General features: G+C 69.6%; 201 protein-coding genes, 1 tRNA gene, 2 pseudogenes and 1 riboswitch (2 of these 205 running past the window's edge). Of the genes and pseudogenes, 87 read left to right on the forward strand and 117 right to left on the reverse strand.

The features are described from left to right. On the reverse strand, positions 1-65 hold the start of the coding sequence (locus OG579_RS09330) for a cytochrome P450 (protein ID WP_408068772.1). The gene continues 1,192 nt to the left of window position 1, outside the view; the window shows 65 of its 1,257 coding nt (coding positions 1-65); the start codon lies at positions 63-65; its stop codon lies beyond the left edge, outside the window. A gap of 154 nt (positions 66-219) precedes the next feature. Here OG579_RS09330 and OG579_RS09335 point away from each other — a divergent pair, with 154 nt between their 5' ends. From OG579_RS09335 to OG579_RS09355, 5 genes are all read left to right on the forward strand, one after another. Further along, a complete protein-coding gene (locus OG579_RS09335) occupies positions 220-1,386 on the forward strand; it encodes a steroid 3-ketoacyl-CoA thiolase (RefSeq protein ID WP_328858900.1) in 1,167 nt (388 codons plus the stop codon). 12 nt (positions 1,387-1,398) lie between these two features. Beyond that, positions 1,399-1,905, forward strand: a complete 507-nt coding sequence (locus OG579_RS09340) for a nitroreductase family deazaflavin-dependent oxidoreductase (RefSeq protein WP_328858901.1) — start codon at positions 1,399-1,401, stop codon at positions 1,903-1,905. Positions 1,906-2,003: 98 nt separating this feature from the next. Next, the gene (locus tag OG579_RS09345) at positions 2,004-3,368 is read left to right on the forward strand and encodes a WS/DGAT/MGAT family O-acyltransferase (RefSeq protein WP_045824504.1); all 1,365 of its coding nucleotides are present in this window, start codon (positions 2,004-2,006) and stop codon (positions 3,366-3,368) included. A gap of 45 nt (positions 3,369-3,413) precedes the next feature. Continuing rightward, positions 3,414-4,076 carry a GNAT family N-acetyltransferase gene (locus OG579_RS09350; protein ID WP_328858902.1) on the forward strand — a complete coding sequence of 221 codons (663 nt, stop codon included), beginning with the start codon at positions 3,414-3,416 and terminating at the stop codon, positions 4,074-4,076. A gap of 1 nt (position 4,077) precedes the next feature. Continuing rightward, on the forward strand, positions 4,078-4,446 hold the full coding sequence (locus OG579_RS09355) for a DUF1304 domain-containing protein (RefSeq protein ID WP_328858903.1): 369 nt from the start codon (positions 4,078-4,080) through the stop codon (positions 4,444-4,446). Between the two features lie 6 nt (positions 4,447-4,452). Here OG579_RS09355 and katG read toward each other — a convergent pair whose 3' ends face one another. From katG to OG579_RS09375, 4 genes are all read right to left on the reverse strand, one after another. Continuing rightward, a complete protein-coding gene (katG, locus tag OG579_RS09360; protein ID WP_328858904.1) occupies positions 4,453-6,723 on the reverse strand; it encodes a catalase/peroxidase HPI in 2,271 nt (756 codons plus the stop codon). A 126-nt stretch (positions 6,724-6,849) separates the two neighbouring features. Further along, positions 6,850-7,209: a hypothetical protein gene (locus OG579_RS09365; protein ID WP_328858905.1), complete on the reverse strand. Its 360-nt coding sequence runs from the start codon at positions 7,207-7,209 to the stop codon at positions 6,850-6,852. Next, a complete protein-coding gene (locus OG579_RS09370; protein ID WP_328858906.1) occupies positions 7,206-8,126 on the reverse strand; it encodes an SDR family oxidoreductase in 921 nt (306 codons plus the stop codon). Before OG579_RS09370 ends, OG579_RS09365 begins: the two co-directional genes overlap by 4 nt. Beyond that, positions 8,123-8,902 carry an SDR family oxidoreductase gene (locus tag OG579_RS09375; RefSeq protein WP_328858907.1) on the reverse strand — a complete coding sequence of 260 codons (780 nt, stop codon included), beginning with the start codon at positions 8,900-8,902 and terminating at the stop codon, positions 8,123-8,125. The genes OG579_RS09370 and OG579_RS09375 overlap by 4 nt, the downstream gene beginning before the upstream one ends. Positions 8,903-9,008: 106 nt before the next feature. Here OG579_RS09375 and echA20 point away from each other — a divergent pair, with 106 nt between their 5' ends. The 5 genes from echA20 to OG579_RS09400 are packed head-to-tail and all read left to right on the forward strand — an operon-like array spanning position 9,009 to position 14,047. Next, positions 9,009-9,764: a (7aS)-7a-methyl-1,5-dioxo-2,3,5,6,7,7a-hexahydro-1H-indene-carboxyl-CoA hydrolase gene (gene echA20, locus OG579_RS09380; RefSeq protein WP_055793363.1), complete on the forward strand. Its 756-nt coding sequence runs from the start codon at positions 9,009-9,011 to the stop codon at positions 9,762-9,764. Further along, positions 9,761-10,684, forward strand: coding sequence for a CoA transferase subunit A (locus OG579_RS09385; protein WP_328858908.1), 924 nt, complete (start codon positions 9,761-9,763; stop codon positions 10,682-10,684). The genes echA20 and OG579_RS09385 overlap by 4 nt, the downstream gene beginning before the upstream one ends. Next, on the forward strand, positions 10,681-11,445 hold the full coding sequence (locus OG579_RS09390) for a CoA-transferase subunit beta (protein WP_328858909.1): 765 nt from the start codon (positions 10,681-10,683) through the stop codon (positions 11,443-11,445). The genes OG579_RS09385 and OG579_RS09390 overlap by 4 nt, the downstream gene beginning before the upstream one ends. After that, positions 11,442-12,521 (forward strand): NAD(P)H-dependent flavin oxidoreductase, encoded by a 1,080-nt coding sequence (locus OG579_RS09395; protein WP_045824390.1) that lies wholly within the window; start codon positions 11,442-11,444, stop codon positions 12,519-12,521. Before OG579_RS09390 ends, OG579_RS09395 begins: the two co-directional genes overlap by 4 nt. Positions 12,522-12,565: 44 nt before the next feature. After that, entirely contained in the window at positions 12,566-14,047 is a 1,482-nt protein-coding gene (locus OG579_RS09400) for a methyltransferase domain-containing protein (protein ID WP_328858910.1), read from the forward strand. A 1-nt stretch (position 14,048) separates the two neighbouring features. Here the strand turns inward: OG579_RS09400 and OG579_RS09405 are convergent, their stop codons facing one another. Next, positions 14,049-14,528 carry a MarR family winged helix-turn-helix transcriptional regulator gene (locus OG579_RS09405; protein ID WP_328858911.1) on the reverse strand — a complete coding sequence of 160 codons (480 nt, stop codon included), beginning with the start codon at positions 14,526-14,528 and terminating at the stop codon, positions 14,049-14,051. Positions 14,529-14,632: 104 nt separating this feature from the next. Between OG579_RS09405 and OG579_RS09410 the strand changes: the two genes are divergently transcribed. Further along, positions 14,633-15,157 (forward strand): phenolic acid decarboxylase, encoded by a 525-nt coding sequence (locus OG579_RS09410; RefSeq protein ID WP_328858912.1) that lies wholly within the window; start codon positions 14,633-14,635, stop codon positions 15,155-15,157. Then, a complete protein-coding gene (locus tag OG579_RS09415; protein WP_328858913.1) occupies positions 15,157-15,624 on the forward strand; it encodes a DUF3237 domain-containing protein in 468 nt (155 codons plus the stop codon). Before OG579_RS09410 ends, OG579_RS09415 begins: the two co-directional genes overlap by 1 nt. A gap of 145 nt (positions 15,625-15,769) precedes the next feature. Here OG579_RS09415 and atzF read toward each other — a convergent pair whose 3' ends face one another. The 5 genes from atzF to OG579_RS09440 are packed head-to-tail and all read right to left on the reverse strand — an operon-like array spanning position 15,770 to position 22,522. Then, a complete protein-coding gene (atzF, locus tag OG579_RS09420; RefSeq protein ID WP_328858914.1) occupies positions 15,770-17,428 on the reverse strand; it encodes an allophanate hydrolase in 1,659 nt (552 codons plus the stop codon). After that, positions 17,425-19,425 (reverse strand): 5-oxoprolinase/urea amidolyase family protein, encoded by a 2,001-nt coding sequence (locus OG579_RS09425; protein WP_328858915.1) that lies wholly within the window; start codon positions 19,423-19,425, stop codon positions 17,425-17,427. Before OG579_RS09425 ends, atzF begins: the two co-directional genes overlap by 4 nt. Further along, on the reverse strand, positions 19,425-20,102 hold the full coding sequence (locus OG579_RS09430) for an urea amidolyase associated protein UAAP2 (protein ID WP_328858916.1): 678 nt from the start codon (positions 20,100-20,102) through the stop codon (positions 19,425-19,427). The genes OG579_RS09425 and OG579_RS09430 overlap by 1 nt, the downstream gene beginning before the upstream one ends. 15 nt (positions 20,103-20,117) lie before the next feature. Next, a complete protein-coding gene (locus OG579_RS09435; RefSeq protein WP_328858917.1) occupies positions 20,118-20,954 on the reverse strand; it encodes an urea amidolyase associated protein UAAP1 in 837 nt (278 codons plus the stop codon). After that, positions 20,951-22,522, reverse strand: a complete 1,572-nt coding sequence (locus tag OG579_RS09440) for an amino acid permease (RefSeq protein ID WP_328858918.1) — start codon at positions 22,520-22,522, stop codon at positions 20,951-20,953. Before OG579_RS09440 ends, OG579_RS09435 begins: the two co-directional genes overlap by 4 nt. A gap of 165 nt (positions 22,523-22,687) precedes the next feature. Here OG579_RS09440 and OG579_RS09445 point away from each other — a divergent pair, with 165 nt between their 5' ends. Then, the gene (locus tag OG579_RS09445; RefSeq protein WP_408068773.1) at positions 22,688-23,305 is read left to right on the forward strand and encodes a TetR/AcrR family transcriptional regulator; all 618 of its coding nucleotides are present in this window, start codon (positions 22,688-22,690) and stop codon (positions 23,303-23,305) included. Between the two features lie 92 nt (positions 23,306-23,397). Further along, the gene (locus OG579_RS09450) at positions 23,398-23,685 is read left to right on the forward strand and encodes a putative quinol monooxygenase (protein WP_328858919.1); all 288 of its coding nucleotides are present in this window, start codon (positions 23,398-23,400) and stop codon (positions 23,683-23,685) included. A gap of 35 nt (positions 23,686-23,720) precedes the next feature. On the opposite strand, the gene OG579_RS09455 is transcribed toward OG579_RS09450, so the two are convergent. Together OG579_RS09455 and OG579_RS09460 are read right to left on the reverse strand one after the other, a co-directional pair. Further along, positions 23,721-24,329, reverse strand: a complete 609-nt coding sequence (locus tag OG579_RS09455; protein ID WP_408068818.1) for a TetR/AcrR family transcriptional regulator — start codon at positions 24,327-24,329, stop codon at positions 23,721-23,723. A 48-nt stretch (positions 24,330-24,377) separates the two neighbouring features. After that, positions 24,378-25,907, reverse strand: a complete 1,530-nt coding sequence (locus tag OG579_RS09460) for an aldehyde dehydrogenase family protein (RefSeq protein WP_328859204.1) — start codon at positions 25,905-25,907, stop codon at positions 24,378-24,380. Between the two features lie 91 nt (positions 25,908-25,998). Between OG579_RS09460 and OG579_RS09465 the strand changes: the two genes are divergently transcribed. The 3 genes from OG579_RS09465 to OG579_RS09475 all read left to right on the forward strand — a co-directional run bounded on the left by OG579_RS09465 (position 25,999) and on the right by OG579_RS09475 (position 28,916). After that, a complete protein-coding gene (locus OG579_RS09465) occupies positions 25,999-26,385 on the forward strand; it encodes a hypothetical protein (RefSeq protein WP_328858921.1) in 387 nt (128 codons plus the stop codon). A gap of 321 nt (positions 26,386-26,706) precedes the next feature. Beyond that, positions 26,707-28,248, forward strand: coding sequence for an HNH endonuclease signature motif containing protein (locus OG579_RS09470; RefSeq protein ID WP_328858922.1), 1,542 nt, complete (start codon positions 26,707-26,709; stop codon positions 28,246-28,248). A gap of 38 nt (positions 28,249-28,286) precedes the next feature. Then, positions 28,287-28,916: a class I SAM-dependent methyltransferase gene (locus OG579_RS09475; RefSeq protein ID WP_328858923.1), complete on the forward strand. Its 630-nt coding sequence runs from the start codon at positions 28,287-28,289 to the stop codon at positions 28,914-28,916. Positions 28,917-29,039: 123 nt separating this feature from the next. Here the strand turns inward: OG579_RS09475 and OG579_RS09480 are convergent, their stop codons facing one another. The 3 genes from OG579_RS09480 to OG579_RS09490 are packed head-to-tail and all read right to left on the reverse strand — an operon-like array spanning position 29,040 to position 32,283. Next, positions 29,040-30,194: an acetyl-CoA C-acetyltransferase gene (locus tag OG579_RS09480; protein WP_328858924.1), complete on the reverse strand. Its 1,155-nt coding sequence runs from the start codon at positions 30,192-30,194 to the stop codon at positions 29,040-29,042. Positions 30,195-30,211: 17 nt separating this feature from the next. Next, positions 30,212-31,033, reverse strand: a complete 822-nt coding sequence (locus OG579_RS09485; RefSeq protein ID WP_328858925.1) for an SDR family oxidoreductase — start codon at positions 31,031-31,033, stop codon at positions 30,212-30,214. Beyond that, entirely contained in the window at positions 31,030-32,283 is a 1,254-nt protein-coding gene (locus tag OG579_RS09490) for an acyl-CoA dehydrogenase family protein (RefSeq protein ID WP_328858926.1), read from the reverse strand. Before OG579_RS09490 ends, OG579_RS09485 begins: the two co-directional genes overlap by 4 nt. Positions 32,284-32,349: 66 nt before the next feature. Here OG579_RS09490 and OG579_RS09495 point away from each other — a divergent pair, with 66 nt between their 5' ends. After that, a complete protein-coding gene (locus OG579_RS09495) occupies positions 32,350-33,948 on the forward strand; it encodes a FadD3 family acyl-CoA ligase (protein WP_328858927.1) in 1,599 nt (532 codons plus the stop codon). A gap of 18 nt (positions 33,949-33,966) precedes the next feature. Here the strand turns inward: OG579_RS09495 and OG579_RS09500 are convergent, their stop codons facing one another. From OG579_RS09500 to ftsH, 14 genes are all read right to left on the reverse strand, one after another. Further along, complete coding sequence (locus tag OG579_RS09500) at positions 33,967-34,299, reverse strand: histone-like nucleoid-structuring protein Lsr2 (RefSeq protein ID WP_328858928.1); 333 nt, start codon at positions 34,297-34,299, stop codon at positions 33,967-33,969. Positions 34,300-34,454: 155 nt separating this feature from the next. Further along, the gene (gene lysS, locus OG579_RS09505) at positions 34,455-35,963 is read right to left on the reverse strand and encodes a lysine--tRNA ligase (RefSeq protein ID WP_328858929.1); all 1,509 of its coding nucleotides are present in this window, start codon (positions 35,961-35,963) and stop codon (positions 34,455-34,457) included. A gap of 24 nt (positions 35,964-35,987) precedes the next feature. Continuing rightward, positions 35,988-36,428, reverse strand: a complete 441-nt coding sequence (locus OG579_RS09510; RefSeq protein WP_328858930.1) for a rhodanese-like domain-containing protein — start codon at positions 36,426-36,428, stop codon at positions 35,988-35,990. A gap of 88 nt (positions 36,429-36,516) precedes the next feature. After that, positions 36,517-37,350 carry a type III pantothenate kinase gene (locus OG579_RS09515; RefSeq protein ID WP_045824407.1) on the reverse strand — a complete coding sequence of 278 codons (834 nt, stop codon included), beginning with the start codon at positions 37,348-37,350 and terminating at the stop codon, positions 36,517-36,519. Between the two features lie 6 nt (positions 37,351-37,356). Continuing rightward, on the reverse strand, positions 37,357-37,773 hold the full coding sequence (gene panD, locus OG579_RS09520) for an aspartate 1-decarboxylase (RefSeq protein ID WP_055793433.1): 417 nt from the start codon (positions 37,771-37,773) through the stop codon (positions 37,357-37,359). Positions 37,774-37,779: 6 nt separating this feature from the next. Next, a complete protein-coding gene (gene panC, locus OG579_RS09525) occupies positions 37,780-38,739 on the reverse strand; it encodes a pantoate--beta-alanine ligase (RefSeq protein ID WP_328858931.1) in 960 nt (319 codons plus the stop codon). Further along, on the reverse strand, positions 38,736-39,686 hold the full coding sequence (locus tag OG579_RS09530) for a Rossmann-like and DUF2520 domain-containing protein (protein ID WP_328858932.1): 951 nt from the start codon (positions 39,684-39,686) through the stop codon (positions 38,736-38,738). The genes panC and OG579_RS09530 overlap by 4 nt, the downstream gene beginning before the upstream one ends. 125 nt (positions 39,687-39,811) lie before the next feature. Further along, entirely contained in the window at positions 39,812-40,897 is a 1,086-nt protein-coding gene (locus tag OG579_RS09535) for a DUF6779 domain-containing protein (protein WP_328858933.1), read from the reverse strand. A 90-nt stretch (positions 40,898-40,987) separates the two neighbouring features. Beyond that, positions 40,988-41,527, reverse strand: a complete 540-nt coding sequence (locus tag OG579_RS09540) for a DUF3180 domain-containing protein (RefSeq protein WP_045824514.1) — start codon at positions 41,525-41,527, stop codon at positions 40,988-40,990. Then, positions 41,524-42,060 carry a 2-amino-4-hydroxy-6-hydroxymethyldihydropteridine diphosphokinase gene (gene folK, locus OG579_RS09545; protein ID WP_328858934.1) on the reverse strand — a complete coding sequence of 179 codons (537 nt, stop codon included), beginning with the start codon at positions 42,058-42,060 and terminating at the stop codon, positions 41,524-41,526. Before folK ends, OG579_RS09540 begins: the two co-directional genes overlap by 4 nt. Further along, entirely contained in the window at positions 42,057-42,434 is a 378-nt protein-coding gene (gene folB / locus OG579_RS09550) for a dihydroneopterin aldolase (protein ID WP_045824515.1), read from the reverse strand. The genes folK and folB overlap by 4 nt, the downstream gene beginning before the upstream one ends. Beyond that, positions 42,427-43,329: a dihydropteroate synthase gene (gene folP, locus OG579_RS09555; RefSeq protein WP_408068774.1), complete on the reverse strand. Its 903-nt coding sequence runs from the start codon at positions 43,327-43,329 to the stop codon at positions 42,427-42,429. The genes folB and folP overlap by 8 nt, the downstream gene beginning before the upstream one ends. Before the next feature lie 52 nt (positions 43,330-43,381). Further along, the gene (folE, locus tag OG579_RS09560; RefSeq protein ID WP_045824517.1) at positions 43,382-43,996 is read right to left on the reverse strand and encodes a GTP cyclohydrolase I FolE; all 615 of its coding nucleotides are present in this window, start codon (positions 43,994-43,996) and stop codon (positions 43,382-43,384) included. A gap of 101 nt (positions 43,997-44,097) precedes the next feature. Further along, the gene (gene ftsH / locus OG579_RS09565) at positions 44,098-46,482 is read right to left on the reverse strand and encodes an ATP-dependent zinc metalloprotease FtsH (RefSeq protein ID WP_328858935.1); all 2,385 of its coding nucleotides are present in this window, start codon (positions 46,480-46,482) and stop codon (positions 44,098-44,100) included. 193 nt (positions 46,483-46,675) lie between these two features. Between ftsH and OG579_RS09570 the strand changes: the two genes are divergently transcribed. Together OG579_RS09570 and OG579_RS09575 are read left to right on the forward strand one after the other, a co-directional pair. Beyond that, entirely contained in the window at positions 46,676-47,794 is a 1,119-nt protein-coding gene (locus OG579_RS09570; RefSeq protein WP_328858936.1) for an isocitrate/isopropylmalate dehydrogenase family protein, read from the forward strand. Beyond that, the gene (locus tag OG579_RS09575) at positions 47,779-48,264 is read left to right on the forward strand and encodes a PPOX class F420-dependent oxidoreductase (RefSeq protein WP_045824414.1); all 486 of its coding nucleotides are present in this window, start codon (positions 47,779-47,781) and stop codon (positions 48,262-48,264) included. Before OG579_RS09570 ends, OG579_RS09575 begins: the two co-directional genes overlap by 16 nt. Before the next feature lie 39 nt (positions 48,265-48,303). Here OG579_RS09575 and bluB read toward each other — a convergent pair whose 3' ends face one another. The 3 genes from bluB to hpt are packed head-to-tail and all read right to left on the reverse strand — an operon-like array spanning position 48,304 to position 50,939. After that, the gene (gene bluB / locus OG579_RS09580; protein ID WP_045824415.1) at positions 48,304-48,975 is read right to left on the reverse strand and encodes a 5,6-dimethylbenzimidazole synthase; all 672 of its coding nucleotides are present in this window, start codon (positions 48,973-48,975) and stop codon (positions 48,304-48,306) included. Continuing rightward, on the reverse strand, positions 48,972-50,345 hold the full coding sequence (locus OG579_RS09585) for an amidase (protein ID WP_328858937.1): 1,374 nt from the start codon (positions 50,343-50,345) through the stop codon (positions 48,972-48,974). The genes bluB and OG579_RS09585 overlap by 4 nt, the downstream gene beginning before the upstream one ends. Positions 50,346-50,357: 12 nt before the next feature. Then, complete coding sequence (gene hpt / locus OG579_RS09590) at positions 50,358-50,939, reverse strand: hypoxanthine phosphoribosyltransferase (protein WP_200932823.1); 582 nt, start codon at positions 50,937-50,939, stop codon at positions 50,358-50,360. A gap of 309 nt (positions 50,940-51,248) precedes the next feature. Between hpt and OG579_RS09595 the strand changes: the two genes are divergently transcribed. Continuing rightward, positions 51,249-51,938 (forward strand): hypothetical protein, encoded by a 690-nt coding sequence (locus OG579_RS09595; RefSeq protein WP_328858938.1) that lies wholly within the window; start codon positions 51,249-51,251, stop codon positions 51,936-51,938. Between the two features lie 33 nt (positions 51,939-51,971). On the opposite strand, the gene tilS is transcribed toward OG579_RS09595, so the two are convergent. From tilS to dacB, 3 genes are read right to left on the reverse strand one after another with little or no spacing between them, the layout of a single operon-like run. Continuing rightward, positions 51,972-52,934: a tRNA lysidine(34) synthetase TilS gene (gene tilS, locus OG579_RS09600; RefSeq protein ID WP_408068775.1), complete on the reverse strand. Its 963-nt coding sequence runs from the start codon at positions 52,932-52,934 to the stop codon at positions 51,972-51,974. Beyond that, positions 52,913-53,989 carry a zinc-dependent metalloprotease gene (locus OG579_RS09605; protein WP_328858940.1) on the reverse strand — a complete coding sequence of 359 codons (1,077 nt, stop codon included), beginning with the start codon at positions 53,987-53,989 and terminating at the stop codon, positions 52,913-52,915. Before OG579_RS09605 ends, tilS begins: the two co-directional genes overlap by 22 nt. Then, positions 53,986-55,362 carry a D-alanyl-D-alanine carboxypeptidase/D-alanyl-D-alanine endopeptidase gene (gene dacB / locus OG579_RS09610; RefSeq protein WP_328858941.1) on the reverse strand — a complete coding sequence of 459 codons (1,377 nt, stop codon included), beginning with the start codon at positions 55,360-55,362 and terminating at the stop codon, positions 53,986-53,988. The genes OG579_RS09605 and dacB overlap by 4 nt, the downstream gene beginning before the upstream one ends. A 182-nt stretch (positions 55,363-55,544) precedes the next feature. Here dacB and OG579_RS09615 point away from each other — a divergent pair, with 182 nt between their 5' ends. Continuing rightward, complete coding sequence (locus tag OG579_RS09615) at positions 55,545-56,057, forward strand: inorganic diphosphatase (RefSeq protein ID WP_328858942.1); 513 nt, start codon at positions 55,545-55,547, stop codon at positions 56,055-56,057. A 77-nt stretch (positions 56,058-56,134) separates the two neighbouring features. Here OG579_RS09615 and OG579_RS09620 read toward each other — a convergent pair whose 3' ends face one another. Together OG579_RS09620 and OG579_RS09625 are read right to left on the reverse strand one after the other, a co-directional pair. After that, positions 56,135-58,030, reverse strand: a complete 1,896-nt coding sequence (locus tag OG579_RS09620; RefSeq protein ID WP_328858943.1) for an MDR family MFS transporter — start codon at positions 58,028-58,030, stop codon at positions 56,135-56,137. Further along, positions 58,027-58,602 (reverse strand): MarR family winged helix-turn-helix transcriptional regulator, encoded by a 576-nt coding sequence (locus OG579_RS09625; protein ID WP_328858944.1) that lies wholly within the window; start codon positions 58,600-58,602, stop codon positions 58,027-58,029. Before OG579_RS09625 ends, OG579_RS09620 begins: the two co-directional genes overlap by 4 nt. 179 nt (positions 58,603-58,781) lie before the next feature. On the opposite strand from OG579_RS09625, the gene alc reads away from it, so the two are divergent. Continuing rightward, the gene (gene alc, locus OG579_RS09630) at positions 58,782-59,786 is read left to right on the forward strand and encodes an allantoicase (protein ID WP_328859206.1); all 1,005 of its coding nucleotides are present in this window, start codon (positions 58,782-58,784) and stop codon (positions 59,784-59,786) included. Positions 59,787-59,843: 57 nt separating this feature from the next. Here the strand turns inward: alc and OG579_RS09635 are convergent, their stop codons facing one another. Beyond that, positions 59,844-61,139, reverse strand: a complete 1,296-nt coding sequence (locus OG579_RS09635) for an aminotransferase class V-fold PLP-dependent enzyme (RefSeq protein ID WP_328858945.1) — start codon at positions 61,137-61,139, stop codon at positions 59,844-59,846. A 37-nt stretch (positions 61,140-61,176) separates the two neighbouring features. Beyond that, positions 61,177-61,292: riboswitch (SAM riboswitch) on the reverse strand. Positions 61,293-61,409: 117 nt separating this feature from the next. On the opposite strand from OG579_RS09635, the gene OG579_RS09640 reads away from it, so the two are divergent. Further along, positions 61,410-62,543: an isochorismate synthase gene (locus OG579_RS09640; protein WP_408068776.1), complete on the forward strand. Its 1,134-nt coding sequence runs from the start codon at positions 61,410-61,412 to the stop codon at positions 62,541-62,543. Positions 62,544-62,548: 5 nt separating this feature from the next. On the opposite strand, the gene OG579_RS09645 is transcribed toward OG579_RS09640, so the two are convergent. The 14 genes from OG579_RS09645 to OG579_RS09710 all read right to left on the reverse strand — a co-directional run bounded on the left by OG579_RS09645 (position 62,549) and on the right by OG579_RS09710 (position 75,246). Then, a complete protein-coding gene (locus tag OG579_RS09645; protein WP_328858947.1) occupies positions 62,549-63,811 on the reverse strand; it encodes an MFS transporter in 1,263 nt (420 codons plus the stop codon). 95 nt (positions 63,812-63,906) lie between these two features. Further along, the gene (locus OG579_RS09650) at positions 63,907-65,385 is read right to left on the reverse strand and encodes an FAD-dependent oxidoreductase (RefSeq protein ID WP_328858948.1); all 1,479 of its coding nucleotides are present in this window, start codon (positions 65,383-65,385) and stop codon (positions 63,907-63,909) included. A gap of 26 nt (positions 65,386-65,411) precedes the next feature. Further along, positions 65,412-66,212, reverse strand: a complete 801-nt coding sequence (locus OG579_RS09655) for a thioesterase II family protein (protein ID WP_328858949.1) — start codon at positions 66,210-66,212, stop codon at positions 65,412-65,414. Further along, the gene (locus OG579_RS09660; protein WP_328858950.1) at positions 66,202-67,080 is read right to left on the reverse strand and encodes an ACP S-malonyltransferase; all 879 of its coding nucleotides are present in this window, start codon (positions 67,078-67,080) and stop codon (positions 66,202-66,204) included. The genes OG579_RS09655 and OG579_RS09660 overlap by 11 nt, the downstream gene beginning before the upstream one ends. After that, on the reverse strand, positions 67,077-67,679 hold the full coding sequence (locus OG579_RS09665) for a histidine phosphatase family protein (protein WP_328858951.1): 603 nt from the start codon (positions 67,677-67,679) through the stop codon (positions 67,077-67,079). Before OG579_RS09665 ends, OG579_RS09660 begins: the two co-directional genes overlap by 4 nt. Beyond that, entirely contained in the window at positions 67,676-68,650 is a 975-nt protein-coding gene (locus tag OG579_RS09670) for an AvrD family protein (RefSeq protein WP_328858952.1), read from the reverse strand. The genes OG579_RS09665 and OG579_RS09670 overlap by 4 nt, the downstream gene beginning before the upstream one ends. Then, a complete protein-coding gene (locus tag OG579_RS09675) occupies positions 68,647-68,946 on the reverse strand; it encodes an acyl carrier protein (RefSeq protein ID WP_328858953.1) in 300 nt (99 codons plus the stop codon). The genes OG579_RS09670 and OG579_RS09675 overlap by 4 nt, the downstream gene beginning before the upstream one ends. 40 nt (positions 68,947-68,986) lie before the next feature. After that, complete coding sequence (locus OG579_RS09680) at positions 68,987-69,991, reverse strand: beta-ketoacyl-ACP synthase 3 (RefSeq protein ID WP_328858954.1); 1,005 nt, start codon at positions 69,989-69,991, stop codon at positions 68,987-68,989. 237 nt (positions 69,992-70,228) lie between these two features. Next, a complete protein-coding gene (locus OG579_RS09685) occupies positions 70,229-71,299 on the reverse strand; it encodes a GAF domain-containing protein (protein WP_328858955.1) in 1,071 nt (356 codons plus the stop codon). Further along, the gene (locus OG579_RS09690) at positions 71,296-72,312 is read right to left on the reverse strand and encodes an acyl-CoA dehydrogenase family protein (protein ID WP_328858956.1); all 1,017 of its coding nucleotides are present in this window, start codon (positions 72,310-72,312) and stop codon (positions 71,296-71,298) included. The genes OG579_RS09685 and OG579_RS09690 overlap by 4 nt, the downstream gene beginning before the upstream one ends. Positions 72,313-72,385: 73 nt before the next feature. Further along, positions 72,386-73,027 (reverse strand): DedA family protein, encoded by a 642-nt coding sequence (locus OG579_RS09695; protein WP_328858957.1) that lies wholly within the window; start codon positions 73,025-73,027, stop codon positions 72,386-72,388. 23 nt (positions 73,028-73,050) lie between these two features. Beyond that, positions 73,051-74,256 carry an O-succinylhomoserine sulfhydrylase gene (locus tag OG579_RS09700; protein ID WP_408068777.1) on the reverse strand — a complete coding sequence of 402 codons (1,206 nt, stop codon included), beginning with the start codon at positions 74,254-74,256 and terminating at the stop codon, positions 73,051-73,053. 13 nt (positions 74,257-74,269) lie between these two features. Beyond that, positions 74,270-74,683, reverse strand: coding sequence for a rhodanese-like domain-containing protein (locus tag OG579_RS09705; protein WP_045824421.1), 414 nt, complete (start codon positions 74,681-74,683; stop codon positions 74,270-74,272). Between the two features lie 68 nt (positions 74,684-74,751). Then, a complete protein-coding gene (locus OG579_RS09710; protein ID WP_328858958.1) occupies positions 74,752-75,246 on the reverse strand; it encodes an Rv0361 family membrane protein in 495 nt (164 codons plus the stop codon). Positions 75,247-75,340: 94 nt separating this feature from the next. On the opposite strand from OG579_RS09710, the gene OG579_RS09715 reads away from it, so the two are divergent. From OG579_RS09715 to OG579_RS09725, 3 genes are all read left to right on the forward strand, one after another. Beyond that, entirely contained in the window at positions 75,341-76,351 is a 1,011-nt protein-coding gene (locus tag OG579_RS09715; protein WP_328858959.1) for an ABC transporter substrate-binding protein, read from the forward strand. Positions 76,352-76,495: 144 nt separating this feature from the next. Beyond that, complete coding sequence (locus tag OG579_RS09720) at positions 76,496-77,911, forward strand: FAD-dependent oxidoreductase (protein WP_328858960.1); 1,416 nt, start codon at positions 76,496-76,498, stop codon at positions 77,909-77,911. Positions 77,912-78,036: 125 nt separating this feature from the next. Beyond that, on the forward strand, positions 78,037-78,375 hold the full coding sequence (locus OG579_RS09725) for a GatB/YqeY domain-containing protein (protein ID WP_328858961.1): 339 nt from the start codon (positions 78,037-78,039) through the stop codon (positions 78,373-78,375). A gap of 150 nt (positions 78,376-78,525) precedes the next feature. Here OG579_RS09725 and OG579_RS09730 read toward each other — a convergent pair whose 3' ends face one another. Further along, positions 78,526-78,918, reverse strand: coding sequence for a hypothetical protein (locus OG579_RS09730; RefSeq protein ID WP_045824426.1), 393 nt, complete (start codon positions 78,916-78,918; stop codon positions 78,526-78,528). Between the two features lie 252 nt (positions 78,919-79,170). Between OG579_RS09730 and OG579_RS09735 the strand changes: the two genes are divergently transcribed. Genes OG579_RS09735 through OG579_RS09745 form a run of 3 tightly spaced genes read left to right on the forward strand, consistent with a single transcriptional unit; the run spans position 79,171 to position 82,123 of the window. After that, on the forward strand, positions 79,171-80,187 hold the full coding sequence (locus OG579_RS09735) for a FecCD family ABC transporter permease (protein WP_408068778.1): 1,017 nt from the start codon (positions 79,171-79,173) through the stop codon (positions 80,185-80,187). Beyond that, positions 80,184-81,296 (forward strand): FecCD family ABC transporter permease, encoded by a 1,113-nt coding sequence (locus OG579_RS09740; RefSeq protein WP_328858962.1) that lies wholly within the window; start codon positions 80,184-80,186, stop codon positions 81,294-81,296. The genes OG579_RS09735 and OG579_RS09740 overlap by 4 nt, the downstream gene beginning before the upstream one ends. Then, positions 81,293-82,123 carry an ABC transporter ATP-binding protein gene (locus tag OG579_RS09745; protein ID WP_328858963.1) on the forward strand — a complete coding sequence of 277 codons (831 nt, stop codon included), beginning with the start codon at positions 81,293-81,295 and terminating at the stop codon, positions 82,121-82,123. The genes OG579_RS09740 and OG579_RS09745 overlap by 4 nt, the downstream gene beginning before the upstream one ends. 65 nt (positions 82,124-82,188) lie before the next feature. Here OG579_RS09745 and OG579_RS09750 read toward each other — a convergent pair whose 3' ends face one another. From OG579_RS09750 to OG579_RS09760, 3 genes are read right to left on the reverse strand one after another with little or no spacing between them, the layout of a single operon-like run. Next, positions 82,189-82,668, reverse strand: coding sequence for a DUF456 domain-containing protein (locus OG579_RS09750; RefSeq protein WP_328858964.1), 480 nt, complete (start codon positions 82,666-82,668; stop codon positions 82,189-82,191). Beyond that, positions 82,669-84,354 carry a formate-dependent phosphoribosylglycinamide formyltransferase gene (purT, locus tag OG579_RS09755; protein ID WP_328858965.1) on the reverse strand — a complete coding sequence of 562 codons (1,686 nt, stop codon included), beginning with the start codon at positions 84,352-84,354 and terminating at the stop codon, positions 82,669-82,671. Between the two features lie 25 nt (positions 84,355-84,379). Continuing rightward, positions 84,380-84,703 (reverse strand): UBP-type zinc finger domain-containing protein, encoded by a 324-nt coding sequence (locus OG579_RS09760; RefSeq protein ID WP_045824529.1) that lies wholly within the window; start codon positions 84,701-84,703, stop codon positions 84,380-84,382. A gap of 136 nt (positions 84,704-84,839) precedes the next feature. Here OG579_RS09760 and OG579_RS09765 point away from each other — a divergent pair, with 136 nt between their 5' ends. Next, positions 84,840-86,444 carry a Na+/H+ antiporter gene (locus tag OG579_RS09765; protein WP_328858966.1) on the forward strand — a complete coding sequence of 535 codons (1,605 nt, stop codon included), beginning with the start codon at positions 84,840-84,842 and terminating at the stop codon, positions 86,442-86,444. 1 nt (position 86,445) lies between these two features. On the opposite strand, the gene OG579_RS09770 is transcribed toward OG579_RS09765, so the two are convergent. The 6 genes and pseudogenes from OG579_RS09770 to OG579_RS09795 form a co-directional block, all read right to left on the reverse strand. Continuing rightward, the gene (locus tag OG579_RS09770) at positions 86,446-87,153 is read right to left on the reverse strand and encodes a YoaK family protein (protein WP_045824431.1); all 708 of its coding nucleotides are present in this window, start codon (positions 87,151-87,153) and stop codon (positions 86,446-86,448) included. 60 nt (positions 87,154-87,213) lie between these two features. Next, complete coding sequence (locus OG579_RS09775) at positions 87,214-88,836, reverse strand: adenylate/guanylate cyclase domain-containing protein (RefSeq protein ID WP_045824432.1); 1,623 nt, start codon at positions 88,834-88,836, stop codon at positions 87,214-87,216. Between the two features lie 71 nt (positions 88,837-88,907). Further along, positions 88,908-90,456, reverse strand: a pseudogene (locus OG579_RS09780) (alkaline phosphatase D family protein). 134 nt (positions 90,457-90,590) lie between these two features. Further along, complete coding sequence (locus tag OG579_RS09785; protein WP_328858967.1) at positions 90,591-92,051, reverse strand: HNH endonuclease signature motif containing protein; 1,461 nt, start codon at positions 92,049-92,051, stop codon at positions 90,591-90,593. 286 nt (positions 92,052-92,337) lie between these two features. Then, the gene (locus tag OG579_RS09790) at positions 92,338-92,979 is read right to left on the reverse strand and encodes a flagellar basal body-associated FliL family protein (protein ID WP_328858968.1); all 642 of its coding nucleotides are present in this window, start codon (positions 92,977-92,979) and stop codon (positions 92,338-92,340) included. Between the two features lie 6 nt (positions 92,980-92,985). Next, complete coding sequence (locus OG579_RS09795; RefSeq protein WP_328858969.1) at positions 92,986-94,272, reverse strand: adenylosuccinate synthase; 1,287 nt, start codon at positions 94,270-94,272, stop codon at positions 92,986-92,988. Between the two features lie 170 nt (positions 94,273-94,442). Here OG579_RS09795 and OG579_RS09800 point away from each other — a divergent pair, with 170 nt between their 5' ends. From OG579_RS09800 to OG579_RS09810, 3 genes are all read left to right on the forward strand, one after another. Next, positions 94,443-95,114: a hypothetical protein gene (locus OG579_RS09800; RefSeq protein ID WP_408068819.1), complete on the forward strand. Its 672-nt coding sequence runs from the start codon at positions 94,443-94,445 to the stop codon at positions 95,112-95,114. Next, positions 95,111-95,893, forward strand: a complete 783-nt coding sequence (locus tag OG579_RS09805; protein WP_328858971.1) for a site-2 protease family protein — start codon at positions 95,111-95,113, stop codon at positions 95,891-95,893. Before OG579_RS09800 ends, OG579_RS09805 begins: the two co-directional genes overlap by 4 nt. Positions 95,894-96,055: 162 nt before the next feature. Then, a complete protein-coding gene (locus OG579_RS09810; protein ID WP_328858972.1) occupies positions 96,056-99,466 on the forward strand; it encodes an ATP-binding protein in 3,411 nt (1,136 codons plus the stop codon). A gap of 145 nt (positions 99,467-99,611) precedes the next feature. On the opposite strand, the gene OG579_RS09815 is transcribed toward OG579_RS09810, so the two are convergent. The 4 genes from OG579_RS09815 to OG579_RS09830 form a co-directional block, all read right to left on the reverse strand. Next, positions 99,612-100,232: a pyridoxamine 5'-phosphate oxidase family protein gene (locus tag OG579_RS09815; RefSeq protein ID WP_150116605.1), complete on the reverse strand. Its 621-nt coding sequence runs from the start codon at positions 100,230-100,232 to the stop codon at positions 99,612-99,614. A 61-nt stretch (positions 100,233-100,293) separates the two neighbouring features. Beyond that, on the reverse strand, positions 100,294-101,214 hold the full coding sequence (locus OG579_RS09820) for a cation diffusion facilitator family transporter (protein ID WP_328858973.1): 921 nt from the start codon (positions 101,212-101,214) through the stop codon (positions 100,294-100,296). 47 nt (positions 101,215-101,261) lie between these two features. Beyond that, on the reverse strand, positions 101,262-102,353 hold the full coding sequence (locus tag OG579_RS09825; protein ID WP_328859209.1) for an FUSC family protein: 1,092 nt from the start codon (positions 102,351-102,353) through the stop codon (positions 101,262-101,264). 61 nt (positions 102,354-102,414) lie between these two features. After that, a complete protein-coding gene (locus OG579_RS09830) occupies positions 102,415-102,831 on the reverse strand; it encodes a DUF3151 domain-containing protein (RefSeq protein WP_328858974.1) in 417 nt (138 codons plus the stop codon). 162 nt (positions 102,832-102,993) lie between these two features. Here OG579_RS09830 and OG579_RS09835 point away from each other — a divergent pair, with 162 nt between their 5' ends. Then, entirely contained in the window at positions 102,994-104,283 is a 1,290-nt protein-coding gene (locus OG579_RS09835; protein WP_328858975.1) for an Rv0361 family membrane protein, read from the forward strand. 82 nt (positions 104,284-104,365) lie between these two features. On the opposite strand, the gene fbaA is transcribed toward OG579_RS09835, so the two are convergent. Continuing rightward, complete coding sequence (gene fbaA, locus OG579_RS09840; protein ID WP_328858976.1) at positions 104,366-105,403, reverse strand: class II fructose-bisphosphate aldolase; 1,038 nt, start codon at positions 105,401-105,403, stop codon at positions 104,366-104,368. A 157-nt stretch (positions 105,404-105,560) separates the two neighbouring features. Here fbaA and OG579_RS09845 point away from each other — a divergent pair, with 157 nt between their 5' ends. Then, positions 105,561-106,268 carry a DedA family protein gene (locus tag OG579_RS09845; protein ID WP_328858977.1) on the forward strand — a complete coding sequence of 236 codons (708 nt, stop codon included), beginning with the start codon at positions 105,561-105,563 and terminating at the stop codon, positions 106,266-106,268. Between the two features lie 120 nt (positions 106,269-106,388). Here the strand turns inward: OG579_RS09845 and OG579_RS09850 are convergent, their stop codons facing one another. The 5 genes from OG579_RS09850 to OG579_RS09870 form a co-directional block, all read right to left on the reverse strand. Beyond that, positions 106,389-107,084 carry a TrmH family RNA methyltransferase gene (locus OG579_RS09850; RefSeq protein ID WP_328858978.1) on the reverse strand — a complete coding sequence of 232 codons (696 nt, stop codon included), beginning with the start codon at positions 107,082-107,084 and terminating at the stop codon, positions 106,389-106,391. After that, the gene (gene pyrE / locus OG579_RS09855) at positions 107,065-107,595 is read right to left on the reverse strand and encodes an orotate phosphoribosyltransferase (protein WP_328858979.1); all 531 of its coding nucleotides are present in this window, start codon (positions 107,593-107,595) and stop codon (positions 107,065-107,067) included. Before pyrE ends, OG579_RS09850 begins: the two co-directional genes overlap by 20 nt. A 5-nt stretch (positions 107,596-107,600) precedes the next feature. Beyond that, on the reverse strand, positions 107,601-108,680 hold the full coding sequence (locus OG579_RS09860) for a type III secretion system chaperone family protein (protein ID WP_328858980.1): 1,080 nt from the start codon (positions 108,678-108,680) through the stop codon (positions 107,601-107,603). 34 nt (positions 108,681-108,714) lie between these two features. Continuing rightward, on the reverse strand, positions 108,715-109,248 hold the full coding sequence (locus tag OG579_RS09865; protein ID WP_045824444.1) for a hypothetical protein: 534 nt from the start codon (positions 109,246-109,248) through the stop codon (positions 108,715-108,717). A 115-nt stretch (positions 109,249-109,363) separates the two neighbouring features. Then, entirely contained in the window at positions 109,364-110,365 is a 1,002-nt protein-coding gene (locus OG579_RS09870) for a D-2-hydroxyacid dehydrogenase (protein ID WP_408068779.1), read from the reverse strand. A gap of 90 nt (positions 110,366-110,455) precedes the next feature. Between OG579_RS09870 and OG579_RS09875 the strand changes: the two genes are divergently transcribed. The 7 genes from OG579_RS09875 to OG579_RS09905 all read left to right on the forward strand — a co-directional run bounded on the left by OG579_RS09875 (position 110,456) and on the right by OG579_RS09905 (position 120,711). Then, positions 110,456-111,796, forward strand: coding sequence for an aspartate aminotransferase family protein (locus tag OG579_RS09875; RefSeq protein WP_328858981.1), 1,341 nt, complete (start codon positions 110,456-110,458; stop codon positions 111,794-111,796). A gap of 8 nt (positions 111,797-111,804) precedes the next feature. Beyond that, positions 111,805-114,816: an FAD-binding and (Fe-S)-binding domain-containing protein gene (locus OG579_RS09880; protein WP_408068780.1), complete on the forward strand. Its 3,012-nt coding sequence runs from the start codon at positions 111,805-111,807 to the stop codon at positions 114,814-114,816. Beyond that, on the forward strand, positions 114,813-116,297 hold the full coding sequence (locus OG579_RS09885; protein WP_328858982.1) for an NAD-dependent succinate-semialdehyde dehydrogenase: 1,485 nt from the start codon (positions 114,813-114,815) through the stop codon (positions 116,295-116,297). The genes OG579_RS09880 and OG579_RS09885 overlap by 4 nt, the downstream gene beginning before the upstream one ends. A 13-nt stretch (positions 116,298-116,310) precedes the next feature. Next, positions 116,311-117,504, forward strand: coding sequence for a M24 family metallopeptidase (locus OG579_RS09890; RefSeq protein WP_045824447.1), 1,194 nt, complete (start codon positions 116,311-116,313; stop codon positions 117,502-117,504). A gap of 32 nt (positions 117,505-117,536) precedes the next feature. Next, positions 117,537-118,763 carry an aminotransferase-like domain-containing protein gene (locus OG579_RS09895; protein WP_045824448.1) on the forward strand — a complete coding sequence of 409 codons (1,227 nt, stop codon included), beginning with the start codon at positions 117,537-117,539 and terminating at the stop codon, positions 118,761-118,763. Then, positions 118,760-119,962 (forward strand): M20 family metallopeptidase, encoded by a 1,203-nt coding sequence (locus OG579_RS09900; protein ID WP_408068781.1) that lies wholly within the window; start codon positions 118,760-118,762, stop codon positions 119,960-119,962. Before OG579_RS09895 ends, OG579_RS09900 begins: the two co-directional genes overlap by 4 nt. Before the next feature lie 143 nt (positions 119,963-120,105). Beyond that, positions 120,106-120,711 carry a flavin reductase family protein gene (locus tag OG579_RS09905; protein WP_328858983.1) on the forward strand — a complete coding sequence of 202 codons (606 nt, stop codon included), beginning with the start codon at positions 120,106-120,108 and terminating at the stop codon, positions 120,709-120,711. A 121-nt stretch (positions 120,712-120,832) separates the two neighbouring features. Here OG579_RS09905 and OG579_RS09910 read toward each other — a convergent pair whose 3' ends face one another. Together OG579_RS09910 and OG579_RS09915 are read right to left on the reverse strand one after the other, a co-directional pair. Further along, a complete protein-coding gene (locus tag OG579_RS09910; RefSeq protein ID WP_328858984.1) occupies positions 120,833-122,215 on the reverse strand; it encodes an MFS transporter in 1,383 nt (460 codons plus the stop codon). A 207-nt stretch (positions 122,216-122,422) separates the two neighbouring features. Further along, positions 122,423-123,151 (reverse strand): GntR family transcriptional regulator, encoded by a 729-nt coding sequence (locus OG579_RS09915; RefSeq protein ID WP_328858985.1) that lies wholly within the window; start codon positions 123,149-123,151, stop codon positions 122,423-122,425. 118 nt (positions 123,152-123,269) lie between these two features. Between OG579_RS09915 and OG579_RS09920 the strand changes: the two genes are divergently transcribed. Both OG579_RS09920 and OG579_RS09925 read left to right on the forward strand, forming a co-directional pair. Continuing rightward, the gene (locus tag OG579_RS09920) at positions 123,270-124,712 is read left to right on the forward strand and encodes an amidase (protein WP_328858986.1); all 1,443 of its coding nucleotides are present in this window, start codon (positions 123,270-123,272) and stop codon (positions 124,710-124,712) included. Positions 124,713-124,749: 37 nt separating this feature from the next. Continuing rightward, positions 124,750-125,565, forward strand: a complete 816-nt coding sequence (locus OG579_RS09925; RefSeq protein WP_328858987.1) for a MerR family transcriptional regulator — start codon at positions 124,750-124,752, stop codon at positions 125,563-125,565. Positions 125,566-125,575: 10 nt separating this feature from the next. On the opposite strand, the gene OG579_RS09930 is transcribed toward OG579_RS09925, so the two are convergent. Then, entirely contained in the window at positions 125,576-126,475 is a 900-nt protein-coding gene (locus OG579_RS09930; protein ID WP_328858988.1) for an SCO6745 family protein, read from the reverse strand. A 154-nt stretch (positions 126,476-126,629) separates the two neighbouring features. Here OG579_RS09930 and OG579_RS09935 point away from each other — a divergent pair, with 154 nt between their 5' ends. Genes OG579_RS09935 through OG579_RS09950 form a run of 4 tightly spaced genes read left to right on the forward strand, consistent with a single transcriptional unit; the run spans position 126,630 to position 130,945 of the window. Continuing rightward, positions 126,630-127,955: an amino acid permease gene (locus OG579_RS09935; protein ID WP_408068820.1), complete on the forward strand. Its 1,326-nt coding sequence runs from the start codon at positions 126,630-126,632 to the stop codon at positions 127,953-127,955. After that, positions 127,948-129,597 carry a dihydroxyacetone kinase family protein gene (locus OG579_RS09940; protein WP_328858990.1) on the forward strand — a complete coding sequence of 550 codons (1,650 nt, stop codon included), beginning with the start codon at positions 127,948-127,950 and terminating at the stop codon, positions 129,595-129,597. Before OG579_RS09935 ends, OG579_RS09940 begins: the two co-directional genes overlap by 8 nt. Then, entirely contained in the window at positions 129,594-130,268 is a 675-nt protein-coding gene (locus OG579_RS09945; protein WP_328858991.1) for a DUF998 domain-containing protein, read from the forward strand. Before OG579_RS09940 ends, OG579_RS09945 begins: the two co-directional genes overlap by 4 nt. Continuing rightward, entirely contained in the window at positions 130,265-130,945 is a 681-nt protein-coding gene (locus OG579_RS09950) for an SDR family NAD(P)-dependent oxidoreductase (protein ID WP_328858992.1), read from the forward strand. The genes OG579_RS09945 and OG579_RS09950 overlap by 4 nt, the downstream gene beginning before the upstream one ends. A gap of 3 nt (positions 130,946-130,948) precedes the next feature. Here OG579_RS09950 and OG579_RS09955 read toward each other — a convergent pair whose 3' ends face one another. Then, positions 130,949-131,749: a M15 family metallopeptidase gene (locus OG579_RS09955; RefSeq protein ID WP_328858993.1), complete on the reverse strand. Its 801-nt coding sequence runs from the start codon at positions 131,747-131,749 to the stop codon at positions 130,949-130,951. A gap of 111 nt (positions 131,750-131,860) precedes the next feature. After that, a complete protein-coding gene (locus OG579_RS09960) occupies positions 131,861-132,292 on the reverse strand; it encodes an SgcJ/EcaC family oxidoreductase (RefSeq protein ID WP_328858994.1) in 432 nt (143 codons plus the stop codon). Between the two features lie 116 nt (positions 132,293-132,408). Between OG579_RS09960 and OG579_RS09965 the strand changes: the two genes are divergently transcribed. Then, positions 132,409-132,762 (forward strand): VOC family protein, encoded by a 354-nt coding sequence (locus tag OG579_RS09965; protein WP_328858995.1) that lies wholly within the window; start codon positions 132,409-132,411, stop codon positions 132,760-132,762. Between the two features lie 3 nt (positions 132,763-132,765). Here the strand turns inward: OG579_RS09965 and OG579_RS09970 are convergent, their stop codons facing one another. Continuing rightward, positions 132,766-133,413 carry a TetR/AcrR family transcriptional regulator gene (locus OG579_RS09970; protein WP_328858996.1) on the reverse strand — a complete coding sequence of 216 codons (648 nt, stop codon included), beginning with the start codon at positions 133,411-133,413 and terminating at the stop codon, positions 132,766-132,768. A gap of 145 nt (positions 133,414-133,558) precedes the next feature. Here OG579_RS09970 and OG579_RS09975 point away from each other — a divergent pair, with 145 nt between their 5' ends. Continuing rightward, a complete protein-coding gene (locus OG579_RS09975; protein WP_328858997.1) occupies positions 133,559-135,079 on the forward strand; it encodes an MFS transporter in 1,521 nt (506 codons plus the stop codon). A 97-nt stretch (positions 135,080-135,176) separates the two neighbouring features. Here the strand turns inward: OG579_RS09975 and OG579_RS09980 are convergent, their stop codons facing one another. Beyond that, positions 135,177-135,956, reverse strand: coding sequence for an SDR family NAD(P)-dependent oxidoreductase (locus tag OG579_RS09980; RefSeq protein WP_328858998.1), 780 nt, complete (start codon positions 135,954-135,956; stop codon positions 135,177-135,179). After that, positions 135,953-136,672 (reverse strand): SDR family oxidoreductase, encoded by a 720-nt coding sequence (locus OG579_RS09985; protein ID WP_328858999.1) that lies wholly within the window; start codon positions 136,670-136,672, stop codon positions 135,953-135,955. Before OG579_RS09985 ends, OG579_RS09980 begins: the two co-directional genes overlap by 4 nt. Positions 136,673-136,771: 99 nt before the next feature. Here OG579_RS09985 and OG579_RS09990 point away from each other — a divergent pair, with 99 nt between their 5' ends. Next, complete coding sequence (locus tag OG579_RS09990) at positions 136,772-137,128, forward strand: winged helix-turn-helix transcriptional regulator (protein WP_328859000.1); 357 nt, start codon at positions 136,772-136,774, stop codon at positions 137,126-137,128. Here the strand turns inward: OG579_RS09990 and clpB are convergent. Both clpB and OG579_RS10000 read right to left on the reverse strand, forming a co-directional pair. Beyond that, positions 137,125-139,689 (reverse strand): ATP-dependent chaperone ClpB, encoded by a 2,565-nt coding sequence (clpB, locus tag OG579_RS09995; protein ID WP_328859001.1) that lies wholly within the window; start codon positions 139,687-139,689, stop codon positions 137,125-137,127. The two genes, OG579_RS09990 and clpB, sit on opposite strands and share 4 nt — an antisense overlap. A gap of 176 nt (positions 139,690-139,865) precedes the next feature. Further along, on the reverse strand, positions 139,866-141,080 hold the full coding sequence (locus tag OG579_RS10000; protein ID WP_328859002.1) for a TerD family protein: 1,215 nt from the start codon (positions 141,078-141,080) through the stop codon (positions 139,866-139,868). A gap of 197 nt (positions 141,081-141,277) precedes the next feature. On the opposite strand from OG579_RS10000, the gene OG579_RS10005 reads away from it, so the two are divergent. Next, complete coding sequence (locus OG579_RS10005) at positions 141,278-141,871, forward strand: hypothetical protein (RefSeq protein WP_328859003.1); 594 nt, start codon at positions 141,278-141,280, stop codon at positions 141,869-141,871. Between the two features lie 17 nt (positions 141,872-141,888). Here OG579_RS10005 and OG579_RS10010 read toward each other — a convergent pair whose 3' ends face one another. From OG579_RS10010 to OG579_RS10025, 4 genes are all read right to left on the reverse strand, one after another. After that, positions 141,889-143,355, reverse strand: a complete 1,467-nt coding sequence (locus OG579_RS10010; RefSeq protein WP_328859004.1) for an MFS transporter — start codon at positions 143,353-143,355, stop codon at positions 141,889-141,891. Positions 143,356-143,421: 66 nt separating this feature from the next. Beyond that, entirely contained in the window at positions 143,422-144,042 is a 621-nt protein-coding gene (locus OG579_RS10015) for a DinB family protein (protein ID WP_328859005.1), read from the reverse strand. Between the two features lie 45 nt (positions 144,043-144,087). Next, on the reverse strand, positions 144,088-144,537 hold the full coding sequence (locus tag OG579_RS10020; RefSeq protein ID WP_328859006.1) for a MarR family winged helix-turn-helix transcriptional regulator: 450 nt from the start codon (positions 144,535-144,537) through the stop codon (positions 144,088-144,090). After that, positions 144,534-144,953 carry an SRPBCC family protein gene (locus OG579_RS10025; protein WP_045824471.1) on the reverse strand — a complete coding sequence of 140 codons (420 nt, stop codon included), beginning with the start codon at positions 144,951-144,953 and terminating at the stop codon, positions 144,534-144,536. Before OG579_RS10025 ends, OG579_RS10020 begins: the two co-directional genes overlap by 4 nt. Here OG579_RS10025 and OG579_RS10030 point away from each other — a divergent pair. Beyond that, positions 144,952-145,767 carry a hypothetical protein gene (locus OG579_RS10030; RefSeq protein WP_328859007.1) on the forward strand — a complete coding sequence of 272 codons (816 nt, stop codon included), beginning with the start codon at positions 144,952-144,954 and terminating at the stop codon, positions 145,765-145,767. The two genes, OG579_RS10025 and OG579_RS10030, sit on opposite strands and share 2 nt — an antisense overlap. Positions 145,768-145,841: 74 nt before the next feature. On the opposite strand, the gene OG579_RS10035 is transcribed toward OG579_RS10030, so the two are convergent. Then, complete coding sequence (locus tag OG579_RS10035; protein WP_328859008.1) at positions 145,842-146,483, reverse strand: MBL fold metallo-hydrolase; 642 nt, start codon at positions 146,481-146,483, stop codon at positions 145,842-145,844. A gap of 166 nt (positions 146,484-146,649) precedes the next feature. On the opposite strand from OG579_RS10035, the gene OG579_RS10040 reads away from it, so the two are divergent. After that, complete coding sequence (locus OG579_RS10040; RefSeq protein ID WP_052689053.1) at positions 146,650-147,066, forward strand: DUF732 domain-containing protein; 417 nt, start codon at positions 146,650-146,652, stop codon at positions 147,064-147,066. Positions 147,067-147,091: 25 nt separating this feature from the next. On the opposite strand, the gene OG579_RS10045 is transcribed toward OG579_RS10040, so the two are convergent. Next, entirely contained in the window at positions 147,092-147,970 is an 879-nt protein-coding gene (locus OG579_RS10045; protein ID WP_328859009.1) for a LysR family transcriptional regulator, read from the reverse strand. An 89-nt stretch (positions 147,971-148,059) separates the two neighbouring features. Here OG579_RS10045 and OG579_RS10050 point away from each other — a divergent pair, with 89 nt between their 5' ends. From OG579_RS10050 to OG579_RS10075, 6 genes are all read left to right on the forward strand, one after another. Continuing rightward, entirely contained in the window at positions 148,060-148,917 is an 858-nt protein-coding gene (locus OG579_RS10050) for an aldolase/citrate lyase family protein (protein WP_328859010.1), read from the forward strand. 38 nt (positions 148,918-148,955) lie between these two features. Next, on the forward strand, positions 148,956-149,483 hold the full coding sequence (locus OG579_RS10055) for a MaoC/PaaZ C-terminal domain-containing protein (RefSeq protein WP_328859011.1): 528 nt from the start codon (positions 148,956-148,958) through the stop codon (positions 149,481-149,483). Further along, positions 149,483-150,817: an acetyl-CoA hydrolase/transferase family protein gene (locus OG579_RS10060; protein ID WP_328859012.1), complete on the forward strand. Its 1,335-nt coding sequence runs from the start codon at positions 149,483-149,485 to the stop codon at positions 150,815-150,817. The genes OG579_RS10055 and OG579_RS10060 overlap by 1 nt, the downstream gene beginning before the upstream one ends. 26 nt (positions 150,818-150,843) lie before the next feature. Then, a complete protein-coding gene (locus OG579_RS10065) occupies positions 150,844-151,224 on the forward strand; it encodes a VOC family protein (protein ID WP_328859013.1) in 381 nt (126 codons plus the stop codon). Positions 151,225-151,262: 38 nt separating this feature from the next. After that, entirely contained in the window at positions 151,263-153,011 is a 1,749-nt protein-coding gene (locus OG579_RS10070; RefSeq protein WP_328859014.1) for a pyruvate dehydrogenase, read from the forward strand. A gap of 134 nt (positions 153,012-153,145) precedes the next feature. Then, complete coding sequence (locus OG579_RS10075) at positions 153,146-153,895, forward strand: MerR family transcriptional regulator (protein WP_328859015.1); 750 nt, start codon at positions 153,146-153,148, stop codon at positions 153,893-153,895. Positions 153,896-153,898: 3 nt separating this feature from the next. Here the strand turns inward: OG579_RS10075 and OG579_RS10080 are convergent, their stop codons facing one another. The 3 genes from OG579_RS10080 to OG579_RS10090 form a co-directional block, all read right to left on the reverse strand. Further along, on the reverse strand, positions 153,899-156,124 hold the full coding sequence (locus OG579_RS10080) for a glycoside hydrolase family 3 C-terminal domain-containing protein (protein ID WP_328859016.1): 2,226 nt from the start codon (positions 156,122-156,124) through the stop codon (positions 153,899-153,901). A 76-nt stretch (positions 156,125-156,200) separates the two neighbouring features. After that, entirely contained in the window at positions 156,201-157,649 is a 1,449-nt protein-coding gene (locus OG579_RS10085) for an LLM class flavin-dependent oxidoreductase (protein WP_328859017.1), read from the reverse strand. 36 nt (positions 157,650-157,685) lie between these two features. After that, positions 157,686-158,897, reverse strand: coding sequence for an amidohydrolase family protein (locus OG579_RS10090; RefSeq protein ID WP_328859018.1), 1,212 nt, complete (start codon positions 158,895-158,897; stop codon positions 157,686-157,688). An 87-nt stretch (positions 158,898-158,984) separates the two neighbouring features. Between OG579_RS10090 and OG579_RS10095 the strand changes: the two genes are divergently transcribed. After that, the gene (locus OG579_RS10095) at positions 158,985-160,154 is read left to right on the forward strand and encodes an FAD-binding oxidoreductase (RefSeq protein WP_328859019.1); all 1,170 of its coding nucleotides are present in this window, start codon (positions 158,985-158,987) and stop codon (positions 160,152-160,154) included. A 9-nt stretch (positions 160,155-160,163) separates the two neighbouring features. Here OG579_RS10095 and OG579_RS10100 read toward each other — a convergent pair whose 3' ends face one another. After that, positions 160,164-161,258, reverse strand: coding sequence for a hypothetical protein (locus tag OG579_RS10100; RefSeq protein ID WP_328859020.1), 1,095 nt, complete (start codon positions 161,256-161,258; stop codon positions 160,164-160,166). Between the two features lie 127 nt (positions 161,259-161,385). On the opposite strand from OG579_RS10100, the gene OG579_RS10105 reads away from it, so the two are divergent. Continuing rightward, positions 161,386-162,030: a hypothetical protein gene (locus OG579_RS10105; protein ID WP_328859021.1), complete on the forward strand. Its 645-nt coding sequence runs from the start codon at positions 161,386-161,388 to the stop codon at positions 162,028-162,030. 21 nt (positions 162,031-162,051) lie between these two features. On the opposite strand, the gene OG579_RS10110 is transcribed toward OG579_RS10105, so the two are convergent. The 3 genes from OG579_RS10110 to OG579_RS10120 all read right to left on the reverse strand — a co-directional run bounded on the left by OG579_RS10110 (position 162,052) and on the right by OG579_RS10120 (position 170,040). Continuing rightward, on the reverse strand, positions 162,052-163,521 hold the full coding sequence (locus OG579_RS10110) for a dynamin family protein (protein ID WP_408068782.1): 1,470 nt from the start codon (positions 163,519-163,521) through the stop codon (positions 162,052-162,054). Then, positions 163,518-165,494: a dynamin family protein gene (locus tag OG579_RS10115; protein ID WP_408068783.1), complete on the reverse strand. Its 1,977-nt coding sequence runs from the start codon at positions 165,492-165,494 to the stop codon at positions 163,518-163,520. The genes OG579_RS10110 and OG579_RS10115 overlap by 4 nt, the downstream gene beginning before the upstream one ends. Before the next feature lie 208 nt (positions 165,495-165,702). Next, entirely contained in the window at positions 165,703-170,040 is a 4,338-nt protein-coding gene (locus OG579_RS10120; protein ID WP_328859022.1) for an IniB N-terminal domain-containing protein, read from the reverse strand. A 244-nt stretch (positions 170,041-170,284) separates the two neighbouring features. On the opposite strand from OG579_RS10120, the gene OG579_RS10125 reads away from it, so the two are divergent. From OG579_RS10125 to OG579_RS10135, 3 genes are all read left to right on the forward strand, one after another. Then, the gene (locus tag OG579_RS10125; RefSeq protein WP_328859023.1) at positions 170,285-172,120 is read left to right on the forward strand and encodes an Hsp70 family protein; all 1,836 of its coding nucleotides are present in this window, start codon (positions 170,285-170,287) and stop codon (positions 172,118-172,120) included. A gap of 189 nt (positions 172,121-172,309) precedes the next feature. Next, positions 172,310-173,854, forward strand: coding sequence for an Hsp70 family protein (locus OG579_RS10130; RefSeq protein WP_328859024.1), 1,545 nt, complete (start codon positions 172,310-172,312; stop codon positions 173,852-173,854). Between the two features lie 13 nt (positions 173,855-173,867). Further along, positions 173,868-176,393 (forward strand): LuxR C-terminal-related transcriptional regulator, encoded by a 2,526-nt coding sequence (locus OG579_RS10135; protein ID WP_328859025.1) that lies wholly within the window; start codon positions 173,868-173,870, stop codon positions 176,391-176,393. A 30-nt stretch (positions 176,394-176,423) separates the two neighbouring features. Here the strand turns inward: OG579_RS10135 and OG579_RS10140 are convergent, their stop codons facing one another. The 4 genes from OG579_RS10140 to dnaK form a co-directional block, all read right to left on the reverse strand. Next, complete coding sequence (locus tag OG579_RS10140) at positions 176,424-176,831, reverse strand: heat shock protein transcriptional repressor HspR (RefSeq protein ID WP_328859026.1); 408 nt, start codon at positions 176,829-176,831, stop codon at positions 176,424-176,426. Further along, positions 176,831-178,030, reverse strand: a complete 1,200-nt coding sequence (gene dnaJ / locus OG579_RS10145) for a molecular chaperone DnaJ (protein WP_328859027.1) — start codon at positions 178,028-178,030, stop codon at positions 176,831-176,833. Before dnaJ ends, OG579_RS10140 begins: the two co-directional genes overlap by 1 nt. 150 nt (positions 178,031-178,180) lie before the next feature. Continuing rightward, the gene (grpE, locus tag OG579_RS10150; protein WP_408068784.1) at positions 178,181-178,771 is read right to left on the reverse strand and encodes a nucleotide exchange factor GrpE; all 591 of its coding nucleotides are present in this window, start codon (positions 178,769-178,771) and stop codon (positions 178,181-178,183) included. Next, complete coding sequence (gene dnaK, locus OG579_RS10155; RefSeq protein WP_328859028.1) at positions 178,768-180,621, reverse strand: molecular chaperone DnaK; 1,854 nt, start codon at positions 180,619-180,621, stop codon at positions 178,768-178,770. Before dnaK ends, grpE begins: the two co-directional genes overlap by 4 nt. A 243-nt stretch (positions 180,622-180,864) precedes the next feature. On the opposite strand from dnaK, the gene OG579_RS10160 reads away from it, so the two are divergent. From OG579_RS10160 to OG579_RS10180, 5 genes are all read left to right on the forward strand, one after another. After that, entirely contained in the window at positions 180,865-181,872 is a 1,008-nt protein-coding gene (locus tag OG579_RS10160) for an alpha/beta hydrolase family protein (protein ID WP_328859029.1), read from the forward strand. A gap of 209 nt (positions 181,873-182,081) precedes the next feature. Further along, on the forward strand, positions 182,082-183,341 hold the full coding sequence (locus OG579_RS10165; protein WP_328859030.1) for an acyltransferase: 1,260 nt from the start codon (positions 182,082-182,084) through the stop codon (positions 183,339-183,341). A 126-nt stretch (positions 183,342-183,467) separates the two neighbouring features. Continuing rightward, positions 183,468-186,749: a heterodisulfide reductase-related iron-sulfur binding cluster gene (locus OG579_RS10170; protein WP_328859031.1), complete on the forward strand. Its 3,282-nt coding sequence runs from the start codon at positions 183,468-183,470 to the stop codon at positions 186,747-186,749. A gap of 467 nt (positions 186,750-187,216) precedes the next feature. Then, the gene (locus OG579_RS10175) at positions 187,217-188,548 is read left to right on the forward strand and encodes an EAL domain-containing protein (RefSeq protein ID WP_328859032.1); all 1,332 of its coding nucleotides are present in this window, start codon (positions 187,217-187,219) and stop codon (positions 188,546-188,548) included. 79 nt (positions 188,549-188,627) lie between these two features. Then, a complete protein-coding gene (locus OG579_RS10180) occupies positions 188,628-189,881 on the forward strand; it encodes a pyridoxal phosphate-dependent aminotransferase (RefSeq protein ID WP_328859033.1) in 1,254 nt (417 codons plus the stop codon). Between the two features lie 153 nt (positions 189,882-190,034). Here OG579_RS10180 and OG579_RS21975 read toward each other — a convergent pair. Beyond that, a pseudogene (locus OG579_RS21975) lies at positions 190,035-190,163 on the reverse strand (cupin domain-containing protein); the annotation flags it as partial. 412 nt (positions 190,164-190,575) lie between these two features. Between OG579_RS21975 and OG579_RS10190 the strand changes: the two are divergent. Beyond that, on the forward strand, positions 190,576-191,967 hold the full coding sequence (locus OG579_RS10190) for a sugar transferase (RefSeq protein ID WP_328859035.1): 1,392 nt from the start codon (positions 190,576-190,578) through the stop codon (positions 191,965-191,967). Between the two features lie 27 nt (positions 191,968-191,994). On the opposite strand, the gene OG579_RS10195 is transcribed toward OG579_RS10190, so the two are convergent. Genes OG579_RS10195 through OG579_RS10215 form a run of 5 tightly spaced genes read right to left on the reverse strand, consistent with a single transcriptional unit; the run spans position 191,995 to position 197,135 of the window. Then, on the reverse strand, positions 191,995-192,360 hold the full coding sequence (locus OG579_RS10195; protein WP_328859036.1) for a holo-ACP synthase: 366 nt from the start codon (positions 192,358-192,360) through the stop codon (positions 191,995-191,997). Continuing rightward, positions 192,357-193,469, reverse strand: coding sequence for a glycosyltransferase (locus tag OG579_RS10200; RefSeq protein WP_328859037.1), 1,113 nt, complete (start codon positions 193,467-193,469; stop codon positions 192,357-192,359). The genes OG579_RS10195 and OG579_RS10200 overlap by 4 nt, the downstream gene beginning before the upstream one ends. Continuing rightward, positions 193,466-195,928, reverse strand: a complete 2,463-nt coding sequence (locus OG579_RS10205) for a glycoside hydrolase family 2 protein (protein WP_328859038.1) — start codon at positions 195,926-195,928, stop codon at positions 193,466-193,468. The genes OG579_RS10200 and OG579_RS10205 overlap by 4 nt, the downstream gene beginning before the upstream one ends. Further along, positions 195,925-196,899: a DUF1839 family protein gene (locus OG579_RS10210; RefSeq protein ID WP_328859039.1), complete on the reverse strand. Its 975-nt coding sequence runs from the start codon at positions 196,897-196,899 to the stop codon at positions 195,925-195,927. Before OG579_RS10210 ends, OG579_RS10205 begins: the two co-directional genes overlap by 4 nt. Continuing rightward, positions 196,896-197,135 carry an acyl carrier protein gene (locus OG579_RS10215; RefSeq protein WP_045824496.1) on the reverse strand — a complete coding sequence of 80 codons (240 nt, stop codon included), beginning with the start codon at positions 197,133-197,135 and terminating at the stop codon, positions 196,896-196,898. The genes OG579_RS10210 and OG579_RS10215 overlap by 4 nt, the downstream gene beginning before the upstream one ends. Before the next feature lie 276 nt (positions 197,136-197,411). Between OG579_RS10215 and OG579_RS10220 the strand changes: the two genes are divergently transcribed. From OG579_RS10220 to OG579_RS10250, 7 genes are all read left to right on the forward strand, one after another. After that, positions 197,412-198,644 (forward strand): acyl-CoA dehydrogenase family protein, encoded by a 1,233-nt coding sequence (locus tag OG579_RS10220; protein ID WP_408068785.1) that lies wholly within the window; start codon positions 197,412-197,414, stop codon positions 198,642-198,644. A 5-nt stretch (positions 198,645-198,649) separates the two neighbouring features. Continuing rightward, positions 198,650-199,642 (forward strand): amino acid--[acyl-carrier-protein] ligase, encoded by a 993-nt coding sequence (locus OG579_RS10225; RefSeq protein WP_328859041.1) that lies wholly within the window; start codon positions 198,650-198,652, stop codon positions 199,640-199,642. A gap of 250 nt (positions 199,643-199,892) precedes the next feature. Beyond that, positions 199,893-200,960, forward strand: a complete 1,068-nt coding sequence (locus OG579_RS10230) for a glycosyltransferase family 4 protein (RefSeq protein WP_328859216.1) — start codon at positions 199,893-199,895, stop codon at positions 200,958-200,960. Further along, complete coding sequence (locus OG579_RS10235; protein ID WP_328859042.1) at positions 200,957-204,304, forward strand: oligosaccharide flippase family protein; 3,348 nt, start codon at positions 200,957-200,959, stop codon at positions 204,302-204,304. Before OG579_RS10230 ends, OG579_RS10235 begins: the two co-directional genes overlap by 4 nt. Continuing rightward, the gene (locus OG579_RS10240; RefSeq protein ID WP_328859043.1) at positions 204,301-205,491 is read left to right on the forward strand and encodes a glycosyltransferase family 4 protein; all 1,191 of its coding nucleotides are present in this window, start codon (positions 204,301-204,303) and stop codon (positions 205,489-205,491) included. The genes OG579_RS10235 and OG579_RS10240 overlap by 4 nt, the downstream gene beginning before the upstream one ends. Beyond that, positions 205,488-206,876, forward strand: coding sequence for an O-antigen ligase family protein (locus OG579_RS10245; RefSeq protein ID WP_328859044.1), 1,389 nt, complete (start codon positions 205,488-205,490; stop codon positions 206,874-206,876). The genes OG579_RS10240 and OG579_RS10245 overlap by 4 nt, the downstream gene beginning before the upstream one ends. Continuing rightward, positions 206,873-208,039, forward strand: coding sequence for an endo-1,4-beta-xylanase (locus OG579_RS10250; protein ID WP_328859045.1), 1,167 nt, complete (start codon positions 206,873-206,875; stop codon positions 208,037-208,039). Before OG579_RS10245 ends, OG579_RS10250 begins: the two co-directional genes overlap by 4 nt. An 88-nt stretch (positions 208,040-208,127) precedes the next feature. Here OG579_RS10250 and OG579_RS10255 read toward each other — a convergent pair whose 3' ends face one another. Continuing rightward, positions 208,128-209,903, reverse strand: coding sequence for a hypothetical protein (locus tag OG579_RS10255; RefSeq protein WP_328859046.1), 1,776 nt, complete (start codon positions 209,901-209,903; stop codon positions 208,128-208,130). A 207-nt stretch (positions 209,904-210,110) separates the two neighbouring features. On the opposite strand from OG579_RS10255, the gene OG579_RS10260 reads away from it, so the two are divergent. From OG579_RS10260 to OG579_RS10275, 4 genes are read left to right on the forward strand one after another with little or no spacing between them, the layout of a single operon-like run. After that, positions 210,111-211,196: a cellulase family glycosylhydrolase gene (locus OG579_RS10260; RefSeq protein ID WP_328859047.1), complete on the forward strand. Its 1,086-nt coding sequence runs from the start codon at positions 210,111-210,113 to the stop codon at positions 211,194-211,196. A gap of 60 nt (positions 211,197-211,256) precedes the next feature. After that, positions 211,257-213,026, forward strand: coding sequence for an SDR family oxidoreductase (locus OG579_RS10265; protein ID WP_328859048.1), 1,770 nt, complete (start codon positions 211,257-211,259; stop codon positions 213,024-213,026). A gap of 11 nt (positions 213,027-213,037) precedes the next feature. Continuing rightward, positions 213,038-213,961 (forward strand): metal-dependent hydrolase, encoded by a 924-nt coding sequence (locus OG579_RS10270; protein ID WP_328859049.1) that lies wholly within the window; start codon positions 213,038-213,040, stop codon positions 213,959-213,961. Positions 213,962-213,999: 38 nt separating this feature from the next. Next, positions 214,000-215,100, forward strand: coding sequence for a PDR/VanB family oxidoreductase (locus OG579_RS10275; RefSeq protein WP_328859050.1), 1,101 nt, complete (start codon positions 214,000-214,002; stop codon positions 215,098-215,100). On the opposite strand, the gene OG579_RS10280 is transcribed toward OG579_RS10275, so the two are convergent. Beyond that, positions 215,084-216,685, reverse strand: a complete 1,602-nt coding sequence (locus OG579_RS10280) for an MFS transporter (protein ID WP_328859051.1) — start codon at positions 216,683-216,685, stop codon at positions 215,084-215,086. The two genes, OG579_RS10275 and OG579_RS10280, sit on opposite strands and share 17 nt — an antisense overlap. Before the next feature lie 80 nt (positions 216,686-216,765). On the opposite strand from OG579_RS10280, the gene OG579_RS10285 reads away from it, so the two are divergent. After that, positions 216,766-217,338 carry a TetR/AcrR family transcriptional regulator gene (locus tag OG579_RS10285; RefSeq protein WP_328859052.1) on the forward strand — a complete coding sequence of 191 codons (573 nt, stop codon included), beginning with the start codon at positions 216,766-216,768 and terminating at the stop codon, positions 217,336-217,338. Positions 217,339-217,365: 27 nt separating this feature from the next. Here the strand turns inward: OG579_RS10285 and OG579_RS10290 are convergent, their stop codons facing one another. The 4 genes from OG579_RS10290 to OG579_RS10305 form a co-directional block, all read right to left on the reverse strand. Beyond that, positions 217,366-218,868 carry a hypothetical protein gene (locus tag OG579_RS10290; protein ID WP_328859053.1) on the reverse strand — a complete coding sequence of 501 codons (1,503 nt, stop codon included), beginning with the start codon at positions 218,866-218,868 and terminating at the stop codon, positions 217,366-217,368. Between the two features lie 61 nt (positions 218,869-218,929). After that, the gene (locus OG579_RS10295; protein ID WP_045821391.1) at positions 218,930-220,468 is read right to left on the reverse strand and encodes a flavin-containing monooxygenase; all 1,539 of its coding nucleotides are present in this window, start codon (positions 220,466-220,468) and stop codon (positions 218,930-218,932) included. A gap of 5 nt (positions 220,469-220,473) precedes the next feature. After that, the gene (locus OG579_RS10300) at positions 220,474-221,373 is read right to left on the reverse strand and encodes an SDR family NAD(P)-dependent oxidoreductase (protein ID WP_328859054.1); all 900 of its coding nucleotides are present in this window, start codon (positions 221,371-221,373) and stop codon (positions 220,474-220,476) included. A gap of 1 nt (position 221,374) precedes the next feature. After that, entirely contained in the window at positions 221,375-222,346 is a 972-nt protein-coding gene (locus tag OG579_RS10305; RefSeq protein ID WP_328859055.1) for an alpha/beta hydrolase, read from the reverse strand. Between the two features lie 102 nt (positions 222,347-222,448). On the opposite strand from OG579_RS10305, the gene OG579_RS10310 reads away from it, so the two are divergent. Beyond that, on the forward strand, positions 222,449-223,168 hold the full coding sequence (locus OG579_RS10310) for a MerR family transcriptional regulator (RefSeq protein ID WP_328859056.1): 720 nt from the start codon (positions 222,449-222,451) through the stop codon (positions 223,166-223,168). Between the two features lie 2 nt (positions 223,169-223,170). On the opposite strand, the gene OG579_RS10315 is transcribed toward OG579_RS10310, so the two are convergent. From OG579_RS10315 to OG579_RS10335, 5 genes are all read right to left on the reverse strand, one after another. Further along, positions 223,171-224,526 (reverse strand): UDP-glucose dehydrogenase family protein, encoded by a 1,356-nt coding sequence (locus OG579_RS10315; RefSeq protein ID WP_045821361.1) that lies wholly within the window; start codon positions 224,524-224,526, stop codon positions 223,171-223,173. 110 nt (positions 224,527-224,636) lie between these two features. Beyond that, a complete protein-coding gene (gene dcd, locus OG579_RS10320; RefSeq protein WP_045821360.1) occupies positions 224,637-225,206 on the reverse strand; it encodes a dCTP deaminase in 570 nt (189 codons plus the stop codon). Between the two features lie 23 nt (positions 225,207-225,229). Then, positions 225,230-226,702 carry an HNH endonuclease signature motif containing protein gene (locus OG579_RS10325; RefSeq protein WP_328859057.1) on the reverse strand — a complete coding sequence of 491 codons (1,473 nt, stop codon included), beginning with the start codon at positions 226,700-226,702 and terminating at the stop codon, positions 225,230-225,232. Positions 226,703-226,819: 117 nt separating this feature from the next. Further along, complete coding sequence (locus tag OG579_RS10330; RefSeq protein ID WP_328859058.1) at positions 226,820-227,866, reverse strand: PHP domain-containing protein; 1,047 nt, start codon at positions 227,864-227,866, stop codon at positions 226,820-226,822. Between the two features lie 53 nt (positions 227,867-227,919). Next, positions 227,920-229,473, reverse strand: coding sequence for a carboxylesterase/lipase family protein (locus tag OG579_RS10335; RefSeq protein ID WP_328859059.1), 1,554 nt, complete (start codon positions 229,471-229,473; stop codon positions 227,920-227,922). Between the two features lie 204 nt (positions 229,474-229,677). Between OG579_RS10335 and OG579_RS10340 the strand changes: the two genes are divergently transcribed. Together OG579_RS10340 and OG579_RS10345 are read left to right on the forward strand one after the other, a co-directional pair. Continuing rightward, positions 229,678-229,751, forward strand: a tRNA-Gly gene (locus OG579_RS10340). Between the two features lie 207 nt (positions 229,752-229,958). After that, positions 229,959-230,686, forward strand: partial view of a hypothetical protein gene (locus OG579_RS10345; RefSeq protein ID WP_328859060.1) — the 5' portion only. The gene runs 523 nt beyond the window's last position; 728 of the gene's 1,251 nt are visible here — the first part of the coding sequence; the start codon lies at positions 229,959-229,961; its stop codon lies beyond the right edge, outside the window.

Raw genomic sequence — 230,686 nt, forward strand, 5'->3', positions numbered from 1 at the left:
TCGGTGAAGTCGAACCCGTCGCCGAACACCGGACAGGAATTCTGTGTGCTGGTCACTGCGACCACCTCTTCAGGTCTGGGTGAACGTGTTGCAGTTTCGATTGAAACACTGTTTGCCCAGCTTGACCATGGGTTGGCGGCGCCGAGATGGACTCGAATGGAAACTTGTTCTAGTTTTGCCAGACAACCGATACAGAGATGATCGAGAAGAGGATTCACGATGGGCGTGCCGGTGATCGTCGAGGCAGTACGGACCCCGATCGGGAAACGGGCCGGGTGGCTGTCGGGGCTGCACGCCGCCGAGATCCTGGGAGCGGCCCAGCGCGGCGTCATCGAGCGCGCGGAGATCGACCCGGCTCTCGTCGAGCAGGTGATCGGCGGGTGCGTCATGCAGGTCGGCGCGCAGGGGAACAACATCACCCGCACGGCCTGGCTGCACGCCGGACTCCCGTGGCAGACCGGCGCCACCACCGTCGACTGCCAGTGCGGATCGGCGCAGCAGGCCAACCATCTCGTGGCCGGCCTCATCGCCACCGACACCATCGACGTCGGGATCGCCTGCGGCATCGAGGCGATGTCGCAGGTCCCGTTGGGCGCCAACGTGATGCTCGAGGGCGCAGGGGAACGCCGTCCCGCGTCGTGGGACATCGACATGCCCGACCAGTTCACCGCCGCCGAGCGGATCGCGGCCCGCCGCGGCATCACCCGCGCCGACACCGACGCCCTCGGCGAGCGCAGCCAACGGCTGGCCAGGCAGGCCTGGGACGAGGGGCGGTTCGACCGCGAGGTCATCGCGATGAAGGCACCCGAACGCACGAAGTCGGGCGAGCTGACCGGCGAGATGCTCGACGTGACGCGCGATCAGGGGCTGCGCGACACCACCCTGGAATCGCTCGCGAACCTCAAGCCCGTCATCGACGGCGGGATCCACACCGCGGGTACGTCGTCGCAGGTGTCCGACGGTGCCGCGGCGGTGCTGCTGATGGACGAGAGCAAGGCCCGGGCCCTGGGTCTCACACCGCGCGCCCGCCTGCGGGCGCAGGTTCTCGTCGGCGCCGAGCCGTACTACCACCTCGACGGCCCGGTGCAGGCGACCGAGAAGGTGCTCGCGAAGGCGGGGATGTCGATCTCCGACATCGACCGCTTCGAGGTGAACGAGGCGTTCGCCTCGGTGCTCCTGAGCTGGGCGTCGGTGCACGAGCCCGACATGGACCGCGTCAACGTGAACGGCGGGGCGATCGCACTCGGACACCCGGTCGGCAGCACGGGATCGCGGCTGCTCACCACCGCGCTGCACGAACTCGAGCGCAGCGACTCGCAGACCGCACTCATCACCATGTGCGCCGGCGGGGCCCTGTCGACCGGGACCATCTTGGAACGAATCTGAGAGACTGTTCCAATGAGTGCCGACAACCGCAGCAGAGACACCCCCCGCGCGAAGCCCGATGCCCTCGACTCGGCGGCGGTCGGGGCGATCCTCAAATGGGGATCGAGGGCCAACACCGCCCTCTACAAGGCGACCGGCGGTCGGCTCGGCGCGAAGTGGCGCATCGGCGGCGGCTTCCGGAAACCGGTACCGGTGTGCCTGCTGACGACGACCGGCCGCAAGAGCGGCGAGAAGCGCACGGTGCCGCTGCTGTGTCTGCGCGACGGCGACGCGGTGGTGCTGATCGCCTCGCAGGGCGGCCGGAAGAACAACCCGCTCTGGTACCTCAACCTCGTCGCCGACCCGGACGTGACGATCCAGATCAAGAACGACACCCGGCGATTTGTCGCACGCACCGCCGACCCAGCCGAACGCGAGCGACTGTGGCCGCGATACGCCGAGATCTACGCCGACGTCGACCAGTACCAGGAGTGGGCCGACCGCACGATCCCCCTGGTGATCTGCGAACCGGCGGGCTGAATCCGACAATGTTCGTCGTGGCCGAACGTTTCGGTCACACGTTGCGGAAACCACGTCGGGGTCGTCGGGGAACGGCCACAATGGCACGGGTGAACTACATGCCACCGACAGACGCCATGTTCCTGCTGGCCGAATCACGCGAGCACCCGATGCATGTCGGTGGACTGCAGTTGTTCACCCCGCCCGAGGGTGCCGGGCCCGACTACGTGATGAACATGATCAGCGAGATCCGATCACAGACCGAGGTCTCCTCCCGCTTCGCGATGCGTCCGGCCGACCCGGTGAGTTCGGTGGGCAACCTGTGGTGGGCGCAGAACGAGACGATCGATTTCGACTACCACATCCGCCACTCGGCGGTCCCCCGTCCGGGCCGCATCCGTGAGCTGTTCCAGCTGACCTCGCGCTGGCACGGAACCCTCCTCGACCGGCATCGCCCCATGTGGGAGATGCACGTGGTCGAGGGCATCGAGGACGGCCGGTTCGCGGTCTACACCAAGGTGCACCACTCGTTGTTCGACGGCGTCTCGGCGCTGCGCAACATGCAGAACACCCTGACCGAGGACCCGAACGACACCGAGCTGCGCGTGCCGTGGACCCCGAAAGAACGTCGCCCCAAGCCCTCCGGCGGCGGTTCGCGGAACCCGCTCGCGCTCGTCGGCGATGCGTTCTCCCTCGGCACCACCGCCGCCGGTCTCGTACCCGCCGGCCTGAAGATGCTGCGACAGGCCCTCGGCGACCACAACTTCACCACCCCGCTCGACGCCCCGCGCACGATCTTCAACACCCCCATCGGCGGCGCCCGGCGCTTCGTCGCGCAGTCGTGGGAGATCGAACGGGTCAAGGCCGTCGGCGACGCCGTGGGCGCGACCCTCAACGACGTCGTGCTCGCGATGTGCAGCGGCGCGCTGCGCCGCTACCTCACCGAACTCGGTGAGCTGCCGGAGAAGTCGCTCACCTCCATGGTCCCGGTGTCGTTGCGCCCGGGTGAGTCCGCCGACGGCGGCGGGAACGCGGTCGGCGCCGTCATCGCCTCGTTGGCGACCGATGTCGACGACCCGGTCGATCGCCTGATGGCGATCCGCGAGTCGGTGCAGGCCTCGAAGAACCTGATGAAGGAACTGAGCCCCACGCAGATCCTGCTGTTGAGCGCGGTGAACATGTCGGCGCTGGCGCTCTCGCCCGTGCCGGGGTTCGTGAGCCTCACCAAGCCGCCGTTCAACGTCATCATCTCCAACGTGCCCGGTCCGCAGAAACGCATGTACTGGAACGGTTCTCGTCTCGACGGCGTCTACCCGGCGTCGATCGTCCTCGACGGACAGGCCCTGAACATCACGTTGACGAGCAACGACGACCAGCTCGACTTCGGGATCATCGGATGCCGCCAGACGCTACCCAGCCTGCAGCGCCTCATCCATCACATCGAGGACTCGTTGACCGAACTGGAGAAGGCCGTCTCCGCCTGACGCGACACCCCTCGGCGGCCGGCGCGGCTGATCTACGATGACGCCATGACCGATCATGATCGTGCCGCGACCCGTCGCGAGATCACCACTGCCCTGTCGTCCGCATTCGAGCGTCGCCACGAGGTGCTCGACGCCATCGTCGACGCGCCCGACCGCGCCGCGTCGGTGACCGCCATCGCCGCCCTGTTGTCGGTGTCGCCCCTGGGCGCCGAGGCCGTGATGGGAATGTCGTTCGAGCAGTTGACCGTCGAGGCCCGGCGCGCCAACCAGGCGGAGCTCGAGGACCTCGACAGCCAGCTCACCTTCACCCTCGCCGAGCGTCCCGCGGCGACCGGCGACTCGGTCACGCTGCGGCAGTTCGACACCTCGGCCGACGCCGATCTGTTCTCTGCGCGCACCGCCGAGATCGGTGCCGCCGGCGACGGGTCGGGCAAGCCCGCGGCCGGCCTCGACGACGAGATCGCCTCCGCCTCGGATCGCATGTTCGCCGAGGAGGCGGCGTGGTTCGTCGCGCACGAGGGCTCGGAGAAGATCGGCCTGGTGTTCGGTGAGCTGGTCGACGGCGAGGTCAACGTCCGCATCTGGATCCGCCCCGAACATCGCAAGAAGGGTTACGGCACAGCCGCTCTGCGTGCGTCGCGGTCGGAGATGGCGTCGCAGTTCCCCGGCGTCCCGATGGTGGTCCGCGCACCGGGCGCCCAGGCCTGACGTGCCCGTCGCCGCCGCGGTCTTCGCGGCGCTGGCCGCGGTCCTGCACGTCGCCATCTTCGTGATGGAGTCCGTGCTGTGGACGCGACCGGCCGTCTACCGTCGCTTCGGCCTCGCCTCCGCCGACGACGCCGCGGCCACCCAGTCGATGGCCTACAACCAGGGCTTCTACAACCTCTTCCTCGCCCTGGGCATCGTCATCGGCATCGCGGTGGGCGGCAGCGTCGGCACCGCACTCGTGGTCTTCTGCTGCGCGTGCATCGTCGCGGCGGCGGCAGTACTGCTCACGACAGGACTGTCGTATCTGCGCGCCGCCGCGACGCAGGCGGTGTTCGCCGTCGTTGCACTGGTGCTGTTCGCGGTCCTGTAGACCCGATCAGCCCTTCACGACGTCGTAGCGGTCGGACATCATCACCTTGTCCCACACCGCGACGAAGTCGTGCACGAAGCGCTCCTGGCCGTCGCTGCCCGCGTAGACCTCGGCGACCGCGCGCAGTTGCGAGTTCGACCCGAACAGCAGGTCGTTGCGTGAGGCCTGGAACCGGGTTTCACCGGTGTCGCGGTCGTCGACGGTGAACGCCGTCGGACCCGACGCACCGTCGGATCCCGCAACCGGGTTCCACACGTAGTCCATGCTCGTCACCGCGTCGAAGAAGTCGGTGCTCAACGTCCCGACGCGGTCGGTGAAGACACCCGTCGACGAGCCGTCGTGGTTGCAGCCGAGCACACGGAGGCCTCCGGTGAGTGCCACCCACTGCGGCGCCGAGAGGTCCAGGAGGGCGGCGCGGTCGAGGAACATGCGCTCGGGCGCCACCGACGACACCGAGTGGTAGTCGGGCAGCACGTAGTTGCGGAACCCGTCGACGACCGGTGCGAGCCACGCGAACTGCTGGGGATCGGTCTGATCCTGGGTGGCGTCGACGCGCCCGGGGGTGAACGGGACGGTGACCGTGACCCCCGCTGCGGCAGCGGCCTTCTCGACCGCGACGCAGCCGCCGAGGACAATGACGTCGGCCAGGCTGACCGGGGTCGGGCTCGACTCGGCGATGCCGCGCAGCGCGGCGACGACGTCGACGGTGCGGGCGTTGACGGCCCAGTCCTTCTGCGGCGCCAACGCCAGGCGGGCGCCGTTCGCGCCGCCGCGCTTGTCGGAGATGCGGAAGGTGACCGCCGACGAGAACGCCGTGTACGCGAGGTCGGACACCGACAACCCCGACGCCTCGATGGCCTGCTTGAGGGCGGCGATGTCGGAGTCGCCGAGCGCCGGGCCGTCGGCGGCGGGCAGCGGGTCCTGCCAGGAGAAGTCGTCGGCAGGCACCTCGGGGCCGAGGTAGCGCGCCTTCGGTCCCATGTCGCGGTGGGTCAGCTTGAACCACGCCTTGGAGAACTGCTCGGTGAAGTAGTCGAAATCGGACAGGAACCGTTGGCAGATCTCGCGATACACCGGGTCGACCTTGAGGGCGATGTCGCTCGTCATCATCATGAGCGGTTCACTGCGGCCCTCGATGTGGGCGTCGGGGGTCTTGGGCGCGTCCGGGTCGACCGGCGTCCACTGCAGGGCGCCGGCGGGGCTCTGCGTCTTCTCCCACTCGAAGCCGAAGAGGTTCTCCAGGTACGTGTTGTCCCACTGCGTCGGGTTCTGGGTCCACGAGCCCTCGATGCCGTTGGTCATCGTGTTCTCGCCGTTGCCCGCACCGCGCGGGTTGTGCCAGCCGAGGCCCATGGCCTCGATGGGGGCGATGTCCGGCGGCGCGCCGATCTCCTCCGACGGCACCTTCCCGTGGCTCTTGCCGAACGCGTGTCCGCCGGCGATCAGCGCGACCGTCTCCTCGTCGTTCATCGCCATGCGGCCGAACGTGATCCGGATGTCGACGGCCGAGGCAGCGGGGTCACCCTCCTGATTCGGACCCTCGGGGTTCACGTAGATCAGGGCCTGGTGCGACGCGGCGAGCGGCTGCTCGAGCTCGTAGTCGGCATCGCCGGGCTGACCGGTCCAGCGCTTGCTGCGGTCGACCATGGCGTCGTACGACTCGGGACTGGTGTTGTCGATCCACTCCGCACCCCAGTAGGTGGCGTCGTCGGCCTCCCACGCGTCGCGGCGACCGCCGCCGAATCCGTATGTGGGGAAACCCATGATCTCCAGCGAACAGTTGCCGGCGAGGATCATGAGGTCGGCCCACGACAGCGCGTTGCCGTACTTCTTCTTGATCGGCCACAGCAGGCGACGAGACTTGTCGGTGTTGCCGTTGTCCCACCAGCTGCTGATCGGCGCGAAGCGTTGCAGCGCCTGCCCGGCACCACCGCGACCGTCGGCGATGCGATAGGTGCCCGCGGAGTGCCAGGCCATGCGGATCATCTGCGGGCCGTAGTTGCCGTAGTCCGACGGCCACCACGACACCGAGGTCGTCAGGAATGCCTTGATCTCGGACTTGAGCGCCTCGAGGTCGATGGCGGTGAAGGCGGCCTCGTAATCGAAGTCACGCAACGGGTTCGCGGCCGGGCCGTCGGCGTGGAGCTGCTCGACGCGCAGACGGTCGGGGTACCAGTCCGACAACGTGGGCTTCGAGGTCTCCGCCCCGCCGATCGTGTTGCCACCGAAGGGACACTTCCCCTCGAGGACCTCGGAGTATTCGGAGTAGGTGGTCATGGCGCGAACCTCTCGTGGAGCGATGGAAGTCGGGGGGGGGGCTTGCTTCCATTCATACTCATCCGCGCGCGACTGGGTGAGGAAAGTTGCGACCCTGTGCCCGAGGTATCGGTTCGGACACAGCGCCTAGCGGCGGCGCGGCATCGAGATGCGTGCGGTGATCCGGGTGATCGCGCCGTCGGCGTCGAGATCGAATCGTTCACGCACCCGCGCGGCGAGTCCGAGTGCCACGACCACCCGGAAGTCGGCGTGCACCGCACGATCGCGCTCCACGATCTCGGCGATCTCGACACGCTTGATCACCCGATATTTCCGGCTGCGGTCGAGATCGCGGATGATCGCGGGTCCGCTCGATCCGGTGGGGAGGCCGTTCTCGACGCGACGACACCCGTCGGCGAGACGGACCGCCGACACATCGTGACTGGCCAGCGCCTCGATGTAGGCGCGCGCCGCATCGACCGCCGGCGTGGTCGAGGGCGGGGTCACCGGGCTCCGTACACCGGGAACGGTGTCGGCGCCTCGGCGAGGATCTCCGCGACCACGGGACCGAGTTCGGCGGGATCCCACCGGGAACCCTTGTCACGCAGCGCACTGCGTTGCCACCCGTCGGTGACCGACACCGTGCCGCCCTCCACCTCGAACACGCGACCGGTGACGTCGCGCGACTCCGGCGAGCCGAGCCACACGACGAGCGGCGAGACGTTGGCCGGGTCCATCGTGTCGAACGAGCCGTCGGTCGGCGGGGCCATCTGGGCGGCCATCGCCTCCCCGGCACTGGTGGTCATACGGGTGCGGGCCGACGGTGCGATCGCGTTCACCGTGATCCCGTAGCCACCGAGTTCGGCGGCGGCCTGGACGGTCATCTGTGCGATCGCGGCCTTGGCCGCGGCGTAGTTGCCCTGTCCGACCGAGCCGTACAGCCCTGCCCCCGACGAGGTGTTCACGATGCGCGCCTCGCGCTGCGCGCCGGCCTTCGACTGTTCGCGCCAGTAGGCCGCGGCGTGCCGCAGCATCGCGAAGTGTCCCTTGAGGTGGACCCGGATGACGTCGTCGAAGTCGTTCTCGCTCATCGACACCAGCATCTTGTCGCGCAGGAATCCGGCGTTGTTGACCAGGACGTCGAGCGCCCCGAACTCCTCGATCGCCTGGGCCACCAGGTGGGCCGCGCCGTCCCAACTCGCGACGTCGTCGCCGTTCACCACGGCCTCACCACCGGCCGCGACGATCTCCGCGACGACCTGTTCGGCGGGCGACTCCCCCGTCCGGCTGCCGTCGAGGCCGGCGCCGATGTCGTTGACCACCACCTTCGCGCCGCTCGCGGCGAAGGCGAGTGCGTGTTCGCGGCCGATCCCGCGGCCGGCGCCGGTGACGATCGCGACGCGTCGGAGATTGATCGGAGTCATGGTCTGGTCTGTTCCCATCGGTTGTCGGTGGTGGCGGCGTCGAGGAACGCGGGGCGCTCCCCTCCGCCGTGCACGGTGAGGGTCGATCCGGTGATGTAGTCGGCCATGGGTGAGAGAAGGAACGCCACCGCGCGACCCACGTCGGCGCCGGTCGCCATCCGCCCCATGGGAATGGTGGCGCCGACCGCGGCGATACCGGCCTCGTCGCCGTAGTGCAGCTCGGACTGCTCGGTGCGGACAGGACCGGCGATCACCGAGTTGATGCGCACGCGCGGCGCCCACTCGACGGCCAGGGATCCGGTGAGGCTGTCGAGACCGGCCTTCGCCGCGCCGTAACCCGCGGTCCCGGGCGACGGGCGGTGGCCGCTCACGCTGGACACGTTGACGATCGACCCGCCGTCGTCCTGGTAGCGCATCACGCTGTAGGCGGCCTGCGCGACGACCAACGGCGCCAACATGTTCAACTCCACGATCTTGCGGTGGAAGTTCGGCGAGGCGTCGGCGGCCGGGGCGAACGGTGAGCCTCCCGCGTTGTTCACGACACCGTCGAGTCGGCCGTGGCGTTCGGTGATGCGGTCGATCATCGCGTCGACGGCGTCGGGGTCACGCACGTCGCACGACACGAACTCGACGAGGCTGTCGGCGTCGTCGGCCGGGCGTCGGGCGCAGGCGATCGGGATCGCCCCCAGCGACGTGAGCACCTCGCAGATCCCGGCGCCCACACCACGGACACCACCGGTCACGACGACCACCTTGCCGGCCAGTCCGATGTCCACGCAGTCTCCGATCGTCGCTCTCACCGCCTGCTACGCTACCAAGCAAGTGTTTGGTTGGTAACCACCGGCCGAGCCACCACATGCGAGAGAGGACGTGGGAGCGCACATGCCGATCACGACATCGACGATCGAGCCGGGCGTCGTGGCCGTCACGGTCGATTTCCCGCCGGTCAACGCCCTGCCCAGCGCCGCGTGGTTCGACCTCGGCGACGCGATCATCGCCGCGGGCGCCGACCCCACGACCCACGTGGTGATCCTGCGGGCCGAGGGCCGGGGCTTCAACGCCGGCGTCGACATCAAGGAGATGCAGGCCACCGAGGGGTTCGACGCCCTCATCGGCGCCAACCGCGGGTGCGCGCACGCCTTCGGTGCGGTGTACGACTGCGCGGTGCCGGTGATCGTGGCGGTCAACGGGTTCTGTGTGGGCGGTGGCGTCGGCCTCGTCGGCAACGCCGACGTGGTGATCGCCTCCGACGACGCCGTCTTCGGACTCCCCGAGGTCGACCGCGGCGCACTCGGCGCGGCCACGCACCTCGCCCGATTGGTACCGCAACACCTCATGCGGACGCTGTACTTCACCGCCCAGAACGTGACCGCGCAGCAACTCGAGCACTTCGGGTCGGTGTACCGGGTGGTGCCGCGCGAGGGGCTGCTCGACGCCGCACTCGAGGTCGCCCGGCTCATCGCCGCGAAGGACACCCGGGTGATCCGCGCGGCCAAGGAGGCCATCAACGGCATCGACCCGGTCGACGTGAAGACGAGCTACCGCCTCGAGCAGGGCTACACCTTCGAACTCAACCTCGCCGGTGTCGCAGACGAACATCGCGACGCCTTCGTCACCACCGGAAAGGCCCGCGCATGACAGCGGCCGTGCGGACGCAGACCGACAAGAGTTGCTCGCTCGAGGAGGCTGTCGCCGAGATCTCGAGCGGCATGACGATCGGGATCGGTGGATGGGGATCGCGGCGCAAGCCGATGGCCCTGGTGCGGGCGCTGGCCCGGTCGGAGGCCACCGACCTCACCGTGGTCACCTACGGCGGGCCCGATCTCGGGTTGCTGTGCGCCGCAGGCAAGGTCAGCAAGGCCTACTACGGGTTCGTGTCGCTGGACTCGCCGCCCTTCTACGATCCGTGGTTCGCCCATGCGCGCACCACGGGCGCCATCGAGGTCCGCGAGATGGACGAGGGCATGGTGAAATGCGGGCTCGAGGCGGCCGCGTCGCGACTGCCGTTCCTGCCGATCCGTGCCGGCCTGGGATCGTCGGTGCTCGACTTCTGGGGTGGCGAGCTGCGCACGGTCGCCTCGCCCTATCCCGACGCCGACGGTCGCGTGCAGACGCTGATCGCCATGCCCGCCCTCGACCTCGACGTCGCGCTGGTGCATCTCGACATCGCCGACGTGCACGGCAACGCGGCCTACACCGGTGTCGATCCGTACTTCGACGACCTGTTCTGCGGGGCCGCGCGGCGACGCCTCCTGGAGGTCGACCGGGTGGTCGAGACCGCCGAGCTCGTCGACGAGGTTCCCCTGCAACGCATGCTGCTCAACCGCATGAACGTCGACCGGGTGATCCACGCGCCGGGCGGTGCGCATTTCACCTTCGCCGGCGACTACGGCCGCGACGAGGCCTTCCAGCGTTTCTACGCCGAATCGGCGGCCGACCCGGCGTCATGGGAGGCCTTCTCCGACCGCTTCCTGCGGGTCGACGAGGCGACATATCAGGAACGGGTGCTCGAATGGGCGGCCCGGCGAGACGCCGAGCAAGCGGGAGGAAAAGCATGAGTGACGTGACCCGCGCGGAGATCTGCGTGATCGCCTGCGCCGAGATCTTCAGCGGCGCAGGGGAGATCATGGCGTCGCCCATGGCGACGACCCCGCTCATCGGTGCACGCCTGGCGCGGCTGACCACCGAACCCGACCTGCTGATCACCGACGGTGAGGCGTTGATCTTCGCCGACACCCCGGCCGTGGGACGTTGGGCGCCCATCGAGGGGTGGATGCCGTTCCGCAAGGTGTTCGACGTCGTCGCGTCGGGTCGGCGTCATGTGGTGATGGGCGCCAACCAGATCGACCGCCACGGCAATCAGAACCTGTCGGCGTTCGGGCCGCTGCAACACCCGACCCGCCAGATGTTCGGCGTGCGTGGCGCTCCCGGCAACACCCTCAATCATCCGACGAGTTACTGGGTGGCCAAGCACTCGTCGCGGGTGTTCGGAGGTCAGGTCGACGTGGTGTCCGGGGTGGGGTACGACCAGATCGACCCGAACAACCCGGCTTTCGGCTACCTCGACATCCATCGCGTGGTCACCAACCTCGGTGTGTTCGATTTCGGCGGGCCCGACCACACGATGCGGGCGCGCTCGCTGCATCCGGGGGTCACCGCCGACGAGGTCGCCGCGAACACCGGCTTCGAGATCGCCGATCTCGACTCGGTGGGCGTGACGCGCGAACCCGACGCCACCGAACTGGAACTGATCCGCACGGTGATCGACCCGAAGGGCCTGCGCGAGCGTGAGGTCAAGCCGGTGGAGGTGAGCCGATGACCGGTCGCGCGGCGCCGATGCGGACCGCCTTCACCGATCTGGTCGGGTGCGACTACCCGATCGTGCAGACCGGCATGGGATGGGTGTCGGGGGCGTCGTTGACCTCGGCGACGTCGAACGCGGGTGGCCTGGGGATCCTCGCCTCGGCGACGATGACCTTCGACGAGCTCGAGATGGCCGTGAAGAAGACGAAGTCGTTGACCGACAAGCCCTTCGGGGTGAACATCCGTGCCGACGCCACCGATGCGGGCGAGCGGATCGACCTGCTGATCCGCGAGGAGGTGCGGGTCGCCTCGTTCGCGCTGGCGCCGAAGAAGGAGCTCATCGCGAAGCTGAAAGACCACGGCATCGTGGTGATCCCGTCGATCGGCGCGGCCAAGCACGCCGTCAAGGTCGCCTCCTGGGGAGCCGACGCGGTGATCGTGCAGGGCGGCGAGGGCGGCGGTCACACCGGTCCGGTCGCCACCACGTTACTGCTGCCGTCCGTGCTCGATGCACTGGGGCCCGACGGGATACCGGTCGTCGCGGCCGGTGGCTTCTTCGACGGCCGCGGACTCGCGGCAGCACTGTCGTACGGCGCGGCCGGCGTGGCGATGGGCACCCGTTTCCTGCTCACCTCCGACAGCACCGTGCCGGATTCGGTGAAGCAGGAGTACCTGGGGCGCAGCCTCAACGACACCGTCGTGTCGACGAAGGTCGACGGCATGCCACACCGGGTGCTGCGCACCTCGCTGGTGGAGAAGCTCGAGGGCGGCAACCCGGTCAGCGCGCTCGTCGCCGCCGCGCGCAACGCCAACGAGTTCAAGCAGATGACCGGCATGAAGTGGACCACGATGCTCACCGACGGCCGCAGCATGCGGAAGTCCGGGGAGCGCAGCTGGCAACAGATCATCATGGCCGGCAACACTCCGATGCTCCTCAAGGCGGGTCTGGTCGACGGAAGCACCGACGCCGGCGTCCTCGCCTCCGGGCAGGTGGTCGGCATGATCGACGACCTCCCCAGCTGCGAGGCACTGATCCAGTCGATCGTCGGCGACGCCCGTGACCGGATCGCCGCACTCGCCCGAATCGACTGATCGAGCGCGGCGGCACCCTCTTTCGGCTGGCTACGCTGGACGCCGTGGCCGACTCCGATCCCCTGTACGCACAACGTGATCGCGCGGATTCGTTCGGTGCGGTGGCGCGCGCCTACGACGCCCATCGTCCCCGGTATCCCGATGAGGTGATCGACGACATCGCAGCCGCAGCCGGAGGTGGGCTCGTACTCGACGTCGGGGCGGGCACCGGCATCGCCTCGGCACAGCTCGCCGATCGCGGACTCGAGGTCCTCGCGCTCGAGCCGGATGCGGCGATGGCGGAGGTGGCCGCGGCCAAGGGGATCCCCGTCGAACAGGGCACCTTCGAACGGTGGGATGCCGCGGGACGGACGTTCGATCTCATCCTGTTCGCACAGTCGTGGCACTGGGTCGACACCGCCGTCGCCATTCCCACGGCGATGTCGCTGCTGAACCCGGGCGGTCGGCTCGTGTTGTTGTGGCACATGACGAATCCCGAGTCGCCGTCGGCCGAGGAGTTCGACGCGGTCTATCGCCGGTACACGCCCGCCACCGCACCGCGCGGCTCGAGCGACGACGTCTCGCTGGCCGATGCGCTGACCGCGGGCGGCTTCACCGTGACCGAGAAGACATACCCGGTGCGCGCGGACTACACGACCGACGACTGGCTCGACATGGTGTTCACGTTCTCCGCACAGATCGTGCTCCCCGAGGGCGACAAGGTCTCGCTGCGCAGCGATCTCGCCGAGCTCGTCGGCCCCGACGGGGTGACCGTCGCCGGCGTCGCCTACGTGGCGACCGCCACCGCACCGACTCGTCCGGTGCACACCGATCGCAGGCTCGCCCTGAGTTTCGGGGCCGAGGCCGACAACTACGAGCGGCATCGACCGGACTTCCCGGCCGAGATGATGGACGCGGTCGCCGAACTGGGGTCACGGGTGCTCGACGTCGGGACCGGCACCGGTAAGGCCGCGGCCGCACTCGTCGCGCGGGGATGCGAGGTGCTCGGCGTCGAACCCGATCCGCAGATGGCCGCGATCGCCCGCGCGAAAGGTGTTGTGATCGAGGAGGGGACGTTCGAACAGTGGGATCCCGACGGTCGGCAGTTCGACCTCGTGGTGTTCGCGCGGTCCTGGCACTGGGTCGATCCCGAGGTGGCGTTGCCGCGGCTCGCCGCGATCATGCCGGTGGACGGTCACGTCGCCCTGCTCGCGCACGAGGCGAGTTGGCGCACGTTCGACGATCCGCGGATCCGTGCGGTGATCGAGCGGGTGGTGCCCCTCGGCGACACCGCCGCACGCCGCGCGACCGACGAGGTGGTGGCGCGGTTCACCGCGGCCGGATTCGACGTGCGCACCGAGGAGTTCCCGATGACGCAGTCGGTGTCGACCGAGGAGTGGCTCGACTCGGTGTTCACCTACTCGCGATTCCTCGTGCTCGACGTGGCCACGAGAACCGATCTGCGCCACGAGCTGATCGATGCGATCGGCACGAGCGAGATCACCGTCTCCGGCACCCCCCGCGCCATGATCGCGCGTCGACGCTGACTCAGTCGACGTCGTCGGCGCGGTGCGCGAGCCCGATGGTGATCTCCTGCAGCACCGGCAGGGCGTCGGCGACCGCGGTCAGTTGCGCGGTGGTGAGGCCGGACAACACCGTGTTGATGAGCGCCGAACTCGCGCGGTCGTAGCGCTCCAACAGATCGCGCGCATGGTCGGTGGGCGCGATCCAGGCCTGGCGCAGGTCGTCGGCGCCCGGCAACCGGGTGACCAGGCGGGCGGTGGTCATCACGCGGAGCACGTTGCTGATCGTGGGGCGGGCCAGGTTGAGGCCGGCCGCGAGCTCCCCCGAGGTCTGCGGTGATCGTTCGGCGAGGGCACGCAGCACCTGGATGTGGGCGTCGGGCAGGTCGGGAAGACCCTCCGCCGACCGTGCGGATCGCAGGATCGCGCGTCGCAGCGGGCCGATGACCCGACCGAGATCGGTCGCGATCTGCGACGTCGAGGGTGCCGATGCGTTGCCGTTCACCGCTGCTCCACTGCCGGACACGTCAGACCTCCCCTGGTGAGGAGACAGTAGCCACCGGAGGGGACTATTGCCACAGGTAATGGTTTTGTGACAAAATTACTCGCATGACCACCACTTCCGTTGCGCATCCCATCCCCACCCAGGACCTGTCCGCCATCGTCGGCCACCGGTTCATCTACACCTACGCGAACTCGTGGCAGTACGAGATGTACGTGAAGAACGCGACGACGATCGACTACCGCATCCACACCGGCATGGTCGGCGGTCGCTGGGTGAAGGACCAGGAGGTCGACCTCGTCGCCCTTGACGACGACGTCTTCAAGATCTCCTGGAACGAGCCGACCGGCACCTCGGTCGTCGTCAACGTGCTGCCCGGCAAGCGGCGACTGCACGGCACGATCTTCTTCCCGAAGTGGGTCGAGGACGCCGGTTCCAAGACCGTCGTGTTCCAGAACGACCACCTCGACGAGATGCGGACGTTCCGTGACGCCGGGCCCACCTACCCGATCTACGTCGTCCCCGAATTCGCCTACATCACGCTGTTCGAGTTCGTCGGCGCGGACGACGAATCGGTGATCTCCGTCGGTCCGTCGGAGCTGCCCGAGGGATTCGCCGACCGCACCAACTGATGGTCACCCGCTCCGCACCGCGCCTGGAGTTCGTCGCCCACCTCGCGATCGATGTGGGGCCGGCGATCGACCTCGGCGACCTCCCCGACGGCCATCGGCGCATCGTGCCGATCCTGGGTGGATCCGTCACCGGCCCGCGACTGTGCGGGCGGGTGCTGCCGGCCGGGGCCGATCACCAGTACCTGCGCTCGGAGCGGGTCACCGAACTCGATGCGCGGTACGCCCTCGAGACCGACGACGGCGCACGTGTCGCGGTCGAGAACGTCGGTCTCCGGGTGGGCAGTGCGGCCGACGTCGCCGCGCTGCTCCGCGACGAGCCGGTGGATCCGGACCGCATCTACTTCCGCACCCAGCCGCGCCTGTCGAGCGCCCATCTGGAGTACTCCTGGCTCGCGGACACCCTGTTCGTCGCCACGGGGGAACGGACACCGAGCACGGTCGAACTGGACGTGTTCGCCGTCGGGTGACCGGTGCTCAGTGCAGGACCTTCAGTCCCACAACACCTCCCACGATGACCGCGAGGAGGACGACCTTCGTCCACGAGGCCGACTCGTCACCGGAGTGTCGTTGTGACTGCCGTCCACGGTGGCAAATCCGAGGTCGGAGCCGGTCTCAGCGATCCAGCCAGTGATCGACGGTCAGATCGGTCCCGGCGGCGAGAGCCTGGGCCTGCGCGCCGAACCCCACGATGTCGGACCCGTCGGCGAGCTCGATCGATCCCAGCAGCATCGGCGCCGGCAGCTCCGCGAGGAAGCCACCCAGCGCGGCCGACGACAGGACCCACTTCTCGCCGCGGATCGCCCGCCCGCCGACATCGTCGCGGACCAATCCGGGTTTCGGCGGCGTCGTGTCGAGTGCGACGAGACGATAGGCCGGTGCGGTGAGCACCTCACCCGCCCACCGGGCACCGCGGTCGACGAGCTGGTGATCGAGCGGTTGTCCCCGCAGGTGTGCGCCGAACACGGCGAGTTCGACCGTGTCGCTGACCTTCTCGGCCCAGCTCGGCCGGGAGTCAACTCCGGCAAGACGGCGCGCGAGATCGACGAGCACCGCGTCGCGATGGGATCCCGAGAGCAGGGTGACACCGAACTGTGCGGGCCCGGCCATACCGGCGGGGACGGCGAGAGCGCACATGTCGAAGAGGTTGCAGAAGTTCGTGAACGTGCCCATGCGCGAGTTCACGCCGACGGGGTCGGCGGCCACCTCGGCAAGCGTCGGATGCGCCGGGGCGGTCGGGACCACGAGCACGTCGACACCGTCGAGGAGGGCGAGAGCGGACGCGGCGAGATCGGCGACCCGTCTGCGGTCGGCGAGCAGGTCGGTTGCCGAGAACCGTGACGCCGCACCGATGATGCGCGCCACGGTGGGATCGAGATCCGGCGCCCCCGTCCCCACGAACCCACCGACGGCATCGTGGCGTTCGGCGACCAGCGCGCCGTCGTAGAGCAGCGCGGCCGCGGCCAGGAAGTCGGTCATGTCGATCTCGCGGACCGAAAAGTCTGTTGCAGCTGCGGTCTCGACGTAGCGGCTGAATGCCGCCCGCCACTCCGAGTCGAGCATCGACAGGTCGGCGGGAACGGCGATCACCGGGTCCCGGGTCGCGGAGAGCGCCGTGTCGGAGGGGAACGGCCGCGGGCCGGCCGCCGTCGCCATCACACCCATCGCCCGGTCGGCGGTGTCGAGGTCGGCGGCGAACACCGTGACGCAGTCGTAACTGGCACACGCCGGCACGACACCCTCGGTGGAGACGACCCCCACCGTCGGCTTGATCCCGACGATGCCCTGCAGGCCCGCCGGCACCCGACCCGAGCCGGCCGTGTCGGTCCCGATCGCGATGTCGGCGAACCCGAGGGCCACGGCCACCGCCGACCCCGAACTCGAGCCCCCGGAGATGTGATCGGGTCGGCGCGAATCCCGGACCGCGCCATAGGGGCTGCGCGTCCCGACCAGGCCGGTCGCGAACTGGTCGAGGTTGGTCTTGCCGATCACGACCGCGCCCGCGGCACGCAGTACGGCCACGGCCGGCGCGTCGGAGTGGGCGATGCGCGCGAACGACGGGCACCCGGCCGTGGTCGGCAGCCCGGCGACGTCGACGTTGTCCTTGACGGCGAGCACCACACCGGCGAGCGGCCCGGCTGCGGCCACCGATGCGGCCAGCTCGGCCTCGACCTCACGTTCGGGGCGCAGGTGGATGAACACCTCACCGCGCCCGGTGCGTGCGATCTCGGCGTGGATCCCGGCGATGCGGCCGGTCGCGACGGTCGCGGTCACGCGACACGCTCCCGGGCGACGGAGACCTCGCCGCCGTCGGACCATCGGCGACGTTCGAGCGCGCGTGCGGCCTCCATCGCCGCCCGCGATGCCGTGATGTCCTCGGCGTTCGCGTCGAGGAACGCCTGGTGCTCGGCGATGGAGAACCGCCCCTCGTCGATCCGGATGTGGCCACGACCGGCGGCGGTGTCGGCGCGCATGTCGAGCAGTTCCTCCGCGCTCACCGGGTACCAGCGGATGCGGTCGAAGAACCGCAGCAGCCAGGGGTTCTCGGGGTCGAAGCCGACGGTGGCCTGCGGGTGACGGTGGTTCCAGACCTGCGTGGTGCGTCCCACGAACTGGTAGCCACCCGGGCCCTCCATCCCGTAGACACACAGGTACGCGCCGCCGATACCGACGGCGTTCTCCGGCGTCCACGTGCGGGCAGGGTTGTACTTGGTGGTGACCAGCCGGTGTCGCGGATCGGTCGGGACCGCCACCGGCGCACCGAGATACACATCTCCCAGTCCGAGGACGAGGTACTCGGCGTCGAACACCACGCGGTGCACGTCGTCGACCGACGGCAGTCCGTTCATGCGTCGGATGAACTCGATGTTCCACGGGCACCACGGCGCATCGGCGCGGACGCCGTGGATGTAGCGTTCGGTGGCCTCGCGCGTCGCCGGGTCGTCCCACGACAGGGGCAGATGTACGGTGCGGCTCTCGACGACGAGATCGGTGACCGACGGGAGTTCGGCCTCGCACTCACGCAACCACGCGAGTACGGTCTGCTGACCGATGCACGACGGATCGAACTTGACCTGCAGCGAACGGATGCCGGGTGTGAGATCGACGAGGCCCGCGGGACGGTCGTGCTCGATCCGTTCGGCCAGCGCGTGTACACGTGCCCGTGATGCGAGATCGAGTGCCATGTCGCCGTATTCGACGAGCACGTTGTCGTCACCGCTGCGGCGGTAGGTGACGGTGGACCCGCCGTCGACGGTGTCGGCGGTCGCGAGCACGCCGTGGTCGTCGTCGCCGCCGGTGGAGACCACCGGGATGTACTGCGAGCGTCGCGATCCGCCGATCGCCCTCGGATCGGCGGCCTCACCGGCCCGCACGGGGACGAACCGCACGCGGTTGCCCGGGGCGATCTGGCCCAGTTTCCATCGGTCGGCGGTGGTGACGGTCACCGGGCACACGAAACCGCCCAGGCTGGGGCCGTCGGGGCCCAGCAGGATCGGGGTGTCGCCGGTGAAGTCGAGGGCGCCCACCGAGTAGGCGGTGTCGTGGATGTTCGACGGGTGCAAGCCCGCCTCTCCCCCGTCGTCGCGCGCCCAGCGCGGCTTGGGCCCTATGAGGCGGATGCCGGTGCGGTCGGAGTTGAAGTGCGCCTCGTAGTCGGTCGCGTACAGGGTCGCGATGTCGTCGTCGGTGAAGAACTCCGGTGCACTGTGCGGACCGACGGTGACTGCGAGCTCCCAGCGCGACCCGATGGCGGGTTCCTCCTCGTACTGGATGCGTCGCGCGACACCCGCGGGGGCGTGATCGGCGACGGTGAGCTGATCGCCGTCGCGCAGGGAACGTCCGTCCTTGCCGCCGAAGCGGCCGAGGGTGAACGTCGCTGCGCTGCCGAGGAACTCCTGTGCGGAGAACCCTCCGGCGACGGCGATGTACGCCCGCATGCCGAGGGTGACCGCGCCGACCGCCAGCACCGATCCCGCCGTGACGGCGATGGGGGCGCACTGCGCGACCGGCTCACCGTCGAGGGTGACCGGCGCCGGGGCCCCGGTCACGGCGACGACGGCGTCGCCGGTGAAACGCAGGGCCGGGCCGATCATGGTGGCCTCCAGGGCCGGCACGCCCTCGGGGTTGCCGACGGCGATGTTGGCGAGCCGGAACGACAGGTCGTCCATCGGCCCCGACGGCGGCACGCCGACGCCCCAGTACCCGATCCGCCCCGGCCAGTCCTGCACGGTGGTCATCGGTCCGGCGCGCTCGACGACGATCGTCGACATCAGCCGGCCTCGGGTCGGGTGACGATCACACGCACGGCGGTCGGGTCGAATCCGTTGCAGGGGTTGTTGATCTGCGGACAGTTCGAGATCAGGACGAGGGTGTCGACCTCGGCACGCAGGGCCAGCCGCTTGCCGGGCGCCGAGAGACCGTCGACGATGCCCAGCGCGCCGTCGGGATCGACCGGGACGTTCATGAAGAAGTTCACGTTGCCGACCATGTCGCGCTTGCCCAGGCCGTGCCGTGCGCCCTCGATCAGGAAGTTCTCGACGCACGCGTGCTGATGCTTCGTGTGGTGGCCGTACCGCAACGTGTTCGACTCCTGCGAGCAGGCGCCGCCGAGGGTGTCGTGATTGCCGACCTCGTCGGCGACGATGGTCATCAGCGGGTTCGACTCCTGGTCGCGGATCACCGAACCGGTCGTCAGGAACACGTTGCCCTGGGCGCTGATCGTCGCCTGCGCCGAGTAGCGGGCCGCGGGATCGACCGTCCCGCCGGCGGTCACGCCGTAGAACAGGGTGTCGACGGCCTGGTTGCCGTACAGATCGACGATCGTGAGGACGTCACCGGCCACGACGACCTGTGACCACGGGCCGCGGGGGTCGACCTCGGAGTCGGTGATGACGGTGCCTGGGACCAGCGCCTGATCGGCGGCGGTCGCTACAGCGGGGGCAGACATGGAGAGCTCCTCTGGTCAGGACGCGGCGAGGACCGCGTCCTCGGAATTGGCCACGGCGCGTCGGTATTCGGGATCGGCGTCGTCGGCGCGGTCGATCAGGTCGGCGAGGTCGGCGTGGGCACGCCAGGCCAGCACCTCGAGCGGACCGGTGTCGAACTCCGGCGCCGGGTCGACCGGGTGTGCGGTGTTGGCGATCGCGACGATGCACGGCAGGTGCAGGACGAGGTCGACGCACTTGTCGAGTCCGGCCGACCCCTTCGAGGTGAGGTTCCCGTCGGATTCGACGACGACCCCGTGGAAGAACGACACCGACGGCGCGACGTCTGCGGGGGTGAGTCCGTGTTTCGCGGCGGCGACGGTGAACAGTTCGCGCCCGGCCGGGCTCTGCGAATGGAGTTGTCCCGAGCCGTACTTCGCCGCGTTGCCGGCGAGGGTGGTGGTGCCGCAGAGGGCGTCGTGGTGGCCGGAGTCGTCGGCGACCACGGTCGCGAGCACTCGACCCTGGTCGCTCAGCAGGGGGTGCCCCTCGCCGAGGTAGGCCTGCCACGGCACCTTCACGGTGTCGGCGACGTTGAGTCGCTCCCACGGGGCGTCGGCGCGCCACAACAGGAGGTGCGCGCACGCGCTGCCGGTGACGTCGCGCAGACGCAGTCGGGTCCCGCGAGCGAGGACCTTGGTCGCGTAGCGACCGCCGGGAACGGTCTCGGCCCAGGTCATGGCGTCGGGCGCGACACCGCTCGGAGGCTGCGGCCAGCGCGACGCCGGCACCACCGGCATCGAGTCGGTGATCGCACCCTCCTGAGCGCGTGCGTGCGCCTTGGCCCCGGCGGTGGAGGCGGTGGGCGCGCTCATCGCGACCGCTTCGCGCCGACGAGAGCGTCGGTCGGGACCGGTGCGCCGGGGAGGTTGCGGACCCGGAGGTAGGCCGCGGCTCCGACGACGAGGGTGAGCGCCACGAAGATGATCGCGAAATAGTGCAGGAACCACGATGTGCCGTCGGGGTCGTACACCTCGGCGCGCGGCCAGGCGATGTTGATCATCAGCAGCGTGCCCATCACGACGGCGATGACGTTGACGAGGATCCCCCATCGACCGAGATCGAAGACCGGGCGACCGAAGCTCAGGCTGGTGCCGCGCAGCCGGTGGATCAGCGCGGGGATCGTGACCATGAGGTAGGCGATGTAGACGATGACCACCGAGACGCTGGTGATGGCGGCGAACACGCCGGCCTGACCGAGGTTGACCAGCAGGACCGCGATCGCCAGGGCGCTCACCACGATGCCGGTGTTGACCGGGGTCCCGGTGCGGGAGTTGACCTTCGCCAGGAACGATCCGAACGGGAGTCGGTTGTCACGGGCCATGGAGAACATGACGCGCGACGCCGAGGCCTGGATGGCGAGGGTGGCCGAGAAGATGGCGATCGCGACGATCGTCAGCAGGGTCTTTCCCATCCAGGTGTCGAGCTGGCTCGTGATCACCCAGGCGATGCCGTCGGCGGACAGCTCGGGAGCACCCAGCGAGGGGGCCGCCATCAGCGCGCCGAGGATCATCAGGCCGCCGCCGATGAACGAGACGAGCAACGCGTTCACGATCGCCTTGGGCGCGGTGCGGCGCGGGTCGCGGGTCTCCTCGGACAGCTCTGCAGCAGAGTCGAATCCGTACATCACGTAGGCGGCCATCAGCATCGAGGCGAGGAACCCCGGCAGGTAGCCCAGACCCGTACCGTGACCTCCGGTGTCGAGGACGGCCTGTGCGGGCGTGCGCTCGGAGTGGACGAACATGAGCACCACGAGCAGGACCACCCCGATGATCTCGATGGTGACGCCGATGATGGTGATGCGGCCCATGAACGACACACCGACGGCGCTGATGACGGTGCACAGCGCAATCGTGATGCTGCCCAGGATGATCGCGTTCGTCGCGCCCGAGACCGACGCGAGCGCGGTGTCGCTGCCGACGAGTTGGAAGCCCGACCAGATCGACGGGAGCACACTCTGCATCGCGATCGCCAGCGCCGAGACGCTCACGATGTAACCGATCAGCATGAACCACCCGGCGAACCAGCCGACCCCGTCGCCGGCCAGGCGCCGCGACCACTGATAGATGGCGCCGGCGACCGGGAACTTGCCCGACAGTTCGGCGAACACCAGGCAGACGCAGAACTGGCACACGAACACGATCGGCCAGGTGAAGAAGAAGCTCGGCCCACCGAGCCCGAATCCCAGTGCGAACAGGGCGAACACGGTGGTGAGGATGGACACGAAGGAGAACCCGGAGGCGAAGGCGGCGTATCCGCCGATGCCTCGGTGCAGTTCCTGGGTGTAGCCGAGTTGCGAGAGGGCCTCGGCGTCGGCGGCCGAGGAGTACTGCCCGCCGTCGTCTCGTGCGGCGGCGGTGGTGGGTGGTTCGAGGGCGGTCATGTCAGCACTCCTGTGTCTCGTGCCCGCTGCATCACCGGAGCGGTTTTCTATCGGATGATCGAAATGTAACGACCTCCGGGTTTCCGGCGGTTTCGCGTCTGTGAACACCGTGTCAACGAGTGCTCACCGTCGAGGCGACCGCTGTTCGGCAGTAACCTCGGGCGGGTGAGCATCCGTCAGCCCGCCACGACGGGACCCGGTCGACCGCGCCTGGTGGCGCAGCGCCGCGTCGGCGGCAACCCGCGCGAGGAGATCCTCGACGCGGCCGGGGAACTGTTCACCACACAGGGTTTCGCGGGTACGTCGACCCGCGCGATCGCCGAGGCGGTGGGGTTACGCCAGGCGTCGCTCTACCACCACTTCGGGACCAAGGAGGACATCCTCGCGGCACTGCTGCAGGAGACCGTCTCGCCCACCATGGACTTCGCGCTCGCTCTGGATCCCGACGCCGACGCGCGGGACCGGATGACCGACCTGGTCCGCTTCGACGTCGACCAGCTCGTCACGTCGCGGTGGAACCTCGGTGCCCTGTACCTGTTGCCCGACGTGCGCGGTGAGCGGTTCGAGGACTTCCGGTCGGCACGCCTCGCCCTGCGCGACGTCTACGCGGCGATCGCCGGCGAGATCGTGGGCCACGACGACCCGCGAACCGCCGTGCCGTTCCGCCTGGTGGAGTCGGTGATCGCCCTGCGGTCCGACGGCGAGCTGGGCGCCAACGAGGCGGCCGGTCGTGCCGCCGTCACCGATCTCGTCGTCGACGCGGTGCTGCGGATCCTGCGCTGAGCCACTCGCGCCCCACGCATACGCGCGACCGGTACGTTCGAGGCGAAGGTGTCGGCGTCCGCCGAGACCTCGAGCGCGAAGGAGCGTTGTCGATGAGCGATCTGCATGTGGTGGCGACCATCCCGGCCAAGCCCGGATTCGAGAAGGAGGTCGGAGACGCACTCGCCGAGCTCGCCGTCGCGACCCGCGACGAGCCTGGCTGCATCTCCTACGACCTCTACGAATCACAGGCCGAGCCGGGCACTTTCGTCACCGTCGAGCTGTGGAAGGCGCAGTCCGATCTCGACGCCCACATGGCCTCGCCGCACCTGACCGCGGCCATGGGCAAGGTCGGCGAGCATCTCGGCGCACTCAAGATCCACCCACTCACCGCGAAGTAGCGGCGCGGCCCGCTGATCGGGCGACCAGTGATCGATCAGCGCGGGACGAGTCCGTGCAGGACGACGCCGAGATACTGATCGGCCACCGTCTGCGCGGGCATCGTCCCGCCCGGCCGGTACCACCGCACGGCCACCCACACGGTGTCGCGGAGAAAGCGGTAGACCAGCTCGACGTCGAGATCGGCGCGAAAAGTGCCGTCGCGCACGCCCTTGGCCAGGATCGTCTCCCACAGTCCGCGGAACTCGCGATTGCGTTCGGCGATGTAGCCGAACCGTTCCAGCGACGACAGGCGCTTGGCCTCGTCCTGATAGATGGCCACCGCGTGGTGGTCGCGATCGATCGACTCGAACGACGCGACCACCAACTGGGTCAGGGCCTCGTCGGCGGGCGGATCGGCGTCCACGATCTCGTGATAGCGCGCGAACAGGTCGTCGAGGAACTGCCGCAGGATCTCGTCGACCATCGACTCCTTGGAGTCGAAGTGGTGATACAGACTGCCCGACAGGATGCCCGCCGCGTCGGCGATGTCGCGGACGGTGGTGGTGCGCAGACCCTGCTCGGCGAACATGCGCCCGGCGAGGGCGAGCAGCTCGTCGCGTCGTGACGAGGCCACGGGCGGCCACCTTCCCGATCGAGGGTCGATCGCATCGACCCTAGCAAGCGCTCGGTTCGGCGACCTGCCCGTCGGCGGTCAGCGGTTCTTGCGCGTCGCCCGCCGCGTGATCCACTTCCACATCGACAGCTGGAGATTCGTCGAACGACTGTCCATGGAGGTGAACGGCGCCGACATCAGCTGCCCGAAGCTGATCGGCATCCGCGAGTGGGTGACCGCGCGGGCGTGCGAGAACGTCGCGAAGCCGAATTTGCCGTGATAGCTGCCCATTCCGCTGCCGCCGACACCGCCGAACGGCAGTTCGGCGCTGAGCAGGTTGAGCGCGAAGTCGTTGCCGTTCACCGATCCCGAGCGCGTGGACCGCTGCAGCGCCTCGTACCGCTCGTTGTCGGGGCCGAACCAGTAGATGGTCAGCGGGTGTCCGTGGCCGTTGATGTGGTCGACGGCCTCGGAGAGGTCGCGATAGGGATAGAGCGTCAGCACGGGGCCGAAGACCTCGTCCTCCTCGATCTTCATCCCCGCCTTCACACCGGTCAGCACGGTCGGCGGGATCTTGCGCGCGTCGGCGTCGGGCAGCTTCTCACCCGGCGGGACCACCTGCCGCTTGGTGGCGCCGAGGCTGACGGCGTCGTCGATGAGATCGACGATGCGCGTGTAGTTCTTCTCGTTGACCGTCGAGGTGAACTGCTCGTTGTGCAGGATCGAGGGGTAGTTCTGTCGCCACCGCGCGACGATGAGATCGGTGAAGCGCTGCAGGTGGGCCTCGGGCACGAAGGCGTAGTCGGGGCAGAGGCAGACCTGGCCGCTGTTGACCATCCGGGCGTCGGCGAGACGCTTGGCCGCGTCCTCGATGTCGGCGTCGATGTCGATCACGACCGGGTTCTTGCCGCCGAGCTCGAGGGTGACCGGCACCAGGTTGCGGCCGGCCTCGGTGGCGACCGAGGCGCCCACCCCGGGTGAACCGGTGAAGAACATGTGGTCGACCTTGAGCTTCGCGAAGTCCGAGCCCGAACCGTGTGCGCCGGTGAGGACCGCGAACTCCTCCAGCGAGAAGTAGTCGGGCGCGTGCTTCGCCAGCACCGCGGTGGTGCGGGCGGTCACCGACGAGGGCCGCATCATCACCCGGTTGCCGGCCGCGAACGCCGAGCCGGCCGGGACCACGGTCAGCTGCAACGGGAAGTTCCAAGGGCCCATGATGCCGACGACGCCGAGCGGGTCGTGCCGGATGCGCTGCGAGAACCCGGCGACGGCCATCGACTTCGCGACCTTCTCGGTGCGCATCCACTGTGCGACGTGCTTGCGCTGATGGGCGAGGTCGATCATGCAGCCGGCCACGTCGGTGGCGATCGAGAGGTCGCGCGGTCGGGTGCCGAAGTCGGCGTCGAGCGCCTCGGCGATCTCCTCGGCGTTGTCGAGCAACAGGGCCGACAGTCGGTTGATCCGGTCGATACGGGTGGCCGCGTCGGGGATGCCGTCGCGCAGGAAGGCCGCGCGCTGCAGTTCGAGGAGCTCGTCGAGCGACCGCTCGTCGGCCGACCGGAAATGCGCGGCCGGGGCCTTCTGCGTGCTGGGTGTGCTCATGCGGGTCGATCTCCTTGATCGTTCAATGAAACAAACTCATCGATGTGTTGCTTTGCAGTATGCGCCACATCACACCTCCCGCGCCACCGGGTGGGCTCGGACCGTAGAGTTCGGCCTCATGAGAGACCTGCTCCCGGTGATCGGTCTGTGGTCGCTCGCGGTCGGCGCGCTGTCCGGTTTCGCGATGGTGCTCGTCGTCGACAAACCGCAGTACCTGCACAAGGTCGGCATCAAGCACCACCGTCGCGTGTTCCAGACGCACCTCGACTGGATCCTCATGGGCCTGCTGCTGATCGCCGTCGGACTCGTCGCGACCGACACCCCCGCATGGGTCCTGGTGCTCGTCACCATCGGCGCGATCGTCAACCCGCTGCTGTTCGTGCCGCTCGCCTTCGACGAGAAGATCCAGGAGACGCTCGCCTACCGCACCGCGTCAGGACTCTCGTTCGTGTCGCTGTCGGCGGGCCTCGTCGCCGTCGCCATCGCGCAGACCATCGCCTACTGATCGACGAATGGCTGACTGTGTGGAAACGGCCGTCGAGTGCGTGACCCGCGGTTGCTGACTGTGTGAAAACGGCCGTCGAGAGCGCGACCCGCGGTTGCTGACTGTGTGGAAACGGCCGTCGAGTGTGCTGACAGCGCATCGTGAGCCGACGACGAGACAACGCACACTCGGCGTCCGGCTTCCGCACCGTCAGCGGCACCAGAACGCAACCACCCACCCGAAATGCACTCACGTTCAACACTATTCACGATAATTAATCACCCACACCTCGAACACGCGTGCTAGAGTAGACGTACAGTCACACCTGGGGAGGGGCAGTCCGTGAACGATCTCGTGGCGAAATACGCTGCCCTGCAATCTCTCGTGGCAGAGATCGCTGCGGAGACCTCGGACGCCCACGACGACGAGACCGTCGCGCAATTGGCGATCGACCACCACACCGTTGTCCGCCAATTCGAGTCCATCGGCAACCAGCGGATCCTCGAGGTCTCCGACCGCAACGCTCACAAGTCTGTCGGATGCGTGACCGTCACCGAATTCCTGCAGACGAAACTCCGCATCACCCACCCCAAGAAGCGGTTACAGGCGGTGCAGGCGTTGGAACCGCTACTTGCGATGACCGGTGAGAAACTGCCGCCGTTGTGCCCGAACACCGCTCGCGAGTTGGCCGCCGGAACGATCGGACCCGATCACGTGCACGCGGTCCTCGACGTGCTGAAGAAGATCCCGTCAGCGGTCGATGCCGAGCGTCGTGCGTTCGCCGAACAGACTCTCGCCGAGTTCGCGACGACGTTGACGCCGAAAGAGATCGGCGCCGCCGGAGTCCGGATCCTGGCGCACCTTGATCCGGACGGCACCCTCACCGATGACCGCGACCGGGCACGCAGCCGGAAACTGAACCTCGGCTGCCAGGACTCGCAGTTGATGTCGAAACTCACCGCCACACTCGATCCGATCACGCGGGCCCTGTTCGATGTCGTGCTCGCCAAGTGGGCGGCGCCCGGGATGAACAATCCTGATGACGATCAGTCACATACAGGCGATAACGTCGACGCCGATCCAGAGCTGCTGAAACAGGCGGCCGATCGGGACTACCGCTCGCAGTCCCAACGGAACCACGACGCCTTCAAGGCTCTGCTCGATGCGGCCGTCAACGGTGAGCTGCTGGGTGGGTCCCATCGGGGTTTGCCGCCGCAGATCATCGTCTCCATCACCGACGCCCAACTGCGTGAGCACGCCGGTGTTGCACGCACCGCCACGGGCAGTGACCTGCCGATCGGCGATGTCGTGAAGCTGGCCGCCGACGCCCAACCGCATCTCGCGGTGTTCGACGACGTCACCAATGAGCCGTTGTTCTTCGGCCGCGGCCGGCGCCTCGCGTCGCAGGCGCAACGGTTGATGGCCTTCGCCCAGTACAAGGGTTGTAGCAAAGACGACTGTCGTGTCCCGTTTGCGCACACCGAAATGCATCACGCCGAGACCGATTGGGCTGACGGCGGAAACACCGACTCTCCGCACTTGGCACCTGCGTGCGCGCGCCACAACCGGGCCGTCGGACCTGAACCCCATCAGTGGACGACCGAGGAGATCACCGCCGGCCCCGACCGGGGACGGTATGGCTGGCGACGCAACACCGACCCACCCGAGAAGCTCCGCTCAAACCGCCTATACCGTATCGACGAACTGCTCCAACAGCATTCGGATACCGACGAGCCCAAGGTCGGCCCACTGGACACCGTTGATTCACCACCGACAGTCAGCGACATCGAACACCAACTCGTCCGCATCGCGGTCGGGCGGCTCCCACGTGCCCCGCGTATCGACATCACGTGGCCGGACGCTCCGCTGTACCCCGCGGCCTAGCGGTCGACCCGATCTGTACGACGGTACGATCGAACGTCGTGAGGAAACGTCCAGCGCCGTCGTCGTCACACGCGGCCGACAGTCCACGGTGGAACCACAACATCCACTACCACCGGCTGATCCTCGACACCGTGCCGGCCGATGCTCAGACCGCGCTCGACATCGGAACCGGGAACGGGCTGCTCGCCGCGGAACTCGCCGAGATCGTTCCCGACGTGATCGGAATCGATGTCCACGCGCCTGTCGTCGAGACGGCGAAGGCCGAGAGTTCGGATGTTCGCTGGATTGTCGGCGACGCGATGACCTATCCGTTCGAGCCCGGGTCGTTCGACGTCGTGGCGTCGGTCGCGACTCTGCATCACATCCCCGACATCGATGCAGCCCTACACCGGTGTGCGGACCTGGCCGCCCCGGGCGGGGTGGTCGCGATCGTCGGTCTCGGCCGCACGTCACGGCCGAGGGAGGTGGCTCTGCACATCGCGGGGCTCGTGCAGCACCAGTACCTGTCGCGCCGACGAGGACTGTGGGAGCACACCGCGCCTATCGTCTGGCCGCCTCCGCACACCTACACCGAGGTCGAGGCCGCCGTCGCTCGAGTCATGCCCGGGGCGGTGTTCCGACTGCTACCCCTGTGGCGATACATCCTCGTGTGGCACAAACCGAGATAGTCAGTTGCCCAACTGCGGGCGTTACCTGCCCAACTGCGGGCGTTACCTGCCCAACTGCGGGCGTTACCTGCCCAACTGCGGGCGTTACGTGCCCAACTGCGGGCGTTACGTGCCCAACTGGCGTCAGAGTCTCTCGATGATGGTGACGTTGGCGGTCCCGCCGCCCTCACACATCGTCTGGAGGCCGTAGCGGCCGCCGGTGCGCTCGAGTTCGTTCAGCAGGGTCGAGAACAGTTTCGCGCCGGTGGCGCCGAGGGGGTGGCCCAGGGCGATGCCGCCGCCGTTCGGGTTGACCCGGGCGGGATCGGCGCCGGTCTCCTTCAGCCAGGCCAGCACGACCGGAGCGAACGCCTCGTTGATCTCGACGACATCGATGTCGTCGATCGACAATCCGGTCTTCTCCAGCGCCCACTTCGTCGCGGGGATCGGAGCCGAGAGCATCATCACCGGGTCGTCACCGCGCACCGACAGGTGGTGGATCCGGGCGCGCGGGGTGAGGCCGTGCTGCTTCAGAGCCGCCTCCGACACGACCAGCGTTGCCGCGGCGCCGTCGCAGATCTGTGACGCGACAGCCGCGGTCAGCGACGATCCCTCGGCCAAGACCTTGAGCCCGGCCATCTTCTCGAGCGACGTCTCGCGGGGACACTCGTCGACGACGCACTCCCCCAGCGCCACGGTCTCCGTCTCGAAACGACCCTCGGCGATGGCGGCCAGCGCACGCTGATGCGACTGCAGGGCCCACCCCTCCATGTCCTCGCGGCTGATCTCCCACCGCTTGGCCATCATGTCCGCACCGGTGAACTGTGAGATGTCGGCGTCGCCGAAACGTTCGGCCCAGCCGTTCGATCCGCTGAACGGGGTGTCGAACCCGTACTCGCGCCCGGCGAGCATCGCCGACGAGATCGGGATGGCGCTCATGTTCTGGATGCCACCGGCGAGCACCACGTCCTGGGTTCCGCTCATCACCGCCTGGGCGGCGAAATGGATTGCCTGCTGGGATGATCCGCACTGGCGGTCGACGGTGGTGCCGGGTACGCCCAACGGCTGACCGGCTGCGAGCCATGCCGAACGGGCGATGTTGCCCGCCTGCGGTCCGATGGTGTCGACGCACCCGAAGATGACGTCGTCGACGGCATTCGGATCGATGCGGGTGCGCTCGAGGACGGCGTTGATGACGTGGGCACCCATGTCGGCGGGGTGCGTCTTCGCCAGCGACCCGTTGCGTTTGCCGACCGGGGTCCGGATGGAGTCGACGATGTAGGCCTGCGGTTGTGACATCGAGAGTTCCTTTTCGCTCAGGCGCGTTGGCTGGAGATCGAGACGATCTCGCCGGTCAGGTAGGTGGTGTAGTCGCTGGCGAGCATCGCGATGGTGGCGGCGATCTCCCACACCTCCGCGGCCCGGCCGTAGGCCTCCCGGGAGGCCAGTTCGTCGAGCAGTTCGTCGCTGGTCACCTTGGCCAGGAACGGGTGCTTCGCGATCGACGGCGCCACGGCGTTGATGCGCACGCCGTACTCGGCCGCCTCGATCGCCGAGCACCGGGTCAATGCCATCACGCCGGCTTTGGCTGCGGCGTAATGGGATTGGCCCTTCTGCGCACGCCAGCCGAGCACCGAGGCGTTGTTGACGATGACACCACCGTGGGGCACCGAGGCGAAGTACCGCAGTGCCGCGCGGGTGGCGCGGAAGGTGCTGTTCAGCGTGATGTCGAGGACGCGGTCCCACGCCTCGTCGGTCATCTCGACGATCGGCGTCTCGCCACCGAGGCCGGCGTTGTTGACCAGGACGTCGATCCGGCCGAGTTCGCGGGCCGCGACAGCGATGAGCTCGTCGACCTGACTGGTCTCGGAGACGTCGCAGACCGCCTGGGCCACGGTCTGATCCGGGAACTCGCCCACGAGTTTCTCGACGGTCTCACCGAGTCGGCGCTCGTGGAAGTCGCTGACGAGGACGTCGGCGCCCTCGAGCAGCGCACGACGTGCGGTGGCGAAACCGATGCCGGTCCCCGCCGCCGCGGTCACCACGACCTTGCGGCCCGCGAGCAGTCCGTGGCCGGGGATCTCCGCGGGCGGCACCGAGAGATCCGCAGGCGACTGGTCAGAAGAGGTGTCGGTCATGGTCGCGCCTCTCGCGGCAGGCCGAGCACCCGTTCGGCGATGATGGTGCGCTGGATCTCGTTCGAGCCACCGTAGATGGTGTCGGCGCGGGTGAAGAGGAACAACCGTTGCCAGGGACCGAGTTCGACACGTTCGGGCGTGGTGATGTCGTTGACGACGCCCTCGCTGGTGTGGTCGGGGGCGATGAGCGCCGGAGCCCCCGAGATGGCCATCGCGAGTTCGCCGAGTTCGCGGTGCCAGTTGGCCCACAGCAACTTCGACACCGACGCCTGGCCGCCGGCGCCGCCGGTGTCGACGGTGGCGAGGGTGCGCAGGGCGTGGGCGCGCATCACCTGCAGGCCCACGTGCGCCGACACCAGTCGCCGGCGGATGTCGGGATCGGACGCGGCGCCGGTGGCCTTCGCCAGGTCGATCAGTCGGTCGAGCTCCCGGGCGAAGCCGACCTGCTGGCCGAGGGTCGAGACGCCGCGCTCGAACTCGAGGAGTCCCATCGCGACCTTCCACCCGTCGCCCGGCGCACCGACGATGAGATCGGCGTCGGTGACGGCGTCGTCGAAAAAGACCTCGTTGAACTCCGATGTGCCGGTGAGCTGTTGAATGGGCCGCACGGTGATGCCGCGCTGGTCGAGCGGCACCAGCAGGAAGCCGAGGCCGTGGTGGCGCGTCGACCCGCGCTCGACACGGCACAGCACGAACACCCATTGCGCGACGTGGGCGAGTGAGGTCCAGATCTTCTGGCCGTTGATGACCCAGCGTCCGTCTTCGAGCCGTGCGGTGGTGGACACGTTCGCGAGATCGGATCCGGCGCCGGGTTCGGAGTATCCCTGGGCCCACAGCTCGGAGACGTCGGCGATCGGTGGGAGGAACCGTTCCTTCTGGGCGTCGGTGCCGAAGGCGATGAGCGTGGGACCCAGTAGTTCCTCACCGAGGTGGTTGACCCGTGCCGGGGCGTCGGCGCGGGCGTACTCGGTGTGGAACGCGATGCGCTGGGCGAGAGTGGCGTTGCGGCCGCCGTGTTCGGTCGGCCAACCGAGGCAGGTCCAGCCCGCGCGGGCCAGGTGCCGGTCCCAGTCGAGGCGTCGGTGAAAGAACTCGTGTTCGCTTCCCGGTCCACCACGTCCGACGAGGGACGCGAACTCCCCGGTCAGGTTCTCGCGTAGCCAGGTGCCGACCGACGACGCGAAGTCGTCCACCGATCCCGGATGTCGACCCAGGTCGACACCTCGGTCGGCAAGATTGGTCGCAGTCATGAGCCCTAGCGTAACCTACCAAGCACTTGCTTGTTTTTGCTGTCTCGTGACCCGAAGGAGAGCCGCGTGACGAATCACCAGACCAGCGTGGCCGCACTGCGCGCGGTCGCCGCCGAGCACCCCGACGGTGTCGCGATCGTCGACGACCAGTGGGGCGAGGACGTCACGCTGACCTGGTCGCAGTTGCTGGCGGCGGTCCGCACGTTCGCCGGAGCGCTCGTCGAGAACGGCGTCGCGGCGGGCGATCGGGTCGCGATCTGGTCGCCCAACAGCGTGCACTGGCCGGTCGCGGCACTCGGGGCGCACTACGCGGGCGCGACACTGGTCCCGTTGAACACCCGCTACACCGCCACCGAGGTCGTCGACGTGCTCGTGCGCACCCATGCGCGCGCCCTGGTGGTGGCCGGGACGTTCCTCGGCACCGATCGGCTCGCCGCGGTGACCGAGCAGGTCGACCTCGGCGCCGACACCGACGTGCGGGTCGCGGTCCGGATCCGACTCGACGACCAGCCACACGCCACGGTCGACCACACCGGCGGCGCGGGGATCGACTGGGACGACTTCCTGGCCGGCGCGACCGACGCGTCGCGTGCGCAGGCCGACACCCGCGCCGACGCGGTCGCGCCGGAGGACCTGTCGGACATCCTGTTCACGTCGGGAACCACCGGGCGCAGCAAGGGCGTGTTGGCCGAGCACCGGCAGTCGATGGCCGGTGCGTACGCGTGGGGCGCGAACGGGCGACTCTCCCCCGACGACCGCTACCTGATGGTCAATCCCTACTTCCACACGTTCGGCTACAAGGCCGGCATCCTCGCGTGCACGCTGTTCGCGACCACGATGGTGCCGCTCGCGGTCTACAGCGCCCCGGCGGCGATGACCGCCGTGGAACGACACCGGGCGACGGTGTTCCCGGGTGCGCCGACCATCTTCCAGACCATCCTCGACGACCCGGGCCGGTCGGCCGCGGATCTGTCGTCGCTGCGTCTGGTCGTCACCGGCGCGGCGATCGTGCCGGTGGTGCTCGTCGAACGCATCCAGCGCGACCTCGGGGTCGACACCGTCATCACCGCGTACGGGCTGAGCGAGGCGAGTGGGTTCGTGTCGACGTGCACTCCCTCCGACGACGACCTGACCGTCGCCACGACGTGCGGGCGGGCGTTCGAGGGCATGGAGATCGCACTGTCGGACGCCGGTGAGGTGCTCACCCGCGGCGCGATGGTGATGCGGGGTTACCTCGACGACCCCGTCGCGACGGCCGAGGCCATCGACGTCGACGGATGGCTGCACACCGGTGACATCGGCACCCTCGACGACCGCGGGAATCTGTCGATCACCGACCGACTCAAGGACATGTACATCTGCGGCGGATTCAACGTCTACCCCGCCGAGGTCGAACAGACCCTGACACGCATCGCCGACGTGACCGAGGCCGCGGTCGTGGGTGTACCCGACGAACGACTCGGAGAAGTCGGGCGGGCATTTCTCACGGTGCGATCAGGTGCGACCATCGACGTCGACTACGTGATCGAACACTGCCGTTCCACTTTGGCGAATTTCAAGATCCCACGCAGCGTGGTGGTGATCGATGAATTCCCGCGTAACGCGGCCGGAAAGATTCTGAAACGCGAACTTCTCGGCGGGACAGCGAATTCCGGGGCGAAATAGTCCGGTCGAAAGAGGCGGTCAGTGCGCCGCGTTGTAGAGCTCGACGATGTCGCCCGACACCCGGCCCCGCGCCGACACACCGTGTCCGTTACGACGTGCCCACTCGCGGATCGCGGCGCTCTGGCCTGCGTCGACACCGGTCGATGCGGCGGACGAACGGCCCCGACGCTTCCCGCCGACCCGGCGCGCGTGCTCGACCCACGTGTCGATCTCGGCGCGCAGGCGTGCCGCGTTCTCGGCGGAGAGATCGATCTCGTAGCTGATCCCGTCGATGCCGAATTCCACGGTCTCGTCGGCCGATGCGCTCTCGTCGACGTCATCCACCAGGGTGACCGTCACCTTTTTCGCCATCTCGCTGCCCCCACCATGAATTGTTCGATTAGTTATTGCCGCGGGCGGGCAGGGAGAACACTGGTGAGTGCCCCCGGTTACAGCCCCCCGGCCGAAACCCACTGTAACCACATATCGGGGGTACGACAATTGTCATCGGGTGATGACTGCGGCATTCATTCGTTCGGCTTCACGAACGGAAACAGGATTGTCTCCCGGATTCCCAATCCCGTCAGCGCCATGAGAAGTCGGTCGATACCCATTCCCGTGCCGGTGGTCGGCGGCATTCCGTGTTCCATCGCGGTGAGGAATTCCTCGTCGAGGACCATCGCCTCGTCGTCCCCGGCCGAGGCGAGTCGCGCCTGATCGACGAATCGCTCCCGCTGGATCACGGGGTCGATCAGCTCCGAGTAGCCCGTGGCCAGTTCGAATCCACGGACATAGAGGTCCCACTTCTCGACCACGCCGGGGATCGAGCGGTGATCGCGGGTGAGCGGCGAGGTCTCGACCGGGAAATCGCGGACGAAGAACGGGCGGTCGATGTGCCTGCCCACCTGGTCCTCCCACAATTCCTCGACGAGCTTGCCGTGCCCGTATCCCTTGTCGCGCGGAACGGCGAGGCCGACCTTCTCGGCCAGTGCCAACAGGGTCGGCACCGATGTATCCGGAGTGATCTCGGTACCGACCGCCTCCGACAGCGACGGGTACATCGAGATGGTCAGCCACTCACCGGACAGGTCGTAGACCGTGCCGTCGGCGAGCGTGGGGGTCAGGGTGCCCAGCGCCCGCTGCGCCACGTCCTGCACCAGTTCACGGGTCATCACCGCCGAGTCGTCGTAGGTGCCGTAGGCCTGATAGGTCTCCAGCATCGCGAACTCGGGCGAATGCGTGGAGTCGATGCCCTCGTTGCGGAAGTTGCGGTTGATCTCGAAGACGCGCTCGAGTCCGCCCACCACGCAGCGCTTGAGGAACAACTCCGGCGCGATCCGCAGGTACATGTCGATGTCGAGGGCGTTGGAGTGGGTGACGAACGGGCGGGCCGCGGCGCCGCCGTGTTGGGCCTGCAGCATCGGCGTCTCGACCTCGATGAAGTCTCGCTCGGCGAGAGCCGCACGGAGCTCGCGGATCACCGCGACACGGGTGCGGGCCGTCTCGCGGGCGGACGGACGGACGATGAGGTCGACGTACCGCTGGCGGACGCGCGCCTCCTCGCTGAGTTCCTTGTGCGCGACGGGCAACGGCCGCAACGCCTTCGAGGCGATCTGCCAGGCATCGGCCATCACGCTGAGCTCGCCGGTGCGCGAGCTGATCACCTCGCCGTGGACGTAGACGAAGTCACCGAGATCGACATCGCTCTTCCATGCGGCGAGCGCCTCCTCGCCGACACCGTTGAAGCTGATCATCACCTGCAGCTGGGTCCCGTCGCCCTCCTGCAGGGTGCCGAAACACAGCTTTCCCTTGTTGCGCACGAACATCACGCGTCCGACGACGCCCACCTGTGTGCCGGTGGCGTGGTCGACGGGCAGGTCGGGGTGCTCGGCGCGCACCTGCGCGAGTGAGTGCGTGCGCGGGATCGACACGGGGTACGCCTGGCCGCCGTCGGCGAGGATCCGGGCGCGCTTCTCGCGTCGGATGCGCAGCTGCTCGGGCAGGTGGTCGATGTTGTCGGGCGAAGTGTCGGTCACCCGCACGACCCTATCGGCACCCGATCAGTGGGCCGAGATCACCGCGAGGTCGCGGCGCTGCGATGCGCTCAGCGGTCGATGACCGAGGTCACGGGTGCTCCGCAGGGCGCGGTGGCCGCCGAGCAGGAACCGGGCACCCGGTACCCCACGGGCGTGCAAGTGCCAGGTGAGCCACTCGGCGTCGTGCCCGTCGGCGCCGACGAGCAACCAGCGGGTGTCGGCGGTGATGCCGCGCAGCGATTCGGCGGTGTCGGGGACGAGGCGGTCGACGACGATCGCGGCGTCGATGGCCAGCGCGCCGGCGATCACGCCGTGGGTGTCACGCTCACGCTGATCGCGGATGTCGACGACGCGGTGACCTGCGGCGACGGCCGGGGAGAATTCGTCGACGCGGAGCGACAGGACGCCGATACGACGCGTGGTGACGGGATGGGAGATGTGCGCACGGGGTGCCAGGACAGGCATGTGGGAGACCTCGAGGTGAGATGTGGGGACAGCAGGAGTCGATGAGGGCTTTCTCAGCCCCGACAACACTCCGCGCCACGACACGTCATCACGGGGCAGAGTCTGCCACAGGTCCCCGCTTGCGCGCACGCGCCAGGTCGTTCTGCCGCTCGAACACCAGCCGCAGTCCCTCGAGGGTGAGGTGGCCGTGGTGGACGTCGAGGGTGCGGCACTCGTCGAAGACGAGCGGTGCGAGGTAGCCCGTCGCGACCACGGTCACCTCGTCGGTGTCGGCGAAGCCGGGGATCTCGCGACGCACCCGGGTCACCAGCCCGTCGACCTGCCCGGCGAAGCCGTAGAGGATGCCCGACTGCAGCGCCTCGACGGTGTTCTTGCCGACCACGCTGCGCGGCGGCAGCAGTTCGACGGTGCGCAGGGTGACGGTGCGGGCCGCGAGCGCGTCGACGGCGAGGTCGATGCCGGGGGCGATGGCCCCACCGAGGAACTCCCCCTTCGCCGACACCACGTCGACGAGGGTGGTGGTGCCGAAATCGACGACGATGCAGGCCGTCCCGTACGTGGCGTGCGCGGCGAGTGCGTTGGCGACGCGATCGGTCCCGACCTCCTTGGGATTGTCGACGAGCAGTGCGACACCGGTGCGGAGCCCCGGTTCGAGCAGGACGTGCGGACCTGACCCGAAGTACTTGCCCACCACCACACGCATCTCGCGCAGCAGCGACGGGACCGTGGACAGGCCCACCACCGACACGACGCGATCGACGTCGTCGCCGAGCAGACCCCGCAGGGTGAGGGCGAGTTCGTCGGCGGTCATCCGTGGTTCGGTGCGGATCCGCCAGTCGCGCACCAGGTGTGCGTGGTCGCCGCGGCCGGCGAACACGCCGAGGTGGATGTTGGTGTTGCCGACGTCGAGGGCGAGGAGCATCTGACGCTATCCGACGAGTTCGCGGGGATCGAGCAGACCCGACCCGGCCGGCGCGTGGGCCGGGTCGGCCCCGGAGGACACGATGCGGTTGTCCTCGTCGACGAACACCACGTGGGGACGGTAGGTGGTCAGTTCCTCCGGGCTCAACACGCCGTAGGCGATGATGATGACGAGGTCGCCGGGGTGGACGAGATGGGCTGCGGCCCCGTTGATCCCGATCACGCCGCTGCCCCGGGGGCCGGCGATGGCGTAGGTCTCGAGGCGGTTGCCGTTGTCGATGTCGACGATGGTGACCTGCTCGCCCTCGAGGATGTCGGCGGCGGTGAGCAGATCGGCGTCGATCGTCACCGAACCGACGTAGTGGAGATCGGCCTGCGTGACCCGCGCGCGGTGGATCTTGGAGGTCATCATGGTGCGGAACATGTTGTCTCAGTGCCCTTCCGGATGATCGGCCGACACGGTGTCGGGGTCGCCGCTGCCGCGGTTGAGGAACCCGGTGCCGACCGCGACACCGACGTTGTCGAGGAGTCGGGTGGTCCCGACGCGGGCGGCCACGAGCAGTCGGCCGTCGCCGTGCTCGGGTGGTGGACCGAGGTCGACGCCGCGGACCTCGAGGTAGTCGACGTCGATGTCGGGACGCTCGGCGAGCACGCCGCGGGCCGTGGACAGGATGGCCTCGACCCCACCGGCGGCGGCATAGGCCCCGGCGACCAGGGCCGCCGACAGCGCCGTCGCCGATTCTCGTTGTGCGGGGGTGAGATAGCGGTTGCGGCTCGACATGGCCAGCCCGTCGGGTTCGCGCACCGTGGGCACCCCGACGATCGCGATGTCGAGGTTGAGGTCGGTGACCATCTGCCGTACCAGGACGAGCTGCTGGTAGTCCTTCTCGCCGAAGTAGGCGGCGTGCGGCGCGGCGATGGCGAGCAGTTTCGCGACGACGGTGAGCATGCCCGCGAAATGCGTGGGCCGGGAGGCGGCCTCGAGTTCGGCACCTGCCGGTCCGGGGTGCACGGTGGTGCGGGGACCGTTGGGGTACATGTCGGCCGCGGTGGGCGCGAACAGCAGTTCCACACCCATCTCCTCGCAGATCGCGCGGTCGGCGTCGAAGGTGCGCGGGTAGGCGTCGAGATCCTCACCGACCCCGAACTGCAGGGGGTTGACGAAGATCGACACGATCACGACGGTCGGCCCCTGCGCCTTCGCCGCGCGGATGAGCTCGCGGTGGCCGGCGTGCAGGGCGCCCATGGTCGGCACGAGCACCACCCGTTTGCCGGTCGACCGCAGCGCCCGGCTGATCTGGCTGAGCGTCGCCGGGTCGCGGTGCACGGTGAGCGATCCCGCGACGTAGGGACGTCCAGGCGTCGTGGGGGCGGGATCGTGCGGGGTCACAGGTCACCTCGAGGTGGGGTCGAACCGGTCAGGACGTCGATCAACGCCGACGGTGCATCGGTGCGGGCGGCGGCGCGCAGCGACATGGCGCGGTAGGTCTCGGCGAGATCGGGATCGGCCGCGCCCAGGGCGGCGAGGTGCGCGGCGACCGCGGCCGCGTCCCCCCGGGCGACCGGCCCGGTGAGCGCCGACGGGCCGAGTTCGAGCACGTTGGCCAGCGCCGCCGACACCAGCGGACCGAGGATGCGCTCCGGCACGCCTGACGCGAGCGGATCGGAATCGATGGCGGAGAACCCCTCGCCGGCCGACTGCTCCAGGGCGATCCGCAGCGCGGCGACGGCGTCGGACACCAGCGCGACAACATGATTCGCGCCGTGGGCCAGCGCTGCGTGGTACAGCGGGCGGGCCTTCTCGGCGACGGCGACGGGTTCGCCGCCCATCTCCAGCACCAGGGAGGTCCCGACGGCGTGGCCGATCTCGTCGGCGGCGGTCACGCCGAAGCAGGCCGAGCGGAGTCGGGTGATGTCGTCGTCGCTGTCGACGAAGGTCATCGCCGGGTGCAGGGCGAGCGGTGTGGCGCCGAGCGCGGTCAGGGGTTCGAGGATCGCGACGCCGCGCGCGCCGGCGGTGTGGGCGACGATCGTGCCCGGGCGGACCGCGCCCGATCGTGCGAGGTCGGCGATCACGGTCGGCAGGGCGGCGTCGGGCACGCTGACGATCAGCAGTTCACTGCGGGCCGCGACGGCGGCGAGGTCGAGGATCTGCGATTCGGGCAGGCGGCGGGCGGCGCGCGATCGCGACTGCGGTGACCGGGCGACCACCGCGCCGACCACGTGGTCGGCGCGTTCGAGGGCTGCACCGAGGGCGGTGCCCACCCGACCGGCCGACACGATCCCGACGGTGAGTCGGGCCGGCGCGGGCCAGTTGGCGATACCCGGTGAGGTCACCGATGTCCTCCGATGCTCGTTCCGGTCCCAGCCATCGGGTACCGGACGTTCCTGGGCGAGGATAGGTCGCCGATCACCTCAGCAGCCAACGCGTGTGATCGGGGTCACCGATGCGGCGGTGTCGTTCAGTCGCGACGACGGCGGCGGCCACCGGGGGTGGGCGCGCGGAACTGCTCGATGAGCTCCGACACCGACCGGCCGTTGGCGTGCGCGCCCGGCTCGGTCTCCGGTGCGCGGTGTCGGTCGCGACCGCGGGTCGACGCGGAGGTGTCCCACGCGGCGGTGGTGTCGGCGACGGCCTCGGGTTCGGGCTCCGCTTCCGTCTCGGGAGCGACGATCGGCTGGGGTTCGGGTTCCGGCGCGGACTCGGGGACCGATGCGGCGCCCGCGCCCGATCGACCGTGGCGGCCGCTGCTCGCGGTGGGGGTCTCGACCGGCGGGGTGGAGACCGGCGGCTCGGGGTCGCGCGGCTCGGGTCGGCGCGGGGTCGCGACCGGCGAAGGCTCCGGAGCGGCGGCCGGCTCGGATGCCACCGGCGCCGACGAGGCGGGGACCGACGGCGCGGGGGTGGCCCACTCGTCGGTCGGGGTCTCGTCGGTGAACACGGGAGCCTCGGTGAACGCCGGGGCCTCGGGTGATCGGGACGCGGGCGCCTCGGTGGGCTCGGTGCCCGCGAAGTCCCGCTCGGCCACGACGCTGTCGTCGAGGAGCGCGGTCGGTGGCCGGGGTCCGCGGGTGCGCTCGAGTTCGGGGTAGCGCTCCGTCGACAGCGCGACCCGCTGTTCGGGCAGTTCGCCGACGAGCAGCTCGAGGCTCGACCGCAACGCCGCGACCTGGGCCTGGAGCTCGTGGAGTTCCTCGTTGGTCTCGGCGCGCACCTCCTTGCGGATCTGGGCCTCGACGCCGAGTTCGTACTGCCGGCGCGCGGTGATCTCGCGTTCGAGCTGCAACTCGTAGACCAGTCGCAGGTCGCGGGTCTTCGCCTCGGCCGAGTCGGCCTGGCGGCGGAACTTGGTCACCAGGATCGCCCCGATCACCGCGGCCCACAGCGCCGCGATGACCGCGAGGCTCGCGACGATGCTGCGGGTCGGGCTGAAGATCATCGCGACGCTCGCGCCGATGGCGAGGGCGAGCAGCAGACCGAGCAGGTACTGGGCCGGACCACGGCGCTGACGGCGTGCGTCGGCCTTGCGGCCACCGGAGGTCGTCATGGGCGTCAACATACCTGCGTTCTCGTGACGGTTGTGCGAGGTCGATCGGTGGTTCCCCGACCGAAGTTCACGAGGGGTCGTACCGGAGGGTCAGACCGCGGGTCCCGAGACGCCGGCGTCGGTGGGATCGTCGGGTGTCCGGCAGCAGTATTCGAGCCACAGGGCCGCCGCGCCGAGCGCCACCGCACCGATCAACCCGACGACCGCCGACGGGGTGTCGTGGTCGGCGGCCGAGGAATCGTTCTGCGCCAGGAGATATGCCAGCAGCCCGACCCACACGCCCAGCGCGAGTGCGGCCAGCAGCGCCGACGATTTGGCCAGCGCGAGCACGCGGGCGGCGGTGATCGGGTGCAGTTGCTCGCGGCTCGAGCCGACCTGTGCCCTCGCCACGCGGGATCGGACGACGAACGCGATCACCACCTCGAGGGCAGCGAGGACGTACAGGATCAGCCCGGCGAGCAGCGGCAGCGGAGGCAACTCCCCGTAGCTGACGCGGACCAGCAGCCACACGACGACCGCGACGACGGCGGCGACACCGAGCAGATCGCGGACGCGGGTCGGCTTGAGTCCGGGTTCGTCGGGGTCGTCACCGCGACGGTTGCCGCGCGGTCCGGGACCGCGGGTGGTCACGAGACACCCCGCACCGTCGTCGACCACGCCCCGACCTCACGGCGACGGACACCGTCGCGGTCGGCGGGATCGAGGGCGGCGACGAGGTCGGTCACCGCGCGTACACCGTCTGCGGTCCACAGTGTGGCGTCGGGATCGGCGTCGAGCCACGGGACGAGCACGAACGCCCGCAGGTGTGCGCGTGGATGCGGGAGGGTCAACACGGGGTCGTCGCTGACGACGACGTCCCCGTCGACGCTCGCGGTGATGACGTCGACGTCGAGTGTGCGCGGCCCCCACCGTCTCTCGCGGGTGCGCTGGGCGGCGCGTTCGAGCGCGAACCCGGTCTCGAGCCAGTCGGCCGGTGACCGGTCCGGATCGTCCACCACGAGGACGGCGTTGTCGAAGTCGTCCTGGGGCACCGGACCCCACGGTGGGGTCGAGAACACCGCCGAGACCGCCAGGAGGTGATCGGCCACGTCGTCGCGGACCGACATCAGCAGCTCGAGGCGGTCGCCCATGTTCGACCCGATCGACAGGACCGCCCGACTCATCGGTCCCCTCGCGGTGAGCGCGAACGCCGCGCGACGACGGCGACGTCGGCGAAGGTGAGCGGGATCGGCGCCGACGGCTTGTGCAGCGTGACCTCGCAGGCCGCGACCCGGTCGTCACGCATGATGTCCTCGGCGATCTCGGCGCTCACCGTCTCGATGAGGTCGCGCGGTTCGCCCGCGACGATGTCGTGGGCGCGCTGGGCGAGACCGCCGTAGTCGACGGTGTCGGCGAGGTCGTCGCTCGCGGCGGCCGGGCGCAGGTCGAGCCACAGCACGATGTCGACGACGAAATCCTGTCCGTCGCGACGCTCGTGGGCGAACACGCCGTGGTGACCGCGAACGGCCAACCCGCGCAATTCGATCCGGTCAGCCATCCACTCGCCCTCGCCGTCCACCGTCGTTCCATGCCGTCGCGACGGCGATGGCGTCGCGACTCGAGACCACATCGTGCACACGCACGCCCCACGCCCCGTTCATGGCGGCCAGTGCACTGATCGCCGCGGTGGCGACCTCACGACCGGCCGGCGGGCGGGGATCGGCGTCGCCGCCGAGCAGCGCACCGAGGAACCGCTTGCGCGATGCCCCGACGAGCACCGGGAACCCCAGACCGACCAGCGTCGGCAGGGCGTGCAGCAGGGCCCAGTTGTGTTCGGTGGCCTTGGCGAATCCGAGCCCGGGGTCGAGGATCACCGATCCGGGGTCGACGCCCGCCGACACCGCGGCGTCGACCTGGGAGAGCAGTTCGCCGCTGACCTCGGCGACCACGTCGCGGTAGCCGCCGACGTCGTCGACCCGGTGGGCGAAGCGTTGCTCACCGGTGCGGTCGCGCGCCGGTCGCCAGTGCATGAGGATCCACGGCACGCCCGCGTCGGCGACGACGCGCGCCATGTCGGGGTCGGCGCGGCCGCCGGACACGTCGTTGACGATCTGGGCGCCCGCCGCGACGGCCGCCTGGGCGACCGGGGCGTGCATCGTGTCGACGGAGACGACGATCCCGTCGGCCGACAGCGCGCGGACCACGGGGACGACTCGGGCGATCTCGGTCTCGGGATCGATGCGGACGGCGCCCGGGCGGGTCGATTCCCCGCCGACGTCGACGAGGTCGGCACCCTCGTGGGTGAGGCGACGTCCGTGGGCGACGGCGGCGTCGATGTCGAGGTAGCGGCCGCCGTCGGAGAAGGAGTCCGCAGTGACGTTCAGGACACCGATCACCCGGGTCCGACCGCCGGTGGTGGCGATGGACGCACGACGTGCGGGCTCCGGTGACACCCGGTCAGCGTAGGCGAGGGACACCGTCGTGCGGCTCGGTGGGACCGGGGAGCTAGCGCACCGCGGAGCGGCGTGCGATCAGGTCGAGTGCCTCGCCGCGGCTCACCGCGCTCGTCTTGAAGATCCCGCGGACCGCGGAGGTGGTCGTCGAGGCGCCGGGCTTGCGGATGCCGCGCATCGCCATGCAGAGGTGCTCGGCCTCGATCACGACGATCACCCCGCGCGGATCGAGTTTGCGGACGAGGGCGTCGGCGATCTGGGTGGTGAGGCGTTCCTGCACCTGCGGGCGCTTGGCGTAGAGGTCGACCACCCGCGCGAGTTTCGACAGGCCGGTGACCTGTCCGTCCTTGCCGGGGATGTACCCGACGTGGGCGACACCGTGGAACGACACGAGGTGGTGTTCGCAGGTCGAGTACATCGGGATGTCCTTGACGAGGACCAGTTCGTCGTGACCGACGTCGAAGGTGGTGGCGAGCACCTCGTCGGGTTCGACGTGCAGACCGCCGAACATCTCCTGGTACGCCCGCGCGACCCGCGCCGGCGTCTCCTTCAGACCGTCCCGGTCGGGATCCTCACCGATGGCGACGAGCAGTTCACGCACCGCCGCCTCGGCGCGGGGCTGGTCGAAAGGTGCGATGGCAGCACGGTTCTCTTCGGTTCTGGTCATCAGGAGCTCGCTCTTCTGTGAGTGCCCGGGGTGAGAGTGTTCGGGTGAGGGGTGGATGTGCGATGCGTCGCCGGCCACGGTGGGCCGACGACGCATGACGGTCATCGCGGCGGCTGGGATCCGTTGCCGTCGCGCGGGGGCCAGCCGGGAGCCGACCAACCGTCCGGGGCGCCGTAATCCGGGCGAGTTCCGCCGTTCGGGCCGGTGTCCGGCGCGGGGTACCCCGGGTTCTGCTGGCGCGGAACGGGTTGCGGCTCGGGCTGGTGACCGGGATTGCCGTATCCGGGTCCCTGGTAGCCGGGGGCGGGATAGCCCTGTGGGTACCCGGGGTAGGCCTGACCCTGCCCGTGGGGCTGGGGCTGACCGTTCGGCTGGGGCTGGCCGTATCCGTTCGGGCCGTAGCCGTTCGGAGCGTTCTGCCCGTAGCCGTTCGGCGCGTGACCGCCACCGTTGTGGCCGTTGCCGTTCTGTCCGTTGCCGTTGTGCCCGTTGCCGTTGTAGCCGTTCGGCGCGTAGCCGGCGGCGACCGGCTCCTTGCGGAGATCGGGTGCGGGCTCGGGCGGCCACGGCTCACCGCGTTCGATGGCGAGCTCGCCCGGTGTCTTCACCGGCGGCTTGTCGCTGGGCGTGCGGTCGCCGAACTCGTTGAACGTGGTGATGCGCGGACGCTTCTCCACGTTCGAGAAGATGACCTCGAGGTCCTTGCGGGTCAGCGTCTCCCGCTCGAGGAGCTGGGTCGCCAGCTCGTCGAGGGTGTCGCGGTACTCGTTGAGGATCGCCCACGCCTCGGTGTGTGCGGCCTCGATGAGACGGCGGACCTCGTCGTCGATCTCGGCGGCGACCTCCGAGGAGTAGTCGCTCTGCGCGCCCATCGAGCGGCCGAGGAACGGGTCGCCCTGTTCCTGGCCGTAGCGGACAGCACCGAGCTTCGCGCTCATGCCGTACTCGGTGACCATCGCACGGGCGATCTTCGTCGCCTGGTCGATGTCGGACGAGGCGCCGGTGGTCGGCTCGTGGAACACGAGCTCCTCGGCGGCACGGCCACCCATCGCCATCACCAGGCGCGCGATCATCTCCGAGCGCGTCATCAGGTCCTTGTCCTGCTCCGGCACGGCCAGCGCGTGACCGCCGGTGCGCCCGCGGGCGAGGATGGTGACCTTGTAGATCGGATCGAGATCGGGCATCGCCCACGCGGCGAGGGTGTGCCCGCCCTCGTGGTAGGCCACGATCTTCTTCTCCTGCTCGCTGATGATGCGGCTCTTGCGGCGCGGTCCACCGACGACGCGATCGACCGACTCCTCGAGCAGCTCGGCGGTGATCGTCGTGCGGTTCTCGCGCGCGGCGAGCAGGGCCGACTCGTTGATGACGTTGGCCAGGTCGGCGCCGGACATGCCCGGGGTCCGCTTGGCGAGGCCGTCGAGGTCGGCGTCGGGGTCGATCGGCTTGCCCGCGGCGTGCACCTTGAGGATCGCCCTGCGGCCGGCGATGTCGGGGTTGCCGACGGGGATCTGCCGGTCGAAGCGGCCGGGACGCAGCAGGGCCGGGTCGAGGATGTCGGGGCGGTTGGTCGCCGCGATGAGGATGACGCCGGAGCGCTCCCCGAAGCCGTCCATCTCGACGAGCAGCTGGTTGAGGGTCTGCTCGCGCTCGTCGTGTCCACCGCCGAGGCCGGCGCCGCGCTGGCGGCCGACGGCGTCGATCTCGTCGACGAAGATGATGCAGGGGCTGTTGTTCTTGGCCTGTTCGAACAGGTCACGGACGCGCGATGCACCGACGCCGACGAACATCTCGACGAAGTCCGAGCCGGAGATCGTGAAGAAGGGGACGCCCGCCTCGCCGGCGACGGCGCGCGCGAGCAGCGTCTTGCCGGTACCGGGAGGGCCGTAGAGCAGCACGCCGCGCGGGATCTTCGCGCCGAGGGCCTGGTAGCGCGCGGGGTTCTGCAGGAAGTCCTTGATCTCGTAGAGCTCCTCGACCGCCTCGTCGGAACCGGCGACGTCGGCGAACGTGGTCTTCGGGTGGTCCTTCGAGAGCTGCTTGGCCTTGGACTTGCCGAAGCCCATGACCCCGCCCTTGCCACCACCCTGCATGCGGCTCATCACGAAGAAGAAGAGGCCGAACAGGATCAGCATCGGGAGGATGAAGATCAGGATCTGCCAGAGGGCCGATTCCTGGGTGACGTTGGTCTGGTACTTCGCACCGGACTCGCGGACGGAGTCGAAGACGAACTCGCTCCCCCGTGCCGGGTACTTGGCGCTGATCTTGGTGGTGCCGTCGACCGGGTCGCGGAGTTCGAGACGGAGCTGCTGCTCACGGTCGTCGATCTCGACGTTCGACACGTTCTTCGTGTTCAGCTGGGTGAGGGCGACAGACGTGTCCACGCTCTTGTACTCGCGATCACCGTCGCGCAGGAAGGTCCACCCCCAGATCGCGAGCACGATGACGGCGACGATGGCCAAATTGCGGAATACAGTCTTACGGTTCATCACGTCCCAGCCGGCGCCGGCGCGTCCCTTCGATGTAGGTACACCTGAACTGTCAGGCTACCTGTCAACGTCGCGGCACGACGCAGCGTTCCCGGACGACGGTACGACCTTCCGGCGAAGCGGACTCGCAGGTCAGCGGTCGGCCGCGGCACCCACAGAGCCCGTCGGGCCGACCGGAGGAGACCCACCACCCATGACCGGACGCCGCATCGACGTGGTGACGATCCCCGGCGACGGCATCGGCCCCGACCTCCTCGCCGGCGCCGTCGCGGTGATGCGCGCGGCAGCCGGGCAGGTGGGCGTCGCCCTCGACATCGAGACCATCGACGCAGGTGCGAAGGTGTTTTCGGCGACCGGCTCGGCGTTCCCCGCCGACCGTCTCGATCGGCTGCGCGCCGCCGACGGCGTGCTGAAGGGGCCGGTCGGGCTGCCCGAGGTGCGCCACCCCGACGGCACCGAGGCGGGCGTGCTCGGCGGGATCCTGCGCACCGGACTCGACACCTACGCCAACGTGCGACCGGTGCGGCTGCTGCCCGGCATCGCGGGCGCGACCCGGCATGCACCCGGTGAGATCGATTACGTCATCGTGCGCGAGAACACCGAGGGTCTCTACCTCTCGCGCGGTAACGGCGTCGCCACCGCCGAGGCCGCCGTCGACCAGTTGATGGTGACCCGGGTCGGGGTCGAACGCGTCGCGCGGTTCGCGTTCGAGCTCGCCCGCACCCGCGCCGGTGCACCCTCCGACGGCGTGCGCCGGGTGACCTGTGTCGACAAGAGCAACGTGCTGCGCAGCTACGCGCTGTTCCGGTCGGTGTTCGACGACGTGGCCGAGCAGTACCCCGACATCGCCGCCGAGCACCTCTACGCCGACGCCGCCGCCCACGACCTCGTGGTGCGCCCCGGGCGGTTCGACGTCCTGGTGATGGAGAACTTCCTCGGCGACATCCTCAGCGATCTCGGCGCGGGGACGGTGGGCGGTCTGGGGATGTGCGCATCGGGCAACATCGGCGAGCACGCCGCCTACTTCGAACCGATCCACGGCAGCGCACCCGACATCGCCGGCACCGACCGCGCCAACCCGATCTCGCAGATCCTCAGCGCCGCACTGCTGTTCGACCACGCCGGTGTCGGTGACGCCGCCGATCTGATCCGGACCGCCGTCGTCGGGGCGCTGGGCGAGGCGACGCTGCGGATCGGTTCCGACGGATGCCCGGTGGGCGGGACCGCCGCCGCGGTCGCCGAGATCGTGCGCCGCATCGACGCGGCGAGGGTCGCCCCGGTCGCTACCGTGGTGTCGTGGCCAGAAACATAGCGACCAACGACCGCGTCGAGCTCGACGAACTGCTCGACTTCGTCCGCACCCGACACAACCTGATCCTCACGACGACCCGCTCGGACGGCACCCCGCAGATGTCGCCGGTGACCGGCGGTGTCGACGCCGAGGGACGCATCGTCATCTCGACCTATCCGGGCCGGGCGAAGACCCGCAACGCCGAGAAGCACCCGGAGGTGTCGGTGCTCGTCCTCTCGGCCGAGTTCAACGACGCCTGGGTGCAGGTCGACGGGACCGCCGAGGTGCTCCACCAGCCCGAGTCGCTCGAAGGACTCGTGGAGTATTTCCGGTCGATCTCCGGGGAACACCCCGACTGGGACGAGTACCGGGCGGCGATGGCGACGCAGAACAAGTCGCTCATCCGGGTCACCCCCACCCGCTGGGGCCCCATCGCGACCGGCGGCTTCCCCCAGGAGGTCGCCGACAAGCTGGACGCCCAGGACTCCTGACCCCGCCCGAGCCGCGTCTGGGTGCCCGATCGACGGGGTTCACCGCCCGGTCGGCGGGGTGGGCCAGCGGTCGGTGAAGAGGAGGTCGTCGAGGGGGCGTTCGGTCGCCCATCCGGTCTCGACGAGCATCGGGCGTTCGTAGAATTCCTCGACCGGTCCCAGGCACAGGATCGCGACGGGCTCGGCACCCTCGGGGAACCCGAGGAGATCGCCGAGTGCGGCCGGGTCGAACAGCGACACCCAGCCCATCCCGTACCCCTCGGCGCGCGCGGCGAGCCACAGGTTCTGGATCGCACACGACACCGACGCGAGATCCATCTGCGGCATCGTGCGGCGACCGAACACGTGCCGTTCGCGGTGGTCACCGAGCGCGACGACGAGCACCTCGGCGGCCTCGGATATGCCCTCCACCTTCAGCGCCATGAAATCGTCGGACCGCTCCCCCAGCGCGTCGGCGGTGCGGATCCGCTCGTCCTCCACCAGGTCGCGGATCGACGCGCGGACCTGCGCGTCGGCGATGCGCACGAATCGCCACGGCTGCATCAGCCCGACGCTGGGCGCGTGGTGCGCGGCCGCCAGCAACCTCCCCAACACGTCGTCGGGCACGACACCACCCGCGAAATGCCGGATGTCGCGGCGCTTCTCGATCACCCGGTAGACCGCGTCGCGGTCGGCGGGCGGGAAGCGATCGCACGGTCCGGGAGCGGTCACAGCCCGTCGAAGCCGGGTGCGATACGGGGCCAGGGGCGGGCCTGTTCGATCTGCGCGGCGAGTCCCAGCAGGGTCGCCTCGCTGCCCGGTCGGCCGAAGACCTGCACGGCCATCGGTGTCTTCGACGCCGGGTGCACACCGAACGGCACCGACATCGCCGGCCATCCGAGCAGGTTGATCAGTCCGGCGAACGGCGCGTAGCCGATGTTGGCGTACATGTTCGCGAGCCAGCCGCGCTCACTCCACCGCGCGGCGTCGATCGGCGGCCGCGCGAGCATGGGGGTCATCGCCACGTCGGCGCCGGCGGTGTCGAGGTAGCGCTCCACGCGGGCCACGGTCGCGGACTTCTGCTGCTCGGTGACCAGTCCGCGTCGGTTCACGACGCGCCCCAACGCCGTGTGCCGGCGGCTGCGCTTCTGCAACTTGCGCAGATCACCACCCTGCCCGGCGATGTCGTCGGCATCGGCGGCCGCACCGCCCACCCACCGCAGCATCAGCGGCGCGGGGTTCGTCGGATAGGGCAGATCGGCGGCGCTGATGTGGTGGCCGATCTCTGCGGCGACCTGCGACGCCGCGGTCAGCGTGGCGGCCCAGTGCGGGTCGGTCGATCCGATCGCGAGGGGGAAGTTGTCGGCCACCACGATGCGCAGCGCGGAGGCGTTCGACCCGGTCGCGGCGGTGGCCAGGGACATGTCGTCGGCCATCACCGCGAGCATCAGTCCGGCATCGGCGACGGTGGTGGCGAGCGGGCCGTTCTCGGCCATGCCGTACCAACCGTTGCCGCCGCCCTGCGGCGGGACGACGCCCGACCCGGGTTTGATGCCGAACAGTCCGCAATCGGCGGCGGGGATGCGGATCGACCCGAGACCGTCGTTGCCGTGCGCCAGCAGCACCTGCCCGCTGGCGACCGCGGCGGCCGAGCCGCCCGACGACCCGCCCGCGGTGAGGTTGCGGTTCCACGGGTTGCGGGTGATCCGATCGGGGCTGTCGGTCGCGCCGAACAGACACAGTTCGGGCACCGCGGTGATCCCGACGACCACAGCACCGGCGGCGGTCAGCCTCGACACGATCGCGTGGTCGGCCGGTTGCGGATCGCGCACGGTGGCGCGGGATCCGATGGTCATCGGCTCACCGGCGACGGCGACGTTGTCCTTGATCGCGATCGGTACACCGGCCAGCGGCAGCGACCCGAGGTCGGTACGTCGGGAGAGTGCGGCGGCCTCGGCGCGGGCGGCGTCGGCGCGCACCCGGACGAAGGCGCCGACGTCGGAGTCGCGGGCCGAGATCCGCGCCAGCGCGTCGTCGACGGCCTGCTCCGGACGGACCCGACCGGCGGCGACGTCGGCGGCGAGATCGATCGCGGTCGTCATGGCCGTGACCACTCAGCCCTGGTAGACGTTCGGGTTCAACCGGCCGATGTAGGGCAGGTCGCGGTAGCGCTCGGCGTAATCGAGTCCATAGCCGACGACGAACTCGTTCGGGATGTCGAAACCGACCTCGGCGATCTCGACGTCGCGGCGCACGGCGTCGGGCTTGCGGAGGAGCGTGCACACGGCGATCGACTTCGGGTGCCGTGCGCTGAGGTTCTTCAGCAACCACGAGAGGGTGAGGCCCGAATCGATGATGTCCTCGACGATGAGGACGTCGCGGCCGGCGATGTCGCGGTCGAGGTCCTTGAGGATTCGCACCACACCCGACGACGACGTCGCCGAGCCGTACGAGCTGACGGCCATGAACTCCATCTGCGACGGGATCGGGAGTGCACGTGCGAAATCGGTCATGAACATGATGGCGCCCTTGAGGACCCCGATGAGGACCAGGTCGTCGTCGATGTCGGGGTACCGGGCGGCGATCGCCTGCGCCAGCTCGTGGGTGCGTTCGGCGATCTGCGCCTCGCTGATCACCACGGCCTCGATGTCGTCGCCGTAGGGATCAATCCCGTAGCGGTCGCGGTTCTCGGTCACCCGTCAGCCCTCTCGCCCTCGGCGCGCTTCTCGCCGTCTGCGCGTTCGACAGACAGCTTGTCACGTCCTGTCGTGAGAGCTGCAGACGAGGCCGGATAGTGGATAAGCTGCCCATCACGAGATGATCACGAGCAAAATTCGGGTTGGTACAACAACGTGAATTTGCTGGCGCTAATATCGAATTTCTCCGACACCCCAGACGAACGCACGAGAACGCCGCTTTCGCGAGAAACCTCAACGGAGAGAACGAGAGATCGACACCGGAACACGTGTCGACCGAACGCTCGACAAGTGAACGGATGCACGGCCATGAAGATCAGAACCGCACTCGTCTCCGCAGCGGTGACCGTCACCTCGGTGGCCGCGCTCACCACCGGTGCACAGGCGTCGGCTGCTCCCGCGCAGCAGATCAAGTACTCGACCACGGTGAACGACTCGTCGGTTCTCTTCACCACGACGGCCGGGTCGCTGCGTACCGACAAGGATTCGCTGCAGGTGGTCGATGCGGCCGGTCGCGTCGTCACGTCGCTTCCGCTCACCGCTCACCTCGACAACGTGTCGGTTCCCATCAAGGCGACCACCGCCGGACGGACCGCGACGCTGACGCCGCAGATCCCCGGACGCGTGAACGCCAACGCCTACTTCAGCGACCCGCCGCGCACGCGCAAGCAGCGCGACGACCAGGCGCTGGCGACCCTCGCCGACAATCTCGGTGTCGCCACGGGCGTCGGCGGACTCGTCGGTTCGATCATCGGCGCCGGCCTCGGCTGCGTCCTCCTCGCCGGACTGCCCCCGATCCCGATCCTCACCGGGTGCGCGACGGGCGCCGGCGTGGGCGGCACCATCGGCTCGATCGTCACCGGCGGCCCGGTCCTGATCGGCAACATCAACGAGTACGTCAAGACCATCCGGTCGCCCTTCACCCCGCCGCGGGCCACTCCCGCGCCGGCACGGCCGAACCCGGTGCCGCCGCCCACGGTGCCCCGCCCGATCCGCTGACCCACCCAGGTCGCCCGACGCCCCGCTGATCCGTCAGCGGGGCGTTGTCGTCACGGTCAGCTCGACACCGTCGGCGACGACGCTGAGTCGATGCCCGCTGTCGCCACCGATGGCGACCGCGGCGTGCGGGCGCGGGTCGAAGACGAGGTCGTCCACGGCCAGGATCAGTCGTTCCGTCGGTTCGGTCGCACCGACCGAGATCATCCATCGGCGCACCACTCTGCGCCGTATCGCCGCCGGTAGCGCCGCCAACACCGTGCGGTCGAGGCCGTTCGTGCCGCCACCTGCGTCGACGTCGTCGGCGAGGGCGTCGAGCACCTCGGCGTCCTCGCGGAGGCGGCGTGCGGTGCGTGCCAACGCGGGCGCCACACCCCCACCGAGGATGTCCTCGAGCACCGGGATCACCTCGGCGCGTAGCCGCGCACGGGCGAAGCGGGGGTCGGTGTTGTGGGGGTCGTGCCAGGGTTCGAGGCCGAGTTCGTCGCAGGCGGCGTGGGTGACCGACCGGCGAAGGGCGAGGAGCGGTCGACCCCAGGGCGACGCCCACGCGACCATGCCCGCGATCGAGCGGGGCCCCGAACCGCGGCCGAGGCCCAGCAGCACCGTCTCGGCCTGATCGTCGAGGGTGTGCGCCAACAGCACCGGCGCGCCGTCACGGGCGCCGGCGAGGGCGTCGTGGCGCGCGCGGCGGGCCGCACCCTCCGGGCCGCCCCTGGTCGACACCGACACCCCGATCACGTGCGCCCGGGCACCGAGCCCGCGCGCCTGCCCGGCGGCACGTTCGGCAACCGCGCGTGAATCACGCTGCAGCCCATGGTCGATGACGAGGGCGGTCACGGCCAATCCCGCCGCGACCGCACCGGCGGTCAGCGCCAAAGAGTCGGCGCCACCGGAGAGACCGACGCAGACCTCGTCGCCGATCGGGTGGCTGTCCGCGAGATCGACGACGGCGCCGGCGATCTCGCGGAGCGGGCTCACAGGACCCGGTCGATCCATCGTCTCGGCTCGTCGATCTCCTCGGGGAGCGGCATGGTGTCCGGTCCGGTCCAGATCGCGTTGAAGCGCTCCATACCGACCGTCGCGACGACCTCGTCGGTGAACGCCTTGCCCCGGATGTACTGCGCGAGTTTGGCATCCATGCCGATGAGTGACCGCAGCAGCTTCTGCAGCGGGTTCTGGGGACGCTTGCGGCGCTGGTCGAACGCCGCACGGATGCGTTCCACGGTGGGCACATGGCCCGGCCCGACGGCGTCCATCACGTGGTCGGCGTGCCCCTCGAGGAGGGTTCCCAACATCATCAGCCGGGTGAAGGCGTCGTACTGCTCGGGCGTCTGCAGCAACTGCATCGCACCGAGAACGCCCTTCTCCCGCGGCTTCTCGGACTTCAACGCCGCGGAGATCCGCGCGACCATCTCGCCGCCCGACTCCCCGTTGTCGGCGCTGATGAGCGCGATGTTGTCGAGCATGTAGCCGCGCAACCAGGGGTTGGCCGAGAACTGGACCCGGTGGGTGACCTCGTGCAGGCACACCCACAGCCGGAAGTCCGACGGCACCACCTTCAGCGAGCGTTCGACGGCGATGATGTTGGGCGTCACCAACATCAGCACGCCGTCGTCGCCGGTGCGCGGGTCCGGGGAGAAGGGGTCGTACTGGCCGAGGATCGCCCCCGACAGCAGCGCGAGCAGGCCACCCGCCTGCACCCCGCCGAGACGGCCCGCGATGTTCAGACCGCCTGGCGATCCGGGCTGACCACCCCCGAGCATCGACGACATCGACCTGGCGGCGGCGTCGATCCACTGCCCACGATCGAGCACCGACGCCGTCGGGACGGGCAGGCCGTCGGCGAGACCGGTCACCTCACGCACCGGGGCCTCGGCGGCGACGGCGGCCGAGGCGAGCTCCGACCGCGCCGCCTCGAGGGTGTAGCGCGTGGTCAGCGGGCCCGGGCGGGCGATGCGGCGACCGATCCCCGCGGCCACGCCCCAGTCGATCTGCGCGCCGGGCGGCCGGGCATCGGGCGACTCGGCGCCGGACGTGCCGGGGGTGCTCACCGGCAGCCGCAGTCGCGCAGGCGGGTGACGACGGCGTCGAGGGCCGGGCGGGCCCGGTTCGCGTCGGTCCCGTTGGACAGCAGGGCGAAGGTGAGCACGCGGTTCTCCCGGGTCTGGACGATGCCGGCGAGGGTGTTCACGTCGGTGAGGCTGCCGGTCTTGGCCTTGATCCATCCGGCACCCGACCGGGCGCCGTTGCCGAAGCGGTCGGCGAGCGTGCCGGTGGCGCCGGAGATGGGCAGCATCTCGACCAGCGGTCGCAGTTTCGCGTTGCCGGTGCCCGCGGCCGCCCGCAGGATGCCGTCGAGCACCGCGGCCGAGAGACGGTCACGGACCGACAGTCCGTTGGTGTCGCTCAGCGAGACTCCGGCGGTGTCGAGTCCGGCCGAGGCCAGGGTCGACTGCACGGCGGCGACACCGCCGTCGAGGCTCGAGGGTCCGCCGGTGGCCTGGGCGACCTCGATGGCGATGGTCTCGGCGAGCACGTCGTCGGAGTCGACGAGCATGTCGCGCAGTCGCGTCTCGAGCGGCGCCGAGCGCACCGAGGCGATCTGTCGGGCACCGGTCGGTGCGGTCGCCTCGGTGACCGCGCTGCTGGACACACCGAGGTCGGCGGCGAGCGCCTTGCCCGCGGCGACGGCCGGGGTCGCGCTGCGCGGGGAGTACAGCTCGGTCGGGTCGATGCGTCCCGAATCGGCCATCACCGACTGGATCGGCGCGATGCTGCCGCCGGCGATGTCGGCGGTCTCCCACGACGGCGCGAACGACGTCCCGGTGTAGAGGCCGGTGTCGACGGCGACCGAGGTGACCCGGACGCCTGATCTCTGGATCTGCGCGGCGAGGTCGGAGATGCGGGCGGCGTCGGTGAAGAAGCTCGCGGTGCCGTCGGGCTGCACCGACAGCGTCGGATCACCGCCGCCGACGAGCACCACCTGACCACCCGACCCCACCACGACCGAGGTGGTGATCTGCTTGTCGAGCGGAAGGGTCAGCAGCGCGGCGGCCGCGGTGAGGACCTTCGTGGTGGAGGCGGGGATGAACGACCGCTGCGGTGACGCCGACCAGAGCACCTGACCGGTCAACGCATCGGAGATCTGACCGCCGAGGTCGCCGAGTGCCGGGTCGGCCGCGGCCGACGCGATCTGGCCGGTGATCCCTGCGCCGGTGGGTTCGGGCGCGTTCGCCGCGACCGGTTGCACCACGGGCGAGACCGTGACCAGGGCGGGGCGGGTGGGGACGTCGGCCGAAGAGGTCGTGTTGCCGGAGTCGACCGACAGCGCGACCACGACGACCACCGCTGCGACGACCACCACGGCCAGCAGAGGGATCACCGTCCACCAGACGTTGCCGCGCCTGCCCGCTCGTGCGTTCACACAACTCCTCATCGCGTCTCGCGGGCGACACCGCTGCCCACGGCCGATCCCGCCCTCGCCACACCTGCGACCAACAGTATCGTTGTCGACGTTTGCAGACGCCGGTCGACAGTGGGCCGGGTCCGCGCGCAGCGCAATCCGCCGGAACCGACCGGCGATCCCCACCGGAGAGGACACCAGTCGTGGAGTTCGACGTCACCATCGAGATCCCCAAGGGCGCACGCAACAAGTACGAGGTCGATCACGAGACCGGCAAGGTCTATCTCGATCGCTACCTCTACACCGCGTTCGGCTACCCCGCGGATTACGGCTACATCGACAACACCCTGGGCGAGGACGGCGACCCGCTCGACGCGCTCGTGCTGCTGCCCGAGTCGGTCTACCCCGGCGTGATCGTGCGCGCGCGCATCGTCGGGATGTACCGCATGTCCGACGAGGCCGGCGGCGACGACAAGCTGCTCGCCGTCCCCGCCAAGGACGTCCGCTGGGATCACATCCAGGACATCGGCGACGTCTCGAAGTACGAGCTCGACGCGATCGCGCACTTCTTCGAGCACTACAAGGACCTCGAGCCCGGCAAGGAGGTCACCCCGGGTGGCTGGACCGGACGCACCGACGCCGAGAAGATCGCCGAGGAGGCCATCGCGCGCCTGGCCGAGCAGCCCGATCACGCGAACGACCCCTCGCGCGGCTGACACCGTCCCCATCCACGACTCGACCCCGACACTCGCGTGAGTGCCGGGGTCGCGTCATCTGTGCGAAGCGGGGCCGGTCAGGCCTCGTGCCGACCGGAGTGGTCGGTCCCGCCCAGCGGCGGCACGTTGTCGGCGCCGGGCGCGCGTCCCACCTCGTGGCGACCCGGTCCGGCCGCCTCGGCCTCGTGGCGACCGTGGTCGGCGGCCGGTACCGCGGCGACCACCGATTCCGCCGGTGAGACCTCCACCGGCGCGGACTCGGCGTCGAGGGCCTTGGCGTCGGCGAGATCCTGTGCGGCGGCCTGCGATCCGGAACCCGACCGCAGCGGCACCTCTTTCCAGGTGAACACCGCGATCAGCGCGATGATCGACATCAACGACACCGACAGGAACACCAGGTCCATCGAGTCGGCGAAGCCGTCCTTGATGGGCGCTGCGATCGCGCCCGGCAGCTTGGCGATGATCGAGGTGTCGTTGAGGACCCCACCCGAGGCGCCGGCGTTGCCCGACGCGAGGCCCTGACCGAACTGCGCGACCGACGGGTCGGAGCTGGCGGCGGCCTGGGCGATGCCCTGACGGAACTCGGCCGAGGGCGCCGCCTTCTCGATCTGATCCTTGATGTTCGGGCCCATCGCCGAGAACAACACGGAGAAGAACACCGCCACACCGAGCGTGCCGCCGATCTGACGGAAGAATGTCGCCGACGACGTCGAGATACCCATGTCCTTGGCGGGCAACACGTTCTGCATCGCCAGGGTCAGCGGCTGCATCAGGTTGCCGAGACCGAAGCCGAGGAAGAACGCCATCAGCATCACGAGCCACAGCGGCGTGGCGACGCTGACGTAGTGCATCAGGAACGTGACCACCGTGATCAACACGACGCCGATCATCGGGAAGATCTTGTAGCGACCGGTCCGCGAGATCGTCTGGCCCGAGAGGATGGACGCGCTCATCAGGCCGACCACCATCGGCAGCAGCTGCAGCCCGGCGACGGTCGGGCTCGACCCGCGGATCACCTGGAAGTACTGCGGCAGAATCGAGATGGCGCCGAACATGACCGCACCGATGACCACCGAGATGACGATGCCCTGGCTGAAGATGCGGTTGGAGAACACCCGCAGCGGGATGATCGCGGCCTCGCCCATGGCCTTCTCGACCGAGATGAACGCGGCGATGCCGACGACGCCGATGATGTAGCAGACGACGGTCTTGTAGTCGCCCCAACCCCATTCGCGTCCCTGCTCGGCGGCGATCAGCAGCGGCACCACGCCGATGGCGAGAGCCAGTGCGCCCCACCAGTCCAAGCGGCGACGCTCACCCTTGATCTGGTTGTAGTCGAGGACCTTGAACACCACGACGAGCGCGATGAGACCGATCGGCACGTTGACGAGGAACACCCAGCGCCAGCCGGTGATGAACAGGATGCTGTCCTGGCCGGCGAACAGGCCGCCGAGCACCGGGCCGAGCACGCTGGAGGTGCCGAACACGGCGAGGAAGTAGCCCTGGTACTTCGCGCGTTCCCGCGGGGGCACGATGTCGCCGATGATGGTCAGCGCCAACGAGAACAGGCCACCGGCACCGAGACCCTGCAGGGCGCGGTATCCGGCGAGCTCGTACATCGACGTCGCCGTGGAACACAGCAACGACCCGATGATGAACAGCGTGATCGCGGTCATGAAGAACGGCTTGCGGCCGTACATGTCGGAGAGCTTGCCGTAGAGCGGCGTGACGATCGTCGAGGTGATCAGGTAGGCGGTGGTGACCCACGCCTGCAGTGAGTACCCCTGGAGGTCGTCGGCGATCGTGCGGATCGCGGTCGAGACGATCGTCTGGTCGAGCGCGGCGAGGAACATGCCGATCATCAGTCCACCCATGATGGTGAGGATCTGACGATGGCTCAGGCCACCGGGTTCGGTGGCGTCTGCTGCGCCCGCCTTCGGCTTCGCGCCGGAGATGGCTGCGTCGTGACTCATCGTGATGCCTTTGCGTGTCGTGACCGTGCAGCGAGATCGTCTGTCGTGTCGTGAATGTCGGAATCTGTTCTGGTCGGGGTCGGGTCGTCGGCGTGTGCGCCCACCGAGATGATGTGTTCATCATCGACCTGACCGGCGAATTGTTCGGCTGCATCGACGAAACGCGTCATGAGGGTCGCGAGATTCCCGATGTCCCCGTCGGAGAACTCACCGAGCATGGAGTCCATGCCGCGCATGCGGTGTTCGCGGACCGCCTCGACCTGGCGACGACCCGGATCGGTGAGGACCAGGATCGTGGCGCGACCGTCGCGGGGGTCGGCCTCGCGCCGGACGTATCCGAGCCCGACCAGCGAGGCGATGTGCCTGCTGACCGTGGAGGGATCGGCGAAGAGCCGCTCGGCCAGTTCACCGGACCGTAGCGGGCCGACGGCGAGTTCGAACAGGCACTGGAACGCCGCGGTCTCCACCGTGCCGTCGGGCGTCCTGAGCTTGGTGACGACGAGACGCTCGCGGATGCGAGCCCACCGACCCAGCACCGCGATCAGCTCGTCCACGTTCTCGGGACGGGACATACTTCTCACCTCAAAAGAGTTTCATGCCGCAACTACTTGAACGGTGCAAGTATGCCAACGCGTGGCGAACTGTGCAAACGAGCTGCCGATGCCGTTCCGGTCGGGAAGTATGCCGTTCCGGTCGGGAAGTAATCTTGGCGCTCGTGACCGACTCCACACCCCCCGCCGCGTTCACCGCGATGCCCGATCTCGCCCTACGCAGCCTCGGCGGCGCCGTGATCACCAGCACCGACGCCCTGTTCGCCGAGGCGGAGAACCTGATCGTCCCGGCGGCGTCGGAGTACCGACCCGCCACCTTCGGACACGTCGGTCAGATCTACGACGGCTGGGAGACCCGTCGACGCCGACCGGGCGGTTTCGCGCCCGACGACCCCTCCGCGGTCGACCGCGCCATCGTGCGACTCGGCGTGCCCGGTGTCATCCACGGCGTCGTGGTGGACACCTCGTGGTTCGTGGGCAACTTCCCACCGACGGTGTCGGTGGAGGCGGCCGCCGTGACCGGCTTCCCGCCGGCACACGAGGTCGTCGACGCGGACTGGCAGACCATCGTCGAGCGGCAGCCGGTCGCCGGCGACACGGCCAACCCGATCGAGGTCGCCTCCCGCGACCGGTTCACCCACGTGCGCCTGTCGATCTACCCCGACGGCGGCGTCGCCCGGCTGCGCGTCCACGGACGCGGTGTCCCAAATCCGCAGTTCCTCGACCACGGACCGTTCGACCTCGCCGCACTCGAGAACGGCGCCCGGATCAGCGCCTGCTCGAACATGTTCTACGGCTCACCGAACAACCTGCTGATGCCCGGTCGGGCCCGCTCGATGGGCGAGGGATGGGAGACCTCACGGCGGCGGGACGACGGCAACGACTGGGTCGAGATCGACCTCGCCGCCCAGGGCGTGGTCTCGCTCGTCGAGCTCGACACCAGCTGGTTCCTCGGCAACGCCCCCGGGGAGGCGAGCGTGCGCGGGCGTGACGGGGCCGATGGCGAGTGGTTCGAGATTCTCCCCCGCACCCCCCTGCAACCCGACACTAGACACCGCTTCACCGTCGACGTCGATCGTCCGATGACGCAGGCGCGCATGGACATCCACCCCGACGGGGGCATGGCGCGGTGCCGGCTGTACGGCACGGTCACCGAAGCCGGACGCGCCGACCTCCACCGCCGATGGGACCGCGGCGAGAACTGACCGCGACCCTCTGTTCGCACGTGGTGCGGACCGCGCGAGAGCGTGCGAGCGGTCAGATCAGGTGCGAGCGACCAGGTCTGCGAGCGCGGCGGTGAGCCGGTCGATGTCGTCGGACCCGGTGCCGACGCCGAAGCTGACGCGTACCGCCCCCTCGGGGTGTCCGAGGTGGTGGAGCAGCGGGTGGGCGCAGAAGCGGCCGTCGCGGACACCGATGCCGTGGGCGTCGTTGAGGTGTTCGGCCACCGCGCGCGGTGAGTGACCGGCGACGGTGAACGCGGCGATGCCGACGCGGTCGCGGCTGTCGGACCAGATCGAGAGTCGCCTCACGCCGTCGATCGCGTCGAGTGCGCCGTCGAGACGGGTGCGCAGAAGGTGCTCGTGCACCCCGATCCGCTCGAAACCGAGATCGTCGATCGCAACGCAGGCCGCGGCGATCGCGATGGCGCCCAACACGTTCGGGGTCCCGCCCTCGTGGCGTGCGGGACCGCTGCGCCAGGCCACCTCGACGGCGTCGTCGGTGGACGGATCGGTCGGCGGCACGTCGGCCGTCGCGCCGCCGCCGGCCAGGTAGGGCTCGGCGGCGTCGAGCCAGTCGCCGCGACCGACGAGTACCCCACATCCGAAGGGCGCGTACAGCTTGTGGCCCGAGAACACGAGGTAGTCGATGCCGTGTCCGGCGACGGTGATCGCGCGATGCGGGGCGAGCTGGGCGGCATCGACGAGGATGCGGGCACCCGCGTCGTGGGCGATGTCGGCGAGCTTCGCCAGGGGCAGCACCTCCCCGGTCACGTTCGACGCGCCGGTGACGGCCAACAACGCCGCGGGAGCGCGGTGGAGTTCGGCGGCCAGTGCCTCGAGCGTCTCCGCGACGGTGGGTCGGCAGGTCACCACGCGGCACTTTCGGTCCAGCTCGGGCTTCGCCTTCGTGTCCGCGCCAGAACGCTGCCACGGCAACAGGTTCGCGTGGTGCTCGACATCGAGGACCACGGTGTCGCCGGGGACGGCGCGGGCCAGGAGGTTGATGCCGTCGGTGGTGTTGCGGGTGAAGATCACGTGGTCGTCGGCGCGGGCACGCACGAAACCGGCCACGACCGCCCGGGCGTTCTCGTAGCGGGCCGTCGTGAGCTGCGACAGGTGCCCGGCACCGCGGTGCACGCTCGCGTACTGCGGCAGCGCCTGGGCGATCTCGCCGGCGACGGCGGTGAGGGCGGGCGCGCTGGCGGCGTAGTCGCCGTTGACGTAGCGCACACGACCGGCGGCGCAGTCGACGGTCTCGTGCGCACCCACGACGTCGGCGATCGGGTACACCGGCGCGAGGGCAGCGGGGGCAGGTGTGATGTCGGTGACAGACATGGTGGTCCTCGTTCTCGTCAGAGGACTCCGTGTGAGGAGTCCGCGCTTGCTCACGTCCACCTCGGACGCGGCCTGGTCGTCACCCGGAGCACCCCACCGCGGTTGGAGGGTTGCCGGTCAGCAAGCCGGGGCTGTGCGCTGACACTCATGACCTGGCGATGAGAGTGGCCGCCGACCGCACCCGATGTCAATTGCACTGTGGCGCGCGACACACCGCGGCGACCTCACGACGTCGTCGTGGTGGGCGGAATTGCGGTCACGGTGATCGCAATGCCCCCGGGTAGCGTTGATCGCGTGTTCTTCCATCTGTCCCGCCCGCACGGTTCCGTGCACGCGGGCACCCCGGTGGCGCGGTTCGCCGACGCCGCTGACGCCGTCGCCGCGATCGCCCGGGGACGCCGCGACGGCACGCCGGTCGCGGTGGTCGGGGCCATCGCGTTCGACGAGGCCGCGCCCGACGCGTTGATGGCCGTCGAGACCCTCGAGCACCGCGAGCCCGATGCCGGCTCGGCCCCGGCCCACGCCGTACCGGTCACCCTCACCGCGACGATCCCGGCACCGGAGGTCCACGTCGCCCGCGTGGCCGCGGTGATCGACCAGATCACCGCGGGCGCCGCCGACAAGGTGGTGCTCGCCCGGGCCGTCGAGTTGTTCGCCGCCGAGCCCCTCGACATCGACGCGGTGGTCGCTGCACTCGCCGCGGGCAACCACGAACACAACGCCTTCCGGGTCGACCTCTCGGCCGCCGGCGGCGACTTCGCCGGGCGCACCCTGGTGGGGGCGAGCCCGGAGTCGTTGGTGCACAAGACCGGTGACCGTGTGACGTGCCGTCCCTACGCCGGATCGGCGCCGCGTTCGAGCGACCCGGCGATCGACGCCGCCCGGGCAGCCGCGCTGCTCGACTCGGCGAAGGATCGGCACGAGCACCGGATCGTCGTCGACTACCTGACGTCGACGTTGGGACCGCTGTGCACGACGTTGTCCGTGCCCGAGGAGCCGGTCCTGCTGAGCACGGGCGAGATGTGGCACCTCGCCACCCCGATCGAGGGTGTGCTGCGCGAGCCGGAGATGACGTCGTTGGATCTCGCGCTGCGCCTGCACCCGACGCCGGCCATCTGCGGTACGCCGACTGCGGCGGCGCGAGATCTGATCCTCGCCACCGAGGAGCCCCGCGACTTCTACGCCGGGGCCATCGGCTGGTGCGACACCGCCGGCGACGGCGAGTGGATGGTGAGCATCCGCTGCGCCGAGATCACCGCCGACCGTCGGACGATCCGCGCGTGGTCGGGGGGAGGCGTTGTCGCGCAATCCGATCCCGACGCCGAACTCGCCGAGACCACCGCCAAGTTCGGCACCGTCCTGCGTGCGCTCGGTGCCGCGGACCTCCTCGCCCGCACGGACTGAGGGCGTCAGGCCGACGGCTCGACCACGCCGCTCTCCCGCGGGGCCCGCTCGATGACCGCCGACGCGATCGCGGTGCCCAGTGCCAGCACGCCGAGGGCGACACCGGACCAGATGACGTCGGCCCGCATCGGCGCGTGTGCGTATACGACCCCGCCGATCGCCGGGCCGATGGCGTTGCCGATGTTAAAGGCCGACAGGCTGATCGCGACCGCCAGCGTCGGTGCCGCCGCGGCGAAGCCGATCACCCGCGCGTTGAGGGCCGCGGTCATCGAGAACCCTGCCACTCCGATCAGGGTGACGACAATCGCCGACGCGACGGCGCTGTGCACCACCACCCGGAAGACCACCATGACGACGATCAGAACGATCAGCGAGCCGATCACGTTCTTCAACGGGAAACGTTCGGCGAGCCGGCCACCGATGGTGATCCCGACGAAGGTGCCGAACCCGAACGCGAACAGCACCAACGGGACGATGCCCGAGCTCATCTGCGAGACGTCGGTGAGGATCGGCTGCACGAACGAGTAGACCGAGAACAGCGCGGCCTCGAACAGCACCGTGGTGCCCAGCGCGACGTACACCCGGAGCTGGTTCAGCGAGCGCAACTCGGTCATGGCGATCGACCGGAGGGCGGCGTCGGGCGCGTGTTGCCGGGGCAGCCGGGGCACGACGACGGCGACCAGCGCAGCGCTGGCCGCGCTCACGATCCCCACGAACACGAACGCCGACTGCCAGTTGAGCTGCTCGCCGATGAAACTGCCCACGGGGACGCCGATCACGTTGGCCAGCGTCATGCCGCCGATCACCACCGCGATCGCGCGGGCCGTGCGGTCGGATCCGGCGAGGGCTACCGCCATCACCGCGGCGACGGTGAGTTCGGTGGCGCACGCCAACGCCGAGACGACCCGCAGCGCGAGGATGGCGCCGAAGTCGGGGACGAACGCGGTGAGCAGATGCGCGAGGGAGAACACCGCCGCGCTGGCGAGCAGTGTCTTCTTCTTGTCCAGCGTGAGCGTGAGGATCGCCATCAGCGGTGCGCCGACGAGCATCCCGATGGCGAAGACGGTGATCAGGTTGCCGACCTGCGGCACCGACACCCCCAGCGACGTCGACATCTGGTTCACGAGTCCTGCGATGACGAATTCCGATGTGCCCAGGGCGAACACGCTCGCGCCGAGGGCGTAGACGCCGGTCGGCAGCCGTGACGAGACGGCGGAGGTGGTCGCCTCCTCGGCGGTCCGGTTGTCGATCAGTCCACGTTCGGTCATGACGGTGTCCTCTCTCGTTGGTGAATCACTCCGGCGTTTCCGGGGTCGTTCGGATGTGTCCCGGTCTCGTGGTGTCGCCGATGTGGGCGTCGTGCTCATCGCCACCCCGCGGCGGTCAGTCGATCCACCACCTCGTCGAGGGGGTACCGACCCTCGAGGTGACCGTCCGGGCGGATGATCGCGGCGATCTCGTGGTCGGTCCGCACACACGGAGGTCGCGAGTTGCCCATCCGTGCGGCGTCGATGATCCGTGTGCCCGACGGCGACTTCGCCGCGAGTTCGTCGATCGCCCCTGCCCACCGATCACCTGCCCACCGATCACCCGTCCACCGGGTGCCCGGCCAGCAGACGACGGTGGGTGCGTCGAGGGCGATCGGGATCCCCAGTCCCACCGCGATCCCGCGGTAGTTCACGTCGACGCGGTCGCCGACGTCGAACTGGGCGAGCTGCTCGGTGGTCATCACCGGGATCGGACCCACCGATCCGCGTCGGGTCGACGACCAGTCGTCGACATGGCTGCTCTGGGCGGAGGTGCGCTCCTCGATCTGGCGCGCCGCGGCGGCTCTCTCGGACGCGTAAACGTCGAGCTGCGCGCTGTCGAGGCGTCCGTGCACCACACCGGCCAGTCGCCATCCCAACGCCGCCGCGTCACCGAACCCGGTGTTCATGCCCTGTCCCGACGCCGGGGTCATCCGGTGGGCGGCGTCGCCGGCCAGCAGCAACCGACCCGACCGGAACGCCGACGCGTGGCGCACCTGGGCCTTGAACGCCGCCGAGTAGTGGACGAGTTCGACATCCACCGCGAGATTCGAGCGGCTCCGGATGACGTCGGCGACGTGCGACGGGTCGTCGGGCCGGGCGGTCTCGAGTGCGCTGACGCTCCAGGCCACCCGGTAGAGGTCGTCGCCGATGGGCCCGACCGCGAGACTCCCGTCGGGGCCGAAGAAATAGCTCGCCCGGTTCCTGGGGATGTCGCCGGCCAGACGCGAGTCGGCCAGGATGAACTGGGCCGGGACGTCGTAGCCCTCGTACTCGGCGCCCATGGCGGTGCGGACGAGGCTGTCGACGCCGTCGGCGCCGACCACCCAGCGGGCCGTGAGCTCCCGCTCTCCCGCGCCGTCGTCGACGACGACGGTCACGTCGGCCCCGCGATCGACGACGGCGGTGCACTCCGCGGCCACCACGACCCCACCCAGTGCGTCGAGGCGGCGACGCAACAGGTCCTCGACGGTGGACTGTCGGACGCTGACCCCGAACGCGTACCGGGTGTCGGCCAGGGCATTGAGGTCGACCGCGCGCAGCAGGTCGTCGCGCGAGTTGAACGTGACCGCGTCGATGCGGTGCCCGACGGCGACGATGTCCTCGGCGACGTCGGCGGCCTCCAGCAGCTCCAGCGATCGGGGCCAGATCAGCGTCGCCTTGCTGTGTCGGGTCGCCGCGCGCGCCCTGTCGACGACGGTCACCTCGACGTCGGCGCGACGCAACAGACACGCCAGCATGAGTCCGATCGGTCCGCCGCCGACGATGAGCACATCGGTCTCGGAGGAATCGGTGTGCAGCGGTGTTCCGGTCATGCGGTTCTCCTTCGTGTCCCGGGCGCTCAGCCGACGCGGAGTCGGTCGACGTCGCGACGGGCGTGGTGGCTGCGGTCGGCGGTCTCGAAAGCGGCGCTCAGCAGCATCCGGGTCAGTTGGTGATTGTCGGGTTCGAGGAAGGCGAAATGTCCTCCCGGCAGGGCCATCCCGGTGGTCGTTCCGCGGGAGTGTCCGCGCCAGGCGCTCATCGCCTGCACCGGTGCGATCGGATCGTCGATCCCGGAGAGCACGTACAGGTCCTGGTCGCACCGCACCGCCCCGAAATCGGTGGCGCAGTCGTCGACCAACGCCAGATCCTTGGACAGCCGGCCGCACAGATCGTCACGGATCTGCTTGATCTCCAGGATCTCCGGCTCCGTCATCCCGGCGGTCAGCAGGAAGCCCTCGAGATCGGAGATGTCCACGCCGGCCTCGGCGAACCGGTCCCGGTCCCCCGGCGTCTGACTCGCGACGATCAACGCATCGCAGAGATGCGGGTGCGCGTGGGCGGCCCGCGCGGCCACCAGCGCGCCGAGGCTGCAGCCCAGGAACACCGTGGGCAACGGCTCGCGTCCGCCGAACTCGGCGGCGACCGACGCGACGAGGTCGGCGACGTCGTCGGCCTCGGTGTCGCGGGCTCGCACGTCCCGCCCGGTCATGGCCAGTCCCCACAGCTCGGTGCCCTCGGGGCACAGTCGCGCGAGGCTCAGCAGCGCGGTCGGTCCCCCACCCGCGTGCGGGAAGATCACCAGCCGCGCGCGGGGTCGGATCACGCGGCTCAGCGAGACCCACCGCGCCCGGGGCGCCCGCCCGCTCTCACGCCGCATGTGCGTCACCCGTCACGATGTCGGCCCGCCATCCGCGGCGGACCCGCATACGCTCGACGATCCTCGACAGCACCTTGCCCGGGGCCACCTCCACGAAGGTGTCGACACCCGCCTCGACGGCGGTCTCGATCGACTCCGTCCACCGGACCGGCGAATACAGCTGCCGCGTCATCAGGTCCACGAGGTCACCGTCGGCACCGTAGAAGTCCGCGGTGGCGTTGGCGACGACCGGGACGTCCGGCGCCGTCATCGGATGCGACTGTGCGACAAGGGCGAACCGAGCCGCCGGCCCCCGCATGTAGCGGCTGTGGAACGCCCCGCTCACCGCAAGGGTGGTGGCCAGTCCGTCGAGATCGTCGACGCGGTCGCACAGCGCGTCGACGGAGTCGTCGGGTCCGGAGACCACCAGTTGGCCGTACCCGTTGTGGTTGGCGATGTCGATGTCGGGGAACTCGTCGTCGACCACGCCGCGGACCACGTCGGCATCGATCTGCATGATCGCGGCCATCCGGCCACCGCGGACCTCGCTCATCAGTCGTGCCCGGGTCGCGACCAGCTCGACACCGACCTCGAATCCGAATGCGCCTGCGGCACACAGCGCCACCAGCTCCCCGAGGGAGTGCCCGGCCATCACGACGTCGTCGAGATGTGACCAGTGCGCGCGGTAGTCGAGGTATTCGGCGACGAACAGTGCGGGCTGCAGGAACCGGGTGTCGCCCATCAGCTCTCGCGAACCACAGACCTCGGCGATGTCGAACCCGGTTATGTCCGAGGCCGTCTCGACCAGGTCGCCGTGTTCCTCCATCACGTCTGCGCCCATGCCGACACGCTGGGACCCCTGGCCCGGGAACATCAGCAGGGTGGTCATCGGGCCACCGCCGCCGCCGTGCGGCCCGGCAGGACCCCGACCAACTCCACCGGGTGCAGCGCGGCCGGGTCGAGGACGCGTAGCCGGACGGCCTGCAGGTTCTCGATGTGCGGTCGACCCTCGACCCCGGCGAGGACGCGCAGGGTGATCGTCATGAGTGCGCCGTGGGTGACGCACGCCGCCAAGCGATCTCCGCGGCGCACGAGGTCGCCCACGAGACCCCGCACCCGCGCACCGACCTGCTCGGCGGACTCACCGCCGGGTGGCGCGAAGGTCGGGTCGGCGGCCATGGCGTGGGCGAGGTCGGGCTCGGCGGCCCACAGGTCCTGCGCGACGCGGCCGTCGATGTCACCGAGGTCGCGCTCGGCGAGGCGGTCGTCGATGACGGCCGCGACGTCGGGCAGCAGATACGCGGCGGTGATGCGCGCCCGTCGCTGCGGGGAGCAGTACACCGCGTCGGGCTCGGGGAGTCCGCGTTCGCGCCAGGCCGCGGCCGCGGCCAGCTCGTCGACGATCACCGGCGAGTCCGCCCGACCCTGCAACAGGCCGCGCACGTTGCCCTCGGTGCGCGCGTGTCGGACCATGATGATGTCGGTCATCGACGCGCTCCGTCCGGGAGCCGGTGGGCGACCTCGAAGGTCGATGTCACATCGGCGCAGGAGGCCTCCCACTCCGAGACGCTCCAGAGGCCGTCGGTCATCTCGACCGTCTCGTGGTCGACGATCGACGACCGCAGCGCGGCCGGGCCGTCGAACGCGACGGGCGCGAGCGTGCGCTTCGCGTGATAGCTCCGCATCCACAGGGTGTTGGACGATGCCCGCGACACCCCGTCGAGGTCGTACAGCAGCGCCTGCGCGGCCTGGGCGACCGCGACGATGTGTTCGACGTCGGTGTGGTGATCACGGTGTCCCGCGGCGACCATGGCGCGCCCGGGTGGGGTGGCCGCGCCCGAGCGGCTCAGCTCGGCGGTGCAGGTGCGCCGGTCCCGATCGATCACCACCGAACGCAGGTCGAGCACGCCGCCGACGTATCCCGTGCCGACCAGTGGCCGTGCGGCGCCGTCGGCGCGCAGGTCCTCGAGACGTGCCCGGCCGATGACGGTGACCGTGAACAGCAGTCGCATCGACCCCAGGTTCGCGTCGACGTCGATCATCGTCGCACCGTCGCCCTCGTGGCGACCGGTGACGACGGCGAGCAGCGCGACGCTCTCGGCGTCCTCCTGCGGCGTCCCGCCGGCCATCAGGCGCAGGTCGGAGATCCAGGCCTTCTCGATCTGTGCGGCGAAGACGTGGGGATCCGAGGCGAGCAGGGCAGACGCGCACAGCGAGGCCGTGACCGCCCCGTCGATCGTCGAGACGTGCGGGCGCACCGCGCGTGTGCCCTTCGTGGACCACGCATCGGGATACGCGATCACCACGTTGCCGCTGAGGCCGACCGCACCGCTCGGATCCGACCATCGGTCGCGCACGGTGAGTTCCTGGCCCACCAGCCGGTAGCGCTCCCCGAAGAAGCGTCCCGACCGTGCGCCGAGCAGGTCGTCGATCGAGGCGTGGATCGCGGGCGCGGTCATCGGCGCACCTCGTCGGCTCCGTGTCCCGCCGCGGACAGGCGTGCGCCGATGGCGGCGACCACGTCGCCGACGGTGTCGGCGCCGGTGATCTCGCCCGCCTCGAACTCGACGCCGAATCTCTTCTTCACCTTCATGCCGAGCTGGACGACGCCCAATGAGTCGACGTAGAGCTCGTTGAACGTCTTGCCGTCGATGCCGGCGGTGTCGACCGCGTGCTTGCGTGCGAGATGGTCGTGGACGAAGCCGGCGATCTCGTCGGCGGTCGCCGTGGGGGACGGGGTGGTGTCGAGTGCCATGGTGGGTGTTCCTCTCGGTGTGGGACGCGAACGAGACGGGTCAGGACGCCGCGACGGCGATGTCGGGCCAGACGAATGTGGTGGCGCCCCACGAGGCCCCGGCCCCGAAGGCCGTGAGCATCACGCGGTCGCCGGCGGACAGCCGCCCGCCGGCGGCGGCCTCGGCCAACGCGAGCGGGATCGAGGCGGCGATGGTGTTCCCGGTGTGGTCGATGGTGACGACGACGCGGTCGGGATCGATCTCCAGCTCGTCGGCCACCGACTCGATGATGCGACCGTTCGCCTGGTGCGGGACGAACAGGGCGATGTCGTCGAGATCGAGACCCTCACGGGCGGCGACGTCGCGGACGGCCTCCGACATCCGGGTCACCGCCTGCACGAACAGTGGTTTGCCGTCCATCGTGATGAACGGCGTTGTGAAGCCTAGGGTTCCGTCGGCGCGGTCTCGCGCGCCGGAACCGGGGATCATCACCAGATCGGCGCACCGACCCTCGCTGCCGAGGACGAACGACCCGAGAACGCCTGCTGCGTCGACATTCTCGGTCGCCTCGAGGATCACGGCGGCGGCACCGTCGGCGAAGATGGCCGCGGTGTCGCGGTCGCCGGGATCGGTGAACGCGCTCGCCGTCTCGGCGCAGACGAACAGGATCCGCTGCGCGGTCCCGGCGCTGATCATCGCCGCCGCCACCGACAACCCGTAGAGGAACCCCGAGCAAGCGGCGCTGACGTCGAAGGCGGGGATCGGTCCCAGGCCGAGTGCGTGGGCGACCAGCGGGGCTGTCGGCGGTGAGATGTAGTCGGGCGTGGCGGTCGCGAGGACGACCATGTCGACCGGATCTGATCCGAAGGCGTCGAGCGCACGCCGGGCGGCCTCGGTCGCGACATCCGACGTGGCGACCCCGGCGTCGACGACCCGCCTGGTCTCGATCCCCGTGCGTGACGAGATCCATTCCGGTGTGGAATCGATGGAGGCGCAGACGCTCTCGTTGTCGACCACGCGAGGGGGCAGATACGCCCCGAGTGCACGAACACAGGCGACAGGCATGGTGACTCTCCCTTGCGGAAGCCCCGGAACGGATCGACGACGATCCGGACGGAGCAGGTGAAGGGCGAGGATGACGACGGGTCACCACGCGAGATGTATTCGCGGAGCGAGGGATCGGGCGTCACCGCACAGGCCGTGACGCGTCTTTCGTTTCCTTCGCTACCAACTGCGAACAGGATGCCCCACGCCGCCGCGGGCGGCAACCCGCACACCCGGTGACGTCGGCCACAGGTGGAGCTAGGCCGGTAGTTCGGCGACCCCGATCGGTACCGGCGGGAACTCCGTGGCGCGCACGGTGCCGGCGTCCTCGGTGTCCATCGTGACGAGCATCAGGTCCTCGAAGACGGCGGCGTTGAGGATCCGGGCCGAGACACCCACCTGCATCCATCCACCGCCGGCCCGTCGAATACGTAGCTGCGCATCGCATTTCGACAGTGTGGTGCGCGCCTCCACGCACAATCGCGCGACGACCGGGAGATCGTCGGGGTGGATGCCCGGGGGCTGGCCCGTGCTGGCGCCGTGCCCCATCCCGGCCGGATGGGTCGTCAACCACTTGACCACGTACGGCACTCTCACGAACTGCGTGTCGACGACGGCGCCGTGCACTCCGAGGTGACCGAAGGCCAACTGCGCCAACGACGAATCCAGGCAGTCGATCTCGAGGGCGCGCCGGTCCTCGCTCGCGGTGACGTCCATCATCGAACCCCGGACACGCAGCCCACCCGGCGTCTCGACGCCGCGGTACACGTAGTGGATGCGCCGGAGCACACCGTCGTCGCGACGGATGGTGAACTGCAGATCCCCACCGTCGAGACCGGGATCGCGTAACGCGCCGAGCACCTGGGCGACCGACGCCATGTTCGTCGTGCGGGTGAACAGGTCGGCGGGTCCGTAGATGGCGCGGTCTCGATATGCCACGTCCATGCAGAGGATGTCGAGCGTCTCCTCCGACAACCACAACCGCGGCGGTCGATCCGGCGAGGTGGGTTCCCATTCGAACGTCCCCGCCTTCGGTGGCGGCTCGAACTCCGCGTCGTCACGCCCGAGGTACACCTGCACCGCGTAGACGTCACCGGACGGCCCGATCAGCGGGATCGCCTGCCCCACCGCGGTGTCCGGGGAACCGCCGAATCGCCGCAGCACCGCCTCGCCCCGTGCGCGACACGACTGCACCAGACTGTCGACGGCCCGCAGCTCCTCGCCGCGGACCACGTTTCCGAGGCGACGCCACCCGCGCGGCTTCGCCCCCTGGGCGACCACACGCAGATCACTGCCCAACGTCTCGATCAGCAGCCATTCCCCGCTCACGTCGCCCGCCCCTCCGGGAGCAGTCGGACCAGCATCTCGTCGCGAATGGCGGGCCGACTGGCGCAGACCGCACAGAACAGTGCCTCTCGAACGAGCCGAGCGGGCGTGGATCCCGTCAGCACCGAGCGACTGCCCGCCGCGGCCGCCACCGACGTCGCCAGGCGCATGGCCAGATCGTTGGCCGCGGCGCGATGGCGGTACAGCGCGGCGCCGTCGTCGATGGAGGCGTCCAGATCCGTTCTCACCCGGGCCACCTCGGCGCGGGCGGCGGCCGCGGCGTCGGCGAACTCGAAGTTGCGTGCGGCCACCGCGTCGAGTTCACGGAGTGCCGATCGGCAGATCCCCAGCGCCAGTGCGGCGTTGAGTCGGATGGTCATGTTGGCACCCTGGGGACGCCGGTCGGCGGGCATGGTGGTGACGAGTCGGTCGGCGGCGACCTCGACGTCGTCCCAGTCGAGGCTGACGGTGTTGCTGGCCTGGGCCGCGACGAGGTCCAGCGGCGTCGCGGTGAGACCCGCCGACAACTCCGGGCGCCCGATGGCGAACAGGTGCACCTCGCCGGTCGACTCCTCGTGGGCCCAGGCGCCGATCATGTCGATGACGCCCCATCCGGTGACGAAGGCCGACGACCCCGACAGGACGTACCCGGTATCGGTGCGACGGGCACGCAGGGTCTGTCCGTGTGACGCCATTCCCGCATAGCTGACGCCGGCGATCACCTCGCCGGACCTCAGGGCGGGCAGCAGATCGCCTCGGGGGCTGCGCGCGACCGCGAGAGCGACACCGTGATGCTGGGCCCACACGAAACCGGTGGCCAGGCAGCCGGAGATGACGGTCTCGGCGATCTCGGCGAGATGCGCCCGGTCGTCGCCGAGCGCGGCGCCGAAGAGTCCCGCGCGGGCCAATGCCTCGAAGTGACCGACCGGGATCTTGCCCGACGCGTCCACCTCGCCGGCGGCGGGCGCCAGAACGGAGTCCACCACGTCACGGGCGGCGTCAAGGGTGCTGAGCATCGCAAAAGGATATGGCATCCGATAGCACCGAATCCGACATCCCGGACGTCCGAACGGGACGTTAACGGAGGCTTTACCCGGCGTCGGCGCCGTCGACGCGCGCCCGGGCCCGCTGGTGGCGGTTGCGCCACCAGGCGATGCAGACGTACACCAGGGCCGCCCCTCCGACGACGAGTCCGCCGTAGAGCAGCAGTCGCGCACCGACGGCGGCTCCGACCAGGTACCCGATCATCCCGACCGCGATGACCCAGATCAGTCCGCCGATGACGTTGGCGGTCAGATACAGCTTCACCGCCATGCGGCTCATCCCGGCGACGAACGGTGTCAGCGTGCGGACGTAGCCCACCCAGCGGGCGGCGATCACCGCGGGGATACCCCTGTGCTGCACCGCGTGGGCGACCTTGTCCCATCGCTCGGCGCCGATGCGCCGCCCCAGTCTCGATTCGAGCATCCGCGGTCCGAAATGGCGCCCGAGCGTGAAACCCGTGGCGTCCCCGGCGATCGCGGCCACGCATGCGCCCGCGATCAGCACACCGATGCTGGTGTCGCCGACCGCGGCGGCCACCCCTCCGGTGAGCAACGCGGTCTCACCGGGGAGCACGAGACCCACGAGCGCGGCGGACTCGAGGTACACCAGCGCCCACACCAGCAGGTACACCACCCAGGGCGGTGTCGTGGTGATGATCTCGACGATCCAGTCGATGACCGCCTGCATGAGGTGCGTCCCGCGGCGGCGGGTTAGAGCGCCCGGTCGAGGTCGGCGAGCAGGTCGTCGACGCCCTCGAGGCCCACCGACAGGCGAACGACCCCGTCGGACAGGCCGATCGCCGCCCTGCCCTCGGGCCCCATCGCCCGGTGGGTGGTGGTCGCCGGGTGGGTGATGAGCGACTTCGCGTCACCCAGATTGTTCGAGATGTCGATGATCCGCAGCCCGTCGAGGACCTCGAACGCGCGCGCCTTCCCGCCGATCCCGGTCGGGTCGCTGAGCTCGAAGGTGACCACGGTGCCACCGCCGGTCATCTGCTCTCGAGCCAGCTCGTACTGCGGATGCGACTGCAGGAACGGGTATTTGACCCACTTCACGCGCGGGTCGTCCTCGAGGAACTGGGCAATGCGCAACGCCGAGCCGACGGCCGCGTCCACACGCAGGCGCAGGGTCTCCATGCCCTTGAGCAGGGTCCATGCGTTGAAGGGGCTCATCGCGGGTCCGGTGTGGCGCATCAGCGTCTGCACGGGGCCGTCGATGTACTCCTTGGTGCCCAACACCGCACCGCCCATCACCCGGCCCTGGCCGTCGATGTGTTTGGTGCCGGAGTACACGACGACGTCGGCGCCGAGATCGTGACCACGCTGCAGGAGCGGCGTGGCGAAGACGTTGTCCAACACCACCTGCGCGCCGGCGGCGTGCGCCATCTCCGACACACGCGCCACGTCGACGAGGGACTGCATCGGGTTCGACGGTGTCTCGAAGAACACCGCGGTGGTCGGCACCGACAGCGCCTCTTCCCACTGGTCGAGGTCCTCGCCGTCGACGAAGACGGTCTCGACACCCCAGCGGGGCAGGATCTCGTTGCACACCACGAAGCACGATCCGAAGAGACTGCGCCCGGCCACGAGGCGGTCGCCGGCTTTGAGCAGCGCGCCCAGGGAGACGAAGACCGCGGCCATACCGCTGGCGGTGGCGAAGCACGCCTCCGACCCCTCGAGCAGGCGCAACCGTTCCTGGAACATGGCGACCGTGGGGTTGCCGTAGCGGGAGTAGACGAAGCGTTCGTCCTCACCGGTGAACGCGCGTTCAGCGGCGGCGGCCGAGGAGTACACGTAGCCGGAGTTGAGGAACATCGCCTCGGAGGTCTCGTCGAACTGCGAGCGCATCAGCCCGCCGCGCACCCCGATGGTCTCCGGTGAGACGCCCTCGGGCAGTGGCGATCCCCCGCCGATCACCGTCGTGCGCCCGTCACGACTGGCGCCAGGGCAGGCCCTGGGCCTTCCAGCCCACGACGCCGCGTTGGCCGTCGGGACCCAGGCCGCCCTCGAAGCCCTCGGAGATGTTGTACGCCTGTGCGATCCCGTCGGCGGTCGCGGCCTCGGCGGCACCCACCGAGCGCTGACCCGACCGGCAGAGGAACAGGACCTGCTGGTCGTCGGTCACGCCGGCGTCACGGAGCTGGGAGACGAAGTGCGGGTTGCGCTGTCCGTCGGGGAAGCCGACCCACTCGATCAGCACGACCTGCTTGCCGATCTCGGACAGCTCGGGAATACCGACGTAGGACCACTCGGCGCGGGTTCGCACGTCGACGAGCACCGCGTCGGCATCGGAACGGAGGATGTCCCAGGCCTGCTGGGGGGTCAGATCACCTGCATAGCTCACCTGAGAAGCGTTGCACACACCGCACCCGCCGCGCATCCGGGCATCGCCCCTCTCCCCGTCCGGACGGATCACGGTCCCTTCGCGCCGCAGACCTTCCAGTCCTCGCTGGACTTCACCAGCGTGATCGGCAGCACCTCGTCCTTCGGGTTCTTGGTGTATCGCCAGTGCATGTTGGCCGTCGCCGAGGAACCGGTGACCGCGGTCTCGGTGATGTCGGTGATGGTGATGGTGCCGTGCTCAGCGCGAGAGGCCTGGCCGCTCTTCTCGAAGGCGTCGGCGGTCGGGAACGAGGGTTGCAGCAGGTCGGCAGGGCAGCTCAGGGTGCGGAACTGGTCGTAGTTCACCGCGTTCTTCGCCGTGTAGTAATCGTTGATCGCCCTGGTGACCTTGGCGCTCTCGGTGAGCCGTTCGGAACCGGGCTTGATCACGTGGAACAGCGCGATGGTCCCCACCGCGAGAACGACGATCACGACGGCCACGAGGAACGGCCACGCCGCCTTCCACCCGGGGTCGTCGGACGCGCCGGGATCGATGGACGGCGAGGGGGTGTCGGTCGAGGCCATGGCAGCGATCCTATCGACGCGCCGGCGCAGGCGGATTTGCCCGGATCGGCTCGCCTCTGTCAGTGTGGAGGTGAGGCTATCCTTAGGAGAATCGATGCACCGCCGCGTACTCACCCCGCTCGTCGCCACTGTCACCGCCGTCGGTCTCGCGATGACCGTCGGAGCCTGCTCGGCCCCCGACGACTCCGCCGCCTCGAGCAGCTCGGTCGCGGCCGAGCCGAGCGCCCTGCCGGTGACGATCGATCACCGCTACGGCACCACCACCATCGACGCCACCGCTGCCCGCATCGCGACGCTGGGGCCCGGAGACGGCGACACCCTGCTGGCCCTGGGCATCACCCCGACCACGATGGTCCCGTTCTCCGACCCCACCGAGAAGACCGTGATCGCACCCTGGAACGAGAAGGCGCTCGAGGGCAAGGAGCCCGTCGTGCTCGGACAGGGATCGCAGGACCTCTCCTCGGTCATCCCGAAGGCCCTGGCCACCAACCCCGATCTGATCCTCGCCGTCAACAACGCGGTGACCCGGTCGCAGTACGACAACCTCGCGAAAGTCGCCCCGACCGTCGTGCGCCCCGAGCAGTACCAGGACTGGACGGTGCCGTGGACGGCATCGACCACCGAGATCGGTCGGGCCGTGGGCAAGCCCGCCGAGACCGCGAAGCTCATCAGCGCCACCGAGAAGGAGTTCACCGACGCGAAGGCCGCGAACCCGCAGCTCGTCGGTCGCACCGGCGCGGTCGTGATCGGTTCGGCCGGCGGTGGCCTGAGCATCTACAGCCCCGGTGACGGTCGCGGCCAGATGCTCACGAACCTGGGACTCGAGTTCCCGGCGTCGCTGCAGCCGAGCATCACCAACGGGTTCTACGGCTCGATCTCCGACGAGAACCTCGGCCTGCTCGGCGGACTCGACAAACTCGTCGTCGTCGACTGGCAGGGCTCCACCGACGCCCTGCGCGCCAACCCCGCGTTCATGAACCTCGACGTCGTCAAGCGTGGCGACGTGGTGTTCCTCGACCAGGTGACCGGCAGCGCGATGTCGGTGCCGACCGTGCTGACGATCCCGTGGGTGCTGCAGAAGCTGGTGCCGCAGCTCGCGAGCTGACCGACGAACACCCCAGGTGATCGGCGCGAGAGGCGATTGGCACCGGACGTGGGCCGACGCCTACCGTGGTGGGAGATTGTGGTTCGCAGCATGGTCCCGGAAGAATGCGGCCCCAGAAGAACGAACAGAAGGTAAGCCCGAATCATGAGCGCAGACACACGTCCGTTGCGAGTCGCCATCGTCGGCGCCGGTCCCGCGGGGATCTACGCGGCTGATGCGCTGATGAAATCCGACATAGCCTGTGAGCGGCCGGCGCCGGGAGCGCAGCGAGCGGGCCGATTCTCCACCGTGTCGATCGACTTGTTCGAGCGGATGCCGGCCCCGTTCGGTTTGATCCGGTACGGGGTGGCTCCGGATCATCCGCGGATCAAGGGCATCATCACCGCCCTGCACAAGGTGCTCGACAAGCCGCAGGTCCGGCTGTTGGGCAACGTCGACTACGGCACCGACATCACCCTCGACGACCTGCGCAGCTTCTATGACGCGGTGATCTTCTCCACCGGCGCCACCGACGACCGTGGGATGCAGATCCCCGGCATCGACCTCGACGGTTCCTACGGTGCCGCGCAGTTCGTCGCCTGGTACGACGGGCACCCCGACTTCTCCCGCACCTGGCCGCTGGAGGCGGAGAAGGTCGCCGTCATCGGCGTCGGCAATGTCGCCCTCGATGTCGCGCGAGTCTTGGCCAAGACCGGTGACGAGTTGTTGCCGACGGAGATCCCGCCGAACGTCTACGAGGGGCTCAAGGCGAACAAGGCGGTCGAGGTGCACGTGTTCGGGCGCCGCGGACCCGCCCAGGCCAAGTTCACGCCGCTGGAGCTCAAAGAACTCGACCATTCCCCCAACATCGAGGTCATCGTCGACCCCGAGGACATCGACTACGACGAGGGCTCCGCCGTCGCCCGGCGCGGGTCGAAGATCACCGACCAGGTCGCCACGATCATCGAGAACTACGCCATCCGCGAACCCGGTGACCGCCCCCACAAACTGTTCCTGCACTTCTTCGAGAGCCCCGTCGAGATCCTCGGTGAGGACGGCAAAGTCGTCGGGCTGCGGACCGAACGCACCCAACTCGATGGCACCGGGAACGTGAAGCCGACCGGGCGCACCACCGACTGGGAGATCGGCGCGGTCTACCGCGCCGTCGGGTATCTGTCGGACAACCTGCCCGCGATCCCGTTCGACGACCAGGCCGGGGTCATCCCCAACGAATCAGGCCGCATCTTCGACGAAGGCGCCCATCTGACCGGGCTCTACACCACCGGGTGGGTCAAACGCGGACCCATCGGCCTGATCGGACACACCAAGGGTGACGCGAACGAGACCGTCGACTGCATCCTCGACGACATGAAGGCAGGCGCGCTCAACAGCCCGGCCAGCCCCACCGAGGCCTCGGTCGTCGAGCTCCTCGAATCCCGCAACGTGCCGTTCACCACGTGGGACGGCTGGTACCGACTCGACGAACACGAACGCAAACTCGGCGAAGCCGAAGGCCGCGAACGCATCAAGGTCGTCGAACGCGAAGACATGCTCGCCGCCGCCGAACCCGACAAGGTCTGACCCCGCCGGTTGGGCGCGTAACGCCCGCGGTTGGGCACGTAACGACCGCAGTTGGGCATCGGCGCCGAGTAGGCGTTCGAAAATCACTGTCGCCGGGCGACATCGGGCCGCTAGCGTCTCGGCTCATGCATTCGGTACTTCGACGTGACCTGCGTGCCGCACTCGCGGCCGGCGACCGGACAACCGTCGCCGCCTTGCGTTCGGCCATCGCCGCGATCGACAACGCGCAGGCCCCCTCCCTCGACGGGACGGCATCGTCGGGTCCGGCCGGGCCAGGCGGTGTCGGTGTGGGCTCGACCGAGGTCGATCGCCTCGAGCTAGACGACGACGAGCTGCGATCGGTGCTGCGTGCAGAGAGGGACGAGAGCCTGTCGGCGGCAGCGCAGTTCGACGCCCTCGGCCGACCCGACGATGCCGCGGCGATGCGGTCGCGCGCCGACGTCGTCGAACGCTATCTCGCCTGAATCCTCACCGCGACTGCCCAACTGCGGGCGTTACGTGCCCAACCGCGGGCGTTATGTGCCCAACTGCGGTGGTTACGTGCCCACCCGGCGAACGAGAACGGCGGTGACCCCCGAAGGGATCACCGCCGTCACGTCGGTCGCGGTCGGGACTCAGTTCGTCCAGTAACCGAAGTTGTCGAACACGTTCTCGCGGATGTCGGAGATCGTGTACCCGGAGATCGACGACGGGAAGCACCCGCGCTGCTTGGTGGTGATGTTCAGGGTCTCACCGGGCTTGAGAGCCGGGGAGAAGCGACGCTGGCCGTTGATCTCCTGCAGCGTCGTGTTGCGCATGGTCACGCCACCGACGTTGCGGGCGGTCATCGAACGGACCAGGGTCGGGACGAACTCGGTGCGGTCGCAGTACACCGCACCGGTGATGCGCAGCTCCGGCGGTGCGACGGCGTTCGCGGGTCCGGCCGCGATCATGCCCGCGGTGCCGATGGCGGCAGCCGCCAGAACCGTGGCCGCCGCGCGTTGTGTCGTCTTGCGTGCGTTCTTCATCGAATCCCACTCTCTCGGCTGGCCCGCTCGTCGTCGAGAGCAGGCGATGTGGACGGCCGGCTCGTCTCCTCGACCGGTCGCTGCTGACAGTTCACTGCCAGGCTGCTGTGTTCATCGCCACATCGTCCGTTTCGGTTACCAAATGTTGCGCTTTGGTTATCGAACCCTCCCGGTGGCCGCCGACCTGATCGCGGAGCGACTTAGGCTATCCTTGCCATACTGACGGTCAATATCGAGGAGGGTTCGGCGGCGGTGGTGTCCCCACGCGCGAGGCGCGGTCGTGATCTGACCGTGCTGCTGGCCTTCGTGGGACTCCTCGCACTTCTGGCCGTCGCGTCGATCGCGATCGGCTCGCGGGCGCTCTCCCCCGGCACGGTCGTCGAGGCCCTGTTCTCCCCGTCGTCGGCCCCCGCCGACGTCGTGGGCATCGTGCGCGACCTCCGCATCCCGCGCACCGTCCTGGGTGTCCTCGTGGGGCTGGCGATCGGTGCGGCCGGCGCGCTGGCCCAGGCCCACACGCGCAACCCCCTCGCCGACCCCGGTCTCCTCGGCGTCAACGCGGGTGCGGCGTGCGCCGTCGTCGCGGGCGTCTACCTGCTGGGGATCACCGCCCCCATCGAGTACATGGGCTTCGGACTGCTCGGGGCGATGATCGCCGCGGGTCTGGTGTTCGGGACCTCGGCACTCACCCGCGGCGCCTCACCGCTGACCCTGGTGCTCGCGGGCACCGGACTGTCGGCCATGTTGCTGGCCATCACCTCCGCGATCGTCCTCACCGACACCGCCTCGCTCGACGCCTGGCGCTTCTGGAACGTCGGATCGGTGGTGGGGCGCGGCTCCGACGTCATCTGGGCCGCGACACCGTTCATCGCCGCCGGCCTCGTGCTCGCGATCGGCAGCGGGTTCTTCCTCAACGTGCTGAGCCTCGGCGACGACATGTCGCGGTCGCTGGGGTCGCGCATCGTGACCGTGCGCGTCGTCGGCATCGCGGCCATCACCCTGCTCGCCGGCGCCGCGACCGCCGCGTGCGGCCCGATCGTCTTCCTCGGTCTCGTGGTGCCGCACCTCGCGCGCGCCGTGGTGGGCCCCGACTATCGATGGATCGTGCCGTATTCGGCTGTGCTGGGGGCGATCCTGCTCATCGCCTCCGACGTCGTCGGACGTGTCATCGCGCGACCGGCCGAGATCCAGGTGGGCATCGTCCTCGCCGTCGTCGGCGCACCGATGCTCATCAAGCTCGTCCGTTCACGACGTCTGGTGGCCGTATGACCGAGACCCGCAACCGGCTCGCATCGACACCCGCGTCGGCCTCCGTCTCGACGACCGCGAGCGTCCGTCGACGCGGCGTGGTGCGCCTCGGGTCGTTGTCGTTCCTGGTGGCGCCTCGGACGGTCATCGTCGGCGTCGTCGTCACCGCGCTGGCGCTGGTGCTGTTCGCCGCGGGGATCGGCGTCGGCGACTACCCGCTCTCGGCCATCGACGTCGGCCGGATCCTGCTCGGTGGCGGCACCCGGGTGGAGAACGTCATCGTCTTCGACGTCGGCCTGCCCCGCGCGCTGGTGGCGCTGCTCGTCGGCGTCGGGCTCGGCCTGTCGGGCGCGCTCACCCAGACCATCGCCCGCAACCCGCTGGCCACCCCCGACGTCCTGGGCATCACCGCCGGGGCCAGTGCCGCAGCGGTGTTCGGCATCGCGTTCGGGTCGGGCTGGGGGTCGTGGTTCGCCGACGTCGGCACCCCGATCTCCGCGCTCGTCGGTGCCGGCATCGGCGCGCTGCTCATGTACCTGCTCGCCTGGCGCGGCGGCATCGACGCGTTCCGGCTCGTCCTCGTCGGTGTCGCCCTCACCTGGGTGTTCCAGGCGCTGGTCGCCTTCGGACTCACCCGCGCGCGCATCAACGACGTCGGGCGCGCCCAACGGTGGCTCATCGGATCGGTCTCCGACGCCACCTGGGCCTCGGTCACCACGCTCAGCGTCACGCTCGTCGCCGCGGTGATCGCGGTGACGGCCGTCCGACGCGGCAGCGGGGTGCTCGGGCTCGGCGAGGATCTCGCCCGCGGCCTGGGGGTGCGCACCTCGGGTGTCACCGCCGTCGCACTGGTCGTGGCCGTCGTGGTCGCGGCCATCACCGTCTCCGCCGCCGGACCCATCGCCTTCGTCGCGCTGCTCGCACCGCAGATCGCGCTGCGACTCTGTGCCACGCCGGCACCACCACCGATCATCTCCGGCATCGTCGGCGGCGTCCTCGTGGTCGGCTCGGACCTGCTGTGCCGCAGCCTGTTACCCGCCGGCCTGTCGGTGGGTGTCGTGACCGCGGGCATCGGCGGCCCGTTCCTGATCTATCTGATGATCGCCGTCTCGCGAAAGGCGTCCGCATGACACCCGCTGCCACCACCACCGACGCCGGGCTCACCTCGGCACGCCTGTCCGCGACCGACCTCACCGTCGGGTACGACGCCGAGCCCGTCATCTCCGGTCTCGACGTCGCCATCCCCGACGGGCAGGTCACCACCGTCGTCGGGCCGAACGGCTGCGGGAAGTCGACCCTGCTGCGTTCGCTCGCCCGATTGCTGCGTCCGCGGTCGGGGACGGTGCTGCTCGACGGCACCGACATCGCCGGTCAGAAACCGCGCGACGTCGCCCGCACGCTCGGTCTGCTCCCGCAGAACCCCATCGCGCCCGAGGGCCTGACGGTGGTCGATCTCGTCGCGCGCGGTCGTCATCCGCATCAGAGCTGGTATCGGCAGTGGTCGGCAGGCGACGAGGTGGCCGTCGCGACGGCGATGGCGATGACCGGCACCGACACCCTCGCCGACCGGCCGGTGTCGGCGCTGTCGGGTGGGCAGCGACAGCGCGTGTGGATCGCACTCACCCTCGCCCAGGAGACCGATCTGCTGCTGCTCGACGAACCGACGACGTTCCTCGATCTGGCGCACGCCGTCGACGTGCTCGACCTCGTGCACACGCTGTGCGCCGAGCACGGCAAGACGATCGTGATGGTGCTGCACGATCTCAATCTCGCCGCCCGCTACAGCGACCGGTTGATCGTGATGCGCGACGGCAACGTCCTCACCGAGGGAACACCCACCGACGTGGTGACCCCCGAACTGCTCGAGGCCGCGTTCGGACTGCGGTCGATGGTGCTCATCGACCCGGTGTCGGGCGGTCCGCTCATCGTGCCCCTGGGTCGCCCGCACGCCGCCTGACGCAGTCACTGCCCAACCGGCAGCGTTACGTGCCCAACCGATGTAAACGACGGCCCGACTCGCGGCTAGAGGGCGATGGCGCCCGTGAGCCAGGTGCCGGCCGCGAACAGCGATGCGGTGAGCTCGATCCCGATCGCGACGACCGCGGCGCGGGCCGCGGCGATCGCGCCACGACGTCCGGCGGTGATGCTGCGCGCCGGGGCCCACTCGGCGGCGAACGCGCCGGCGAGGAAGCCGATGGGCAGGCCGATCACCGGGATGACGAAGAACCCGACGATGCCGACGAGACCGCCGATCATGATGGTGCGGTTGGAGATCCCCGACTTCTTCATCGACGAGCCCGCGACGAGATATTTGAGCACCGCGGCGGCCACGATGAGCGCGACCGCGACCCCGGCGACAGCCCAGGCCCATCCGCCGGCGAAGGCTGCCCACACCACGATCGCCAGTCCCACGAGCGAGGGCCCGGGCAGCATCGGGATCACCGTGCCCACGAGGCCGATGGCGATCACGAGCGCGACGATCAGCTCACCGGCGACCGACATCTACGTGTTCGCCGGTGTGTTGCGGCCCGACGATGCCGGTTCGCGTGCCTCGGACGCGGTGTCGAACAGGGCGGTCGTCGCCGAGTCCGCGTCGGGCCGATCCTGCTCCCTGTCATCGGATCTTGGTGCCTGCACGTCGTTCTCGTCGACATCGGGTCGCGCCAGCGGGCTGCGCTCGGTGTCGACGCCCACCGACGACACCCCCGGGACGTCGGGCGCCGGGGTCGCCGGTATCCGATCGGTGGTCGGTCCGACGGGCGGACCGTCGAGGACGGACGGGGCGGGAGGCGGCGTGGGCGCGGTGCTGACCGGACGCACCAGTGCTGCAGCGTCGTTCGCGCGACGACGTGCGCCGGCGATGTCGTCGGCCGTGGCCACCACGACCCCCATCCGCCGGCGGGTGTAACTCTCGGGCTTGCCGAACAGGCGTATGTCGGTCTCGGGGATCGTCAGTGCCGCGGCGACGTTCTCGAATCCGATGGCCGCCTCGTCGCGCCCGCCGTAGATGACCGCCGACGCACCCGGGCTGGCCAGGGTGACGTCGACAGGCAGTCCGAGGATGGCGCGGGCGTGCATCTCGAACTCCGAGAGACGCTGGGTCGCCAGTGTCACCAGGCCGGTGTCGTGCGGGCGGGGGCTCACCTCGGAGAAGTAGACGTCATCGCCCTTGACGAACATCTCGACACCGAAGATGCCTCGGCCGCCCAACTTTCCGTCACCCAGCGCGGTGACGATGCGCGCTGCGATCGACATCGCCGCGCCGTGCGCCACCGGGCTCATCGGTTGCGGCTGCCAACTCTCCACGTAGTCGCCGCGTTCCTGGCGGTGACCGATCGGCGCGCAGAAGTGGGTGGTGAGGGTGCCGGTCGCGGGATCGACCGCGCGCACGGTGAGCAGGGTGATCTCGTAGTCGAAATCGACGAATCCCTCGACGATCACGCGGCCACCGGCCACGCGCGCACCCGACGCCGCCGTCTCCCACGCCGCGGCGAGATCCTCGGGACCCCGCAGCATCGACTGGCCCTTGCCCGACGACGACATCGTCGGTTTCACCAGACACGGGTATCCGACGCGGTCGGCGGCGGCGGTGAGCTGTTCGAGCGAATCGGCGAAGGCATAGGCCGACGTCGGCAGGCCCAGCTCGGAGTCGGCGAGGCGACGGATGCCCTCGCGGTTCATGGTCAGCGAGGTGGCGCGGGCGGTGGGGATCACCTCGGTGATGCCGCGACGCTCGGCCTCCTCGAGCGCGGTGGTGGCGATGGCCTCGATCTCGGGCACCACGTAGTCCGGGCGCTGATCCTCGATGAGTCCGAGCAACGCGTCGTGGTCGGTCATGTCCATCACGAAGCCGTGGTGGGCGACCTGATGACCGGGAGCATTGTGATAGCGGTCGACGGCGATCACCTCGACGCCCAGACGCTGGAACGCGATCACGACCTCTTTGCCGAGCTCACCGGCACCGAGGAGCATCACGCGCGTCGCCGAGGGTGACAGAGGCGTCCCGATCCGCGGCGAGCCGGCGGGCACGGGACCGATGGCCGCAGGTGGGATCGGCGGGGGTGGGGTGCCGGGCCGCGGCGGAACCGGGCCACGGCCGGTGGGCGGACGCGACACCGGCGGACGAGGAGGCGCACCGGGGACGGGCGCACCGGGGCGCGGGGTGGGTCGCGGGCCGGGGGAGGTCATGGTTCTCTCGTTTCTCGGGCCGGCTCTAGCCGAGCTCGGCGTGCACGTAGCACCAGCGCCACGTCTCGCCCGGCTCGGCCGAGCGCATCACGGGATGCTGCGAGCTCGCGTGGTGGGCGGTCGCGTGCTTACGGGGGCTCGAATCGCAGCACCCGATGTATCCGCAGGTCAGGCACCGACGCAGATGAGCCCAGTGCTCGACGCCCTCGGCCTCGCAGCCCTCGCATTGATCGGGGCGGCCACGCACGGGGTCGCCGGTGGGGTCGGCCGAGGTCGCGAGCAGGTCCGCGCACGCCTCGGGTTCGGGCGTGCCGGAGGCCACATCTGACGGGCCGATCAGTCGGTGCATCACCGATCGTCGTATGGATCGCACCTGCACAGTGTCCCGTATCCGACGGGCATCCGGCCACCTGGTCACCGAACCGGGATCCGCGCGAGGAGTTCTCGTCGAGCGGATACCGCCAGCCGGGATAGTGTCAGCCCCCATGGACGCCTCGATCCTCGTGGTGGTGGTCGCCGCGCTGGCCGTCGCGGCACTGGCCCGCCGCTACCAGCTCGCCTCACCACTCATCCTGGTGCTCGTCGGTCTGGGCATCAGTTGGATCCCCGGGCTGCCGATCGTGGGCCTCGACCCCGATGTCGTGCTGTTCATCATCCTGCCGCCGCTGCTCTACTCCGCGGCCCAGGACAGCTCGTATGTGGCGTTGCGCCGCAACATCCGCGCCATCGGCCTGCTGGCCGTGGCACTGCCTCTCGTCACCACCGTGGTCGTCGGGTTCGTCGCGTACTGGTCGCTGCCGCAGCTGCCGTTGGTCGCCGCACTGGTTCTCGGGGCGGTCGTCGCGCCACCCGACGCCGTGTCGGCCACCGCGATCGGCCGTCGGCTCGGACTGCCCCGCAAGGTCACCACGCTGCTCGGCGGCGAGAGCCTGCTCAACGACGCGACCGCACTGACCGCCTACCGGCTCGCGCTCGGTGCGGCGGTCGGCGCGACGACGAGCGTATGGGGCGGCATCGCCCTGTTCGCCGAGGCCGCCATCGGTGGTGTCGTGGTGGGGCTCGTCCTCGGGGTGGTGGTGTCGAAGATCCGACAGTGGCTCACCGACCCGCCCATGGAGACCGCGCTCGGCATCGTCATCCCCTTCGCCACCTACTTCGTGGCCGAGGAGGTGCACGCCTCGGGTGTGATCGCGGTCGTGGTCGTCGGGCTCTACCTCGGCCAGCGCTCGGCCCGCGAGGGGTACGCCACCCGTCTGCAGGACAGCGCGGTGTGGCGGTCGATCGACGTGATGCTCGAGTCGTTCGTGTTCCTGCTCATCGGCCTGCAGCTCCCCGAGGTCATCCGCGGTCTGCGCGGGCACTCCGTCGGCGCCATCATCTGGGCGGCCGTCGCCGTTCTCGCCACGGTGATCGTGGTCCGCATGATCTGGATGTTCCCGGCCACCTACCTCCCGCGGATGTTCTCCGCGAAACTGCGCGAACGGGAGAGTGCCCCGCCGGCGGGAGCGGTGTTCGTCGTCGCGTGGTCCGGTATGCGCGGGGTGGTGAGTCTGGCCGCGGCGTTCGCGATCCCGCTGACCACCGAGGACGGCTCGGCGTTCCCCGCCCGCGACGAGATCATCTTCCTCACCTTCGTGGTCACCGTCGGCACACTGCTGCTCCAGGGCACCACCCTGCCGTGGCTCATCCGACGCCTGGGTGTGCAGAGCAACGAGCGACGCTCGGACCTCCTGGCGTTGGCCGCCGCCCAGGATCGGGCCGGCCGGGCCGCCGGCGCCCGGTTGAACGAGTTGGCCGAGGAGATCGACGAGAACGACGCCATGCACGAGCAGGTCGACATCCTGCGTCGCTGGTTGCGGTCACGCAAGAACCTGGCGTGGGAGGAGCTCGGTCGTGGTGAGGACGAGCTGGGCGAGAGTCCGACGGTCGCGGTGAACCGCATCCGCACCGAACTGCTGCAGATCCAACGCGAGGTGTTCATCGCCGAACGCGACGCCGGACGCATCGACGACGAGGTGATGCGCCGCGTGCTCAGTCAGCTCGACCTCGCCGAGGGACTCTCCGACCGCCGGTCGCGATCGGGCGAGTGATCTAGCCGAGCAGCGTCTTTCGGTCGGTGTGGAAGAACGTCACCAGCGTCGCCGCGCCACACAGCGCGGCCGCCCCGAAGAGCAGGTAGCCGCTGTCGATGATGGTTCCGACGATGCCGCCGAACACCGCGCCGACGATGAACCCGGCGTAGAGGAGCGCGTAGCCGAGCCAGTCGTAGACCGTGCCGCCACCGCGGAAGTGACGTTCCATCCCCTGTCCCAGTTTCACCAGTGTCCCGGTGACATAGCTCAGCGGGATCGACACCTCGCCGTTCTTCACGAACGCGGCATTGAGGGCCCCGACGGAGAACGCGACGATGATGATCGGCCAATAGGTGACGTTGTTCTCCTTGAACCCGCTGAGCACCAGATCGGTCATCCCGGCGACGAACAGACCGATGGTGGTGAGCACCGTGGTGCCGTGCGGGTGGTTGCTCCAGAAGCGGCGACGGCAGTACATCGCGACGAACACCCCGGCGACGAACGCGACGATGATGAAGCCCGCGTTCAGGGCGGTGGGGCCGATCACACCCCGCGCGCGGGTCGTCTCGAACCCCTGGAGCGCCATGCGCTCGGTGTTGCCGGTCATGAACGTGACGAAGTAGCCGTCGGAATCGAGAAACGCTGCCGCCCCGATCATCCCGGCCACGGCGGCGAGGACCCACGACAATCGGGCATCGGGTCCGATGGCGTCTTCTCTGCTGATCATGAATACCGAATCTAGGTCACTTCGAGCCTCCCGGCACCACGCCCGGGCAGCGTCACAAAGTCAGACCGACGCGGCTGTGGAGGAGTCGACGTCCCCGTCGGTCCTGTCACCCGCGGACTCGGCGTCGCCGGCCGGGGTGGCGGGCGGTGTCGCGGCGAAGACGATCGTCTCCTCGGTGCGGCCCCGCAGGCTCACCGATTCCTGTTCCTCCCAGTGCCCCGACTCGGCGTCGGCCGCACGCACCGCTCGTTCGGACGCGAGCGGTCGGGTCGGGTCACGCTTGGCGAGTTCGCTCAGGCGGGCCGACTCGTTCACCGCGTCGCCGATGACGGTGTACTCGAAACGCTGGATGGCGCCGACGTTCCCGGCGACCACCGGGCCGTAGCTGACACCGATGCCCGCACTCAGCTCCGGGACCTCCTGCGCCAGGCGCTGCGAGATCGCGCGGCTCGCCGCGAGCGCCGCGCCCGCGCAGTCGTCGAGATCGATGGGCGCTCCGAAGACCGCGAGGACGGCGTCGCCCTCGAACTTGTTGACCAGCCCGCTGCGCTCCTCGACCTCCTGCACGATCACCGCGAAGAACCGGTTGAGGATCGAGACGACCTCCGACGGCGAGCGTTCCGAGGCCAGTGTGGTGGAGCCGATGACGTCGACGAAGACCACGGCGACGGTGCGTTCGGTGCCGCCGAGTTCGGGGTCGCTGGTGAGGGCCGCCTCGGCGACGTCGCGTCCGACGTGGCGACCGAACAGGTCCTGCAGGCGCTCCCGTTCCCGCAGACCGGTGACCATCGAGTTGAACCCGGCCTGCAGCTCACCGAGCTCGGTGCCGTCGAAGATCACGACCTCGACATCGGTGTGGCCGTCGCTGACCTTCTTCATGCCCGCGCGCACACTGCGGATCGGGGCGACCACGTGCGTGGTGTTGAGGATGGTGAGCAGCAGCCCGGTGAACAGGGCCGTCGCCACCAGCACGGTGACGCCGGTGAAGATGTCGACCTTGTCGGTCTCGGAGCGGAACAACGAGAACCCGGTGACGAGGAAGATGCCGACGATGGGGATCCCCGACCCGACCGACCACGAGATCAGAGCGCGGGTCCGCAGGGCGCTCCGCTTGCGGCGCAGTTTCACGTCGGCGTTGATGACCTGCGCCGCGATGGGGCGCAGGGAGAACTCGCTGAGCAGGTACGAGATGGCGCACACCACCGTGCCGGACAGACCCACGACGAAGAAGATCTTCGGGATCAGCGCGGGGTCGAGCACCCCGTAACAGATGGTGAACATGATGATCGCGCCGATCCAGAACGACGCCTGCAGAGCGGTCAGCTTCCAGGGGGTGCGGCGCGCACGACGCGCCTCCTTGCGGGTGGGTTCGCGGTCTTTGATCGCCCAGCGGAGCTGACGCACGATCAACGTGGTCCCGATGATGACGCCGAAGACCAGCGCGGCGAGAACGTAGATCGGCAGGGCGATGAAGTTGACCCACCAGAACTTCGACTCGAACACCGACGGTTCGGGGATGCCGACGCTGGCCAGCACCACGGCCATGATCGCGCCGATGGTGTTGGAGATGACGATCGACCCGGTCAGCAGGATCTGGATGCGGATGCGCTGTTTGCGCGGGCTGTCGTCGACCGAGCCCAGGATGACCGACCCGAAATCGGCGTTCCGGCGGTTGCGTCCCATGGCTCCCTGCTCCGACGTCCACCGCAGGCATCCGCCGGGGTGGCTTGGGAGCAATCTACCCCGGCGAGGCGCTACTCCCGGCGGATATCGGTGCGGTGCAGGACGCGACCACTGGTGTCGCAGAGGTCGACGGTCATGGTGGTGCCGAACCCGTCGATGCGGACCTCACCGAAATGCTGGAACTCCGTGGTGATCGGCGAGACGTTCGCGGTCGTCGGTGCATGGACGAACACCTGGTCGACGCCGAAGGTGCCGTCGAGCTTCCCGGCCGGGAACGCACCCGCGTGCAACGGTCCCGACACGAACTCCCAGAAGGGGTGGAAGTCGGTGTAGGCCGCGCGCGACGGGTCGTAGCGGTTGGCCGCGGTGTAATGCACGTCGGCGGTCAGCCACACCACGTTGCGCACGTTTCTGGTGCGCGAGAGGATCTGCGCCAGTTCGGTTTCGCGACCCAGCGGCTTCCCGTTGTCACCCTGGGCGACGGCCTCGATGCCGTCCTTGTCGCCGTAGGTGGTGTCGGGGACGACGATGCCGAGCGGCAGGTCGTTGGCCACGATCTTCCACCACCGCACGCGACGAGTTCAGCCCGTCGGTGAGCCACTTCGCCTGGCGCGCACCGAGGATGTGGCCGGAGGCGTTGCGGGCGTGGGAGTTCGAGTCCTTGTAGCTGCGCATGTCGAGGATGAAGATGTCGAGCAGCGGACCGTAGGACACCTTGCGGTAGACCCGGCCGTCGACGGCATCGACCGGGGTGACCGGCTGCCACTCGTGGAACGCCTGGAGTGCGCGACGCGAGAGGACGTCGGCGCGGCGCTCCTGCGTGTAGGCCGGGTTCGCGACGATCTCGCCGGGGAACCAGTTGTTGAACGTCTCGTGGTCGTCCCACTGCACCAGCTGCGTGGTCGAGGCGGCGAACCGGCGGTAGTTGGTGTCGGACATGTTGTAGCTGTGGTTGCCGCGGAACTCGTCGAGGGTCTGTGCGACATCGGATTTGGCCTCGGTGACCACGTTGCGCCACACGCGGCCGTCGTCGAGGGTGACCGTCTCCTTCAGGGGGCCGTCGGCGTAGACGGTGTCGCCGGAGTGGATGAACAGGTCGGCGTTACGGTCGGCGAGGGTGGAGAAGCCGTGCAGGCCGCCGATGGCCTCGTTGATGCCCCAGCCCTGACCGACGACGTCGCCGGACCAGTTGATCGTGATCGCCCCGGGCAGGACGGGCGCGGTGCGGAAGGTGCCGGTGAGCGGCCGCGACCGGGTGCCGCGGTCGGATTCGAGGATGACGCGGTAGTGGATGGTCGCGCCGGCGGGGTGCCCGGTGACGCGGACGCGTCCGGTGCCGTCGGTGGCGGGCGTGACCATCGGGCCCACGAAGCGGCGTGCGAAGGTGAAGTTCTCGAACAGCGACGTCTCGACGATCATCCGCGCCGGGATGTCCGACCGCGCCCAGATCAGGGCACCGTCGGGTCGCGGGTCGCCCGAGGCGATGCCGTGGGTGAGCGTCGGACGGGCGCGGATCAGGGCCGGGCTCGCGACCGCCTGGGGCGCGAGGAGTCCGGCGGCGGGGATCAGCAGGCCCGCGGCGGCGGAGGAGCGCAGGAACGTACGACGGGAGACGGACACGCTCGAATCCTTCCCCGGTGACACGAACACGGGGTTACAACTTGGTGGCCGCTTAGGCTGACCGCGCGGAAACCCGACCCGAGCGGTGGTGCTGAGTGTGTGGAAAGTCGAGCAGCGGCATAACCCGGCCACCGCTACGCCGCCGGATACAGCTCGAACCCAGGCCAGGTGATGTCGAACGCCCGACTCACCGTCGGGACGGCGTCAGGTGGGCACCGGTATCGCTCGATCAGTTCGTTGATCCGGTGCAGCTGATTGGCGCGCAGTCGGTCGGGTGGGTCGGTGTTGCGTCGCCAGCCGTAGCGGCCGCGGTCGGGACCGTCGGTGATCTTCTCGGTGCTCCACTGGTGGGGTTCAGGTCCGACGGCCCGATTGTGGCGTCCGCATGCGGGTGCCATGTCGGTGGAGTCGGTGTTTCCGCCGTCGGCCCAATCGGCTTCGGCGTGGTGCATTTCGGTGTGCGCGAACGGTGTCGTGCAGTCGTCTTTGCTGCAGCCGCGGTACTGGGCGAAGGCCATCAACCGTTGCGCTTGTGAGGCGAGGCGTCGGCCGCGGCCGAAGAACAAGGGTTCGCCTGTGACATCGCTGAACACCGCGAGGTGGGTTTGGGCGTCGGCGGCCAGTTTGATCACGTCGGATACCGGCAAGTCGGTACCGGTCGCGGCGCGTGCGACACCGGCGTGCTCCCGGAGCTGTGCGTCGGTGATGGAGACGATGATCTGTGGCGGCAACCCGCGGTGCGAGCCACCGAGGAGTCCACCGTTGACCGCGGCATCCAACAGAGCCTTGAAGGCGTCGTGGTTGCGTTGGCTCTGCGAGCGGCAGTCCCGATCAGCTGCGTCCTTCAGCAACTGCGGGTCGGCGTCGGCGTGATCGCCTTTCGGTGATTGGTCGTCGTCGGGGTTGTTCATCCCCGGCGCGGCCCACTTCGCCAACACCACGTCGAACAGAGCACGGGTGATCGGATCCAACGTGGCGGTCAGTTTCGACATCAACTGCGAGTCCTGGCACCCGAGGTTCAGTTTCCGGTTCCGCGCGCGGTCACGGTCGTCGGTGAGTTGTCCGTCGGGGTCGAGGTGGGCGAGGATCCGGACTCCGGCGGCGCTGATCTCTTTCGGCGTCAACGTCGTCGCGAACTCGGCGAGAGTCTGTTCGGCGAACGCACGACGCTCGGCATCCACCGCTGACGGGATCTTCTTGATCACGTCGAGTACCGCGTGCACGTGGTCGGGGCCGATCGTTCCGGCGGCGAGTTCACGAGCGGTGTTCGGGCACACCGGTGGCAGTTTCTCACCGGTCATCGCGTGCATCGGTTCCAACGCCTGGACGGCCTGAAGACGCTTCTTCGGGTGGGTGATCCGCAGTTTCGTCTGCAGGAACTCGGTCAGAGTCACGCACCCCGCCGCGCGGTGCGCATCGCGATCGGAGACCTCCAGGATGCGGCGGTTGCCGGCGGATTCCATGCGCCGCATGATGCGCTCGTGTCGGATCGCCACCTCGGCGACAGTCTCCTCGTCGTAGGCGTCGGAGGAGGCATCGTCCATGTGGTCCAGGATGTGTTCGATGGCAGCGTAGTTCGCCAAGAGATCGTTCACCGCTGCCCCCTCCCCAGGTGGTTCTGTACATCCAGGTTAGCACGGATGTTCGAGGTGTGGGTGGTTGATTGTAGTGAATAGTGTTGAACGCTAGTGCATTTCGCTCGTCTGGTTGCGTTCTACTACCGCTGACGGTGCGGAAGCCGGACGCCGAGTGTGCGCTGTTTCGTTGTCGGCGTGCGGTGTGGTGTGAGCACACTCGACGGCCGTTTCCACACAGTCAGCACAACCAGCACCACCCGACCGGCCGTTTCCGCACAGTCAGCATAGCCTCGACCTTGCCGATTCAGCGGGGTGCGGTGAGGCAGTAGGTCAGGGGCGACGGCCGGGAGAACGAGATCGTCTCGCCGCCGGGGCAGTCGATGGTAGGAGCGGCGACCCTGCCGGCCACTCGGATGGTCGCCGACGAATCACACTGTGCGCGACGGAAGTCGACCAGCGTGCCCCGCGCCCCGGGGATCAGATAGCACTGGCCGGCGGTGAAGTTCGGCAGGATGCAGAGCTTGCCGAAACCGGGTTGGGTGAGTTGCGAGTAGTGGCCGACACCGCAGTCACCCGACGACGACTGCAGGGCCGTGGCGACGATGAACGTGAACTGCGAAGCGCCACAGTCGGCTTTCGCCGGGACGATGCCGGCCGGCTCCTTCGTCAGCGAGATGCACTCCCCCGGGCTCGAGTACATCGGCTCCGCCGAGCGCACGACCGAACCGACCGGAGACGCCGTGGTCGACGGGGCCGCCGCGTCGGGCGCATCGCCGCCGCTGAACAGTGAGATGAACAGCGGCACCGCGACTCCGATGATCGCGAGCACACCGACGATCGCGATACCGATCCGTACGCGACTCGACGGGGTGGAGATCCGCGAGATCCACGGACGCCCCTCGATCGGTTCGACATCGCGGAGGTCGTCGGAGCCGGACGTGCCCATCGGCGACTAGAGGATCTCGCGGCGCACGATCGTCTGATCGCGTCCCGGCCCCACGCCGATGCACGAGATATATGCGCCGGCAAGCTCTTCGAGGCGAAGCACGTAGTCCTGCGCGGTCTTCGGCAGATCCTCGAACGTGCGGCAGCCGGAGATGTCCTCCCACCAGCCGGGCATCTCCTCGTAGATCGGCTTCGCGTGGTGGAAACCGGTCTGCGTCATGGGCATGTCGTCGACACGCTCGCCGTCGACGTCGTAGGCGACGCAGATCGGGATGGTGTCGAGGCTGGAGAGCACATCGAGCTTGGTGAGGAAGTAGTCGGTGATGCCGTTGACACGCGTTGCGTAACGGGCGATCACGGCGTCGAACCAGCCGCAGCGACGCGCTCGGCCGGTGGTGACACCCACCTCGCCGCCGGTCTTGGCGAGGTACTCGCCCCACTCGTCGAACAGCTCGGTCGGGAACGGGCCCGACCCGACGCGGGTGGTGTAGGCCTTGAGGATCCCCAGCACCGTGGTGATGCGGGTGGGTCCGATACCGGAACCGACCGAGGCGCCACCCGACGTCGGGTTCGACGACGTGACGTACGGGTAGGTGCCGTGGTCGACATCGAGCAGGGTGCCCTGCGAGCCCTCGAGCAGCACGGTCTCGCCGCGTTCGAGTGCCTGGTTGAGCAGCAGTCGGGCGTCGGCGATGCGATGGGTGAAGCCCTCGGCCTGGCCGAGCACCTCCTCGACCACCTGTTGCGGGTCGAGTGCGCGCCGGTTGTAGATCTTGGTGAGGATCTGGTTCTTGATCTCGAGAGCCGCCTCGACCTTCTGGGTGAGGATCTTCTCGTCGAGCACGTCGGCGACGCGGACACCCACGCGGGCGATCTTGTCCTGATAGCAGGGACCGATGCCACGGCCGGTGGTGCCGATCTTGTTGTTGCCCAGGAATCGCTCGGTGACCTTGTCGATGGCCACGTGATACGGCATCAGCAGGTGTGCGTCGGCGGAGAGGATGAGGCCCGAGGTGTCGACGTCGCGGTCCTCGAGGCCCCCGAGCTCGGTGAGCAGGACCCCCGGATCGACCACGACACCGTTGCCGATCACGTTCTTCACACCGGGCGTCAGGATGCCCGACGGGATCAGGTGTAGGGCGAACTTGTCGCCGTTGGGGAGGACGACGGTGTGGCCGGCATTGTTGCCGCCCTGGTAACGGACCACCCACTGCAGCTTCTCGCCGAGCAGGTCGGTGGCCTTGCCCTTACCTTCATCGCCCCACTGTGCACCGATCAGTACGATCGCAGGCATCTCCACGCGCTCCTTCCGGAACGGGCATACCCGAACCGTGGGACAACCCTACTGGCTTTGTACGACAGATACCGCTTCGCTGCCCGCGCGTCGGCCCACGCCGACCACGGCGCGACGGTGTGGGTCGCAGGCCGACGAAGGTGACGGACCACCCCATGACCATCAGCGTGATGTGCGCGAACGATGCCGTTCTCCCCGATGACCTGGCCCACCTCACGGTCACCCGGGCAGGCCTCGACCGCGACTCCCTGCGCGCCGGCGTCGCCAAGGCCATGGCGCCGCTCGACGTCGACCGCGTGATCGTGGTGGGCGGCGCCGAACTCCCCGACGCGTTCTGCGGCGGCGTGGTGTCGCGGCTGATGATCGCCGAACGGCTCGACGTCGAGATCGCCTACGTCGCGCCCGCCGCGACCCAGGGTACCGCGGCGTGGGGCCTCCCCCACGGCACGGCCGCGGTCGACCTCGCGCTCACCGGCACCGCCGTCACCGTCCCGCTGATCCGCGACGACGCCGCGGTCGTCATCATCGGCGGCGCCCGCCACCTCGGCGAGAACGGCGCGCCTTTCACCGGCGAATCGATCGTCGACAGCGAGCGACTGGCCCTGGGCGAGATCACGACCGTGCTGATCCGCCCCACGAGGGCGGAGCCCGGTGTCGAGGGCGCTCTGCAGAAGCGGTTCCGGCAGAAGTGGATCGCCGGGCGCGCGGTGCAGACCGGCGGCATCGACATCGTCGTGGAACGCGACGGCGTGCGCGCCGACCGACCGGTCAAGCGCTCCACCATCTACCGCCATCACGAGGACTGGAAGCTGGTCTCCCCCACGAACAGGATCACCACATGAGCACGGCGACCCAGATCGCGCGGGCGGTCCGACCCGGGCCGGTGTTCGTCGGCGTGGTCGCCGCGACCGTCGCCGGTGGTGTCGTGCTGGCGAGTTCGGAACCGGGCCGCAACGCCACGTCGATCATCGGCGCGCTGCTGCTGGTCGTCGGCGGTTGGGTGATCTCGTTGTGCCTGCACGAGTTCGGACACGCGGTGACCGCCTTCGCGTTCGGCGACGCGGGCGCCGAGAACCGTGGCTACCTCACCCTCGATCCGCGCAGATACGCCCATCCCGGGCTGTCGATCGCGTTCCCGCTCGTGCTCATCCTGTTGGGCGGCATCGGTTTCCCGGGCGGTGCGGTCTACGTCAACCAGGCCGGGTTCACCAGGGCGCAGCGCACGATCGTGTCGTTGGCCGGACCGTTCGCGAACATCGTGGTGGCCGTCGCCCTGCTGGCCTACATCCGGTCGCAGGTGGCGACGATCGATCAGTCGAGCATAAACCTCTACTCCGCGCTCGGGATGCTGGCGTTCCTGCAGATCACGGCCGCGGTGCTCAACCTGATCCCGATCCCCGGCCTCGACGGCTACGGCGCCATCGAGCCGTACCTCTCGATGCAGACGCGGCGATCGATCGCACCCATCGGGCAGTACGGCTTCCTGGTCGTCTTCCTCATCCTCCTGCTGCCCCCGGTCAACCGGGCATTCTTCGACCTCGTCTACTGGCTCTTCGAGTTGTCGGGGGTCAGTTCGGCACTTGCCTCCATCGGCTACGACCTGGTCGTGTTCTGGCGCTGATCCACGATCTGGGTGCGCCCCCTGGCCACGGCGAGCGATGCGTCGGCACCGTGGCGCCGGCGCCGCCCAGTGTCCAATTGTCCGGGATCGGAGCGATATTGGCGTCGCGCACCGGACACGACCTCGTCGTGATGCGGGGGTGAGCTGCTCTATCGTGGAGTGATGACGACCGACGGCATGGAGCTCGCCGTTCGGCTCGTCGGCGAGGTCGCCGTCACGCACCGCGACCGGGTCGTGCACCCCCGCGTGGTGGGCGGGCGACGGTGCGACATCGTGCTCGGCTACCTCGCGGTCAATCGCCACCGCGAGGTGACCCTCGAGGAACTGGCCGACGTGCTGTGGCCGGCGCTGCGACCCCAGTCGTGGAACTCGGCGGTGCGCGGAGTCCTGTCCCGCGTGCGCGACGCGCTCGAGATGGCCGGCATGCCCCCCGACACCGTGCGTTCGCGCGCCGGGAACGTCCGACTGACCCTGCCCGACGGCTCGGTCACCGACCTCGAGTTCGCCCGCGGGTGTTGCGATCCAAGTCCCGACGACACCGTGACCGTGCAGGACGCGCGCACGGCGCTCCGGCTCCTCGACGGCCCGGTGTTGCGCGACGTCGAGGGCGGTTGGGCCGACGAACTGCGCGCGGAGGCCGACGCTCTGCGTGTCCGCGCCCACGAGGTGAACGCGGAGGGTTCGCTGCGTCTCGCCGAGTACGAGGCCGCGATCTCCTCTGCGGAGCGGCTCATCGCGATCGACCCCCTGCGCGAGAGCGCCTACCGGACGGCCATCCGTGGACACATGGGGCTCGGGGAGCGGGGACGCGCACTCCAGGTGGCCGCGAACTGTCGACAGGTTCTCTCCCACGAACTGGGGGTGGCGCCGTCGGCGGCGACCGAGGAGCTCTTCCTCGCCGTCCTGCGCGGCGACACCCCGTCGGGCCCGCCCCGGTCGGCGGGGGTGATCGGCCGTGCCACGGAGCTGACGGCGATCTCCGATGCCGTCGCTCGCGCCTCCCGCGGCGCCGGGCAGGTCGTGATCATCTCCGGGGAGGCCGGCTCGGGGAAGAGCACCGTCGCCCACGCCGCGATGGACCAGGCACGGGCGGCCGGCGCGGATGTCCTGTTCGGTCGGTGCTCCGAGGAGGCGGTCGTACCCTTCGAGCCCCTGGTCGAGGCGATCGGCGACGACCTAGACGCCGCCGGCGCAGACGTGGCCCGGGAGAGACTGCGCGACACCGGTGCCGGGATCTTCCACCTCATCCCCAAGGCCGCCCACCGCTTCCCCGACGTCACACCCGAACCACCGCTGCACGACGACCGGGCGACGATCACGACAGCGGTCCTCGAGTGGCTCACCACCTCCACCCGCCGGGGGCCCACCGTGCTGGTGATCGAGGATCTGCACTGGGCGTCGCCGGCGACATCGGCGGTGATCCGCTACCTGATCCACGCCTCGAGCCGCAGCCGCCTGTGCGTCATCGCCACGGTGCGTGACGAGTTCCTCGACGACACCGAGGTGCGTTCGACCCTCGCCGGCGCGGAGCGTTCGACAGGACTGCGTCGGATCAGACTCGCCGGACTCAGCGTCGCGGAGGTCGGTGCGATCATCGAGGCGTCGGGTGCCGCCCTCGACCCGGTGACCCTCGTCGAGCGCACCCGCGGTCTCCCGCTGTTCGTGGAGTCGCTGATCGCCTCCCATCTCTCGGGATCCGGCGAGTCGCTCCCGTCGTCGATCGCGGAATCGGTCGCCCAGCGAGAGCGGCTGCTGACCGGTGACGCCCGCGAGGTGTTGCAGTTGTGTTCGGTGGTGGGCATGGTCGCGCCGCGGATCGTGCTGCGAACGGTCACCGCCGCACTCACCGACCACGCTTTCGCCGAGGCCCTCGACGATCTGGTCCGCCAGCGGCTGATCATCGACTCGGCCGAGGGCACCACCGTGGTCCTGCGACATCCACTGGTGCAGGAGGCGGTGTACGCCGAGATCGCCGGCACGCGGAGGGCCGAGCTGCACTCGCGTGTCGCCCGCGCCCTGACCGACCTGGGTGAGGTCGGGGTGCCCGAGGAGTACGCACGCCTCGCCCACCACCTCAGCCGCGGGCGCGACGCCGACCGGGCGCGCGCGGTGTCGTACTGGTGGCGCGCGGGTACCTCCGCCATGACGCTGGGGGCGTACGAGGACTCGGTCGCGTTCTACCGCAGCGCCGAACGACGTCTCATCCCCCGCGGCGACTCCGCCGACCGGTGCCGCCTGTGGGTCGATCTCGGTCGGGCTCAACGGAAAGCCCGCGATCCCGGGTTCCGGGCGACGCTTCTCGGGGCGACCGACATGGCACGGCGACTCGGTGACGTCGACCTGCAGGTCACCGCGACACTCGCCAACGATCTGCAGGGGATCCTCTACGTCCACCTCCACTCCGACAGTGAGCGCATCGCCGATCTGTACGACGCCCTCGACGCGCTCGAGAAGGTCGGCCGCGGGAACTCGGGCGACGCCGCCCGTCTGTTGTCGCAGTTGGCCATCGAGCTGATCTGGGTCTCCGACCACACCACACGGCAGACCCTGTTGGTGCGCGCCATCGGCGCCGCACGCGCGGCGGGCGATCGTCGTGCACTCGTGACCGCACTGTCGGCTGTGGTGGTGGCACTGCGCGTTCCGCAGTGCGCGGCGTTCCGACGTCAGTCCTACGACGAATTGATGGAGTTGCTCGCCGGTTCCCCCGATCGCCGTATCGATCCTCTGGTCGCGGTGTGGATCGCCCGACAGCAGATCGAGTACGGCGACCTGCAGGCCGCGAACAGGACCGCGGCCGTGCTCACCGACGCCCAGGTGTCGCGCGATCCGGAATTGACCTGGCTCGCGAGCTACCTCAGGTTCGCCATCGATCTGGCCGCCGGCCGTCTCGACCGCTGCGACGGCCGGCTCGCGGACATGCTCGACATCCCGTCGCCGCCGCTGGAGAGCTACACCTTCGGCCGTCTCCTCGGGCCGGTCGTCGCCCTGCGCACATTGCGGGGTGACATGAGCGAGGTGGCCGACGCCCGCGCGGCCCTCACCGAGCGATTCGATATCGTCGACACCTATCGCGCCTGTCTCGCAACGGCTCTCGTCGACGTCGGCGACGCTGACGCCGCGGCCGATCTCGTCGCGTGGTACGACCGTCCGCGGATCGAGAAGATCCCGGTCAACAACATCTGGCTGGCGACGATCGCGACCATCGGCCGTGTCGCCGCCCAGGTCGGCAACACCGAGGTCTGCGATGTCGCCTACGAGATCCTCTCGGCCCACCCCGACGAGAACACGATCTCCTGGGCGTCGGTGTACGGGACGGTGCACCACCACCTCGGCGAACTGTCGATCGCTCTCGACGAATTCGACCGCGCTGCCGACCATCTCGACGACGCCCGTGTCGCGCACCGCGAGCGCGGCTTCGACGGCTGGTACGCCGAGACGCTGTATCTCGTCGCGCTCCTCGAGCAACGCCGCGATGGTCGCGCCTCGGAGAAGTCGCTCGACCGCGCCCGCCGCGCCGCCGACGAGGTCGGCGCCACCGCGGTGCGACGCCGGATCGACGCGCTCACAGGGTGATGCGCCGGTCGTACCCTGGTGACCGGTCAGCCCCGCACACAATCGTCACCGGTAGGGACCGGCGTGGACCATGCGCACACACCGACGCGGTGCGGTGATGGTCGTGTACGCGATCCGATCAACTGCCACGCGATCGGCTCATCGGTCACCCCGACACGAGGCTCCGAACCGAGGTCGGCGGCTCGTCTCCCGTTGCGGTGATCGGTCGGTCGTAGGTGATTCGGGCAGGGACCACACCCGTCCACTGCGAGGCATCCTCGGGCTCGCCGGGCGGACCGCTGCGCGCCTTGGTGATCCACTGGCCGTCCAGGATCGGCAACGCCAGGACCGCGGTGGCGGCCATCTCCTTGCCGGTGTGCGTACGCACCTCGTCGGGGCGACCGGGAATCAGCTTGTCCGACAGCACGTCCAACGCGTGCGAGGGATCGACGTCGACCTCGTCGAGAGTCCCCCGCACGACCGCCGAGCGGTAGTTCGCCGAATGGTCGAACAGCGTGTCGGCGACGACGAGGCCATCGAGGACGAAAGCGGTGAGCGTGACCGGCGCGCCGGCGGCGACGTGTCGCAGCGCTCCTGCGCCGGTGGAACCGTGGATCAGGATCCGGTCACCGTCGCGGGCGAACAACATCGGCACCGACCACGGCAGCCCCTCGATCACCGTCGACAGGGTGCCCACCTTCACCTCGTCGAGGATCTCGTCGAGCAGCGCGCGGTCACCCGCGCGATCGGGCTTGCGGTGCAGTCGCGTCAGCGCGTCGGTGCTCATGGCGACCATCTTCGTGGCCCGCGGTCACGACCGCCACCGAGTTACCGCGGCCGCCCCCCGATCACCAGGTGAGGTCGCGATGGCACCGCTTCTGGATCTCGATGGGGTCGACCTGCACGGTGGCGTGGTCGAGACCATGACGTTCGAGGACCTCGCGCGCCGCGATGAGGACCTCGCCGTTGGGGTGGTCGCTGCCGAGGTGCACGGTCGTGACGTCCATCCCTGTGGTCAGCGTCCAGATGTGGAGGTCGTGCACGTCGTGCACCTGCGGCAGCGCCTCGAGTTCGGATCGCACGGCCTCGACGTCGACGTGCGCGGGGGCACGCTGCGACAGGATCCGCAGCGCGTCGAGCGCCAGGCGACTGGCCCGCGGCGCGACCCACAGCGCGATCAGGACGGCGACCACGATGTCGGCGTAGCCCCATCCGGTGGTGAGCGCGATGATGCCGGCGACGAGCACGCCGACGCTGCCGACCGCGTCGGCGAGCACCTCCATGTACGCGCCGCGCACGGCGATGCTGTCCTGCGAGTCACTGCGGAGCAGTTGCATGACAACGAGATTCGCGGCCAGGCCCGCCAGCGCCACGATGATGAGCGTCAGCCCGGGGACCTGTGGGTCGGAGCCGAGTCGCTCGAACGCCTCGTAGAGCACGAAGATGGCGACACCGATCAGCAGCACGGCGTTGGCGACGGCGGTGAACACCTCGGCGCGATGCCAGCCGAACGTCTTCTCACCGTCGGACTTCCCGTGGCGGGCCAGCAGCAGCGCCACGAGTCCCATCGCCATCGCGACGACGTCGGTGAGCATGTGACCCGCGTCGGCGAGGAGCGCCAACGAGTTCGCCCACACGCCGGCGATGACCTCGACGACGAAGAACGTCGCGATGATCCCCATCCCGGCCACCATCGGCCAGAGACGACGGGTCGAACCGTCGGCTGCGGTCGGCGCATGGGAGTGCGAGTGGCCGTGTGTGTGCCCCATGCCGATCAATATATGCGCACTCACGCATGTATGACAACACCCGGCGGTCAACGCAGGGTGGCGATCGCCGATTCGCGCTTGAGGCCGGCGACCATCAGCAGGTCGACGAGGATCGATCGCAACTGACCGAGGATCACCGTCTCCGACAGGCCGCTGTCGGCGACGAGTTCGGGCTTCGCCTTGCGCGCGATGGTGCGCAACACGCGTGCGGCGTCGGCGCCGTCGGGTGAGTCCCCCGGGTCGGCGAGCAACATCTGCCGCACGACGTCGAGCGCACCTACCACCTCGGCGAGCACGTCGATGACGTCGTCGTGCATGGTCTCGCCGTGCTGGATCCCCGAGAGCGCGCGTCGCGCCATCACCCGGATGTTGCGCACGGCGTTGTCGATGGGGTCGGCCGTTGCCTCCAACCGCGACAACCGGTCTCGCGAGTTCCAGTACAGCGGCGAGATGTGGCTGATCTCGCGACCGCCGCTCATGTCCGAGCGCATCGTGTCGATCGCGCCCTGCGTACCGCGGGCGCGGGCCAGCGCCTCGGAGATCAGCTGGGCGTCGGAGGCACGCAGACCGTCGACGACGCCCTGGACGACGAGACCCATCGTCGCCAGGACCGACGCGGCGTCACGACGGGCGCGCAACACCGGATGGGTGGGTATCAGCGCGACGATGACCAGACCGACCAGTCCACCTATGAGCGCGTCGATCATGCGGTTCACCCCCGCCGGCCCTCCCGGCGGCAGCAGGGTGGCGACGAGCACCGCCGAACTGGCGGCCTGGATGGGCACCAGCGGACCGCGATCGAGGGAGACCGCGACGGTCATCGCGAGGGCGACGACCACCGTGATCTGCCAGGCGCCGGTGCCGATGACGCTGATGATGAGATCGCCGACACCGATGCCGACGGTGACACCGCCGACCATCTCCACCGCCCGCCGCCAGCGCTGACCCAGCGACAACCCGAGCGACAGCACCGCCGCGATAGGTGCGAAGAAGGGCCGCGAGTGGCCGACGAGGTCGAAGGCGATGAACCAGGCGACACCCGCGGCGATCGAGCACTGGGCTATCGGCAGCAGCGAGTACCAGACCCGCCGCGTGCGGGTACGGATCGCGGGCGGCAGCCGGTTGTGACGGGTGCGCAGCGATGCCGCGACAGCGTCTCGACTCGCCGCACCGGAGGCGCCGTGATCGGCGCGACCGGGGTCAGGCGAGGCCGAGTTCCGCTGCCGCCGCCGGGTCACTGTCGTTGAGCAGGTCGAGGCAGCGCAGGTACTCGTCTTCTTCGCCGATGGTCTGCGCAGCGCGCGCGAGGACGGCCACGCACCGCAGGAAGCCGCGGTTGGGCTCGTGGCTCCACGGCACGGCCCCGAAGCCCTTCCACCCGTGGCGACGGAGCTGATCGAGGCCGCGGTGATAGCCGGTGCGCGCGTAGGCGTAGGCGGTGATCGTCTCGCCCGAATCGATGGCCGCCTCGGCGAGGTGGGCCCACGCGATGGAGGCGGTGGGGTGTGCGGCGGCGACCGACTTGGGGTCGGTGCCCGCGAGCAGGTCCGATTCGGCGTCGTCGTCACCGGTGAGCAGGGTGGGCTGGGGGCCGAGGAGATCTCCGAAGGACGTCACCGCCCCATTGTGCACACGACGTGGCTGGTCGGGGTACGCCGGCACCTCACGATCGCCGCGTCCTTCGATAGGGTGAGCGACGCGGTCGACACCTCCCGGCGCGCGGTGCGTCAGGAGAGGCGACCCGACACGCGAGCGTGATGACGAAGGCGAGGCAGCACCATGTCGCATCCCGATGACACCGGTTCCACAGGAGTCGGCAAGGCCCTCTCCGCTCTGCGACGTCTGCGCCGCACCCCGTCCGAACCCCCTGTCTCCCAGCCGACCATCCCCACCCCGAAGACCGAGCAGGGTGTCCCGGCGACGCCTCGCGCCGAGGTCGAGGACGCGTCCGGTGTCGAGGCGGAACCCTCGGACGTCGACCGCGCCCCGCGGGCCGATCACGAGGACGCCACCGGAACCGACTCCGACGACGAGGACTCCGACCCCGACGCAGCGGATCCCGTCGCGGAGGATCCCGACGAGCCCGAGGGGTCTGCGGACGCCGTCGACACATCCGAGGCCGGGTCCACGACCGACGACGACGCGGTGACCGACGAGCCGGACGCCGCGGCTGCGCCCGAGCCCGAGTCGGAGTCGGTCGCCGAGACCGAGCCGGACGCCGACGGCGAGTCGGAACCCGAGACCGCGCCGGAACCCGAGACCGCGCCGGAGGCCGACCCGACACCCGTCGACGAGCCGGCCACGAAGCCGGAGGCGACCCTCGACACGGAGCCGGAGGCGACCCACGAGACGGAGCCGGAGGCGACCCGCGACACAGAGCCGGAGGCGACCGCCGACGAGCCGGTGGCGACCGTGGAACCGGAGCCGACCCCTGAGCCCGAGAGCGACGCCGAGCCGGAACCCGAGCCCGAGCCCGAGACGCAGGCAGCGCCGACACCCGCGCCCGTCGACGAGCCGGAGGCCGACACCCATCCGGAGCCCGTACGTCCTGACGACGGACCGTGGCGATCGGACACCGTTGCACCGCAGTACATCCCGCCGGCGACGACGCCGAAGCCCGAGAGCACCGGACGGTCGCGGCGGACGTTGCTGTGGGTGTCGTCGATCGCGGTGATCGTGATCGCGGTCGCGGCGGTGGTCATCGCGGTGTTCGCGACGCGGGGCGAGCCGAGTGAGCCGCAGGCCGATCGTGCCGCGTCGTCGGCGATGAAATACGCCACGGCGCTGGGCGACGGCGATCTCGCCACGCTGCGGTCGGTCACGTGCGGTGAGCGCAAGCAGTTCTATGACGGTGTCGCCGACGACGCGTTCCGCCAGCAGTTCGAGACGCAGAAGGCGAACAACGAGCTCGTCGTGGTCCGGAAGGTGCAGGCGTCGAAGATCGTCGATCCGAACACCGCGATCGTCGAGCTCCTCGCCGCGAGCGCGCGCACCCCGAACACGACCACGCCGGTCTCGGTGCGGCTGCGCAACGAGAACGGCGACTGGAAGGTCTGCACCACAGGCTGATCCCCGTCTTCGCCGGCGACAGTCCGAACGACGGCGGCCCCCGATCGAATCGATCGGGGGCCGCGTCGTGTCGTGCGGGAGATCAGGCGCTGATGGACTTCCCGGCCGACTTGAGGTCGTTGCAGGCCTCGATGACGCGCTCGGTCATCCCGGCCTCGGCCTTCTTGAGGTAGCTGCGCGGGTCGTAGACCTTCTTGTTGCCCACGTCGCCGTCGACCTTGAGGACACCATCGTAGTTGGCGAACATGTGCCCGGCGAGCGGACGGGTGAACGCGTACTGGGTGTCGGTGTCGACGTTCATCTTGATGACGCCGTAGCTCAGCGCCTCCTCGATCTCGCTCTTCAGCGAGCCCGAGCCGCCGTGGAAGACGAAGTCGAACGGCTTGTCGCCGGCGCCGGAGCCCAGCTTCTTCACCGCGACCTCCTGGCCGGTCTTGAGGACCTCGGGCTTGAGCTTCACGTTGCCCGGCTTGTAGACGCCGTGGACGTTGCCGAAGGTGGCGGCCAGCAGGTAGCGGCTGCCCGCGTCGCCGGCGCCGAGCGCGTCGACGGTCTTCTCGAAGTCGTCAGCGGTGGTGAACAGCTTGTCGTTGATCTCGTTCTCGACGCCGTCCTCCTCGCCGCCGACCACGCCGATCTCGATCTCGAGGATGATCTTCGCCGCGGCCGACTTCGCGAGCAGGTCCTTGGCGATCTCGAGGTTCTCCTCGAGCGGCACGGCGCTGCCGTCCCACATGTGCGACTGGAACAGCGGGTTCTGTCCGGCGTCGACGCGCTCCTGGCTGATCGCGATCAGGGGGCGGACGTAGGTGTCGAGCTTGTCCTTGGGGCAGTGGTCGGTGTGCAGCGCGACGGTGACGTCGTACTTCTCGGCCACCACGTGGGCGAACTCCGCGAGCGCCACCGCGCCGGTGACCATGTCCTTCACACCGAGACCCGAACCGAACTCCGCGCCACCGGTCGAGAACTGGATGATGCCGTCGCTGCCCGCGTCGGCGAAGCCCTTGAGGGCCGCGTTGATCGACTCGGATGAGGTGCAGTTGATCGCGGGGAACGCGTAGCCGCCCTTCTTGGCGCTGTCCAGCATCTTCGCGTACTGCTCGGGGGTGGCGATGGGCATCGGGGTCGTCCTCCAACCGGTAGGTCTTCGTGGTGCTCGCGTAGGTCTCGCGTCCGCAGACAGTATGGCAAGTCGCCTGCGGTGCGGTGCAGGTCCGGTGGACACCGGCACCGCACGCACAGCGTTTCCTCAGGCCCGACCGGCTATCGTCAGGGCCGTGAATTCCACCGCGCTCGCCGATGCCGCGAGCACCACGACCGTGAACACCGCCCTCCTCCCGGGCTTCCTCGACCCGATCACCCTCCTCGGGTACTTCGGGACCTGGGCGTTGGTGGGGTTGCTGGTGGTGATCCTCGTCGAGTCGGGCGTCCTGTTCCCGGTCCTCCCGGGCGATTCGCTGCTGTTCGTCGCCGGCCTGGTCGCCGCGGGTGAGTCGGCGGAGGTCGCCAAGTTCGCGTCGCTGTGGCAGCTGCTGCTGTTCATCCCGATCGCGGCGATCATCGGTGGGCAGATCGGTTACTGGATCGGCCGGTACGCCGGCACCGCGATGTTCGCCGAGGGCAATCGCTTCCTCAAGAAGCGCTACATCGACGAGGCGCATGCGTTCTTCGAGAAGCGCGGACCGGTCACCATCTTCCTGGCGCGCTTCGTGCCGATCGTGCGCACCCTGGCACCCATCGTCGCCGGTGCCGCCCGCATGAACGCGGCCCTGTTCACCGCCTACAACGTGCTGGGCGCCATCATCTGGGGCTGCGGCATCACGCTGCTGGGGTACTGGCTCGGCCAGTTCGAGATCATCCAGAAGCTCATCGAGCCCATCTTCATCCTCATCGTGCTGGTCTCGATCGTCCCGATCATCTGGGAGTACTACAAGCGCCGCAGGGCCTCCGGCCCCCCGCCGCCCGTCGAGGCCGACGCCCCCTGACCATCGGCCGCTGACCGAGATCGTCCGAACACAGCCGAGGTTCCGGACATACGCCGGAACCGACGCTCTGACCGGACGATGTCCGTCGATCTTCGGCTACCCGGCCGCGACCGGGGTCGCTCACCATGCACCGTCGAGATCGGCGTGCGCGCGGATCCAGCCGTGCATGGCGATACCCGCGGCGACACCGGCGTTGATGCTGCGGGTCGACCCGAACTGCGCGATGGAGACCGTCAGGTCGGCGCCCGCGTGCGCCTCCGCGCTGACGCCGGGGCCCTCCTGGCCGAACAGCAGCACGCAGTCGCGCGGGAGGTCGGTCGTCTCCAGCGGGATCGAGCCCGGGGTGTTGTCTACGGCGACCACCCGCAGTCCCGCGTCGTGCGCCCAGGCGATCAGCGATGCGACATCGGCGTGGTGCGAGATGTGTTGGTAGCGATCGGTGACCATGGCGCCGCGCCGGTTCCAGCGCTTCCGACCCACGATGTGCACCGCGGCCGCGCCGAAGGCGTTGGCGGTCCGCACGACGGTGCCGATGTTGGCGTCGTGGGCGAAGTTCTCGATGGCCACGTGGAACGGGTGGCGGCGGGTGTCGAGATCGGCGACGATCGCCTCGCGCCGCCAGTAGCGATAGCGGTCGACCACGTTGCGTCGATCACCCTCAGCGAGCAGCTCGGGATCGAAGTGCTCCTCGGTCGGGAGCGGCCCGTCGCGCTCCACCGACCACGGTCCGAGCCCGACCGCCTCATCGGCTGCGGTGGCCCATTCGGTCGGTCCCTGCTCGTCGGTGCGACGCTGCTCAGGCGAGTCCGATGTCATCCAGGCCCAGCAGCGACCGGTACTCGACACCCTCGGCCTCGATGACGGCGGCGGCGCCGGTGTCGCGGTCGACCACCGTGGCGACACCGACGACCTCGGCGCCGAGGTCACGCGCCGCGGCGACCGCCGTCAGCGGCGAGTTGCCGGTGGTGGTGGTGTCCTCGACGATGAGGACACGCTTGCCGACGATGTCGGGGCCCTCGATCTGTCGTTGCATCCCATGGGCTTTCGCGGCCTTCCGGACCACGAAGGCGTCGATGTCACGTCCGGGGGCGTGCATGATCGCCGTCGCGACGGGGTCGGCGCCGAGGGTGAGGCCACCGACAGCCGCGAAATCCCAGTCGGCGGTGAGCTCACGCATCAGCACACCGATGAGCCGAGATGCCTCGTGGTGCAACGTCGCCCGTCGGAGATCGACGTAGTAGTCGGCCTCCTTGCCCGAGGACAGCGTCACCCGACCGTGGACCACGGCGAGTTCGGCGACCAGTTCAGCCAGTCGCTGCTTGCTCACTCGCGTCACTCCGATCGGTCGTCGCGAGAGAAGCCCTCGCGGGGGATGTCGCGATCGGGATCGACGCGACGACGCACGGGCATCGGCTGCACACCGCGACGCGGGGCATCGGACGACGGTGCCACCGACCGCGGCCGATCCGACTCAGCCGCCCGCGGCTGGGGTCGGGGCGGGAGCGTCCGCGGCGGGCCACCGGCGACGTCGACCGGCGAGACCGGCCGCGGCGCAGGCGCGTCGGCACGCGCGTTCTCGGCCCGCACACGGTCACCACGGGGACCCTCGGGGCGCGGGCTGTCGACGCGCGGACCATCGGGACGGGGAGCAGCGGCGCGCGCACCCGCGGTGGCCTGGAGCTGTTCGCGCGCAATGGCTTCGGTCTTCGGCTCGGCCAGTCCACGACGGGCCCGTCCGGTGGGGCTCGAGGGATCGCGGGGGTCGGGACGCGGCGCCGGATCGGTCGAGGGCGGCAGCACGCGGAGCAGATCGGTGAAGCGACGCACCGTCTCCAGCGCGGTGTCGAGTCGGTCGGGATCGTTGGTCAGCGGCATCGACGCGACCGACCAGTTGCCCTCGTTCCAGATGATCTCGATGTAATCGGGGGCGTTGGTCGCCAGCGCGATCATGCGGCGGTCGCAGACGCGGCGGGCGATGTCGAGGTGCGTGGAGAACATGACGCGTCGACCCATGGCGCCGAGCAACTCGACGTCGTCCTCGGCGGGGGCGAGCACCTTCTCCTGCCGGACGTCGATGACGACCGACGACGCGACCGACCGACGCACGGCCACGATGGTGCCGATGTCGACGAGATCGAAGAGCACCGCCTCGTCACCGAAGTAGCGGCCGTGGGTGATGTCGACGATCTCGACGTGGTCCTCGATGTCCATCGCGGCGCGGTGCAGCTCCGAACGGATGTCGCGCACCTCCTCGGGTGCCGCGCGCTCGGTGGCGACGAAGCGGAACCCGTGGCCGTCACCCCATACCGCGCGCTCACGACGGACCACCGCGGCACGACGGCGGTCGAGCCACAGGAGTACGGCCGCACCGGCGAGGGCGAGAGCGGCGATCACGAAGTAGACGGCGGTCATCGCGCTACAGCCTAGCCACTGGTGACCGCGGAGGTCAGTTTCCCGGACGCGACGCGGTGACGCGTCCGTCCACCACGAGATCGGCGACCATGCGCTCGCCGTCGATCAGCACGTGGACGACCACCAGATCGCCGAGCTTCAACGGCGAGGCGGCGGCCTTGTCGGCGGTCTCGTAGTGGGTCGAGTCGGTCAGCGCGATGCGGTGTCGCCGACCGTCGCTCATGTGGATGCCCATCTCCGACGTCGACAGACTGTCGACCGTCCCGAGCAGCATCTTCGAGCGGCTGATGGCCGTCGGGGTCACACCGCCGGCCGCGCTGCCCGAGGCGGGTGGCTCGACGGGCGCGGGGCCCACCGTGTCCGGGACCGCCGGGGTGGAGGTGGGTGGGGTGATGAACTTCATCGCCGCGGCGGAGGTCGACTCGGCCTCGGATTCCTCGCCGCGGTCGGCACCGAGATGCACGCAGTACGCCAGGCCGATGCCGGCGACCATGAGGCCGGCCACGCACAGCAGGGTGGTGCGGGTACCGCTGTTCGGTTTCCAGGTCAGTCGCAGTCGTCGCTTCATGACGCGCTGACCTCCTTCGCATGTGCCCACCGGGATACCGCCCCGAGGCTAGGAGCCGACCCTGAGATACGTCTGTGAATACGCCTCGATCACGGCGCGTCGGCGTGCCCGGCGGTCAGCGCACGTACCCGCGCTCCTTGTCGACCGGGTGGTCGGGAGCCTGCCCGGCCGCGTAGCGGCGCAGATGCGCGAGAAACTGGTCGGCGAGTTCATCACGCCACCCGACGACGTCGCCGCTCATGTGGGCCGAGATCGCCACCTGGTCGAGATCCCACAGCGGGCTGTCGGCCGGCAGCGGTTCGGTCTCGACGACGTCGAGCGACGCCGCCGCGATGGTCCCGTCCCGAAGGGCCTCGATCAGATCGGCCTCGACCACCAACTGCCCGCGTCCGACGTTGATCAGGTGCGCCGAGGGCTTCATCGCGGCCAACACGCGCGCGTCGACGAGTCCGGCCGTCTGCTCGGTGAGCGGTGCGATCGCGACGACGTTGTCGAAGGCGCCGACATGCTCGGCGAGGTCGTCGGTGGCGATCACGGTGCCGAAGTCGGGGTCGTCGGTGCGCGCGGTGCGACCCGCACCCGTCACCTGCAGGCCCACGGCGCGCAGCAGTCTCGCGACCGCACGACCGATGGCGCCGGTACCGATCACCAGTGCGCTCGATCCGGTGGTGCGCCGCGTCTCGCGCCACACCCACCGGTGCTCGCGCTGCAGTGCGCGGGACTCGTGCAGGGATTTGTCGCGGGCCAGGATCGACGCGAGGACGAACTCGGCGATCGGGCCGTCGAACACGCCGCGGGCGTTGGTCATGACGACGTCGGAGGTGCGCAGCTCGTCGAAGAGCATCGCGTCGACGCCGGCGGCGCACACGTGGATCCACCGCAGCGCCTCGGCGTGCGGCCATGCCTCCCGGAGGGCCGCGGAGAAGTAGTCCCACAGCATCAGCACGTCGGCTCCGGCGACGGCGTCGGCGAGGTCGTCGGCGGTACACAACCGCACCTGCGCCAGCTCGGCGATCGCGTCGAGGTTGTGCGGGTCGGCGAGCCCGTCGCGGGTCAGCACGGCGACGCGGATGGGGCGGTCCGCCGGGGTCGCTTCTGGGGTCGGATCTGCGGTCACGCCGCCCACCGTAGACAACGCCCCTGCCCCACCCCGAACCGGATAGTCCAATTGTTGACAATCCGACCATCCAGCGGTCACCGTGTACCCATGACCTCCACCCTGGGCACCGTCGCGCACACCTCGAGCGACGACAACACGACCGAGATCCACCGTGCTCGCGCCACCCTCAGTCCGGCGCTCAAGCAGGCCACACCGGTCGTGGTCGACCACGCGACGGGCTCGTGGATCCACGGCACCGACGGGCGTTCCTACCTCGACTTCACCACTGGTATCGGCGTCACCAGCACCGGTCACTGCCACCCCCGTGTGGTCGCCGCCGCCCAGGAACAGTGCGGCAAGATCATCCACGCCCAGTACACGACCGTGATGCACCAGCCGCTGCTCGAACTCACCGACGCCCTCGGCGAGGTGCTCCCCGACGGCATCGACTCGGTCTTCTACGCCAACTCGGGCTCCGAGGCGGTCGAGGCGTCGATCCGGTTGGCGCGCATGGCCACCGGCCGCCCCAACATCGTCGTGTTCCAAGGCGGGTTCCACGGCCGCACCGTCGCTGCGGCCAGCCTCACCACCGCGGGCACCCGCTTCTCGGCCGGTTTCTCCCCGCTGATGAGCGGAGTGCACATGGCGCCCTTCCCCTACGCCTACCGCTACGGGATGGACACCGACACCGCCGTCGATTTCGCACTGCGCGAGCTCGACTACCTCTTCGCCTCGCGGGTCGCCCCCAACGACACCGCCGCCATGCTCATCGAGCCGGTCCTCGGCGACGGCGGCTATCTCCCGACACCTCCGGCCTTCCTCGCCGGCCTCCGTGAGCGCGCCGACCGCCACGGCATCGTGCTCATCGTCGACGAGGTGCAGTCCGGCGTCGGCCGCACCGGCAAGTTCTGGGGCCACGAGTTCTGCGACGGCCTCGTCCCCGACATCCTCATCACCGCCAAGGGGATCGCCTCGGGCTTCCCGATCTCGGCGATCGCCGCACCCACCGAGCTGATGGCCAAGGCGTGGCCGGGTTCGCAGGGTGGCACCTACGGCGGCAACGCCGTCGCGGCTGCCGCCGGAGTCGCGACACTGGCCGTCATCGCCGAGGAGAACCTCGTCGACAACGCCCGCGAACGCGGTGATCAGCTGCTCGCCGGTCTGGCGACCCTGGCCGAGCGGGTCCCCGCCATCGGCGACGTCCGCGGACAGGGCCTGATGGCGGGTATCGAGTTCATCGACCCCGACGCCTCGGGCTCGGTGCCGACCGCGAACGCGGCCGCCGCGGCCAAGGTGCAGCAGGCGTGCATCGATCAGGACCTGCTGACCCTGACCTGTGGGCCGCTCGGCAATGTCGTGCGACTCATCCCCGCGCTGGTCGTCACCGCCGACGAGATCGACTCCGGGCTGGCCCGATTCGGCGCGGCGGTCGACGCCGTGCTGGGCTGAACCCCGCGGTGACCCTCACCCCGCACCGCGAGACCACCGGGGACGCCTCCATCGCCGCACCCGCGCTGAGGGCGCTCGGTCTCGACGCCGACGACTCGTCGCGCCGTCGCACCGAATACTCCTACGACGCCTCGAACTACCGGCTGTCCCCGCTGTGTGTCGTGTTCCCGCGCAGCGACATCGACGTCGCGACGGCCGCTCGCTGGTGTCACGAGCACGGTGTGCCGATCATCGCCCGCGGCGGCGGGACGGGTATGGGCGGCAACGCCATCGGTGAGGGCGTCGTGATCGACTTCTCGCGCCACATGGATGCCGTCACGTCCGTCGACGTCGAGGGGCGCACCGCCGTCGCCCAGTCGGGTGTCGTGCTCACCGCCCTGCAGAAGCGGGTGCGCGAGATCAGCGACGGGACACTGACGTTCGCGCCCGACCCGTCGAGCCAGTCCCGGGCCACCGTCGGCGGCGCCATCGGCAACGACGCCTGCGGCAACCACTCGGTGCGCTACGGCCGCACCACCGACCACGTCGTGGCGATCTCGCTGGTGACCGCCGACGGGGTGCGCCTCACCGCCACCCGAACGGGCTTGACGGCCACCGATCCCGCTGACAGCGCCGCGGTCCGCCGCGCCGAGGATCTCACCGACGCCCTGCGTGATCTCGTCGGCGACAACCTCGCCCCGCTGCGCACCGAACTCGAACGCATCCCACGGCAGGTGTCGGGCTACCATCTCGCGCACCTGTTGCCCGAGCGCGGTTTCGACGTGGCACGGGCTCTCGTCGGCAGCGAGGGCACCTGCGTGATCGTGGTGTCGGCGACGGTGTCGCTGGTGCCCGTCGCGGCGCACCCGCAGCTGCTGTGCCTGGGGTACCGCGACGTCGTCGACGCCGCCCGCGACGTCCCCACCATGCTGAGCTTCTCCCCCTCGGCGATCGAGGGCATCGACGAACGCATCGTCGCCACCATGCGCGCCCGGCGCGGCCGGTCCTCGGTGGAGGGCCTGCCGGACGGGAACGCCTGGATCTACGTCGAACTCGACGAGTTCAGTGCCGACGATGTCCCCACGGCGATCTCGGATCTGCTCGAGAAGTTGCGCGCGGAGGGACGTCTCGTCGACGCGCGCACCGTGAGCGATCCGGCGGCGCGATCCATGCTGTGGCGGGTACGCGAGGACGGCGCCGGGCTCTCGTCACGTCTGGTCGATCTCGACGACCCGGATGCGGGCAGCGGATACGAATCCTGGCCGGGTTGGGAGGATTCCGCCGTCGCACCGGAGAACCTGCCCGAGTACCTCGAGGGTTTCCAGGACCTGCTCGCCCACCACGGCCTCACCGGCGTGATGTACGGCCACTTCGGCGCCGGCTGCATGCACGTGCGCATCACCTTCGACCAGCGCACCGCATCGGGTCGGGAGACCATGCTCGCGTTCTGTCGCGACGCCGCGCACCTCGTGGTGGCCCACGGCGGATCGCTGTCGGGCGAACACGGCGACGGCCGGGCCCGGTCGGAGCTGCTGCCGATCATGTATTCGCCCGCCATGATGTCGATGTTCGCCGCGTTCAAGGACATCTGGGATCCGGCTCGGGTGCTGAACCCGGGCAGCATCGTCGACCCGGACGCCATCGGCGACCATCTCGCCCTCGACGGCATCCCCGCCCGCACCTGGACCACCGCGTTCGATCTCGGCATCCCCGGGCCCGGGGACGACGGTCGCGCCGATCACCCGGTCGAGGCCCCCGGACTCGATCCGTTCGTCCATGCGACACAGGCCTGTATCGGCGTCGGTCGGTGTCGCTCACACTCCGGCGGGGTGATGTGCCCCAGCTACCGCGCGACGCGTGATGAGAAGGACTCGACCCGCGCCCGCGCCCGGGTGCTGCAGGAGATGACGCGCACCGCTCCCGACATCGAGACCGGGTGGCGCTCGAAGGACGTCCGCGAGTCCCTGGACCTGTGCCTGTCGTGCAAGGCGTGCTCGACCGACTGCCCCACCGGTGTCGACATGGCGACCTACCGGTCGGAGTTCTTCTCCCACCACTACCGCCACCGCCTGCGGCCGATGGCGCACTACGCGCTGGGGTGGATGCCGGCCTGGCTGCGACCCGCCACCGCCATGGCCCCGATGATCAACGCTGTTCTGGGGAGCCGTTTGTCGGGACCCGCCGCGCGTGTCGCCGGCCTCGACGCGCGGCGCTCGATGCCCCGTTTCGCCCGCCGCAAGTCGGTGCGGGCGGCTCTGGCACCCCTGGTCCGCCGCACCGACGCACCGGTGGTGCTGTTCCTCGACTCGTTCACCAAGGCCTTCCGACCCGACGTCGCCGCCGCCGCCGCCCGCGTCCTCGGCGGCGGTGACACCGAACAGGTCAGCTGCGAGAAGGACAACTGCTGTGCACTGACCTGGATCTCGACCGGCCAGCTCGATCACGCGAAGAAGGTCCTGACCCGCACGGCCACTGCTCTCGACGACGGCACCGACCGACCGATCGTGGTGCCCGAGCCGAGTTGCGCTGCGGCACTGCGCAAAGATCTGCCCGAGCTGGTCCACACCGACGCCGCGAAACGCGTCGCGGCACGCGTCCGCAGTTTCGCCGCGCACGTCGGCGAGATGCTCGACGACGGCTACACCCCGCCGCCGATGCCCGAGTCGGTGACGGTGCAGACCCACTGCCACGAGTACGCGGTGTTCGGTCCCGCGACGCAGGTGTCGGTGCTCCGGCGACTCGGCGTCTCCGAGGTGACCTCGGCCGACGGATGCTGCGGCGTGGCAGGCAACTTCGGCTTCGAACGCGGACACTACGAGGTGAGCATGGCCGTCGGCGAACAGGCGTTGGCCCCGGCGCTGCGGGCACGCTCCGACGGCGCCCCCGTGCTCACCGACGGTTTCAGCTGCGCCATGGCCGTCGACCACCTCTCGGGCGTCGACAGCGCGATCACCTCGGTCACCGGAACCCATCTCGCCGAGCTCCTCGATCCCCGCACCGATACCCTGCGTCCCGCACCCTCACGAAAGGATCCGACGTGACCGACCCCCGTGCCGCCGAACTGATCGGCAAACTGAACACCGGACTGTTCATCGGCGGCAGCTGGAGCGCCGCCGAATCGGGCGCCACCTTCGCCGTGGAGAACCCCGCGACCGGCGAGCAGATCGCGACCGTCGCCGACGGTGGGGCCGCCGACGCGCAGCGCGCCATCGAGACCGCCGCGGCCACCCAGAAGAGCTGGGCGGCAACGTCTCCCCGGTCGCGCAGCGAGATCCTGTACCGGGCACACCGGCTGATCCTCGACCGTACCGACGATCTCGCCCTGATCATGACCACCGAGATGGGCAAGCCGCTCGCCGAGGCCAAGGGTGAGGTCGCCTACGGTGCGGAGTTCTTCCGGTGGTTCGCCGAGGAGGCGGTCCGCATCGGGGGCGATCACACCACCACCGGCGACGGCGCCAACCGCATCGTGGTCACCAAGGAACCGGTCGGCCCCTGTGTGCTGATCACGCCGTGGAACTTCCCCCTCGCGATGGGCACCCGCAAGATCGGGCCGGCCGTCGCGGCCGGGTGCACGATGGTGTTCAAACCCGCCGAGCTGACCCCGCTGACCGCGCTCGCGCTGGCCGACATCCTGACCGAGGCAGGGCTTCCCGAGGGCGTGCTCAACATCGTGACCACCAACACCCCGGGGCCGGTGGTGACCACCTGGATGGACTCGGGACTGGCCCGCAAGCTCAGCTTCACCGGATCGACCCAGGTCGGCAAGCTACTGCTCGAGCAGGCGTCGCACACCGTGATGAGGACGTCGATGGAGCTCGGCGGGAACGCCCCGTTCATCGTCTGCGCCGACGCCGACATCGACCGCGCCGTCGAGGGCGCGATGGTGGCCAAGATGCGCAACATGGGTGAGGCCTGCACCGCCGCCAACCGGATCTTCGTCGACCGTTCCGTCGCCGAGGAGTTCGGCACCAAACTGGCCGAGCGCATGGGCGCGCTCGTGGTGGGTGACGGTGTCGCCGAGGGCACGCAGGTCGGCCCGCTCGTGGAGGACAAGGCTCTGGCCAAGGTGCGCGATCTCGTCGCCGACGCCGTCGAGCGCGGGGCGACGGTCATGTGCGGCGGTACCGCACCCGAGGGCCCCGGTCACTTCTACCCGCCCACCGTGCTCAGTGGCGTGAGCCCCGAATCGGACCTGATGGCGACCGAGATCTTCGGTCCGGTGGCGCCGCTCATCCCGTTCGACAGCGAGGACGAGCTGATCGCCATGGCCAACGACACCCCCTGGGGGCTGGTGGGATACCTCTTCAGTCAGGACATCGACCGCGCGCTGCGCCTGTCGGCGGCACTGGAGGTCGGCATGGTGGGTCTCAACACCGGCCTGGTCTCGAACCCGGCGGCGCCGTTCGGAGGCGTGAAGGAGTCGGGCCTGGGCCGTGAGGGCGGCCGGGTCGGCATCGAGGAGTTCCTCGAGACCAAGTACCTGGCCATCCCCAAATCTGCTCCTGTGTCGGGCACCTGAGAGGCGAGAACCCGTGTACCTCGGATCCCAGCTCTTCACCGACGACGAATACGCCACCCGGCTCCATCGTGTGCGCGAACTGATGGAACAGCAGGGACTCTCGGCCGTCATCGTCACCGATCCCGCCAACATCTTCTATCTCATCGGCTACAACGCGTGGTCGTTCTACACACCGCAGATGTTGTTCGTCCCCATCGAGGGCGAGATGGTGTTCTTCCTGCGCGACATGGATGCCCATGGGGCGCATCGCACCACGTGGCTCCCGGCCGACCAGATCGTCGGCTACCCGGAGAGTTACGTGCACCGGCCGCACGTCCACCCGTTCGACTGGGTGGCATGGGCTCTGCGGCAACGACATCAGATCGCCCCGGCGTCACGGCAGGGCTCGGTGGGCCTCGAGATGGACTCGCACTTCTTCTCGCCCAAGGCCTACCGGGCGCTGTACAACGCGATCCCCGAGTGGAAGCTCGTCGACAGTTTCGAGCTCGTCAATTGGGTGCGGTCGGTGAAGTCCGACGCCGAGATCCAGCTGATGCGGCAGGCCGGCATGGTCTGCTCGCAGGCCATGCGTGCCGCGATCGACACCATCGACGTCGGTGTGCGGCAATGTGATGCGGCGGCGGCGATCTCGCAGGCACAGATCACCGGCACCGACGACTTCGGCGGCGACTACCCGGCGATCGTGCCGATGATGCCGACCGGCGCCGCGGCCGACACCCCGCACCTCACCTGGCACCAGGGCACGTTCAACGACGACGAGGCCGTCGTGATCGAGCTGACCGGCGCGCACAACCGGTACCACTGTCCGCTGGCCCGCACGGTGTCGCTGGGGACGCCGAACAAGGATGTCGACTACGTGGCGGGTGCCACCGCCGAAGGCCTGAACAACGTCCTCGACGCGATCCGTCCCGGCGTGCCCACCCGTGAGCTCGCCTCCACGTGGAACTGGACGCTGGCGAAGTACGGGCTGGAGAAGCCCTCGCGCCTGGGCTATTCCATCGGTATCGGCTACCCGCCCGACTGGGGCGAGCGCACCATCAGCATCCGCACCGAGGACGAGACGATCCTCGCCGAGAACATGACGTTCCACATCGTGTGCGGGATGTGGATGGACGGCTACGGATTCGAGCTGTCGGAGTCGGTGCGCGTGAGCGCGACCGGCGTGGAGACGTTCACCAGCTTCCCGCGTGAACTGATCCGCAAGTGACCTGATTTCTCTCTCGATCGAAGGAGCACGCCATGACCGCCACCGACATCGCGAGGCACGCGCCGTCCCTGCCGCTCGCCGGACGCGCGAAAGACCTGGTGGGTTCGATGATCGACTCGTCGACGTCGCTCCTCGCGGCGCAGACCCACGACATCGTGCGCTTCGCGATGGGGTCGCCCGCCGACGAGGCGGTGCCGTCCGAGGAGTTCCGCGAGATCGCCGGGACGATCCTCGACGCGTCGTCGTTCACCTACGGCGCCACCGAGGGTGAGCCCCGCCTGCTCGAGCTCTTGGTGAAATACCTGGCGGGAACCCCGGATCCGTCGAGCGAGGACCGACTCGTCATCACCACCGGCGGCATGCAGGGGCTCGATCTGGCGTGCAAGCTGTTCATCGATCCGGGTGATCTCGTGGTCGTGGAATCGCCGACCTACACGAACGGCAGTGCCACGGCGTTGTCGTACGGAGCGCAGCTCCTCGAGGTCCCCGTCGACGACGAGGGCATGCGGGTCGACATGATGCAGGATCTGGTCGCCCACCACCACCGGCCGCCGAAGGCGATCTACACGATCCCGACCTTCCAGAACCCGTCCGGCGTGACCATGTCGCTCGAGCGGCGGAAGGCGTTGCTGGAGTTGGCCCATCGGTGGGGCTCGGTGATCATCGACGACGACCCGTACGGCCTGCTGCGCTTCTCCGGTCAGGACATCCCGACCTTCCAGACGCTCAGCCCACAGGACCCGCTGCTGTTCTCGGTGCGCACGTTCTCGAAGATCCTCGCGCCCGGTTGGCGTGTGGGGTGGGTCGACGCCGATCCGTCGATCCGACAGCTGCTCATCAACGGCAAGCAGGCCATGGACACCTGTACCAACGTGCCCAACCAGCACATCGTCGCCGAGTACATCGCCCGCGGCGGCCTCGACGATCACCTCGCGTCGATCCGGGTGCTCTACCGCGAGCGCAAGGACGCGATGCTCGACTCCATCGCGCGACATCTCGGCGACCGTGTCACCACCACCAACCCCGAGGGCGGCTTCTTCCTCTGGCTGACGCTCGCCGGCGAGTTCGGCGAGATCGACACCCGGGAGCTGTTCGAGGTCGCGCTGGCCGACGGCGTCGCGTTCATCCCCGGCCCAGCGCTCTCGCCCGGCGGCCGTTTCCGCAACGCCCTGCGGCTGTGTTTCGCCTCGAGCACCCCCGAGCGGATCGACGAGGGCATCAAGCGGCTCGCCGGCAGCCTTGAGAAGATGGTGGCGTGACCGACGCGCTCCCCCTGCTCACCGCACAGAACGAACGCGAACGCGCGGTGTGCGCGGCGATCACCGCGGAGTCGATCGTCGAGCTCACGCGTGCTCTCGTGGAACAACCGAGCGTCAACCCCGGCGGCACCGAGGCATCGACGGTGGCCGTCCTCGCCGAGGCCGCCCGTGGCGCGGGTGCCTCGGTCGACGTCGTCGAGGTGGCGCCCGACCGCCCGAACCTGGTCGCCACCCTGCCCGGCGGCGACGGGCCGGGACTGATGTTCCTGGGCCATTCCGACGTGGTACCCACCGGGCCGGGCTGGACCGCCGATCCGTTCGTGCCACGCGTGGTCGACGGCAGGATCATCGGCCGCGGGGCCACCGACATGAAGGGCGGGCTCGCCGCGATCGTCGTCGCCATGAACGCGTTGCGCGACGAGAAGCTCAGTGGTCCAGTGCGCCTCACGTGCACCGTCGACGAGGAGGAGCACGGGATCGGTGTGCGCGACCTGGTGTCGCGGCCCGACGGGGTGTCGTTTCTCGGCTGTGTGGTGGCCGAACCCACGGGCCTCGACACCGTGATCGCCTGTCGCGGCGCGTCGTACATCTCGGTTGAGATCCGAGGTCGGGCAGCACATTCCGGTAGGCCCGCCGACGGGCGTAACGCCATCAACGCCGCCGCTCGCATCATCGAGATCATCCGCTCCGACCACGACGCCATGCAGACCGAGCTCGACCCGCTGCTCGGCGCAGGCACCTGGAACGTCGGGACCATCACCGGCGGTCAGGGCATCTCGGCGGTCGCCCCCGACGCGTCGATCGGGATCGACCGACGACTCATGCCCGACGAAGACGCCGAGGCGATCGCCGCCGCGCTGCGCGAGCGTGTCGCGGCCGAGGGGATCGACACCGACGGCATCGAGGTCGACATCGCGGTCACCATGCAGATGCCCGGCTTCCGCACCGCCGTCGACCACCCGCTGGTGACCTCGGCCGTCGAGGCCGTACGCGACGCCGGAGGCACCACCTCGATCGGCGGCTGGACCGCGGCCTGCGACGGCGGGTTCGTCACCCGCGACCTCGGGATCCCGTGCATCGTCCTCGGTCCCGGCGACATCAACACCCAGGCACACCAACCCGACGAATCGGTCGTCATCGACGACCTCGTCACCGCCGCACGCGCCTACGCCCTCATGGCCCTGCGCCTGCTCTCCTGACCCCCACCCCGCCAGTTGGGCACCTAGCGACCGCAAGTTGGGCACGTAAAGCCTGCAGTTGGGCACATGACGCTCGCAGGTGGGCACGTGACGACCGCAGCTGGGCGAACGTTCCCCGGACTCTCGTCGGGCAGACTGGAACCATGAGTTCATCGAACGACCGCATCGTGCACGATCCCGCCACCGTCGATCCGGGCGATTTCTACAAGTTGTTGACCGCGTCGATCGTCCCGCGGCCGATCGCGTGGGTGTCGAGTCGCAGCTCTGACGGCATCGACAACCTGTCGCCGTACAGCTTCTTCTCGGTGTCGTCGACGAGTCCGCCGGTCGTGCAGTTCACCTCGGTCGGCGGCGCGAAGGACAGCGCGCGCAACGCCATAGACACCGGCCAGTTCGTGATCAACATCGTCTCGACGTCGTTGATGCACCTCGCCAACGACAGTTCGGCCGGGTTCGATTCCGACGTCGACGAATTCGTCGAGGCGGGCATCCCGTCGACACCGGCGACCGCCGTCGACTGTCTGCGCGTCGCTGACTCGCCCATCGCGATCGAGTGCCGCCTGCACAGGTCGATCGAGGTCGGGAACAGCGTCGTGATCATGGGCGAGGTCGTCGCGCTGACCGTCGATCCCGCGATCGTGGCCGACGACGGTCTGCCCGACTACGACAAGCTCGCCGCCGTCAGTCGCCTCGGCCGCATCGAATGGGGCATGCCGGGCGACACCGTCGACCTCGATCGCCCGCACTAGGGCCCACTCGACGCGAACGTCGGCCCACCTGCGGACGGTACGTGCCCAACCGCGGGCTTTACGTGCCCAACTGCGGTCGTTACGTGCCCAACTGCGGGCGTTAGGTGCCCAACTGGCGGGGTCAGGCGTTGGTGAGGGCCTTCTCGGCGTCGGTCTCCTCGCCGGGGATCTCGGTGCCGCGGATCGAGCATCCTGCGGTCTCGCGCAGGAACAGCAGGGCGACCATGCCGATCGCGCAGGCGATCATCATGTAGCCGGCCGGGAAGAGGTCCCAGCCGTCGTTGTTCTCCACGACGGCGTCGTTCACGAGCGGCGCGGTGCCGCCGAACGCCGCGGTCGCGACGTTGTAGGAGATCGCGAAGCCGGCGTAGCGCACCTGGGTGGGGAACATCGCCGGGAACGTCGCCGAGATGGTGGCCAGCTGCGGGATGTAGAGCACACCGAGGACCACGAATCCGATGATGGCCCAGACGAATCCCTGACCCATCAGCCAGAACATGGGCAGCGCGAACACGAACAGACCGATCAGCGACACCCACCACATCGGTTTGCGGCCGGTGCGGTCGGAGAGCCGTCCCACGAACGGGATCAGCGCCATCATCACCAACTGACCGATCAGCATGGTCACGGTGCTGTCGTTGCCCTCGAGCCCGATGGTGTTCTTCAGGTAGGTCGGCAGGTAGGCCAGAAGCGTGTAGTTCGCGACGTTGAGCGCGATCACCATGCCGAACATGATGATGATCGGCCGACGGTAGTCGCGGAGGAGGTCGACGAAGCGCGTCCACGCGGTGCCCTCGATCTCGCCCTTCTGCTCCATCTCGCGGAACACCGGGGTGTCCTCCATCTGGTTCCGCAGGTAGAGACCCACGAGACCCAGTGGCAGGGCGAAGAAGAACGGGATGCGCCAACCCCAGGTCTGCATCTGATCGTCGGTGAGGTTCAGTTCGAGCACCAGCACGAACGCGGTGCCGAGCACGAAGCCGGCGAGCGTCCCGAACTCCAGGAACGACCCGTACTTGCCGCGCTTCTTGTCGGGGGCGTACTCGGCCATGAAGGTTGCCGCGCCGCCGTATTCGCCACCGGTCGAGAAGCCCTGCACCACACGGAGAACGATCAGCAGGATCGGCGCCCACACCCCGGCGACGGCGTGCGTGGGCAGCACACCGATCAGGGCCGTGGCGATCGAGATGAGCATGATCGTCATGGCCAGCACGGCCTTACGACCGATCCGGTCGCCGATGGGGCCCCACACCATGCCACCCAGCGGACGCAGCGCGAACGACACCGCGAAGCCGAGCATGGTGCCGATGGTGCCGAGATCGCCCGGGAAGAAGGCCTGGGTCAGGTAGGTCGCGGTCGCGGCGTAGACGCCGTAGTCGTACCACTCGGTCGCGTTGCCGATCGCCGATGCACCGATCGCCTTACGGAGCAGGCGTTTGCCCTCCGGGGTCTCGGGATCCGGCAGGCCGGGAGCATCTCCGGCGGTCGCGGTCTTGGTGGTCATGTGATGCCTCCGGCGTCGGGAACTACGCGGGTCGATGTGCGCGCTCGGTGCGCGATGTCGGTGTCTGTGCGGTGTTCTGGACAGTCGGTGCGCGATGCTGCACACCCGAACAGGTGAGGCAACGGTAGCCGGTTCGCGGTGCTCACGAGGCGGATACCCCCGTCCTCGCAGGTAGATCGACCGCCCACGACGGCGCGGCGACACCGATCACGGTGCATGCCCGGGCGGAACGGTCTGCGCGACCACCGCGGACTCGTCGGGCATGAGGCGCGCCAACCCGTCTCGCATGTGCGCGATCATCAGCTCGTCGGCTGTCGCGAGGTCACCGGCGACGATGGCGTGGACGATCTCGGTGTGCTCGTCGATGCGCGCCTGCGCCGACGCGTAGGTTCCCCGCATGGCGCCCAGGCACATCCGCGTCTCGACCAGGATCGTCTCGTGGATGCGCGAGAGTCGTGGACTACGAGCACATTCCACGAGCTTCGCGTGGAAGGCCATGTCCGCGTCGGCGATCTCACGGCCGTTCGGATCGTCGGCGAACGCCTGCATGTGGTCGATCGTCGCCTCGAGAGCGGCGACGTCGGCGGGGTCCCGCCGCGACACCACCTGCGCGAGCGCCGCCCGCTCGATCGCCGAGCGCGCCACGTACATGTCGTTGATGTCGTCGTCGTCCATCGAGATCACGAAGAGCCCACGATTGCGGTAGCTGACCAGCAACCCTTCCTGCGTGAGGCGCTGCATGGCCTCACGCAGAGGACCACGGCTCACACCGAGATCGGCGGCGAGCCCGGACTCGGTCAGCTGGGTCCCGGGCGCGAAGTCCCCCGCCGCGATGGCCGCACGCAGCTTGCGCGCGATGATCGCCGGCGTCGACTCCTGCACCAGCGGGTCGAGGACCCGTTTGCGGGTGCTCGGCCCTCCCTCGAGGTCAGTCATGGCCCGTCACATTCATGCACCGATGGTGCGAGCTGAATCGGTAGATTGTCAACAATCTACGTCGTGGCCGTCCGCGGTGCTCGCGGGGGCTCGGCGAGGGCGCCTCTATATTCGAGCGATGAGTGGATCGCACCGCCGGCACGCCTTCACCGACGACGCGCTCGGAGACCTCGACGCCACCGGCGTGGCCGCCGCCATCGCCGCGGGCGACATCTCGTCCGCCGAGGCCGTGGCCGCCGCCATCGCACGCGCCGAGGCCGTCAACCCGCACCTCAACGCCGTGCAGACACCCGACTACGACCGTGCGACGGCCTTCGCGCGCAGTCCGGGCACCGGGGTGTTCGCCGGCGTACCGACGGTGATCAAGGACAACACCGACGTCGCCGGACTCGCGTCGAACCAGGGATCGCTGGCCGTGAACGCCACGCCCGCGAAGCGCAACGCCGCCGTCACCGACCAGTACCTCTCGACCGGTCTCATCAGCCTCGGCAAGTCGACGATGCCCGAGTTCGGGTTCAACGCGAGCACCGAGTACGAGGATCTGCCGCCCACCCGCAACCCGTGGGACACCGAGTTCTCGGCCGGCGCGTCGTCGGGCGGATCGGCCGCGCTGGTCGCCGCCGGGGTGGTGCCGATCGCGCATGCCAACGACGGCGGCGGCTCCATCCGCATCCCCGCCGCGGCGTGCGGGCTCGTCGGCCTGAAGATGACGCGGGGGCGCGAGCTGCCCGACGCCCACGCGAAGGATATGCCGGTCAACCTCGTCTCCAACGGCGCACTGACACGGTCGGTGCGCGACACGGCACACTTCGCCGCACAGATCGAGCGGTACCGACCGGCGCCGTCGCTGCGACCGATCGGCCTCGTCGAGGGTCCGTCGCCGAAGCGACTGCGCATCGGGGTCGTGAACCGCTCGTTGAGCGAGTTCCCGGTCGACGAGGCCACCAGGGCCGCCGTCGCCGAGACCGCCCGACGCCTGGCCGATCTCGGCCACGACGTCCGCGAGATCGGACTGCCGCTGCCCGAACGCGATCTCACGCGGTTCAAGGACGACTTCATCCATCTGTGGGGGCTGCTGGCGTTCGGCGTGCAAAAGTTCGGGTCGCGGGTGATGAGTCCCGATTTCGACGGCGACCGCACCGAGTCGCTCACCCGCGGACTGTCGAGCCAGTTCCTGCGCAACGCATGGCGCACACCGACCGCACTGTGGCGATTGCGGGCCGCCGAGGCGAAGTATCACAACAGCTTCGCCGATCTGGACGCGATGGTGTCGCCGGTGGTCGCGCACACGACACCCGAACTCGGATACCTCTCCCCCGCCAACGGTTTCGACGTACTGTTCCCGCGACTGATCGCCTACGTCGCCTTCACCCCACTGAACAACGCGGCCGGCGGTCCGGCGATCTCGTTGCCGCTGGGCCGCACCGCCACGGGAATGCCGTTGGGCGTGCAGATCTCGGCCGACCACGGCGACGAACGGACGCTGCTCGAGCTCGCGTGGGAACTCGAGGTGGACCGGCCGTTCGCCCGGATCCAGGATCCGGTGTCCGAGGGGGCTTGACCCTCACACCGTGTGAGGGCTCACCGTGGGAGGCGTCATGATCACCATCGGAGACCTCGCCTCACTCGCCCGGGTGTCGGTGCGGATGTTGCGGCACTACGACGCGATCGGGCTGCTCACGCCCGCACACGTCGACCCGCACAGCTCGTACCGGTACTACGACCTCGATCAACTGCGTCGGCTCAACCGCATCGTCGCGCTGAAGGACCTCGGGTTCACCCTCGAGGCCGTCGGACGCATCGTCGACGACGAGCTGACCGGTGACGATCTGCGGACCCTGCTGCGTACGCGGCAGGCCGAGATCGCCGCCTCGATCGCGGCCGAGGAACACCGCCTGGCGCGCGTGGCGGCGCGGATCCGCATCATCGAGAGCGAGAACGCAATGACCACCGCACACATCACCACCACCACCGTCACACCGGTCCGCCACGTGGGGCTGACCGCCGTCGCCGAGAGCGCGACGAGCGAGGCCGTCGGGCCGGTGATCCAGCCGATGTACCCGCAGATCATCGAGGCGTTGACCGCGGCCGGCGCGACGCCGACCGGGCCCAGCGTCGCCTACTACCGACCCGAGCCGACCGCCGGAGAGGAGGCCGTCCGGGTGCACGCCACGTTCCCCGTCGGCGACGTCGACATCGCCGGCCTGGCGACCATCGACCTCCCCGGCGGCGAGTACGCGTCGATCATCCACACCGGCTCGATGGACACCGTCGACTCGGCCTATCAGCAGCTCAACCGCTGGGTCACCGATCAGGGACTGCACCTCACCGGCGAGGGCCGCGAGATCTACCTCGAGATGTCCGACGACCCTGCCGACTGGGTGACCGAGGTGCAGGTCGCCTTCACCCGCTGAGCGCCGGCGCTCACTTCCTCTTCGTGCCCGGGAGGACCCCGGCGTCGATGACCGCCTTCACGAACGGTCGCGTCGAGGCCATGAGGTCGTCGAAGTCGTCGACATCGGCCCATGCTGCGGCCGCGGAGTCGTCGGTGATCTCCTCGATCTCGGCGTAGAGCGCGGCGCCGGCGTCGGTGAGGGTGTCGGTCACCTTGCCGGCGTCGTCGGTCGAGCGCGACAGCAGTCCGCGGTCCACGAGGACGTCGGCGGCGGTGTCCCACTGCTCGTCGGACCAGCCGCGTGTCAGCTGCGACATCCGACGCCCGAGACCGCGTTTGCGGATCGCCGGGTCGGGGTGTCGGGCCTCGTGGAACACGACGGCCTCGAGCCGGTCGAGGGTCGCGCCCACCAGTGCGGCGATGTGGCCGTCGCCGCGCCATTCACGCAGGATCGCGACGGCGTGCCACAGCGCGACGGCCGGGTCGTCGGGGCGCGGGACGTGCGCCCACGCCGAGGCCAACGTGCGACCGGCCATCGGTGCGCGGGCGGCGATCGCGTAGAAGCGGTCGGCGAGTGCGGTCAGTGTCGCGGGGTCGGCGGCGTCGCCGTAGACGTGTGCGAGCGACTCGGCCAACATCGCGTCACGGCGTCGCGCCACGTCGTCGAGTCCGACCGCCTTCGCCGCCTCCCAGCCGGGGTGCACGATGTCCTCGCTGAAGTTGTAGAACGCCGCCGAGACCACCGACGGAACGCACTCGCCGAGCGGCGCCCCGCGGGCACCGACGTAGAAGGCGTAGGCGTCGAGTCCGGTGTCGGCCTGGGCGGCGCTGAGCCCCGGGTTGAAGTAGCACAGCACGTGCATCGGTTCGAGCGTCTCGTAGGCCGTGCGCGCACGTGCTCGCGCGGTCGCGTCGAATCGGTGCGCCATCTGCAACTCCTCGTGCCAGCATGAGTGGGAACCACCTCACGGTAGCCACACCGCCTGCCGCGACGCGCTCGACCTCACACGAAGGGCCTCTGTGACCACCACCCCCACACAGCCCGCCTCTCTCGGCGCGAACCTCAAGCCGCGTCACATCACGATGATCTCCATCGCGGGCGTGATCGGCGCGGGACTGTTCGTCGGGTCGGCGACGGCGATCAAAGAGGCCGGCCCCGCCGTTCTCATCTCCTACGGCCTCGCCGGCACGCTCGTGGTCCTCGTGATGCGAATGCTGGGCGAGATGGCGACCGCCAACCCCGACACCGGCTCGTTCTCGGTGTATTCCCAACGTGCGCTGGGTCGTTGGGCCGGCTTCTCGGTCGGATGGCTCTACTGGTGGTTCTGGGTGCTGGTGATCCCGGTGGAGGCCACGGCCGCGGCCGACGTGCTCAGCCGACTGATCGGCAGCGAGCAGTGGGTGTGGGCGCTGGCCGTCACACTGCTGCTCACCGCCACGAACCTGGTCAGCGTGGGCAACTACGGCGAGTTCGAGTTCTGGTTCGCGTTGATCAAAGTCGTTGCCATCGTGGCGTTCATCGCGATCGGCCTCGTTGCGATCCTCGGCATCTTCCCGGGCTCCGACGTGAGCGGGGTGAGCAACCTGTGGCAGCCCGACGGGTTCTTCGCCAACGGCTACTCCGCGATCGTCGCGGCCATGCTCACCACGATGTTCTCGTTCATGGGCACCGAGATCGTGACCATCGCCGCCGCCGAGTCCCCCGATCCACGCAAGGGGATCAGCCGCGCGGTCAACTCCGTGATCTGGCGGATCTTCCTGTTCTACATCGGCTCGATCTTCGTCGTCGTCGCGCTGGTCCCCTACGACCGCCTCGACGACGGCTCGTATCAGACGGTGTTGCAGGCCATCGGCATTCCCGGTTCGGCGCGCATCATGGACATCGTGGTGCTGACCGCCGTCGCGTCGTGCCTGAACTCGGCGCTCTACACCGCGTCGCGCATGTTGTTCTCGTTGGGCGAGCGCAACGAGGCGCCGTCGGTGGTCCGTCGCCTCACCCACAACGGTGTGCCGTGGGTGGCGGTGCTGGCGTCGATGGTGGTGGGTTTCCTCGCGGTCATCGGCAACTATGTGTTGCCCGACAAGATCTTCGGATACCTGCTCGCCACGAGCGGCGCGGTGGCGCTGTTCGTCTACCTCGCGATCGCGGCCAGCCAGTTCGTGCTCGGCCGGCAGATGCGCGCCGCGGGTGACCTCCCGCCGGTGCGCATGTGGCTCTTCCCGTATCTGACCGTCGTGGCGATGGTCTTCATCGTGGCGGTGCTGGTGCTGATGGTCTTCGACGACAAGCAGCGTGAGCCGATCTTCTTCTCGGTCGTCTCGGCGGTCGTCATCGTCGCGATCGGTGTGTGGCATCACCGCCGCTCCGACGCCCCGAAGGATCTCGTGTCGGGGTCGACCCATGGCTGACCCCGACGTGCGGCCGGTACACCGCTACGTCAGCGGCGACCCCCGACGGTTCCTGACCGACGCCCTCGCCGGCTTCGTCGCCGCGCATGACCACATCGCATGGGAACCCGACCCCGGCTTCCTGTACCGGACCGATCGCGAGGACGGCGGGGTGGCGCTGGTGTCGGGCGGCGGATCGGGTCACGAGCCGATGCACTCGGGACTGATCGGCGCCGGAATGCTCGACGCCGCCTGCCCCGGGCTGGTGTTCACCTCCCCGAACGCACTGCAGGTCGCCGCGGCGACACGACATGTCGATCGTGGCGACGGTGTGCTGCACATCGTGAAGAACTACACCGGCGACGTCATGAACTTCCGTGTCGCCCGCCGTCTCGTCGACGGTGACGTCGAGACCGATCACGTCCTCATCGACGACGACGTCGCCACCGACTCCGACCACGACGGTCCCGGTCGCCGTGGTACCGGTGCCACCGTGATCGTCGAGAAAGTCTGTGGCGCAGCCGCTGCGCGCGGCGACAGTCTCTCCGCGGTCGCCGATCTGGGTCGCCGCGTCGCGGCGGGTGCCCGCAGCTTCTCGGTGGCGTTCGCACCGTGCACCGTCCCGGGCGCCGACCGTACGAGTTTCGACCTCGCTCCCGACGAGATGGAGTACGGGGTCGGGATCCACGGCGAGAGCGGGGTCGACCGGATCCCGCAGCAGCCCGTCGACGAACTGGTCTCCGGCATGCTGGGGCGCATCCTCGACGCCTTGGCACCCGACGACGGTGAGCCTCTGATCGTGTTCGTCAACGGGTTGGGGTCGACCCATCCACTCGAACTCGGCGTGGTGTTCGACCAGGTGGTACGACAGCTGACCGCGCGTGGTCTCGAGGTGCGGCGCAGTCTCGTCGCGACGCTGGTGACCGCGCTCGACATGGCCGGCTTCTCGCTCACCGTGGTGCGCTGCGACGACGAGATCGTCGAGCTGTTCGATGCCCCCACCGCCGCCCCGGGATGGCCCGCGCGCACCGCCACGACGTCGGCGCAGCCGGTCGATGTGACGTTCGCCGAACCCGACGACGCCGCCGACGACGGACCCGAATGTGTGTGGCTCAGTGCGTTCGTCGAGCGTGTACAGGGCTCGATCGACGAGCTCACCGACCTCGACCGACGCGCCGGTGACGGCGACTTCGGGGCGAACATGTCTGCGGCACTGGATCATTTGGACCTGCCGTTGCGCGGCTCGGAGGCATCGGTCGCCCGGGCATTGAGCACGTCGTTCCTGGTGCGTTCCGGGGGCACCTCGGGAGCGGTGTTCGGCACCCTGTTCGCCGAACTGGCCACCGCCGCCGACGCATCCGACGGTGCCGATGTCCTGGCGAACGGCGTGGCGAACGCCCTACACGAGATCACCGACCTCGGTGGTGCACGCGTGGGCGACAACACCCTGGTCGACGCGCTGGCGCCGGCCTCCGATGCCCTGGCCTCCGGGGCGACGCTCGACGAGGTCGCCGCCGCGGCCGAGTCCGGTGCCGAGTCGACGCGGGACCTGGTCGCGTCACGGGGACGCGCGAGCTACGTGGGCGACCGGGCGCGCGGCGTGGTCGATCCCGGTGCGCTCGTGATCGCCTGGTTGTTCCGCGCCGCCGCCGACCACCGGTGAGGCCTCGACTACGGACCGGGGGCGACCCGGTCCGCGTCGCGGCGTGGCTGTGGCTGGTCGGCGGGGTGGTCTACGTCGTGTCCGAGGTGCTCGCGGTGGCCGCGTATCCCGGCTTCAGCCTGGCGCGGGACTACATCAGCGCACTCGGCATCCCCGGCGACTCCCCGCGGGCGACGACGATGAACGTCGGTGCGTTCATCGTGCACGGTCTCCTGTTCGCGGTGGCCGGCGTCGTCGCAGCGAGCGGCCTGAGCGGAACGCGGCGCGCGCGTGCGGCTTTCGCGGGACTCGCGGTGACGAACGGTGTCGGCAACCTTCTCGTCGGAGCGTTCCACTCGGGGACGGGTCCCCTGCACGGAGTCGGCGCGCTCCTCGCGATCGTGGGCGGCAACGCGGCGATCATCCTCGCCGGTGGACTGTTGCGGACGTGGGGTGCCCCCGCGGCCCACTGCGCGGCAAGCCGCGCGGCGGGTGTGATCGGTATCGGCTGCTTCGTCGCACTGCTCGCGGTGAGCGGGGCCGACACCGGGATCGAGGGCGCCATCGAACGCGGCAGCGTCTACACGATCATCGGATGGGACCTCGTGACCGGCGTGGTCCTGCTGGTCAGCGGGCGTCGAAGCCCATCACGCGTTTCGGCCGCCGCACGACGGGGCACTATGGAGAGATGACTGATATCTCCGGCAAGGTGTACGTCGTCGTCGGTGCCAGTGGAGCCCTCGGTTCGCGGATCGCGAAGTCGCTGGCCGAGCAGGGTGCGACGCTGACGATCAGCGGCCGGTCGACCGAGACGCTCGACGGGCTCGGCATCGACGGCGCCCACGTGGTGGCGGCCGATCTGCGCGAACCCGATGCCGCGCGCACCGTGATCGCCGAGGCGAAGGCGAAGCACGGCCGGATCGACGGCGTCGTGAACGCGGCGGGCGTGGCCGCCTTCGGTCCGGTCGCCGACATCGACGACGACACCGTCGACGACCTCGTGCTCATCGACTTCCTCGGCCCCCTGCGCCTCCTGCGTGCCGCGCTCGGCGAGATCGAGGAGGGCGGTGTCATCGTCGGGATCAGCGCCGTCCTCGCCGAGCAGCCCGTCGCCGGGATGGCGACCTACTCGGCGGTGAAGGCGGCCGCCTCCACCCTCTATGTCGCGGCGGCGAAAGAGGCGCGGCGCAGCAAGATCCGCGTCGTCGACGTCCGGCCGCCGCACACCGAGACCGGGCTCGTCGACCGCGCCATCGCGGGCGATCCGCCGAAGATGCCCGAGGGCCTGAGCCCCGACACCGTCGCCGACCGCGTGATCGCGGCGATCACCGGTGGCGAGCGCGAGGTCGCCAGCTCCGACTTCGGCTGACGTCTATCTCCGCAGCGACGACCGTGCGACGGGGAAGTCGAAGTAGGTGTTTCCGAACCGTTCGGGCTTGTAGGTGAAGTGCCACCACTCGTAGGGATACGGGGCGAATCCCTGCTGCACCAGTCCGTTGAGGAGCAGGACGCGGTTGCGCAGCTGTTGCCCCTGGATGCGGGAGTCGAGTGGCCACGCGAGGGTGTTGAAGCAGTCGAAGCCGGTGCCCATGTCGATCGAGTTGTCTCCGAATCGTTTCGCCTGCGGCGCCGTGCAGTCGACGAGCCGTTGTCCGCGGACGTAGGGCGGGGTCGGACGGGCCGGCAGGCGGACGAGGGTGAGGTCCATGGTGCTGCCGCGACTGTGTCCGGACTGCTCGGCGATGTAGCCGTCGCGGAACAGGTTCGACTTGTCGACGCCGGTGTAGAACTCCGCCTTCATCCGTTGATCGTCGAGCCGCTTCGCCCACGCGACGAAGTCGTTCACCGCGCGCTGCGGGCGGTAGCAGTCGTAGACCTTCAGCGAGTACCCCTGCAGGAGGAACTGCAGCTGCGCCCGGTGCAGGCCCTCGGCCGCCTCGCGGGTGAGGATGCACATCGGCGCGCGGTAGCCGTCGACCGGATCACCGGTGAAGTTGTGCGGTGTGAAGTACCGGATCTCCTGCAGGATCGTCGGATCGACGTCGCTCAGGGCGACGAAGTCGCTCGGGGCCCGTGTGGTCGAGGGTGTCGCGGGTGCGGCCGACGCGGTCGGCACAGCCGGCGAGAGCGCGACGAGAACGGCGGCGCCGAGGCCGAACAGTCTGGATCTCATACCTCCGATTACCTCACGAACGAGGTGGTGGGCGCCGACTTCGGCCGAAAACTGCCCCGAGACCGGTGCCTGAGGGGAATGGTCCCTCGGACCGTCGACCGGGGGCAGATGTCAGTCGACAGCCGGCAGCAGGTCGGTGATCGGGGTGTTCTGACCGGCGGCGAGCCACCACATGCCGTCACGGCGGACGAGCACGTACATCGCCATCTCCGAGAAGGCGCCGTTGATGGCACGCCTGCGGATCTGCGCGATCACGACGTCGTCGGTGGGTGCCGAGGCCTGCGCTAGTTCGAAGACCGAGGCCGGAGACGCCGGCGTCCCGGTCAGCTGGGTGCGATGGATGGCGTTGAGGCTCGCGAAACCCTGCAGAACCCGGCCTTTCGGCGAGCCCCAGAGGACGTCGCCGGCGAACACGCCGTCGTAGGTGTCGGCGTCCCCGGTGTCGTGACCGCGCTGGAGGTGGTCGATGAGGTCTGTGATCGCGTCGCGGTGTTCGCCACTGTCGAGCGTCGGGCGCAGGGTTCGGTTCTTGTCGATGTCCATGGTCGAGACGCTAAGACCTCAACTGCGCTTCGGGTCAAGACTGCCGTCGACCGATGAGTTCCCGTAGCCCGGCGAGTCGATACATGGGTACCCGTTCCCCAGCGAAAGGCAGACCCATGTCCATCGAGCATCTGCTCGCCGTGGTGCCCGTGACCGACCTCGCGACCGCGAACAGCTGGTACGAGAAGCTCTTCGGCCGACGCGCCGACAACAACCCGATGCCGAGCCTGGTCGAGTGGCAGGTCGTCGACCACGCGTGGGTGCAGGTGTTCGTCGACGTGAACCGCGCCGGATCGGGCCTGCTCAATCTTGCCGTCGACGACATCGACACCCACATCGCCGAGCTGGCCGCTCGAGGAATCGATGCCAGCGAGATCCAAACCGTGACGAAAGGTGTTCAGCTGTCGACCATCAGCGACCCGGACGGCAACGCGATCACCCTGATCGGCCGGTTTCGCGTCGAGTACTGAAACTCAGATGTCCTTGACCGCAACGCGGAACGCGTCGTAGGTCGACTGCAACGCCTCGGCACGCGCGGCCTGGCTGCCCACCTGCGAACCCGCACCGCACAACTTGTCCATGGCCAGGTGCATCAGCGACAACCACACGGTCGCGATGACGCGGACCTGCATGTCGTCGGTGCTCGCACCGGTGCGCTCGGCGATCTTCTCGCTCAGGCGGCGGAACTTGATCTCACCCATCTCGGCGCTGCGGCCACTCACCGACGGCGACGACTGCGCGATGCGGTTCATCACCTCGAAGCGGTTGAGGTCCAGGCTGGAGATGTCCGGGCACCCGCCGCACATCACCGACAGGTGCGCGTCGAGCAGGGCCTGGAACTCGTTGCCGGTGCGCGGCTGAGCGTCCATCGCGGCCGCGACCGCGACGACCATGTCGTCGATGGGGGCGAGGATGACGTCCTCTTTGGTCGCGAAATAGCGGTTGAACGTGCGCGGTGAGATGTCGGCGGCGTCGGCGATCTGCTCGACCGTCGTCGCGTCGAACCCCTGCGAATCGCACAGTTCCAGCGCGACATCGATCAACCGAGCCCGCGTCTGTACCTTCTTGCGCTCACGCAGACCGGCTCTGGCCTGCGGATTCTCGGTATCCACCACTGTCACGAGCCCCATCGTACCCGTCCGCTCGCGACAAGCGCCGCAAACTGCCAAATGTCACATGGCGCCTTCTGTCGCTTGACGCCAAGTGTCTGGCTCTGCCACTATTGCCGGGCGCCGCCTGGCACACCCTCTCCAGATTCGAGGAATCGTGGCAATCACCAGTCCCCCAGAAGCCGACAACACAGAACTCGACCGCACCGACCTCGTCGACACGACGCAGGCCGGCACGTCGACCAGCAATCGCAAGTGGTGGGCTCTTGGCATCATCGCCCTGGCCCAGCTGATGGTCGTGCTCGACGCGACGATCATCACCATCGCCCTTCCTTTCGCCCAGACCGACCTCGAGATCTCCGACGCCAACCGCCAGTGGGCACTGACCGCCTACACACTGCTGTTCGGTGGGCTGCTGCTGCTCGGCGGCCGGATGGCCGACTACCTCGGGCGCCGCAGGATGTTCCTGATCGGCCTCGCCGGCTTCGCGTTGTCCTCTGCCGCAGCAGGTCTCGCGTGGAACGGTGCATCGTTCTTCGCCGGACGCGCCCTGCAGGGTGTCTTCGCCGCGATGCTCGCACCGGCCGCCCTGTCGCTGATCACCGTCACGTTCACCGAACAGAAGGAACGAGCACGGGCACTGGCGGTGTACGCCGGGGTATCCGGTGGTGGTGCCGCGATCGGCCTCATCGCCGGCGGCGCGCTGACCGAATTCTTCTCGTGGCGTTGGACGTTGCTCATCAACACCCCGATCGCGCTGGTCGCCGCCATCGGCGGACTGATCCTCGTGATCAAGGACAAGCCCAGTGCTCGCACGGGCGGGTACGACCTGCCGGGTGCGATCACCGTGACCGCCGCGCTGGTCAGCCTGGTCTACGGCTTCACCAAGGCCGCCGAATCCGGTTGGGGCGCAGCATCGACGGTGTCGCTGCTCGTCGCCGGTGTCGTGCTCCTCGCGGTGTTCATCGCCATCGAGATGCGGGTGTCGAACCCGCTGCTGCCGTTGCGTATCCCGGGTGAGATCAACCGCGGTGGCGCGTTCCTCATCTCGTTCATCGTGCCCATCCCCATGTTCGCGATGTTCCTGTTCCTGAGCTACTACTTCCAGAACACCCTCGGCGAGACCCCGTTGCGCACCGGCGTTCTCTTCCTGCCCTTCCCGATCTTCATCGTGATCGGCGCGGGCGTGGCGAGCTCGCTGCTGCCGAGGTTCGGTCCGCGTGCACTGCTGGTCGGCGGATCGGGCCTGGCCACGGCGGGTCTGCTGTACCTGGCCCAGCTCGACACCGACTCGACGTGGCTCGTGAACGTGCTCCCCGCGATGATCCTCATCGCCGCGGGCATGGGTCTGGTGTTCGTCTCGATGCAGACCGTCGCACTGCACCGTGTCGACGCCGACGACTCCGGCGTGGCCAGCGCCCTGGTCAACACCACCCAGCAGATCGGTGGGTCGATCGGGCTGGCACTGCTCAGCACGATCGTCGCGCAGGTGTTCGCCGACCGTCCGAACCTGAACACCCCGGACGGCCTGAAGGCGGCCAACATCTACAGCTACGACGTCGCCTTCTACTCCGGCGCCGGCTTCATGGCCGCCGCGTTGGTGGCCGCGCTGGTGTTCATCCGGATGCGCAAGCAGGATCTCGCCGACGAGTCGCCGGACCCGTTGCTCGTCGGCTGACGCCCGGTCGCCTGGACTGCTGAGAACTGCCCCGAGAGCGACGTGCGAGGGAACATTCCCCTCGAACGTCTGCCTCGGGGCAGTTTTCGGCAGATGGCTATTCGACGTGCGGCTGACCGGTCGAGGCGCTGGTGCCGCCGTCGACGGTGAGCATCGTGCCGGTGATGTAGCGGGCGTCGTCGGATGCCAGGAACAGCACCGCGGGTGCGACATCGTCGGGCTCGCCGGGGCGACCCATCGCGATGCGGTTCACGAACGGCGCCAACGCCTTCTCGTCGCGGCCCATGCCCTCGGTCATCTCGGTGAGGGTGAAGGCCGGACCGACCGCGTTGATCCGCACGCCGCGGCCGCCATAGTCCAGGGCCAGGGATTCCACGAACCCGTTGACCGCGTGTTTGGTCGCGTTGTAGGCCGCCTGTCCCCAGTCGCCGGCGATCCCGGACACCGAGGACACCGCCACGAGGTTGCCGCCGGTCTTGACCAGTTCGGGCAGCGTTGCCTGTGCGACGTGCACGAAACCGTCGATGTTGACCCCGCGCATCAACGCCCAGCTGTCGTCGGACATCTCGGTGATGTCACCACCGCCGTCGTGGACGCCGGCGTTGCTCACCACGATGTCGATGCGGCCGAACCTCTCGAGGGTCGCCGCGACGAGCGCGTCGACGTCGGCCCGCTGCGCCACGTCGGCGGTGACGACGAGGGCGCGGTCGTCGCCGGCGTCGGCGACGGCCTCGTCGAGGGGTTCGCGTCGACGGCCGGTGGCCACGACCTTCGCGCCGTTGGACAGGAACGCGCGAGCGATGGCGCGCCCGATACCGGTTCCGGCGCCGGTGACGACGACGACCTTGTCGGCGACTGCGTAGGTGTTGGTGGTCATGCGCTGCGTGCGCCTCCCTCGACGTGGATGGTCTCGCCGCTGACGAATCCGGCGGTCAACAACCATGTTGCCGCATCGACGATGTCGGCCGTCGCGCCGACGCGGCCGGCGGGGATGCTGCCCGCGACGCCGTCGAAGAGTGCGGCGCGGTCGGAGTCGGGCATACCGTCCCAGGTGCCGGAGTCGATGATGCCCGGCGAGACGGCATTGACCCGGATGGGCGCCAGCTCCTTCGCCAGGTGGCTCGCGGTGAACGACACCGCGCCGTTCGTGATGCCCATCACCGCCTTGCCGGGCGACGGCTTCCACGCCGCGACCCCGGAGAACAGGACGATCGAGCCCGACGCCGGCATCGACGGCGCGAAATGCTTGGCCAGCAGGAGAGGACCGATCACCTTCGCCTCGAAGGCGGTGACCGTGCGGTCATGGTCGAGATCGGCGACGGCCACGTTGTGGTGCGCCGCGGCCAGCGACACGATGTGGTCGACCGCGCCGAGGTCGGCGGCCGCCGAGGCGACGGTCGCCTCGTCGGTGACGTCGATCGCGATGCCGCGGGCGCCGGGCAGGGTGGCGGCCGCCTTCTGCGCGGCGTCACCGTCTCGGGCACCGATCACCACGTGTGCCCCGAGTTCGGCTGCGCGCGTGGCGATCGCGAGCCCGAGATTCTTCGCACCGCCGACCACCAGGACGGTCGTTCCGGTCAGATTGTCGCTCATGGGTGTCCCCTGTCGATGTCGTCGTAGACTTGCACGAGCAAGGGTATGGATTTGATACCGGTATCTACAACGAAACCGACTGCCACCAGGAGGGACGCCATGTCGAAGGCCTACACCGTGATGGCGCCGACCTGTCCGAGCCGCGTGGTGCTGCACCGCATCGGGGCGCGGTGGACCGTCTTCGTGATCACCGCACTGGCGGACGGCCCGATGCGTTTCAGCGAGCTCAAGGCCCACATCCAGGGGATCACGCCGAAGGTCCTCACCGAGACTCTCCGCGCACTGCACCACGACGGGCTCCTCGAGCGCACCGATCTCGGCGGTCAACCACCGCACGTGGAGTACGCGCTCACCGACCTGGGCCGATCACTGCTCGAGCCGTTGGCCGCCGTCCGGGAGTGGGCAGAGACCCACGTCCCGGACGTGCAGGCGGCCAACGCCCGACACAGCAGCTAGCCCAGAACCAGACTCTCGCCGTCGGCGGAGACGTTCACCGGCACGACGTCGCCGTCGTGGATGTCCCCGGCCAGCAGTCCTCGGGCGAGGGAGTCGCCGATCGACTTCTGCACCAGCCGGCGCAGGGGCCGAGCACCGTAGAGCGGATCGAATCCTCGTGCGGCGAGCCACTTCTTGGCGTTGTCGGACACCTCGAGGTCGAGGCGTCGCTGCGCCAGCCTGGTCTTGAGCTGACCGATCTGGATGTCGACGATCGATGTCAGCTCGTCGGGGTCGAGCCCGTCGAAGATCAGCACGTCGTCGAGCCGGTTGATGAACTCCGGTTTGAACGCCGAGCGCACCGCCGCCATCACCTGCTCCTCGCTGCCACCGGCACCGAGATTCGAGGTCAGGATCAGGATCGTGTTGCGGAAGTCCACCGTTCGCCCCTGGCCGTCGGTGAGGCGACCCTCGTCGAGCACCTGCAGCAGGATGTCGAACACGTCGGGGTGGGCCTTCTCGATCTCGTCGAACAGCACCACCGTGTAGGGACGGCGGCGTACCGCCTCGGTGAGCTGGCCACCCGACTCGTAGCCCACGTAGCCCGGAGGGGCACCGACGAGCCGTGCGACGCTGTGCTTCTCGCCGTACTCGCTCATGTCGATACGCACCATCGCGTGTTCGTCGTCGAACATGAACTCCGCCAACGCCTTCGCTAGCTCGGTCTTGCCGACGCCCGTAGGTCCGAGGAACATGAACGAACCCATCGGACGGTTCGGGTCGGCCACACCTGCGCGTGACCGCCGCACCGCGTCGGACACGGCCTCGACAGCCTTGCGCTGACCGACGACGCGCGCACCGATCTCGTCCTCCATCCGCAGGAGCTTGGCGACCTCACCCTCGAGCATGCGGCCGGCGGGGATGCCGGTCCACGCCGAGACGACCTCGGCGACGTCGTCGGGGCCCACCTCCTCCTTGAGCATCACCGATTCGCCTACAGAGGCGCTCTTCTCGGCAGCGACCGCGAGTTCCTTCTCCAGCGCGGGGATCTGGCCGTAGCGCAGTTCGGCGGCACGGCCGAGATCACCGTCGCGTTCGGCGCGATCGGACTCACCGCGCAGCGCCTCGAGCTTCTCCTTCAGATCACGGACACCGTCGATGGCCTGCTTCTCGCCCTGCCACCGCGCCGAGAGTTCGTTGAGCTTCTCGCGCTGATCGGCCAGTTCGCGACGCAGCTTCTCGAGGCGCTGCTTCGACGCGTCGTCGGTCTCGTTCGACAGTGCGACCTCCTCGACCTCGAGACGACGCACGATGCGTTCGACCTCGTCGATCTCGACCGGACGCGAGTCGATCTCCATGCGCAGACGCGATGCGGCCTCGTCGACGAGGTCGATCGCCTTGTCGGGCAGGAACCGTGACGTGATGTAGCGGTCGCTGAGCGACGCCGCGGCCACCAGGGCCGAGTCGGTGATGCGGACACCGTGGTGCACCTCGTAGCGCTCCTTGAGCCCGCGCAGGATCCCGACGGCGTCCTCGACCGAGGGCTCACCGACGTAGACCTGCTGGAACCGGCGCTCGAGGGCGGCATCCTTCTCGATGTACCTGCGGTACTCCTCCAGCGTCGTCGCACCGACCAGTCGCAGCTCACCGCGGGCGAGCATCGGCTTGATCATGTTGCCCGCGTCCATCGCCGAGTCGCCGGTCGCTCCGGCGCCCACGATGGTGTGCAACTCGTCGATGAAGGTGATGACCTGTCCGGCAGAGCCTTTGATCTCCTCCAGGACGGCCTTCAGTCGTTCCTCGAACTCGCCGCGGTACTTCGCGCCGGCGACCATCGACGACATGTCGAGGCTGACAACGGTCTTGTCGCGGAGGCTCTCCGGCACGTCGCCGGCGATGATGCGCTGGGCGAGGCCCTCGACGATGGCGGTCTTGCCGACGCCGGGCTCGCCGATGAGCACCGGGTTGTTCTTGGTACGGCGGCTGAGCACCTGCACCACGCGGCGGATCTCGGTGTCGCGGCCGATGACCGGATCGAGCTTGCCCGCGCGGGCCTGCGCGGTGAGATCGGTGGAGTACTTCTCCAGCGCCTGGTAGGTCGACTCGGGGTCGGGTGAGGTGACGCGGGCACTGCCGCGCACGGCGACGAACGCGTCACGCAGGGCCTGCGGGGTGGCGCCGACATCGGCGAGGAGCTTCGCGACGTCACCGTCGCCGGTCGCGAGACCGACCACGAGATGCTCGGTCGAGACGTACTCGTCGCTCAGCTCACCGGCGAGCTGTTGCGCAGCGGTGATCGCCGCGATCGTCTCGCGGGTGAGTTGCGGCGCGGAGCTGCTGCCCGACGCCGTCGGCATCCGCGACACGAGGTTCGCGGCCTGGGCCTTCACCGAGGCGGGATCCACACCGACCGCGCGCAGCAGCGGCGCGGCGATACCGTCGGGCTGGTCGAGGAGTTCGACCAGCACATGTGCCGGGCGGACGTCGGGGTTGCCGGCGGCGGTGGCCGCCTGCACCGCGGCCGACAGCGCGGCCTGGGTCTTCGTGGTGGGGTTGAACCCGCCGGAGTTGGGGTTGGTCATGGGCTCACCTTTCTTGAGTGAGGTACGTGCAAGTTCAGTGGTCTGGTCGGGCTCTCACAGCCCGTCAGAGACCTCAACGCCTTCTCACTTGAGTCTGTTCCGCTCAAGTATGCGGATCTGCACCCGTTCGCGCAACAACGGCCCGCCGCACCTCGATCAGCCCGCCGGGGATCGGCTCACTTCGACCCGCGTGCCCACGTCATGCCCCACCCGTAGGCCTCGTCGAGCTTGCGCTGGCCACCGTTGATGTACCGGACCTCGCGGGTGATGCTCAGCTCGCCGTCGCGGACCTCGAGCATCGCGATGGCGCAGGTCATGGCGGTGTTGTCGGCACTGTCGAGACGGACCTCCACCTCAGTGCCTCCCGGCGGGAACAGCGTCACGACACCGTCGGCGGCCGACCAGTTCGGCGTGCCCTCGTAGATGAACGCGAACACCAGGATCCGACGGAACTCGGCGAGATGGGACAGGTCGATGAGGAGGTTCTCGCCGCCGGACACGGTGCCACTGCGGTCATCGCCGTCGAGCAGGATCCACGGCGGTCCGTTCAGGCTGCCGAAGGAGTTGCCGAGCGCCTGCACGACGCTTCTGCTGCCGTCGGCTAGTTCGTAGAGACAACCGAGGTCGAGATCGACGCCGGTCTGTTTGCGGAAGAGACCACCCTTGGCCGCGCCGCGACTCCAGTTCAGGTTGATGCGCATGGTGCCGCTCGGTTTGTCGCGCACCTTGGCCAACGAGATGGTCGGTGCCGACTTCGTCAGCGTGATCTTGCCCAGGTTCACCGGCGGCGTCGCGGGAGGCGGTGTCGAAGTGGGAGGGGTCGGACCGGGAGGGGTCGGACCGGGAGGGGTTGGACTGGGAGGGGTCGCGGCAGGCGGGCTCACCGGCGGCGTGGGGGCGGCGGGCGCATCGTCGACGCTGACGCCGTGTTCGGTGACCAGTGCCGTGAAGCCGGCGTCCCAGCCGGCGGAGACGTTGCGGACCTTCCACGCGTCGCCGCGCCGGTAGATCTCGGTCAGGACGGCAGCACGTTCGCTGGTCAGACCCTCCGCCGGAAGGTCGAGGACCCCGATCGTGACCGACAGGCCGCGCACGTCGGCCAGCGTCCCGGGCGCCGAGTCGTCCAGCACGACGGCGAGTCGCAGCGTGTGCACGTCGATCGGCACGGCCGTGAGATCCACCTCGACGGCGTCGGTTCCCGCGAGCCGTACCGCGCCGCCCGGCGCCACCGGGTTGTTGAAGAACACGAAGTCGTCGTCGGAGCGGACACGGCCGGCCTCGGTCACCTGGAACACCATGAGGTCGCACGTCCCCGCCGACGGTCCCGACACCGTCGCCGTGAACCGGCGTTCGTCGAGTGGGGCATTGGCACCGCGGCTCAGCGTCGTCATGCCACGACCGTAGCCGCATCGGTCAGTTGTCCGAGGCAGCAGACGGTTTCGTCGCCGATGGCGACCCGGAACCGGTCCCGGCCGGATCGGGCGTGGGTGCGCACGGGTCTGCATCCGGTTCGTGCGTCACGGTAACGACTGGGGCAACCGAGACGACACCAGTGGTACAGCACCGTTCCGCACACCCCGGAGGCATCGTGAACATTCGCGCCATCGCACCCGTCGTCGCCGGCCTCGCGGTCGCCGCTCTCGCCGGATGCGGGTCATCTGACGACAGTGCCGCCACCGCGACATCGGCGGTCACCGTGACCCGCACGGTCACACCGTCGGCCCCGTCCACCACGGTGCCGACGCCGGTGGTCACCGAGACGGTGACCAGCACCGGCGATGCACCCACCGACGACTCCGACGACAACGCGGCGCAGCCGGTGCGCTCGGCGCCGACGGCCACGAGTTCCTTCGTGGGTCACTACCAGGCACACGACGCAGACATGGACATCACGCGGGACGGGACCGGGTGGATGGACCTCGGCGATGGCGCGGCGAACTACGAACGCTGGCGGACGGCGTGGTCACCATCGGGATCCTCCATCACCATCCGACTGGTCCGCCGCGACGAGCTACGAGGTGTCGGCATGAGCGGAACCGTGGGCCAGGGCACCACCTTCAGCGCGACGTTCACCTCCGGCTCCCAGGGGATCACCATCCTGCACATGACGAAGGGAGGCCAGAAGTACGTGGACTGGTGCGATGTCAATCGCTTCGGCGGCGCCTACGAGTGTGGAGCGTGATCACGAGCCACCTCCCCTCAGGCCGCCACCGACTCCGTGGTCTGTCCCGAGCGCGCGGTCACGGCATCGACCACGGCGATGAGCAACCCGACGCCGACGAGAGCGGCGGCGACCGACAGGCCGAGCTGGAAGGCCGGTGCGAAATCTCCGCGTGAGTCGGCGATCTGGGCGAAGAACACCGCTCCGACGAGAGCGATACCGGCGGCGGATCCGATGCGCTGACCGGTCTGCAACACGCCGCCGGCGATGCCCGCGCGCTTCACCGGCACGTCGTCGAGGGTGAGGGTGACGTTCGGCGAGATCACGAAACCCGAACCGACGCCCGCGATCAGCAGCGGCACGGCCGCCGCCCAGCCGACACCGGACCCGGGGACGATCACCGACGCGACGACCGCGCCGATCATCCCGACCAACACCATCGCCAGCCCGACGGCGACGAGGCTGCGACCGAATCGACCGACGATCGATCCTCCGACGCGCGCCGACACCGCCGACCCGATGGCGAACGGCATCACCGCGAGACCGGCCTGCAGAGCCGAATAGCCCAGGCCCTGTTGCACATACAGCGTGTAGACGAAGAAGATCGTGGTGAACCCGGCGAAATAGACGGTGCCGATGACGCAGCCGAGTGTGTAGGAGCGCATCGAGAACAGCGAGAGATCGACGAGCTGCTGGTGCCCGCGTGCACCCTGACGCCGCTCCCACAGCACGAACGCCGCCAACAGCAGTGCGGCCGGGATGAACAACAACCACTTGGCCGACCCCTGCCACTGCTGCTCCTGCACCAGCGGCAGCATCACCGCGAGCACACCGAGGCCGAGGAGCACGACGCCGACCGGATCGAACGACGACGCGCGTAGTGGCTGCAATGTCCCTGCGTCACGCGAGGGCAACAGCTTGACCGCGGCGACGAGTGCGACGGCGCCGATGGGCACGTTGACCATGAACACGTAGCGCCATCCGTGCTCGACACCACCGAGTTCGATGAGCACCCCGCCCAGCAGCGGACCGACGGCGGTCGAGATGCCGATGGTCGCGGCGAACAGACCGAAGGCCTTGGCGCGCTCGGCGCCGCGGAAGAGCTGCTGGATCAAACCCGACACCTGCGGGCTGAGGATGCCGCCGGCGAGGCCCTGCACGAGGCGGGCGATCACCAGGGTGAGCGGCCCGGTCGCCAACCCGCACGCCGCCGAGGCGAGGACGAACAGGATCAGTCCGACGATGAAGGTGGTCTTGCGGCCACGCGCGTCGCCGATGCGACCGGCCGGCACCAGGAACAGGCCGAACGCGAGCGCGTACCCCGACACCACCCACGACAGGTCGGCCGAGGACGCACCGATCCCTTTCTCGATCGACGGGAGCGCCACGTTGACGATCGACACGTCGAGCAGGGTCATGAAGCCGACCGCGAGGCAGACCGTCAGGGCGGTCCACCGACGCGGATCCGGTTCGTGGTCCTCGGCGGGTGCGGATCGGGAGGTCATGGTGTCGTCCAACACCGATGTCCGTTCTGGTCTTCCCGACCACTACTGCACGGCTCGAACGGCGGTTCACATGGTGGTGCGGCCGTCGATGCTCTCGCGGATGATCTCGGCGTGGCCGGTGTGCTGGGCGGTCTCCGACACCAGGTGGATCAGCACCCGGCGGATGCTCCACGACGCCCCCGGGGTGTTCCACGGCGCCTCGGGCAGCGGGGTCGACCGGGACAGATCGCCGGCCGAGGCGATGACGTCCTCGGTGTGTGCCGCGACGGCGGCGTACTCCGACAGGACGGATTCGCGCGAGTCACCGGGCAGCATCTGGAACTCGTTCTGACGATCGATCGCCCACTGCGGGTACGTGTGCGCCGTACCCGACATCAGGTCGTCCCAGGTCACGCCGTCGGGAAGCACGAGCTCCATGCCGGAGGTGCCCTCGACCACGAACCGCATCCACGCGGCCTCGGTCGAGGCGACGTGCTTGAGCAGCCCACCGAGGCACAGCGCGCTCGCGGTGGGGGTCAGGCCGAGTTGCTCGTCGCTGAGGCCCTCGACGGTCCCGATGAGGAAGGCCCGTGCCTGCGCCAGCTCGGCGAGCAGTTCGCCGCGCTCGTCGATGGTCGTGGCGGTGGTGTCGATGGTCATGGCGGCTCCCTGCGTCTCGGTGATGATCATGGTCTCGGTGGTGGTCATGCACAGAGCTTCACAGCAATTGCGGACAGCCACGGTCCTCGACTTTCAGGGATGCCGATCGGCATTCACGGGTGCCAGACGGGTCAACAGCGTGACCGCATCTCGGCTCCCGACGGGCGCGAAGAAGTCGTGATCGATCGCCTCGACCACGGCGACGGCCTCTCGTGCCAGTCGCTCGCCGGCGGCCGTGGGTCGCACCGATCGCGCCCGCGCGTCTATCGGGTCCGGTCGACGCTCGACGAGGCTCCGGGACTCGAGTGCGCGCAGCACCTGCGACGTCATCATCGCGTCGGTGCCGGCGTGATCGGCGATGCGACGCTGGGTGGGCGGCACCGGCTCGTTCTCGGCGAGCCACCACGTACTCGCCAACAGCACGAACTGCACATGGGTGAGGCCGAGGGGTCGCAGCGCGGCGGTGATCGCGCGCTGCCAGGCGAGAGTGACCCGCCACAGCAGCAGTCCGGGACTCTCCGCGGGCGGAAGGCTCTTTTTCACCGGCCCTCGACGACACGTGCGAGTCCGTCGATCACGGCCCCGAAATCCGACGACACCCCGGCTCCGACAGCGGCACAGGTGTCGTCGTCGGCGCCGGTGACCTCACACCGGTAGGTGATCCGCGTCCGGTCGCCATCGGTCTCGGCGGTGTGTCGAACCCGGACCGCGACACCGGCATCGGGGATCTCGGTCAGGTCCTCGTACCCGCGACCGGGCTCGACCCAGGCGATCTCGAACGGCAGCGACGAGCCGTCGCCGAACACCATCTCCGCCCGCGCCCCGGGCGCGAACGCGTCGGTCATCTCGATGCGCGCGACGTCGTCGTTCCACTCCGACCAGGTACCGACATCGGCCCACCGTGCGTACAGCGCATCCGGTGACGCCGTGCTCTCACCGGTGATCTCGACACTCCACATGACCGCTCCTTCGTTCGGCAATTTAGTATGCGCGCATACTATAACGGACTTCGCCGACACCGCATTCCCGTCGCAGGCCTCAGGGCGCACAATCGCCGACATGACCGATCGCGACACCGGGGACCGTCACCTGAGCCGGCGCATCGAGGCCGAGGCGCTGCCCGCCTGGCGTCGCATCACCGAGGGCGAGCCGCGGTGGGCGGCCGCGGCGGCCATCGTCGCCGTGATCGCCCTGCAACTCGCACTGCCCCAACGACTGAACCTGTCGTCGCGGTACCTGCTGCCGGGAATCGAGCTGGCGCTTCTGGCGATGCTGGTGATCGCGAACCCACTGCGGATCGACCGGGCGTCGCGGCCCCTGCGATCGGCGAGCCTCACACTGATCGCCGTCGCCAGCCTGGCCAACGCCTACGCAGCGGTGCGGCTGGTCACCGACATCATCTCCGGTGACCACAAGGTGTCGGCCGCGGCGCTGCTCGCCACCGGCGGCGCGGTGTATCTGACCAACATCATCATCTTCGGGCTCTGGTACTGGGATCTCGACCGCGGCGGTCCGGCCACCCGCGCCGCAGGCACCAGGCAGTACCCCGATTTCCTGTTCCCCCAGATGACGACACCCGACGTCTCCGACCCCGACTGGGAGCCCCGTTTCGCCGACTACCTCTATGTGTCGTTCACGAACGCGACCGCGTTCAGCCCCACCGACACGATGCCGCTCAGCCGCTGGGCGAAGCTGGCGATGATGATCCAGTCGGTGATCGCGCTCGCCACCGTGGCGATGGTGCTCGCCCGCGCGATCAACATCCTGAACTGACCGGGCTCACCCGATCACATCAGCACCACGTCGCGGGCCACGTCGGCGACCTCGTCGGGATCGATCCCCAGAACTCAGATCTCGATGACCGTGCCCGGTGTCGGCTGCTCCAGCGACACCTCGGTGAGACCGTCGGTGCCGAGGAAGTTGTCGGCCAGGCTCTTGCCGACGTCGGACAGCAGCATCTCGTGGATCGCGATGGACCGGCGCGGCGCCACCGCGCGGATGAAGTCGGCCGCTTCACCGATCTTCATCCATGGCCCGCTGATCGGGACCAACAGCACCTCGACGTCGGCCTCGGGGACCTCGTAGGAGTCGCCCGGATGGAAGATGCGCCCGCCGAAGAGATAGCCGACGTTGTCGATGACGGGGATGTCGGCGTGGATCACGGCATGGCGCTCGCCGTGCACGGTGACGTCGACGTCACCGACGGAGAAGGAATCGCCCGCGGTGACCGTGGTGATGCGGTCGGCGTGGCCCTCGATCAGACCGGCGATCGACGGCGGACCGTAGAGCGGCAGGTCGGGTCGCGCGGTGAGGGCAGCGCCGATCTTCTCGACGTCGAGATGGTCGAAGTGCTCGTGGGTGATCACCACGGCGTCGGCGGCGGCGAGCAGGTCGGCCGATTCCGAGCCGAACGCACCGGGGTCGACGAGGATCGTCGTCGATCCCGACTCGACGACCACACAGGCGTGGGTGTGCTTGGTCAGCTTCATGGCGGGCTCCTGACTCGGGCAGCGGTTCTGAGATGGGGCTGATCACGAAACTACACACGGCTCCGACGGGTCACGGGTTTGTCGCATTCATCGATGCCGCCACACCGCTGGGCGATACTGATGGCCGCCGTCGAGATCCGCCGGCGACGACAGATGTGGGGCACACATGAAGAAGCTGATCTTCGCCGCGATCGCCGCGAGCGCGCTCGTTCTGGCCGGATGTTCCGACTCCGACACCGGCAGTGCCGCCGACTCGGCGACGAGCGCCGCCAACAATGCCGCCGACGACATCGGCAGCGCCGCCTCGAAGGCCGCCGACTCGGCAGGCAACGCCGCATCGAACACCCGTGACGCCGGATTCGTCGCCGCACTGGGCGTCGCGAACCTGAAGTTCGGCAGCGACGACGACATGGTCAGCGAGGCCAAGGACGTCTGCGAGGACCTCAAGGGCGGCAAGAGCGCCTCCGAGGCCGCCGACAGCGTGAAGGACAAGTACAACGACGACGCCGGCAAGGCGCTCAACTTCGTCCGCACCGCGGTGCCGCTCTACTGCGCCACCGAGACCGGCAAACTGATCGGCTGATCGACCCACACGCGCGGCCGTCGCCTCACCCGACCATGGTCGCCATGGTGTCGCGGAAGGCGACGGCCGCCGGCGGGAGGTAGCGGTCGCCGATACACCCGACCCCGATCACCCGTACCACCCCGGCGTCCCCCAGCGGGATCTCCACCACGTCGTCCCGCGGCGCGGGTGCCGACGGCAGGAGCGCCACCCCGAGTCCACCGCCCACCAGTCCGCGCAACGTCCCGATGTCGGTGCCCTCGAACGTGATCCGCGGCGCGATGTCGAATCGGGCGCACGCCGCGTCGAAGACGTGGCGCAGTGTGTGTTCGCCGTCGAGGGCCACGACGGCCTCGTCCGCCAATTCCGCGAATCGCAGTCGCTTCCGGGTGGCGAACCGGTGTCCGCGCGGGACCACCACGAGCAACTTCTCGGTGTAGAGCGGCGTCCACGAGACGTCGAGCGACTTGTCGAACAGTCCCGGCACACTGATGCAGAGGTCGGTCACCCCCGCGGCGAGATCGCTGATGACGTCGCGACCCGACCGCTGGTGGAGTTCGAATCCCACGCCGTCATGCATGCGGCGGTGCTCGTGGATCGCCCTCGGGACAAGGGTCGCACCCAGCGAGTGCAGGAATCCGACCGAGACGGTGCCCGCCGCGACCCCGGCCAGTTCACGGACCGCCGACACCCCGATGTCGATGGTGCGCGCGACATCTCGGGTGGACTCGCGGAACGCGGCCCCGTAGCGGTTCAGTTCCTTGACGCGACCGCGACGGGTGAACAGCGGCACCCCGATCTCACTCTCGAGCGCGGCGATGGCCCGACTCACCGCGGACTGCGACACCACGAGATGCTCGGCGGCCGCTCGTAGGCCGCCGAGATCGGCCACCGCATGGAAATACCGCAGTTGGTACAGCTCCACGGCACCTCCCTTTTGTTGCGTTTCACGCAAGCATACGATGCACAACTATCGATGGACGCGACAGTCGGGCCGGTCGTAGCGTCGACGTCATGACATCGAACCGGCAGTCCCCCACCCCTGGGATCCCGACCTCGTGGCTGTTCACCCCGGGCACGGATCACCGCCACTTCGACGTCGCCGAGCGCGTCGCTGCCGGTGTCGCCCTCCTGGATCTGGAGGACGCCGTCGCCCCCGATGACAAGGATCGCGCCCGCGCACTGGTGGTCGACGAGTTGACGACCCTGCGCGACAGGGACATCGACACGCGACGTGCCGTCCGGATCAACACACCCGGGTCGACCGCAGGTCTCCGCGATGTCTTGGCCATCGCCGAGAACAACTGCACCCCTCACTATCTCGTGGTTCCCAAGGTCGAATCGGCTGCGACGACAGATCTGATCGCGGACGTGTTCACCCAGGCAGGGGTGGTCGCCGATCTGGTGGTGATGATCGAGTCCGCCCGCGGGGTCGTCGACATCGCCTCGATCCTCGGCGATGGCCGAGCACCCATCGCCGCAGTGATGTTCGGGGCCGCCGACATGGCCGGCGATCTCGGGGCCGAACCGACGACCACCGTCGTGGCGCAGGCGCGGAACGCGGTCCTGCACGCGGCTGCGGCCGCCGGGGTACCCGTCATCGACAGTCCGTTCTTCGACATCGGTGATGCCGACGGACTCATGCGGTCGGTCGACGACGCCGTGCGCAGCGGCTGCGCGGCGAAGGCGGCCATCCACCCCGGGCAGATCACGACCATCACCGCCGGCTTCACGCCGCCCGCCGAGCAGGTCGAATGGGCCACCGAGGTCATCGACGTCGCGTCCCGCGGCGTGGGCACCGTCGACGGCCAGATGATCGACGAGGCCATCGCACGTCGCGCACGCCGGATACTCGTCCGCGCCGGGCGCTGAGATCACGCCCACCGCTTCACAACAGCAAGGAGAAGCACATGGATCCGATCCTCCCCGCGTATCGGGAGACCGGCCCGAACACCTATCGCGAGACCTCTGGTCTGTTCTTCGAGGACTTCGTGGTGGGCGACACGTTCGAGCACCGCCCCGGACGCACCATCACCGACACCGACAACATCTGGATGACGTTGTTGACCATGAACACCCAGCCGGTCCACTTCGACGCCGCCTACGCCGCGGCGACCGAATGGAAGAAGATGCTCGTCGACTCCACCCTCACGATCGCGATGCTCACCGGCATGAGCGTGCGCACCGTGAGCGCGAAGGTGGTCGCGAACCTGGGATGGGACAAGGTGCGAGCCACGCATCCCGTGTTCGCCGGCGACACCCTCTACGCGTCGAGCACCATCCTCGCCACGCGGGAGTCGGCGAGCCGCCCCACCCAGGGCATCGTCACCGTCGAGACGGCCGGCACCAACCAGGACGGTCACGTGGTGATGACGTTCGAACGAACCATGTTGATCCACAAGCGCGGTCACGCGCCCGAAGAGGAGGCGAACTACTGATGACCACCACGACACCCGGACGGACATCCACCATGTACGCGTCCAAGCTCACCGACGCCCACACCGCGGTGGAGCAGGTCGAGAGTCGGTCGACCGTCGCGCTGGGCCAGGCCGCCGGACAGCCACCCGCATTGATGCGCGCGCTCGCCGACCGCGCCCGCGCCGGCGAGATCGACGAGGTGAAGCTCTACTACTTCCACGCCGAACAACCCATGCAGGACAGCCTGCTCCGCTATGAACTCATGGGGGCGCTGCGCCCGCATTCGATGTTCCTGCAGCGCGCCGAGCGCGAATTGATCGAGCAGGGCGATCGCGACGGACGCAAGGTGGTCTCGTTCGTGCCCACCGCGTTCAGCCAGTCCATCCGCCTGTTCGCCGATGCGATCCCGGTCGACACCTTTCTCGTCACGGTGTCGCCGATGGACTCCAGCGGCTACTTCACCTTCGGGACCAACAACGACTACACCAGTTCGGTTGCCCGACAGGCGAAACGACTCGTCGTCGAGGTCAACACCCACATGCCGCGGGTGTTCGGCGCCTCGGCGCTGCACGTGTCGGAGGTCGATGCCATCGTCGAGCACGACGAGGATCTCCCCGAACTGCCGCAACGCCCGATCGGCGACGTCGATCGCACCATCGCACGCCGTGTCGCCGAACTGGTGCCCGAGCACGCCTGCCTGCAGATCGGTGTCGGTGGACTGCCGCAGGCGGTGTGCGAGGCGCTCGACGATCGCACCGATCTCGGCATCCACTCCGAGGTGCTCACCCCCGCGCTCGCCGGGCTCATCGAATCCGGCGTGGTGACCAACAGGTACAAGACCACCCACCGGGGCGCGTCCGTGTTCACCTTCGCCATGGGGGACAGAGCCTTCTACGATTTCCTCGACGACAACCGGGGAGTGGAGAGCCACCCCGTCGATCACGTGAACGACCCCGCGGTCATCGCCCTCAACGACAACGTCGTCTCGGTGAATTCGACCCTGGAGATGGACCTCACCGGTGCCTGCAACTCCGAGTGGATCAACGGCCACCAGTACAGTGCGGCCGGCGGTCAGGTCGACTTCGTGCGCGGCGCCTACAACTCGACGGGCGGCCTGTCGGTGATCGCCTTCGCCTCGACCGCTCGCGGCGGGACGATCAGCAAGATCGTGCCGCGGTTGTCCGGACCGGTGACCACCGCACGAAACGACGTCCATCACGTGGCCACCGAGTACGGCATGGTCGATCTCAAGGGTCTGTCGTCCACCCAGCGGGCCCAGTCGCTGATCGCCCTGGCCCATCCCGATCACCGCGCCGAGCTCACCGGGGCCGCGCGCGAACGCCACCTCATCTGACGCATCGCCGATCCGAAGGAGCCACCATGCAGGTCGAAGCGCTCGACCATCTCGTCCTCACCGTCGCCGATCCCGCCGCGACCGTCCGGTTCTACACCTCGGTTCTCGGGATGACCGAGCACATCTTCGGCTCCGGTCGCCCGGCACTGACGTTCGGTCGGAGCAAGATCAACCTGCATCGGGCCGGCCACGAGTTCGAACCGAAGGCCGACCGGCCCACCCCGGGTAGCGCCGATCTGTGCCTGCTCGTCTCGACACCCATCGACGAGGTGGTCTCCGAACTCCGCGCGTCCGGTGTCCCGATCGTCGAGGGGCCCGTGGAACGGACGGGCGCGACAGGGGCGATCCTGAGTGTCTACGTCCGCGACCCGGACGAGAACCTGATCGAGCTGTCCCACCCGATCTGACCCGCACCCCATCTGAACCCGACCACGAGGAGCGCACCATGGCGACCACCATTGCCGACCAACTCATCTCCGGCCTCATCGACGCAGGTGTCACGCGGATCTACGGGATCGTGGGCGACAGCCTCAATCCCGTCGTCGACGCCGTCCGCCGATCCGGCGGCTCGGCCAAGGGCGGCATCGACTGGATCCACGTCCGCCATGAGGAAGCGGCGGCCTTCGCCGCGGCCGCCGATGCGCAGACCACCGGGCAACTCGCCGTCTGTGCCGGGTCGTGCGGCCCCGGCAACCTGCATCTCATCAACGGTCTCTACGACGCACACCGCTCCGGTGCACCCGTGCTCGCCATCGCCTCGCACATCCCGAGCAGCGAGATCGGCTCCGGCTACTTCCAGGAGACCCACCCCGACCGGCTCTTCGGCGAGTGCTCGCTGTTCAACGAGCTGATCCTGACCACCGATCAGGCGCCACGGATGTTCCGGGCCGCGATCCAGTCCGCCGTCACCGGCAACGGTGTCGCGGTGCTCACCCTGCCCGGCGACATCGCCGAGGAATCAGCCACCGCGGCCATGGATCCCGTGTCGATCCCGGCGACGCCGACCGTCATCCCGCCCACCGACGTCATCGAGAAGCTCGCCGACGCCATCAACGCCGCCGAGAAGGTCGCGATCTTCGCCGGCTACGGCGTGAAGGGCGCCCACGACGAGGTCGTGGCGCTGGCCGAGAAGATCGGTGCACCGATCGGACACTCCCTGCGCGGCAAGGAGTTCATCCAGTACGACAATCCCTTCGACGTGGGCATGACCGGACTTCTCGGGTACGGCGCCGCACACGCGGGCATCCACGACGCCGACCTGCTGATCCTGCTCGGGACCGACTTCCCGTACGCACAATTCCTGCCCGACGTGACCACCGCGCAGGTCGACATCGACCCGACGAAGATCGGTCGACGCACCGCGGTGACGCTGCCCGTGTGCGGCGATGTGGGTGCAACGGTTCGCGCACTGGAACCGTTGGTGACCCGCAAGACCGATCGCCGCTACCTCGACACCTGGCTGGCCAAGCACGACCATCTGATGGACAACGTGATCGGCGCGTACACGACGAAAGCCGAGAAGCTGGTCCCGATACATCCGGAGTACGCGGCGTCGATCCTCGACGACCTCGCCGCCGATGACGCCGTGTTCACCACCGACACCGGCATGTGCAACGTGTGGACCGCGCGGTTCATCAACCCCACCGGGCGACGAAAGTTCATCGCGTCGATGCTGCACGGATCGATGGCGAACGCGCTGCCCCACGCCATCGGTGCGCAGAGCGCCGCACCGGGCCGTCAGGTCATCTCGATCTCCGGCGACGGCGGCCTCTCGATGCTGCTCTCGGAGATCCTCACCGTCGCGATGTACAAGCTGCCGGTCAAGATCATGCTCTTCGACAACGCCACCCTCGGCATGGTCAAGGCCGAGATGCTGGTCGACGGCCTGCCCGACTTCGGCGTCGATGTCGCGCCGGTCGACTACGCGGCCATCGCCACCGCGGTCGGGATCCACGGTCGCCGGGTCACCGAGCCCACCGACATCGCGGGCGCCATCGCCGAGGCCCTCGCACACGACGGACCGGCGCTGGTGCAGCTGATCACCGACCCGTTGGCGCTGTCGGTGCCGCCCAAGCTCACCGGTACGCAGCTCAAGGGTTTCGCGCTCGCGATGAGCAAGGTGGTGCTGAACGGCGGGGTGGGCGAGGCCATGAAGATGGCGAAGTCGAACCTGCGCAACGTGCCGCGCCCCTGATCGTCCCGCTGTCGTCGTCCACCGGCGAGAATCGACGCTTGACCCTCACGTAGCGTGCGGCTCTAGCGTCGATCGCGTCGGTCACACCGTGTGACCGGCAGAGGAGTACGGAACGGCGGAGAAGGCGGACCGGCATGAGTGAGCACGAGAAGCTGTACCGCGTAGGCCAACTCGCGGAGCTGACCGGTCTCACGGTGCGTACCCTGCACCACTACGACGAGATCGGGTTGTTGAGTCCGTCGCGGCGCAGCGGTGCGGGATATCGCCTCTACGGCGGCGAGGACGTCACGCGGCTCTACGAGATCCTGGCGCTGCGGCAGCTCGGATTGTCGTTGGACCAGATCAGTGACGCGATCCACGGTGAGACATCGCTCGAGGCGATGCTCGTCGCGCACGCCGATCACGTCGACGCCCAGCTCGCGGCGATGCAGAAGCTGCAGACCCACATGGCGACCGTCCTCGCGACGGTGCGTCGCTCGCACCGTCCCACCGACACCGACCTCCTCGACCTCATCAGGAAGGTGATGACAGTGGATGCACGAGTGGAGAACTACTTCGACGCCGATCAGCTCGCAGCGCTGGCGGTCCGTCGAGAACAATTGGGCGAGGACCAGATCCGCGCGGTCGAGAACCGGTGGCCGTCGCTGATCGCGGAAGTCGATGCGGCGATCGCGGCCGGGACGGACCCGGCGTCCGACGAAGCCGGCGCGCTTGCGACCGAATGGATGGGACTGCTGGAGCAGTTCCACGGCGGCGACCCCGGACTGCGGGACGGTATGTACCGCATGCAGGAGGAGAACACCGAGGAGATCCAGAAGAACTTCGGTGGACCGACCCCGGAGCAGATCGATTTCATCCGTCGCGCCAACGATTCTCGTGGCTGACGGTCAGCCGCGGCCGGGTCGGTCTGTCGCGAGCAGGTCGTCGAGGGCGTCGGACGCCATGCCGAACCGTTTCAGGCGATCCAACGGCATCGAACCCATGATCGTCACGAGGTCGGTTCCCATGGCGGAACCACCCTCCGACGGACCGGCGGGCAGCATCCCTGCGATGGCCTTCCCGATGACGGGGTCGGCCAGGGCCTCGGCGAGGGTGGACTGCCAGGTGATCGGGACCGCGTCGTCGTCGCCGACGATGTGCACGGTGTCGGTGACGCGGAGATCGCGACTCGATGCACCCACGGCGACACCGTAGTCGCCGTCCTCGACAGTCCAGTCGTCGCGGCGCACGTCCCAGTAGGCGAGGTCGGAGCGGTCGATCCGTATCGAGACGCGCTCGGAGACACCGGGTTCGAGGAGAGACGTGGTCGCGAAGCCCTTCAGCTCCCGAGGTGGTCGGGTCACCCGCGAATCGGTTGTCGTGACGTAGACCTGCACCACCTCGCGTCCCGCCCGGTCACCGGTGTTCGTGACGGTGATCTCGACGTCGACGCCGGTCTCGTCGGCGGTGACCGACAGATCGGTGTGGTCGAAGTCGGTGTAGGACAACCCGTGTCCGAACGGGAAGGTGACGTCGGACCCGCGGGCGTCGTACCCGCGATAGCCGACGTGGATCCCCTCGCCGTACCGGACATGGGAGTTCTCGCCGGGGAAATCGAGGTATGACGGGCAGTCCTGGAGGCGGACCGGCACCGTCTCGGTGAGGCGTCCGGACGGGTTGACGGCGCCGAACAGCACGTCGGCGATCGCGCCGCCACCGGCCTGGCCGAGCAGGGCGCCGTCGAGGATGGCCGGGACGACCTCGGCGATCGGCGCCAGGCGCAGCACGCCACCGTGGGCGAGAACCACGACGGTCCGCGGCTGCACCTGCATCACGGCAGACACGAGTTCCTGCTGATCGGAGGGGATCTCGATGTGTTCGCGGTCGAAGCCCTCCGACTCCTGGTCGTCACCCAGACCCAGGAACAGCACCGCCACCTCGGCATCGGCCGCAGCGCGAACCGCCTCGTCGCGCAGGGCCGTGGCGTCACCGGACCCGTCGGTGGTGAAGCCGGGCGCGAAGGCCACCGCCTCGGTTCCGGCCTGTGAGCGGATCTCGTCCACCGGGATGTCGACGCGGGTCGGGTTCACATGCGAGCTGCCGCCACCCTGGTAGCGGGGTGACTGCGCGAACGCGCCGAGGACGGCGATCGAGGTGCCCGGAGTCAGCGGCAACAGCTCGGCGTCGTTCTTGAGCAGCACGATGCTGCGGGCGGCGGCCTCGCGGGCGAGGCGGTGGTGGGCGTCGAGATCGACGCCGACCGCGTTCTCCCGCCCGGCGTGCACCCGGCGCGCCAGACCGGCCACGGCCGACGCGGCACGATCGACAGCGTCCTGCGACAGCGCACCGGCGCGGACGGCGGCGACCACCTCCGCATCCGCCGCGGTGCCCGTTCCCGGCATCTCCAGGTCGAGACCCGCGCGGACCGCGGCGACGCGGTCGCGCACCGCACCCCAGTCGCTGACGACCGCACCGTCGAATCCCCATGTCCCACGCAGGAGTTCGGTGAGCAACCAGTGATTCTCGGCGGCGTACACACCGTTGATGCGGTTGTAGGAACACATGACCGTCCACGGGCGCGCGGTGCGGACGATGTGCGCGAAGGCGCGGAGATAGATCTCGTGCATGGGCCGGGGGTCGATGTCGGAGCTCGAGCGCATCCGGTCGGTCTCGGCGTTGTTCAGCGCGAAGTGTTTCAGGGACGTCCCGACCCCGACGCTCTGGACGCCGGCCACCCAGGCGGCGCCGAGGACACCGGTGACCACGGGGTCCTCGGACAGGTACTCGAAGTTCCGACCGCAGCGCGGATCACGCTTGATGTTGACCCCGGGCCCGAGCAGCACGTCGACGCGCAGCGCCCGCGCCTCACGGCCCAAGGCCTCCCCCACCCGGTGGACCAGATCGGGATCCCAACTCTGGCCGAGGCCGACCGCCGGCGGGAAGCACGTCGCGGGCTCACTGCCCGCGAGGCCGAGATGGTCGGTGGCGCCGGTCTGCCTCCGGACGCCGTGCGGTCCGTCGGTGAGGACCAGCGACGGCACCGCACCGATCGCCTTGGTCGTCCAGAAGTCGGCGCCGCTCCCGAGGGCGGCCCTGTCCTCGAGTGACAGCTCAGACAGTGCGGGTTCGGTCATCAGGGCACCTCCACCCGCAACCCTACGGACGGACCCGGGTCGGGACCTGGTGCGTGGGGTGGTGAACCCGGCGTCGTCAGACGCCCAGTCCCGAACGCACCGAGTCGTCGATGGTGGAGTTGACGCCGCCGACGCGGTAGGTGGCGCCGCGGTGGCGATCGGGCAACCGGTCGCCCTCGCCGAACAGTTTGTGCCGCAACGTTCCCGGGGTGTACTCGCGCTCGTACGCGCCGCGACGCTCGAGCGCCGGGATGACGTGGTCGACGACATCACGGAAGGTGCCCGGGGTGACGGCGTAGGCGAGATTGAAGCCGTCGACATCGGTCTCGTCGACCCAGCTCTGCAGCTGGTCGGCAATGGTCTCACCCGACCCGACGAGCACAGGGCCCATCCCACCGATGCCACCCCAGGCGGCGATGTCACCGACGGTCCACTCCTTGCCGGTGTCGGAGGCCTGCTGGAACGATGCGACCGCGGACTGGATCGCGTTCGACTCGACGTTGCCGATCGGCTCGTCGAGGTCGTAGCTCGACAGGTCGATCCCCATCCATCCCGACATGAACACCAGCGACCCCTCGGCGCTGGCGAAGCTGCGGTACTCGGCGGCCTTGGCCTGGGCGGCCTCCTCGGTGGCGTCGGTGATGATGGTCAGCAGCGTGTAGATCCGTGCGTCGTAGGGCTTGCGCCCGGCATCGACCAGCGCGGCCCGCACCCGCGAGACCGTCTCGCGCAGCAGCGGTTTGGTGGGAGCCGCGACGAAGATGGCCTCGGCGTTGCCCGCGGCGAAGGCAAGTCCCCGCGGTGAGGCGCCGGCCTGGTAGATCACCGGCGAGCCCTGCGGCGAGGGCTCGGAGACGTGGATTCCCGGCACCGAGAAGTGTTCTCCGCGGTGGCCGATGTGGTGGACCTTCGCCGGATCGGCGAACACCCCGGCCTCGCGGTCGCGACGCACGGCGTCGCGTTCCCACGAGCCCTCCCACAGCTTGTAGAGCACCTCGAGGTACTCGTCGGCGTGGTCGTAGCGTGCGTCGTGGGCGAGTTGGTCGGTCTCACCCATGTTGCGGGCGGCCGACGGCAGGTACCCGGTGACCACGTTCCAGCCGATCCGCCCCTTGGTCAGGTGGTCGAGTGTCGACATGCGGCGCGCGAACGGGACGGGATGCTCGAACCCGGTGCCGGTGGTGATGCCGAACCCGAGGTGTTCGGTCGCGTACGCCATCGCCGACACCAGGAGCAACGGGTCGTTGACCGGCGTCTGCGCGCCCTGACGGATGGCGGCCTCGTCGGTGCCGGCGTAGACGTCGTAGGTGCCCAACACGTCGGCGATGAACAGCCCGTCGAATCCGCCGGTCTCGAGCAGCTTTGCCAGCTCCACCCAGTAGTCGAGGGTGTTGTAGTCCCAGGATCGGTCATGCGGATGACGCCACAACCCCGGGGACTGATGGGCGACACAGTTCATGTCGAAGGCGTTGAAACGGATGGGACGCGACACGGATGACTCCTCGATAGACAGACCTGGATCCATCGTGGAGGCAAGAGGAGGCCTACGCCACAGTTGCGCTCAGCGTGGGTCGGAGGACTGTTCGTCGAGGCGATACACCCGAACCGCGTTGTCGCGGAACACCTTGCGCAGCAGCTCCGGCCCACGCGGGGCCAGCACGTCGAGGAGCGTACCGACGATGGTGGCGACGGTCGCATTCGGTTTGTCGATGGGGAAGTTCGATCCGAACATCAGTCGGTCGGGACCGAACAGATCGGTGGTGTGGGCGATGAGCGGCCCCATCATGTCGGTCAGCGTCGCCTGACTGCCGATGTTGCCCGACGACTGGTGGCCGTACCCGAGGAACGAGAAGGCGACCCCGGAGTGCTTCGCGACCACGTTGCGGCAGGCGGCGACCTCGGCCATCCCGTCGCGCCACCGGGCGAGGATGTCGGCGCGGGCGGCGGCGGTGTGACCGGTGCGGGCGCCCATCGGGCCGAACACGCCGACCGGGGTGGCGTAGTGGTCGAGGACGATCGTCGCCTCCGGGTACTCGCGCGCCAGCACGGCGACGTCGTGCAGTTGATGCGAGTAGACCCACGCCTCGAAGGACAGACCGCGCTCGGCGACCCGCGCGAAGCCGTGCAGGAAATCGCGCGACGCCAGCAGGTGGGGGGTGTCGGTCCAGTCGCGCACCTTCGGGTCGGGGTGGTGCGCCGCCATCGTGCGGATCCCGCGGAACGGCGCCCGCTGCGCCGAGCGTTTGTGCATCGAGAGCAGCGCCCCGAGGTGGGAGTCGCGAGGTTGTGCGTGACCGACGATGGCCGCGAGAGCCGGGGCGCCGGCGACGCCGAAGGGCAGCGCGTCGATCCAGCGGGTCTCCCCGGCGGGCGCCATCGGATCCGACCCCTGCCACGACGCCTCGATGTGGACCGCCGAGGAGATCGGTGCGCCGGCGGTGGCCTCGACGTCGGCGACGTCGCGCAGATAGTGCTCGGGGAGATACGGCCGCAGCAGGAAGCGCGGGGTGAGCGCCATCTCGCGATCGGCCTGGTTCGCGAGACGGAACAGTCGGTCGCCGACCGCGGGCGCGAAGCGGTAGACCCGCGCCACGCGGTTCGACTCCCGCGGGGTGGTGACCGGGTCCCACTGGTGCATGTGTGCGTCGACGATGCCCGACACCACACCGGCGAGTGCGCCGCGTCCCGAGGTCCCCGACGCGCTATCGTCCACCGACGCAAAGGGTTCCGAGACGCCGGTCGCGTGCTCGGTGTCGTCGTCGGATGGCTCCATGATGTGACTGTACTAACGTGGTGACGGCCCACGCGCGGTGGGCGCGGCGAGATCTGCGGTGAGAGACGACGAAGGGCGAGTTCGGCGATGGGTGGTCACACGCGCCGGGGACTGGCGCTGGTGCGTGAGCGGATCGAGGCCGAGCCCGACCGTTTCGTCGCCGACTTCTACACCCGCCTGTTCACCATCCGCCCGGCCCTGCGCGACCTCTTCGGAGCCACCATGGCCCACCAGCGTGCAGCCCTGTTCGGCGTGCTCGACCACGTGCTGGAGGCCTTCCCCGACACGGCCTCGCACGAGGATCTCGTCGCGCTCCTGGCGCAGCTGGGTCGCGACCACCGCAAGTACGGGGTCGCGCCGGCCGACTACGACGTGTTCTGCAACGCCATGCTCGCCGAGATCTCGGCGACGATGGGCGACGAGTACGACCACGAACTCGCCACCATCACCACGCAGGCCCTGATGCTCACCACCGGCGTGATGCGTGGGGCGGCGCAGACCGCGCCGGGCCCGGCGACCTGGACCGCGCGGGTGGTCGAGAAGTTCCGCATGTCGCGCGACCTCGCGGTGGTCCGACTCGTCGCCGACCATCCGCCACCGCACGTGGCCGGCCAATACCTCGAGGTGTCGATCCCGCAGTGGCCGCGGGTGTGGCGTCATCTGTCGCCGTCGGTGCCCCCGAACCCGCACGGCGAACTCGAGTTCCACGTGCGGGCGATCCCCGGTGGGACGGTCAGCTCGGCGATCGTGGGCGAGACCGCCGTGGGCGACGTGTGGCGGCTCGCCCAGAGCCACGGGACGCTGACGATCGACCCCACACGCGAGTCTGTCCTCGTGGCCGGCGGCACCGGCATCGCGCCGATCCGGGCGTTGCTGCTGCAGATGGCCCGGCGCGCCGACACCCGACCGACGCGCCTCTACTACGGCACGCGCTACCCCGGTGAGCTCTACGAGGCGCCGAACCTCGCCCGCCTGGCCGGTACCAACCCGTGGCTGTCGGTGACGGTGGTATCGGAGAAGGACACCAACCCGTGGTGGCTGACCCGCACCATCGACGCCGACGCGCTGCACATCCGCCATCGGATCGGCCGCCTCGACGACGTCGTCGGATCAGAGGTCGGGGCCGCGCTCGACGCGGGAGCCGCCCCCGACACCCAGGTGGTCATCGCCGGTTCGGCACCGATGATCGAGAACACCCGTCGCACCCTGATCATCGCCGGGGTGCCCGGACGCATGATCGATCACGACCCGGTCTGAGCTGGACCCCTACGGCGCGAGCGATTCGCCGACCGGCGGTTTGGGCGATGTGGTCGTCGTGGAGGTCGTCGTCGTCGTGGTGGTCGTGGTGCTGGGCGGGGTCGTGGTGCGGGTGATGGTGCGCGGCGGCTGGGTGACGGTGACGGTGTCGCGCGGGGGCGGTGCCTGCTCGGCGGTCTCGGGGACCTGCTCTACGGGCGCCTCGGTGGTCGTCGTGGTGGTCGAGGGGGGTCGCGAGGTGCTGCTCGGCGTCGACGACGTCGTGGTCGGCGCGCTGACCGTCTCGCTGACGACGGCCGGTGTGGGCGCGTCGTCGCCACCGGAGAGCAGCACGACGGCCACCACGATCGCGGCGAGGACCGCGGCGGCGGCCGCCGCGGCGCCGAGGATGAGCCATCGGTTGCGCGCACCGGCGCCCGTGCCGCGGTTCCGTCCGTGCAGGGCGGCGCCGTGGGCGGCCGAGAAGGTCGGCTCGTCGGCGATCTGGACGGGCAGCTGCGTCTCGTACTCCAGCGCCGGACCGACACCGGCGAGCGACGCCCCCGGACCCACCACGAGCACACCGCGCCGACCGGCGTCGGTGGTCGGCAGCAGATCGAACGCCGCGGCGACGGTGGCCGCGCCGGTCGGTTCGGTGACCGGTTCGCGCTCGCCACCGGCCGGCAGTTGCACGGCCCCGACCACGCTGGCCGATTCGGTGTCGACCGCCGCGATGGACAGTTCGTTGAAGGGGATCGCGTTCTCGGCGAGGTCGATGACGACGACCACGCCGCGCTGATCGGATTGCGCCGCAGCGACATTGGCGAAGGCGAACGGGGTGTCGGTGATGGTGGTGCGGGCGTACCAGTCCGGGGCGCCCGCGGTGCCGCCGGTGATGGTGTTGTGCAGTGCGACCTGCATGCTGCGGCGCGCGCACGCGACGGTGATCGACTCGACCTCGAAGGGTGCGGTCTCGACGAGCTGCGAGATCGCGTCGAACACCGACTCGGGTGAGTCGTCGGCGAGATCGACCACGTTGCGGGCCAGCACGTTGCCGGTGGAGACCTCCATGACCACCGAGGCGATCTGGAGATCGGTGACCGAGACTCCCAACACCTGAGCCATGACCGGGGTACCTCGTTCTCATCGGTGATCTGCCGTCGGTCCTGCGCCGACGCCGCTGTCCTGGCCGACCCTATCGTGGTGCCGTGTCGCGACCGCGGCACATCTGTGACGTCGTTACGCTCGGGTGATGTCCGACGTCCGCGATCAGTCCGACCACCCGGGGTCGCCCGACGACCGCCGGCCCGCGATCCGCCCGTCGACCGCAGCGGGATCCCGCGGTGACACGTCGCGTGGGTCCGAGGCGCCTCGTCCGCAGCGGCCGCAGGTCGCCGTCACACCGATGCGCGCCCCCGTCGACGACCGCCGACCGCGCGTGATCGACCTCGGCATCGTGGTGTGGGTGTTCACGCTCGTGGCGCTGGCGGCCACGGCCGCGCTCGTCGCCCTCGACCAGGGCGCCGCACGGTCCGAGCTGCGCCGGTCCCTGGCCTCGGACAACCCCACGACGGCGCAGCGCGACATCGCCAACACCGTCGACATCGCGATGGTCGCCGCCGGCGGTGTCTGCGTGATCGTGCTGCTGCTGGTGATCTACGGATCGATCCGTCTGCGGGAACGCGTGATCGGCGGTCGCGGCACGCTCACGACGATGGGCGTCATCACCGTCGTCGGGTCGATCGCGTTCTGGACCGTGCTGTCGCCCGCGCGCGACGTGCTGAACCCGGCGGTGACGTTCCTGCCCTTCGTGGTGGCCGTCCTCGCGGCGGTCGCGACCGGACTCATGTTCACCGGCGACGTCACCCGCTGGTTGAAGGCCGCGCCGACACGCTGAGCGACCCTCGCGGTCGGGGTCTCAGCGCTCTGTCGTCAGGGCGGCGAGCACGCCTTCGGCGCTGCGTGCGGCGACCCCGCACGCCAACGCGGTGGGCCGGTCGAGCAGGGGATGCGTCGCCCGCGCCCGCCACATCCGGATCGCGTCGAGTGCCGCGGTGCGCACGGCCTCGGTGCCCGCGTCGGGATCGAGACCGAGCCGCACCATCGGATCGATGCCGACACCGCCGACGATGCGGGTCAGCTCCTCGAGGTGGTGTTCGGGCAGGTGGATGGCCCCGGCGCGTACCCGCCCGAGCAGACGCAGCTCGGTGAAGCCGTGGACGTCGGCGAGCATCCGGTGGACGTCGGCGGCGATGGCCGCGGAACCGGGGGCGTCGCTCTCGTCGAGGATGCGCCCGAGGGTGACCAGCGCGGTGTGGCTCTTCAGCTGCTCGGTGCGCTGACCGAACTGCACGTCGATGACCGCGCGGAGTTCGTCGAGCCCGCTGCGCTCGACGAGTTCGGCGGCCAGCGTGGGGCTGTCGGGACTGCCCAGTCGGATCAGGGTGACCGCCATGCGGACCCCGAACACCCCGAACCGGTCGAGCAGTGCCGCGCGGGTCTCCGCGGCGACGGGCAGGTCGGTGGTCGGCGCGGAGAACCGGTCGGCCGACAGCATCGCCAGGGCGAGGTCGTCGGGTGCGACCGACGCGAGCGCGACCAGGGCGCGGTACTCGACCTCACGCAGGGTGCGGGCGCCGAGCGCCAGCAGCCCGGCGACCGGCACGACCGCCTGACACAGTCCGGTCCGTTCGAGTTCGGAGGCGAAGCGGGCCGCGACGTCGCGCGCCGACATCATCGCGTCCATGCGGCCCGCACCGATCTCGTCGGCCCGGGACACGACACCCACCACGCCCAGCGGACCCGATTCGCGGCCGATGGCCTGCCCGATGCGTCCCAGCATCGCGGTGTCGGTGTGGGTGAGCGAACGCAACAGGTAGACGACGGCGTCGGCGCCCGACTCCCCGTTGTCCGGGGTGAGCATGTCGACGGTCTGCGCCGAGATCTTCCGCGAGAGCGACGCGGTGCCCGGCGTGTCGATGATGGTGGTCGACTGCAGGGTGCGGGCGGGCCACGCGACGTCGAGGCGGTCGACGCGGTCGGCGGTGAGCGACCCGAAATCGAAGGTGAGCCGACCGGCGGGTCGCAGGACCGGGATGTCGATCCGGTGGTCACCGTCGTAGGTCGCGGTGACCGTCGGTGTGGTGCCGCGGCGGTACCAGGTGACCACGCGGGTGCACTCGGTCGCGTCGGTCGGTGCGATGTCCTGGCCGACGAGCGCGTTGAGCAGCGTCGACTTGCCCGCCTTCAGCGAGCCGGCCAGCGCCAGACGCAGCGGCTCGTCGAGGCGGTCGGCGCACTCGGTGAGCCTGCGATCGGCCCACGGGTCGTCGTGGTGGGCGGCGCGTGCGGCCTCGATGAGCGCCCGCGTCCGGTCGAGGGTGCTCACTGCTTCCGGTGCCGCGCGATCGATCGCGTCGGGGTGGGCTGGGGTTCGCCCTGGCCGGCCGGTGCACGCTGGTCGGCCGGCTCGGCTCGCTCGACCGCGATCGCACCGGGCGCGGGTTCGAGTTGGTTCGCGACGGTGCGCAGGGCACCGACGGCGTGCAGTTGCGCCTCGAGTTCGGCCATCCGCGTGGTGCGGTGCGCACTCTGCGCCGAGGCGGCCTCCTGCGCCGACCGCAGCGAATCGTTGACCGATCGCGCGGTCTGGTCGGCGACCGCGGTGAAGTGGTCGCGCAACGCGCGTTGGGTGTGGCGCAGTCGGTCGCGCGACTCCTTGCCGACCTGGAAGCTGACGTCGTCGGTGAACTTGCCGATGGCCTGGCGCGCCTTGGCCCGCCGCCCCTCGATGCGGCCCTCCTTCTCGTCGCGATAGGCCTTGGTGCCCAGCAGGACTCCGGCTCCGACCGAGATGGGGTTGATGAGGGTGAGCCCGACGACGGTGGTCAGCAGACCGAACATGAGCACGCCACCGTACGACCCGCGCATGCCGATGAGCATCTTCTGACCGATGCCGATACGGCCCGACTCGAGGTCGGAGAGTTCGGTCACGGTGTCGAAGACGCCGTCGAGATCGGAGATGTCGAGATCGGGCAGCACCACCTCGCCGGCGGCCGCGAAATGGTCGGCGACACGCTGCGCGAGCCACACCGTGCGCTGTTGCGCCCACACGAAGTTGTCGCCGACCGCGAGCCCGATCTGGTCGGCGAGCCAGTCGCTCAGCTGCGGCCAGTCCTTGCCGGGATCGCCTTCCTCGACGGCTTTCTCGGCCTCACGGGTCACCGCGCGCAACCGGTCGCGCAGGTCGTGGTCGATGTCGGAGGCGAGGTCGCCGATGCCGTCGGCGAGGGTCTGCTGCCACAACGCCGAGGTGGTCTGCATCTGCGCGGCCGCGGCCTGCGCACGCTGCAGTCCGGCGACCGCGGCGGCCGCGGTCTCGGGATCGCGCAACGCGGCGAGCTCGCTGCCCAGGGTCAACGCCAGGTGCTCGGACACCGACCGCAGATCCGACGCGACCGAGGCCCGGGTCATGGTGTCGGCGTGGGCGACGACCCGCTCGCGCAGGTACGCGTAGAGATCCGCGAAACCCGATTCGGCGTTGAGGGCGTCGTCGTTGCGGCGCAGCGCATGTGAACGCAGCACCGACGAGATCGGCAGCAGTGGCACGTCGATGCCCTCGCGGTCGAGGTGCGCACGGTCGGCGTCGACGACGGCTCGCCAGTGCGGGTAGAGGTCGGTCTTGCTGATCAGGCACGCCACCGTGGGGCACAGCGCGGTGACCTGCCGCAGGAAGGCGACCTCGGGTTCGGTGAACTCGGTGCCGGCGTCGGAGAGCACGAACACCGCGTCGGCGGTCGGGATGAGACCGAGCGTGGAGGCGGCATGGGGGTTGCCGTGGCCGCCGACCCCGGGGGTGTCGACGAGGACGAGTCCGTCGGCGAGCAACGCGCTCGGCGCGGCGATCTCGAGGCGCAGGACGGTACGACCGCCGGCGAGCGGGCTGCGCGGTGTGATCGCGTGGATGTCGGCCAGCGGGACGGGCACGCGGATCGGTTCGTCGGTCCCGCTGTCGAGGACCAGCTGCGCCGAGGGTTGCGCCGCGTACGACACCAGCGTCGGCACCGCGGTCGTCTCGTCGTCGCCGACCGAGCAGACGTCGACCCCGAGCAGTGAGTTCACGAACTGGCTCTTGCCCTGTTTCAGCGGTCCGACGACGACGATCCGCAGACGCGGGTCGGTGACACGGGTGCGGGCGCCGGCGAGGCGGTCGGCGAGGTCGTGGCGGTCGACACCGATCGCGATCTGCGCCATCTGCCCGAGGAGGTCGCCCAGCTGCTGCCCGGTGGACCCCGACGAGTTCTGTGGGGTCGGATCCCGCTGAGGGGATGAACCGTCGGATCCGGTCGGGATGACGTGCATGGGGAGTCGACGACCTCAAACTGTCGTGTCCACCGGCGGTGCCCGACCGCCGCATGGCCTGTCTGATCTGGGTGTTCTGTGTGGTTACCGGGTCCGCGAACCGCATCGGCCCCGCACGCAAGCGTACGGGGCCGACGCTGTCACACGGTCGTGGGCGGCAGTTCGGGGCAACCGCCCACCGTCGGTGACGAGCTCGCGGTGGTCTCGGTCAGGGCAGCAGGCCGTGTCCGAGGTCCAGATGGTGGTTCTGTGTGGCGGCGGTGTCGGTGTGCGACGCGGTGTCGGCGGTGCCGCCCAGGCCGGTCGACAGGCCGTCGGTGAGGCCGCCGGTCAGACCCGAGTCGTGCAGGGCCGACCCGTGCGCGCTGCCGTCGGCCGCGGTGGACGACGTGGTCGCCGCGCCGAAGGTGTGGTCGGCGTCGAGACCCGACCAGCCCTGGTGCGCGGTGAGACCGCTCGTGGCGCCGCCCGTGAGGCCCGCCGCGCCGCTGCCGGCGAGACCGGCCGTGGTGCCGGTGAGACCGTGCAGCGCGCCGTCGACACCACCAGTGCCGGCGGCCGCGCCGGACGCGTCGCCGGTGAGCCCCGTCGTCCCGGCCGTCCCCGCCGTCGAGCCCGCGGAGAGCGAGTGCACGGAGTCGAGCGCGCCCTGCAGGTTCGCGGTGGCGTCACCGCCGAGTGCGCTCTGGACGCCCGACCCGAGGCCCAGCCCGCCGGCGAGCGACGTGCCCGCCCCGGCGAGACCGTGCAGACCGGAGGTGGCCCCGGCGGCACCACCGGCGTCGAGCGCGGTGTTCGCCGCTCCGCCGATGGCGCCGTCGAGTCCTGCGGCCAGGTTCGGCGTGGGGTCCGATCCTCCGAGGCCGAGTCCGGTGCCGAGTGATCCGGCGAGGCCGGTGCCGAGCGACGCGGCGCCGGCGAGACCGGCACCGGGGTCGGCGAGCCCGGCGACCTGGCCGCCGAGGTTGCCGCCGAGATCGCCACCCGCGGCGAGGGCCGTGGTGAACGCGGTGCCGAGGCCACCCGCGGCGTTCCCGTCCAGCGACAGGGCGCCGCCGAACGCCGAGCCGAGCACGCTGCCGGCGTCGAGTCCGCCACCGAGGCCCGCGAGGAGGTCGGTGCCCAGGCCGCCGGCGAGCGAGCCGCCGAGCGACCCCCCGAGAGATCCGTCGAACGCCGAACCGACGACGGCGCCGAGCGACGCCCCGAGGGCGGCAGCACCGCCGCCACCGAGTCCGAGGGCCGCACCGAGCGCGCCACCGAGGTCGGCGGTGCCGCCGAGCACACCGGCGAGATCGACGGAGCCACCGAGCGCGGTGGTGAACGCCGCACCGAGCTGCGACACGAGCGCCGGGTCGACACCGAGTCCGGCGGTGAGACCGCCGGCGAGCACCGAACCGACGTCGAGACCCAGCGACGGGTCGATCGCACCCGCGGCCACGGCCGCGGTGACCGCGCCACCGAGGGCGGTGCCCAGTCCGGCGGCCGCGGATCCGCCGGCACCGAGGGCGGTGGCGAGCGATCCGGACAGGTCGGCGGCGAGGCCGCCCGACACGAGTGCGGTGAGGTCGGTGGTCGCGAGGCCGCCGGCACCGAGCGCCGCGACGAGATCGGTCCCCAGCTCCGCGGCCGCGCCGAGGCCCAGGGCGCCGGTCGCGTCGAGTCCGACGGCGCCGCCGAGCACGGTCGACAGGGCGCTGCCGAGGTCGAGACCCCCGGCCAGGAGACCCGAGACCTGCGCGCCGAGCGCGCCGGAGAGCGCGGTGCCCAGGACGGCCCCGAACGATGCGCCGAGGTCGGCACCGAGGGCGCCACCGGCGCCGAGCGCGGTGGCGAGGATCGCCGACAGGTCGGTGGTGCCGGCGAGAACGCCGGCCAGGTCGACGCCGCCGCCGAGGACCGCGTCGAGCGCTCCCCCGAGCTGGCCGATCACCAGGCCGTCGACGCCGAGTGCGGCGCCGAGGCCCGCGGCGAGCGTCCCACCCACACCGAGTGCGAGCGAGGGGTCGACGGCCGCGAGACCGCCGAGGCCGGCCGCTGCGGTCAGCACCGATCCGAGTGATGCCCCCAGGCCGGTGCCGAGCGTTCCGCCGGCCGACAGCGCGGCACCCAGGGCGCCGGAGAGCTGGGCGGCGATGTCGCCACCGAGGACCGCCGCGAGGTCGGTCGACAGGACGCCGCCGGCGCCGAGGGCCGCGGCGAGAGCGCCGCCGAGATCGACACCTCCCCCGAGACCCAGTGCGCCACCGAGGACGGTCGACAGGGCGGCGTCGAGTCCGACACCACCGGCGAGCAGCCCGGAGAGCTGGGCGCCGAGGACGCCGGTGAGTCCGGTGCCGAGCACCGCACCGAGGGTCGCGCCGAGGTCGGCCGCTGCGGCGCCACCGAGACCGACGGCGCCGCCGAGCACCGCTGCGAGGTCGGTGGTTCCCGCGAGCACCGCGGCCACGTCGACGCCCGCGCCGAGCAGGGCGTCGAGGGCGCCGCCGAGCTGGCCGACGAGGAGTCCGTCGAGCCCCAGTGCCGCGCCGAGCTGGCCGGCGAGTGCGGCGCCGGCGGACAGAGCGACGCCGCCGTCGAGCAGACCGCCGACGGTGACGAGGCCACCCAGTGCGCCACCGAGCGCGGCGCCGAGATCGGCGGCGACCGCACCACCGGCGCCGAGGGTGGCTCCGAGCGCACCCGAGAGCTGCGCCGCGAGACCGGTGTCGAGCAACGCCGCGAGGTCACCGGTGAGCAGACCGCCGGCGCCGAGGGCCGCGGCGAGCGAGCCACCGAGATCGAGGGCACCGGAGAGGTTCAGCGCCGAGGACAGATTGAGGGCCGACGACAGGTCGAGGGCACCGCCGAGGACGGTCGAGAGGGCCGCACCGAGACCGACGCCACCGGCGAGCAGGCCGGACAGCTGGGCGCCGAGAGCGCCGGAGAGTCCGGCCGCGCCACCGAGGGCGCCGCCGAGCACCGAGCCGAGCGCGAGACCGAGGTTCGCCGCGACCGCGCCACCGGCGTCGAGAACACCCGACAGGGCCGTCCCGAGCGCCACACCGAGGTTTCCGCCGCCGGCGAGGATGGCGGCGAGGTCGATACCGCCGGCCGCGGCGAGCGCGGCGTCGAGGGATGCGGCCAGGGCGGCCGTGATGCCACCACCGAGACCGAGTGCGCCGGTGAGCGCGGCGGCCAGGGCGCCACCGGCTCCGAGGACGGCGCCGAGGTCGAGCAGTCCGGTCACGTCGGTGACCGCTCCGAGCGCCGCGCCGAGCGCGAGACCGAGGTCGGCGCCGATCGCACCGCCGGCACCGAGGGCCGCGCCGAGCGCGCCCTGCAGCGAGGCCGTGAGTCCGCCGACGAGCCCGGCGACGACCGAGGCGTCGAGCAATCCCGTCAGAGCACCGCCGAGGCCAGCGGTGACGCCCAGGGCCGCTCCGAGAGCGCCGCCGAGCTGTGCCACGACACCGCCGAGCAGGTTCGCACCGAGGCCGAGTCCGCCACCGAGGACCGCGGCCAGGGAGCCCGCGACCCCGAGTCCTGCCGACAACGCACCGGCGAGATCGGCCGCGAGCGCGCCGCCGACGCCGACGGCACCGCCGAGCGCCGCACCGAGGGCTGCGCCGACGTTGGCGGCCAGCGATCCGCCGACGGCCAGGGCGCCGCCGAGCGCGGCACCGACGGTCGCCGTGCCGCCGGCGACCACGACACCGGCCGCGCCGAGCGCCGCGTTGATCGTTCCGGCCAGCTGCACACCGAGACCGGCGGCCAGACCGAGTCCACCGGTGAACACCCCGGCGATGGTGGCGCCGATGTTCAGGAGGCCGTTCGCGTCGAACACGGCGCCCAGACCGCCACCGACGGCCAGGGCCGCGTCGACCAGAGCACCGAGTGCGACACCGAGTGCGGCCGCGATGTCGCCGCCGACGGTGAGTGCGCCGGCGAGAGCGGCGGCCAGCGCGGCCGACAGCTGCGTGCCGATGGCCAGGTCACCCAGGGCCAGGCTGCCCAGCGAGAGGCTTCCGAGGCCCAGGTCGATGAGGTTGTTCGCCGAGACGAGGTTGCTCAGGTCGATGCCGCCGAGCGCGATCCCGCCGAGATCGATGCTGCCCAGTGCGAGCGACCCGAAGTCGATGCCGCCCAGGTTCAGTCCGCCCAGACCGCCGAAGTCGATGCTGCCGAAGTCGATGCTGCCCAGGTTGATGCCGCCGAGGTTGACCCCACCGAGGTTGACACCGCCCAGTCCGACGGCGACCCCACCGAGGCCGCCGAGGGCTGCCCCGCCCAGACCGCCGACGCCGATCCCACCGAGACCGCCGCCCAGACCACCGAGCCCGCCCGCGGCGGGGGTTCCCGCACCGACGATGGACGCCAGTCGCGATCCGCCCGGGAACAGACCCGACTCGGCGACCGCCGGCGCCGCGGCGACGATGTCGGCGGGGCAGAGATCGCCCAGGCCGGCGGTGTCGAGGGCACACTGCGGGTCACTGAGGTACGCCGCGGCGGCCTTGTCGTCGCGCAGCAGGTTCAGGATGAAGTCGAGAACGGCGTTGGTGGGCATCGGGGCTCCTGGGTCACTCGAGGTGGCGCGGTCGGCGCAACCTGACTGCTGACCACGCTAGGGGCGAGGGCACCCGGGCCCAACGGGGTGAAGCCCCCTGTCTCGTCGGGGGCATTAGGGGATCCCCCCGCAACCATCTCGAGGGGCCCGTCATGGGGTAACGCGGTGGGCCCCGATGGCGACAAGCGGGAGAAGAACCGGTGGGGTCACGACCCCACCCCAGCGACGAACGGGAGTCGACCTCATGGCCGGAGGCCACCACAATTCCACAGCCGGAGGCCACCACACGCCCGCTGCGGCAGCAGACACCCGCCGACCGTCGGGCCTGGGCATGAAGATCGGCGCCACCATGTCGGTGGCCGTCTCGTCCACACCGTCGGGCACCTACGACGCGCTCGTGCGGCCCACCGCACTGGAGGTGGCGCCCGGTCGCGAACCGGTGCTGGCATCGGCATGGCAGGCCGCCGGCGCCGAGGGCTCGGCGCGACTGTCCGGCTTCACCGAGCGCGTGGGCGACCCGGTGGAACTCGTCGCCGACGACGGCCGACGCTTCAGCGGCGAGGACCTCTACGCGACAGCGCTGGCGTGCCTGGCCGCCGAGTCCCGCTCGGACGCCACCAGCGTCGTCGTGACCTGCCCGAACGGATGGCAGCCCTACACCGTCGACATGGTGCGCGCCGCGGCCGACGCCCACGGCCTCTCCGACGTCACCTTCGTGCCCGAGGCCATCGCGAGCGTCGCGGCGGCGCAGGCCACCGGTCGTGAGCTGCCGTCCGATGTCGTCGTCGTGTTCGACCTCGGCGGGTCGGCACTCGACATCACCGTCGTCCGCACCGGCGACGAGTCGCAGATCCTGGGCCGACCGACACGGTCGGAGGAGATCAGCGGCGACGCGTTCGACCAGCTGCTGCTGGCCCACGTGCTGCAGTCGGTCGACGCGGTCGACTCGATCGATCCGTTCGAACCCGCGACGATCGAGGCGCTGACCGCACTGCGACGGCGCTGCACGGTGGCGAAGGAGACGTTGTCGGTCGACACCGACACCACCCTCACCGTCGATCTGCCCGGGCTGCACACCGAGACCCGGCTGGTGCGCTCGGAGATCGAGTCGCTGCTGCACGACCAGATGTTCGCGGCGGTGTCGTTGCTGCGTGACGCGGTCACCGCCTCGGGCCACAGCCTGCGCGACGTCGGTGCTCTGCTGCTCACCGGCGGCGGCGCGGCGATGCCGCTGGTGACCGAGATGCTCTCCGGTGTCCTGCGGATCCCGGTGGTCGTCGATGCCGACCCCGCCACCACCTCGGCGTTCGGTGCCGCCATCCTGGCCGCAGAGATCGATGCCGCACCCGGGGTCCTCGACGCCATGCCCGCGAACGCCGCGGCGGCCGCGTCCGAGGTCGCCGGCGCCACATCGAACGCCTCCGCCTCGGCCGAGACGGTCGTCTCCCGCACGGTCTCCCCCGCCCCGCGGACGCCGGTCGCCGCGAAGTCGACCTCGGGTCGTACCCGTCGGCTCGCGATCATCGGTGGGGTCGCGGTGGCGATCGCGCTCATCACCGCGGGCGGGTTGTCGGTCGGTACCGCGCTGAGTTCGTCGGAGAGCCCGGCCGCGACACCCGCGACCTCGGCCGCGACCCCCTCGGCGTCGTCGCCGTCGGCGGCTCCCTCGGCGGCTGCGCGATCCGGTGCGCCCGCCTCCGCGGCGGGGACATCCGCCGCGAACGACGCCGGGTCGAGCGGCTCCTCGGACGGGACCTCGGGCGGCTCCACCTCCGGTGGCACCGGTTCGGGTTCCACGGGCTCCGGCTCGGGCGGGACGCAGTCGGGCGGCGCCTCGAACGGCGGTTCCACGTCCGGCGGGACCTCGAACGGATCGGGCGGGGGCACGAGCGGCGGTTCTACCGGGGGCGGCGCGACCAGCGGCGGCTCGACCGGTGGATCGGGCTCGACGGGTGGCGGTTCGGGGTCGGGCGACACCGGTTCGGGTGGCGACACCGTGCCCGAGCAGACCTTCAACCCCATCCCCACCGTTCCCGCACTGCCGACGGTGCCCGGCCTCGGCGGCCTGTTCGGCCGCTGAGCGGCCCATAGCGCCAGGGCCTGCGATGACCGCGAATCGAGACCTCCCACGCCGCGGCGAACTCGTCGCAATCGGTGGCGAGCGGTAACGGAAGGGTGTTCGATGGCGACTAGGAAGATGACCGTGGAGTCACGACCGGCCGGGGGGTCGTCGTCGATACGTGCTCCCCAATCGGACGGAGCGACCCCCATGGCTGCTGGACTCGGTGTGAAGATCGGTGCGACGACCTCGGTCGCGGTGTCGGCGACACCGACCGGTTCCTATGGCGCACTCGTCCGCCCGACACCTGCGGACGCGGCCTACGCGCCCGCGATCGTCGACCTGGCCGACGAATCGGGCGCAGGCGCGAACGGCGTCGTCGTCGCCGGACCCAACGAATGGCAGCAGTCGGAGAACGACGAGCTGCGTGACGCCGTCGCGGCGCATGGTCTCTCCGATGTCCGCGTCGTCCCGGAGGCCCTGGCCAGCCTCGCCGCCGCCACCGCCGCGGGCGGCGAACTCGATCATGTCTCCGACGGTTCCCTGGTCGTCGTCTACGACCTCGGCGCCTCCGCGCTCGACATCGCCGTCGTCGAGACGGGCGAGAACCCCCAGATCGTCGGTACGCCGGTTCGGTCGGATGAGATCAGCGGCGACGCGATCGATCAGCTCGTCGTCGACCACGTGCTCGCGGCGTCCGGCGCGAGCGCCGTCGACCCGTCGGATCCCACGGCCGCCGCCGCGATGGCCGCACTCCGCACCGACGCCACCGCGGCGAAGGAAGCGCTGTCGACCGAGACCGACGCCTCCATCGCCGTCGACCTGCCCGGCGCCGACACACGGGTGACCCTGAGCCGCTCCGAGCTCGAATCGCTCGTGCAGAACCAGATGTTCGCGTCGATGACGATGCTGCGCGAGGCGGTCACCGCGTCCGGGCACCGCCTCCGCGACGTGGGGGCGTTGCTCCTCACCGGTGGCGGGGCCGCGATGCCCGTCGTCGCCGAGATGCTCTCGGGCGTGCTCCGCGTGCCGGTCGTCCTCGACTCCGACCCGGCCACCACCTCGGCCTACGGCGCGGCGATCCTCGCGTCGGGGTCGGGGGCCGCCGCGGTGCCCGCCAAGGCAGCCGCCGCAGCCGGCGGCGCCGCGATGGCGAGCCGAATCCACACCGTGGGGGCGGCGACACCGGCTCCCAGCGCCGTCGACGCGATCGAGAACTCCGGCCGTCGGAAGCGGTTGGCGCTCATCGGCGCGTTCGTCACCGTCGCCCTGCTCTCCGCCGGAGGACTCGCGGTCGCCGCCTCCTTGAACTCGGGCTCCGACCCGGCCGACGGGGCCGTCGCGACCGCGATCAACCCGCTGGCCGGTTCCAGCTCCTCGGCCGCGGCCACCGCCGGCGTCCCCACCGTCGTCGAATCGGGGATCACCACCTCCACGTCGCCGAGACCGACCGATGCCGCCGCGCAAGCCCGAGCCCAGGCGCAGGCCCAAGCCCAGGCACAAGCGCAGGCCCAGACTCAAGCCCAGGCGCAGGCCCAGGCCCAGGCGGCGGCGCAGCCCCAGGCCGCCGCGCCCGCTCCCGCCGAGGCCCAGACTCCCGACGGAGGATCGGGGGGAGCAACGGGAGGAGGAACGCGCGCGGAACCCACGAACGCGCCGTACACGCCGACACAGGCAGCGCCCCAGAACACCCAGGGCGCAGTGACGATCCCGCTGCCGAAGCTGCCGTCGGTCAACATCCCCGGTCTGCCCTGACCCGTCCTCGTCGATGATCGATCACGCCGTTCCCGGCGTCGCCCTCGCGGGCATGCCCGATGCGCAGGCCCTGCTGCGGGCACTCGCCGCCGACGAACGGCCCGTGCACGCCGGGATCCGCGCGACAGCCGGGGGCGGTAAGTCGCTCCTGCTGTCAGCGATCGCCGACTCCCACCGCAGCGCCGGCACAGTGGTGATCACCTCCGTGCCCGCGGCCCCGGACGCCGGGACCGCGCTGGTGGTCGACGACGCCCACGACCTCGACGACACGACGCTCGCACGACTGGCCTCGATCGCGGCGACCGGCGAGGTCACCGTCGCCGTCGCGGCCGAACCCCGCGATCATCGACCACTCCTGCGAGATCTGTTCGGCACGCTCGGTTCTCACGGTCGCGTCGTCGACCTGTCCCCCGTCACCGCGACCGGGGTCGTCGAACGATCCGGTCGCCGACTGTCCCCTGCGGTGGCCACGGCGATCGCACGCATGAGCGGCGGGAACCGTGCCGCGATCGACGCCGCGATCTCCGCGGTGACCACGCCGGACGGTGTCGACACCGAGACCCGATCGATGATCACCGTTGCGGCCGAGGCCGTCTCGGCGTATCACCACCGCACACTGCGCCGCCTCGACCGCGCCACACTGGGCGTGCTGACCGTCGCCGCCGCCGGTTCCACCCTCGATCCCGACACCGTCGCCCAGACCTGCGACCTCGACATCGCGGACGCGACGTCGGCCATCGACGCCGCTCGCGGATCGGGCTTCCTCGGCGACTCCGACACGTTCCTCGACGACGCCGCCCCGGCGCTGGCCGCCGTGGTCGGTGCGCACCAGATCGCGATCACCCGCACCGCACTGGTACGAGTGCTCCTGACGCACAACGCACTTCCTCTCGAGCGGGCGCTGGCGGCGGCTTCCGACGGGATGGTCGACCCCGCACTGGCCGAGACCCTCGTCGACCATGCCCGCGCCGCCCGCGGACACCGGGCGGTCACGATCTGGTCGGCGGCACGCGCGGCCGGCGCCGACAGGTCGGTCTGCGATCGGCCTCTGGCCGCCGCGGCACTGGCGGCCGACGACCTCGACGCGGCCGACCGCATCGCCGACGAGGCGCTCGGCTCCGAGGACCGGGCCACGGTGGCGACCGGCGTACGCATCGCGGCCTCGGTCGCCGCCCGCCGCGGAACCTATTCTCGCGCTGCGCAACTGTTCGGCTGGTTGGGGTCCGACAGGGCCGGGACCGACGCCGCCGCCGGGGCTGTCGCCCTCATCGCCGCCGGTGACCGCACCTCGGCCGAGGAGTTCCTCTCCGTCGCCGACCACGCGCCGCCCACCACCGACAACACCGCGGCCGCGCAACTGGCAGCCGGTCTGCTGGCGTCGGTCACGGATGCGTCGGCGACCGCGGTCGGCGCGGTGCTGCGCTCGATGTCGGCTGCCACCGACACCCAGCGCATCGAACCCGAGTCCGCCGCCGTGGTCGCCGTCCTGTTGATGCTGCACACCGGCGATCTCGCCGGCGCGGCATCGGTGCTCGCCCGACGCAGAACTCTGGCGGACGGGTCGGGCGACACCCGCGCAGACGCCCGACTGCTCCTGCTCGACGCCTGGACCGCGATGGCCGCAGGCGATCTCACCCGCGCGGCCGCACGGGCGTCGTCGGTGACGGTGGGGTGCCACCGCGAGCGTCTCCTCGCGCACGCTCTGCGTGCCGGTATCGCCCGCCGTCAGGGTGATTCGGGTGCTCTGGCCAGCGCCTGGCGTGACGCGCAGTCGGCGGTCGCCGAGGCCGAGGCCGACCTGTTCGCGCTCCTGCCCCTGGGCGAGTTGCGGCTGGCCGCGGTGCGGTGCGGTGACGCCGACCGCGTCGCGCACCTCGCCGCCGAGGTCGACCGCCTGCTCGCCGCGCTCGGCGATCCACCGGTCTGGGCCGCGGCGTGGCACTGGTACGGCGTCCAGGCGGCGATCCTCGCCGGGACCCCGGATGCCTTGGTGCCACACGCCAGGGCACTCGGTACGGCCGCCGATGCCCACCCCTACGCCGCGGTTCTGGCGCGGGCGGGGCGGGTGTGGCTGCGCGTGCTGCAGGGTGACGATGCCGATCCCCCGTTGTCGGTCGACGAGATCGACCTCGCCGCACACGATCTGCACCGCATCGGCCACGGTTTCGACGGCGCCCGACTCGCCGCGGAGGGGGCACTGCGTGTGGACGACACCCGCTCGGCCACCTCTCTGCTGCAGACCGCCCGCACCATCGGCGGAGCACCGTCGGCCGGTGCGTCGCCCGGTCCCGAGGCTCCCGCGGTCCCGGCACCCGGCGCGACCGGTGTCGCCACCCTCTCCGAACGAGAGGCCGAGATCGCGGAGAAGCTCGTGCTGGGCCTCACGTATCGCGAGATCGGGGCCGCGCTGTTCATCTCGGCGAAGACCGTCGAGCACCACGTCGCACGCATCCGACGTCGGCTCGGGTCGACCTCGCGATCGGAGCTGCTGTCGACACTGCGCGCCGCCGGCTACGGTGCCACGGCGGCGCAACCCTGAACCACCTGCGCCCCGGCCGCACTCGAGGCGTCAGCGAGTGCGTTTGCTGCGGGGTTGCCAGACCACGAGGGCGCTGGTGCGCGGTACGGGGACGAGTTCGCCGCCGTGCCCGCGATGACGCAGATCGTTGCGGGCCGAGGCGAGTTCGGCCTCGAGTTCGCGGACGCGCTGGGCCAGTGCGTCGACATGGTTGGTGAGATCGATGATGCGTTTGATGCCCTCGAGATTCACGCCCTCGTCCTGCGAGAGGCGCTGCACCTCGCGCAGCAGCTCGACGTCACGCGCCGAGTAGCGCCGGCCGCCGCCGGCCGCGCGCTGCGGACGCACGAGGCCGAGGCGATCGTAGGTGCGCAGGGTCTGGGCGTGCATGCCCGCGAGCTCGGCGGCGACGGAGATCATGAAGACCTCGTCGTCGCCTCCGCCGGCCGATCGGCTCATCACTGATCACCCCATCCGTCCCTCGGCCGGAAACCACTGGCGCGCTCGGCATCGGCGTACTCGCGGAGCTTCTCGACGGCGGCGTCGTCGAGCTTCTTCGGCACCGCGACCTTCACCGTCACCAACAGGTCACCGGCACCGCCGGCCCGTTTGCTGACTCCTCGACCGCGCACCCGCAGCGTCCGGCCGTCGGAGGTGTTCGGCGGGATCTTCACCCCGACGGTGCCCTCCAACGTCGGCACCGACACCGTCGCGCCGAGCACCAGTTCGCCGAAGCTGACCGGTAGTTCGACCTTCAGGTCGTTGCCGACACGCGTGAACACCGCGTCGGGGCTCACCGTGACGGTCACGTAGAGGTCGCCCGACGGCGCGCCACGCAGACCGGCCTCACCCTGTCCGGCGAGACGGATCCGTTGCCCGTCCTCGACGCCGACCGGGATGCGGACGTTGATGGTGCGCGTGCGCACGGTGACGCCGTTGCCCGAACAGTCCGAGCACGGCTCGTCGATGCGCGAGCCCGTCCCCTGGCAGTCGGTGCAGGGCTCGCTGAACCCGAACGCACCCTGGTTGCGGCTCACGACGCCGGCACCGTTACAGGTCGAGCAGACCCTCGGGCTGGTGCCGGGTTTGGCGCCACTGCCGTGACATGTCGTGCACGGCGACGGCGACGTGAGTGACAACGACACCGTCGTGCCGAGCGCGGCGTCGCGGAACGACAACGTCGTCTGCGTCTCGAGGTCGTTGCCCCGACGCGGTCGTGTCGCGGTCCGGGGTGCCCGGTTGAACAGGCCGCCGAACAGGTCACCGAACGCGCCGTCACCGCCCGCGGTCGTGCCGGCGTTGCCGAACAGGTCACCGACGTCGAATCCGCCACCGGCACCGGGTGTCGCCCGACCACCACCGCCGGTGAAGCCGCCGCCGAAGCCGCCGCCCGCACCGTTGCCGCGGAATCGTCCGCCGGCGAAGGCGCTGCGCGTCTCGTCGTACTCCTTGCGTTTCGCGGGATCGGACAGCACGCTGTGCGCCTCCGACACGCGCTTGAATCGCTCCTCCGCCGCGGCATCGCCGGGGTTGGCGTCGGGGTGCAACTCCCGGGCCAGCTTGCGATACGCCTTCTTGATGGCGTCGGCCGAGGCGTCCGAAGCGACGCCCAGATCCTTGTAGAAGTCGTGCTCTAACCATTCCCTCTGTGGAGCCATAGGGCGTCACCTCCTCTTTCGTGAGAATCGTCGCCCCTGCGGGCGGAAAAGTTCTGTGTTTGTCGACATGGTGTCGCACCACCGACGCCCGCACCGCCGCGACGGACCCCGGAGGGGCGGTCGCGGCGGTGCGAGGTGGGTGTCACTTGCTCAGGCGTCGGCCGGGGTGCCGTCGGTCACGGTGACCATCGCGGTCCGCAGCAGGCGATCGCCGAGGCGATATCCCTGTCGGTAGACCGCCCCGATCACCGGGCTCGCGCCGTCGCCGTCGTGCTGCACGGCCTCGTGCAGAGCCGGGTCGAACGCGTCACCCTCGGCACCGAAGGCACTGAGCCCCTGCGCCGTCAGCGTGTCGACGATCTTGTCGGCGACACCGCGCAGCGGTCCGCTCTCGAGATCGCCGTGCGCACGCGCACGGTCGAGGTCGTCGAGCGTGGGCAGCAACGCGTTGATCAACGTCGCCTTGCCCTGCTCGACCGCACCCTGGCGTTCCCGCTCGGCGCGGCGCCGGTAGTTGGCGTACTCGGCCTGCAGTCGCTGCAGGTCGGCCAACAACTCCGCCTCCTTCGCCGATTGGGCCTCCTCGGGCGTCAGCTCGGCGCCGTCGGCTGCACCGGCCTCGGCGGGATCGGCGTTCGCCGCCGCCTCGGCCGCTGCGGACACGTCCTCCGGGTCCACCTCCCCGAGGTCGACCGGGTCTCCCGGCTCCTCCTGCGGTGTCCCCGGCTGATCAGCCGTCACTTCTTCTCACCGTCGGTGTCGGCGGGCTCGTCCACGACCTCGGCGTCGACGACGTCGTCGGCACCGGCCGATGCACCCGGAGCGCCCTCGGCGCCGCCCTCGGCCGCGGCGTTGGCGTAGATCGCCTGTCCCAGGGCCTGCGACTCGGTGGACAGGGTCTCGACCGCGGTCTTGATCGCGGCGAGATCGGTGCCCTTGAGCGCCTCGTTCGCGCCGGCGATCGCGGCTTCGACCTTCTCCTTGGCGTCGGCGGGAACCTTGTCCTCGTTCTCCTTCAAGAACTTCTCGGTCTGGTTCACCAACGACTCCGCCTGGTTGCGGGTCTCGGCCTCTTCCTTGCGCTTGCGGTCCTCGTCGGCGTGCGCCTCGGCATCCTTGATCATGCGGTCGATCTCGTCCTTCGAGAGGCCCGAGCCGTCCTGGATCCGGATGGTGTTCTCCTTGCCGGTGCCCTTGTCCTTCGCGGTGACGTGCACGATGCCGTTGGCGTCGATGTCGAAGGTCACCTCGATCTGCGGGACACCCTGCGGCGCAGGCGCGATGCCGGCCAGCTCGAACGATCCGAGCAGCTTGTTGTGCGAGGCGATCTCACGCTCACCCTGGTACACCTGGATCTGCACCGACGGCTGGCTGTCCTCGGCCGTGGTGTAGGTCTCCGACCGCTTGGTCGGGATGGTGGTGTTGCGCTCGATGAGCTTGTGCATGACGCCACCCTTGGTCTCGATACCGAGGCTCAGGGGCGTGACGTCTAGCAGCAGAACGTCTTTCACCTCACCGCGCAGCACACCGGCCTGCAGTGCGGCACCCACGGCGACGACCTCGTCGGGGTTGACGCCCTTGTTGGGCTCCTGTCCACCGGTGAGCTCCTTGACCAGCTCGCTGACCGCGGGCATACGGGTGGAACCACCGACGAGCACGACGTGGTCGATGTCGCCGACCGAGACGCCGGCGTCCTTGATCACGGCCTGGAACGGCGCACGGGTGCGCTCGAGCAGGTCCGAGGTGATCTTCTGGAACTCGCTGCGGCTCAACTGCTCGTCGAGGAACAGCGGGTTCTTGTCGGAGTCGACGGTGATGTAGGGCAGGTTGATCGAGGTGCTCTGACCGGACGACAGTTCGATCTTCGCCTTCTCGGCCGCCTCACGCAGACGCTGCAACGCCATCTTGTCCTTGGTCAGGTCGATGCCGTTCTGCGCCTTGAACTTGTCGACGAGCCAGTCGACGATGCGCTGGTCCCAGTCGTCGCCACCGAGGTTGTTGTCACCGGAGGTCGCGCGGACCTCGACGACACCGTCACCGATCTCGAGCAGGGACACGTCGAACGTGCCGCCGCCGAGGTCGAAGACGAGGATGGTCTGCTCGGACTGCCCCTTGTCCAGGCCGTACGCGAGTGCGGCCGCGGTGGGCTCGTTGACGATGCGCAGGACGTTGAGGCCGGCGATCTGGCCGGCTTCCTTGGTCGCCTGACGCTGCGAGTCGTTGAAGTACGCGGGGACGGTGATGACCGCCTCGGTCACCTCGTCTCCGAGGTAGCTCTCCGCGTCGCGCTTGAGCTTCATCAGCGTGCGGGCGCTGATCTCCTGCGGGGTGTAGTCCTTGTCGTCGATCTTCTGCGACCAGTCGCCCTCGCCCATGTGGCGCTTGACCGAGCGGATGGTGCGGTCGACGTTGGTGACGGCCTGGTTCTTCGCGGGCTGACCCACGAGGACCTCGCCGTTGCGCGCGAAAGCCACCACCGACGGTGTGGTCCGCGAACCCTCGGCGTTGGCGATGACGGTGGGTTCTCCACCTTCGAGAACCGACACCACCGAGTTGGTGGTGCCGAGATCGATACCGACAGCACGTGCCATGTTTGTTGCCTCCTTGACGATGCCGCGCGGGGCGCGGCGTTGCTTTCTCCGTTTGCCGAAACCGGGATGATCGTGCACCCGGATGTCTATGAACCTCAGCGCGGATGACTCAAGTACTACCTGTCGTCGAACAGGTCGTCAACTCACTTGAGTCCATCTCACTCAGGTTTCGAAGTGTCCAACGGCGCGGACCCGAGATCTGTTCCCGACAGCCGCGCCGTCCCGCCGGTATCGTCGGCGCCGATGATCGGTCCCCGTCTCCGCAGCCGCCGGCCGACAGTCGACCCGCGGGGCTTCGTCGCACTGTGCGGCGTGATCGCCCTGGTGGCCGCGATCGCGGTCGTGGTCGCCCTGCCCGTGACCAGCCAGGACGGCCGACATCGGCAGATGAGCCCGGCGTCGGCGGAGGCGTCGCGGACCGCAGCGGCACCGGCCCTGGCCGCGATGAACGCGGTCACGGTGCGCCGATACGTCTACCTCGACACCACCGCCGGCGACCCCGGTCAGGACTACGGCGACCTGTTCCTGCCGCCCGGATCGCACGCCCGGGGATCGCTCCCGTTGGTGGTCCTGGTGCACGGCGGTGGATGGAACTCGCGGTACGGCGCGGGGACGTTCGTACCGTTCGCGCGCACCCTTGCCGCGCGTGGGCTCGCCGTCTACAACCTCGAGTACCGCAGGCTGGGGTCCGGGGGCGGATGGCCGACGACGTTCACCGACGTCGCCGCCGGTGTCGACTTCGTGCCCACCCTCCTCGCCGACAACCCCGCCATCGCCACGGCCGACAGCACCCTCGTCGGACACTCCGCCGGAGCCCAGCTCGCGGTGTGGGCGGGCACCCGGCGACCGAGCACGAGCCAACCCCCACCCGTCCGCGCGATCTGGCGCCCGACCCGCATCATCTCCCTGGCCGGGCCCCTGAACATGCGAGCTGCCGCCGACACCGGCGACCGACGCGTGATTCGCGCGCTCGGGGGCACGCCGACGCAGGTGCCCGACCGCTACCGGGCCGTCGACCCCATCGAGAACCTCGACCCGAGCGCGTCGATCACGGTCGTGCACGGCACCGCCGACACCGTCGTGCGTCCCAGCCAGTCGACGACCTACGTCGAGGCACTCACCCGCGCCGGCGGACGTCCGCGCCTGGTGCTGTTGCCGAGACAGAGCCATTCCGCGCTGGTCACCTCGACCTCGTCGGCGTTCCCCCGTGTCGTCGACCTCATCGTCTCGGCCGCCCGCGCCGTGCCCTGAGCGGAGCGATCGAGCACTGCCCTGAGCGAAGCGAACGGGCACCGTTCTGACAGCCCGTTCACAGGTCCGCCCGCCATCCTGGAGACCATGACATCAGCCGACGACACCGCCGACCGGATGCGCTCGTGGCCCAGATCACGATTCTGGGTCTGTTCCGATGCCACTGGTAGCGTCGCGGCGATGCTCTCCCCCGCCATGCGAGCAGATCGATGACGTCGACGCTCGCCGACGCCGCGCACCGACAGGCGACCGCACCGGTCGCCGAGTCGGCGCCGCGCGCCCGTCGGGGACATCTCCACCAGCTCGACTTCCTGCGCGGGAGCACGTTCCTGCTGGTCATCTTCTGCCACGTGTTGACGAACACGAACGCGTCGGACACCTCGTTCGCGACCAACGCGCTCGGTATGTGGGGGCACTTCACCCGCAACGCCTTCTTCTTCCTGACCGGGTTCGTGCTCATGTTCGGCAACTACGACAAGGCCGATTTCGCGTCGATCCGGTTCTGGCGCCGCCGCCTGAAGCTCGTCGCTATCCCCTACCTCATCTGGTCGGTCGTCTACTGGGCGTTCTCGGTCGTCGCGGCGAGCGGTTGGTCGCAGCTGCCGTTCTCACTCGACTCGCTGTGGAGCGGTCTGGCGTGGGGCACCGCGGGCTTCCACCTCTACTTCCTGTTCGTGATCATGCAGTTCTACGTCCTGTTCCCGGTGATCCTGTGGATCGTCCGGGCCACGCGGGGCCACCATCTCGCACTGCTGGTCGTGAGCGGCGCGGTCCAGCTCGCGATCCTGTGGTCGCTCAACCACCTCAGCGCGCCGGAGGGCAGCTGGCTCTACGTCAACTGGTGGCACGCGTACTCCACCTTCATCCCGTACCAGTTCTTCGTGTTCCTGGGCGGGGTCGCGGCGGTGCACCGCGACCGCGTCGACGCGTGGGTCCGCGCCCACGGATGGTGGATCGTCGTCGGTCTCGTCGCGAGCGCCGTCTTCGCCTACGTCACCTACACCCAGCGCGTCGACAGCGGGCAGACCCCCGTCGATGCGGGCTTCGCACTCAACCCGACGCTGCAGCCCTTCATCTTCTTCGCCATCACCGCGCTCTACAGCGTCGCCGTGCGGTGGTCGGACCGCCGTGACCGCACGCCGCGGTTCAACCGCGTCGTCGCCTACGCCTCCAACCGGTCGTTCGCGATCTTCCTCGCCCACGTCCTGGTGCTGCAGCTGCTGATCCTGCCGCGCATCGACGTCACCTCGAAGGGCTGGTTCGAGCAACATCTGGGCGTGCCGTGGGCCACGATCGTGGTCTATGTGCTGACCGTCGCGATCACGCTCGTGGTCGCCGAGGTGCTGCGTCGCGCACCGTTCGCGCTGTATCTGACGGGCCGCCCGAGAATTCCGTTTCGCCGTGATCGCGCATCGGCGACGTCGGAGCGGAAGGGTACCGAGCGAGCGCTCGAACCTACTCGCGGGTAACCAACATCACCCCAGGTGAGAACTTAGGTGAACCTTCGCTGCGCGCACCGGCCACCAGGCCTTAACGTTTAGGCAAGGACACCTGGGCATCGGCCGCGATCGCCCTGGAGAGAAAGGCCCCTCGCCTTGAGCGCCACGACGATCACGATCGGCTCCATCGCCGCACTCATCAGCCTCGGCTGCTGGGCACTGTTCTTCTCGGGTGTCTGGAAGATGATCCGCACCATCGCCCAGGGACAACGCGACCTCACCCGGCTGACGCCGGTCATCCCCCGCTTCAAGCAGATGATGATCGAGTTCGTCGCCCACACGCGGATGGTCAAGTTCCGCACCGTCGGCTGGGCGCACTGGCTGGTCATGATGGGCTTCGTCGTCGGCTCGCTGCTGTGGTTCGAGGCCTACGGCCAGACGTTCGACCCCGAGTTCCACTGGCCGCTGTTCGGCGACACCTTCGTGTGGCATCTGCTCGACGAGCTGCTGGGCATCGGCACCGTCGTCGGCATCGTCACCCTGATGATCATCCGTCAGCTCAACCACCCGCGCGTGCCCGAGCGGCTGTCGCGCTTCGGTGGGTCGAACTTCCGCGCGGCGTACTTCGTCGAGGCCGTGGTGCTGCTCGAGGGCCTCGGCATGATCTTCGTCAAGGCCGGCAAGATCGCGACCTTCGGCGAGGCGCACGTCGGCTCGGACTTCTTCACGATGCAGGTCGCGAAGATCCTCCCGGAGAGCCCGCTGCTGGTGTCGATCTTCGCCGCCATCAAGCTGCTGTCGGGCATGGTGTGGCTGGCCGTGGTCGGTCGTCGCATCACCTGGGGCGTCGCATGGCACCGCTTCTCGGCGTTCTTCAACATCTACTTCAAGCGTGAGGACGACGGCGGCGTCGCACTCGGTGCGGCCAAGCCGATGATGTCCCGCGGCGAGCTCCTCGTGATGGAGGAGGCCGACCCCGACGTCGACGCCTTCGGCGCGGGCAAGATCGAGGACTTCACCTGGAAGGGCTGGCTCGACTTCACCACGTGTACCGAATGTGGTCGCTGCCAGAGCCAGTGCCCGGCGTGGAACACCGGGAAGCCGTTGTCGCCCAAGCTGTTGATCACCTCGCTGCGTGACCACGGCTACGCCAAGGCGCCCTACCTGCTGGCCGGTGGACGCACCGATTCCGCCGGCGACGAGGTCGGTCTCGTCGACGCCGACGGCAACGTCGACCAGGCCCGACTCGACAAGATCCCGGCCGCTGCTCGCGCCGAGGCCGCACGTCCCCTCGTCGGGCCCAGTGAGGGCGAGGGCGCCGGCGGCGTCATCGACACCGACACCCTGTGGAGCTGCACCAACTGCGGCGCCTGCGTGGAGCAGTGCCCCGTCGACATCGAGCACGTCGACCACATCATCGACATGCGCCGCTACCAGGTGCTCATCGAGTCCGACTTCCCGTCCGAGCTCGCCGGTCTGTTCAAGAACCTAGAGAACAAGGGCAACCCCTGGGGCCAGAACTCCAAGGACCGCACCAACTGGATCGACGAGATCGACATCGACATCCCCGTCTACGGCAAGGACGTCGACACCTTCGAGGGCTTCGAGTACCTCTTCTGGGTCGGCTGTGCCGGCGCCTACGAGGACCGCGCCAAGAAGACGACCAAGGCCGTCGCCGAGTTGCTCGACATCGCCGCGGTCAACTTCCTCGTGCTCGGCGAGGGCGAGACCTGCACCGGCGACTCGGCGCGACGCTCGGGCAACGAATTCCTGTTCCAGATGCTGGCCCAGCAGAACATCGGCACCCTCGACGAACTGTTCTCCACCGCGCCGGCCCAGCCGAAGAAGATCGTCGTCACCTGTGCGCACTGCTTCAACGCGCTGGGCAACGAGTACCCGCAGGTGACCGGTGAGGACGGCCAGCCGGGGAAGTTCGAGGTCGTCCACCACACGCAGCTGCTCAACCGCCTCGTGCGCGACAAGCGACTGATCCCCGTGGCCCCGGTGGCCGAGGACGTCACCTACCACGACCCCTGCTTCCTCGGCCGCCACAACAAGGTCTACGAGGAGCCGCGCGAGCTGATGGCGGCCTCGGGCTCGGCGCTGCGTGAGATGCCGCGCCACGGCGAACGTTCCATGTGCTGCGGCGCCGGTGGAGCCCGCATGTGGATGGAGGAGTCGATCGGCAAGCGCATCAACCTCGACCGGGTCGACGAGGCCCTCGAGACCCTCGACGGGTCGGGCGAGAAGAACCAGAAGATCGCGACCGGCTGCCCCTTCTGCAAGGTGATGCTCAGCGACGGCACCACCGCCAAGACCAGCGGCACCGACCTGGAGAACAAGGTCGAGGTCGTCGACGTGGCGCAGCTCCTGCTGGAGTCGGTCACCCGCGGCGCCGCCGAGATCAAGCGCGGCGGACGCTTCCTCGGTCCGGCCCCGAGCGGAGCGGGCGTCAACGGCACGGTCGGCACCGCGACGCTCGACAAGACCGACGCCAAGGCGGAGGCGGTGACCGAGCAGACCACCGCGGCCGAACCCGCCGAGGCCGCCGCGCAGGCGACCGGCACCGCCGTGAAGGAGAAGCCGAAGGTCGGACTCGGCATGGGCGGCGGCATGAAGCGTCCCGGCCAGGCCGCCAAGGCCGATGCGCCCGCCAAGGACACCTCGGCGGAGTCGAAGGCCGCGCCCACCGAGGCGGCCTCGACCGCGGCCGCACCGGAACCGAAGGCCAAGGGCTTCGGCATGGCCGGCGGCATGAAGCGACCGGGTCAGGCCGCCAAGGCCGCACCGGCTACCGAGTCGAAGGCGCCCACGGAGGCATCCGAGGAGAAGACCGAGAGCTCCGCCGACGCCTCGGCGTCCACGGCGTCCGCCCCGGAGAAGACGGAGTCGGTGGCCGCGCCGGAGCCCAAGGCCAAGGGCTTCGGCATGGCCGGCGGGATCAAGCGACCGGGTCAGGCCGCCAAGGCCGCACCGGCCGCGAAGGCCGAGTCGACCGCCACCGAGCCGCAGGCCGAGCCCGCCGAGGCGGAGCCCGCGACGACCGAGCCCGCGAAGGCCGAGCCCGCACCGAGCGAGTCCGCGTCGGCCGAATCCGCGGCTCCCGCACCGGAGCCGAAGGCCAAGGGCTTCGGGATGGGTGCGGCGAAGCGTCCGGGCCAGGCGGCGAAGACGTCTGCTCCGGTGGCGCCGAAGGCAGAGGCCACCCCGTCCGAACCCGAGGAGACCGAGCCCGCGAAGGCTGAACCCGAGAAGACCGAGCCCGAGAAGACCGAGCCCGCGAAGGCCGAGTCGAACGGTTCCGCAGAGCCGAACGGCAGTGCGGACTCGAACGGGAACGGCAGTACCTCCGGCGATGCGAAGGTGATCACCGAGACCGGCGCGTCGAAGGCAGCCGGCTTCGGGATCGCGGCGGGGAAGAAGCGCCCCGGCGCCTGAGAACCGTGGACGACCGTGTCGCCGCAGCCACCGTGTTGTGAGTTACACCAAAAGGTGACGCCAGGCAGTGGTCCACCGCATAGCGACCGAGACCGGCCGGTGCACACGCTCGTGTGCGCCGGCCGGTCTCGTCCTCGGTGGGGCGGCGACGCGCGTCGACGGTGACCGCGATCACGCCACCCGGCCGGACAGCGAGCGTATGTCGTTGCGGCACAACGGCTCCCGAACTCGGCGCGCGGTCACCGCCCTGTTGTCACCGACGCGGGCGGATGTCGTCACACGTGACGCGAACTCGATGCCGACCGCCCGCGACCACCCGGCTCGGTCGAGCGTGGCCGTCACCACATTGCGTCGATCTGCACGTTTTCGGCGGTCCGCACCCCGACAGGCCTGGCTATCATTTCGCGGTACGTTCGATCGACAGCGGGTGTCGCTGTCGTCATCGCGATCGACGAGAGGGGCACCGCGTGTCAGCGCAGCACGGCGTGCCCGGTTCTTCCGAGTCGGTCCCGACTCCCGTCGATCCCGGCGCGGACACCGATCTACAGCGGTCGGCCGTCTCGATCCCCGATGAACACCTCGCCGTGGTGGCGATCCGCATGGAGGCCGCCGACCGCATCGCCGCAGCGTTCGGTCCCGGTGCCGGATCGGCGGTGCGTGGGGCCACGATGACCGCTCTCGCCGAACTCGTCGGCGACCGCGGCGCGGTGCTGCGGGCGACCCCCGATCACGTCGCGATCCTCGTCGACTCCTCCGCTGCCGACCTCGATGACCTGGTGAAAGCCCTGAGCCGGCGACTGGCCACCACCATCGACGTCGACGACGTCTCCTACTTCGTGCAGACCCACATCGGGGTGGCGCTCCCCGGCGACGTCCCGCTCGATCACCCCGCATCCCCTCCGGCCGGCGTCGAGGCGACCGGTTCCCGCCGGGCCGACGACCTCATGCAGGCGGCCATCGCGGCGGTGCACTCGGCGTTCACCCGCGGAGCCCATCTGGCGTATGCCTCCGAGGTGTCGATCGCGGGCCTGCAGCGCGAGGTCGAACTGGCCGCCGAACTCGCGACGGCGGTCGGCGAGGCGTTCACGCTGCATTATCAGCCGATCGTCACCGTCGACGGCCTCGAGGTCGTCGGCTACGAGTCGCTGTTGCGGTGGACCGTCGACAACCGCGTCCGTCTGCCGGGCACGTTCCTCGATGCCGCCGAGGAGACCTCGCTCATCGTGCCGATCGGGCGATGGGGGGTCGGTGAGGCCATCCGACAGCTCGCGCAATGGCAGACCGAGAGCGGCAATCCCGGGCTGTTCATGTCGGTGAACTTCTCCTCACAGCAGCTCTTCGACCGCGATCTCGCGGCCCACATCTCCGCCACCCTGGCCCAACACTCCGTCGCCGGCGAGACCCTGTGGATCGAGGTCACCGAGCGCGACATGATCACCACCGACTCCCCCGCGTCGGCCACCATCCACGAGCTCGCGGCACTCGGATGTGTGATCTGCGTCGACGATCTCGGGACGGGGTACGCCGCGTTGCGCTACATGGTCGACCACCCGATCAGCGTCGCGAAGATCGACCGGTCGCTGGTCGCCGACATGGGCGACGACCCGACCAAACGGAGCATCGTCGAGACGGTGTGCCGCCTGTCCGACGAGCTCGGCATCGTCAGTGTGGCCGAAGGCGTCGAGGACCGCGCCCAGGTGGCGTTGCTGCGGGAGGTCGGGTTCACCCACGCGCAGGGATACCTCTTCGGCCGTCCGCAGCCCGCCCCGTCGATCACCCCGCCCGTCGCACGCATCTGACCGACCGCCGCACGCGTCTGACCGACGAGGTCGACGCCCGTGGCGTTTATCGCGTTGCGCGGGGTGCGATCATGGACCGGTGAGCAGACCGCGCGTACCCCACGTCACCACCACCCTCAAGCCGCTCGAGCAGTCCGCGAAACTCCGCGACGTCTGCTACGAGATCCGTGGTCCGGTACACGCCCACGCAGCACGTCTCGAGGCCGAGGGACACCGCATCCTCAAGCTGAACATCGGCAACCCGGCCCTGTTCGGGTTCGCCGCACCCGACGTGATCATGCGCGACATGATCCACGCGATGCCGTACTCGCAGGGCTACTCGGAATCGGCCGGCGTCCTCTCGGCCCGCCGCGCCGTGGTGACGCGCTACGAGACGATCCCCGACTTCCCGTACTTCGACGTCGACGACGTCTTCCTCGGCAACGGCGTCTCCGAGCTCATCACGATGACCATGCAGGCCCTGCTCGACGACGGTGACGAGGTCCTCATCCCGGCGCCGGACTACCCGCTGTGGACGGCCATGACCGCGCTCGGCGGCGGGAAGCCCGTGCACTACCTGTGCGACGAGGCCAACGAGTGGAACCCCGACATCGCCGACATCGAGGCGAAGATCACCCCGCGCACGAAGGCCCTGGTCGTCATCAACCCGAACAACCCGACCGGCGCGGTCTACTCACGTGAGATCCTCACGCAGCTGGTCGATCTCGCGCGCCGGCATTCGCTGCTGCTGCTCGCCGACGAGATCTACGACAAGATCCTCTACGACGACGCCGAGCACATCAACATCGCGTCACTCGCCCCGGACCTGCTGTGCCTCACGTTCAACGGACTGTCGAAGGCGTACCGGGTGTGCGGATACCGCGCCGGATGGGTCGCGATCACCGGACCCAAGGACCACGCGAAGGGGTTCATCGAAGGGCTCTCACTGCTCGCGTCGACCCGCCTCTGCTCGAATGTGCCCGCGCAGCACGCCATCCAGGTCGCCCTCGGCGGGTATCAGAGCATCGACGATCTCGTGAAACCCGGCGGCCGCCTGCTCGAACAGCGGAACGTGACGTGGCAGAAGCTCAACGAGATCCCCGGGGTGTCGTGCGTGAAGCCGATGGGTGCGCTCTACGCGTTCCCGAAGATCGACCGCGAGTACTACGACATCCACGATGACGAACTCTTGGTGCAGGATCTGTTGTTACGCGAGAAGATCCTGGTCGTGCAGGGCACCGGGTTCAACTGGCCGACACCGGATCATCTGCGGATCGTGACGCTGCCGTGGTCGCGTGATCTCGTCGACGCCGTCGAACGACTGGGCAACTTTCTCGCCGGCTACCGGCAGTAGCGCGGGCGGCGCTCCCGGGTCCCGGCGCGTCAGTCGCCCGTGGACACGCATCGCGAGACGGATGGGTGCCGGGATGTGTTGCCGGAGAACGGCATGTTTGCGCACGTAGACCGGTATCTCCCACAGCGCCCAGGTGCCGGCGGCGAACACCGCGGAATCGCCGGGGTGCAGCACACGTGATGGGCAACCGTGGGCCGAGACGCGTACCGCGCCGTCGATGATGTGCACGGTCTCGTCCGCGGGGAAGTACCAGTCGAAGACACCCGCCGTGCAGTCCCACACCCACGTCGTGGTGCTGCCGTCGCGGCTCGAATCGCACCGCGCCTCGCGCGCGACGGGTGAACCCGAACGGATCCACGCCGGGTTGACCGGGGAGACGACCATGTCGACGTCATCGGGCGTGTAGGCCCTGATCGGCGGTACGGCGGTCGGGTGACGGCGGGGCATCGCGGCTCTCTCGGTGTCGACGACGGGAGGGTACGCCACGGTATCGGATAAATCGGACGTCGGAAACTCTTGTGGTGTGTTCGTACGCCCGAGGCGAGTCATGCAGTTCACTCCACACTGGACATTCTCACTAGTGAATCTGTGCCAAGATGTAACCGGCAACGCGGTTCGTGTGGGGACACGTGCGTTCCAGGGGGAAGGTGATCCGCGTCGTCGGGTCACGCAGTTCCATGTTTTGGGGGAGTTCATGAGCGTCAGGAATTTTCGCGGCGTGGCCGAGGTCGCTTCGCCGCCGCGACGTGTCCGTCGCGTGGCCTTCGGGCGGCAGCGCATCGACGCCGTCCTCGTCGTGCTCGAACTGGTCATCGTGACGATCCTGCTCGCCGCCGCCACGCAGCAGCGGTGGCCCGCGCCCGAGGCGGCGGTCTTCGTCGCCCTTCTCGGCACCGGAGGGCTCTACCGCTCGCGCCTGAACGCCTCTGCGCTGGAGGTACTTCCGCGTCTGGCCGGATTCTGCGTGCTCGCCACACTCGCCGTCGTCGTCGTGTTCGATCCGACGACACCGATCCTGCGGGCGGGTGTCGAGGCCCTCGGTGTGGCATCGGTGCTGTTCGTCGTGCGGGTCCTCTACTACGCGGTCGTGCGAGCGCGCCGCCGCAGCAAGCCCGCCATGCGTTCGCGCACCGCGATCGTCGGTGGCGGCATGGTCGCCTCGAAGATCCTGCAGAACCTCGAGCAGCACCCGGAGTTCGGGCTCGAACCGATCATCGTGGTCGATTCCGACCCGCTCCCCGAGATCGTCGAATGGGGCACACCGGTCACCGACGGCGTCGAGAACCTGCGTGAGATCGTGATGCGTCACAACGTCGAGACGGTGATCGTCGCGTTCAGCCGCACCACCGACCAGAACTACGTCTCGCCGCTGCGCCAATGCGACGACCTCGACTGCGAGATCTTCATCGTCCCGCGCCTGTTCGAGTTCGTGCACCTCACCAACGACATGGACCGCGTGCACACCATCCCGCTCGTCCACGTCCGCCGCAGTGCCCAGCGCGCATGGTGTTGGCACGCCAAACGTCTCGTCGATCTCGTCGTCTCGTCGCTGGCGCTCCTGCTGGTGTCCCCGGTCCTGCTCGTGTGCGCCCTGGCCATCGCGGTCACCGACCGGAGCGGACCGATCATCTTCAAGCAGCAACGCACCGGGCGCAACGGAACCCTGTTCCACCTGTACAAGTTCCGGTCGATGCGCCCGGTCTCGGCGGCGACCTCCGACATCGACTGGAGTCCCGACCGATCCCTGCGACTCACCGCCATCGGTCGGTTCCTGCGCAAGACCTCGATCGACGAACTGCCGCAGCTGTGGAACGTGGTGCGCGGCGACATGTCGCTGGTCGGTCCGCGTCCCGAACGGCCGCATTTCGTCGAGCAGTTCGAGAGCACGGTGCCGTCCTACCAGCACCGTCACCGCGTGAACGTCGGTCTCACCGGCTGGGCCGCGATCAACGGGCTGCGCGGCGACACGAGCATCGACGACCGTGCGATCTACGACAACTTCTACATCGAGAACTGGAGCATCTGGCTCGACGCCAAGATCATCCTGCTGACCTTCAAGGCGATGCTGCGCGGCACCGGCTCCTGAGCCACCGCCGGTGAATGCGTGCCCGGGTCAGTCGATCTCGGCCAGCACGACCGCCATCGCGTGACAGTCGGTGTGCGACAGGGTCACGACGATCTCGCCCCACCTCTGCGACCGTGCGCGACGCGCCATCGCACCGTGGAGCCGTAGCGTCGGTGCGACACCGGCGCCGACGACCTCGATCTCGGTGGGGACCGTCGCCTCGTCGGTGACGGCGAGCGCCTTGATCACCGCCTCCTTCGCCGCGAACCGCGCCGCGAGTCGCGCGGTGTCACCGCGTGCCGCGGCGAGCTCACCCGCGGTGAACACCCGCGTCAGGAAGCGCTCACCGAACGCCTCCACCGATTCGGCGATGTCGGACAGCGCCACCAGGTCGCATCCGAGTGCGTGACTCACCGTGCCACCGCATCGACCAGGTCCCGCATGGAGCGTCGGAAGGTGCTGCGCGAGAACGTGTCCGCGTGCCGTGCGATACCGGCACGATCGAGGGCTCCGTCGTCGAACGACGTCATCGCCTCCGCGAGCCGGGCGACGACCTCGTCATCCGAGCCGCCCGGCACCAGGACGCCCGAGACGCCCGGCACCACTGTGTCGAGCGCGCCTCCTTCGGCGACCGCGATCACCGGGGTGCCGCTCGCCATGGCCTCCACCGGGACGATCCCGAAGTCCTCCACACCGGGCATCACGAGGGCGCGTGCGGTCTGCTGCAGTCGGGTCATCTCCGCGTCGTCGACGCGGCCGAGGAACGTGGTCCCGGGTCCGGCGAGGCTCTCGCACAACCCCTGCCACCGACCCGACCCGGCGACGACGAGTCGCACACCGGCGAGGCGGGCGGCCCGCACGGCGAGATCGGGTCGCTTGTAGGGCACGAGGCGGCCGGCGAGCAGGAAGAAGTCCTCCCGCGTCGCGTCGGGGTCGACGGTGAAGCGTTCGGTGTCGACGGGCGGGTGGATCACCACCGCCTCGCGGCCCCACCACCGTTCGATGCGGTCGGCGACCTCGGCGCTGTTGGCGACCACCGCCGTGAGCCCGGGTGCCGCACCGGATTCGGCGCGTCGCGCCACCGCCGCGAGTGCGGCCAGCGCGGCCCGTCCGGCCGGGCCCGAGGCCTCACCGGCACGCATCTCGCGGTCCCAGGCCCACCGGGCCGGGGAGTGGACGTAGGCGACGGTCGGGATGTCGCCGGCGGCGTGCGCGGCCGACACCGCGAAGGCGTGATGGCTGATGACGACGGCATCGACGTCGGCGAAGGAGCTGCGGCGCAGTGCGGTCGGGACGAGGGGCAACAGCGGTGCGTAGGTGCGTCGACCGATCATCCGGTGTGCCGCGTCGAGCCGGGACACGTCGACGCGTCCCCGCAGGACGTCGACGACGGCGTCGGGATCCGCGATCGGCACCCGCAGGTGCGCGTCGGGCCACTCGACGGCGAGTTGTTCGACGACGTGCTCGCTGCCCGCGATCTCGGTGAGCCGCTCGTGGACGAGAGCGATCCTCGACCCGCTCACGGGGCCATCGAGACGGTCACCGGCGCGGCGAGGTCGAGGCTGAGTACGCGCCCCCGGGGACCGCGCTCGTGGTCGGTCCCGGCCGCGGGGGTGAGCGCGACGTCGTAGGGGCGGCCGGCCGCGAGGTGGAACACCGAATCGGCCGGAGTCCATCCGGGCCAGTCGATCTCGACCCACCGCGCGGTGACCGACGACTCCAACCGCACCGACCAGCAGCCGTCGGCGACGTGGGCCGCCGCCTGCAATGTGCCCGCGGGGATCACGACGACCTCGGTGGCGGGTCGCACCACGAACACCTCGCGACACCGCGGCGCCCCGTCGACGCTCAGCACCACCTCCACCGCGTCGGCGGTACGTGGCCCGAACCGGTGGGCGTCGGAGAGGTCACGGAAGACACCGGTGATCTCGCTGTCGTACAGCCGCACCGACCCGTGGGGGGCGACGGCGACCGCCGCGACGCCCTCGGCGACGACCGACCCACCGTCGGTGGTCGCGCACAGCGACACCTCCCCCACCAGCGGCGTGGCGGTGTCGTTGACGACGTCGACCGCGATGCCGGCGAGACCCGCGTCGCGCACGAGCACCGCGACCGGAGCCCACACCCGGCGGAGGACCGACAGCGGCAGTTTGGGGTCGCCGTCGACGTCGATGAGGCCCCAACCCGCACCGGGTGCGGTGTCGGCCGCGGTCAGCACGAGCGCACCGCCGCAGCGGGGATCGGTGCGCCAGTGGGCGTGAGCGGTGGCCATCGCCTCGGCGACGGCGATGCGACCGAGCTGCAGGTGGCGCTCGGGGTCGCGGCTGCGGACCGCCGAGGGCTCCACGCCGAACAGTGCGGCGACATAGTGGTCGCGGACGTCCTCGAAATCCCAGGCCGAACCGCGGTCGCGGGGTACCGCGGCCTTCCACTCGGAAGTGTGCCCGGCGGCCGCCGCGGCGCCGAAGTGCCGCTCGACCGCCGCGGGCGACGGCGGGATGGAGAAGGCGAGACATTCGGCGGCGAAACGGACGTCGGCACCGACGACGTCGGCGACCGGGCGGCGGTATCCGCCCACGCCGAACCAGTGACTGACGCCGGTGTCGGGTCGGAGCGGGAACGCGTCGCTGCCCGGCGGGGCGCTCGGCGACGACTCGACATAGGGCAGACCGTACGCGGCGGCCCGGTCGGCCAGCGTGGCCTCGATGAGGGGCATCGTCCGGCCCTCACGCGGGAGTCCGAGCATCACCGGTTGCTGCACCGTCTCACTCCCGCCGCTGACCACGGCGATCGACGGATTGCCCGACACCGCCCGTAGCATCGTGTCGAGTTCGGCGTCCACGGTGCCGTCGAGATCGGGCGGCGGGTCGAAGGTGGCGAGCATCGTGTCCTGCCAGATGAGGAGTCCGAGTTCGGCGCAGACGTCGGCGAACTCGGCGTCCTCGGGCAACAGTCCGCCCGGGATCCGCACCATGGTCGCGCCGGCGCCGGCGAGCAGGTGCAGGCGCCGCCGGATCGCGGCGGGCACGTCGGGCACCGCGCCGGGACGCACCGGGGTCCACACGGCGCCGCGGGCGAAGATCGGGACGCCGTTGCCGACGAGGGTGAAGCCGCCGTCGGTGGTGTCGACGGTGAGCGTCCGGAACCCGACCGTTCTCGTGGTTGCTGCGCCGTCGGCGGTGGCCGCCGTCAGCCGGTAGAGGGGTTGTTCGCCGTACCCGTGGGGCCACCAGAGTCGGGGCCGGGCCACGGTGAGCGTCGTGGTGAACGCCCCGTCGGTGACCTCGGCGGTCGTCTCGATCACCCGTCCGTCGGGATCGACGAGACGCACGGTCACCGTCGCGGTGTCCGCGCCGGTCCCGTCGGGGTCGAGGCAGCGACCGCGCACGGTGACGACACCCGTGGTCGGGTCGGCATGGACGTCGAGATCGACGACCGCGGCCGCGTCGGTCGTCGTGACGCCGCGCCAGAACCCCACCGGGGCAGGCACATCGCCGTAGACCTTCGCGCGACCGAGCAGCGTGGTGCGCGCCCACCGCAGGCCCTGGGTGGCCACCAGCGACGACCGCCAGCGTCCGCGGGGGCGTCGCGTCGACGCCCATGCGGTGAGCGACCCGAATCGCACCACGATGCGGTGTCGACCCGGTCCGACCGTCGTCGCCACGGGCAGGAACATCGAGGTCACGGTCGCCACCTCGACGTCGTCGACGAACACCGACGCCGGAAAGCTCAGCCCCTCGAACACGATTCGTGTGGTCGCGGCGACGTCGGTGTCGGTGACGAACCACCAGTCGAGGTCGTCGACCGAGGCGTCCGGCGGGCACAGCGCACGCCACCCGTCGACCGCGTCGACCACCGTCGGGCGCGGCATCGGTACGCCCCCGGCGAGAATGTCACCGGTGAGGCCGGTCGGGTCGGTCACGGCGCCGGCGACGGTCGCCACCAGCAGACCTCCCGGCAGGGTCGTCGCGACGGCGCTCACCCCACGGAGGTGTCGACGATGTGCAACGCCGCGTCCCACGCGGTGGCCATCGCCGCCAGCGTCTCGCTCGGATCGACGGCGCGGCCGCGGGCGGCACGCGCCATCCGGAACTGCACCGACTTGGCCCCGGATGCGACCTCCAGGAACGGTTCCCGTGCCGCAGCCGCGCCCGTGGCACCCTGCGACTCGAGCCACACCACGACGTCGGCGGCGAGTTCGGCGGTCGAACCGCACTGGCGCAGCGTGGCGAACGCCCATCGGTGGAAGGTCTCGAGGCCGGCGTCGGGCAGCCACGCGACGGCGTCGCGGACCGAGTCCGCGAGCCGGTCGACCGGGTTGCCCGGGGCACGCCGATCGAGATGTGCGCGTACGAGTTCCAGGGCACGCTCGGGCGCCGCGGCGGTGACGGTGCGGCGGATCTGCTCGGTGTAGGGCGGCAACTCGGGGTGCACACCCGACCCGAGACCGAACACACCGTCGAAGTCCTCGCCGGCGAGGCGATGGGCGCCGGCGTTGTGCAGGTACACCATCTCCCGTGCGGCACGGTCCACCGACAGCGGGACGATCGTGGTCTTCACGTGGCCGCTGCGGTAGTCACTGCCCGCGGTGTCGGGCAGCCACCAGCTGTCCACCTCCACGGTGTGCATCAGTCCCCGCGCCGGCCCGCTCTCGACGGTCTCGAGCACCGGACGCCACAGCGCCTCCTCGCTGACCTCGATGCCGTAGAGGACTCGCAGGTCGTTCTGCTCGGGCTTGATGAACGTCCACTGCCCGCCGTCATGGTCGGCGGCGAACACCGAGATCAGCGACGGCACCGGGTCGTGACCGAGCAGATGCAGGGTCTCGACCCACAGGTCGACGTAACAGTTGGTCTCCGGCCAGACCCGCTCGGCGTCGGTGTGGATCCGGTGCGCCACATGATGTTCCGGATCGGCGAGGCCCGCCGAGGAGACCATCGGCGCGGCGGTCATGCCGGGACCAGCCTCCCGACGACCGCGGCGAGGTTGTCCACGGTGGCGAAGGTCGACTTCTTGAGATCGGTGTCCGGGAACTCGATGTCGAACTCGTCCTCGAGCGCGAGCATCACGTTCACGCTCGCGTGCGAGGTGAGACCCAGTTCATAGAGATCGACAGAACTGTCGACCGACATGGCGTCGACGGACATCTTCCCGTGTGACACGAGAATCCGACGGATCTGGTCCTGCATCGTGTACTTCCCCCTGAATCAGCTGTTGCCGTGAGTGGCGTTGCCCGGCCGGGTCTTCCGACCGGTGCGGTGTGACGTCGGGACTCCCCCGCCCCATGTGACGTCGATCGGGTCGCGCAGTGTGCTGCAACGCCTCACCGTCGATGAGGCATCTGCAACTCGTCAAACCTCGACCTTTGCGATACCGTACCGAGGAACGTACCGCAGCACCACGCGTCGGGTCCACGCGCGCTGACGAGACGTTCACCATCGCCGAGGTCGTCGCCGACGTCGCCGATGTGCACGGCCCACAGATCAATATTCCGATCACCCGGGGGGGTAAGTTCGGTGACAATCACCGCTGTACGCACGTCCGAAGCCGTCGAGGCACCTGATCCGACCAGCACGGTCGCGGTCGCCGCTGCCCACGCCGACGACGTCGATCGCAACGCACGTTTCCCGTTCGAGGCCGTCGACGAGATGCGCTCGTCGGGACTGCTGTCCTGCTCACTGCCCGTCGAACTCGGTGGGCGCTCCACGTCGATCACCGACCTCTGCGCGATCGGACGCAAGCTCGGTGCGGTCTGCAGCTCGACGGCGATGATCTTCGCGATGCACCACACCCAGGCCCTGTCGCTGCGCTTCCACGCGACGTCGGGTGCGGCCGCCGAACTCACCCGTACGATCGCCGAGTCCGACGCCCTCCTCGCCTCGGCGACCACCGAGATCACCACCGGTGGTGACGTCGGCAGCTCCACCTGCGCGGTCGTCGTCTCCAGGGACACAGCCGGGGGCGACACCGTCGTCCTCGACAAGAACGCGCCGGTCATCTCCTACGGCGAGTACGCCGACTACGTCTTCGCGACCGCACGGCGCACCCCCGACAGCCCGAGCAACGACCAGGTGCTCGTCGCGTGTCCGCGCGCCGACACCCGGCTCGAGAAGACCGGTACCTGGGACGTTCTCGGCTTCCGCGGTACGTGCAGCCCCGGCTTCCAGCTCCACGCGCAGACCTCGGCCGCCCACGTGCTGCCCGTCGACTACGCCACCATCTCCGCGCACACCATGCTCCCCGCGTCGCACACCCTGTGGGCGTCGGTGTGGCTCGGCATCGCCGACGCCGCGATGGGCAAGGCCCGCGCCCAGGTCCGCTCGGCGGCCCGCAAGTCGCCCGGCGGATCGCCGCCGCCCCAGGCGGTGAAGTTCGCCGATCTCACCGTGGTGCACCAGCGCTTCGTGTCGTCGGTGGCCCGCGAGATCGAGCGCTACGAGGCGTTTCTCGCGAGCGGGGAGGAGCACACCACGGTCGGCTTCACCCTCGCCATGAACAACCTCAAGCTCGACGCGTCGACCACCATCGTCGACGTCGTCGTCGGTGCCCTGCAGCTCTGCGGCATCAGCGGATACCGCGAGGACCACCCCGCATCGATGGGGCGCCTGCTCCGCGACGCGTTCGGCCCGCAGCTGATGGTGTCCAACGACCGCATCCGCGCCAACAACGCCCAGCTCGTGCTGGCCTACCGGGGGTGACGGACATGACCGTGATCACCGATTCGGGCACCGCCGAACCCGCCACCGCCACAACGACAACAGCGACCACCGCACCGTCGGAGCTCGACCGGGCGCGCGCACAGTTCCGTGACGATCTCATCGACGCCGGGCTGCTGGTGCCCTCGGGTATCGACGGCCTCTACGGCCGCGGCGCGATGTTCGAGGACGTCATCGACGCGATCGACGAGGTCGTCGTCGCCGCCGGTCGCGCCGCGCACGCCGACGCGCCGCGCCGACTGCGGTTCCCACCGGTGTTCCCGCGCGAGTCGTTCGAGAAGACCGACTACATCGCGTCGTTCCCGAACCTGACCGGCGCCATCTCGACCTTCACCGGCGACAATCGGGCACACCGCGCGCTGCTCGCCGACCGAGAGTCGGGTGTCGACTGGGATCACCACCTCGCCTCTGCGGGAACGATGCTCGTCTCGGCCGCCTGCCACCCGAGCTACTCCACGCTCACCGGCACGCTGCCCGACGGCGGTGTCCTGATGGACGTCTACGGGTACTGCTTCCGGCACGAGCCCGCCGTCGACCCCGCACGCATGCAGGCGTTCCGCATGCACGAGTTCGTGATCGTCGGGTCGCCGCAGCAGGCCGAGAACCACCGCGACAGCTGGGTGCCCCGGGGCCTCGCCGTGCTCGACCAGCTCGGCCTCGCCGCGCGCGACGTGCCGGCCAACGACCCGTTCTTCGGCCGCGCGGGAAAGATGCTGGCCGCCAACCAGCTCGACGAGAACCTCAAGACCGAACTCGTGGTGTCGCTGTACGGCGATCTCGACGACGGGACGGCCGTGGTGTCGTGCAACTGCCACCGCGACCACTTCGGCGAGACGTTCACGATCGCGACGGCCGACGGCGGTGTCGCACACAGCGCCTGCGTCGGATTCGGCATGGAGCGCATCGCCCTGGCGATGTTCGCCACGCACGGCCTCGACGTGTCCGCCTGGCCCGCGCAGCAGCGCGGCCTCATCGCCTGACCCGCGTCGACGGAGTCGAGACGAGAGTCCGATGAGCCTGCCCGACGAGACCCGACCGCCGATGGCGCCCGTCGCCACGACACGGGTGACCCGTTCCCAGTTCGAGTCGCGCATCGACGCGACCACGGCCGAAATGACCAGCACCGCCATGACTTCTGCACCGATCTCGTCCGTCCCGACCTCGACCGGCTCTCGCATCCCGCGGGCGGCGGCACCGCAAGCGGCCGGCGCGACGCCCGTCGAGGTCGCCATGGCGTCCACACCTGTCGCCGCGCCGACCGGCGTCCACGACGTGGTGTTCGGCGCGCTGGCGCTGCGGCCCGGAGGCAGCGGGGTGCAGACCTACGCCCGTGAACTCGTAGCCGCGGCGAGCACCCTCGCGCCGGCGTTGTCGATGGCCGCGGTCGTCCAGAGCGACGCCGTCGGCGAGCTGCCCACCTCGGTCGAGCCGCTGACCCGCCCGGTCGGTTCCGGTGTCCGTCGGGCGTTCTCGGGTCTGCGACCGGTACGCACACCCGGTCGGGTCTTCCACTCCCTCGACGTCGACCTGCCGCTGCTCCGCGACGGGATCACCGTGTCGACGGTGCACGACCTCTCGGTGTTCGACACCCCGTGGGCGTCGTCGGCGCTGCGGTCCCGCGGTGAGCGCGCGCTGCTGTGGCGCGCGCTGAACCGCGCCGACGTGCTCATCGCGGTGTCGTCGTTCACCGCCGAGCGGATCGCCGACATCTTCGGTCGTGGAGCGCACGTGATCCCCTTGGCGCCCGCGTCGTGGGCGACCCCGCCGAGCGCCGAGGCCGTCGCCGAGGTCCGCGCCCGCCTCGATCTCCCCGACCGCTTCGTCCTGCAGGTCGGGACGGTCGAACCGCGCAAGGACGTCGCGCTGCTGGCGCAGGCCTGTGCCGAGGCCGACATGCCGCTGGTGCTGGCCGGCGCCGGCTCCACCGGACCGGACGCACCGGCGTCGGCCCACGGCCTCGGCTACGTCGCGACCGACGACCTGCCCGCGCTGTACGCCGCGGCCACGGTCACCGCGTACTGCTCGCGCTACGAGGGCTTCGGTCTCCCGCCGATCGAGGCGATGGCCTGCGGCGGCGCCGTCGTCGCCAGCGCGGTGGGCGCCCTGCCCGACGTCGTCGGCGACGGTGCGCTGCTCGTCGCCGGACACGGTCCGCAGGCCTGGGCGCGCGCCCTGCGCGAGGCCGCCACCGGCGAGACAGGAGCCCATCTGCGTGAGCGGGGCCCGATCGCGGCCGGCGCGCTGAGCTGGGAGGCCACCGCCGCCGCGACACTCGAGGTCTACGAGAGCACCCGGTGACCGCGACACTCGACACCCGCCCGGGAACAACCGGCGCAACCCAGGTGCCCGCGGTGAATCCGGGGGCACCGGGGTCGAGCTCGCCCACCCCGAAGGGGTCGATCGCCCGCAACATCGGCTCGATGTTGTTGGGACGCGTCTTCGTCGCCGCGCTCGGCTGGGCGGGCAGCATCGCCATCGCCCGATCGCTGGGCAGCGAGGAATGGGGCCAGTACTCGTTCGTCTTCGGTCTGCTCGGGTTGCTCAGCGTCATCACCGACCTCGGCGTCGGCCGTGTCGTGCTCAGCCGCCTCGTCGGCGACAGCGAGAGCGAGACGCGTCTCGTGGCGAGCTCGTTCATCGCCCTGCGCCTCGGACTGGGACTCATCGGGTACGCCGCGGCGGTCGGATTCGTCGTGCTCGCCGACTACCCGGGCGTGGTCGTCACCGCCACCGCCATCGCGGGGCTCGTGGTCGTCATCGCCACACCCAGCCACTCGCTCACCGTGCTGTACCAGAGCCGCCTCAAACTCACCGTCGTCTCGGTCATCGAGTCGCTGAGCCAGATCGTGCAGCTCGCGGCGACCGTCATCGCGGTCATCGTGGCGCCGGTCCTGCTCGTGGTCGTCATACCGGCCGTCCTGTTCGAACTGGTCTCCCTCATCTCCAAGGGCGTCGTCCTCCACCGCGGCGGACTCGGCTTCCGCCCGGCCAAGCGCATCGAGATCTGGCGCTGGTCGGAGATGCTGCGCGAGGCGTTCCCGCTCAGCATCGGTTTCGCACTGACGGTGCTGCTGACCAAGATCGACATCCCGCTGCTGTCGAAACTCGACTCGTTCGACGCCGTCGGGCACTACGCGATCGCCTACAAGTTCTCCGACCTCGTCTCGATGATCGGGATCGCGGTGACCACACCGTTGGTGACGGTGCTCGTCGCCAGCTGGCCCGAACGGCTCGAGGAGTTCCGCGGCCGCATGCGCGACGCCGCCGTCCTCACCACGCTGCTCGGGGGCATGGCCGTGATCGGCATCTGGCCGTCGGCGGCACCCCTCATCCGACTTCTCTATGGCCCCGACTACGCCGACGCGGCCCTCGCGACGCGGTTGCTCGTGTTGGGCGCCGGCCTGAGCAGCTTCACCCTGCTCGGCGTCATGACCCTGGTCAGCACCGGACGCCTGCGCACGTTCCCGATCATCGCCGCATTCGGGTTGGCGCTCAACGTGATCGCCAACGTCGTGTTGATCCCCCGGATGTCGTTCGAGGGATCGGCGGTCGCGACCGTGGGCACCGAGATCGTCGTCTGCGTGCTGATCTGGGCCACGGTCCTGCGCGAGGTGGCCATCGGCGACCTCTTCCCGTGGCGCACCATGCTCGGATTGGTGGGGCTGATCGCCGTCCTCACCGCTGCTGTCGCGCTGCTCGCCCCCGCCGATTCGGTGGTGGGCATCGTGCTCGGTGCCGTCGGCGCCCTGGCCCTGCCGGTCGCGGCCCGGGTCGTCGGGATCACCGACAGCATCGACCCGCGCCGCATGCTCTCCGGCCCCGCCCCGACCGACTCGGGTCCGAATCCCAGCGGTTCCGGCCCCCACGGTGATGGCCCCGACACGGTGGGACCCGACCTGGTCGACACCGCGACCGTCGTCGAGCCGACCTTCTTCGGCCCCGCAGTGACCCCGCTGTTCGGCACCGTGCACCGCCCGGTGTCCGGGGTGGCCCGGGCCGGCGTCGTGATGTGCCCGCCGCTGGGCAAGGAGCAGATCGACACCACCCGCGGCGTGCGGATGCTCGCCGAGGACCTCGCGCTGTCGGGGATGGTCGTGCTGCGGATGGACCATCTGCACACGGGCGAGTCGTGGGGAGAACAGGATTCGCCCGACGCGGTCGAGAACTGGCTCGCCGGCATCGTCCATGCCGTCGACCACGTGCGTGGCACCGGGGTCGGCGAGGTCGTCGTCGTCGGGCTCCGTGCGGGCGGTCTGCTCGCCACCGCCGCCGCCGAACGCATCGACGGTCTCGCCGGTCTGGTGCTGTGGGATCCGGTGCTGCGGGGACGGACCTTCGTCCGCGGCCAGACCCAGCTGTTCCGGATGGCCGTCGCCGCCGATTCGGCCGGGTCGTCGCTGCGCGGCCACACCGACGACGTCGTCGACATCGTCGGGGCCGGGTGGCACCGGACGACCGCGCAGGCATTGTCGGCGATGTCGATCACCCTCGACTCGCTGCCCGACTGCCCCGTCCTGCTCGCGACGTCCGATGCCGATCTCGCGTCGGCACCCGCCCGCGCCCTGCTCCACGACGAACGCCCCGCCGGGCGCGTCGAGGTGGTGCGCACCGTCGACCCGACCGCCTTCGTGACCCCGCCCAGCTTCCTGGTGGAACTGCCGCACGAGTCGGTCCACGCGATCGGCGCCTGGATCGATCAGCTGCTGCCCACCGAACCCCTTGTCGTGCACCACCGGACACGGTCCTGGGCCGTCGTCGACGGTGAGCCCGCGGGATCTGCGTCGGCGGAGGTGATCACCGAGATCGTCACCGCGCCGGACCGTCCGCTGGTGTGGATCACCCGCCCGGCCCAGGGCATCGCCCACAGCGCGCTCGTGGTGCACTCGACGGCCGCCGACATCCGCACCGGACCCGCCCGGCTCTGGCGCGACCTCGCCGTCGAGGCCGGACGACTCGGCGCGGTCACCGTGCGCTACGACCGACGGGGCGTCGGTGAGAGCGGACGGGTCCGCCGTGCCGACGATTTCGCGCCGCTGCACTCGCCCACGTCGATCACCGACGCCCGGGAGGTCCGCGACCTCGCACGGTCGCTGACGCCGGGACCGCTGACCCACGTGGGGATCTGCTCCGGGTCGTGGTCGGCGTCGCGTGTCGCCCTCGACGTCGCCGACGACGCGCCCGGACAACTCGACCGGGTGGTGCTGGTCAATCAGCTCACCTGGCGACGCGACGCCCCCGTGCTGGGCGGCGACGCCCCCTTCGGCCCCGAGGTCTCCGGCGCCGTCGACGACGCGGCTCCGTCGCTGCGCGGTCGCCTCAAGCCGATCGTGGCGCGCTTCGCCCCGTACGTGGTGTTCGACGCGGTCGCCCGACTCGGCGTCATGCAGAGCCCACGCCTGCTGCTGCGCCCGCTGGCCAAGGCCGGGATCGAGACGCACCTCGTCTTCGGTAGCCGCGACTACGAGCACTTCCTGAGCCAACGTGGCCTACAGGCACTGAGCAGCGTCAGCCGCGGTGGTCGGGGCCCGTCGGTCCACGTCGCCCCGGGCGGCGACCATCCCGGATTCCACCCGGTGGTCCGCGAGGCGGTGCTCACCGAGTGCCTCCACGCGGTCGCCCTCGACGGTCGGGAGCAATCATGACCGACAGCAATGAATCGGCCGTCTCCGACAACAGTGAATCGGCCGTCTCCGACGGGGTCCTGTTCGTGACGCATTCGCCGCAGCGCTCGGGCGCGGAGTCGGTGATGCTCGACCTCGCCACCGAATGCCACCGTCGCGGGATGTCGGTGTCGGTGGCGTGCCCGGTCGGCCCGCTCTCGCAATCGTTCCCGCCGTGGGTCGTCCACGTCGAGATCCCGCACCTCGGTCGCGACCACGGTCGTCGTACACGCGCCGGCGCGGCGTGGGGGATGGCCCGGTCGATGGTGATCGCCGCGCGCACGTTGCGCGCCCACCGCGGCACCCCGATCGTCGCGAACTCGGCGCACACCCTGCCCGCGCTGCGCCTCGCCGGCGTGCGGTCGGTCGCCTGGCTCGTCCACGACCACGTCGTCAGCACGAAGACCCGGATGTTCATCGCCGCGGGACGTCCGCTGCTCGACCGGGTGGTCGCGGTGTCCCCGACGACCGCGTCGGCCCTCGACGGTCTCGTGGACCACGTCGCGGTCGGCCGCCTCGGCGTCGACATCCCCGACACGGCCCCCACCGGCACGCCGACGACCGGTGCCCTGCGGGCCGGCACCCTGTCGGTGCTCACCCCGTGGAAGGGCATCGACGTCTTCCTCGAGGCGGTCGCCCGGATCGAGGACGCGACCGCTGTCGTCGCGGGTGAGGCCTTTCCCGGCGACGTCGGGTACGCCGCGCAGCTGCGCGAGCGTGCCGGACAGCCGGATCTCGCAGGGTGCGTGACGTTCCCGGGTCGGGTGCGTGCCGCAGACGCGTTGGCGGAGTGGACGGTGCACGTGTCGGCGAGCATCGCCCCGGAAGCCGGACCGCTGACCGCGATGGAGGCGATGGCCGCTGGCGTTCCGGTCGTCGCCACCGACCACGGAAACCCCAGCACCCTCCTCGCCGACCGGCGCGGGGTGTTGGTGCCCCCGGGTGATCCGGTCGCCCTCGCCGAGGCGATGTCGTCGATCGCCGCCGATCCGGTGGGCACCGCGGCGATGGTCCGTCGCGCGTACGCCCATGTCGCCGAGCACCACGATCGCCGCGAGACCGTCCCCGCGCTGCTCGACCTGCTCGTCGGCACGACACGCTCGAGTGCCCCGGACGCACACGCCGACGCCGTCGCGACCCCGTCGCGCGGCGGGGGCGGGGCGCGATGAACACCGGCGTCATGCACACGGCGACCTACGGTGTCGCCGGCATCGTGGGACTCGCTGTCGCGGTGTGGATCCTGATCCGACCCCAACGCGGTGTCCTGCTGTTCGCGGCGATCTCGCCGCTGCACTACATCCTGATCTTCGCTCTCGGCGCCGGGTTCCCGAACGGATGGAAAGAAGGCCTGTTGGGCTTCACCGCTGTGTGCGCGGTGATCCGGACGCGATGGTCGGCGGTCCCGCGCTTCACCCAACCGTGGGCCTACCTGTTCGCCCTGTTGGCCGCCATCGGGATCGTCAGCGCCCTGGTGACACTCCCGATGAACGTCGCGCTGTCACCGATCAAGATCACGTTCTTCTACGGACTGGTGTTCCCGATCATCATCTGGCTGCGTCCGCTCGACGCCGGCGATCGCGACCACCTGATCTCGATCATGATGCTGCTGGGTCTCGGCACCGGTCTGTACGGCATCTACCAGCAGGTGACCGGAGCCGATGCGCTCGCCGCCCAGGGGTTCGCCTACAACACCGACATCCGGTTCGCCGGCGGTCTGTTGCGGTCGTTCAGCACGTTCGGCCAGCCCTTCCCGTTCGCGCTCTTCATGATGCTCGTGCTCCTGGTGTGCGGATCGGTCGCCGCGGCGCAACCCCGCCGCCCCCGCAACCTGGTGTTCCTCGTACTCACCCCGATCTACCTCGTCGCGATGTCGACCGCGGTGGTGCGCGCCGCGTTCCTCGGGTTGCTGATCGGCCTGCTGTGGATCGGATTCCATCGCTACCGGAAGCTGTTGACTGCTCTGGGGATCGGCGCGATCGTCGCCGCGGCCGTCACCGCAGTCTTCTCCGGACCGGTGCTGTCGACATTCCTGTCGTCGAACAGTCTCGGCGAGCGCGGCACGGGCTGGAGCGACTCGATCACCTCGATCCTCGGTCACCCCTTCGGCATCGGACTCGGCACCACGGGTTCGGCCGCCGAGGTGGTGGCGAAGGCGACCCGATCGTCGTCGGCGCCGTATCAGCCCGACAACTACTACATCAAGGTGGCGATCGAGTTGGGTCCGTTGGCCCTGTGGGTCTTCGTCGGCGTGCTCGTCGTCGCGGTGCTGCACACCGTCCGAGCGTCGCGCGCCGCGACCGATCCGGTGGATCGCAATCTCTGCGTGGGCGTCTCGGCGGCCGCCGTCGCCGTCGCCGCCGCCGCACTGGTCTCCACGTACTTCGAGATCTTCCCCGACGACGCCTACTTCTGGTTGCTTCTCGGCGCTGCGGCGTCGACGGTCGTCGCGCCCCGCCGTGACACCACGAACGGCGACATCGGGGCCGAGGGTCCTCACGACGCGGATGCCGCACCCGTCGACGCCGTGCCCGACCCCACTACCCTCGTGCGGTGACCCGCGACGGATTCGGGGTCCGTCGACTGTTCGCCACCAGGCGACGACGGACCATGGTGATCGGTGCGCTGGTCGCCGTCGTCCTCCTCGTCGTGGCCGGCGGGGTCACCGTCGCCGTGATGCCCGCCCCGCTGGCCCGCGTCCTGGGCATCCACGACACCCAGGTGGACCATGCATGCGTGCCGGCGACGCCGCAGACCCCGCTCGGGGTCGCCGCGGGTAGCGGACTCACCACGCTGTCGGACGCCGACCTGGCGCGGACCCTCGACATGACCGCCGAGGGCGGTATGCGGTGGATCCGTTTCGACGTGCCGTGGAGTTCGGTGGAGGCCACACGCGGCCAGTACGACTGGGCCGCGACCGACCGTGTGGTCGACGCCGCGCGGGCCCGCGGTCTCACCATCCTCGGCATCGTCGACACGACACCCACCTGGGCGCGACTGCCGGGGGCGCTCGACAAGGAGTTCTCCCTGCCGAACGACACCGCCGCGTTCGGCAACTTCGCCGGGCTCGCGGCGCGGCGCTACGCCGACCGGATCACCGCCTGGGAGGTGTGGAACGAGCCGAACATCGTCAACTTCGCTGCACCCGCACCCGATGTCGCGGTGTACGGCCGGATGCTGTCGGCGGCGTCGATCGCCATCCGCACCAATGCCGCACCGGGGGTCACGATCGTCACCGCCGGGCTCTCACCCGCCGTCGACGGGGGCGGAAACATCGCGCCCACACGGTTCCTGAGCACGCTGTACCGCGTCGCCGATTCCGCGTCGTGGGACGCCGTCGGCATCCACCCGTACAGCTATCCCTATCTGCCCCTGGACTCCTCGTCGAAGTCGTTCAACGCGTTCGCGCAACTGCCTGCGCTCTACGCGACGATGCGCCGCAACGGTGACGGCGCCAAGAAACTGTGGGTCACCGAGTACGGGGCACCCACGGGTGGCACCTCGAAGCAGAGGGTGTCCGAACAGTTCCAGGCCGATTCGCTCTGGTCGGCCATCATGTCGACCCGGTCCCGCGGACACTTCGGCCCGTTCTTCGTCTACAGCCTGCGCGATGCGGGCACCGACACCTCCGACGTGGAGGACAACTTCGGGTTGCTGCGCAACGACTTCAGCCCGAAGAAGGCCTACGGCGCGGTGCGCGCCGCCGCCGACTGCCGCTGAGGCGGCGCATCGCTGCCGAGGTCCGCACAGACGACCGCCGCTGAACCGACAGGCGGTTCAGCGGCGGTGGTGCGCTGTGTGCGGGGCCTCAGCTGTGCGTCGACTGGGGCGTGCGCTCGGTCGCGTCGATGGTCTCGGAGTCGGAGTCGGAGTCGGCGTCGGCGTCGTCCGAGAAGCTCTCGGCTGCAACCTCGTCCGACGACTCGGCCTCATCGGACTCCGCGTCCTGATCGGCCTCGACATCCTGTTCCGCCACCGCGTTCTCGTCGGGCACCTGCTCCTCGACGGACGCGGGGTCCTCGTCGGCCCCGGCAGGCTGGTCGATGGCGTCGCCGTGCTCCGCCACCGAATCCTGCTCCGGCACAGGCGTCTGCTGCACCGGGGCGGGGTGCACCTGCGTCCCGTTGGACTGGGCGCCGCTGGTGGCACGGGTCGGGACCGCCGCCATGCCGTTCGCACCCTCGGGGGCGAGGGGGCGGTAGGGCAGGTATCCGGCGGCAGGATCGTTCGGGGTGATCGGCGGAGGCGGTGCGATCGGGGCGGACGCCGGACCCGCGGGCGCCGACCCGGTGGCGGGGGCCGCCGAGGCGCGCACCGGCGCCGCGGTCTCGGAGGGCTTGCGGAACGCGACCGCGAGACCGCCGGGCAGACTGAAGCTTCCGCGGCCGCTGGGCGCGACCACGAGGATCGACGGGATGTTCCACGCCGCGAGTGTCTCGAGCGCCTTCGCCACGCGGGCGCGCTCGACCTGACCATCACGGACCACCACGACGGCGAGCGAGTGGTCGCGCTCGTCTGGAGTCCAGTCGTCGTCGTCGATGTCGCGACCGTCGACCCGTCCGTGGACATGCGCGACGATGCGGGCGACGACGCCGCGGACCTGCTCGGAGGCGACGATCAGCACCGGACCCGACACTCGTGCGACGGCGGCCAGCGTCGAGGTCGAGATCTCCTCGCCGCGACGCGGGATGTCCACGACGGCGTGCGCGCGACGACCGATGCGTCGCGACCACTCGCGGTTCACCGATCGGCCGAGGAACGACCGGGCGAACACGAGCAGTTCGGCCGCGAGGATCAGCGCGAGGAGCCCGGCCACACCGGCGATGGCGATCGGCGGGATGCTCGCGGCCTTCGGTCCACCGGCCGGCTGCGACAGCAGGATGAGACGTTGGGTGGCCGCGGTGATCGGCTGTGTGGCCGAGGCCGCGGTCTGCTGCTGCTGTTGGAGTTGACCGATCTGCGACTTGAGTGCGGCGAGGATCCCCGCCGCGGGTCCGTCGGCGGTGATGACACCGTCGAGTTGCGAGGTGAGCGACTGCAATTGGGTGGTGAGCGCCTGCAATCCGGTGCTCATGCCGTTGCTCGCCGGCGCCGAGGCCGCCGACTGCTGGCGCTGGACGTAGGTCGAGTCGAGCGTCGAGACGACGGCCTTGGCCAGGGTCGAGGCGTCCTGCGCCGAGCCGGCCTCGGCGGTGACGTCGACGATGCCGGGCACCGTCGACGCGGCGACGACGATGTCGGCCGACAGCTGCGACGGATCGAGGCGCAGGCCCGAGGTCTTGGCGATCTGCGCCAGGACCTGCTGGTCGGAGGCGAGCGCGACGAACGGGCCCGCCGCGGTGGCGGCGTCGGTCGAGGTCGGGCCGGACTGACCGCTGGCCGCGGCACCGGGTGTGACGATCTGCGCGACGACGGACGCCTGATAGCGCTGCGCGGAGGCCGACTGGTAGCCGAAGACGCCCAGTGCCACCACGATCGCGATGACGATCGCGATGGGCGCCACCTTCAGCAGTCCGCGCAGGTGCCCGAGAAGATCTACGGTGGGCTCGTTGCCCATCGACGGCGTGCGTGTGTTTTGCTTCATGCGAACATCAACTCCCCCTGCAACACGCCTCCCCAGCGGTTGCTCCCCGTGCCCCCTCCCCGAGGGCGATCGGTCATACCGATCCACATGCTACTGCACGCTGGCGAAGGGGGTGTTCACTCCAGTCGTGTATCGGCACCGACCGCCGACGACGCCGGCGGCGAACGACTTCTGAACACCACGATCTCCGAAGACAGACACGAGGACATGATGCAGCTCACACTTCGATCACGGTGGATGCGACTGGTGATGACCGCGGCGACGGTCGTCGGTGTCGCGACCACCGCCGCGGCCCCGGCCGCCACCGCCGCCGGATGCGCACCCTCCGTGGGTGTGTCCCCCGGCGCGTCCGTCTACGGCTACTCCGACGCCGACCTGAACCAGACGTTCGCCCAGATGCGTGCCCTCGGCGCGACCTGGACCCGCATCGACATCGCCTGGAGTTCGATCGAGGCCAACCGCGGCGTGTTCACCTGGGGCACCACCGACCGGGTGGTGAACGCCGCACGCGCACAGGGACTCAAGGTCCTCGGCATCGTGGCCTACACACCGCGATGGGCGCGCGCGGCCTCGCCGGTCGACTCCGACAAGGTGGTGCCGGCGAACCCCGCCGACTTCGGCGCGTTCGCCGCCCGCGTGGCCTCGCACTACGGGAATGCGTTGTCGGCGTACGAGATCTGGAACGAGCCGAACCTGCAGGCCTTCTTCATGCCTCGTGTCGACCCGGGCAGGTACGTCCAGCTGCTCGCCGCGGCGAGCACCGCCATCCGCCGCGTGAACGGCGGCGCGCTCATCGTCGGGGGTGGTGTCACCGGTGCGGGTAACGGCGGCGGCAACATGAACCCGGTCGATTTCGTCAGCGCCATGTACGGCTCGGGGGCGGCGCCGTTCCTCGACGTCGTGTCGGTGCACCCGTACAGCTATCCCATCGACCCCGCCGACACCCGGCCGAACCCGTACAACTACTTCAACGCGATCCCGGCGATCCGCGCGACGATGGTCGCCGGCGGTGACGCCCGCAAGTCGATCTGGATCACCGAGTTCGGGGCGCCGACCGGTGCCGGCACCAACGCGGTCAGCCCGGCGGCGCAGTCGGCGATGATCGTCCACGGCGTGGCCCGGGCCGGTCAGTTCGGCTATGTCGGCAACGTGTTCGTCTACTCGCTGCGCGACACCGGACCGAACGTCTACGACCGCGAACAGAACTTCGGACTCCGGTACTCCAACGGCAGCCCGAAGCCCGCGTACAACGATCTGCGCGGCTACCTCGCACGATGCGGAGCGCCGCGCTAGCGGGTTCTCGAACACGATTCGTGCCCCAAGTACCTGTAACTGGGTGTAACGTGCAGATCCGTGGAGTCATCCGAACGTGATCTGTGGCGGCGTCGCACCGTCACCCGCGACGGTGTGCAGCTGGCCGTCTTCGAGGCCGGCGACACCGACGCCCCGACCGTCGTGCTGGTCCACGGGTGGCCCGACACCCACCACCTGTGGACCCACGTGGCGCCGATCCTGGCCCGGCGGTACCACGTGGTCGCCTACGACACCCGCGGCTACGGCGAGAGCGACGCACCCTCGGGCGACGCGCCGTACCGGCTGGCCGAGCTCGCCGCGGACCTGTTCGCGGTCATCGACGCCGTCTCCGACGTCCCCGCCCATGTCGTCGCCCACGACTGGGGTTCGGTGCAGACGTGGGAGGCGGTGACCACCGCGGGCGCCGACGACCGGATCGCCTCGTTCGTCTCGGTCTCGGGTCCCAACCTCGACCACCTCGGCACCTGGGCGCGCGAGAAGCTCGCACGCCCCACCCCGACGGCACTGCGGCAGGCGCTGTCACAGATCGCGTCGTCGGCCTACACCGTGATGTTCCAGCTCCCCGTCGTGCCGAAGGTGTTCTTCGGTGCCCTCGGATGGGCGCCGGTGTGGCGCCAGTTCCTGCACCGCGTCGAGGGCACCGCGCCCGGCGACGTCGCCGTGGGCCCCACGCTGCACCACGACATGATCTCGGGCCTGCGCTACTACCGGGCCAACATCCGCGCCCACCTGTTCTCGCCGGACGCCCGGTCGACGACGGTACCGACCCTCGAGATCGTCAACACCCGCGACATCGCGCTGCGGAGCGCCATCTTCGACAACACCCCGCGCTACACCGACGGCCTGTGGCGGCGCGACCTGCCGACCGGACACTGGCTGCCGTATTCGCGCCCGGAGCTGTTGGCCGAGAACGCGGTCGACTTCATCGAGTCCATCATCAGCGGGGAACCGAGCGCGACCGTCGCCCGCGCACGCGTCACCGGCGACACCCGCGGCGCGGTCGAGGGGACGCTGTCCGTCGTCACCGGCGGTGGCAGCGGGATCGGCCGCGAGACGGCCCTGCTGCTGGCCGCCGAGGGCGGCGAGGTGGTCATCGCCGACATCGATCTCGGTGCCGCGCAGAAGACGGCCGACGAGATCACCGGCTCCGGCGGCACAGCACGTGCCTATGCCCTCGACGTCGCCGACAGCGACGCCTTCGCCCGGTTCGCCGCCACCGTCGCCGAGACCCACGGTGTCCCCGACATCGTCGTCAACAACGCCGGGATCGGTCTGGCGGGTGCACTTCTCGACGCCACCGACGCCCAGATCCGACGGCTCGTCGACATCAACCTCGTGAGCGTGGCCACCGGTAGCCGCGAGTTCGGCAGGCTGATGGTCGCCCGCGGACTCGGCGGCCAGATCGTGAACCTCGCCTCGGCCGCCGCGTTCACCCCGCAGCGCGGGCTCGGCGCGTACGCGGCCACGAAGGCCGGTGTGCTGCTGCTCAGCGAGTCGTTGCGCGCCGAACTCGCCGAACACCACATCGGTGTCTCGGCGATCTGCCCCGGCATCGTCGACACCAACATCATCTCCGCGACCGAGTTCGCCGGCGCCACCGGCGACAACCAGGAGCGACTGCGCGACCGGATGAACGGCATGTACCGACGCCGTGGCTTCACCCCGGACCGTGTCGCGGTGGAGATCCTCGACGCCATCACCCGCAACCGTGCCGTCGTCCCGGTGACCATCGAGGCCTCGGTGGGGTACCGCGTGTACCGATTCCTGCCCGCACTCTCGCGCCGCATGGCGCGGACGTCGTTGTTCTAGAGGAGTTCGCCATGAATAGCCTTTCCACGCAGACCGATCTGTCCACGCGGGTCACCCACGACCCCCACGCCGACCCGGGCCCCGTCACCCTGCACGCACGCGACGTGGCGTTCGACTTCGAGAAGACGCCGCTGCACTGGATCCCCGGTCACCCCATGGCGTCCAACGTGATCAGCATGCTCAACCTGCTGCTGCCCGAGGGCGAGCGGTGGTTCGTCGCCACCTACAACGAGGCGTTGCCGCTCGTCGCCGACGAGGAGCTCGCCGCCACCATGCGGGGGTTCATCGGGCAGGAGGCCATGCACGCCGAGGCCCACGACAAGGTGCTGTGGGACTTCCTCGACCGCCACGGCCTCGATCCGCGGCCGTTCCAGCGGCAGATGCAGTGGTTGTTCCGGAAGGTGCTCTCCCCCAAGACCTCGTGGACCCCCGACGCCCAGCGCAAGGACCTCGTGGAGCGGCTGTGGCTGATCGCGGCCATCGAGCACTACACCGCGATCCTCGGTGACTTCGCGCTCAACAACACCTGGCGCGCACACGGTTCGGACCCGGCCATGACCGATCTGTTCACCTGGCACGGCGCCGAGGAGGTCGAGCACCGCTGCGTGGCCCACGACGTGGCCGCCTACTTCGGCGACGGCTACCTCCGCCGCGGCCGTGCGATGTTCATGGCCCTGTCGGGTCTGTTGCTGCTGATCCACCGCGGCAGCCGCTTCATCGCCAAGAGCGACCCGTACCAGAAGTACTCCTACCGCCGGATGTGGACCGAGTACGCCCGCGGTGCGCGTGCCGGCGTGCTGCCGACGCTGCGGTCGATCGTGTTCGCGACGTTCAGCTACTTCAAGCCGACGTTCTATCCCGACCAGATCGGTTCCACCGCACAGGCCGTCGCCTATCTCGCCGCCTCGCCGGCGGCACGCGGCGCGGGGCGGTGAGCTCCGAGCGCGCGGCGCATAGGGAGAGAGCCGGGCGCATGGAGGTCGGCGACCTCGAGCAGACGCCGGCACACCTCTACGGCCGCTACCGCCACGATCCGGCGATGAAGGCGGTCGAGATCCTCAGCCGCGCATACCCGTTCTTCGTGCGGTTCATGCGTGAACCCCACATCCCGCCGCCCGACGCGGGCATCACGACGGTGCGGATCACCGAGCGCACGGTGGTGGCCGAGGACGAGAACGTGGTGTCGCTGCGGTTCGAGTCGCTCGACGGCGGCGAGCTCACCCCCTGGTACCCGGGCGCGCACCTCGACCTGCTGTTGCCGTCGGGGCGGATGCGGGAGTACTCGCTGTGCGGCGATCCCACCGACCGCACCCACTACCGCATCGCGGTCCGTCGCATCCCCACCGGCGGCGGCGGGTCGATCGAGGTCCACGACACCCTGCGCGTCGGCGACACCCTGGAGATCAAGGGGCCGCGCAACGCCTTCCCGCTGGCCCTGCCCGGCCGCGGGTCCCCGGCACAGCGGCTGAGGTTCATCGCCGGCGGTATCGGGATCACACCGATCCTGCCCATGGTGGCCGCCGCCGACCGGCTCGATCTCGACTGGTCGATGATCTACACCGGCCGCAGCGCCGACTCGCTGCCCTTCATCGAGGCGCTGCGCAGCCACGGAGACCGTGTCACCATCCGCACCGACGACGACGGCGGGATCCCGACGGCCGACGCGCTCCTCGGCCCGATCGCGCCGAAGACCGCGGTGTACTGCTGCGGGCCGGTCCCGATGCTCGAGGCGATCCGCACCGCGATGCGCGATCTCGACGACACCGAGCTGCACTTCGAACGGTTCAGTCCCCCTCCCGTTCTCGACGGGCACGCGTTCGAGGTGACGTTGGCCTCCACCGGGGAGCGGGTTCCGGTCTCGGCCACCGAGTCGACGCTCGCAGCGCTGCGGCGCACCCGGCCGGCGGTCCCGTATTCGTGCCAGCAGGGGTTCTGCGGGACCTGTCGGGTGCGTGTCACCGAGGGCGTGGTCGACCACCGCGACACGCTTCTCACCGAGCCCGAGCGGGCCGCGGGCTGGATGCTCAGTTGTGTGTCCCGCAGCGACGGAACCGATCTCACGCTGGAGATGTAGCAGACACAGACGGAGCGGGGCGGTCGCGCAGGAACCACCCGCACACCGGAGCGGCGACGAGCACCGTCACCACGGCCACCCACACCGACTGGTGCAGACCGTCGACGAAGGCGTCGCGCACCGCCGCCAGGACCGGCTCGGAGAACTGCGCGGGCACACTGCGCGCCACCTCGACCCCGGCCATCACCGAGGTCTCGGCCGCGGCGCGGGCCGGTTCGGGCAGCGCGGCCAGCGTCGGTGCATCGGCGACCGCGGCGCCGTAGACGCTCGACAGAGCCGAACCCAGCACCGCCACACCCAGTGCGCCACCGAACTCGCGGGTGGTGTCGTTGACCGCGGCACCCGCGCCGGACTGCGCCGGCGGCAATGCGTTCATCACCACGTGGGTGCACGGACCGGAGATGAGGCCCAGGCCCGCGGCCATCAGGCTCATCGACCAGACGATGAGACCCCAGTAGGAGCTGGTGATCCCGGCCGACTCCACCAGCGCGAACCCACCGGCCATCATCACCGCGCCGGTCGCGGAGACCACCGCGACCCCGAGGCGCCGGACGAGCACCATCGCCACCGGCGAGACCACGGCCAGCACCACGGCGAACGGCAAGGTGTGCAGGCCTGCCGACAGCGTCCCGTAACCCTTCACCGCCTGGAAGTACTGCGTCACGAGGAAGATGAAGCCGAACAGCCCGAAGAACGCCAGCGCGATCATCGTCGACGCCGCCGAGAACTGTCGGTTCCGGAACACCCGGACGTCGAGAATCGGATGGGCGGAACGGGATTCGCGCCGGACGAACACGGCGACCAGAACCAGGGCCGCGACGATGCCGCCGAGGGTCCGGGCGTCGGTCCATCCGTGGTTGGGCCCCTCGATGACCGAGTAGATGAGCAACCCCATGCCCGCGACCGACAGCGCGAGCCCGATCACGTCGAACGCACCCGACTCCCGCGCCGTCGCGCCCGCGGGCACCAGGGTCACGACGGCGACGCTCACCAGGGCGGCGAACGGCAGGTTGACCCAGAAGACCGAGGCCCACGAGTAGTGCTCGAGCAGCCACCCACCGAGCACCGGGCCGATCGCGACCGCGACGCCGGTGGTCGCCGCCCACACACCGAAGGCCGCGGCGCGTTCCCGCGCGTCGGCGAAGACGCCGGTCAACAGGGCCAGCGTCGCCGGGAACACCAGAGCGGCGAACACACCGAGACCGACGCGGGACGCGATGAGCATCCACAGCGACGTCGACTCGGCGGCGACCACCGACACGACCGCGAAGCCGGCGATGCCGACGAGGAGGGCACGCCGACGCCCGAAGCGGTCGCCGAGGTGGCCGCCGGTGATGAGCAGGCCGGCGAACGCGAGGGTGTAGGCGTCGACCACCCACTGCAGCCCCGAGTTGCTCGCGGAGAGATCACGACTGATGGTCGGCAGCGCGACGTTCACGATCGTGTTGTCGATCATCACCATCAGGGTCGCCAGGCACAGTGCGCCCAGCGCCCACCATCGGCGGGACGATTCGATCGTGGCGATCGGGTCCCGGTCGAGTTCGGGGACCACCGCGGTGGACGGGGACGAGAGTGCATCGGTCATGACTACCTCCTGGTACGTCGTGCCACTGTTGTAGTACAGCGTTCTATTTAAGAAGAACACCGTTCTAGTAGACTGTCAAGATGGCTGCCAAGAGGACCCCGGCCGCAGACGTCCGGGCCGCACTGATCGCCGCGGGTCATCGCGTTCTCGTCGAGCACGGTGTCGCGGGCCTCACCGTCCGCGCGGTCGCCGCGGAGGCCGGTGTGGCACCGATGGGTGTCTACAACCACCTCGATGGCAAGGACGGACTGCTCGGCGCCATCGTCTCCGACGGGTTCGACCGCCTCCGCGCGTATCTCACCGCCGTCGTCGACACCGACGCCCGCACCCGCTTCCGTGCGTCGGGTCGCGCGTATCGCCGCTTCGCACAGGACAATCCGACGCTCTACCGGCTGATGTTCTCGCCCGACTGCGATCTCGGCGGCGAGGCCGGACTGCTCGCGCTGTCGTCGCTCACCGAGATCATCCGGTACTCACAGGCGTCGGGCATCGTGCGGCCCGACGACCCGTTCGAGCTCACCCTGTCGGTGTGGTCGTGTGTGCACGGCGCGGTGAGCCTGGAACTCGACGCGTCGTCACCGATCCCGATCGACCGCGACGCCGTCTACGAATCCGTCCTCGACGTCATCGAACGGGGTGTCGCCCCGAGCTGAGCGGTGGGCGTGGCCCGGTACCGGCGGTCAGGGCAACAGGATGGGCGGCAACCCCGGGATGGGGTTGGGGATGCTGCGCCGACGCGGCGGCGGCGGGGCCGCGCGTCGGGTCGGCGCGCTGCGTTGCGCTGTCTGCTGCTGGGCGACGGTCGGCGGCGGCGGGGTGTAGCGCAACAGCGGGGCCTGGGCGGAACGGGTGTCGAGCGGTGGCCGCGAGGTCGGCGCGGGGCTCACCGGGACCGTCGAGGTCTGGGCGACCATGCCCTGCGCCGCGGCCGCCGGGCGCTCTGAGTCGCCGTCGCCGCCGAGCCACGACAGTCCGACGATGAGTCCACCGACGACGGCCGCCCCGATGACCGCGGCGACGCCGACGAGGACACGTCGGTGGTCTGCGCCGGATCCATCGGTCGTCGCGCGGACCTGGTGCGCGGGCGGCGTGTAGTGCCGCGGGCCGGGTGAATGCATCACGTCACGATTTTCCTGCACGGTGGCCGGTGTCCGCTCGCCGAGATCGCCGGAACGGTAGACGTCCTGTTCGCCGGTCGCGCCGACGAGCGCGTACGGGGACGGGTCCGGGAGAAAGGTCCCGGTCGGCATGCGGCCCCCCGGCACGAGGCTGTCATCGCCCTGTTGTACCGCATGACCGCGGTGTCCGGACGGCGCGGGTAGGACCTCGATCGGCGGCGGCACCGGCGCCGTGAACGGGCCCGGGGGCGCCGCGGGAACCGCCGCGACGGGGACCGGGGCCGGCGGCGGCGGGCTCGGCATCGGGGATGCCGGGACGGGTTCCGGGAGGGGGGCCATCGGCTCGACCAGGGCAGAGGTGTCGAGGGGAGGCGCCGCGGGGACAGAGGTGTCGAGGGAGGGCGCGGCGGGGACAGGGGCGTCCGGCGATTCGTCGTCCCTGCGGCGCCGGGCACCGATGGCGGGGACCTCGGCCGCGGGTCCGGGGTCCCGCAGCGCGACGGCCGGTATCGGGGCGAGGTGCGACAGCGTCGGGAACAACCCCGGCCACTGCTCGTGCTCGGGCATGAAGACCAGGGCACCGACCGGCGGTGCGGAGTTGAGAGCCACTGCCTGCCACAGACTCTGGGCTGCCAGCAGGTGCGGCTGCAGTCCCGCGTAGTAGTCGCGTCGCGACACGCGGAACATCGCGACGTGGCGCGCGCCCATCGCGAACGCGCCGTCGGTGACCGCGAGCCGTGCGCGGATGTCGGGCATCAGGTCGATCAGCTCGGTCGCCCATTCGAACGACGCCGGACGCTCGACACGACCTGACCGCACCAGGTGGTCGGCCATCGACAGATCGAGCATGCGGGGACCCAGTTTGCCGTCACCGCGCTCGACGAGGCTCGCGCCGGTCGAGCTGTCGACGACGGCGGTCCGCAGGCCACCCTCGTTGAGTTCGACCAGCACGAATGCGGCGCAGTCGGTGATGCCCGAGGCGGCGAGCGTCCGCTGCACCTCGTGCAGCAGTGACTCGTCGAGCATGACCGCACCGGAATGCGGCGCGCGTTGCGCAGTGGACATCTTCCCCCCGAGACACGACCGTCGCCATCCCCACGGCGCCGATCGCGTTCGAGATTATCACTCAGACGCGGGACACCCGGGCGTGCGATGCGCGGTCGTCGAGGGCGACCGCCGTGAAGTCCCGTGTCAGGTCGACCCCGCGCATCTGTGCGACGTACTGGGTGGCGAAACCCGGGTACATCGTCGCGTTGAAGCCGTCGGCGGTGAGATACCAACTGCTGCATCCGGAGTTCCAGGTGGTCTTCGTCAGGCGACGCTGGATGTCGGCGTTGTGCCGATCCTGGGCGTCGCGCCGCACGTCGAGCACCGCGAGTCCTCGCCGCAGCACGGTGGTGACGGCCATCGTGATCGCGTCGATCTGGGCCTCCATGTAGACCAGGGCCGAGCTGTGCCCGGGGCCGGAGTTGGGGCCGAAGGTGAAGTAGAGGTTCGGGTATCCCGAGACCGCGAAGCTCCGGTAGGCGTAGGCGCCGCGCGCGAACTCGTCGCCGAGCACCCGTCCCTCGCGACCCGTGATGGGGATCGGTGAGCCCTGCTTGGACACCTCGAAGCCGGTCGCGAACACCAGGCAGTCGAACTGGTGCTCCACACCCTCCACCGTGCGCACACCGCGCTCGCTGATGCGGGCGATGGGCCAGGTGATGAGGCGGCAGTTGTCCTTCTGCAGCGCGGGGTAGTACTTGCTCGTCATCAACAGGCGCTTGCACCCGGCGCGGAAGTCGGGGGTGAGCTGGCGTCGCATCCACGGATCGCTCACCTGCGCACGCATGTTCGCCTTCGAGACCGCCTCGACGACCCGGGTGAGCGGCGAGTTCCACACGACGCCCAGCGCGACCGACTCGTGCCCCCAGTACCAGGCTGTGCGCGCGGCCGACTGCAGGAGGGGGATCCGCTTGTAGGCCTTGCGGGTTCGTGAGCTCACCGCCGGGTTGAGTCGCGGCAGCACCCAACCGGGGGTCCGCTGGAACACCGAGACCTGCGCGGCGCGGTCGACCAGTTCGGGGATGATCTGCACCGCGCTGGCGCCGGTACCGATCACACCGACCTTCTTGCCCGTGAAGTCGTAGTCGTGGTCCCAGTCGGCGCTGTGCATGCGCGTGCCCGCGAACTCCTCGATGCCGCGGATGTCGGGGTACCCCGGTGTCGACAGCGGACCCGACGCGACGACGACCGTGCGCGCGAAGACGGGGTCGGCACCGGCGATGGCCACCTCCCACACACCGTTGGGCTCGTCGAACACGACGCCGGTCACGGTGGACCGGTAGCGGATACGGCGGTCGAGATCGTGGTCGGCGACCATGCGGTCGATGTAGCGCAGGATCTCCTCGCTGCCCGAATAGGTGTGTGACCAATCGGGATTGGGCGCGAACGAGAACGAGTAGAGCCGCGACGGGATGTCGCACGCCGCACCGGGGTAGGTGTTGTCGCGCCAGGTGCCGCCCGGTCGGGTGTCGCGCTCGATGAGCACGAAGTCCTCGACGCCGGCCTGCTGCAGCCGGATCGCCGTACCGATGCCGGCGAATCCCGCACCGATGATGACCGTCTCGTAGACGGGTGAGTCCACGAGATCGCGGGGGTTGGTGGTCGAATCGTCGGCCATGCGGGTCACACTCCTGGGGCGGTGGTCGTGGATGTCGGTTGTGTCGCGAGCGCGGTGGGCGCCGTGGTGGGGGCGACCGCCGGCAGCAGACGGTTCAGCAGGCCCGCACCGGCGGTGTAGGTCCGGGGCAGATGACGTTTGGCGGCCCAGATGGCCTTGGCGTCGAGCTGCGGGACGACGTAGAGCTGCCCGCGGTCGTGGGCGTCGAGGGTGCCGCGGGCGACCCGCTCGGGCGACAAGCCGGTCCAGCGCATGAGGGTGCCGGCGAGGCGGCCGGCCTCGGCGGTGATGCGGCCGTCGACGGCGACGTTGGTCTTCACGAATGTCGGGCACAGCACGGTGACCGCGAGGCCCGTCCCGCCGAGTTCGGCGGCGATGGTCTCCGACAGGGCCAGCACCCCGGCCTTGCCGACGTTGTAGGCGGCCATACCGGGGGCGGCGGAGAACGCCGCGGTCGAGGCGACGTTGATCAGCCCGCCGCGACCCGCGCGTCGCAGCTGCGGGACGAACTTCTCCGAGCCGTAGACCATGCCCCAGAGGTTGATCCCCAGCGCCCACTGCCAGTCCTCGAGACCGATCTCCCCCACCGGCTTGCCGCCGATGCCGACACCGGCGTTGTTGATCATCAGCGAGGTGGGTCCGCCGAGCAGTTCCTCGGCGCGCTCGGCGAGGGCGTCGATGTCGTCGGTGCGCGAGACGTCGCAGAACACCGCGTGCGCCGTTCCCGACCCCGCGCGCTCGATCATCTCGACGGTCTCGGCGATGCGGTCGTGATCGATGTCGGAGCAGACGACCTGGCCGCCGCGGCGGGCGAGTTCGAGGGCGAAGGCGCGGCCGATGCCGCTGCCCGCGCCGGTGACGACCGCGCGCGCCTGGCGCGTGCGGGGGGTGGTTCGGGGACTCATGTCATGCACTCCGTCGGTGTCCGGTGGTCGAGTGGTCGCGTCGTAACGCGGAGGTGAGGAAGACCGCGGCCGCGGCGACGGCGCGGTCGGCCTCGGGGATGAGGCGGTCGAAGGCCTGGAAGACGTGCATCTGACCGGGCCAGATCTGCAGTTCGCACCGTCCGCCGGCCGCGGTGACCACCTCGGCCACCTTGCGCGCGTCGGCGCTCAACATCTCGGCTCCACCGGCCTGCACCAGCATCGGCGGCAACACCGACCCCTTCGCCAGGTCGAGTCGCAGTCGCGGGCCGTCGTGGTCGGCGCCGCGTGTGTAGTGGCCGACCAGGCGGGCCGCGGCGTTCGCCGAGATCATCGGGTCGCGGCGTACGCGTTCGCGCTCGGCGGCCAGCGCCAGCGTGAGATCGAACAGCGGCGACATCATCATCACCGCGCCGGGTTGGGGCGCGTTCTCGCGGGCATTGCAGGCCAGCAGGTCGAGGATGAGGTGACCACCGGCGGAGTCGCCTGCGAGGACGATGTCGGCGGGTTCGTGTCCGGTGGCGATCAGCCATCGGTAGGCCGCGGCGACGTCGTCGGCGGCGGCCGGGAAGAGATGCTCGGGGGCGAGGCGGTAGTCGACGCTGAACGCCGCGATCCCCGACGCCTTCGACAGTCGCGCCACGAGCGCGCGGTGGGTGGCCGCCGAGCAGATGGCGAACGCCGAGCCGTGGACGTAGAGGATGACCCGGCGGGTGTCGGTGACGCGGCGGTGGCGCACCCACTCGCCGCGGACCGGTGACCCGTCGTCGGTGGCGGTCCGGACCCGGTCGACCTGGGTGCCGGCGGGCACCCGCCCACCGAGTCGCATGGTGGTGGCGACGAGTCGTCGGGTGAAGCGCACGCCCTGCGGCGTGGCGGGGACGCGCTCGGCGAGCGGCGGCAACCACAGCGCGGTCGAGGTGACCAGGGCGCGTGATCGGAGGGAGCTTCTCACGCCGACGAGATCACCACAGATGGTTACACTTGTCAATGTCACGTTTGATCATGAGACAAATGCAAATGGCAGTGGTCGACCTGGCGGTATGCTTCTGCGCTGATGACTGAGTATCGGATCGACGACCTGGCCCGCGCCGCCGGGACGACCACGCGCAACGTGCGTGGCTATCAGGACCGGGGGCTGCTACCCCGTCCTGCGAAGCGTGGTCGGATCGCGATCTACACAGACAATCATCTCGCCCGTCTGACGCTCATCAACAACCTCCTCAAGCGCGGCTTCACCGCGCGGCACATCGCCGATTTCATCCGCGGGATGCAGCGCGGCGACGGCCTGGCCGAGGTGCTCGGCATCGAGGAGATCCTCGCCGAGCCGTGGGCGAAGACGCCCACCGAGCGGATCTCGGCCGAGGCACTGGAGTCGATACTCGGTTCCTCCGAGGCCGCCGACTACGCCGCGATGGTCGATCTGGGCCTCATCGAGCGCGACGGCGACGACTACATCCTGCTCGACCGCGACACCGTCTACGGCATGGGCCGACTGATCGAGCTGGGTCTCGCGCTGCGCTCGCTGGTCACGGTGTTCGGCAAGCTCGACGAGAACCTCGACGGCGCCGCACAGACCCTCATCTCGGCGGCGCGCGACGAGTTCGTGGCCCGGCGCGGCGACGGATGGATCCCGCGCGGCGACGAGGAGTCGGAGTGGGCCGCGGTGCTCGTCACCGAGATGCGTGCAGTCGCCACCAAGACCGCGCACAACGCGCTCAACCGTGCGCTCGATCGCACGCTGGCCGAAGAGCTGAAGGACTACCTCGGGAGCTGAGGTCAGCGGGTGTGCGACGACGGGGCGACGACGCGCGGCGTGCCGCCCAGGCCGTGGTACTCCCAGCCGGCGTTCATCCACACCGCCGGGTCGAGGCAGCGCCGCCCGTCGATGATCACCTTCTTGCGCACCACCGGTTCCAGATCGGCCGGCTTGAGTTCGAGGAATTCCGCCCACTCGGTCAGCACCAGCACCGCGTCGGCGAGGTGGCAGGCCTCGCGCGCGGAGTCGGTGTAGTCCAGGGTCGGGAACAGCTTGCGCGAGTTCGCCATCGCCTTCGGGTCGTAGACGCTCACCGCGGCGCCCTTGAGCTGGAGCTGTCCCGCCACGTTGAGGGCGGGTGAGTCGCGCACGTCGTCGCTCTCGGGTTTGAACGCCGCTCCGAGGACCGCGATGTTCGACCCCAGGAGGCTCCCGCCGCACGCCACGGTCGCCAACTCCACCATTGCCGTGCGACGCCGCATGTTGATCGAGTCGACCTCACGCAGGAACGTCAACGCCTGCGACGCACCGAGTTCACCGGCACGCGCCATGAACGCCCGGATGTCCTTGGGCAGACATCCGCCACCGAAACCCAAGCCCGCGTTGAGGAATCGGCGTCCGATGCGCTGGTCGTACCCGATCGCGTCGGCGAGGGTCGACACGTCGGCGCCGGCGGCCTCGCACACCTCGCTCATCGCGTTGATGAACGAGATCTTGGTGGCCAGGAACGCGTTCGCCGACACCTTCACCAGCTCGGCGGTCGCCAGATCGGTACGCAGGAAGGGAGTTTCGGCCGCGAGGATCGGTGCGTACACCTCCTCCACCTTCGCCACGACGGCGTCGGGATCGCCGTCGGGGTCGAGCCCCAGCACGATGCGGTCGGGCCGCAGGGTGTCGGCGACCGCGAAGCCCTCGCGCAGGAACTCGGGGTTCCAGGCGACGGAGATGTCGGCGGAGGTACCGGTCGCCGCGATCCGCTTCTTGATCTCCACCGACGTACCGACGGGCACCGTCGACTTGCCGATCAGCAGGTGCGAGCCCGTCAGACGCGCCGCGAGTTCATCGACCACCGAGAACACGTACTTCAGATCGGCGGCGTACTCACCACGCTTCTGCGGGGTACCGACACCGAGGAAGTGGACGTCGGCGAACGCAGCCGCCTCGTCGAAGTCGGTCGTGAAATGCAGCCGACCCGACTCGAGGCTGCGGGCGAGCACCTCCGGCAACCCCGGCTCATAGAACGGCACCTCGCCGCGGGCCAGCATGGCGACCTTCTCGGCGTCGACGTCCACACCGAGGACATCGTGGCCCAGCTCGGCCATACAGGCGGCGTGGGTGGCACCGAGATAGCCGCACCCGAAGACAGTCATCCTCATGAACCGCGACTGTACAAGGCGAATCTCGTTGGTCGCCAACCCAACAGTGCGGTGTGGAACGTACGCGTGAACGCGATCCGACGCCGGCGTTACCGGCGTGTGTCATCGGGTCAGGAATTGCCGAAGTTCAGATACGCCTTCGACGGGGTGGGGCCGCGCTGGCCCTGGTACTTCGATCCGACCGAGGCGCTGCCGTACGGGTTCTCGGCGGGGCTGGAGAGTCGGATGAGGCACAGCTGGCCGATCTTCATCCCGGGCCACAGGGTGATCGGCAGGTTGGCGACGTTCGACAGCTCCAGCGTGATGTGGCCGGTGAAACCCGGGTCGATGAAGCCTGCCGTCGAGTGCGTCAGCAGTCCGAGGCGCCCCAGCGACGACTTGCCCTCGAGGCGCCCGGCCAGATCGTCGGGAAGGGTGCAGACCTCGAGTGTCGATCCGAGGACGAATTCGCCCGGGTGCAGGACGAACGGTTCACCCTCGGGCGGCTCGACGAGGCTGGTCAGCTCGTCCTGCCGCTGCGCCGGGTCGATGTGGGTGTAGCGGGTGTTGTTGAACACCCGGAACAGCCCATCGAGGCGCACGTCGACGCTCGACGGCTGCACCAACGCCGGGTCGTAGGGGGCGAGCGCCAACCGGCCGCTGTCCAGCTCGGCACGGATGTCTCGATCGGAGAGCAGCATGCGCACGAGGTTAACGCAGCGGTTCAGGTGACCCACGGGTCGCGCCGTGCGGGACCGGCACGGTCGTCGCAGACGCGTTCCCACGCCTGCGCGAGCAGCTCGTCGGGGTGATGGGCGTGGTTGATGCGCGGCCGTCTCTGAGGGTCGATCGATGCGGGCGGGATCCATGCGACCCGGCCGCGGTACCGCCCCTCGGTGACCAGCTCGGTGCGCCACTGGTGGGGCTCGTCGCCGGCCATCGGGTGGTGGTCGAAGCATGCTGCGCCGAGATTCGTGATGTCGGTGGGCCCGCCGTTGCGCCACTCGTCGAGGTGGTGGGCCTGCGTTCGGGTCTGTGCCACCCGGCATCCCGGGAAGGTGCAGCCCCGCGACCGCAACCACTCGGCGATCCGCTGAGCCACCGTGGCCAGTCGCCGTGTACGACCGAGATAGAGCGGCATCCCTGTCGGGTCGAGGATGCCGAGCAGCGCGTTGTTCTCCTTCGCGAGGTCCACGAGGTCCTCGACCGGCATCTGCGACGCGGTCATCGTGTCGGCGACACCCGACATCGCGATCAGTTCGTCCAGTGTCATGGTGGCGACGACCTGGGCGGGCGAACCGCCGTGCGAGCCGAGGGTGCCGGTCGCGATCACGCGCGACAGCATCGCCGAGAGTGCATCGTGCCGTCGCTGCGGGGCCGAGCGGGTGTCGCGTCCGGCGGCGGCATCGGCCAGGTCCCGATCGGTGTCGGGGTCGGTGCGTGATCCGGCCGGCGACGCGGGGTCGTCGGGGTTGTTCATCCCGGGCGCGGCCCAGGCATCGAGCAGGACGTCGAACATCGCGCGGGTCGCGGGGTCGAGGGTGGCGGTGAGCTTCGACATCAGCGCGGCGTCCTGAGCCGACACCGACAGCCCACGCTGCCGCGCACGGTCGCCGTCGCCGGTCAACGAACCGTCGGGATCGAGGTGGGCCAACAGTCGGTCGCCGACACCGCTCACCTCGCGCGGCGAGAGGTCACGGGCGAGCTCGACCATCGTCGCCTCGGCCGAGACACGGACGTCGTCGTCGACCGCCGAGGGGATCTTGTCGAGGACGGTCAACACGGCGTCGGCGCTCTGTTCCGACAACGTGCCGTCGTAGATCCCCATCGCGACATCGAAGTGGCGCGGTTCGGTGACCTCGCCGGTGATGCCTGTCGTGGGACAGGTCGCGGCAGCCACGCGGACGCGCCGATGCGCCTCCGCCGACGACAGATGGAGTTCACCGGTGAGCATCGATGTGACCCTGCGATAACCCCATTCGGAGTACGAGCCCCGCGAGGCGACCTCGGCGACCACGTTGTGCGACACGACGCCGAGCTTGCGTCCCACCCGCTCCACGCTGTGCATCAGCTCGCGCAGCTCAGCGTCGGCCAGGGCCGACATCGATGTCGACTGCATCTCCTCGACCGTCTCCTCGAGCGCGCGGAGCATGTCCGAGACCGCGAAAGGTTCGACAGGCCAGGCGATCACCGACATCTGTCCACCCCTCCTCGACCGGAACCGCTCCCCCGAGCGACTCCCATCAGTGTAGAAGAGGGGTCCGACAACACCCGAAAAACGTTGCTCGGCCTGTGGACAACGCCGATCGGTGCACTACCGATCCGATGCCCACTCGAGTACCCGTTCCACCGGCCAGGTGGTGACGATGCGCTCGGCCGGGATCCCGTGCTGCTCGGCCCGTTCACATCCCAGCGACTTGAAGTCGAGCTGCCCCGGCGCGTGGGCGTCGGAGTCGATGGCGAACAGGCACCCGAGGTCGCGCGCGATCTCGATGAGGTCGTCGGGTGGGTCGACGCGTTCGGGTCGTGAGTTGATCTCCACCGCGGTACCCGTCAGCGCGCAGGCCTCGAACACCACGTGCGGATCGAAGCGCGATTGCGGTCGCTGGCCGCGACCGCCCGTGACCAACCGCCCGGTGCAGTGGCCGAGGACGTTGACGCGCGGGTCGCTCACCGCGGTCAGCATGCGTCGGGTCATCGGTCCGCGATCCATCTTGAGGTTCGAATGGACTGATGCGGTGACGATCTCGAGGCGGTTGAGCATGTCGTCGGTCTGGTCGAGGGCGCCGTCGTCGAAGATGTCGACCTCGATTCCGGTGAGCAGACGGAAGTCGTCGTCGCGGGCGGCGTTGATGTCGGCGACGACCTCGATCTGGTGGGTGAGCCGTTCGGCCGAGAGCCCGTTGGCGACCCGCAGCCTCGGCGAGTGGTCGGTCAGGGCCATCCATTCCTGGCCGAGTGCCGCTGCCGCATCGACCATCTCGTCGATCGACGCTCCGCCGTCACTCCAGTTCGAATGGGCGTGGAGATCGCCGCGCAGCGCCTCGTAGAGATCGGCACCGCCCTCGGCCAGTGGGGCGGTCTCGGTCTGCAGGGTGTGCAGGCGGGCCGGCACCTTCCCGCGTACCGCCTCGTTGATGACCGTTGCCGTGGACGTGCCGATCCCGCTGATCTCGCCGATCGCGTGACGCTCGACCCGCGCGCGGGTCTCGTCGAGGCCCAGCTGCGCCACGATCCCGGCCGCCTTCCGGAACGCCTCCACACGGTAGGTGCTCGCACGGGCACGCTCCATGTGGAACGCGACCCGCAGCAGCGCGTCGTACGGCGTCATGGGGGCGGTCAGGTCGGAGACGGGCCTCATGCGTCCAGTCTCCCACCGCCCTCAGACGTGGTGCGCTGCCCTCGTCCGGGGATTCACGCTCCCCAGACCCCGCAGTGGTGCAGCGCGTCGAAGCCGGTGCGCATCGACGACCCCGAGGTGTCGATCGAGAGGAATCGCCCGTCGGGCGTCCACGAGGGCAGACCGGGACCGTTGGGCCGGCCGGTGCGGGCGAAGGTCGTCCACTGTGCCTTCATCTGTCGGGCCAGCGCCGCCGAGGCCCCGGTCCACGGGATCGGCACGCCGCCGAGGCGCGAGAACAGGAACGGGATCTCCGAGGCGTGGAACGCCCCCGACAGCAACGGATTCGACCGACCGAGGGGCGCTGCGGTGAAACGGTACTGCCACACCGCCGCGCCGCCCGCGCGTGCCGCGGCGGTGGTCGCCGAGGCGGCGCAGGCGAAAAGGGAGTCGGTGTAGACCGCGGCCAGCGCGTCGGCCGGTGTGCGGTATCGCGAGAGTGGGTAGGTGGCGAGTACGGCATCGGCGCGATCGGGGTACACCGTGCGCACCGTGGAGCGGAAGCTCTCCGCCGTCGGGATACGACCGTTCGCGTAGTCGAACAGCGCCACGAACAGGCGGCCCTCGTCGGCGTTGCTGCCGATGATCAGCGGGATGTCGGCCGCGGCGCCGTTGCGCAGTGCCTCGTCGGGGGTGGTGGTCAACACGACGTCGTCGATGAACGGCGTCCACGTGGCCAGCGGCGAATCGAACTTCGTCGTGGGCGAGTCGAGGAGTTTGTCGATCGGCAACGAGCGCAGGCATGCCAGGCGGGTGCGCGGGTCGGCGCATCCCATGCTCGCCGCGTACTTCTCCGAACGCTGGTAGCCGATCTCCCTGCGGGGCGGCACGAGTGGGCTGCGCACACATGGACCGCTCTCGATGATCGCCTTCTGGAACAGTCCGCGCGATCCGGGTGCCGAGATCTGGGTGCACACGCTCATCGCACCGGCCGATTCCCCGAAGAGGGTCACATCGTCCGGGTTGCCGCCGAAGCGGCCGATGTTGTCGCGCACCCAGCGCAGCGCGAACTGTTGGTCCTGGGTGCCGTAAGTACCGGTGGCGCCGCCGGATTCGGCCGCGAGTTCCGGTAGGGCCATGAAGCCGAACGGTCCGAGTCGGTAGTTGGGCACGGCGATGATGACGTTGCCGGTGCGGGCCATCTCGGCGGGCGAGTCGTACTGCTGGTTGGAGCCGAGCACGTACGCGCCGCCGTAGAGGTAGACCATCACGGGGAGTTGCTGCGTCGCAGCTGAATCGGGTACGTAGAGATCGACGCTGAGGCAGTTCTCGCTGTTGGTGAACGGCGACAGTGCCGGCGGGACGCCCCCCGGCAGCGACTGCGGGCACTGTGGGCTGTGGGTGGTGGCGCGCCTGACCCCGGACCACGGCGCCGCAGGGCGCGGTGCAGAGAAGCGCGCCGCCTGGGCGAACGGCACCCCGAGGTACTGCGTGATGCCGTCGACGCGGGCGCCGCTCACCGCGCCTCCGGCGACCGACACCACCGGCGTGCGCGCGGATGCCACCGGCGCGACCAGGAACGAACAGATCACCGCACCCACCAGCGCGAGACAGAGTCGAGTACGCATGCTGCTCCCTACGTCGAGTGCGACCATCAAGCCACGGCAGACGTACCCCAGGGAATGGTTTTGTCGTGAAACTACCACCGGTCACATCTCGACCAGCGGCACTTGTCACATCGCACAGTCGGCGCGAGCCGCCCTTCTGAGCAGCGCGATCGCCGACGTGCACCTCGGGCTTTGCTAGGCTTTCACGGCGCGGTCACCGCGCACGCCGATGTAGTTCAATGGCAGAACATCAGCTTCCCAAGCTGAATACGCGGGTTCGATTCCCGTCATCGGCTCCAGGTTCATCCCTCGCTCCGTCGTCTCGAGATGCCGGAGTCACGATTCGCTCGCAGGCCTCCTTCCTGTGGATGTCATCCGAACGCGCTAACCACTGCTGACCGCCGCTTTCGCTGGGTATGCCTGTATTTCGATTTTAGGTACTACCGCGTACTAACGGTGCTACGTTCCGCTCGCCCCCCAGGTCAGAGCGAAAGGTCCCCCTCCCCATGACTGCCATCCTCCGAAGCCGTAGGACACTCGTCCCCCTTGCCGCCGCAGCTGCCGCCGGCGCCATCCTGTTGCCCGCCGCGATCCCCGCATCCGCCGCCAGCGGCTTTGCCACACACGTGGTCTCCGAATCCCAGGCGCTCGTCGGATCGGCGACCAACACCGTCGTCACGTCGGCGGCGAGCCTCCTCGCCGAGACGCCCACCCTGCTGCGCACACTCCCCCTCAACGACACCGCGAGCATCGTCGCCGCACCGACGAACCGCGCACTGCTCGGCCCGGCCCTCGCCGCCGCATCCGACCCGACGGCCGACCTGATCGCCGCACTGCAGTCCGCGATCACCAAGCTCGGCACGGCGCTGTCGGACGCGCCGCGCAACCTCACCATCACGGCCGGACAGCTCCTCGACGGCAATGTCCGGGCGGCGCTGCAGACGTTCTCCAACATCCTGATCCAGCCGATCGTCCTTATCGGTCTGCTCGACCTGCCCAACATCGCCTCGGCGTCCTCGCAGCTCAACCCGTTCCTCGCGCCGGTCTTCAACGCGCTGCCCAACATCGCGATCAACATCGTGGTGACCGCGCTGCAGCTGTTCACCAACGCCCGCGAGGGCGTTGCCACCATCTACGAGGGCATCCGCGACGGACTGAAGGCCGGCGACATCGGCGCGGCGGGCGCCGCCATCACGACCGGGATCTCGAACATCCTGGCGCAGGGCAGCACCGA

Source organism: Williamsia herbipolensis, from assembly GCF_036153515.1.
Taxonomy (GTDB): domain Bacteria; phylum Actinomycetota; class Actinomycetes; order Mycobacteriales; family Mycobacteriaceae; genus Williamsia_A; species Williamsia_A herbipolensis.

Bases quoted from the DNA above. Each gene is read 5' to 3' on its own strand.
- OG579_RS09335 (WP_328858900.1), top strand. From the start codon at position 220: ATGGGCGTGCCGGTGATCGTCGAGGCAGTACGGACCCCGATCGGGAAA.
- OG579_RS09340 (WP_328858901.1), top strand. From the start codon at position 1,399: ATGAGTGCCGACAACCGCAGCAGAGACACCCCCCGCGCGAAGCCCGAT.
- OG579_RS09345 (WP_045824504.1), top strand. From the start codon at position 2,004: ATGCCACCGACAGACGCCATGTTCCTGCTGGCCGAATCACGCGAGCAC.
- OG579_RS09350 (WP_328858902.1), top strand. From the start codon at position 3,414: ATGACCGATCATGATCGTGCCGCGACCCGTCGCGAGATCACCACTGCC.
- katG (WP_328858904.1), bottom strand. From the start codon at position 6,723: ATGACCACCTACTCCGAATACTCCGAGGTCCTCGAGGGGAAGTGTCCC.
- OG579_RS09370 (WP_328858906.1), bottom strand. From the start codon at position 8,126: ATGACTCCGATCAATCTCCGACGCGTCGCGATCGTCACCGGCGCCGGC.
- echA20 (WP_055793363.1), top strand. From the start codon at position 9,009: ATGCCGATCACGACATCGACGATCGAGCCGGGCGTCGTGGCCGTCACG.
- OG579_RS09385 (WP_328858908.1), top strand. From the start codon at position 9,761: ATGACAGCGGCCGTGCGGACGCAGACCGACAAGAGTTGCTCGCTCGAG.
- OG579_RS09390 (WP_328858909.1), top strand. From the start codon at position 10,681: ATGAGTGACGTGACCCGCGCGGAGATCTGCGTGATCGCCTGCGCCGAG.
- OG579_RS09395 (WP_045824390.1), top strand. From the start codon at position 11,442: ATGACCGGTCGCGCGGCGCCGATGCGGACCGCCTTCACCGATCTGGTC.
- OG579_RS09410 (WP_328858912.1), top strand. From the start codon at position 14,633: ATGACCACCACTTCCGTTGCGCATCCCATCCCCACCCAGGACCTGTCC.
- OG579_RS09415 (WP_328858913.1), top strand. From the start codon at position 15,157: ATGGTCACCCGCTCCGCACCGCGCCTGGAGTTCGTCGCCCACCTCGCG.
- OG579_RS09425 (WP_328858915.1), bottom strand. From the start codon at position 19,425: ATGTCGACGATCGTCGTCGAGCGCGCCGGACCGATGACCACCGTGCAG.
- OG579_RS09430 (WP_328858916.1), bottom strand. From the start codon at position 20,102: ATGTCTGCCCCCGCTGTAGCGACCGCCGCCGATCAGGCGCTGGTCCCA.
- OG579_RS09435 (WP_328858917.1), bottom strand. From the start codon at position 20,954: ATGAGCGCGCCCACCGCCTCCACCGCCGGGGCCAAGGCGCACGCACGC.
- OG579_RS09440 (WP_328858918.1), bottom strand. From the start codon at position 22,522: ATGACCGCCCTCGAACCACCCACCACCGCCGCCGCACGAGACGACGGC.
- OG579_RS09450 (WP_328858919.1), top strand. From the start codon at position 23,398: ATGAGCGATCTGCATGTGGTGGCGACCATCCCGGCCAAGCCCGGATTC.
- OG579_RS09465 (WP_328858921.1), top strand. From the start codon at position 25,999: ATGAGAGACCTGCTCCCGGTGATCGGTCTGTGGTCGCTCGCGGTCGGC.
- OG579_RS09480 (WP_328858924.1), bottom strand. From the start codon at position 30,194: ATGTCACAACCGCAGGCCTACATCGTCGACTCCATCCGGACCCCGGTC.
- OG579_RS09485 (WP_328858925.1), bottom strand. From the start codon at position 31,033: ATGACCGACACCTCTTCTGACCAGTCGCCTGCGGATCTCTCGGTGCCG.
- OG579_RS09490 (WP_328858926.1), bottom strand. From the start codon at position 32,283: ATGACTGCGACCAATCTTGCCGACCGAGGTGTCGACCTGGGTCGACAT.
- OG579_RS09500 (WP_328858928.1), bottom strand. From the start codon at position 34,299: ATGGCGAAAAAGGTGACGGTCACCCTGGTGGATGACGTCGACGAGAGC.
- OG579_RS09510 (WP_328858930.1), bottom strand. From the start codon at position 36,428: ATGCCTGTCCTGGCACCCCGTGCGCACATCTCCCATCCCGTCACCACG.
- OG579_RS09515 (WP_045824407.1), bottom strand. From the start codon at position 37,350: ATGCTCCTCGCCCTCGACGTCGGCAACACCAACATCCACCTCGGCGTG.
- panD (WP_055793433.1), bottom strand. From the start codon at position 37,773: ATGTTCCGCACCATGATGACCTCCAAGATCCACCGCGCGCGGGTCACG.
- OG579_RS09535 (WP_328858933.1), bottom strand. From the start codon at position 40,897: ATGACGACCTCCGGTGGCCGCAAGGCCGACGCACGCCGTCAGCGCCGT.
- folK (WP_328858934.1), bottom strand. From the start codon at position 42,060: ATGAGTCGGGCGGTCCTGTCGATCGGGTCGAACATGGGCGACCGCCTC.
- folB (WP_045824515.1), bottom strand. From the start codon at position 42,434: ATGGCTGACCGGATCGAATTGCGCGGGTTGGCCGTTCGCGGTCACCAC.
- folE (WP_045824517.1), bottom strand. From the start codon at position 43,996: ATGACCAGAACCGAAGAGAACCGTGCTGCCATCGCACCTTTCGACCAG.
- ftsH (WP_328858935.1), bottom strand. From the start codon at position 46,482: ATGAACCGTAAGACTGTATTCCGCAATTTGGCCATCGTCGCCGTCATC.
- OG579_RS09570 (WP_328858936.1), top strand. From the start codon at position 46,676: ATGACCGGACGCCGCATCGACGTGGTGACGATCCCCGGCGACGGCATC.
- OG579_RS09585 (WP_328858937.1), bottom strand. From the start codon at position 50,345: ATGACGACCGCGATCGATCTCGCCGCCGACGTCGCCGCCGGTCGGGTC.
- OG579_RS09595 (WP_328858938.1), top strand. From the start codon at position 51,249: ATGAAGATCAGAACCGCACTCGTCTCCGCAGCGGTGACCGTCACCTCG.
- tilS (WP_408068775.1), bottom strand. From the start codon at position 52,934: ATGGATCGACCGGGTCCTGTGAGCCCGCTCCGCGAGATCGCCGGCGCC.
- OG579_RS09620 (WP_328858943.1), bottom strand. From the start codon at position 58,030: ATGAGTCACGACGCAGCCATCTCCGGCGCGAAGCCGAAGGCGGGCGCA.
- OG579_RS09625 (WP_328858944.1), bottom strand. From the start codon at position 58,602: ATGTCCCGTCCCGAGAACGTGGACGAGCTGATCGCGGTGCTGGGTCGG.
- alc (WP_328859206.1), top strand. From the start codon at position 58,782: ATGCCCGATCTCGCCCTACGCAGCCTCGGCGGCGCCGTGATCACCAGC.
- OG579_RS09635 (WP_328858945.1), bottom strand. From the start codon at position 61,139: ATGTCTGTCACCGACATCACACCTGCCCCCGCTGCCCTCGCGCCGGTG.
- OG579_RS09640 (WP_408068776.1), top strand. From the start codon at position 61,410: ATGCCCCCGGGTAGCGTTGATCGCGTGTTCTTCCATCTGTCCCGCCCG.
- OG579_RS09645 (WP_328858947.1), bottom strand. From the start codon at position 63,811: ATGACCGAACGTGGACTGATCGACAACCGGACCGCCGAGGAGGCGACC.
- OG579_RS09650 (WP_328858948.1), bottom strand. From the start codon at position 65,385: ATGACCGGAACACCGCTGCACACCGATTCCTCCGAGACCGATGTGCTC.
- OG579_RS09655 (WP_328858949.1), bottom strand. From the start codon at position 66,212: ATGCGGCGTGAGAGCGGGCGGGCGCCCCGGGCGCGGTGGGTCTCGCTG.
- OG579_RS09660 (WP_328858950.1), bottom strand. From the start codon at position 67,080: ATGACCACCCTGCTGATGTTCCCGGGCCAGGGGTCCCAGCGTGTCGGC.
- OG579_RS09665 (WP_328858951.1), bottom strand. From the start codon at position 67,679: ATGACCGACATCATCATGGTCCGACACGCGCGCACCGAGGGCAACGTG.
- OG579_RS09670 (WP_328858952.1), bottom strand. From the start codon at position 68,650: ATGACCGCGCCCGCGATCCACGCCTCGATCGACGACCTGCTCGGCGCA.
- OG579_RS09675 (WP_328858953.1), bottom strand. From the start codon at position 68,946: ATGGCACTCGACACCACCCCGTCCCCCACGGCGACCGCCGACGAGATC.
- OG579_RS09680 (WP_328858954.1), bottom strand. From the start codon at position 69,991: ATGCCTGTCGCCTGTGTTCGTGCACTCGGGGCGTATCTGCCCCCTCGC.
- OG579_RS09690 (WP_328858956.1), bottom strand. From the start codon at position 72,312: ATGCTCAGCACCCTTGACGCCGCCCGTGACGTGGTGGACTCCGTTCTG.
- OG579_RS09695 (WP_328858957.1), bottom strand. From the start codon at position 73,027: ATGCAGGCGGTCATCGACTGGATCGTCGAGATCATCACCACGACACCG.
- OG579_RS09710 (WP_328858958.1), bottom strand. From the start codon at position 75,246: ATGGCCTCGACCGACACCCCCTCGCCGTCCATCGATCCCGGCGCGTCC.
- OG579_RS09715 (WP_328858959.1), top strand. From the start codon at position 75,341: ATGCACCGCCGCGTACTCACCCCGCTCGTCGCCACTGTCACCGCCGTC.
- OG579_RS09720 (WP_328858960.1), top strand. From the start codon at position 76,496: ATGAGCGCAGACACACGTCCGTTGCGAGTCGCCATCGTCGGCGCCGGT.
- OG579_RS09725 (WP_328858961.1), top strand. From the start codon at position 78,037: ATGCATTCGGTACTTCGACGTGACCTGCGTGCCGCACTCGCGGCCGGC.
- OG579_RS09730 (WP_045824426.1), bottom strand. From the start codon at position 78,918: ATGAAGAACGCACGCAAGACGACACAACGCGCGGCGGCCACGGTTCTG.
- OG579_RS09740 (WP_328858962.1), top strand. From the start codon at position 80,184: ATGACCGAGACCCGCAACCGGCTCGCATCGACACCCGCGTCGGCCTCC.
- OG579_RS09745 (WP_328858963.1), top strand. From the start codon at position 81,293: ATGACACCCGCTGCCACCACCACCGACGCCGGGCTCACCTCGGCACGC.
- OG579_RS09750 (WP_328858964.1), bottom strand. From the start codon at position 82,668: ATGTCGGTCGCCGGTGAGCTGATCGTCGCGCTCGTGATCGCCATCGGC.
- purT (WP_328858965.1), bottom strand. From the start codon at position 84,354: ATGACCTCCCCCGGCCCGCGACCCACCCCGCGCCCCGGTGCGCCCGTC.
- OG579_RS09760 (WP_045824529.1), bottom strand. From the start codon at position 84,703: ATGCACCGACTGATCGGCCCGTCAGATGTGGCCTCCGGCACGCCCGAA.
- OG579_RS09765 (WP_328858966.1), top strand. From the start codon at position 84,840: ATGGACGCCTCGATCCTCGTGGTGGTGGTCGCCGCGCTGGCCGTCGCG.
- OG579_RS09770 (WP_045824431.1), bottom strand. From the start codon at position 87,153: ATGATCAGCAGAGAAGACGCCATCGGACCCGATGCCCGATTGTCGTGG.
- OG579_RS09775 (WP_045824432.1), bottom strand. From the start codon at position 88,836: ATGGGACGCAACCGCCGGAACGCCGATTTCGGGTCGGTCATCCTGGGC.
- OG579_RS09790 (WP_328858968.1), bottom strand. From the start codon at position 92,979: ATGGGCACGTCCGGCTCCGACGACCTCCGCGATGTCGAACCGATCGAG.
- OG579_RS09795 (WP_328858969.1), bottom strand. From the start codon at position 94,272: ATGCCTGCGATCGTACTGATCGGTGCACAGTGGGGCGATGAAGGTAAG.
- OG579_RS09800 (WP_408068819.1), top strand. From the start codon at position 94,443: ATGTGCGCGAACGATGCCGTTCTCCCCGATGACCTGGCCCACCTCACG.
- OG579_RS09805 (WP_328858971.1), top strand. From the start codon at position 95,111: ATGAGCACGGCGACCCAGATCGCGCGGGCGGTCCGACCCGGGCCGGTG.
- OG579_RS09810 (WP_328858972.1), top strand. From the start codon at position 96,056: ATGACGACCGACGGCATGGAGCTCGCCGTTCGGCTCGTCGGCGAGGTC.
- OG579_RS09815 (WP_150116605.1), bottom strand. From the start codon at position 100,232: ATGAGCACCGACGCGCTGACGCGACTGCACCGCAAGCCCGATCGCGCG.
- OG579_RS09820 (WP_328858973.1), bottom strand. From the start codon at position 101,214: ATGGGGCACACACACGGCCACTCGCACTCCCATGCGCCGACCGCAGCC.
- OG579_RS09835 (WP_328858975.1), top strand. From the start codon at position 102,994: ATGTCGCATCCCGATGACACCGGTTCCACAGGAGTCGGCAAGGCCCTC.
- fbaA (WP_328858976.1), bottom strand. From the start codon at position 105,403: ATGCCCATCGCCACCCCCGAGCAGTACGCGAAGATGCTGGACAGCGCC.
- OG579_RS09850 (WP_328858978.1), bottom strand. From the start codon at position 107,084: ATGACATCGGACTCGCCTGAGCAGCGTCGCACCGACGAGCAGGGACCG.
- OG579_RS09860 (WP_328858980.1), bottom strand. From the start codon at position 108,680: ATGACCGCCGTCTACTTCGTGATCGCCGCTCTCGCCCTCGCCGGTGCG.
- OG579_RS09865 (WP_045824444.1), bottom strand. From the start codon at position 109,248: ATGAAGCGACGACTGCGACTGACCTGGAAACCGAACAGCGGTACCCGC.
- OG579_RS09875 (WP_328858981.1), top strand. From the start codon at position 110,456: ATGACCTCCACCCTGGGCACCGTCGCGCACACCTCGAGCGACGACAAC.
- OG579_RS09895 (WP_045824448.1), top strand. From the start codon at position 117,537: ATGACCGCCACCGACATCGCGAGGCACGCGCCGTCCCTGCCGCTCGCC.
- OG579_RS09905 (WP_328858983.1), top strand. From the start codon at position 120,106: ATGAGTTCATCGAACGACCGCATCGTGCACGATCCCGCCACCGTCGAT.
- OG579_RS09910 (WP_328858984.1), bottom strand. From the start codon at position 122,215: ATGACCACCAAGACCGCGACCGCCGGAGATGCTCCCGGCCTGCCGGAT.
- OG579_RS09915 (WP_328858985.1), bottom strand. From the start codon at position 123,151: ATGACTGACCTCGAGGGAGGGCCGAGCACCCGCAAACGGGTCCTCGAC.
- OG579_RS09920 (WP_328858986.1), top strand. From the start codon at position 123,270: ATGAGTGGATCGCACCGCCGGCACGCCTTCACCGACGACGCGCTCGGA.
- OG579_RS09925 (WP_328858987.1), top strand. From the start codon at position 124,750: ATGATCACCATCGGAGACCTCGCCTCACTCGCCCGGGTGTCGGTGCGG.
- OG579_RS09930 (WP_328858988.1), bottom strand. From the start codon at position 126,475: ATGGCGCACCGATTCGACGCGACCGCGCGAGCACGTGCGCGCACGGCC.
- OG579_RS09935 (WP_408068820.1), top strand. From the start codon at position 126,630: ATGATCTCCATCGCGGGCGTGATCGGCGCGGGACTGTTCGTCGGGTCG.
- OG579_RS09940 (WP_328858990.1), top strand. From the start codon at position 127,948: ATGGCTGACCCCGACGTGCGGCCGGTACACCGCTACGTCAGCGGCGAC.
- OG579_RS09950 (WP_328858992.1), top strand. From the start codon at position 130,265: ATGACTGATATCTCCGGCAAGGTGTACGTCGTCGTCGGTGCCAGTGGA.
- OG579_RS09955 (WP_328858993.1), bottom strand. From the start codon at position 131,749: ATGAGATCCAGACTGTTCGGCCTCGGCGCCGCCGTTCTCGTCGCGCTC.
- OG579_RS09960 (WP_328858994.1), bottom strand. From the start codon at position 132,292: ATGGACATCGACAAGAACCGAACCCTGCGCCCGACGCTCGACAGTGGC.
- OG579_RS09965 (WP_328858995.1), top strand. From the start codon at position 132,409: ATGTCCATCGAGCATCTGCTCGCCGTGGTGCCCGTGACCGACCTCGCG.
- OG579_RS09980 (WP_328858998.1), bottom strand. From the start codon at position 135,956: ATGACCACCAACACCTACGCAGTCGCCGACAAGGTCGTCGTCGTCACC.
- OG579_RS09985 (WP_328858999.1), bottom strand. From the start codon at position 136,672: ATGAGCGACAATCTGACCGGAACGACCGTCCTGGTGGTCGGCGGTGCG.
- OG579_RS09990 (WP_328859000.1), top strand. From the start codon at position 136,772: ATGTCGAAGGCCTACACCGTGATGGCGCCGACCTGTCCGAGCCGCGTG.
- clpB (WP_328859001.1), bottom strand. From the start codon at position 139,689: ATGACCAACCCCAACTCCGGCGGGTTCAACCCCACCACGAAGACCCAG.
- OG579_RS10000 (WP_328859002.1), bottom strand. From the start codon at position 141,080: ATGACGACGCTGAGCCGCGGTGCCAATGCCCCACTCGACGAACGCCGG.
- OG579_RS10010 (WP_328859004.1), bottom strand. From the start codon at position 143,355: ATGACCTCCCGATCCGCACCCGCCGAGGACCACGAACCGGATCCGCGT.
- OG579_RS10015 (WP_328859005.1), bottom strand. From the start codon at position 144,042: ATGACCACCACCGAGACCATGATCATCACCGAGACGCAGGGAGCCGCC.
- OG579_RS10030 (WP_328859007.1), top strand. From the start codon at position 144,952: ATGACCGCTCCTTCGTTCGGCAATTTAGTATGCGCGCATACTATAACG.
- OG579_RS10025 (WP_045824471.1), bottom strand. From the start codon at position 144,953: ATGTGGAGTGTCGAGATCACCGGTGAGAGCACGGCGTCACCGGATGCG.
- OG579_RS10035 (WP_328859008.1), bottom strand. From the start codon at position 146,483: ATGAAGCTGACCAAGCACACCCACGCCTGTGTGGTCGTCGAGTCGGGA.
- OG579_RS10040 (WP_052689053.1), top strand. From the start codon at position 146,650: ATGAAGAAGCTGATCTTCGCCGCGATCGCCGCGAGCGCGCTCGTTCTG.
- OG579_RS10050 (WP_328859010.1), top strand. From the start codon at position 148,060: ATGACATCGAACCGGCAGTCCCCCACCCCTGGGATCCCGACCTCGTGG.
- OG579_RS10055 (WP_328859011.1), top strand. From the start codon at position 148,956: ATGGATCCGATCCTCCCCGCGTATCGGGAGACCGGCCCGAACACCTAT.
- OG579_RS10060 (WP_328859012.1), top strand. From the start codon at position 149,483: ATGACCACCACGACACCCGGACGGACATCCACCATGTACGCGTCCAAG.
- OG579_RS10065 (WP_328859013.1), top strand. From the start codon at position 150,844: ATGCAGGTCGAAGCGCTCGACCATCTCGTCCTCACCGTCGCCGATCCC.
- OG579_RS10070 (WP_328859014.1), top strand. From the start codon at position 151,263: ATGGCGACCACCATTGCCGACCAACTCATCTCCGGCCTCATCGACGCA.
- OG579_RS10075 (WP_328859015.1), top strand. From the start codon at position 153,146: ATGAGTGAGCACGAGAAGCTGTACCGCGTAGGCCAACTCGCGGAGCTG.
- OG579_RS10080 (WP_328859016.1), bottom strand. From the start codon at position 156,124: ATGACCGAACCCGCACTGTCTGAGCTGTCACTCGAGGACAGGGCCGCC.
- OG579_RS10085 (WP_328859017.1), bottom strand. From the start codon at position 157,649: ATGGATCCAGGTCTGTCTATCGAGGAGTCATCCGTGTCGCGTCCCATC.
- OG579_RS10090 (WP_328859018.1), bottom strand. From the start codon at position 158,897: ATGGAGCCATCCGACGACGACACCGAGCACGCGACCGGCGTCTCGGAA.
- OG579_RS10095 (WP_328859019.1), top strand. From the start codon at position 158,985: ATGGGTGGTCACACGCGCCGGGGACTGGCGCTGGTGCGTGAGCGGATC.
- OG579_RS10100 (WP_328859020.1), bottom strand. From the start codon at position 161,258: ATGGCTCAGGTGTTGGGAGTCTCGGTCACCGATCTCCAGATCGCCTCG.
- OG579_RS10105 (WP_328859021.1), top strand. From the start codon at position 161,386: ATGTCCGACGTCCGCGATCAGTCCGACCACCCGGGGTCGCCCGACGAC.
- OG579_RS10115 (WP_408068783.1), bottom strand. From the start codon at position 165,494: ATGCACGTCATCCCGACCGGATCCGACGGTTCATCCCCTCAGCGGGAT.
- OG579_RS10120 (WP_328859022.1), bottom strand. From the start codon at position 170,040: ATGCCCACCAACGCCGTTCTCGACTTCATCCTGAACCTGCTGCGCGAC.
- OG579_RS10125 (WP_328859023.1), top strand. From the start codon at position 170,285: ATGGCCGGAGGCCACCACAATTCCACAGCCGGAGGCCACCACACGCCC.
- OG579_RS10130 (WP_328859024.1), top strand. From the start codon at position 172,310: ATGGCTGCTGGACTCGGTGTGAAGATCGGTGCGACGACCTCGGTCGCG.
- OG579_RS10135 (WP_328859025.1), top strand. From the start codon at position 173,868: ATGATCGATCACGCCGTTCCCGGCGTCGCCCTCGCGGGCATGCCCGAT.
- OG579_RS10140 (WP_328859026.1), bottom strand. From the start codon at position 176,831: ATGAGCCGATCGGCCGGCGGAGGCGACGACGAGGTCTTCATGATCTCC.
- dnaJ (WP_328859027.1), bottom strand. From the start codon at position 178,030: ATGGCTCCACAGAGGGAATGGTTAGAGCACGACTTCTACAAGGATCTG.
- dnaK (WP_328859028.1), bottom strand. From the start codon at position 180,621: ATGGCACGTGCTGTCGGTATCGATCTCGGCACCACCAACTCGGTGGTG.
- OG579_RS10160 (WP_328859029.1), top strand. From the start codon at position 180,865: ATGATCGGTCCCCGTCTCCGCAGCCGCCGGCCGACAGTCGACCCGCGG.
- OG579_RS10165 (WP_328859030.1), top strand. From the start codon at position 182,082: ATGACGTCGACGCTCGCCGACGCCGCGCACCGACAGGCGACCGCACCG.
- OG579_RS10190 (WP_328859035.1), top strand. From the start codon at position 190,576: ATGAGCGTCAGGAATTTTCGCGGCGTGGCCGAGGTCGCTTCGCCGCCG.
- OG579_RS10210 (WP_328859039.1), bottom strand. From the start codon at position 196,899: ATGACCGCCGCGCCGATGGTCTCCTCGGCGGGCCTCGCCGATCCGGAA.
- OG579_RS10215 (WP_045824496.1), bottom strand. From the start codon at position 197,135: ATGCAGGACCAGATCCGTCGGATTCTCGTGTCACACGGGAAGATGTCC.
- OG579_RS10220 (WP_408068785.1), top strand. From the start codon at position 197,412: ATGTGCACGGCCCACAGATCAATATTCCGATCACCCGGGGGGGTAAGT.
- OG579_RS10225 (WP_328859041.1), top strand. From the start codon at position 198,650: ATGACCGTGATCACCGATTCGGGCACCGCCGAACCCGCCACCGCCACA.
- OG579_RS10230 (WP_328859216.1), top strand. From the start codon at position 199,893: ATGGCGTCCACACCTGTCGCCGCGCCGACCGGCGTCCACGACGTGGTG.
- OG579_RS10240 (WP_328859043.1), top strand. From the start codon at position 204,301: ATGACCGACAGCAATGAATCGGCCGTCTCCGACAACAGTGAATCGGCC.
- OG579_RS10245 (WP_328859044.1), top strand. From the start codon at position 205,488: ATGAACACCGGCGTCATGCACACGGCGACCTACGGTGTCGCCGGCATC.
- OG579_RS10255 (WP_328859046.1), bottom strand. From the start codon at position 209,903: ATGAAGCAAAACACACGCACGCCGTCGATGGGCAACGAGCCCACCGTA.
- OG579_RS10260 (WP_328859047.1), top strand. From the start codon at position 210,111: ATGATGCAGCTCACACTTCGATCACGGTGGATGCGACTGGTGATGACC.
- OG579_RS10270 (WP_328859049.1), top strand. From the start codon at position 213,038: ATGAATAGCCTTTCCACGCAGACCGATCTGTCCACGCGGGTCACCCAC.
- OG579_RS10275 (WP_328859050.1), top strand. From the start codon at position 214,000: ATGGAGGTCGGCGACCTCGAGCAGACGCCGGCACACCTCTACGGCCGC.
- OG579_RS10280 (WP_328859051.1), bottom strand. From the start codon at position 216,685: ATGACCGATGCACTCTCGTCCCCGTCCACCGCGGTGGTCCCCGAACTC.
- OG579_RS10285 (WP_328859052.1), top strand. From the start codon at position 216,766: ATGGCTGCCAAGAGGACCCCGGCCGCAGACGTCCGGGCCGCACTGATC.
- OG579_RS10290 (WP_328859053.1), bottom strand. From the start codon at position 218,868: ATGTCCACTGCGCAACGCGCGCCGCATTCCGGTGCGGTCATGCTCGAC.
- OG579_RS10295 (WP_045821391.1), bottom strand. From the start codon at position 220,468: ATGGCCGACGATTCGACCACCAACCCCCGCGATCTCGTGGACTCACCC.
- OG579_RS10300 (WP_328859054.1), bottom strand. From the start codon at position 221,373: ATGAGTCCCCGAACCACCCCCCGCACGCGCCAGGCGCGCGCGGTCGTC.
- OG579_RS10310 (WP_328859056.1), top strand. From the start codon at position 222,449: ATGACTGAGTATCGGATCGACGACCTGGCCCGCGCCGCCGGGACGACC.
- OG579_RS10315 (WP_045821361.1), bottom strand. From the start codon at position 224,526: ATGAGGATGACTGTCTTCGGGTGCGGCTATCTCGGTGCCACCCACGCC.
- dcd (WP_045821360.1), bottom strand. From the start codon at position 225,206: ATGCTGCTCTCCGATCGAGACATCCGTGCCGAGCTGGACAGCGGCCGG.
- OG579_RS10325 (WP_328859057.1), bottom strand. From the start codon at position 226,702: ATGTCGGTGATCGCCTGGCCTGTCGAACCTTTCGCGGTCTCGGACATG.
- OG579_RS10330 (WP_328859058.1), bottom strand. From the start codon at position 227,866: ATGAGGCCCGTCTCCGACCTGACCGCCCCCATGACGCCGTACGACGCG.
- OG579_RS10335 (WP_328859059.1), bottom strand. From the start codon at position 229,473: ATGCGTACTCGACTCTGTCTCGCGCTGGTGGGTGCGGTGATCTGTTCG.